The sequence below is a fragment of the Pseudomonas sp. EL_65y_Pfl1_R83 genome (genome assembly GCF_963970695.1).
Classification (GTDB): domain Bacteria; phylum Pseudomonadota; class Gammaproteobacteria; order Pseudomonadales; family Pseudomonadaceae; genus Aquipseudomonas; species Aquipseudomonas tritici.
The window spans coordinates 1-207,520 of the sequence record NZ_CAXAQI010000011.1 but is presented as its reverse complement, the minus strand read 5'-3'; the positions used below and the strand labels follow the sequence as shown (position 1 = coordinate 207,520).

The window sequence follows — 207,520 nt, the reverse complement described above, 5'->3', positions numbered from 1 at the left end:
CTCTCCCACTCGGGTGCTGACACACCAGTGCTGGCTACGGCCTTTGCCCCGCACGCGTTCTATAACCTTACGATGAACCAGTTTGATGCGCGACAGCGCTACGTCGAAGATGTAGTGGGGCCTCCCATATTTGACCGAGTGTGACTTTGAATCAATCGTCGAGGGCTTTGACCGACTTGGGCGACAACCGCAGGCTACGCAAGCTGCGCTTCACGCTCTTGAGGTGGTTGACCAGGCTCGGCCCGCGCGCCATGGCCACGCCCATTGCCAACACATCAATCACCACCAAGTGGGCGATACGCGAGGTCAGCGGCGTATAAATCTCAGTGTCTTCATGCACGTCGATTGCCAGGTTGACCGTAGACAGTTCCGCCAACGGCGTCTGGCTCGGGCACAGGGTGATCAGGGTCGCACCGCTTTCACGCACCAGATTGGCGGTGATCAGCAGGTCTTTGGAACGGCCCGACTGGGAAATACAGATGGCGACGTCGGTAGGCTTCAAGGTCACCGCCGACATTGCCTGCATATGCGGGTCACTGTAGGCGGCGGCGGTGAGCAGCAGGCGGAAGAACTTGTGTTGGGCGTCAGCGGCCACTGCGCCCGAAGCACCAAAACCGTAGAACTCGACACGCTGGGCCTGGGACATAGCGGTCACGGCCTTTTGCAACTCCACCGGGTCGAGCTTCTCGCGCACTTCCATCAGGGTGTGCAGGGTGGTGTCGAAGATTTTCAGGCTGTAGTCGGCGACGGAATCGTCTTCGTGAATCGCAAATTGCCCGAAGCTGGCACCGGCGGCCAAACTTTGGGCCAACTTGAGTTTCAAGTCCTGGAACCCGGAGCAACCGATGGCGCGGCAGAAGCGCACGATGGTCGGCTCGCTGATGCCCACACTATGGGCCAGGTCGGCCATGGAACTGTGCATCACAGCCGCAGGGTCAAGCAGCACGTGATCGGCAACCTTGAGTTCCGATTTGCGTAACAGGTGGCGCGACTGGGCGATATGTTGCAACAGGTTCAAAGGGCAGGACTCTTGTTATGGGCAGGGCCAAGGATGTAGCAATCTTGTAGTTATACTACAAGAATTGTCGTTTTGCCCGTCCGAAGCATCACTAAATCGCCCTGCTCCCCTTTGAATCTAAGGGCGGCCAAGTTGTAGCCACAGGGGCGGCCTTGGCGTCACTCAGGAAAATCTGCATTTTTCCGTAACAAATCTGCCAACCCTTCGGCCTGCATCGGCCGGCTGATCAAATAGCCCTGCACTTCGTCACACTGCTCCCCTCGCAGGAAATCCAGCTGCTGCTGATCCTCCACACCTTCGGCCACCACTTTGAGCGCCAACCCATGGGCCATGGCAATGATTGCCCGGGTAATGGCCGCGTCTTCACGCCCCTGGCCAAGCCCACGGATAAAGCTCTGGTCGATCTTCACGTAGTCCACGGGGATGCGTTTGAGGTAGCTGAGGGACGAATAACCGGTACCGAAATCATCAATGGCCAACTTCACGCCCAGGTCGCGCAGTTGCTGGAAGGTTGCGATGATGTGTTCAACGCTGTCGAGCAACTGGCTTTCGGTCAGCTCCAGCTCGAGGTATTGCGGGGCCAGCCCGGTTTCTTCGAGCACCTGACGCACCAGGCTGACCACCTTGCCCTGGCGCAACTGATGCACCGACAGGTTCACCGACACTCGAATCGGCGCCAACCCCTGACGCTGCCATTCACAGGCTTGCCAGCAGGCCTCGCGCAGCACGAACTCGCCCAGTGGCACGATCAGGCCGGTCTCTTCGGCCAGGCCGATAAAGTCCCCCGGCGGCACCATGCCCCACTGCGGATGCTCCCAGCGGATCAACGCTTCGGCAGCATTCAGCTTACCGGTGGCCAGGCACAGTTTCGGTTGGTAGAACACCATGAGCTGGCGCTCCTCGATGGCCTTGCGCAAGTGGTTTTCCAGCTGTAAGCGCTCCAGGGTGCTGGCTTGCAGGCTGTCGGTGTAGAACTGGAAATTATTACCGCCCAGATGCTTGGCGTGCTGCATCGCCATGTTCGATTGACTGACCAGCGCGGAAATTTCCCGTGCATTGTCCGGCAACAGGCTGACGCCCATCGAAGCACTCACTACCAGCTCATGCCCATCCACCGTCACCGGCACGCGCAGCTTGGCCAACAGTCGTGTGGCGACTCGCGCCAGGCTCGAGAGGTTGCCATAAGCGTCGAATAACACGGCGAACTCGTCCCCGGACAGGCGTGCGATGGTGTCGGCCTCGGGCAAGGCGTTGATCAGACGGCGCGCCACTTTCTGCAGCAATTGGTCGGCGACTTCATGGCCCAAACTGTCATTGAGCAGCTTGAAGCGGTCCAGGTTGATATGCAGCAGCGCCAGGCTGCGCCCGCCCTGACGCACGCGCTGATGAGCCTCGCGCAGCCGTTCGCGGAACAGCGAGCGGTTGGCCAGGCCGGTCAATTCGTCATAGTGGGTGAGGTAGCGCATGCGCTCTTCGGACTCACGCCTGGCCGAGAGATCGGCGAAGAAACCCACGATATGGCTGACTTTCCCCCGAACATCGCGCACCACGTTCAATTGCAGCCACTGCGGGTACAGCTCGCCGTTCTTACGCGTTTCCACCAGCTCGCCCTGCCAGGTGCCGTGGCTGAGCAGCGCCTGGCGGATCACCGGGAAGTGGCGGCGGGCATCACGACTGCTGGGCAGCTCCACGACATTGCGGCCGATCATGTCGCCGGTTTCAAAACCGGTCACACGACTGAACGCCTGGTTGACGGCGACCAGCTTGTAGTCCGGGTCAAGAATCACGATACCTTCGCTGGCCGCCTCGAACACGGTCGACGCCAGGCGCTGTTGTTCCTCCAGCGCCTTGCCGGCGCTGATATCGCGGCGCGTGCCAAGCATGCGCGTGACTCGCCCGTTGGCCGTGCGCTCCACGGCACGGCCACGGTCTTCGATCCATACCCAGTGCCCATCGCCGTGGCGCACGCGGTACTCCACCTGATAGTCCTCGCTGCGGCCCTTAAGGTGTTCCACCAGGGCGCGCTTGAGCAGCGGCAGGTCTTCGGGATGCAGGCGCGGCTTGAGATGGCCGAGCATCGCCGTGACGTACTCCGACTCCAGGCCGAACAATTCCTTGAGCTGGGTGTGGTGGACTTCGTCGGTTTGCAGGTTCCAGTCCCACAGGCCAAGTTCACTGGCTTGCAGGGCCATGGCCAGGCGCGCTTCGCTTTTATTCAGGGCCAGGCTGGCGGCGTCCAGCTCCTGGCTACGTTGCGCCACGCGGTCCTGCAGGCCGATTTGCGCGTCACGCAGTTCCTGCTCGACCTGGCGGCGCTGTTCGACTTCGCGCACCAACTCCTGATTGAGTTGTTCGCTGCGCTGCTGCGCCTGTTGCAGGTGCTCGATCAGCGCCTGGTTCTGGAAGCGTCGCAGCAGCCCGCGCTGGATCAGGCGATTGACCTGCCACGCCACCAGGCTCAAGGACGCCAGCAGGATCAGGCCCAGTACACCCCAACCGCGCTGCCGCGGGTCGCCGCTCCAGAACAGGTAGATGATCGCCGGCACCAGGCACGGCAAGGCGAAAGACAAAAACGCCGGCAGGCTCACGGCATAGGCCACGCTGGCCGACAGCGTCGCGGCGCCAATCAGGCCAAACACCCAGGCCTGTTGCATAAAGCTGTCCGCCGGCACCAGCGCGATGGCGGCAATAGCCAGGGTCAGGCCGCTGACCGCCGAGCCGAGCATGAACACGCGTCGCCATATCGGCTGGGCCTGGCGGCTGGGCATGGCTGAATCAAACGCCGCCACCTGGATCACGCGCATCGCCACCAGGGCCAGCAGCCAGACCAGCCAGATGCTGTCCAAGAGGTATTGCTCGGGGTTCCAGAGCAGCCAGGCGCAGACCAGGCCATTGACCAGCATCAACAGGGTCGGCAGCAGGGAGCCTTGATACAGCAGGCGCGTGCGCTCGACCGCCATCTCGGTGGCGTAGTGTTTGCGAAGAACCTGCGCGGGCGCCGCCGAGGGGCCGAGCAGATCGGTGCTGAGGGTCATAGGCAGTGTTCTTATAATGGTGAGCCCGAAACGTCGACGGAGCATACACAAGCAAGCGCTCCGGCCAAACTGCTCCACGTCATAAAATCCGCACGCTCAGGCAGCGCAAACTCCGGAGCCAGACGGCTTGAACGAGACGCTGCGCGGGCTGCGACCGTTGACCGACCGGTCATCACCCCGACTGTTTTACGTCGACCACCCGGCATTGGTATTTGCCCCACTCTCCCGTGGGCCATAGAATGCGCCGATGCGCGATGATCTCTCTCTTTTGCTTAACTCCCTCAACGATGCCCAACGCCAGGCCGTAGCAGCCCCCGTTGGCCGTCAGTTGGTCCTGGCCGGTGCTGGCTCCGGTAAAACCCGAGTGCTGGTGCACCGTATCGCCTGGTTGATCCAGGTCGAGAACGCGTCCCCGCATTCCATCCTGTCGGTGACCTTCACCAACAAGGCCGCGGCCGAGATGCGCCACCGCATCGAGCAGTTGATGGGCATCAGCCCGGCCGGCATGTGGGTAGGCACTTTCCACGGCCTGGCGCACCGCCTGTTGCGCGCCCACTGGCAGGAAGCGGGCCTGGCCCAGACCTTCCAGATCCTCGACAGCGATGACCAGCAACGCCTGGTCAAGCGGGTGATCCGCGAACTGGGCCTCGACGAACAGCGTTGGCCGGCGCGCCAGGCGCAATGGTTTATCAACGGCCAGAAAGACGAAGGCCTGCGCCCGCAACATATCCAGGCCAGCGGCGACTTGTTCCTGGCCACCATGCGCAGCATTTATGAAGCCTACGAGGCCGCCTGCGCGCGCGCCGGGGTCATCGACTTCTCCGAGCTGCTGCTGCGCGCCCTCGACCTGTGGCGCGACAACCCAGGGTTGCTGGCCCATTACCAGAAACGCTTCCGACACATTCTGGTGGACGAGTTCCAGGACACCAACGCCGTGCAGTACGCCTGGTTGCGCCTGTTAGCCAAGGGCGGCGACAGCCTGATGGTGGTGGGCGACGACGACCAGTCGATCTACGGCTGGCGCGGCGCGAAAATCGAGAACATCTACCAGTATTCCGAAGACTTCCCGGACGCGGTCACCATCCGCCTGGAGCAGAACTACCGCTCCACCGCCGGTATCCTCAAGGCCGCCAACGCCTTGATCGCCAATAACACCGGGCGCCTGGGCAAAGAGCTGTGGACCGACGGCGGCGAAGGCGAAGCGATCAACCTGTACGCCGCGTTCAACGAGCACGATGAAGCACGCTACGTGGTAGAAACCATCGAAAGCGCGCTGAAAACCGGCCTGGCACGCAGCGACATCGCGATTCTTTACCGTTCCAACGCCCAATCGCGGGTATTGGAAGAAGCCTTGCTGCGCGAGCGCATCCCGTACCGCATCTATGGCGGCCAGCGCTTCTTCGAGCGTGCCGAAATCAAGAACGCCATGGCTTACCTGCGCTTGCTGGAAGGTCGTGGCAACGATGCGGCGCTGGAGCGCGTCATCAATATCCCGGCACGTGGCATCGGCGAGAAAACCGTCGAGGCGATTCGCGACCACGCTCGCCATGCCGATGTGTCGATGTGGGAAGCCATGCGCTTGCTGATCGCCAATAAAGGCCTGACCGGTCGTGCAGCGGGCGCACTGGGCGTGTTTGTCGAGCTGATCGAGAACCTCTCGGCCAAATGCGCGGAAATGCCGCTGCACCTGATGACTCAGACCGTGATCGAACAGTCCGGCCTGATCGCCTACCACGAAGCGGAAAAAGGCGAGAAAGGCCAGGCCAGGGTAGAAAACCTTGAGGAACTGGTGAGCGCCGCCCGTGCGTTCGAAAACACCGAGGAAGACGAAGAGCTGACTCCGCTCGCCGCATTCCTCGGGCATGCGTCGCTGGAAGCCGGCGACACCCAGGCCGATGAGCATGAAGACAGCATCCAGCTGATGACCTTGCACAGCGCCAAGGGCCTGGAATTCCCGTATGTGTTCCTGGTCGGCATGGAAGAAGGTCTGTTCCCCCACAAGATGAACCTGGAAGAACCTGGCCGTCTAGAGGAAGAACGTCGCCTGGCCTACGTCGGCATCACCCGCGCCATGCAGAACCTGGTGATGACCTACGCCGAAACCCGACGCCTGTACGGCAGCGAGACCTACAACAAGGTGTCGCGCTTCGTACGTGAGGTGCCGAAGGGTCTGATTCAGGAAGTGCGCCTTTCCAACAGCGTCAGCCGCCCGTTCGGCGGAGGCCAGCAGCAAAGCGCCAGCAGCCTGTTCGCCGGCTCAGAAATTCCGGAAACCCAGTTCAGCCTTGGCCAGCAGGTCAGGCATTCGGTGTTCGGCGAAGGCGTGATCCTCAACTTCGAAGGCGCGGGTGCCCAGGCGCGGGTGCAGGTGAACTTCGCCGAAGGCAGCAAGTGGCTGATGATGGGTTACGCGAAGCTCGAAGCCATTTGAAACATCTGCCTACATGAAGGTGATTGGCCCGCCCTTGTTTTTAGCAAGCGCGGGCCAATATCTGTAATAAGTCCTACAGACCATTCTGAGCCGGTCCTACGCAAAAGCCCGAAACATTATGTCGCTAGCCACTGTCACTGCACCTGTGCAACATGGCGCGCGTGCAATCCACAAATGAGAATTCCCTTTATGAAACGTTTTCTTAGCATCGCCATGGCGTTGTGCATCGGCCTGACGATGAGCATCGACGCCAACGCCAAGCGCTTCGGTGGCGGCAAAAGTTCGGGGGCAGCACCGACTCACCAGACCAGCCAAATGGCTCCATCCGGCGGTGCTGCGGCTACCGCAGGCGCAGCCGGTGCTGCGGGCGCTGCTGCCAAGGCTGGCGGTGCTTCGCGCTGGTTAGGCCCTCTGGCCGGTATCGCCGCCGGTGGCCTGCTCGCTTCCATGTTCATGGGGGGCGGCTTCGAGGGCATGCAGATTTTCGACATGCTGATCCTGGCGGTCATCGCCTTTATGATCTTCCGCTTTATCGCTGCCCGTCGCCGCAAGCAGCAGGAGCACCTGGCTCCCGCCGGCGCGCCGATGCAGCGTGAAGCGTTCGAGCAAAAACCAGCCATGGGTTCGATCTTCGGTGGTTCGGCAGCACCTGCTGCAGCCCGCCCGGTGATCAACGCACCGGCCTGGTTCAACGAAGAACGTTTCGTCGAAGCGGCCCGCAGCCACTTCCAGTCCCTGCAGCAGCACTGGGACGCCAACGAAATGGACAAGATCGCCGAGTTCGTGACCCCGCAACTGCTGGAGTTCCTCAAGCGCGAACGTGCCGACCTGGGCGACGCTTTCCAGTCGACCTACATTGAAGACCTGCGCGTACAGTTGGACGGTGTGGATGATCGCGCCGACAAGACCATCGCCACACTGACGTTCAGCGGTGTGTCGAAGACCTCGCGCTTCGACCAGGGTGAAGTGTTCAGCGAAAGCTGGAACATGGAACGCCCACAAGGCGAGAACCAGCCATGGCTGGTCGCCGGTATCCGCCAGAACGGCTGATCCCCGCACGCTTGAGCAGGCAGTCACAAAAAACCCCGGACCTGTCCGGGGTTTTCTATTTCACGGTTGCACTTATAGCGAGCTACTGTATAAAACGCCCCTATAAACCGCGCCATCTAGCAAGAGGATCCCGGCCGTGGAAGAAATCATCGAACAATTGCGTGAAGCCAACGAACCGGTCCCGGTTCCCCTGGAACTGCCTGATGAAGATCAGATTGTGGAAATCGAGGAACAACTGTTCATCGACATCCCGTTTGTCTTCCGGGAATTCCTGCTGACCGTCAGCGACGTGGTGTACGGCAGCCTGGAGCCGGTGACTGTCACCGACCCACAATCCCACACCTACCTGCCGGACGTGGCAGCAAACGCTTGGGATGCCGGCGTTGATCGCAGCATGATCCCGATCTGCCAGGACGGTGACGACTATTACTGCGTCGAGGAAGACGGCACGGTGGTGCTGTGGTCTGGCGAAGAAGAGCTTGTCACCGAAGAAACCTGGGAATCGGTGTGGCACTGGGCGCGGGACGTCTGGCTGGAAAGCTGAGTCCACACCCAGGCCGGTGTGAGTGCTCTGGCGTATCCTTGTGATTATCCAGCGTCTCCAGTAATGCGACCTGCATCCGCGTATGCACGCGGATGCACCACCGCCAGAGCAGGGCCGCCACCGCTGCCGTGACCACGGCGATCAGCACCAGCAACTTGTGGGTCGGCAGGATACTGGCCGACAAGGCTGCCAATAGCAGGAAAATCACCAGCAGCGAGAGGATTGGGATCAGCTCCGCAATCACCCGCCGCACGCGCTGAGTATGCCGCCCGGCCATTTCCGGCTTCACGCTCATCTCCGCCAGCAGCATCGACAGCGCCTTGAGCTTGCGGTACGCCGCGATCAGGAAGGGCAGCGACAACAGGAACGCCCCACCCCAGATCAACGCCTTCTGCCAGCTTGGATCACTGATCCAACCCTCCAGATACCCGCCGATACGCGCCGCAAAAAAACTGCTGGTAAAGAAGATCGCGACCACCAGCGCCAGGTTCACCCCCACCTGCAGGATGATCTTGCGGATTATCGACACCAGCATCGCGCTCTCGCCCTATGGCTGAATGCTGCGCAGCCATTCGCCATACATGCCGAACACTCGGCTCATGCGCTTGGGCATGACCGCCGCGGGTTAACACCGCGACTTCCGGCAGAAAGCCGGCGCAAGATATGGAAACAGATCGGTAGAAGCGTGACGGCAAGCCGCCCACCGGCGTCCCGTTAGGGATGGCGCTGCAAAGATTCCAGCACCTGCAGAGGTGCCCCCCCAACCAATGCCTACAACCCGTGAGTGTGCTATGGAACCCGGAAACGCCCAGCTGTCGATGACGGTATTGATGACCCCTGACATGGCCAACTTCTCAGGCAATGTCCACGGCGGTACCCTGCTCAAATACCTCGACGAAGTCGCCTACGCCTGCGCGAGCCGTTATGCCGGCCGCTATGTCGTCACGTTGTCGGTCGACCAGGTGATTTTCCGCGAGCCGATCCATGTCGGCGAACTGGTGACGTTCCTCGCGTCGGTCAACTACACCGGCAACACCTCGATGGAGGTGGGCATCAAGGTGGTGACCGAGAATATCCGCGAGCGCTCGGTGCGCCATACCAACAGCTGCTTCTTCACCATGGTGGCCGTGGACGACCAGCGCAAACCGGCCACCGTACCGCCGCTGCAACCGCACAACAGCGAAGACAAACGCCGGTTCGTGCAAGCCCAGCAGCGCCGCCAGATCCGCCAGGAGCTGGAAAAGCGCTACCAGGAAATCAAGGCGGACGCCCTATAAGCCCTTTTCCCTTGTAGGGGCGAACAATCCCCGCCCCTACAACCGCCAGCACTGATCGTAGTGGGCGCACACATCAAATCGCTGATCCAACTGGCTCATGCGCTCAATGTGATGGTTAACGATGTCTACCATCACCGCTTTGCTGGTGTTCTGATAGTACTGCGCCATCAACTTGTCGTTCGCCTTGACGCGCTCTACCACGGCGGCGTCTGTCGGGTTTTGCCACTGCTCCAGAATGGCATCTTCGGTGCCGCTCAGCCGCATGCGGTAAACCCTCTCATAAAGCTCAAGAGTACGCGCCTTGCGGCCGGCCAACTCCTGATTCACCCGTGCATAGTTCTGACGGTACTCAGCCCAATAGGCCTCGGGTGGAGTGAATTGGCCAAATTTCGCCTTGCGCTCGGCGATCGCCTCTTCGGTGGCTTGCGGGCGCTGCGCTGTGTCTGGTTCCATCAACGTGATGAGCTGCATATGGGTTTCAACGATCGCGTTGATCAACGCGGTACGGTGTGGCGTGACGGGGATAACCTTACCGAATATCGGGCTTTTGCCTGCGCACGATGGCATGCCGTTCTCGAATATCGGCTGTGGAATGCGCACGTCCTTGCCATTAGATCGGACCAGGCGCTGCAACGAAGTCGTGCAAACCCCCCGCGCCATGTCAAAGGTCACTTCATACTCTTCCCCTGCCTTTGGCGTGATGCTCAGTGCTTTGCCGCAAACGTAGCTACCCCCATTGGTATTAATCATCAACATCGTCTCTTTGCCAGGCGCCAGCTTGAACTCCAGCAACCCCCTGGCCTTGGCTGGCGGGGGGACGGACATGTCGACACGCCGCCGGGTATCGACCAGGAAAATATTATTCAGCATGCCAGTGGTCTGGCCCATACAGTGCTGAGCGTCGTAGACGTCGATGGTGGTATTGGACGTATTAGAGATGAAACGCAGCTTGGCGGCATCAGGCTCGGTGGCGTCAGGGTAAGTGCCGTTCACACTGCAACCGGCCAGCAGCGACATCAGTACCAGGGCGGTTAGCGCCCGCAGCGAAGGGAATAAGGGGGACATGGTTCTTCCTTGAAAAACACAGGGGATGAAGAAGCGTCCGATATTAACGGACGCCCTTTGCCTGGCTCAATCAGGAATGATCCTACAGGCCGATGGCCGTGGCTTCAAAACGCACCCGAGGATGGGCGATACGATCCTGGGCGCGCACCAGCTCCAGCTCGTAACTGGCGCAAGCCTGGGTCTCCAGCAGCACTTCATGCACCGCTGCGGCGGTGAACTCAAAGGCGGCCAGGAGGCTATCGCCCAACAAAACGCGCGCCAGGAATAGCCCCGAGGTCAAATCGCCAACGCCCACGGGCTGACGCGCAAACGCCAGCAACGGTCGGCGCAGGTGCCAACTGCCTTCGGCGGTCACCAGCAGCATTTCGAAACCATCCGGCAGTTTGCCGGGGTAATCCAAATGCTTGACCAATACTGCCTTCGGCCCGCGCGCCAGCAACGCTTTGGCCATGGCCAGGCAATCGAACAACGATTGCGGCTTGCGCCCGGCAAAGCTGTCCAGCTCCAGCTGGTTGGGGCACAGGAAGTCAGCCATGGCCGCGGCTTCGTCCAGCAGGAAATCGCTGACTTCCTGGGGCACAATGCAGCCTTTCTCCGGGTGGCCCATCACCGGGTCGCACAAATAAAGGGCTTTGGGGTTGAGGGCCTTGATGCGCGCCACGCCGGTGAGGATCGCCCTGCCCTGGTCCGCACTGCCGAGGTAGCCGGACAGCACGGCGTCGCAGTTGCCCAGCTCGCCGATCGCGGCGATGCCTTCCACCAGCGCCGGAATCTGCTGCGGCGCCAACACTTCGCCCGCCCACTGGCCATACTGCGTATGGTTAGAGAACTGCACCGTGTTCAATGGCCAGACGTTCACCCCAACCCGCTGCATGGGGAACACGGCGGCGCTGTTTCCGGCGTGGCCAAAGACCACATGAGATTGGATCGCAAGCAGATGAGGTGTGCGTTTCATGCAGGGGATTCCGCCAAGCCGTTGAAATTCTGGGCGCGCAGTATGCGACTAAACACGGCCTATACGACAGACCGGCGACACAGTTAAGCTGCTCTCACTTTGTTGGAGTTCATCGCATGCTGACCCTGGGAAACATCTTCGTGTTGATGCTGCTGGCGACCGGCGCCGCCTGGGTGTGGCACAACCACGGCTTGCGCGAACGGGCGCTGGAGCGGGTCAAGCAGCATTGCGCCAAGCTCGACATCGAACTATTGGACGGCGCGGTGGCGCTCAAGCGCATCGGTTTTGTGAAGGATGCCAACGGTCGACGGCGCCTGGCACGTATCTACAATTTCGAGTTCACCGTGACCGGGGAAACCCGCCATCCTGGTACGATTACCCAATTTGGCGCCCACAGTGCACATATCGAACTCGCGCCCTACCCGTTCGAGATCAAGACGCCGCTGCCTAGCGCCGAGGTGATCGAGCTGAGCCAGTGGCGCCAGGACCACGGCACCAAGAACCGTCAGTAACGGCAGGCCGCCAATGCAGCTTGCAACGCGGCCAAGTCCTGTGGCTCGCTGAAAATCAACTCGACCCGCGAATCACGACGCCACTCACTGGGTTGCCAGACGAGCGGGCTGTTATCCACAGCGTTGGCGCTAACCCAACCTTCTGTGCTGTGGATAACCAGCTTGGCGCGGCGCCATTCAAGGTGTGTGAGCCATTGATACAGGCGCTGCGCATCGAATTGCTGGCTCGGGTGCCAGCGCCAGCCGATACTCCAGCCGCCCTCTTGGGCTTGGCTGAGGCAAATCGGCAACGTAGGATCGCTCCAGATGGCCGGCATTTGCGCCAGGCCTTTTGGCACGTCTAAGTTATCCACAGCGCTGCTCGCGTGTTCGTGCAGGCCAGGCAATTGCTCCAGAGGCAGCCCGGCCTGACGCGTCCAGTAAAGCGGACATTCCGGTAACAACCGCTCAATCGCCTGGCGCTGTGCGGCGTCCAGCGCTTCATCCTTGTTCAATACCAGCAGGCCTGCACGGGCCAGCGCTTCCTGTTGCGCTGGCGGTAATGGTTTGCCTGCCGCCAGGGCCTGCGCATCCAACACCATCACGCAAGGCTGAACGGCCAGCACCTCCTGCCACGGCGCTGCGCGCAACTGCTTGAGCAATTGCGCCGGATGGCCCAGGCCCGACGGTTCGATAAACAGCCGGTCAGGCTTGGCCTTGCGCAACAAGCGACCAAGCCCTACCTGAAACGGGGCTCCATTCACACAGCACAGACAGCCTCCGGCGACTTCACCCAGGGCAATGCCGTCGTCATCCTGAGTGAGCAGGGCGGCGTCCAGGCCGATCTGCCCGAACTCATTGATCAGCACGGCCCAGCGCTCGTGTGCCGGGCGCTGGGCGAGCAGGTGCTTGATAAGGCTGGTCTTGCCGGCGCCCAGGGCCCCGGCAATCACGTGGGTAGGAATGTTCTGGAGCATCAGGGGCATCGTTCGGACCGTGTAGAGCGTTTGATCCTACGCGGTTATGCGAGCCAATCCAGTGTCAGGATCAAGCGGCGTTCATCGGCTTTGAGGGCTGGCGAGCGGTGAATCAAACCGTGGCCTTCGTTGCCATGCCATTTGGTGCCCTTGAGCAGGGCGACTTCGCCGCAGTGGATCTGTTCGATACGCTCGCTGGGCTCCGCGTCCGGTTGGCTCAGCTTGCGACGGTCCATCACGCCTTCGCGCAACCACTGGCTGCCGATGCCGGCATAGGTGGTGATCAACCGCACCGGCACATGATCGACGTGAAAACGCGGGCACATGGCCTTGTCCAACAGTCGCAGCCGCACACCAATGCGCTTGGCACCCAGCAAGCAGGCAAACGCGCTGACCAGCCACGATACATCGGCGACAAAGCCTTCATAGCCTTCAAGATCGCGGCAACTGGACGCCAAGCCCTGCACGTTGGGCACGGCGTCTTCGTTGTTGAGCTCAATGACCATGGAATCGGCCAACGGCTCATTGAGCGCCACCAGCAAGGCGCCGAACTCAGCGATGTGCAGCGGCAACTGGCGCTGCCACAACGCCAGGTTCACGCCGTCTTCGAGAATGTCAGAGAGTGCCAGCGGCGTTTCACCAAAGGCCTGGCGAATCACGGGGCGCAGGGGAATCACCGGGGCCAGCATCAGGCGGCAGCCTCCTCATACCAGGGGCCAAAGGGATCGGCCAGCAGGCGCCAACCTTCGACGCCCACGGCCATTTCTTCATCGTTGAGCAGGCAGGCGTCCAACTCGGCGCGCATCAGGGCGAAATCAATGTTTTGCCCGATAAACACCAATTCCTGGCGACAATCGCCGGTGCTCGGTTGCCAGTTACCCATGATCGCCGCGACGCTTTCTTCGTCCTGCGGCCACTGGCTTTTCGGCACAAAGCGCCACCAGCGGCCGGCAAAACCATGGCGCATCAAGCCGCCGGCCTGGGACCAACTGCCCGCATCCTGATGCTTGCTGGCCAGCCAGAAAAAGCCCTTGGAGCGCAGCAGTTTGCCGTTAACCCAGGGCCGGTCGATAAAGTCGAAAAAACGCTGCGGATGAAAGGGGCGGCGGGCACGGTAAGCGGTGGACGCGATGCCGTACTCTTCGGTTTCCGGCACGTGGTCACCGCGCAGTTCCTGCAACCAGCCGGGGGCTTGGGCGGCGCGTTCAAAGTCGAAACGCCCAGTGTTGAGGATCTTGTGCAACGGCACTTCGCCCATGACCATCGGGATGATTTCCGCCTGGGCATTAAGACGCTCGAGGATCGCTATCAACTCTTCGCGTTCGCGGCTGCTGATCAGGTCGATCTTGCTGATGAGGATCACGTCGGCGAATTCGATCTGCTCGATCAGCAGGTCGGTGATGGAGCGTTCGTCTTCTTCACCGAGGGTTTCGCCGCGTGAGGCCAGGCTTTCAGCAGCCTGATAGTCGAGCAGGAAGTTCATCCCGTCGACCACGGTAACCAGGGTGTCCAGGCGCGCGATGTCGGCCAGGCTTTGTTCGTTTTCATCACGAAAAGTGAAGGTTTCGGCCACGGGCAAGGGTTCGGAGATTCCGGTGGATTCGATTAGCAGGTAATCGAACCGACCTTCCTTGGCGAGCTTTCCGACTTCTTCCAGCAAGTCTTCCCGCAAGGTGCAGCAGATGCAGCCGTTGCTCATTTCCACCAACTTTTCTTCGGCGCGGTTGAGCGTGACGTCGCGCTGGACTTCGCTGCCGTCGATGTTGATTTCGCTCATGTCGTTGACGATCACCGCCACCCGCAGGTTCTCACGGTTGCGCAGGACGTAGTTGAGCAGCGTGCTTTTACCGGCGCCGAGAAAGCCGGACAACACAGTAACGGGGAGACGATTGGGCATCAGGACATTCTCATCAGGCCGCCCGGTAAAGCCAGGCTGTGCCTTTATGTTATAGTATAACAACGCAAATAAGCCAATGCCGTCTTGCTTGCCACGACGAAGGGCGCAATGCTTGAACACTTCCCCAACCTTGAGAATCCCGATGAAATACTGGGTGTGCGCCCTGTTATTGGTGGCGGCAGGAACTGCCTGCGCCCAAGCGCCGAGTCTGCTGGCCAACTGCACGCGCAGCGCCAACCTGCTGGCCTGCGTCGACCCTTTGGGTAACGCCTACAGCGTAGCGACAGTCGGCAGCACCACGTACTTGCGCGGGTACGAGGTGATCGGCAAACGCTATTGGGCTCAGACCAACAGCCGTTACGGGCAACTGACGTTCTTTACCGGGCTGGCATCGGACGGTGAGGCATGGGTCGGCTACACGCGGCGCGTGGGCTGGACCACCCTCAACCGGTTTTCCAGTTCGGGCGGCGCCAGCGCCAAATTCACCTGCAGCCGCATGACCGGCTGTTAGACCTGACCGTTCTTCTGCTCCTGCACCCACGCCATGTAGCTGTTCATCGGTGGGTTCTTCTGGAAATACTTTTTCAGGCCTTCAAACAGACCCTCCGCAACCGCCTGTTGGTGGCGCACGGTAACCAGGCGCGCACTGTCCCGTGCATTGGAGATAAACCCGGTTTCCACCAGGATCGACGGCACGTCCGGTGACTTGAGCACCGCAAACCCAGCCTGTTCCACGCGCTTCTGATGCAGGCTGGTGATGCCTTCCAAGCTGCCCAAAATCGAACTGCCCAGCTGCAAGCTGGAGGCGATCGTGGCATTCATCGACATGTCCAGAATCACCCCAGCCAGCATGGGGTCCTTGTCCTTCAGGTTCAGCAGGCGGGTGGCCCCGAGCAAATCGGCGCCGTTTTCTCGTTGCGCCATGAATCGCGCCGTGGCTGAAGTGGCGCCACCTTCGGATAGGGCATACACCGATGCGCCTGACGCGGTGATCCGCGGCGCCGCATCGGCATGCACTGAGATGAACATATCGGCATTGTGCTTGTGGGCGATTTCCACGCGCTTGCGCAGCGGTACGAAGAAGTCGTCGTTGCGCACCAACTTCACGTCAAAGCCCTTTTCACGCTTCAAACGCTTGGCCAACAACTGGGCAATGGACAGCACTACGTCTTTCTCGCGCTGGCCTTTGGCGCCGACGGCGCCTGGGTCCTTGCCACCGTGGCCGGGGTCGACCACCACGATGATGTCGCGCTTGGGGTGCGCCTTATCCACTAACGGCGCAGGTTCGGCGGCGATTTGTCGAGGCGCCTGGGTGGCGCTGGTCAGGTCCAGTACCAGGCGATGGCCCTGGCCGTCCTGAGGTGGCAATAGAAAGCTGTTGAGCTGCATCGGCGACGCCAGGTCCAGCACGATGCGCGTATCGCTTTTGCCGAAATGCCCGGAGCGGATTGAGGTGATCCCGCTGTCCTTCAACGCCAACTGAGTGAAATCACCACTGAGCCCGGCGCCGCTCAGGTCGATGATCAAACGCTCCGGTGCGCTCAGGGTAAACGTCTTGTATTGCACCGGGCCGCTGAGGTCGAACACCAGCCGAAGCTTGTCGTCCGAGCGCCACAAGCGGGCGTTGCGTATCTGCGTGGCGTGGGCCGTAAACGGCAGAGTGAAAAGAGGGCTGGCCAAGAGCAGGTTCAAGAGCTGACGTCTGTGCATACGAATACCGCAAATAAAGGAGCGTCCCTACTCGACATGACTGAAAAAAGGCTGGAGCAGAAAAATCATCGTCGACTCAATAGTTATAATATAACATGTCTTTTTATTTCCAACGATGGACCTGCTCATGAATGCGCTGACTCTGCCGGATATCGCCGCGCAGGCTTCACGCCAAGCCTTGCCACTCGATTGGGTGGGCATGTGCGGCATCGCGTTGCCGATCCTGATCAACGGCCAGCACCTGACGGCCACCGCCGACGCTGGCGTGAGCCTGGACGATGGCAGCGCCCGTGGCATTCATATGTCACGCCTGTACCTGGCGCTGGAAATGCTCGACCAGCAGTCCCTTACGCCCGCACATCTGCGTAATGTACTGCAGCGGTTTCTCGACAGTCATGAAGGTTTATCTAAGAACGCCTACCTGCGTATCCACACGGATTTGCTGCTGAAACGCGCCGCCTTGGTCAGCCCCTTGGCCGGATGGAAGCGCTACCCGATCAGTATCGAAGCGCGTCTTGAAAACCAGATGTTCCACGTGGAACTAAAAATTGACGTTATTTATTCCTCAACCTGCCCCTGCTCTGCTGCCCTCGCCAGGCAATTGATTCAGCAGCAATTTGTCGAAGACTTCGGCAACACCCCGTTGCGGCACGACGACGTGTTGAGCTGGCTCGGCAGCGCCAGCGGCATCGTCGCCACGCCCCACAGCCAGCGCAGCAATGCGCAATTGCATGTCCAACTGCAAGGCGAGCAATTACCTATTGCAGAGTTAATCGATAAGGTCGAAGCCGCCCTCGGCACCGCCGTACAAACCGCTGTAAAACGTGCGGACGAACAAGCCTTCGCCCTGGCCAATGGGCAGAACCTGATGTTCTGCGAAGACGCCGCCCGCCGCGTGAACCTCGCCTTGAAACGCTCGGATGCCGTCAAAGCCTTCCACCTGAAAGTGATCCACGCCGAAAGCCTGCACGCGCACGATGCCGTGGCTGAAAGCCGCTGGACGAGAAACCCTGCATGATCACCTGCACCGCTTTGCGCTGGGGCGCCCCAGGCCAACCGCTGACACCCGCCATAAACCTCACCCTGGAAAAAGGCAGCCTGACCGGCATCATCGGGGCCAACGGCACCGGTAAAAGCAGCTTGCTCAAGGTCATCGCCGGCCTGCAAAAACCTCTGGCGGGCAAAGTCAGCGTGGACGTTCCACGCCGTGGCGGCCTGTCGTTCCTGCCCCAGCAGCAACAACTCGACCGCCAATTCCCCATCAGCCTTCAAGAATTGGTCGCCGCCGGTTTCTGGGGCACTCAACTCTCCCCGCCACAACGTAGCCAGCGCCTTGAGGCGGTATTGCAAGACTGGTGCCTCAGCGGCCTGGAGCACCGCCCGCTGATGGCCTTGTCCGGGGGCGAATTGCAGCGCGCCCTGCTCGCCCGTATGAGCCTGGCCGAATCGCCCGTGTTGTTGCTCGACGAGCCTCATGCCGCCCTCGACGAAGAAGGCCAGGCGCTGTGCTGGAAACACATCCACGCCTGGCAAGCGCAAGGCCGCACGCTGATCGTCGTGTGCCATGACCTTGCGTCCGTGCGCCAGCACACCCAGCAAGTGGTGCAAATCAAAAGCACCGGCTGCGTGTTTGGCCCGAGCAAAGAGCTGATCCGCCCGCAACCTCAGATGCAGGTGGCCTGATGCATTTCGCCGCCCACCTGTGGATGCCCTTCGTCGACTTCGTCTTCATGCGTCGCGCCTTGATTGGCGGCCTGGTACTCGCCTGCAGCACCGCACCGTTGGGCGTGTTTTTGATCCTGCGGCGCATGAGCCTGATCGGTGACGCCGTCGCCCACGGCATTCTGCCCGGCGCCGCGCTGGGTTTCTGGTTTGCCGGGCTCAGCCTGCCCGCCTTGACCATCGGTGGCCTCGGTGCAGGCCTTAGCATGGCTGGCCTGTCCGCCTGGATCACACGTCGCACAGGCCTGCGCGAAGACGCCAGCCTCGCTGCCATCTACCCCATCTCGCTCGCCACCGGCGTGCTGATCCTCGGCATCGCCGGCAAGCGCCTGGACCTGCTGCACCTGCTGTTCGGCTCCGCCTTGGCCGTGGACCAAACCACCCTCACTGGCATGCTCTGGGTCACGGGTTTCAGCCTGATCGCCATGGCTGTGATCTATAAGCCGCTGCTGCTGGACACCCTCGACCCACTGTTCCTGCAAACCGTCAGTCGCCTCGGCCCACTGGCTCACGGGCTGTTCCTGACCCTGGTGGTGCTGAACCTCGTGATCGGCTTCCAGGCCATCGGCGCCTTGATGGTGGTGGGCCTGATGATGTTGCCGGCCATCGCTTCACGTTTCTGGAGCCGGCGCCTGCCCGTGTTGATCGCAGTATCGGCAGTGCTGGGATCCGTGTCGGTGTGGCTGGGTTTGTTGCTGTCGTTCTACTACTCGTTACCCAGCGGCCCGGCCATTGTGCTGGTGGCGGGTGCCGGGTATCTGCTGTCCGTTGTCTTCGGTCCGGTGCACGGCTTGCTGCGCCGCCCGCCCTTGCTGTCATCCCAATGAGGTGTTTCCCGATGCGCGCTCTACTCGTGCTGTTCAGTCTCGTCTTGTCCTTATCGACGGCTCAGGCCGCAGACAAGCTTCAGGTGGTCACCAGCTTCAGCATCCTCGATGACATCACTCACCAGATCGGTGGCGATCACATCCAGATCAGCAATATGGTCGGCCCCGACGCCGACGCCCATACCTACGAGCCAACGCCGGACGATGCCAAAGCGCTGCTCAAGGCCAGAGTCATCATCAAGAACGGCCTCGGCTTCGAGCCTTGGCTGGACCGCCTGGTAACCAGCACCGAAACCAAAGCCACCGTGGTCACTGCCAGCAAAGGCGTGATCTCTCACACCATGGATGAAGACGGCGAAACCATTCCCGACCCACACGCCTGGCATAACCTGGCCAATGCCGAAATCTACGTGAACAACATCACCAAGGCGCTGATCGCTGCCGACCCCGTCAACAAGGCCGACTATCAGCGCAACAGCCAAACCTACCTGAAAGAAATCCACCGCCTGCTCGCCGAGGCCAAGACCAAGTTCGGCGCGCTGCCACCCGGCAACCGCCGCATCGTCACCTCCCACGACGCCTTCGGTTACCTGGGCCAGGCTTACGGTATCGAGTTCCTCGCCCCCCAAGGCCTGTCCACCGAACGTGAGCCGTCAGCTGCCGAAGTGGCTGCGCTGATCACTCAGATCCGCCAAGACAAAGTCAAAGCCGTGTTCATGGAAAACATCAAGGATTCGCGCCTGCTCAAGCAGATCGCTGATGAAAGCGGCGCGCAGATCGGCGGCACGTTGTACTCCGACGCCCTCGCCGCGGAAGGCCCGGCCAGCACCTTCACAGGACTGTTCGAACACAACCTCAACACCCTGTGCGCCGCGTTGGGCAAGCCATGATCCGCAAGAACCCGTCGGGCGATCTGCCCGTGATTGCCGAATCCGCCTACGTCGACAAAACTGCGATCATCTGCGGCAAAGTCATCATTGGCGAGAACGTCTTCGTCGGCCCCTACGCCGTGATCCGTGCCGACGAAGTCGACGCCAGCGGCGCCATGGACCCGATCACCATCGGTGCCAACTCCAACATCCAGGACGGCGTGGTCATCCATTCCAAGTCCGGCGCGGCGGTGACGATCGGAGAATTTACTTCCATCGCCCACCGCTCCATCGTCCACGGCCCGTGCAGCGTTGGCGACCGCGTGTTCATCGGTTTCAACAGCGTGCTGTTCAACTGCGCCTTGGGCGACGGCTGCGTGGTGCGCCACAACTCGGTGGTCGACGGGCGCGACTTGCCCGCCGCGTTCTACGTGCCCTCCACCACCCGCATCGGACCCAATACCGACCTGTCGCAATTCCCGCCGGTGAGCGTCAGTGCCTCGGAGTTCTCCGAAGACGTGGCACGCACCAATGTCGATCTGGTGCGCGGCTACAAAGCCCTGCAAAACGAGTTCTGAACCATGAGCCGCCTGCTGATCCGCAACGCCCGCCTGGTGAATGAAGGCCAGGCATTCGACGCCGATGTATGGGTTGCCAATGGTCGCATCGAGAAGATCGCCAGCAGCATCGAAGGCTGCAACGCGACCGTGGCCATCGACGCACAAGGCCAATGGCTGCTGCCCGGCATGATTGATGACCAAGTGCACTTTCGCGACCCCGGGGCACCGGACAAAGGCAGTTTCTACAGTGAATCCCGCGCCGCGGTGGCCGGTGGCATCACCAGCTTCATGGACATGCCCAACACCCATCCGGCCACCCTGAACCTGGAAGCCCTGGCCGATAAAAAACGCCGCGCCGCACTGCACTCGGTGGCCAACTATGGCTTTCACTTCGGCGTGAGCAACGACAACCTCGACACCGTCGCCGCGCTCGACCCGCGGGAGGTGGCCGGGGTCAAAGTGTTCATGGGCGCCTCGACCGGCAACATGTTGGTGGACGATCCACGCATCCTGGAACGCCTGTTCGCCGAAGTGCCGACCATTCTGTTGGCCCATTGCGAGCACACGCCGAGCATCCAGGCCAACGAACTGCGCCTGCACGAACGCTTCGGCGAGCACATCCCAGCCGTGGCGCACCCGCTGATCCGCGATGCCGAGGCGTGCTATCGTTCCTCATCTTTTGCGGTGGAACTGGCCAAGCGTTATGGGACCCGCCTGCACGTATTGCATCTGACCAGCGCCCGCGAGTTGGCGCTATTCGAAGACAAGCCTCTGGCCGAAAAACGCATCACCGCCGAAGTCTGCCTGCATCACCTGCTGTTCGATGACCGCGACTATCACCGCCTTGGCCACCAGATCAAATGCAACCCGGCGATCAAGACCCGCGCCGACCGCGATGCCTTGCGCTTGGCCTTGTTGAGCAACCGGCTGGATGTGATCGGTAGCGACCACGCGCCGCATACCTGGGCGCAAAAACAGATGGGGTATCGCGAAGCGCCGTCAGGGCTGCCGTTGGTGCAGCACGCGTTGCCGGCATTACTGGAGTTGGTGGCGGACGGGCTGCTGCCCATCACCACCCTGGTAGCGAAGACCAGCCACCGCGTCGCCGACCTGTTTGCCATCCCGGACCGGGGTTATTTACGCGAAGGCTATTGGGCCGACCTGGTACTGATCAAACCCGAGCCCGAGGGAAAGCCCGTCAGCAGCCAGCCGATCCTGGCCCGCTGCGGTTGGACGCCCTTCGCCGAACGCAGCTTTCGCCACAGCGTCAGCACCACCCTGGTATCCGGCCACCTGGCCTGGCACAACGGCCAAGTGGTCGATAGCTGTCAGGGTTTACCCCTGCATTTTCTGCGTTAAGCGCGAGGCTTGACTGTACCGCAATCGTTACCCAACCACTGGGCATGGCTGTCCAGGCTGCCCTTCTGCTGGATGCCAGTGGCATTGAAGGTGCCGTTGACGGTGGTGGTGAATTCCTTCTGGCTCTGGAACGTCGCCACGCCAGTGCCCTGGGCTTTCGGGCAACTGAAGCGGAATTTCCACTGGTTGCCGGTCTTGTCGGTCACTTCCTGTTTGCAGCCCGATTGCGGGTCGGTCAGGGGGATGGAATCGGAGGCGACCTGTGCCGGTGTAAGGCACACCTGCACACCTTTGCCTGCCATGTTGATGCCTTGTTTTTCGAGCATGGCACGCTGTTCGGGGGTCATCTGTTGCTTGAGTTGACCGAGGATCAGCGACAAGTCCGGCAGGTCCTGGTTATCGACTTTCATATTGCTGGTGGTCAATTCCCACAAGCCCGGCGCCAGCATCTGCGCCTGCGCTGCCACGGGCAGCGACAAACCAACAACCATGGCCAAACCTAGCAGACGAGCATTCATCGGGTAACTCCTGGGCAATTGTGGGCGTTAGACGCCGTAAAAGCGTCAGTGTTGCACGGCAAATAAAATAGCGACATTCGTGACCAGACATGGTCTGTTAGGCACTGGATTGCCTGGAGTACCGTCGTCCATGGATTTCTTTGGCCCGCACCTGCTTGCCTACTTCATTGCCACGCTGCACTTTCTCGGGACCCTCGCCGCGATTCATGCGGTGCTGACCGTCAGGACCGCCCAAGGCTCGATCGCCTGGGCCTTGTCGCTGATGTTCATGCCTTACCTCACGCTGATCCCCTACCTGATCTTTGGTCGCAGCACGTTCGATGCTTACATCCAGGCGCGTCGCCAGGCCAACCAGGAAATGCACAAGGCAATCACCGCACTGAACTGGCGCCCGTGGGTCGAGGAGGCCCTCGCTGCGCGTCACTCCAGCGCCTACGCCTCGCTGCGCGCCATGCCCAAGCTGGGCCGCATGCCGTGCCTGGCCAACAATGAGGTACGTCTGCTGGTGAACGGCGACGCGACCTTCAGCGCGATTTTTGAAGCCATCCGAAGCGCGAAAACCGCCGTGCTGTTCCAGTTTTTCATTATTCATGACGACGAACTGGGCCGCCAATTGCACATCTTGTTGAAGGAAAAAGCCGCTCAAGGCGTAGCCATTTACGTGCTGTACGACCGTATCGGCAGCCACGCCCTGCCTCATCGCTATGTGCATTCACTGCGTGAAGCCGGCGTGCATATCAAAGCATTCGCCACGCGCAGCGGCTGGCTCAACCGCTTCCAGGTCAACTTCCGTAACCATCGCAAGATCGTGGTGGTGGACGGCATCACCGGGTTTATCGGCGGGCATAACGTCGGCGATGAGTACCTGGGCAAAAAACCGCCGCTGGCGCCGTGGCGCGATACGCATGTGCAGGTCACCGGCCCGGTGGTGGCGTGCTTGCAGGAGTCGTTTGCCGAAGACTGGTTCTGGGCCGCGCGAGAACTTCCGCCATTGATTCTGCCGGACGCCTACCCCGAGGATGGCGTGCTCTGCCAATTGCTCGCCAGCGGCCCCGCCGACCCTTACGAAACCTGCTCACTGTTTTTCGTAGAAGCCATTCATGCAGCCACCCAACGCGTGTGGATCACCAGCCCGTACTTTGTGCCCGATGAGGCGGTATTCGCCGCCTTGCGCTTGGCGGTTCTGCGTGGTGTAGATGTGCGCCTGTTGCTGCCGTCACGGCCCGATCACCGCATCGTTTACGCCGCGTCCAGCCTTTATGCGTTCGAAGCCGTGCGCGCCGGGGTGCGCGTATTCCGCTACACGCCAGGTTTTCTGCATCAGAAGGTGGTGCTGGTGGACAGCGAAATCAGCGCCATCGGCAGCGCCAACATGGACAACCGCTCGTTCCGGCTAAATTTCGAAGTGATGCTGCTGACGGTCGACGAAGCGTTCGCTAAACAAGTCGAGCACATGCTGCTGGACGATTTCGCGCTGGCCCATGAGGTCAGCCAGGAAGAAAGCCGCGAGACACGCAGTCTTCAACAACTGGGCATGCGGGTCGCGCGGCTGATCTCACCCATCCTCTAAAGGCCAACACATTTGGATCGCTAACGTCCCGGTAGATCAGCGATAGATATCTTCCCGCGTCCACGGCAGTTCGTGACTGCCATCAGCATGGGGTTTCACCGCCAGAATCTGGTGCAGGTTGATCCAGCCTCGCGCAAACGCATACGCGCAACCCGCCAGGTACAACCGCCAAATGCGCAGCACTTGCTCCGGCACCCTTTTCGCCGCTGCCTCCAAGTTGTCTTCCAGGCGCTCGCTCCAATGGTCCAGCGTGCGGGCGTAGTGCAGGCGCAGGCTTTCGACGTCGACCACTTCCAGCCCGACTTCACTGATTTCGGCGGTCATCATCGCCAGGTGCGGCAGTTCGCCGTTGGGGAACACATAACGCTCGATAAACTCCCCCGCGCCGCGGCCCACAGGGCGACCGTCGGTGTGCTTGGCGGTAATGCCGTGGTTCATCACCAGGCCGCCTTCACGCACGGCGCCGTACAACGTCTTGCAGTACTCCGCCAGATTGGCGTGGCCGACGTGTTCAAACATGCCCACGCTGACCACCTTGTCGAAACGACCGTCTTGCGGCAGGTCGCGGTAGTCGAGCAGTTGCAGGTCCACCTGATCGTCCAGGCCCTCGGCTTTCACCCGCTCGCGGGCCAGTGCCAACTGCTCTTTACTCAAGGTGATGCCGAACACCTTGACCCCGAACTCCCGCGCGGCAAAACGCGCCAGGCCGCCCCAGCCACAACCGACGTCCAGCAAGTACTCGCCGGCCTGCAAGCGCAATTTGCGGCACAAGTGGCGAAATTTGTCTTGTTGAGCCTGGTCGATGGATTCGCTGCCGGTTTCGAAATACCCGCAGGAGTACGCCATGTCCTGGTCCAGCCACAGCTGGTAGAACGCGTTGGACAGGTCGTAATGGTAGGAAATAGCGGCTGCGTCAGTGGCCTTATCGTGAATCGAGCGCACCGGACGGGGTTCATCGTCGTGCACCAGCGCGTGACTCAGCTCATCACACACCCGGATCACTTCGCCAATAGAGCCTTCCAGCTCCAGCTTGCCTTCGATAAAGGCTTCGCCCAATGAGTTGAGCGTGGGATGGGTCAATTGGCTGACAACCGCGGGGTCCTTCACCACGATGGTCACGCTGGGCTCGGGGCCCAAGTTGAATTCATGGCCATCCCAGAGTCGCAGACGCAGCGGTAACTGAAGATTCTGTAAGGCCGGTGGAAGTTGCGCGAGCATGAGTAGTCCCCCCGTGTTTCAGACGCCTGGCTTGAGGGTAGACCATCCGAAGACAAAGTAGGAGGCTATCGATTTGATAGCGCTCGCCTATAAGGCCCGGCGCTCGAGCAAGCCATCCTGAACCCATTGTTTAAGCCACGTGATGGCCTGCAACGGTGCACCCTCTGCGTAACTGACTGCCAACGCTGCGCACAGTTCGGCGAAGTTCCAGTCAGTGGTCGCCATTCCCGCCAAGGCACAGGCTTCTTCGGGTTCCAAGCTACGGTAATGGCAAATATTCTGATGGCGCCACACCAGGCAGATCTGTGGCGGGCTCAACGGCTGGCTGTCGGGGAAATCCGACTCGTCCTTGCTGGCGCGCCAGATCGCTACGCTATTGAAATGACACAGCACCTGCTGCACCGATGGCGCCAGGGTGATCTGCAGCACCGGCCATTCTTCAGGTGGCAACAACGCCATATCGTTCAGCGTCAGCCGTTCGCCCTGCGGTGCATCAAAGGCCAGGGTAAACGCCCACTCCAACCGCGCCAGTTCCGCCAGCGGCGCACTTTGCTCCGCCACCAAATGCTCAAGGATAAACGCCGGGAAACGCTGACCCAGCCAGCGCAGGCTGTAATGGGCCGATGGATAACGGCGCACATAGGCCTTGGTCAGCGAGGCGAATTCATCATCGCCCAACCAATAATGGATAGTGCGGAAATCATGCCGCAACACTTCCTGCAGCCGCGCGATATAGGCGTTGTGGTAAATCGCCAGGCCCGTCTCTACATCCAGCGTCGGCCCGCCCATCAAGGTCGCGGCGAAGCCACTGCTGGCGTTCGGTGTGTCGGCTAACAGGTGCTGTTCGAAGGCCAACTGCCAATCGGTCAGGCGCATAAATGCCTCCTGGCCAGGGCCTTAGCGCCCAACTCACGGGCCTTGCTCAATTCGATGAGCAGCTCTTCAAAGGGTGGGAAATGGTCGTCGCGCTCCAGTAGCGTCGACACAGGCCCCAGGTGTTCAAGCGTTTGTTGATAAAGCGCCCACACCGGGTCACACACAGGATGGTCATGGGTGTCGACCACGTAGTCGCCGTAGTCCATATGCCCCGCCAGGTGCAGCTGGCGGATACTCCCAGGTGGCAGGTTGCGAATAAACGTCCAAGCGTCGAAGCCGTGATTGCGCGAGCTGACATACACATTGTTGACGTCCAGCAACAACTGGCACCCCGACAAGTGAGCCAACGCGTTGAGGAATTCCCACTCGGTGAATTCGTCGGCCTTGGAGCGCACATAACTGGAGACATTTTCTAGCACCAGAGGGCGTTGCAACACGTCCTGCACTTGGCGCACGCGGGCAGCTACGTGGTAGAGGCTTTCTTCGGTGTAAGGCAGCGGCAGCAGGTCATGCAACTGGTGGGCGCTGCCGCGGCTCCAGCACAGGTGATCGGAAATCCATGCCGGCTGGATGCGCTCGGCGAGCTGTTTGATTTGCTTCAGGTAATCGGTATCGAGGGCATGGGGCCCGCCGATGGACAAGGACACGCCGTGCATCACCAGGGGATAGCGCTCGGCTATCGCATCCAGGTAGTACAAGGCTTTACCGCCCTGGACCAGATAATTCTCGGAGATCACTTCAAACCAATCCACGGGCGGCGATTGTTCAAGGATCTGCGGGTAGTACTCACTGCGTAAACCCAGGCCGTAACCGAGGCTCGCAAGGGGGGTAGGCATAAGACACTCCTGGGAGAGTGTCCGCAGCGGACGGTAAACCGCTGCGGTAGCACTCGGCTGCGATTACTCGCCGACTTTGCCGCCAGCGGCGTCACAGGCTGCCTTGGTCATGGCCTTGAAACCGTGCCCCTTGCAGGAGCCCTGCCCTTTGCAGGCATTTTCAGCGGTCTTGCAGTCGTTCATGCCTTTGCAGGAAGTTACGCCGTAGCAATGAACAGTAGCGTCGGCGGCCTGCGCCTGAGTGGCGACACCGGCAAACATAGTGGCGGCAGCGAGAGCCAGGGCAGCACCGGAAACGGCATTTTTGATGTTCATTTTGTAGTCCTCAAGGGTCAGTGTGGGTGTCGGTCTGAACGGATTGTTCAGTCTCGACACACCACTAGAGCGAGGTCCCCCATCGGCGTTACAACACCTCTCAACTATTTCTGAACATTATTCCTCAAGCTTCAACAGTGGCTCCTGAAATCGCAACAGTCGCCCGGCATTGCCCAGTACCAGCAAGGTGCTGAGGTTATGCAGCACCGCCGCAATCATCGCGCCCGCCGCACCCAGCCAACCGAAAGCCGCAAACACGACGATGGCCAAGGTCCAGCCCAAGCCGATGATCACATTGACCTGCAACGTCTGCCGGCATTGGCGACTCAAGCGCACACAAGTACCCAGACGCCGCAGGTCGCTGCCGATCAGCACCACGTCCGCCGACGCCAAGGCGATATCCGCGCCGCCCGCGCCCATGGCCACGCCGACCACACCGGCCTTGAGCGCCAGGGAATCATTGATACCGTCGCCCACCACCATCGGGCGAAAACCGCTGCCGATTTCCCCTAGCACGCGGTTGAGCTTGTCTTCCGGCAGGGCCTGGGCTTCGACGTCGCTGATGCCCACCTCCAGCGCGAGGCTGTCGGCCACGCTTTGACGATCGCCCGTGAGCAGCAGTTGCCGACCGAGGCCGAGCTCGCGCAGCTCTTGCAGGGCTTGGCGTGCTTCCGGTTTGACACTGTCGGCCAGCAGCAGCCAGGCGAGAAAGTGCCCGTTCAGCGCCAGCCCGGCGATCGGGCCATCGTGGTTCGGCACCGCCGTAGTGACAATGCCCAGTTGCTCGAATAACTCTGGCCGGCCCAAGGCCGCTTCGCCCTGCTGGGTTTGCGCCACGATGCCCAGCCCCTGGCGTTCGCGAATGTCCGTCAACACTTGCATCTGTTCCTGCGTCGCCAACCCCGCCAACGCCCGGCTGACCGGGTGGCTGCTGGCCGAGCCCAGGCTGGCCGCCAGGTTCAACATCACCTGCCGATCCGGCGCCGTGGTTTCGATGGATTGCAGACGCAAGGTGCCAAAGGTCAGGGTGCCGGTCTTGTCGACCACCAGTGAAGTCAGGTCCGCCAACTCCTCCAGAAACGCCGAGCTGCGAATCAGAATCCCATGCCGCGCCGCCACCGCAATTCCCGCAATCGCCGTGGCCGGCGCCGACAGCACCAGCGCACAGGGACATGCCGCCACCAGCACGGCGAGCATCGCCTGGGCGTCATTGGTCACAAACCAGGTCACCGCCGCCAGCAACAACACCAGCACCATATAGCTGCCGGCATAGCGCTCAAGCAGCCGCGTAATCGGTGGCTTAGAACGCTCGGCGTTCTGCATCAGCGCGATGACTTTGCCTAAGGTGGATTCGTTACCGGTGCGGGTCACCTCAATACGTAACAAGCCGTCGAGGTTGATCGCGCCGCCAAACACCAGCACCCCTGCGCTGGCTTCCAACGGTACCGACTCACCGGTAATCGGCGCCGTGTCCAGGCTCGCCTGGCCCGACAGCACCACGCCATCGGCGGGCACCCGATCACCGGCGCGCACTTCGACGATATCGCCAGTGTTCAGCGTGCCGTTATCCACTTCAACAATGCTGCCGTCAGCCTGCACCCGCCGCGCATGGCTGCGGGTGAGTTTGCCGAGGGCATGGATCGCTTCCTGTGAGCCGATCACGCTGCGTTCTTCCAGCACGTGGCCGAAAATCATGATGATCGGCAGCAGCGCGGCGGTCAGCAAATCCCCCGTAGCCCAAGCACCGAGCATGGCCAGGGCGATCAGTTGGTCGGTGATGCCATGCAGGCTGGGGAAGCGCAGGCTGTACCAGGCCGAACGCATCACGGGAACGGCCACCAGCAAGGACGCCACGCCCAACAGCAACTGGCTCACACCGGTCTGGTCCGGCGACAGCCAGCGCCATACCAGGCCCAGTATCAGCAAGCCCAAGGCCAACATGGCCAGGGTCAATTGCCGGGCGGCACTGCGCTGCTCGGCGGAGGTCAGCATGGGTGCGCTCATTGTTCGGCTCCCTGGATGATCAAGCGGGAGTCGTCTTGTGGATCGACCGTGGTCACGGAACCGGCCTGGCCAAGAATCTTCGGCAGACGTTCACGGTACAGGCGCAACAACAGGCCCGGGTCTTTCACCTGGGCCAGGCTGGCGACGGTTGCGGTTTGCGCCTGGGCATTGGCCAGGCGTTCGCTTGCCTGGGCGTGGGCAACTTGCACCAGGCGATCAGCTTGTTGAGTTGCATTTTGGGTGAGTTTTTCAGCTTCGGTGCGAGCGTTGGCCACGGCCTTATCGGCTTGTTGACTGGCGGTGAGGACGGCATTGAAGGCATTCACTGCCGGGCCAGGCAGGCTCGATTGCACATCGACGCGGGTCACTGCGATGCCCAATCCCAAGCCTGTGGAAGCCAACTCCGTGAGGCGTTTATTGATGCCTTGCACCAGATCGCCGCGCAACCGCTCACGGCGTTCGGCGGCGCCGTTGTCGGTGCCGATCAATTCAGGACGCGCCACCAAAATCGTGTCCAGGTCACGCGCTGCCGTCAGGGCCACGGCGCTGCGGGTCACCAGTCGATCCAAGGCCGGCAGCACATGGTCGCCCTGCAACACAAAGGCGTAAGGTTCAGTGACTTTGTAGAACACCCGCACATCCAGCTGCACCACACCGGCATCGCCGGTCAGCAGGTAGCCGGAGCCGGCCAGCGCATCACTGAGCGGCGTGGCAAAACTGGCCACGCGGTCGGCCTGGGTCGCCGCGTCGGAACGCAGCAAGTTGTCCACACGCCGCTCGATCACTCGGTCGGCTGCGGGCAATAGCACCACCTGCTCGAACGGCGGCGGCCACGCCAACAACAACCCGGCATTCTGGATGCGGTCAAGGGCGCCGAAGTGCAGCACCACGGCGCGGTTCTGCGGGTCGATCTGGCGCACATTGGAAAACGCCCAGGCCAACGCCGCCAACACGGTCACCGCGTACAGCGCCAGAAAGGTCAGGCGCCCGGCCTGGATCCATGGGCTGTCCGGGCTGTCACGCTCGGTCATGGCTGAACATCCTTCGGCCCGTCCACCAAGGCGCGGAACGGTGCCGCATCGGTGCGCAGGATGATCTTGGTCCCCGGCGTGACCACGGTGCCCAAGGTATCCAGCGAGCGCAGCAGGTTATACAACTGGGGATTACCGGTGTACGCGCGACCATAGATCTGCGCTGCTTCGACCCGCGATTGCGCTTCGATATCGGCGGCTTTCACCGTCGCGTCGGCCTGGAGGATGCGCGCATCGCGCTCGGCGGCAGAACGGATCTGCGCTGCCTCACGCTTGCCCACGGCGGTGCGTTCGGTGGCGATGGTTTCACGCTCGGCGCGCATGCGGTCGACCGTGGCGGTGAGGGTCACCGACGGCAAGGTCAGCCGCTCAATCCCGACTTGGGCCACACGCACGCCGTAAGTGGTGAGTAATTGTTGATCAATCTGCTGGCGCAACTGCGCTTCGAAATCGGCGATGCGCACCTGGCTGGCATCGGTGTTGATCAGGCTGGACAAGTCGAAACTGGCCGCCGTGGTTTCCAGTGCCGACCCCACAAAGGTACGGATCTGCCGCGCCGCTTCATCCGGCTGGTTCTGCACGGCGCGCATGAAGCGCTGCACATTCTCCGCGTCGCCCTGCACCTGCCACGCCACATAGGCCTGCACGATGATGCGCAGGCCATCACGGGTGCCCACATCCTGCAAACCGCTGGAGGTGGTGCGCAGGCGCAAGTCCACCGGGATCGCCGCTTCGAACGGCGCCGGCCAGCGCCAGCCAAGGCCCGGTTCCAGCAGCACCCGCGATGGGTTGCCGAAACGGGTAATCACCGTGGCCTCGCCGGAGCGCACCTGCACAAGGCTGGCGGCCGCGACTGCAAACAGCACCAGCAACAGCGCCCAGGCCATGCGCCGCCATGGGAATGGGCCGGCGGCTTGCTCGTCACCGTGATGAGGGTGGTGGTGATGGCCGTGATGATGATCGTGAGAATGAGCGCTCAACAGACAGACTCCTTATTGAACGGCTTTACGCGGCACCGAGGGATCGGCCGGCAAGGTAAAAGAACGCAGATCGATCGTCGGCGCGCCATCGGCGCCCAAGCGATGATCCAGAATCAGCAGCTTGGCGTGAGCCAGGCCTTGGCTGAGTTGGCCCAGATACTGTTCCAGCACGAAGGCCTGACCAGCCGTGGCGTAGGCCTTTTGTTCGGCGATAAAACGCAGGTCGGCCGCTTGGGCACCCGCATTCACTTCGCGCGCAGTGGCCTGGGCTTGGTCGCGCGCGGTGCTGGCCTGGAGCAAGGCCTGGTTGGTTTGTTCGCTGGCCGCGCCGCGTTCGCGAGAGATCAACGCTTGGGCGCCAATTTGTGCGGCTTGCACGCCGTGATAGGCGTTGGCGGCACCGGCCGGCGGGTGGATCGCCTCGACCACGGTGGCGAGGATTTCCACGCCGCTGTCGAGCTTTTGCAGGTCCGCCTGCACCGCGCGGCCGATCTCGTCGGCCAGGCTGGTGCGTTGTTCACCGAGCAGTTCATCGAGGGTGCGCGAGGCAAAGTCATGCACCAGAATGCGGCTGGCGGTGCTGCGGATCAGGGTCGGCACATCCGCACTGTTATAGGTGGCGGCAAGCGCGGCCTGGTCGGTGAGGCCGATGCGGTAGACAAACCGCACGTCCATATTGACGATCTGGAAGCTCTGTTTGTCGCCGCTGCTGCTGGCAATCACTTGGGATTTGTCATTTACATGGCTGGCATCCCACAAGCGGTTGGCGATCAGCGGCGGTGGGCCTTCGGCGGGGGCGAGTTCCGGCGCGGCGGCGTCACTGACGCTGGTGGCCAGCTCATGCACCACACCATTTTCCACGCTTATTACGCGGCCCAACGGCCATGGCAAACCTGCATGCAGGCCAGGGCCGAAGACCTGCACCGGTTTGCCAAAACGCTCATAAATCCCACGCCCTTGCAGCGGAACTTCATGCACGCCGGTCAGCGCCCAGCCTACCGCCAGCACCACCAACAGCACCGGCAGAAACGCCCGACGCATGTAGGTAAACGCCCAGATCTGGCGCAAATCGATACCGAAGCGGTTGTGCAACTCGTGCTGCAACGCGAGCAAGGGTTGCGGCGGCCAACGCAGCAGCCCAGCGATAAAACTCTGCGCCATCAGGCGGGGTTCGAGGCGTGGCTGACGCGGGCTAAACAGTGACAGCACCGCTCTTAAAAGAAACTCCAGCGAGACCAGCGCCGGCAGCAGGCCGATCAACACGGCCAACCTAAGGGGCCAGACGGAATTCGCCCCTGCGAACAGCAGGCAAATCGCACTGATCACCAGGCAAATAATCGCCACTCGGCTTAACTGTGCCAGTTGCGAGGCTTCCGGCCACTGCGCAGCGGTTTCCTGGGCCAGACGACGTTCGAACACCAGCAGGCCAAACGCCAAGGCCAGCGCCAGCGCCGCACCGACGCTTGCTGATTGACCGACGGGAGCGGCGGGCAAGGCCAGGTTCCAGAACTCAAGAATGCTGACCAGCGCGAGCAACGACCAACCGCCAAGCCACAGCACCGGCGCGCCGATCTGCTTGCCAAAACGCTCCGCAAGGCGCGCGTACCGGCCGATGTCTTCAACCGGTTCTTCAACCGCAGGCGCTTCCAACGCCTGGGCACGCCAATCCGCCACCCACCACGCCGATTGCAAACCGGCCACCAGCAGCAGCAACGCCGACGCGCCATTGATCAACACCACCGGCCAAATCGACAGCGGCGCGAACAGCGCGACAAACAGCGCCAGCACCCAGCCGGCAACGGCCAGCACCGTCAGGCTGATACCGGCTTGGCGCAATCGACGGGCATGGAAGAGCCCTTGTTGAAACCGCGGGAGGCCCTCCACCGAAGCGCCTTCAGCTTCCAGATCCACTTGCATCCACTCAACGCCTGAATGTACATAATTCGTTACGATATAACACGATGCGTGAAATTTTTGTTCGAAAAACAGCAGTTTCAGTACCCCCCAACCCCCCTGTGGAAGCGGTCCTGTGTGAGAGCTGACTTGCCAGCTGCCACACAGGGACATCGTTGTGTCCAAGATCGTGACTAAACCCCCATAAACACGCGCCATCACTGGTGCAGGCTGCGATTAATCGGCACACTCCAGACCAGTTTTTCGCGGGTCAATGGACAAGGAAGCGTTACCCCTTATGATTTCGATCTATCAGCTCAAGCCGCGCTTTCAAAACCTGCTGCGCCCTCTGGTGCAGCGCCTCTACGACAACGGCACCACCGCCAACCAGATCACCCTTCTGGCCGGCGTGATTTCGCTGCTGGTCGGCCTGTTGATCGCCAGCTTTGCCCTACACCTGTGGCTGTTTGCGCTGATCCCGCTGTGGATGATCCTGCGCATGGCCCTCAATGCCATCGACGGTATGCTCGCCCGAGAATTCGGCCAGCAGTCGCGCCTGGGCGCCTACCTCAATGAACTGTGCGACGTGATCGCCGACAGCGCGCTGATCCTGCCGTTTGCATTGATCCCCGGCGTAAGCCTGGCGCCTGTGTTGCTGGTGGCGCTGCTGGCGGTGTTCAGCGAATACGCCGGAGTGCTTGGGCCGATGGTGGGCGCGTCGCGCCGCTATGACGGGCCGATGGGCAAGAGCGATCGAGCGTTTGTATTGGGTGTGCTGGCCACCGGCGTGGCGCTGGGCTGGCTGGGCGCGGGTTGGGTCGATGCGGTGATGTGGCTGGTCGCCGCCCTGCTCGCCTACACCCTGGTCAACCGCGTGCGCCAAGGTCTTAACGAAACGACTTCCCCTTCTGCATAAGGATTTTGCGATGCGCGAACAGCAAGAGCACACCTTCAGTACCCACGATGGCGTCGAGCTTTTCTACCGGCACTGGCCGGCTACCGCTGCGTTTGGCGATGAGCCGCGCAAGGCGATCGTGCTGTTCCATCGCGGCCACGAGCATTCGGGGCGCATCGCCCATCTGGTGGATGAACTGGACCTGCCGGCATTCGACTTTTTCGCCTGGGATGCCCGTGGCCACGGCCATTCGCCCGGCGCGCGCGGTGACAGCCCGAGCTTTGCCACCAGCGCCCGCGATGTGCAGACGTTCTGCGATCACATTGGCGCCACCTATGGCATCGAAGAAGAAAACTTCGCCGTCATCGCCCAAAGCGTCGGCGCGGTGATTGCCGCGACCTGGGTGCACGATTACGCACCGAAGATCCGCGCCCTGGTGCTTGCCTCCCCGGCGTTCAAGGTCAAGCTCTACGTACCATTCGCCCGGCCGGGCCTGGCGCTGATGCGCAAGTTTCGTGGCAACTTTTTCGTCAACAGTTACGTCAAGGCCAAGTTCCTCAGCCATGACCCGGAACGCGTGGTGTCCTACGACAGTGACCCGCTGATCACCAAGGCCATTTCGGTGAATGTGCTGCTCGGCCTGTACGAAGCGGCCGACCGGGTTGTAGCCGATGCCCAAGCGATCCAGGTGCCGACCCAATTGCTGATCTCGGGCTCCGACTTTGTGGTGCACCGCAAACCCCAGCAGCAATTTTTCGATCGTCTCGGCAGCCTGAAAAAAGAGCTGCATATCCTCCCCGGTTTCTTTCACGACACCCTCGGCGAACGCGACCGCGCGACCGCCGTGAGCAGCGCCAAGCGCTTTATCCTGCAGAACTTCGAACACCCGCTGGACCGCGCCCCGTTGCTCCACGCCGACAAAATCGGCGCCACCTGCGCCGAGTCCGAATCCCTTGCCGCGCCGTTGCCGCGCAACTCCTTGCGCGACCTGTACTGGCGCATGACCCGCGCCAGCATGGGCCTGGGCAAAAATCTGTCGGATGGGGTGAAACTGGGTTTCGACACCGGCTTCGACTCTGGCAGCACCCTGGACTACGTGTACCGCAACACACCCACCGGCAAAGGTCGGCTGGGGCGGATGATCGACACCAATTACCTCAACTCCATCGGCTGGCGCGGCATTCGCCAGCGCAAGCTGAACGTCGAGGAACTGCTGCGCCTGGCCATGGCCAAGTTATGCGCGGATGATCGCGAAGTGCGCATTGTGGATATTGCCGCCGGTCATGGTCGCTACATCCTGGAAGCCTTGCAGGGCGTGTCGCCGCTGCCGGAGTCGATCCTGCTGCGCGACTACAGCGACATCAACGTGCGCGACGGTGGCGCCTTGATTCGCGAGAAGGGCCTGGGGGATATCGCGCAGTTCGTCAAAGGCGATGCGTTTGATCGCCTCGACCTGGCCGCGCTGGACCCCAAGCCGACACTGGCAGTGGTGTCCGGGCTGTATGAATTGTTTGCCGATAACGGCATGGTCGGCGGCTCGCTGGCCGGCCTGGCCGAAGCCGTGGAGCCCGGCGGCTACCTGGTGTACACCGGCCAACCATGGCACCCGCAGTTGGAACTGATTGCCCGTGCGCTGACCAGTCATCGCCAGGGCCAGGCCTGGGTCATGCGTCGGCGCAGCCAGGCGGAAATGGATCAGTTGGTCGAGGCTGCGGGCTTTCGCAAGATCACCCAGCGTGTGGATGAGTGGGGCATCTTTACCGTGTCACTGGCGCAGAAGATCTGAGCATGCGCGAACCCGGTTTATTGAAACCAGCGGTTTTATGGCTGCTGCTGTTGGCGCCGCTGTTCTTCAGCACCTACGGCTTTGCCACCTGGGTCACCAGCCAGCGCAGCGACGTCGGCACGCTGGTGTTCGGCTGGGAAACCCATATGCCGTTTTGGGCCTGGACCATTGTGCCCTACTGGTCCATCGACCTGCTGTATGGGTGCTCACTCCTGCTGCCCAGTACCCGCCACGAGTTGAAACAACACGCGTTGCGGCTGCTGAGTGCGCAGGTGATTGCCGTGAGCAGCTTCCTGATCTGGCCGTTGCGCTTCACCTTCGAGCGGCCTGAACTGGATGGCGTATTCGGCTGGCTGTTTGCGGTGCTGGCCGGGTTCGACAAGCCGTTCAACCAGGCGCCCTCGCTGCATATCGCACTGCTGGTGATCCTGTGGGTCATGTTCCAGCGCCACACTCAAGGGTTCTGGCGGTGGGTGGTGCATGGCTGGTTCGCGTTGATCGGTATTTCGGTACTGACCACTTATCAACATCACTTTATCGACTTACCCACAGGCGCCCTCGCGGGGTGGATTTGCGTGTGGTTGTGGCCGGTTGAACACCCGAGTCCATTGTTGAATGCGCGGCTGACGCGCGCGCCCAAACGCTGGCGGTTAGGCGTGCGTTACGGCGTGTGCGCTTTGCTGTTGGCGATGCTTGCCGTTGTACTGGGCGGTGGCTGGCTGTGGATACTCTGGCCGTCGGTTTCTCTCGCGTTGGTCAAAGCCAATTACTTGGTACTGGGCGCTTCGGGCTTTCAGAAACGCGCCGATGGCCAACTAACCCCTGCCGCGCGCTGGCTATACGCGCCCTATCTGGCAGCTGCCTGGATCAACTCACGGCTGTGGACACGCAAACATCCACAACCCGACCGGGTTGTGGATAACGTCTGGCTTGGTCGTATTCCTACGACAAGTGAGCAGGCGCCCTTCAAGGCCATCGTCGATCTCTGCGCAGAATTGCCGATTAATCCACAGGGACGCGCCTATCAGTCCATACCCGTGCTGGACCTTGTCGCACCGACACCCGACGAATGCCGGCAAGCCGCACACGCCATCGAACGCTTGCGCGCCAGCGGCCCATTGCTGGTGTGCTGCGCCCTTGGCTATTCGCGCAGCGCAACCGCCGTCGCCGCCTGGCTGTTGTCTACCGGACGTGCCGCGACGGTAGAGAATGCGCTGACTATCATTCGTACAGCGCGGCCCGACGTGGTCCTGCACCCTGCTCACCGAGAAGCCTTGGAGGGTTTGTCCCATGCCCGTTGATATGGAACTTCAGGTCGTCGCCAGCCTGCTGCGTCGCGGCCGTTCGCTGGATCAGTTATCAACAGGCCTGACGCTGGTCGGCGTGTTATTTGGCTTGGCTCAACTGTTGATAGCGAGTATTTCGCCGATTTGCCTGCTACTGAGCCTGTGGATGATTATCCTCGGACTGCTGCAAAAGTACTGGGCGCTGCGTGTGGCGTTTGACGCTGACCTGTTCGCCCTGCTGGCGCGCGACATCGAGCGCACCGCCGACCTCGACCAGGCCCTGCAAACCCTCGGCCTGCAATCGCCCAAACGCGCTGGCCGGCCCTGGACCGAGCGCCGTCGCGGCGCACTCAAACTGCTGCGCAAACAAGCCTGGCTGCTCGGCGCGCAAGCGCTGCTGACCCTGGCCGTGATCCTCGCCAGCCCTTGGCTGCCTTTCGCCGGATAAGGAATCCTCATGTTCGAACCCGTGGTCGCCACGCTGATTACCTCCATGGCCCGCACCGTCACTGGCGCCCGCAGCCTGTGGCTCGGTTGCGCGCCGGTGCCGGTGCAGCGCATCTACTTCGCCAACCACAGCAGCCACGGCGACTTCGTGTTGCTGTGGGCCTCGTTGCCCCAGAACCTGCGCAAATTCACGCGCCCGGTGGCCGGCAGCGATTACTGGAATAAAAGTGCCTTGCGTCGCTACATCATCAACCGCGTGTTCAACGGCGTGCTGATCGACCGCGAACGCAAAGACCCTGTGGATAACCCATTACAGCCCATGCTCAATGCGCTGGAAGGCGGCGACTCGCTGATCATCTTCCCCGAAGGCACGCGCAATCTTGAGGATGGCCTGTTGCCGTTCAAAAGCGGCCTGTACCACCTGGCAAAAAGTTACCCACAGGCCGAACTGGTTCCTGTGTGGATCGCCAACCTCAACCGTGTCATGCCCAAAGGTCGCGTATTGCCGCTGCCATTGTTGTGCACCACCAGCTTCGGCGCACCGCTGCAACTGGAAGAAGGCGAAGACAAAGTCGCCTTCCTCGCCCGTACTCGCGATGCTCTGCTCGCCCTTGCCCCGGAGCATTCCTGAGATGGATAGCCAAACCCTGATGTTGTTCGGCGGCATCGGCGCGATCCTGGTGCTCGCCTCGCTGATCGGCCTGATCCTCAAACTGCGTACCCGTGGCAACCCGAACGCGGTGATCGACAACCTCAACGCGCGCATCAACGCCTGGTGGGTGATGGTGGTAGTCATCGGTGTCGCCTTCTGGCTCGGCACCGGCGCGGTGATCCTGCTGTTCTATGCCGTATCGTTTTACGCCCTGCGCGAATTCCTCACGCTCACGCCCACCCGCCGCAGCGACTACCCGGCGCTGGTCGCCGCGTTCTACCTGGCGTTGCCACTGCAATACCTGCTGATTTACTCGGACTGGTATGGGTTGTTCTCGATCTTCATCCCGGTGTATGTGTTCCTGCTGCTACCGATCCTCGCCTCGCTGGGCGGCGACAGCACGCACTTCCTTGAGCGCGCGTCGAAGGTGCAATGGGGCCTGATGATCGCGGTGTTCTGCGTATCCTTCGTGCCCGCCTTGCTCACCCTCGACATCCCCGGCTACGAAGGCCGCAACCTGTTGTTGATCGCCTACCTGGTGATCGTGGTGCAACTGTCCGACGTGCTGCAGTACGTGTGCGGCAAGCTGTTCGGCAAACACAAGATCGCGCCTAACTTGTCACCGTCGAAAACAGTGGAAGGGTTTGTCGGCGGCATCCTCTTGTCATCCCTGATCGGTGCGGCACTGTGGTGGACCACGCCGTTCAATCCTTGGCAGTCTTTCCTGATTGCGCTGTTGATCAACCTGCTGGGGTTTGCCGGCGGCATTGTGATGTCGGCGATCAAGCGCGACCGGGGCGTGAAGGACTGGGGGCATATGATCGAAGGGCACGGCGGTATGTTGGATCGGCTGGATTCGGTGTGTTTTGCGGCGCCGATTTTCTTCCACCTCGTGCGCTACTGGTGGACCTGAGCCACCGACCTCAAGCCCTCTGAAGATCAAAATGTGGGAGCGGGCTTGCTCGCTCCCACAGTTGTTTTGTGATGCTCACCAATCATTTGTATGCCTAAAGGCAGACAAAACCTGCCATAGCCCAATCCGCAAACGTCAACGCTTTTGGGCCGAGGTAATGTCTGAAAAAAGCAGTCCTACCTCCCCGGACATTTCCGAGAGAATCCCAGCCGCTTGTGCCCTGCCTTTGGGTGGCTAGTCTGCGTTTGTCACTGCCAATTCAGTGACCGGGTTTAGTCGCTCGGGAAAGATTTACATGGGGCGCACAAGCGCCACCCCATCGTTTAGTCGCGATTCGTGGCTGCTCCAATCGACTACATTGGAGTTACCGCAATGAGCAAAGTAAAGCCCAACCCGCCCCACCACTTTTTCACCCCCCATACCGACCTCAGCCTCGAGGGCGCCCCGGCCTACGCCTCGGACCTGCTCCACTGTGCCGAGGGGCTAAATGATTCGGCCAAAGCCGTCGGCGTATGGCGTCATCTTTTGTATCAAAGACGCGTGTAAGATACGCCGCACTTAGCCAGGGATGCTCACCATGTCCGATTCGTTCAAAGCGATCAGCCGCCGTATTGTCGGTGCGTTATTGACTGTGGTGGGGGCCGTCTTTGGCCAATGGCATCCGCCGCTTTGGCTGCGCGCTACCGGCCGTGGGTTGGCGAACATGGGCAGCAAAGCCCGCGCTTATCCGCGCCAGACCGGTGCCGGCGTGTTAGGCCTGGTCCTGCTGGCCGCCGCCGGGTTCTACGGCTGGCATTGGTATTCCAACCTGCCGCAGCCGCACACCGCGAGCTATTCGCTGCACAAACCGAACCTCACCGACTACACCCAGCAGCAGCCGGTTGTGGATAACGTGCAGGTGCGTTTCGGCGAATCCGTGGCCCCGTTGGCGGCCATCGGCAAACCGGTCACCGACGGTATTAGCCTCAAACCTGCGGTTGCGGGCACCTGGCGTTGGTCCGACGACCGTACCCTGCAGTTCGTACCTGAGAAAGACTGGCCCATCGACGCCCATTACACCCTGGACCTGGCCAAGAAAAACCTGCTGGCCGATGGCGTGTTACTGGACCAGTACAGCATGCAGTTTTCCACCCAACCGTTCCGAGCCACCCTGGCGCAAAACGAGCTGTACCAGGACCCGTCCAACCCGACGCTGAAACAGCTGGTGGCCACCTTCCATTTTTCACACCCAGTGGATGAAGACAGCCTACGCAAGCGCGTAACGGTGACCCTCGGCAAAGGCCTGGTCTACCGCGACGCCCAGTTGCCCAACCGCCCGGAAATCACCTTCGACGAGAAAAAGCTAAACGCCTACGTACGCTCCGCCGCCCTGGCTACGCCGCTGGAAAGCACACCGGTCAGCGCTAAGCTCGACGAAGGCATTAAGGCCCGCGACGGCGGCAACGCCAGCAGCGCACCGCTGGTGGCGGACGTCACCGTGCCCGGTCGCTATCGCCTGACCTTTACCGGGGCCGAAGTGAGTTTTGTCGACAACGAACGTGGCGAACCGGAGCCCGTGCTGATGTTCAGCAGCTCCAGCGCCGTAGCCGACGACACCATCGCCGGTAAGGTCCAGGCCTGGCTGTTGCCAGAAAAAGTCCAGGACGACACTCGCCCCTACAACAGCAACGAGATCGACGACGCCCTGCTCGCCCGCAGCACCAAGGTCAACCTGACCCACGTGCCCAGCGTCGAGCCGCTGAACACCCTGCACGCTTTCAAATTCAAGGCCCCGGCCGGTCGCGCGGTGTATGTACGAGTGCCCGCCAACCTTGAAGCCATCGGTGGCTACCTGGCAAAAACTCCGACGGCGTCGCTGATCAGCATGCCGGCGTATCCACGTACCTTGCAGTTCTTGTCTGACGGCGCCTTGCTCAGCCTCAATGGCGAAAAACGCCTAGGGTTCATGGCCCGTGGCGTGCCCGGCGCCCATGTGGAAATCGCCCGCCTATTGCCCAACCAGCTGCAACATCTGGTGGACCAGAGCAGCGGCAGCTTTGCGCGACCAAACTTTGGCAATGAGTACTTCGATCGCATGGTCGAGCGTCAGTCTTTGGATATTCCTCTGTCATCCAATGATCCGGCAAAAACCGTCTACGGCAATGTGGACCTCAGCCACTACCTCACCGCCAATGGCGGACGTCGCGGTATTTTTGTCCTCAAGCTCAGCCCGCAGGATGACCCCGCCGAGCGTACGTTCGAGTACGAGCGCAACAGCACCAGCGACCTGCGTTTTATCGTGGTGACCGACCTCGGCATCATCGCCAAGCGCTCCAGCGATGGCAGCCACGATGTGTATGTGCAGTCCATCGGCAACGGCTCGCCGGTGTCCGACGCCCAAGTTGATATCATCGGTCGCAACGGTTTGCCGGTCGCCAGCGGCCATACCGACGGCGAAGGCCACGCGCATTTCGCCAAGCTGGATGAACTGCGTCGTGAGAAAACGCCACTGATGTATGTGGTCACTCGCGGTAATGATCAGTCGTTCCTGCCCATTGCCCGCCAGTCCCAGCAATTGGATTTGTCGCGCTTCGACGTAGGCGGTTTGGAAGAAGATGGTGCGATTGATCGCCTCAGCGCCTACCTGTTTACCGACCGTGGCCTGTACCGGCCCGGTGAAACCGCGCACCTTGGCATGATCGTGCGCAGCGGCAACTGGAAAGGCGCGCTGCAAGGCCTGCCGGTGGAGCTGCAAATCACCGATCCGCGTGGCCTGGAAATCATCCGCCAGCCGGTGAAGCTGTCCGCCAGCGGTTTTGAAACCTTTGATTTCCCCAGCAGCGAAGTGGCGCCGGCCGGGGAGTACACCGCAACCTTGCAGTTGATTGGCCAGAAGCAGACCCGTACCGACTTGGGCAGCGTGAGCTTCAAGGTCCGCGACTTCGAACCGGACCGCATGAAGGTCAGCCTGAGTTTGCATGACACGCCTGTGCAGGGCTGGATTCCACCGGACCAAGTGGTAGCCAAGGTCACCGCCATGCACTTGTTCGGCGCACCGGCGGCCGGCCGTCGCGTGACCGCGAAAATGTCCCTGAGCCCGACGCTCGCGGCGTTTGACCGTTACCCCGATTACCGTTTCCGCCTCAACGACGCCCTAGAAGACGCCAGCACTGAAGACCTGGCCGAAACCACCGTCGACGACAACGGCCAAGCCGTGCTCGACCTCAACCTGCAACGCTTCGCCAACAGCACCTATCGCCTGCAGGTGATGAGCCAGGTGTTCGAAGCCGAAGGCGGACGCAATGTGGCGGCGCAAAGTGCCTTGCTGGTGTCATCCGCGCCCTACCTGGTCGGTGTGAAAAGTCAGGATTCGCTGTCGTACGTCGCCAAAGACGCGCCGCGCCAGGTGCAATGGCTGGCCGTCGCGGCGGACCTTACGCCGCTGGCGGTAGACGGCCTGACCAGCGAAGTGGTCGAACACCGTTATGTGTCGGTGCTGGTGAAACAGTCCAACGGCACCTACAAGTACGAGTCGCGCATCAAGAACATCAGCCAGCCAGCGCAGCCGCTGGTGATGACCGCCCAAGGCGCCAAGCAGACCTTGAACACCGGAACCCCGGGCGATTTCACCCTGCAACTCAAAGACGCCAACGGCAACCTGCTCAACCAGATCGACTACAGCGTGGCCGGGCGTGGCAACACTTCGCGCTCGCTGGAACGCAACGCTGAGCTGCAACTGCGCCTGGATAAACGCAGCTACGCCACCGGTGATGAGATCGCCATCAGCATCCGTGCGCCCTACACCGGCGCCGGCTTGATCACCATCGAGCGCGACAAGGTCTACACCCAGCAGTGGTTCAAGGCCGACAGCACCAACAGCGTGCAACATATCCGCGTTCCCGCAGGGCTCGAGGGCAATGCCTACGTCAACGTGCAGTTTGTGCGCGATATGGGTTCGGCCGAGGTGTACATGAGCCCGCTGTCCTATGGTGTGGTGCCGTTCAGCATCAACCTGGATGCGCGACGCATGGCGCTGAAGGTTGAAGGCCCGGCGAAAATCGAGCCGGGGCAGATGCTGGATATCAAGGTCACTGCCGACCGCCCGGGCCGCGCAGTGGTCTACGCGGTAGATGAAGGCATCCTGCAAGTGGCGCGTTACCAGACGCCTGACCCGTTGGGCTTCTTCTTCCAGAAGCGTGCGCTGGAGGTAGGCACCAGTCAGATCCTTGACCTAATCCTGCCGGAATTCAGCCGCCTGCTCAGTGGGGCGGCGCCCGGTGGCGATACGGAAGGCGCCCTGGCCAATCACCTCAACCCGTTCAAGCGCAAGCATCAGCCGCCGGTGGCGTGGTGGTCGGGATTGGTCGACCTGCCAGCCGGCGAAACCGTGCTGCATTACCAGGTGCCGGACAGCTTCAACGGCAAGCTACACCTGTTTGCGGTGGCAGTGGACAGCGACAGCGTCGGTGTCAGCGAAGCCAATACCGAGGTGCGCGGGCCGATCGTGATCACACCAAACGTGCCAGCCTTTGTGGCGCCCGGGGATGTGTTCAACGTCAGCGCCGGGGTGTTCAGCAACCTCGATGCGGCGGCCGACGTAAAGGTTGAACTGCAGACCAGCGATGGCCTCAAGGTACAGGGCGACAAGGGCAGCACGTTGTCACTGCAACCGCGCAAGGAAGGCACTGCCGAGTTCAAGATCAAGGTGGGTGAAATCCTCGGTTCGGCAGACTTACGCTTCGTCGCCGTATTGCCAAACGGCAAGCGTATCCAGGTGGCGGAAACTACCTCGATTCGACCGCTGAGCGAACATCGCGTGGCACTGAGCCTGGGCCGCTTCGACGGCGCCAGCAAAGAACTCAAACCTACTCGCGAACTGTTCAGCCAGCTGCGTGACGTGCAACTGGGTGTGGCCGCCTCGCCACTGGTATGGGCAAACGGCCTCAAGCATTACCTGGATGACTACGGCTATGCCTGCACCGAGCAATTGGTATCCAAGGCCATGCCGGCATTGATCTGGGGCGGCAACACACCGCAAGCCGAACAAGCCTTCAGCAGCGCCGTGCGCATGCTGCGCCAACGCCAGAACCAGGCCGGTGGCTTCGGTTTGTGGGCCGCCAACCCGGACGTGGCGCCGTACGCCAGCCTGTACGCCACCGACTTTCTGATCGAAGCCAAAGAGCGCGGGTCGCCTGTGCCGGAAGATCTGCTGGTGCGCTCGAACGCGTATCTGACAGACCTGGCCAACGGTCCTAGCGAAGGCTTGTCGGAATTGCGCAACCGCGCCTACGCCAGTTACCTGCTGAGCCGTCAGGGGATTCTGGTGAGTGGTGCGTTGAGCGATATCCGCGAGCGCTACGAGAGCTACTTCAAAGACACCTGGCAGAACGACCTGGGCGCCGCCTACCTAGCCGCCAGCTACAAGTTGCTCAAGCAGGATCGCCAGGCCGATGCACTGTTCCGCAAAATCCCATGGCGTTCGCTTGTGGATAAGTGGAACAGCGACGGTTTGTATTACGACCCGCTGGTGCACGATGCCGAACACCTGCACCTGCTGGCGCGCCACTTCCCTGAGCTAATGGACGATGTGCCCACGGCCCTGCTGGATAAACTCGGCAAGCGCCTCAATGAGCAGCGTTACAACTCGCTGTCGGCGGCGCTGTTGCTGCGCGCCCTGGACAACTATGGCCAGCGCGCGCAAAGCGACATGACCCTCAAGGCCACCGCCTGGCTGGGTGACAAGCAACAGCAATTGCTGGAGATGGCCGGTCAGCCACCACGCGCCGCCGTGCCAGCCACCACGCAAAAGCTGGTGATGGAAAAATCCGACGGCCCGGCCGCGTTCTACATGCTCAGCGAAGCCGGTTTCGACAAGGGCGCCAAGCTCAAGCCGATCAACAATGGCCTGGAAATCATCCACGAATACCTCGACCTCAAGGGCGAGCCGGTGAGCAAGGTGGCGGTAGGTGATGAGTTCCTGGTACGCCTGCGTCTGCGTGCTACAGACCGTGATCAGGTGCAGCAAGTGGCCGTGGTCGACTTGCTGCCGGGTGGCGTCGAGCCTGTGTATAACTTGCCGCCGGAGCCGGAAGCCGCCAGCAGTGAGGAAGGTGAAGAGTCCGAATACGTGGAAGAAGACAGCCAGCAAGCTGACGCATGGCAAGCGCCCATCGGCGAAACCGAGCTAAGCACCTGGCAGCCGGACTATGTGGACGTGCGTGATGATCGGGTGGTGTTGTACGGCACTGCACTGCGCGATGTAGGCACTTTCGTCTACCGCGTGCGTGCCACCAACGCCGGCACCTTCAATACGCCACCGGCCTACGCCGAAGGCATGTACGAAACCACCCTGCAAGGGCGCGGCAAAGTAGGCCAGCTTGAAATTACCAAGCCTTAAACGCCTGACGCCGCTGCTGGCAGCGGCGGTTCTACTGGCGGGGCTGCGGCTGTGGCCCCATGCCCCGCTGGAACAGGCCGTGACCTCGTCACGGGTGGTATTGGCCGACGACGGTTCACTGCTGCGCATGACATTGGCGGATGACGGGCAATACCGTCTGTGGCTGCCGCTGGAGCGCATGTCGCCGTCATTGGTCGAGGCCTTGCTGCTCAAGGAAGACCGTAATTTCTACTGGCACCCGGGTATAAATCCCCCAGCGTTGCTGCGCGCAGCCCTGGCCACTTACAGCGGTGGCCAACGCCAGGGCGGGTCGACCTTGAGCATGCAACTGGCGCGGCGCTTGTGGGATCTGAACACCCGCCAAGTGCCGGGCAAGTTGCAGCAGATGGCGTTGGCGCTGTGGCTGGAAGCACGCTACAGCAAGCACGATATCCTTGAGGCCTACCTGAACATGGCGCCCATGGGCGGCAATATCGAGGGCGCCGAGGCGGCAAGCCGCATCTACTTTGGTAAGTCGGCGGCACAACTGTCGTTGTCCGAAGCGCTGGCGTTGGCGGTGATTCCGCAGCAACCGGGGCGACGTGCGCGCTTCGGGCCGTCGTTGCAAAACGCGCGGCTGCGCTTGATGGCTGACTGGCGCGAGACTTACCCACAGGACCCGCGTAACGACAGTTTGCTGGACCTGCCCCTGGAGGCGCGCAACCGCCAGCAGATTCCCTTTCTGGCACCGCACTTGAGCGAGCAATTGCTGGCATCCCAGGCCGGCAACGAGTTGCACAGCACCCTCAACTTGCCCTTGCAACATTTACTCGAACGGCTGATCACCGGATTTATCGCCGAGCGGCGCAGTACCGGTGTGGAAAACGCTACGGCCATCCTGATCGACAGCCGCGATCAGAGCGTCAAGGCGCTGGTAGGCTCGGCGGATTACTTATCCACAAGCCTCCACGGTCAAGTCAACGGCGTATTGGCGCGGCGCTCACCGGGCTCGACGCTCAAACCTTTCCTGTATGGGCTGGCGTTGGACCAAGGGGTGATCCACCCGATGAGTATCCTCAAGGATCTGCCAAGTAATTTCGGCTACTTCCAGCCGGAAAATTTCGACGGCAGTTTTGTCGGGCCGCTGACAGCCCGGGATGCGTTGATACGCAGTCGAAATATCCCGGCGGTGTGGCTGGCCAGCCAGGTCAAGTCGCCGTCCTTATATGGATTGCTGCAGCACGCCGGTATCAAAGGTCTGCGCGATGAAAGCCACTACGGCCTGGCCTTGGCCCTCGGCGGCGGTGAGATGACACCGGAGGAACTGGCGCGGCTGTATGTGATGCTGGCCGGTGACGGGCACTTGCGGCCATTGCGCTATTTGCAGGAACAGCCCCAGACCACCGGCGCCCAACTGCTAACGCCTCAAGCCGCCTTCATGGTGCGCGACATGCTGCGTCGCAACCCACGCCCGGATGGCTTGCCTGGCCGCCACTGGCGCACCGCCTGGAAAACCGGCACCTCTTGGGGGTTTCACGATGCGTGGAGCGCAGGCCTGGTCGGTCCGTACGTGCTGGTGGTGTGGGTGGGTAACTTCGATGGCCGGCCGAACCCGGCGTTTATCGGCGCCAAGACGGCTGCGCCGCTGTTTTTCCGCATTGCCGACGCCCTGCCCCTGGCCCTGCCGAATGTGGTGATCAAACCCGACAAGCCACCCGCCGGACTGGTGCGCATCGACATCTGCGCCGCCTCCGGCGAGTTACCCAACCGCTGGTGCCCGCAAACCCGCAAGACCTGGTATATCCCTGGCGTCTCGCCGATTCGCGTGTCCAACCTGCACCGCCCGGTGCTGATCGACACCCGCACCGGCAAAGCCGCCTGCCCGCCGTTCGAGGCGAAATACACCCGCGAAGAGGTCTTCGAATTCTGGCCCAGTGACGTGCAACGCCTATACCGCGCCGCCGGCCTGCCGCGGCGCACGCCGCCCAACGTGATGAAAAACTGCCAACCCAACCGCGTCAGCGACCAGAGCGAAGCGCCGCAGATCCGTTCGCCGCTGACCCAGGTGAGCTATCAGCTGCGCCTGTCCCAGCCACAGGAAAGCATCCCGCTGAATGCCAATGCGGCCAGCGATGCGGCGACGTTGTACTGGTTCGCTGATCAAACCTTGATCGGCCAAGGGCCGCCGCAAGCCACGCTGAATTGGCGGCCGGGTAAGTCAGGAGAGTATCGATTGCGGGTCAGTGATGATCAGGGGCGCAGTGCGAGCCGGGGCTTGCGGGTGGAGTTTGTGCCTTAGGAGTGGTTGTCGCACTCAGCAAGTTCAACGTAGCTTGACTCCCCGCCTCCCGTCGTGCCCGACAACCAACCCCAGACAACACTCAGCGTGGAACGCCCGGACTGCTGGCCGAAACGAACCCTTGCGCCTTGGTAAGTGATCGAGATCGCATCGCCATCGACAAGGTAATGAAACACCGTGCCCTTACCTGACAGCCGCTTACTGATATCAAACGAAACCTAAACGCCAATATCGATTACGGCCTTTAAGCACATCACACATAAATAGCGCACGCGTGGTAGCTTAATTGAAAAGCCGGATACAAAAGATAGATAACCTTATGACCCACGAGCTTTTCCTCCGTTAGCTTATAAGTGTGACAGATTTGTGGAAATTATAGACTGTCGTGAGCATCCAGAAACGCCACTGCAGTGGTTTTGGCACAGCGGGCTCAACCGCAATGTACGATACGCAAGTTAGTCATCTACACCGCCAACTTGCCCCCGGTATAGTTTATGTCGCTTAACACATTACGGCAGCAAAGAGGTACTTCCTACTCTCCTATTGACAGGATAGACGTTTAAACCTTTTTACGAGTTAGAGACTACTTAAGCTCGATGAAGCTAAGCCTGTTACGCCCGGCCTGCTTAGATTTATATAACTCTTTATCAGCTGCGTTGAGCAACTCCTCAGCCAAAGCACCCCGAGTCGGAATTGTCGTCCCAATACCTATACTGACAGTCACAATTTCATGGGCAGGTGAGTCAACATGTTCGATACCCACTGCGCGTACTGCCTCAAGCATCGCTTGGGCGACACTTATAGCTCCGGTAACGTCCGTATTTTGCAAAATACAAGAAAACTCTTCACCCCCGTACCTTGCGACCGAATCGTAAGGCCGTCTAAGAGCATGTTTTACCGCATTGGCAACTGCACGTAGACATTCATCACCCTTTTGATGGCCGTAGTGATCGTTGTATAGCTTAAAATGATCAATATCGATCATCAATATTGAAATGTATTGCCCGTATCTTGCGCACTGCAGCCAATCACGCTGTAGGTTTTCATCGAACATTCTGCGATTGTGAATTCCTGTAAGACCATCTGTCAGCCCAATCGTTTTCAGCAAGTCAGATTGTAACTTCAAGGCTAGATGAGCTCTAACACGTGCAATGATAACCGAGGACCTGACAGGTTTGGTAATGAAGTCCACCGCGCCTAATTCGAACCCCAGTTCTTCGTCGGCCACCTCATCCTGGGAGGTCAGGAAAATTACGGGTATATTGCGTGTGTCTTCGCTGGCTTTAAGGCTACGGCATATGTCATGGCCTGACATGCCAGGCATCAATACATCCAGCAGTATCAAATCCGGGTGTTGTGTTTGGCATTTGAGGAGGGCCTGTTTACCGTCCATCGCCATAATAATTTCGTATTCAACTTTTAATAGTTCGTTTATTAGTCGAATATTCACAGGTTGATCGTCGACCACAAGAACTTTTGGCTTGAATCCCCGAGTGGCGACTAGCTGATTGAGAAGTTCTTTCATTTGTACTTTTCCGTAAGTAAGTGTTTGATCCTTTCAATCGCCTCATAGAACTCTAGGTCTTGGATCAGCTTAACGAGACTAGTAATCGCGGCCCGTTGGGAGATAGGGGTATGCGCTTCTAGCTCAGCGACATCGTCCAACGCTCGCATATCACCTGCCACCAGGGTTATCAAAAGATTCTCCAGCGAAGCAATACTTCGTTCTGATGACCAAAGCGACTCGTCTCGCCCGTCAAGCAAATTTGAAATGTTCTCAGCATCAAAAGCACTCTGCAACTTTTCAATGCTGTCCCTCATCAAATTTCGGAGCACAGAAATTCCATCAGAGGGCAGCCCTAGCGCAGGCTTGTTCGGCGGCGATTGCCTTGCTAAGGCCTCCCATTCGCCCGCCTGTTTTGCTAGCGCTGTGGCTCCTACCGTTGCAGCGACACCTCTAAGTGCGTGCAATGTGTCCGCAACACTCGTTGCATCAAAAATCTGAGCGTTTTTTTCCAGCTCAGCGAGCAGACGTTCACACTCATCGCCAAAACTGCTTAGAGCCATGGCGTATACGTCAGCCCGTCCTCCGAGGCGGAGTAAAATTTTGTCAAACGGTTCGATTAAGTTATTTTGATAGAAAGGCGATGATTGGTTCGCCGTCAACAGGGGCTCACGCTCTCTCCCAGTCAGCTGTTGTAATACGGAAATAACTTCGGCCATATCGATAGGTTTGCCTAGATGCTCGTTCATGCCTGAAGCGAGGCAGAATTCACGATCAGCAGGGGATGCATTTGCAGTCATTGCGACAATGGGCAGTGACGCAAAGTGAGCAGTGGACCGAATACGGCGAGTAGCTTCCATGCCGTCGATATCCGGCATTTGTACATCCATGATTACGACATCAAACTCGCCTTGTTCGTGGATGGCAAGTTCGACGCCTAGGAGTCCGCAGTCTGCTAGGGTCACTTCAGCGCCTTCTGCACTCAGCAACTCACTGATCACTTGTCGGTTAAGCGCATTGTCTTCAACCACGAGCAGGCGTAGGCCTTCAAGTGCCCCAGCCGTAGTCTGTACTCCTTGAACAATACCTGAAGGACCTGACACCCCTAATGAATATTCAATGGAAGCGTAAAGTTGTTGAGGGGTAACCGGTTTGGTAAGAAAGTCCTGAAATGGTGCGTCTTGATCCTTGACCGCGTCAGCCAGTTCTTCGCGGCCAAATGCTGTCACCATAACAATCACCGGAGGCTTTGGATGATCCGGGATATTTTTTATTAATCTTGCCGCTGTCAAGCCATCCATATCGGGCATTCGCCAATCCATAATCACGGCATCGAAGAGGACGCCCAGAGAGATGGATTGATTAACCAACTGAACAGCCGCGCAGCCTTCACTGACAAAAACGACATCCCAGCCGAACGCTTCAAGTGCCTGTACCAAAATCTGGCCTGATAAAACGTTGTCATCAACAACCAATACGCGACGCCTGTGCTCAGTGAAAATCTGAATGGACGTGAGCGGCGCGGAATCATCAATAGCAAGTGCGATATCAAACCAAAACGTGCTGCCTTTTCCCAGCTCGCTGTCAATGCGTAGCTGACCTCCCATCATCTGAACCAGGCGCTTGCTGATTGCCAGGCCTAAACCAGTACCACCAAAGCGTCGGGTTGTGGAGGTTTCCGCTTGCGTGAACTCTTCAAAAATTCCGCTAATCTGTGATTGGCTTATACCTATACCGGTGTCCGCAACAGAAATGCGCAACACGACCTGCTCGTCATTGCGCGACAGTTCGGTTAGTTTCACCACAACATGCCCCTCAGGGGTAAACTTTATCGCGTTGCCCGCTAGGTTAATCAAAATTTGCTGTAAACGAAGTTGATCCCCAATAACAGCACTGGGGAGTTGAGGGGCAACATCAAATAACAACTCGACGCGCTTATCGGCAATATTGCCTGACAGGATAACCGCCAGGTCACGCAGGAGTGTTTCAAGGCTGAATGGATGCTGCTCAAGCTCTAGTCTGTCCGCATCCATTTTCGAAAAGTCGAGGATGTCGTTCAGAAGACCGAGAAGCAACTCAGCTGCCGTCTGGGCTTTCCTCGCATAATCGTCTTGTCGTCTATCCAACCCACCGTTGCGCAGCAGCTGTAGCATGCCCAGCACCCCATTCAAGGGGGTACGGATTTCGTGGCTCATGTTGGCCACGAACTGGCCTTTGACTTGGCTGGCTTGTTCTGCGCGCTCTATAGCGCCACGCAGTTCGGCCTCAACCTCCTTGCGCTCAGTAATATCCAGGTTAATACCCGTTATACGTGTGGCTTTGCCATCTTGGTCGCGCTCAACGTAAGCACCTGCCTGCACATAACGAATAGAACCGTCAGGCCGGAGCGCTCTAAAAACGGGATCATATTTCCCGTGGCCCTCTATTGCAGCAAGTAAACTGGTCTCAGTCGCCTCTATATCTTCTGGGTGTATACGCGATCGCCAATGATTGTAGAGTTGATCACCACCCTTCAAGTCTCTAGGCGTTGCATAGAGGCTGAACATACGGTCATTCCACTCCATCAGATCTTGCGCGGGAATCCAACTCCATATCCCTAGCTGCGCCGCCTCTGCGGCAAGCAAAAGTTGATCACGTGCAGCAGCAAGCTCACGTCGATGTAGTGCTTGCTGGGTAATGTCGGTGGCGATGCCCAGATAACCCGTGATGCATCCCTGAAAATCGCGCATGGGAGTAACGATTAACGAAACGGTTAGATGCTCACCATCTTTGCGCACGTAAGTCCATTGCCTCACCTCAGCGCCAGCGACTTCGGGAATATGCACAAAAACGCGGAATCCTTCAATGACTTGATTAAACTCTTTGGTCAGTACCTGACCACGAGCTAAGATCTCATCCTGAAGATGAAAGTTGGCGGGCGTCAAAAAGCCTAAAACTTCGCTCGCCTTATAACCAAGCATATTCTCAGCGCCCACATTGAATACGCTAATGACGCCAGCTCTATCAGTTGCGATAATCGATACTTCTGATGCCGCTTGCAACACAGTGTGCAACAACAAATGCAGTCTCGACACTTCTTCATCGGCAGCGCGTCGATGGGTGATGTCGATGCACAAGGCAATATAACTGTTTATGCTGCCGTCACTCTCAATGCGGGGCGCAATAACGGTATCAAACCAACACAGATTGCCCTCGCACGTACGATTGCAAATTTCGCCACGCCACGCTTTGCCCTCTTGGAGCGTGGACCACATCGATTGCCAGAATGATTCGGGATGAACGCCCGACTTAAGTAACTGGTGAGTCTTGCCCAGTAACCCATCTCGCGCAAAACCGTGAGCGTCACAGAAGCGTTCGTTCACATCCAGAATCAGGCCGTTTGTATCGGTTAAGGAATAAAGTAGCTGCTCGTTTATAGTTTGCAATAACAGGTCGTTTTCACGGAGTGCCTGTGCCAGTTTGAGGCGGCTCTCGGTGATCTCGGACACGTCATGTGCTATCACAAAAAACCCTTTAACGTCACCTTGGACGGTGTCCGGGATGTAATGGGTAAGCGAATGTCGGATCTTTCCATCTGGTCCAGGGATCGCTCGTTCGAAGCTCTGCGGTTCTCCACGCAGCACAGCCGCTATATAACCGCGATTGGCGTGAAATAACTGTTCACCCAATACAGCCTGCATTGAACGTCCTGGTAACGTCTCTGGATCGAGCCCAAACCAGACCTGATAAGCATGATTGGCGACGCGGTTGATGAGTTGCGTATCCCAATAGCCAATCATGGACGGGACGCCATCCAAAACGGTGCGCAACGCGCGCCGTGCGCTCTCCAGCTCAGAAGTACGTTTTTGGACCTCCCCCTCAAGCCAAAGATTACTTGCCAATACCTGCGCTTCAGCTGCCTTTTCTATAGTGATGTCGCGGATGGTCTTGCAGGCTCCTATAATGTTGCCTACGGAGTCGCACATTGGGGATACGGACACAGACACATGGATCAGATGGCCGTCCTTATGTTGCCGAAGGGTTTGAAAATGCTCAACTGCATGACCGCCTCGAATACGCTCTAAGATGTTTATTTCCTCATCTTGAAGATCTAGAGGTACGATCAATGAGCAAAGCAACTGACCCGTTGCCTCAGGTGCCGTATAGCCGAAAAGATGTTCCGCACCTTTGTTCCAGCCGACTACCGTACCCGAGAGTGTTTTTACAATAATGCCATCAACTGAATTCTCTATCACGTTGGCAAGTTGTAGTCTCGCCATTATCAACAGCTCCTTGCGGCGCTGGGTATTGCTCCATAACAAGGTAAACGCAGCAATGAATAGGCTTGTCAATGCGCCACTCAAGGCCAAAGCATTCACCGACATCAAAGGAAGTGTGTAAATGAACTCTGGATAAATACTCAGTTTGAGTTGCCATTTCCGGCCATAGACCTCTTGTGTGACAGAGTAGCTGTCGATGGCTCGCGCTAGATTTTCTGGCGTCACGGTTGAGTAAAACACTACTGGTTGACCCGGTGTTGTTTGATCCTGCAACTCTAAACCTACGTGCGCAAGATTGACTCCGCTGTCGCCCAGCACGTCCTGCATCCTGAGAACAGCATAGCTCCAACCATAGGCTTGGTCTATTTTTGCTGCTTCTGTTTCAGGCGTTTTAGCTGTGCGGTAAATCGGCATCAAAAAAAGGAAAGATTGATTGGGCTGGCCGGTCGCTTGAACCAACGTGATTGGACCGGTCAGCGTTGCTTTGCCACTGAGCATAGCGCTTTGTGCTGCCGTCTTACGGTTGGCCTCCGAAGCGATGTCCAGGCCAATCGCTGGTCGGTTCAGTCCGGACGGTTCAATATATTGGATCACATATCTCTCTCCTTCATTTGGGGAGAGCTCTCTGATCGAAAAATCAGGCATGCCGTCGCGACGTGCTGCCTCTAGAAAACTAGCTTGCTCAGGACGAGGGACTCGTCTTATAAACCCAAAACCAAGCGCACCGGGAAACTCGCTGATAAGGTCGCGACTGTCGCTGTAACGCTTGAACTGCTCGCGTGTGACTGTTTGCTCGCCTTTCGTGAGCACCGCACCTCGCGCTCCTCGAAGGCCGTACTGATAAAGCTGGAGCTGGGATTGAATGGCTGAAAGAGCCCTCTGAGTGGCGTCAACCATTGCCTCATGTGTAGTAGCTTGGTTGCGCTGTGAAGCCCATAAACAAAGTGCCGCTGTGAAAAGCACGCCGAGAATGAACAGCAGAGCGGGCAATGTCCCGAGGGACAGACGCCTCTCTGATGTTATCGCACTTAAGTCAATAAAATCGGACATTCATTATCCTTAACTTATGACAAACAGCTTAAAAACTTATGCTGAACTGGTCTTCGGGTCGTCGCGTTTTCTGGGCATTTAACCAAGTCCTCGGAACAGTAATGCCTCAAAATCTAGCGAGGGAATCGGTCTTGCATATAAATATCCCTGCATTACCTGGCAGCCGAGAGCAAGCAGTGCTTGAGCTTGAACTTCTTGCTCAACCCCTTCTGCGACCAGTCTGAGATTGAGACTTTGCGCCATCTGAATTATCGCCTCCACAATCCCAGCATCGCTGCTGTCTATCAGCATATCGCGCACAAAGCTTTGATCAATTTTGAGTACGTCGATTGGGAAGCGCTTGAGGTAGGCGAGACTCGAATAACCGATTCCAAAGTCGTCAAGTGCAATAGAAACTCCCAGCGCCTTTAAATCAAACAACGAATCACGAGTGCGTATCATATTGCTGGCAAACACGCCCTCGGTGATCTCAAGCTCCAAAAGTTCTGGAGCAATACCTGTCTCTACGAGCACGGCCTTTACTGAGTCAACGAAGTTGACCTCTTCCATCTGCACCAAGGAGACGTTAACGGCAATAAGGATGGGAAAGCCCTCTGCATGCCACCTGACACCATCCAGGCACGCTTGGCGAAGCACAAAAAGACCGATAGGCACTATAAGTCCGGTTTCTTCCGCCATCGGTATGAATTCAGCTGGAGAAACCAGTTGACCATCAGCCCGCCTCCAGCGAACTAAGGCTTCCGCTCCGATAATAGTCGAGTGCTTGGCATTCACCTTAGGCTGGTAATAGACCTCAAACTCCTGATTTTCTAAGGCAACACGCATTTGCTTTTCCAGCAGGTGGCGAGACCGCAAGGTATCTTCGATTTCCGCGCAAAAAAACTGGAAACGATTACGACCATCCTGTTTGGCACGATACATGGCCGCATCTGCTTGATGATGTAGAGTCGCCATATCATCGCTGTCATCAGGGAAAAGGCTTATGCCTATGCTCACAGTGAGATTGAAACGGTTACCTTCTATCCAATAAGGCTCTGACAGCAAACCAAGCAAATATTCTGCTTTTGACGCGACGTCTTCAACTTTCTGAATGTTATGTAATAGAACTATAAATTCGTCTCCGCCTTGGCGGCTGACCGTATCATTACCGCGCATGCTTTTTTTAAGCCGGGTAGCGACTTGCTGGAGCAGTAGATCACCGGTCGAGTGACCGCTCGAATCGTTGATGCTTTTAAAGTGATCCAAATCAAAAAAGAGGAAGGCGACCCTTCCGCCCACGCTCTTGGCGTCGCGAATCGCTTGCTCAGTACGGTCGCGCAGTAAAATCCGATTTGGCAGGTTGGTCAGTGCATCATGATTTGCTAAATGCGCCATCTTGATAGCCAACGCCCGAGCTTCACTAACGTCATGGAATACGGTAATTGCGCCTGTGAGCTCCTGATCCGAAGCGAAAATGGGTGCCGCGGAGTCCTCAATCTCTATTGTGCTGCCATCACGACAGACCAATCTAGAACTCAATTTCATACCAACAGTTCGTTTTTCGCGTATCGCAAGGCGAATTGGATTTTGCAGTTCGAGCCCAGTACTGGCTTCACGCAGTGGCATCACCTTCTCGATCGCTTGACCAAGCGCGTCTGCGCCCCTCCATCCCGTCATCTCTTCAGCGATCGGGTTCAAAAAGCTTATCAGCCCCTCTACATCGGTTGCTATGACGGCATCGCTAATTGAATTGAGGGTAATTCGAATACGCTCCTTTTCACGAAATAGCGCCGTCTCTGCACGTTTGCGGTCCGTGACGTCAGTGATCAGCAGCAGAAAACCAGCATCACGATTTTCGACATCGCGGTAAACCACGGAAGCTTGACCGTGCAACATGTCTCCGTCAGGGCGGATTAGACTGATATCGAAAGACGTATTATCTCCCTTAAGCTCTGCGTCAAGATGCCGTTCAATGGCAAAAAAATTGGTTTCTCCTAATACATCACAAAGGTGCAGCCCCGCCATTTGGCTGCCGCGCAGACCAAACCATTTGCCGCCCGGATCGTTAGTAAACACGTTGCGCAGTTCTTTATCCCACTGGGAAATAAAGGCGGGCAGGTTTTGAACTACGTTTTCCAGACTTCGTCTTGCTTCGATCAACTGCTTGTTCTTTAACCGCAGGACCAGGTGCATTTTGATTCGGGCGCGCGCGATGGGAATATTCAGCGGCTTGTTCAGGAATTCAACGCCGCCCATATCAAGCGCCTCAATCTGTCGAGTATCTTGGTCGTGCGCGGTAATGAAGATGATAGCAACGTCTTTTGTGGCGGGATCGCTTTTGATAGCTTTACATACAGCAAATCCATCCATGCCAGGCATTTCAATGTCGAGTAGCACAACATCAGGCGGTGACCTCTTTACTATTTCAATAGCCGCCAGCCCCGATGTGGCAAATATAACTTTTCCAAGACCACTAACCGTGTCTCGGATGATCCGGACACTCATAGGCTGATCATCGACAATTAGAATAGTTAACGGCTCTAGCTTGAGATCGTCGAGCAACTTTTTATCCCCACATTTGCCCCTCTATACGCCCGCGCCTTTGGGCTATCGAACAGATAAGGCAGGTCCAACTCCTTGACATCGCATCTCAGCAGCCACTCAGCTTCAGCAGGGATGAAATGTGTTTCCTCCACGATAGCAGATCAAATCGAACTGTCATTCACGTTTCCTTCTGCCTCCTATGCACTGAAACCCCATGGTTGCCCGCATTTCAAAATTGAACCAAAAACCTTGCAGGAAAAGGGTAGCCGTCCGAGGAACACACGGTCTTACAACGCCGCTTGTGGCATGGAGTCCATCTAGATTTAAACGGAAGCGATCATAAGCATGAAGCTATTGGGAGAAAGTGCAGGCCCGACTGGCGGAGCGGCCCCGAGCCCCCAAGAAGAACCATCAGCGGGTTGAACAGCGCGCCGTGGGCAACGCACACGACGTACCCTTCGCGTCTTTTCCGGGCCCCCTTTCCCGCTAAAAAGCGGCCAGTAGCCACTAGACAACTGATGCTTAGCCTCGTACCTTAAACCTGAAGGCCCTGCGAAACCTTTTTTACGCCTCATTTGCTGGCTTGAGAAAGCCAACCTAAAAAACCGACGTATACCCGGATATTGAGGTAACAGGTTTGATGCAAGGGACACGCTCTGAAAGCCTACCCAAGCGCGACGCTCGACCAGAATTTTGGCAACTTTCCATGCGTTGCTGCCAATTGGCGGGCAGCGTAGACGTTGCGTTTTTTTTCATTTTCCTCATTCTGGGCTCACCCATTTTGGCGTGGATAAACGTGGTCAGCGTGGCCATGTATGTCTATGCCTATCACGCGTTCAAGCAACGACGAAATCAGTTTGCAGTTCTCCTTATACGTATTGAAGTGCTTGTGCACGCTGGGCTGGGCACAGTTCTGGTCGGCTGGGGAAGTGGTTTTCACTACTTCTTGTTAATGTTTATTCCGGCCCTGTTCGTCAGCATGCGTGCCCGTAGCGCCTGGATATACGCAGGCTGCCTTTGGGCTTACTATGTAGGCTTAGATGTACTAATGTGGTTCGTAAGTCCTCTGCAACCCATCTCCTCCAATGCCCTGTTGGGTGTGCATGTTTTTAACCTGACAGTAGTTTTCTGCATGTTCAGCTATCTTGCGTTGTTCTATGTGATCACGGTAACCCGCGCTCACAAGAGCCTGGCGCGTATGGCAACGACGGACTCATTAACCGGGTTATTCAACCGTCGGCACATGATTGCTCTGACCGAGAAAATTTTGGCACGGCATCATAGACGTCCCCGCAATCTCACCTTGATGTTGATGGATATAGATCACTTCAAGCAGGTCAATGATCTATACGGTCACGATACCGGTGATCGTGTACTCGAGGCAGTGAGCCTATTACTCAAATGTTCAATGCGAGAGCAAGACTTTATCGGACGCTGGGGCGGCGAAGAATTTCTCTCCATATTGCCGGATACGGATTTTAGCAATGCAACTGATAGCGCAGAACGTATACGCAAGGCGGTCCAGGCATTGGAGATTGACAGCAATGGCAAAAAAGTAAGCGTAACTCTCTCTATTGGTGTCACTCAATATCGTGCTGATGAGGTTCTCAGCAACGCAATTGCAAGGGCGGATTACGCGCTCTACGAAGGTAAGTTAGCGGGACGAAACAGGGTAGAGGTAGCCGAGGCTTAGGTATCAGCTTTTAATCGAGTTCTGACAATAATCATCTCCAGCGCCTCGACGCAGCTATAGTCGGACGCGCTGAAGGCATATCGCGGAAAATACTCCACGCCATCTCGCTCGATGGAGAGGCTAACCAATAAGCCATTAGGCAACTACTATTGAAAACATCAGCATACCTCCGGTAGAGCACTCACTGTCAGCTATCAACGGCAGGAATGACATCCGCAGCGTAGCCGAAAATAACGAAGAGCTATTTCACTAACGCCACAGTAGAGGTGATCAGCCTATCTATCCGGATGAGTTTTGAAGAATGACATACAAATGCTGGTACAGATTTAAAAAGACTGCATACAGATATCTATCTGTTATTGCTGACACAGAGTTGACCCGTCTGCCAACTTGACGTTGCCCCATAATCACTCAGCCCAAAGTCAAGCCAACATTTAGGCAGCCAGGTCAATTCTGCATAAGCGGCCATACTCTTACACGGTTCAGTCCGATTTATATTACTCAAGGCTCCAATAATCAACAATTCCCTTATTGGTAAATGTCACATAAAAACGATCACCATGAATCTCGGTATTACCATTGGCTTTACCAGCTACTTTATTTACACTCGATACAGCTGCTGAGGTAGATCTTCCCATGGCTAATGCGCTAGAAACAGAGCCAGCCCCGGGGATATAACCAACCAAACTTGAAACATCGCTCAAGGTACCACCTTTACGGTAGACCCAAGTTGTTCCGTTGCTTGACTTTTCATTACTATCAGGAACGCCATATAGGCGTTGAACGTCGGCTTGCGTGGTTTTACCCTCAATTATGTGGGATTCGACATAGCTGGTGCTATATTTGTCATCCGTCGTCATTCCGGCACAACCTGCTAGCGTCAGAGCGCCCAGTAGTATTAAAGCTTGTTGAATCTTTATCATTTTCTTGCCTCACTAACAGAATTGATAATTATGGAATTGACCCATATGCCGACTTGTCGTTGCGCCATAAGTCCCCCCAAAGTCAGACGGGCTAACGCTTTAGGGGCAGCGGAATTTCGACAGCTGGGTCAATTCTGCATCAGTGGCAACAACGTTAAACTAATCCTACCCCTGAGCGCCTTAATCCTTCATAAAACACATCCGGTAACTATGAGTACTTCATATTAAACTCTTTGCGCCTTTGGCACTTTTAGTGAGCAGACGAAAGCATTCGCACGATAATGGTGACTCCAGCCACGAACTTCTATAGTACAGATGAGCTATTGAACTAAGACATGCCTGAAAAATTGACTAAGCATAGACGCCTTAGGTGCGCACTAGTGTGCTGTTCGCGAAATAAATTACTGATTAATTCGTCTACACTTCAAACGTCACCCCTGCCTTGGAGAGCTGACAGTGAGTGCTCTGGACATCACGCTTAGCCCCGAAGAAAAGGCCGAACTGAAACGGCGCGTTCGCTCTGCGACTCTCCCCCAGAGAGAAGGCCGTCGAGCACGCATTATCCTGCTGGCTGCCGAGGGCGAAACCCGGGACAACATCGCACGGCTGACTGGCTTTTCCTGCCCGACGATTCTGGCCCCGCCGGACAAGGCTTTGGTGTTGTGTTGCGATGAGAAAAGCCAGGTTCTAGCGCTGGAGCGGACGCAGCCGGGCTTGCCTTTGGGCATCTGTCATATCCAGACTAAGTCCCATGATTACACCCGACACGGCACGGTCACTTTATTCGCCGCACTGGATTATCTTCAGGGCAAATTGATCAGCAGCATCGAGCGTCAGCACCGGCATCAAGAGTGGCTGGCCTTTCTCAAGAAGATCAATAAAGAGACGCCCAAACACCTCCAGCCACACCTGATCGTCGATCACTATGCGACGCACAAGCATGCGGCAGTGAAAGCCTGGCTGGCGAAACATCCTCGCTTTCATATTCATTTCACGCCGACCTCCAGCTCATGGATGAACATGGTTGAGCGCTTCTTTCGAGACGTCACGGTGTATCTTCGCGACGGCAGTTTTACCTCGGTTCGCGAGCTGTAAAGCTCCATTACAGCGTTAATGGCGTTACGCAATGCTCAGCCGACCCGATACGTTAGGAACGCAAAGGGAGAGGATATCTTGAACAAAATCAAGCGGGCGCGTGAGGCACTTGAAGCCGTAGCCAATAAGTAAATTATTTCGAAAACAGAACATTAGCGTCTGGGCATGAGGTGAATAGTCGATGAGGGTCAGGCAGTCCTGTTTATAACCTACTACGTAAAAAGCGTGTCCCTACCAACATGGAGAGGTTTGACATAATTATCCGCCATCAGAAAACCACCGAAACTACAGCAGCTATCTGCTGGGCTCAGGCTCATGAACTGACTGACACCGGGCTGCACTGCGTCTCCGGCGGCGCCGATTTCACCATCATGCCGGTACCCGCATTGGTGTGATCAAACCTGATCCGATCTGCATCTATCCATTCCCTGATGTGCCTCCACCGTCAGACATTCGCGGGCCGTTTGTTGGTTTATGTCCGTTGCGCCCTGACCAGCAGCACTCAGGTCAGGACGTATTCACCCGCCTCTCGTGAAGCGACAACAGGTTCAGGCGCAACTCCGAAGGGCGCAGCGGCTTGGAGAGCACGGACACTTCGGTACCCTGCATTGATTCAATGACCACTTCCACCTCCCTCCCGGTAAGGATCAAAGCCGGTACATCCCAGCCGCGGGCTGCTCTGATACTCGCAATGCAGTCAAGGCCATTGGCCTCGGTGCCTAGGTCGTAATCGGCTACGATAATGTCGCAGTCGGTGGTCAACCCTTCAACAGATCGGGCGACCTGGACTTCGCATCCCCACCTTTCCAGCAGCGCGGCGGTTGCCATCAGCACATTTTTGTCGTCTTCCACCAGGCAGATCCTGACGCCCTTGAGCAGGCTGTCGCCCAATGTTTTTTTGCGGGCCGGTTTTACAGGCGCGCTCACCTCTTCAAGCCCATGGATAGTAACTGTCGTGCCGCGGTCAACACGGGAATTGATATCAATCTGTACGCCAAGAAGCTGACTGAGCCGCTTGACGATGGATAGCCCCAGCCCTACGCCCTCAACGTCCTTATCGCGAACATGGCGAATCCGATAGAACTCGTCACAGACTTTGGGCAGATGTTCAGCCGCGATGCCTCGCCCCTGATCATGCACGCTGATTGACAAGCTACCTTTGTGGCGACGTACACCGATCAGCACCGGGTGCTCGGGGGCATACTTGAGTGCGTTGGACAGAATGTTCTGCACCATCGTGGCAAGCAGTGTGGCATCGACTCTTACCCAGCGCCGACACGGCCGGACTCTCAGTTCCACGCCGGCCCATCGGGCGGCAGCCGTGTTTTGCTGAGCTATTTCATTGAGCATGTCACCCAGGTTGACCACGTCTGACTTGGCCGAAACCTTGCCGCTGTCCAGCGTGTATATATCCAGAATCGAGCGAAACAACTGCGATACGTTGTGCAGGGAACGATCGATGTTGTCGACCAGCTGACGCTCATAGTCACCTAGCGGGCTTGAACGCAGGCACGCGGTAAACATGCCGATCGAGTGAATGGGCTGGCGCAGATCGTGGCTTGCCTGGGCCAGAAAACGCTCTTTTTCGCGGTTGGCAACGGTTGCCTGCTCCGATGCCTGGCGAGCCAGCACCAACAGAATGTGGGCGTAGCCAGGCACCAGAATCGTGATAGCGACCAGCATCAGTACCATGAATGGTTGCGCTTGCCAGTACGGCGTCAATTTATAAATGATCAGTATGGCCAGCAGCGCCAGCGACGCAGCAATCGACAGGTAACGCGAGCCAAAGCGCATCCCATTGCCCAGGGTCACCCAGACCATCACACTGAAAATCGGCAGCGTTGCCTCTCCGCCTACGACCAAACCGACGGAAATTGCGGTGTAGTCATGGACCATCCCGAATACAAGGCGGACCGGAAAGACGCCGGGGAACCTGGTGATGTGCTGGCGCAGGATCAGAGATACCACCAGAAAGCCGGCATAGTAGAGAATGATCGGTTGATACTTCGCTATGTCGAGCCCAGGCAGGAAACCTAACAGCGCCACGTAGGTGACCGCGAACGTCGCCACTATCAGCCTCAGATTCGCCTGATCCAGTTCAGCGTTTTTCCGGTATTTCATCAAGGCACCTCGTTTTACTGCGGACTCGTTCCGCTCGACGAGCGGCTAGTGGCTATCGCTCACATACCCACTTTCGCTTTCTACTCCAGATCGAGCGCGGTAAATGCTTCTCCCGTGCCATTTTCGCGATAACTTAATTAACTTGGCGACCACCATCATCTGACTAGGGTCATGCGAACCTGCTCTTCCATGATGTCGAGAGCATAAATAATCACTCTAGATTTTTCTCACAGGCGATACGCATTGCGCCTATCGAGTATGATGACCCGACTTAAAATTCGGAAGCAGAGGCATGGCGTGTAGAATCATAGTGGCTGACGACCACCCCCTATTTCGTGAAGGCATGTTGCGTACCATCGAACGTCTGTTGCCAGAAGCTATCATTGAGCAGGCAGGCAATTTCAATGAAGTGCTGACCTTGGCACGCTCCGGTGAAGAAGTTGACACTCTGATTCTGGACCTGCGCTTCCCCGGACTGGACTCGATTCACACCATTGCCAAACTGCGCAATGAGTTCCGACGTACCTCGATCATCGTGGTCTCGATGATCGATGACCCGGAAACCATCTCCCAAGTCATGTCGAATGGTGCTGATGGCTTTATTGGCAAGAACATCGATCCACAGGAAATAACCGACTCTATCGTCTCTATCCGACAGGGCGACGTCGTCGTCAATTACAAGTCCGCAGGTTCGCTTTTCAACGAATCAGCGGTTAACGCACTAAGCCCTCTTACTACACGTCAGAAACAGGTACTGAGTCTGATCGCCGCAGGCAAAACTAATAAGGAAATAGCCAAAGATTTGGGTATTTCCCCCTTTACCGTGCGCATACACGTTTCAAGCCTGTTAAAAGCTCTGGGGGTATCGACCCGGGCAGCCGCTGCAGCGCAGTTCGCTACGCAGGCCATCAAGTAGGCGGCGGAAACAACATTCATTCTCCAATGTTCAGACTGCCAATGTCAGGTGCCAATTGCAGCTTAGCCTTATGCCAGCTTACCAAGGATTCCAAACGTTTCTGCCTCGCTGAGGCCAGGTCACTCTGCGAACGCAGAAGCTCAAGAATACTGCCCTCCCCAGCCTTGTAACGGCCCTGAGCAATGTCATAAGACTTGCTCGCACTCTCGACAAAAAGACGACTGATTGCCAATGCCCGGGTTCTGGATTCCAGCGCCTGCAGACGATATGTCTGCTGGCCGGCGCCAGCATGATATTTTGCGTTAGAGGCTTTCAGGCTGTTGTGCGCGAGACGTTCAGCACTGATTTTGGCTTGCAACAGCGCGGTGTTGGCCTGCACTTGGTAAAAGACTCTGGCGGTGGCAAGCATCGACTTCTGCAATTCTTCAATTCGGCTGCCACTGGCGGCGTTCAGTAACTGGCGGGCACTTTCGACTTTTGCGGCGCGAAGCCCAAAGTCGAAGAGCACCCAGCTCATATTGAGGTCGTAGATGCTGGTACTGGCGTTCAGCCTGGAATTGGCTTCGGAGAAGCCCGGATACCGGGTGGTCTTGGCAGCCCGACCTTTTTGAAACAGCCCTTCCACAGTCGGGTAGTTGGCTGAGTGCTCAGCCTCCATTTCCGCCTGACGATCCAGCTCCGTCAGCCACGCTGTTGCCGCTGATGCAGAATTGACCCTGCTGCCGAAATTTCGCTGACCCAGGCTTCTACTTTGTAAAGCGTTAGCAGGTCTGACTTTGGGCTGAATGCTTGTGGGGCAACGCCAAGTCGGCAGATGGGTCAATTCTGCATCAGCGGCAACATCGAATGACCTATGTATTCGTCCCTAGAGTAGGAAATATATTGAATATTTTTAAAAACCTCTCTTAACGAATACTCAGTGCGTCCCGAGCACGGTGGCCCGGAAAAAGCGTCACCGGCTACTCAATCGGGGGGTCGAATGCGCCAGCGACAGACTTTATTTATTTCCGACAGACTTTATTTCGTAGCTTCGAAAGGCGCTCAAGGCGCGTGCCGTATTACTCCACCGTCACCGACTTCGCCAGGTTGCGCGGCTGGTCAACGTCAGTGCCCTTGAGCACGGCGACGTAGTAAGACAGCAGTTGCAGCGGGATGGTGTAGAGAATCGGCGACAGGGTGTCGTTGATATGCGGCATGTTGATGACGTGAGTGCCTTCAGCGTTGGTCATGCCGGCTTTCTCGTCGGCGAATACCACCAACTGGCCGCCACGGGCACGTACTTCCTGCAGGTTGGACTTGAGCTTTTCCAGCAGTTCGTTGTTTGGCGCTACCGTGACGACTGGCATGTCGTCATCCACCAGGGCCAATGGACCGTGCTTGAGCTCGCCGGCCGGGTAGGCTTCGGCGTGGATGTACGAGATTTCCTTGAGTTTGAGCGAGCCTTCCATTGCCACCGGGTATTGCGCGCCACGGCCGAGGAACAAGGTGTGGTTTTTGTCGGCGAACAGCTCGGCGACTTTTTCCACGATACTGTCCATGGCCAGGGCCTCACCCAGGCGGGTTGGCAGGCGGCGCAGTTCTTCGACCAGGGTGGCTTCAACACCTGCGGCGAGGGTGCCACGTACTTGGCCCAGGGACAGGGTGAGCAGCAACAGGCCGACCAGCTGGGTGGTGAAGGCTTTGGTGGAGGCCACGCCGATTTCGCGACCGGCCTGGGTCAGCAGGGTCAGGTCGGATTCGCGCACCAGGGAACTGATGCTGACGTTGCAGATCGCCAGGCTGGCGAGGAAGCCCAGCTCCTTGGCGTTACGCAAGGCGGCCAAGGTGTCGGCGGTTTCGCCCGACTGCGAGATGGTCACGAACAGGGTGTCAGGCTGGACCACCACTTTGCGGTAGCGGAACTCGCTGGCCACTTCGACTTGGCATGGGATGCCGGCCAGTTCTTCCAGCCAGTAACGGGCAACCATGCCGGCGTGGTAGCTGGTGCCGCAAGCCACGATCTGCACATTGCGCACTTTGGCGAACAACTCGGCGGCTTGTGGGCCAAAGGCGTTGACCAGCACTTGCTTGTCGCCCAGACGACCCTCCAGGGTGCGCTGCACCACGGCCGGCTGCTCGTGGATTTCCTTGAGCATGAAGTGGCGGTATTCGCCTTTGTCGGCGGCTTCGGCGCCGTCGCGGTATTGCACAGCTTCACGCTCGACAGACTGACCGTTAACGTCCCAGATCTGCACGCTTTCACGGCGGATGTCGGCAATATCGCCTTCTTCCAGGTACATGAAGCGGTCGGTGACCTGGCGCAGGGCCAACTGGTCGGAGGCGAGGAAGTTTTCCCCCAGCCCCAGGCCGATCACCAACGGGCTGCCACTGCGGGCGGCAACCACGCGATCGGGCTGGGTGGCGCTGACCACGGCCAGACCGTATGCGCCGTGCAGTTCTTTTACGGTGGCTTTGAGGGCGACCGTAAGGTCGCCCAGGTCTTTGAGCTTGTGATTCAGCAGGTGGGCGATGACTTCGGTGTCGGTGTCCGAAGTGAATACGTAGCCCAGGCCCTTGAGTTGCTCACGCAGCACTTCATGGTTTTCGATGATGCCGTTGTGCACCACCGCGAGGTCGCCGGAAAAGTGTGGGTGGGCGTTGCGTTCGCACGGCGCACCGTGGGTAGCCCAACGGGTATGGGCGATGCCCAGACGGCCAACCAACGGCTCACCGGCCAGGGCTTGCTCCAGTTCACTGACCTTGCCCGGGCGACGCATGCGCTCAAGCTTGCCGGCGTTGGAGAAGACGGCCACACCGGCGCTGTCGTAGCCACGGTATTCCAGGCGTTTGAGGCCTTCGAGCAGGATGGGAGTGATGTTGCGTTCAGCGACTGCGCCTACGATGCCACACATGGTGTTTCTCCTAGATGATTGCCGCGCATATCAGCGTAATGCCGCGGGCTTGGATCTGGTCGCGGGCCTCAAGCGGCAGGCGATCATCGGTGATAAGGGTATGGACGCTGCTCCAGGGCAGTTCCAGGTTGGGAATCTTGCGACCGATCTTGTCGGATTCGACCATCACCACCACTTCACGGGCGACCTCGGCCATTACGCGGCTAAGGCCCAGCAGTTCGTTGAAGGTGGTGGTACCGCGCTGCAGATCGATGCCGTCGGCGCCGATAAACAGTTGATCAAAATCATAGGAACGCAGCACTTGCTCGGCGACCTGGCCCTGGAACGAGTCCGAATGCGGGTCCCAGGTGCCGCCGGTCATCAACAGCACCGGCTCGTGCTCCAGCTCGCTCAAGGCGCGGGCCACGTGCAGGGAGTTGGTCATCACCACCAGGCCGGGCTGGTGGCCCAGTTCGGGGATCATCGCGGCGGTGGTGCTGCCGCTGTCGATGATGATGCGCGCGTGTTCGCGCAGGCGCATCACGGCGGCACGGGCGATGGCGCGCTTGTAGATCGAGATGGGTTGGGCGGCGTCGCCGACCAGTTCCTGGGGCATGGTAATTGCGCCACCGTAACGGCGTAGCAGCAGGCCGTTGCTTTCGAGGGCAGCCAAGTCCTTGCGGATGGTCACTTCCGACGTTTCGAAACGCTTGGCCAATTCGTCCACGCTGACTTCGCCCTGTTCATTGAGCAAGGTCAGGATGTTGTGGCGCCGTTGAGGGGTATTTCGTTTCGACATGGTGATGGTAAGTTTCGTTTCGAAAGATAACGAAGGCAATCAAAACCTATTGGCGAAACGTCGTCAAGTGGGGCGTACACAATTTTTAGATCAACACAAAACCAATGTGGGAGCGGGCTTGCTTGCGAATGCGGAGTGTCAGTCACGGGAGATGTCGACTGAACGACCGCATTCGCGAGCAAGCCCGCGCACATTGGATATTTATCGCTGATCAGCGTGTGGATAACTCAGGTCTTTTTGATTTTGACCGGGCGTTTCCAGCCATCAATGTTGCGCTGGCGGGCACGTGCGACAGCCAGTTGGGACTTATCCACATCCTGGTTGATGGTTGAGCCCGCGGCTGTGCTGGCGCCATCGTCGAGGGTAACCGGAGCGACCAACGAATTATTTGAACCGATAAATACATCCGCACCAATGCTGGTCTGGTGCTTATTGGCGCCATCGTAGTTGCAGGTGATGGTGCCGGCACCGATGTTAGTTCGCGCACCTACGGTGGCATCACCTAAGTAGGTCAGGTGTCCGACTTTGGCTTCGTCGTCCAACTTGGCGTTTTTCAATTCAACAAAGTTACCCACATGGGCTTTAACTCCCAATACGCTTCCTGGACGTAACCGCGCAAACGGCCCAGCATCGCTGCCCTCGCCCATCAAAGCGCCGTCGATATGGCTGTTGGCCTTGACCACCGCGCCTTTGCGCAGGGTGCTGTCCTTGATCACGCAGTTCGGGCCAATCACCACGTCGTCTTCGATGATCACTCGGCCTTCGAGGATCACGTTGATGTCGATCAGCACGTCACGGCCGACAGTGACTTCGCCACGCACATCAAAGCGCGCCGGGTCGCGCAGGGTCACACCCTGGGCCATCAGGCGGCGGCCTTCGCGCAGTTGATAGTGACGTTCAAGCTCTGCAAGCTGCTTGCGGTCATTGGCGCCCTGCACTTCCATGGGGTCGTGGGGCTGTTCGGTAGCCACCAGCAGGCCATCGCTCACGGCCATCTCGATGACGTCGGTGAGGTAGTACTCGCCCTGGGCGTTGTTGTTCGACAGACGGCTCATCCAGTCGGCGAGCTTATTGGCAGGGACCGCCAGAATCCCGGTATTGCCTTCGGTAATGGCGCGCTGAGTTTCGCTGGCATCCTTGTGCTCAACGATGGCCGCGACCTTACCGTCGGCATTGCGCACGATGCGCCCGTAGCCGGTAGGGTCATCCAGTTCAACGGTCAGCAGACCCATCTGGCCTGGCACGACATGCTTGAGCAGGCGTTGCAGGGTTTCCACTTCAATCAACGGTACGTCGCCGTACAGAATCAGCACGGTGTCGGCAGTGATGAAGGGCACGGCTTGTGCGGTGGCATGGCCGGTGCCGAGTTGTTTGTCCTGCAAAACGAAATTCAGGTCATCCGCGGCCAGGCGTTCACGGACCACATCGGCACCGTGGCCAATCACCACGTGGATGCGTTGCGGGTCGAGTTGCCGGGCGCTGTGGATAACATGGCCAAGCATGGAATTGCCGGCCACCGGGTGCAGCACTTTGGGCAAGGCCGAACGCATACGGGTGCCCTGGCCAGCGGCGAGAATGACGATTTCAAGAGACATGAGTGGCTACCAATCCTGGGCGGTCCGACTTCAGACCAGAGAAGTGTTTTGCAAAAAAAGAAAAAGGGTAGCCGAGGCTACCCTTTTTAATCAATCGCGCATAAAGCATGACGGCATGGCCGCTTACTTCTTGCGGATCTGCTGGAGCGTGCGCAGCTGAGCTGCAGCCTCGGCCAGACGTACAGCAGCAGCGCTGTAGTCGAAGTCGGCACCCTTTTCGTTCAGGGCCTTCTCGGCAGCCTTGACGGCTTCCTGAGCGGAGGCTTCATCCAGGTCGCCAGCACGTTGCACGGTGTCGGCAAGTACCTTGACCATGTTCGGCTGAACCTCGAGGAAACCACCGGAGATGTAAAACACCTCACGTTCCCCGCCTTGCTTGGTCAGCGTGATCGGGCCTGGTTTCAAGCTTGTGATCAGCGGGGCATGACCCATGGCGATACCAAGATCACCCAGGTCGCCGTGCGCTGTAACAAACTCGACCAGACCGGAGAAAATTTCCCCTTCCGCGCTGACGATATCGCAATGGACTGTCATAGCCATCTGATTGCCTCAACCTGATGAGCGCCCGTTTCCGGGCGCCTGGATTACAGTTTCTTGGCTTTCTCGATCGCTTCTTCGATGCCGCCGACCATGTAGAACGCTTGTTCTGGCAGGTGGTCGTAGTCACCGTTGAGGATGCCTTTGAAGCCAGCAATGGTGTCTTTCAGGGAAACGTATTTACCCGAAGCACCGGTGAAGACTTCAGCCACGAAGAACGGCTGCGACAAGAAGCGTTGGATCTTACGAGCACGGTTTACCAACTGCTTATCGGTTTCCGACAGCTCGTCCATACCCAGGATCGCAATGATGTCCTTCAGTTCTTTGTAACGCTGCAGCACGTACTGAACGCCGCGAGCGGTGTCGTAGTGCTCCTGGCCGATCACGTTCGGGTCCAGCTGGCGCGAAGTCGAGTCGAGTGGATCGACCGCTGGGTAGATACCCAGGGAAGCGATGTCACGGGACAGAACGACGGTGGCGTCCAAGTGGGCGAAGGTGGTCGCAGGCGACGGGTCGGTCAAGTCATCCGCAGGTACGTATACCGCTTGGATCGAAGTGATCGAACCTTCCTTGGTCGAAGTGATACGTTCTTGCAGAACGCCCATCTCTTCAGCCAGGGTCGGCTGGTAGCCTACTGCGGAAGGCATACGGCCCAGCAGTGCGGATACTTCAGTACCGGCCAAGGTGTAACGGTAGATGTTGTCGACGAACAGCAGAACGTCGTTACCTTCGTCACGGAACTTCTCGGCCATGGTCAGGCCAGTCAGTGCTACGCGCAGACGGTTACCCGGCGGCTCGTTCATCTGACCGTAAACCAGTGCCACTTTGTCCAGAACGTTGGAGTCCTTCATCTCGTGGTAGAAGTCGTTACCCTCACGGGTACGCTCACCCACACCGGCGAACACGGAATAACCGCTGTGCTCGATGGCGATGTTACGGATCAGTTCCATCATGTTTACGGTCTTGCCTACACCGGCACCACCGAACAGACCGACTTTACCGCCTTTGGCGAACGGGCAAACCAGGTCGATAACCTTGATGCCGGTTTCCAGCAGGTCGTTGCCGCCAGCTTGTTCGGCGAACGAAGGTGCTGGACGGTGAATGCCCCAACGCTCTTCGGTGTCGATCGGGCCAGCTTCGTCAATCGGGTTGCCCAGTACATCCATGATCCGGCCCAGGGTCGCTTTACCGACCGGTACGGAGATGGCTGCGCCAGAGTCGATTACGTCCAGACCGCGCTTCAAGCCTTCGGTGGAACCCATCGCAATGGTACGAACTACGCCGTCGCCCAGCTGCTGCTGAACTTCCAGAGTAGTTTCCGCGCCTTGTACTTTCAGCGCGTTGTAGATGCTCGGTACGCTGTCGCGTGGAAATTCCACGTCGATAACGGCGCCGATGATTTGAACGATACGTCCGCTACTCATAGCTGGATCCTCTGAATATTTGAACCGTTAAACCGCGGCAGCGCCGCCGACGATTTCCGAGATCTCTTGGGTGATCGCAGCCTGACGCGCCTTGTTGTAGATCAGCTGCAAATCGCTGATCAGATCACCGGCGTTATCGGTAGCGTTTTTCATCGCGATCATCCGCGCTGCTTGTTCAGCTGCGTTGTTCTCGACCACCGCCTGGTACACCTGCGACTCCACGTAGCGCACCATCAAGCCGTCAAGCAGCTCTTTGGCGTCTGGTTCGTAGAGGTAGTCCCAGTGGTGCTTGAGTTCCTGATCCGGAGTCGCCACCAGTGGAATCAATTGCTCCACGGTTGGCTGCTGGGTCATGGTGTTGATGAACTTGTTGGATACCACGGAGAGGCGGTCAATCCGGCCTTCCAGGTATGCATCCAGCATCACCTTCACACTGCCGATCAAATCATTGATCGACGGCTCTTCACCCAGGTGGCTGATAGCTGCAACGACGTTACCGCCGAAGTTGCGGAAAAAGGCCGCACCCTTGCTACCAACAACACACAGATCGATCTCGACGCCGTTTTCGCGGTTTACCGCCATGTCCTTGACCAGGGCCTTGAACAGGTTGGTATTCAGACCACCGCACAAACCACGGTCACTGCTCACAACCACATAACCGACGCGCTTGACTTCACGCTCGATCATGAATGGGTGGCGGTATTCCGGGTTGGCGTTGGCCAAATGCCCAATTACCTGGCGGATACGCTCCGCATAAGGACGGCTAGCAGCCATACGCATTTGTGCCTTGCGCATTTTGCTGACCGCCACTTTTTCCATGGCGCTGGTAATCTTTTGCGTGCTTTTGATGCTCGCAATCTTACTGCGAATCTCTTTTGCGCCTGCCATGTAACACCTATCAGGTTAGCAAGCGGGAGCCTTGCGGCTCCCGCTGCGGCTTACCAGGTTTGGGTGGCCTTGAACTTCTCGATACCGGCTTTCATGCCAGCGTCGATATCGTCATTGAAGTCACCCTTCACGTTGATCTTCGCCATCAATTCGGCGTGATCGCGGTTGAAGTAAGCAATCAGCGCTTGTTCAAAGCTGCCAACCTTGGCGATTTCAACGTCGGTCAGGAACCCACGCTCAGCGGCATACAGCGACAACGCCATGTCAGCGATCGACATTGGGGCGTATTGCTTCTGCTTCATCAGCTCGGTAACGCGCTGACCATGCTCAAGTTGCTTACGGGTCGCTTCGTCCAGGTCAGAAGCGAACTGGGCGAATGCCGCCAGTTCACGGTACTGAGCCAGAGCGGTACGGATACCACCGGAGAGCTTCTTGATGATCTTGGTCTGAGCGGCACCACCCACACGGGATACCGAAACACCGGCGTTCACAGCAGGACGGATCCCGGAGTTGAACATGGCCGATTCCAGGAAGATCTGACCGTCGGTGATGGAAATCACGTTGGTCGGAACGAACGCGGAAACGTCGCCAGCCTGGGTTTCGATGATCGGCAGTGCGGTCAGGGAACCGGTTTTGCCGGTCACTGCGCCGTTGGTGAACTTCTCTACGTATTCTTCCGAAACGCGGGATGCACGCTCCAGCAGACGGGAGTGGAGATAGAACACGTCGCCTGGGTAAGCTTCACGGCCTGGTGGACGGCGCAGCAGCAGGGAAATCTGGCGGTAAGCCACTGCTTGCTTGGACAGATCGTCATAAACGATCAGCGCGTCTTCACCGCGGTCGCGGAAGAATTCACCCATGGTGCAACCGGAGTACGGTGCCAGGAATTGCAGCGCAGGAGATTCCGAAGCACTGGCAGCCACGATGATCGTGTTGGCCAGGGCGCCGTTTTCTTCCAGCTTGCGAACCACGTTGGCGATGGTCGATTGCTTCTGACCGATCGCTACGTAGACGCAGAAAATGCCGCTGTCTTTCTGGTTGATGATCGCGTCGATGGCCAGAGCGGTTTTACCGATCTGACGGTCACCGATGATCAGCTCACGCTGGCCACGGCCGACTGGGATCATGGCATCGACAGCCTTGTAGCCAGTCTGTACAGGCTGGTCTACCGACTTACGCCAGATCACGCCTGGAGCAACTTTCTCGACCGCGTCGGTCTCGGTGTTGCCCAGTGGACCTTTACCGTCAACAGGGTTACCCAGTGCGTCGACTACGCGACCCAGCAGTTCCTTACCCACCGGAACTTCCAGGATGCGGCCTGTGCACTTGGCGCTCATGCCTTCAGCCAGACTGGTGTACGCGCCCAATACAACGGCACCTACGGAGTCTTGCTCCAGGTTGAGGGCCATACCGTAGACGCCGCCCGGAAACTCGATCATCTCGCCGTACATTACGTCGGCCAGACCGTGAATCCGCACGATGCCGTCAGATACGCTGACGACAGTGCCTTCGTTACGGGCTTGGGAGGTCACATCGAGCTTGTCGATGCGGCCCTTGATAATTTCACTTATTTCGGAAGGATTGAGTTGCTGCATTGCTCTGCTGCCCCTTCAAACTCAAGATTTCAATGCTTCGGCAAGATTCGCGAGTTTGCCGCGAATCGAACCATCGATAACCAGGTCGCCGGCGCGAATGATGACACCACCAATCAGGGTGGCATCCTCCGCAACTTGCAGGCGCACTTCCCGGTCGAGTCGTGCACTGAGAACCTTGGCGAGTTTGTCTTGCTGTTCTTGGTTCAATGCGAAAGCACTGGTCACTTCAACGTCTACCGACTTCTCTTGCTCGGCCTTGTACAGGTCGAACAGAGCGGCAATCTCCGGCAAAAGCAGGAGACGGTCGTTTTCGGCAACGACGTGCAAGAAGTTCTGCACTTTCACATCAAACTTGTCGCCGCACACGTCAATAAACGTGGCGGCCTTGTCTGCGCTCGTCAGTCGCGGGGCCTTGAGCACGCGCTGCATTGTGTCGTCTTGCGACACTGCTGCAGCCAGGCCGAGCATGGCTGACCAAGAGGCCAGCTGCTGGTGGGCCTGGGCGTGCTCGAAGGCTGCCTTAGCGTAAGGTCGGGCCAACGTGGTCAATTCTGCCATGATCGCCCTCGCTTAAATTTCAGCAGCCAGTTTGTTAACCAGCTCCGCGTGCGCGTTTTGATCGATTGTGGCGCCCAGGATCTTCTCAGCACCGCCGACGGCCAGAGCACCCAGTTGGGCACGCAGCGCATCTTTGACACCGTTCAGTTCCTGCTCGATCTCGGCCTGAGCCTGAACCTTCACACGGTCAGCGTCGATACGGGCTTTTTCAACAGCCTCTTCAACAATCTGGTTACCGCGTTTCTTGGCTTGCTCAATGATCTCGGCTGCTTGGGCTTTCGCTTCGCGCAGTTGCTGACCCGCTTTATCTTGGGCCAACTCCAGGTCGCGAGCTGCTCGGGCTGCAGCGTCCAGTCCATCCGCGATCTTCTTCTGACGTTCGTGCAGAGCTGCGATGACCGGAGGCCATACGAACTTCATGCAGAAAACGACAAAAATCAAGAACGCTAAGGACTGACCAATAATGGTTGCATTAATGTTCACGCCAATACCTCGCTCATTCGTTGCACAACACACCAATCACTCGAAAAACGAGTGATTAACCGGCGAGTTGACCAACGAAAGGGTTCGCGAAGGTGAAGAACAGAGCGATACCAACACCGATCATGGTCACGGCGTCGAGCAGGCCGGCGACGATGAACATTTTAACTTGCAGCATTGGAACCATTTCTGGTTGACGCGCGGCGCCTTCCAGGAATTTGCCGCCCAGCAGGCCGAAACCAATGGCAGTACCCAGGGCGCCCAGGCCGATCAACAGTGCAACAGCGATAGCGGTTAGACCAACTACAGTTTCCATCTTTCCTCCCGACTTTTACGTCGTATGGTTTAGGTTTTTTAGATTTTAAAGCGGTAAAACAAATCGTTTCATAGCCCTGGTGGGCCACCTTCCCGTTTCACCGGGAAGGACATCAGACTAGTCGAGACTGGCCTTAATGGTTCTCTTCGTGCGCCATCGACAAGTAGACGATGGTCAGCATCATGAAGATGAAGGCCTGCAGGGTGATGATCAGGATGTGGAACACAGCCCACGCCCACTGCAGAACGATGCCCAGGCCGCTAAGCCAGAGCAGGCCGCTGCCGAACATCACAGCGATCAGAATGAACACCAACTCGCCGGCATACATGTTGCCGAACAGTCGCAGAGCCAGGGAAATCGGCTTGGCGATCAGGGTCACGAATTCCAGCAGGAAGTTCACCGGGATCAGCAGGGCTTGAACAAAGATGTTCTTGCTGCCGAAAGGGTGCAGGGTCAGTTCGCCGATGAAGCCGCCGATGCCCTTGATCTTGATGCTGTAGAAAATGATCAGCGCGAACACCGACAGGGCCATGCCCAGGGTAGCGTTCGGGTCAGTGGTCGATACCGCGCGGAATGGGATGTGCGGATCGCCCGAGATCAGGGTGGCCAACTGAGGAATCCAGTCAACCGGGATCAGGTCGACGGCGTTCATCAGGAACACCCAGACGAAGATGGTCAGTGCCAACGGTGCAATCACCGGGCTACGACCATGGAAGCTGTCTTTCACGCTGCCATCGACGAATTCGACCAATACTTCAACGAAGTTCTGCAAAGCACCTGGTTGACCGGAAGTTGCCTTCTTTGCCGCCATGCGGAAAATCAGAACGAAGATCAGACCCAATGCGACCGACCAGCCCAGAGTATCCAGGTGGAAAGCCCAGAAACCCATTTCTTTGGCTTCTGCTGCGGAGTGGGCGAAGCCCCAGCCGCCATTAGGAAGCTGGCCGAAGGTCAGGTTCTGCAAGTGGTGCTGGATATAGCCCGAAGCGGTTGTTTCTGCCATGGTTGCCTCAAACGCCCTAAGGTTTCGAAAGTCTTGTTTTCATTAGCAGGGGAGCGAACCAGCTGACCAGTTGGGTCAACACGAAGACGCCGAATACAGCCAGCGGCGCCAATGGCTTCACACCTGCAAAGGTCAGTGCAAACAGCACTGCCGTCAAAATCAGTTTCCCCGCCTCGCCAGCATAAAAAGACCGGACGATAGCCTGAGCTGCTCGGGCGCCGGAAAACCGAAAGGCCCTGTGAGCAAAATACATATTGGGCAGCAAGGCTATCAGGCCTCCGCAGAGTCCTGAATATCCGGCTACGACTCCATGCCCGTACCAAAGCGCCAAAGCGGCGATCAGTAAAATCACAAATTGAGCCAATAAAACCGGAAAAACGGCCAAGCGATGGAACGGCAACGTGTTTGGCGTGCGGGTTTCCATCACTTTTGCTCCTCAATGGTCGGCTGCCGGAAATCAATAACTTGGCATAATTTGTGCCGACAAAATGCGCGCAGAGTATAGGGGCGGTTCAGCCCCTATTCAACTGCCGGGTAGTGATTTCCGATCGCGCGCTACATGAGCAAATGTTTCAGCGGATGTGAGCAAGAACACCCTGAAGCTCATCCAGCGAGTTATACCCGATAACCAGTTGCCCTTTGCCCTTCTTGCCGTGACGAATTTGCACCGAAGAGCCCAGCCGCTCGGCCAGGCGCTGCTCAAGACGCGCGATATCCGGATCAGGTTTGGCCGTTTCGACCGGTGCAGGTTTGCCGCTGAGCCACTGGCGAACCAGCGCCTCGGTCTGACGAACGGTGAGCCCGCGTGCGACAACGTGTCGCGCCCCCTCAACCTGTTGATTTTCCGGCAAACCGAGCAAGGCACGCGCGTGGCCCATCTCCAGGTCGCCATGGGACAACATGGTCTTGATGACTTCCGGCAATGCGATCAGGCGCAGCAAGTTGGACACGGTCACGCGGGACTTACCCACCGCGTCCGCGACTTGTTGCTGGGTCAACTGGAATTCCTGCTGCAGACGCTGCAAAGCGATCGCTTCTTCGATCGGGTTGAGGTCTTCACGCTGGATGTTCTCGATCAACGCCATGGCGATGGCGGTTTCATCCGGCACATCGCGCACCATCGCCGGGATGGTTTCCTTGCCAGCCTGTTGGCTCGCGCGCCAGCGGCGTTCACCGGCGATGATCTCAAAACGGCCGTCACCAATCGGGCGCACCACGATTGGCTGCATCACGCCCTGGGCCTTTATCGAATTGGCCAACTCCTCTAGCGCCTGGGGGTCCATGTCCCGGCGTGGCTGGTATTTGCCGCGCTGGATCAGGTCCAGGGGCAGGTGTTGCAGCTCGCGCTCGTCGGCCTGCACCGCTTGTTCTTCAAGCGATGTGACGGTCGGACCACTCAGCAGTGCATCCAGTCCACGTCCGAGACCTCGTTTCTTGACGGCCATGGGGATTCCTTAAGTTGGCTGGGCTGCAGCGGTGCGTAAGTTGCGGCGTTGGCGACGAACCATCTCGCCGGCCAGTGCCAGGTAAGCAATGGCACCGCGCGACGTTTTGTCATAGGCCAACGCGGGCATGCCATAGCTTGGCGCTTCGGCAAGGCGGATGTTGCGTGGAATCACAGTGTCGTACAACTGCTCGCCGAAGTGTTCCTTGAGCTGCGCGGACACATCGTTCATGAGGCTCAGGCGCGGATCGTACATCGTACGCAGCAAGCCTTCGATCTGCAGGTTCGGGTTGAGCAACTCGGCGATACGCTTGATGTTATCCACAAGGTCGCTCAAACCTTCCAGTGCGAAGTATTCGCACTGCATGGGGATAATCACCCCATCGGCGGCCACCAACGCGTTGAGCGTGAGCATCGAAAGCGAAGGTGGGCAGTCGATCAAAATGTAGTCGTAGTTCTCGCGGATCGGCGCCAATGCGCTGCGCAGACGGCTTTCTTTCATCTGCATTTCAAGCAGCACCACTTCCGCCGCGGTCAAATCGCGGTTCGCCGGCAGCAGTTGATAACCGCCGTGTTCGGAGTAGTGCATGGCCTGGCCCAGGTCGCACTCGCCAATCAGCAAGTCGTAGACTGAGTTCTCCAGGCCGTGTTTATCCACACCGCTACCCATTGTGGCGTTGCCCTGTGGATCGAGATCGATCAACAGCACCCGGCGCTTGGTTGCGACCAGGGATGCTGCGAGGTTGATACAGGTGGTGGTTTTACCCACGCCACCTTTCTGGTTCGCTATCGCGAATACCTTAGCCATTCTTGCTTGTGTTCCCAATCATGCCGTGCGGCGCAGTATCAGCAGATGGCGTTGGCCTTGGCAACCGGGTACGGCCAAGGCGTGTTCGCCATCGAGGTGGAAGTCTGCCGGCAATGCTAACAGCTCGTCGCTGGGATGAACGCCCTTCATTGCCAGCCAGCGCGTGTCACGGTCGCCAAGGTGGCGGGTCCAGTTACTGAAGTTCTCCATGCTGCTGAACGCCCTGGAAACAATTCCGTTGAAGGGCCGCTCAGGCGTGAAGTCTTCGACGCGGCTGTGGATAACCTGCAGGTTGTCCAGTTTGAGTTCAAGTTTGACTTGGGTCAGGAAGCGGGTTTTCTTGCCGTTGCTGTCAAGACAAGTCACTTGCGACTCAGGAAACAGGATGGCTAGCGGGATGCCAGGCATGCCGCCGCCACTGCCCACGTCCAACCAGCGACCGTTTTCGATGAATGGCATCACGCTCAAGCTATCGAGCAAGTGACGCGACACCATTTCATCAGGATCACGCACGGCAGTCAGGTTGTAAGCTTTGTTCCACTTGATCAACAGGGCAAGGTAGCCCAGCAGCAATTCGTGCTGGGCCGGGGTCAGGTCGACGCCCAACTGGAGCGCCCCTGTGGATAACTCTTCGGCGTGTTGCGAGGTAACAGACGAACTCAAGCGCTTTGCTCCAACTGACGGCCCGCGCCGCGTTTTTTCAAATGAATCATCAACAGCGAAATGGCTGCCGGGGTGACACCGGGGATACGTGACGCCTGCCCCAAGGTTTCTGGCCGAGTTATCCCCAGCTTGCTTTGAATTTCTTTCGACAGCCCGGAAATCCCGGTGTAGTCGATATCCACAGGCAGCTTGGTGTTTTCACTGGCGCGCAACCGAGCGATCTCGTCCTGCTGGCGGTCAATGTAACCGGCGTATTTGGTCTTTATTTCGACCTGCTCGGCAACCTGCGGGTCTTCCGCGCCTTGGCCAGTCACTTCGACCAAGCCTGTGTAGTCGATTTCCGGGCGCGATAGCAGGTTCAGCAAGTTGTATTCGTGGGTCAGCGGCGTGCCGAATTTTTCGGCGATCGCGTCGCCCTGCTCGGTGCCCGGGCGAACCCAAGTGCTTTTCAGGCGCTGCTCTTCAAGCGTAATGCTTTCGCGTTTTTTGCAGAAAGCTTCCCAGCGTGCATCATCGACCAGGCCTAGCTCACGGCCTTTTTCGGTCAGGCGCAGGTCGGCGTTGTCTTCGCGCAGGATCAATCGGTATTCCGCCCGGGAAGTGAACATTCGGTACGGCTCCTGGGTACCCAGGGTAATCAGGTCGTCGACCAATACGCCGATGTACGCCTCATCGCGGCGCGGGCACCAGCTGTCTTTGCCTTGCGCGCGCAGTGCCGCGTTTGTCCCGGCCAGCAAACCTTGGGCGCCGGCTTCTTCGTAACCGGTGGTGCCGTTGATTTGCCCGGCGAAAAACAAACCGCCGATGACTTTGGTTTCCAGGCTGTACTTCAGGTCACGCGGGTCGAAGTAGTCGTACTCGATGGCGTAGCCCGGACGCACGATGTGTGCGTTTTCCATACCGCGAATCGACTGCACGATCTGGATCTGTACGTCGAACGGCAGTGAAGTGGAAATCCCGTTCGGGTAAAGCTCGTGGGTGGTCAAGCCTTCGGGCTCGATGAAGACCTGGTGGCTTTCCTTGTCGGCAAAGCGGTGGATCTTGTCTTCAATCGACGGGCAATAACGCGGGCCGATGCCTTCGATCACCCCGGAATACATCGGCGAACGGTCGAGGTTCGCCGCGATGATTTCGTGGGTGCGCGCGTTGGTGTGGGTGATCCAGCAGCTGACCTGTTTGGGGTGCTGTTCTTTGGAGCCCATGAACGACATGACAGGGATCGGTGTATCGCCGGCTTGCTCGGTCATCACCGAGAAATCCACTGAACGCCCGTCGATACGCGGCGGTGTCCCGGTTTTCAAACGGCCGACGCGCAGCGGCAATTCACGCAGGCGTTTAGCCAGGGCGATCGAGGGTGGGTCACCCGCACGGCCGCCGGAATAGTTCTGCATACCGATGTGGATAAGTCCGCCGAGGAACGTACCGGTGGTCAACACCACGGATTCTGCGTGAAAACGCAGGCCCATCTGCGTGACAACACCGCGTACCTGGTCTTGCTCGACGATCAGGTCATCCGCTGCCTGCTGAAATATCCACAGGTTCGGCTGGTTTTCCAGGGTTTCGCGTACCGCGGCCTTGTACAGGATGCGGTCGGCTTGAGCCCGGGTAGCGCGTACGGCCGGGCCTTTGCGGCTGTTGAGCACGCGAAATTGAATGCCACCTTTGTCAGTAGCCATGGCCATCACGCCCCCAAGGGCGTCGATTTCCTTGACCAGATGGCTTTTACCGATCCCACCAATGGCGGGGTTACAGCTCATGGCGCCGAGGGTTTCCACGTTATGCGTCAACAACAGGGTTTTGACACCCATGCGTGCTGACGCCAGTGCTGCCTCGGTACCGGCATGACCGCCGCCGATGACGATCACTTCAAAACGGGAAGGGAAATCCACCACGCACCTCGTGCCTGCTTATGTAGGTAATCAGGAATTGTCTGTTGAAAGAGATTGGAGCAATGCCGGCAAGTATAGGGACTTAGCCCTTGCTAAAGAACCCTTTGCACAAAATTTAACCAGCTGTGGATGAATCACAGACAATAGAAATTAAAAGAGAGAGATTTATTAAATCTTTGTTTTTATGTTTATTTCTACTGAGCACCTTTTCTGTGGATAGATCTCTATAAGCCTTTATTTACAGTGTGTACAGAGATTCAAAAGTCTGTGGTCATGTGCCAGTGAGGCCCTTGGATAAGCGGCTTAAGCCTGTGGATTAAACAGGTGGTTATCCACAGGCAAGTTTTTACTCAGGTTTCAGGCCCTGTTATCAACTGGGCACAAGGGCGGTTATTCACAGGGCTTAATCCACAGAAATCGGAGCAACAGTGTGAATTTCGCCCACATGGAGGCCAACCCAATCCTCAAATTCGTTGGTAAGCGCAGAAAGTAGAGATCTATTGTGAGAACACCGTAGAGCAGTTAATAATAGCGATTATCATTAACCTACTTCGTCATGCCCTATGTCCCCTTCTTCACACACGGTTGCAGTCCAGCACATCTATGAGCAGCACCATTCCTGGTTGCACGGGTGGCTCAAAGGGAAGTTGCATAACGCGTGCGATGCGGCCGATGTGGCGCACGATACGTTCGTGCGGATACTAGGCGGACGGCATGCGTCGCAGATCGTTGAACCACGGGACTATCTGGCGACCATCGCCAGGGGCCTAGTGATTGATCGTTATCGCCGGCACGCCATCGAACAGGCCTACAGACAAACACTGGCTGAACGGCCTGAAGCCACCGCCATCAGTGAAGAAGACAAGGCCATCATCATCGAGACGCTGGTGGCGGTGGATAAAGCCCTGTTCAGACTCGGCGAGCGGGCGCGGCGGATTTTCATGTTGTCGCAGATCGAGGGGCTGACTTATCAACAGATCGCCAATCAACTGCAGGTGTCACTGACGACAGTGAAGAAGCACATGATCCGGGCATTGACTGAGTGTTCGCTGATCATGGCCAGCTTGTAATGGCTATTCCCGATCGCAAGACCTTCGAGTCCGCAGCCAGTTGGTATGTGCAATTTCAATCCCAACCGGCTACACCCGCAGAACGCCTGGCCTGGCAGCAATGGCTCAACGATGATCCGGCCCATCAGGCGGCCTGGAACCAGATAGAACAGTTACAGCGCAGTCTTGGCGCCCTGCCCCAGGATTTAACCCGCCGTGCATTGTCGACCACGCAGCAACGTCGCCAGGTACTGAAGTGGATGTTGGTGTTGGGCGGTACCGGGTACTTGGGCTGGAATGTTCAGCAACACACGTCTCTGGGCGATGTATTGGCCGACTACAGGACCTCCGTGGGTGAACGCCGGCGTATCGAATTGGCCGATGGCACGCGGCTTGATCTCAACACCGGCACGTCGATTGATGTGGTGTTCGACGGGCGTCAACGTTTGATCCGCCTGCGCGAAGGTGAAGTACTTATCCACACGGGAAAATTCGGTGGGCACACGCCCTTTTATGTCGAAACCCGCCAAGGGCGAGTCCAGGCATTAGGTACCCGATTTACCGTGCGCCAACTCTCGGACACCACACGTGTCGGAGTGCTAGAGGATCGCGTGAGCGTGTCGCCAGGTGACCAGCCCAGTCACGGCCGCTTGCTCGGAGCAGGTGAAAGCGCTGACTTAGATCGCCAAAACGTAGGGCCAAACACTGCGTATCGCGGCTCCCAGGCTGCCTGGGTGGATGGCCAGTTGATCGTATTGGATGCTCGGCTCGGGGATGTACTCGACGAGCTCGCGCGTTATCGACCCGGCGTATTGCAATGCGACCTGGCTTCGGCACGTCTGCGCGTTTCCGGTACTTTTCGCCTGGATTCAACGGAAGCGGTACTGGCCAATCTGCAAGCGACCTTGCCGATCAAAGTGAAGTATTTCACTCGCTATTGGGTTTCGGTGAAGCGAATCGGCTGACTGGAAAAATTATCCGTAAGGGGGTTATCTTTTTTTTGCCTGGCGCGGCCCTTCAGGTAATCACGACGCAACCTTCAGGGCTAACCCACCTATGCGCCTCCCTACCAAGTTTCGCCAGCGGCTCTCCTACCACAGTTTGACCGGCAGCCTACTGCTCAGTACTGCAGCCACGGCCGGTGTTTTGCTATCAACCGGCGCCATGGCTGCCAGCGCGGTGCAACACTACGCTATTGCGGCAGGCCCGCTGGATAATGCCTTGAGCCAATTTGCAGCCAGGGCGAATGTGATTCTGTCTTTTTCGCCCCAGCAAACCACGCGTTTGAACACGCCGGGGTTGGAAGGTGACTATTCGGTGGATCAAGGCTTTGCGCTGCTGCTGCAAAACTCAGGATTGCAGGCGGTAGTCCAGGCGCCCGGCAGTTATGTCCTGCAGGCCATACCTGCTGGTGAACTCACACTGGCGCCCACCACGGTAAGCACTTATCAACAGGCTGGTTTCAATCAGGAGATCGCCGGTGACGTGGGCTACAAGGCGCAAAACAGTCGTATCGGCACCAAGACCAGCACGCCTTTGTCAGAAACACCGCGTTCGGTTTCGGTTGTCACCGGCCAACGCATCAAGGACCAGAAGTCGCAGACGCTGACTGAAGTATTGGGCTATGTGCCTGGCATCTTCGCCCCCCCTTTTGCGGCCGGCGATGGCTTGGCAGGTGACCTGTTCTTCATCCGCGGTTTCAACGCCACGGATTACGGCTACGGCCTACTGCGAGACGGCCTACGCGTACAAGGCAACCGGTACGACACCACTAGCGAGCCTTACGGCCTAGAACGAGTCGAAGTATTCCGCGGCCCGTCTTCTCTGCTCTACGGTGAAAACGCACCAGGTGGCTTGGTGAACCTGGTCAGTAAACACCCGACCGCCACGCCGCAAGGTGAGGTGCAACTGGGTTACGGCTCAAATAACCGACGCCAAGTGGGTGTGGATATCTCTGGCCCTCTCAATGACAGCGACAACATTCTTGGACGGGTGGTGATGCTTGGCCGCAAGTCCGATACACAGACCGATCACGTCCCGGACGATCGACTCTACATTGCGCCTTCCCTGACCCTTAATTTCGACGACTACAACACCCTCACCCTGTTGGCGAATTACCAAAAGGACCACACCAACCTCGAACTTGGCCTACCAGCCGCAGGTACCTTGCTTACAAACCCCAATGGCAAGCTGTCCAAGCACACCATGCTCGGTAACACGGACTGGAACACCTTTGAACGCGAATCCTGGAGTACTGGCTACGAATTCAGCCACAGCTTCAACAACGATTGGCAGTTCCGCCAGAATTCGCGTTATATGCAGTCGCGCATAAACCGTCATGAAACCTGGCCTGGTGCGTTGAATAACCGTGGCTTCGGCACTCAACTGAACATGACCGCCTACGACCGCTACAACAAGTCGATGGTCTACTCCCTGGATAACCAACTGGAAGGCAAATTCCAGGTCGGCGAGCTGGAAAATACCGTGCTGTTCGGCGCGAGCTATGACCGCACCTCGTTCAACCAGGACTGGGACGCGGGCTTTGCCGGGACCATCAATGTGTATAACCCGGTGTACCTGCGAGACCCGCTGACCCCTGTGGCTGTGCAAAACACCTTGCTCGAACAACAGATGAAAGGGGTTTATGCACAGATCCAGAGCAAGTATGACCACTGGTTATTCTTGCTCGGCGGCCGTCAGGACTGGGTCGACAGCGATTTTCGCGACAAGGTGAGCAAGGCCAGCAACACAGGCTCCGAGGACCGCAAGTTCACCTACCAGGGTGGGGTGATGTACCAGTTCGACAATGGGCTGACGCCCTATGTCAGCTACTCCACTGCGTTCGTCCCGGTGCAGCAGATTTCCAACGCGGGTTCACCGTTAAAACCGATCACCAGCAGCCAATACGAAGTGGGCGTGAAATACGAGCCGATCGGATGGGATACGGCGATGACGGTTTCGGTGTATGACTTGCGCAAGCAGGACGACACTTACCTCGATGCCACCACCAACAGCTATCGCCAAGTCGGCGAAAGCCAGGCCAAGGGCGTGGAAGTTGAAGTGAACAGCGCCATCAGGCCTAACCTGAATGTGACTGCTGCCTACACCTACACTGACGCGCGGATTACCAAGGATTCGGCCACCTCTCTGGTTGAGGGGCACCAGATGACTGGCGTGCCACGTAACCAAGCGTCGATTTGGGGCAAGTATCGCTTCCTCGACAATCAACTCAAAGGTCTGTCCCTGGGGGGTGGCGTGCGCTACTTCGACAGTACGTTTTCCTACACGGCACCCAGCCTTTACGGAAAACTGGATGCCGGCAGCGTGACGCTCGTAGACGCTGCAGTTGGCTATCAAATCGACAAAAACTGGTCAGTCGATTTAAACGCCAAGAACCTGTTCGACAAGGAATATGTGTCTGGTTGCAACGATGCAGGGCGTTGCTATTGGGGGGACATCCGTACCTTGCTCGGTACGGTGTCTTACACTTGGTAAGGTTGTGGATAACTCGGTTATTTACCGATGCAGAAACTGGAGAAGATCCGGCCCAACAAATCATCGGAACTGAATGCGCCGGTGATTTCCCCCAACAGCTGCTGCGCCTGACGTAAATCCTCAGCCAGCAACTCCCCTGCGCCCGCCAGGGTTAATTGTGCCCGACCGTGTTCCAAGGCTGCGCTCGCGTGGCGCAACGCCTCCAGGTGCCTGCGGCGCGCACTGAAGCTGCTTTCCGAGGTCTGCTCGTAGCCCATGCAGGCCTTGAGGTGATTACGCAGCAATTCCAAGCCATCACCTGCTGACTTTGCGCTGAGGCTGATAGTGACATGGCCATCCGCGCTGGTTTCCATCGCTATGGCTTCACCCGTCAAATCGGCTTTGTTGCGAATCAACGTGACCTTGGCCGGGTCTGGGCGTTGCTCGAGGAATTCCGGCCATAGGGCGAAAGGATCCACAGCTTCGGGCGCCGTCGCATCCACCACCAGCAACACCCGATCCGCTTCGCTGATGGCCTTAAGGGCGCGTTCCACGCCGATCTTTTCGACCTGGTCATCGGTATCGCGCAAACCCGCAGTGTCAACCACGTGCAGTGGCATGCCGTCGATGTGGATATGTTCGCGCAGGATATCCCGGGTCGTGCCGGCGATCTCAGTGACGATGGCTGCTTCACGTCCCGCCAGTGCGTTGAGCAGGCTGGATTTGCCCGCATTGGGCCGTCCAGCGATCACTACCGTCATTCCATCACGCAACAAAGCGCCCTGCCCGGCTTCGCGCAGCACTGTGGATAACTCGTCGCGAACCTTATCCAGCATCGCCAATACGTGGCCATCGGCAAGAAAGTCAATTTCTTCCTCGGGAAAATCAATCGCCGCCTCGACGTAGATACGCAGGCTGATCAATTGCTCGGTCAAGTGATGCACACGCAGGGAAAACGCCCCCTGCAGCGAGCGCAATGCATTGCGCGCCGCTTGTGCAGAACTGGCTTCGATTAAGTCAGCGATCGCTTCGGCCTGAGCCAGGTCGAGCTTGTCGTTCAAAAACGCGCGTTCGCTGAATTCTCCTGGGCGGGCCAATCGGCAGCCCAATTGCAGGCAGCGCTGCAACAACATATCCAACACGACGGGGCCGCCATGGCCCTGCAACTCGAGGACGTCTTCGCCGGTGAAGGAATTTGGGCCCGGGAAATAAATTGCCAGGCCTTCGTCCAATACGCTTTCGTCAGCATCCAGGAACGCGCCGTAATGCGCATAGCGCGGCTTCAACTCACGACCGCTGATGGCCTTCGCTGCCAAGCCCGCGAGCGGCCCGGAAATTCGAACGATACCGACACCACCGCGACCTTGAGCGGTAGCGACAGCAGCGATGGTTTCACGAGGAGCGCTCATCAGCAGGTTCCAGAACAAAAGTGACGGAAAGCAAAACGCCCCACTAGGGGGCGTCTTGAGTGGTTATCCACAGAGTAAATTACGCCTCGGCTTTTTTGGTAGCCGCTTCGATTTTACGTGTGATGTACCACTGTTGAGAGATCGACAACACGTTGTTGACTACCCAGTACAGCACCAGACCCGCTGGGAACCACAGGAAGAAGAAGGTGAAGATGATTGGCATCATTTTCATTACCTTGGCCTGCATCGGGTCCGGCGGAGTCGGGTTCAGACGCTGCTGGATAAACATGGTTGCGCCCATGATGATCGGCAGGATAAAGAACGGGTCTTTGATCGACAGGTCAGTTATCCACAGCATGAACGGTGCTTGGCGCATTTCCACGCTTTCTAGGAGTACCCAGTAAAGCGACAGGAATACCGGCATCTGTACCAGAATCGGCAAGCATCCACCCAGCGGGTTGATCTTCTCTTTCTTGTACAGCTCCATCATGGCCTGCGACATTTTCTGCCGGTCATCGCCATGTTGCTCTTTCAGTGCCGCCAGTTTCGGAGCCACGGCACGCATGCGCGCCATCGACTTGTAGCTGGCTGCCGACAGAGGGAAGAAGATCCCTTTGATCAGCATGGTCAGGAAGATAATCGACCAGCCCCAGTTACCGACGATGCTGTGGATATGTTGCAGCAGCCAGAAAATCGGCTGGGCAATGAACCACAGGAAGCCGTAATCCACAGTCAGTTCGAGACCTGGGGACAACTCTTTCAGTACAGCCTGACTTTTAGGACCGGCGTACAGGGTAGCGCTGGTTTCTGCCTTGGCACCTGGAGCAACGGTCAATGCCGGGCCAGTGTAGCCAATGATGTAATTACCTTTGGTGTCCTTGCGAGCCGCAACCACATTGTTCTGGCCAGGCTGAGGAATCCAAGCGGTCACAAAGTAGTGTTGCAACCAAGCAACCCAGCCGCCATTCACGTTATAGGTGATCGGCGCCTTTTGTTTGTCTTCGTTGACCTTGTCGATATCTTTCATCGACACTTTTTTGTACGGCTCCGAACTTGTCCACAGGGCAGCGCCCAGGTAAGTCGCGGTGCCAGTGGCGGTGCTGGAAGACGGATCGGAGCTGGCATCACGCTTGAGCTGCGCAAACATCGCGCCGGTCCATGGCTGAGCGCTCTGATTGTCGATCAAATAGGTGACGACAACGTCGTACAGTCCACGTTTGAGGGTGAACCGCTTGATGTAGTTGACACCGTCCTTGCTGAACTTCAAGTCAACAACCAGTTGGTCCTGGCCGTCGGCCAGTTGGTAACTCTTCTTCTCCGAAGAGAAAACCGGACGACCGGTAGCGCTTGCATCGGGACCGTTCGTGCCGATCAGGCCACTTTGAGCCAGGTAAACACGCTCGCCACCGTTATCGAACAGCTGGAATGGAATTTCCGGGTGATCCTGACGGCGCGGATACAGCGGAAGCGTCAGCTTGGCAACATCGCCACCTTGCGGGTCGATAGCCAGGTCCAATACATCCGTCTTGATCTGGATGAGGTCCGTGCTGGCGGCAACTGGAACTTCGGCAGGTGCGTTTGTCTCGCCCGGTGCACGTGGAATGTCGTCACTGGCGGCAGTTTTGTTGCCACTTACTGTGTCGGGAAGCCCCGCAGGAACAGCATTGGCAGCAACATTCTGAGTCGGCAGGGCAGCTTGGCCGTAGTCCTGGTTCCACTTAAGAACCATGACGTAGGACACGATTGCCAGGGCGACGATCAGGATCGTGCGTTTAATATCCATGATTACTCGGCCATCGAAGAAGAACGGGAGGTAGGGATAGATGGAACCGGGTCATAACCACCGGGATTCCACGGATGACAGCGACCTAAACGACGAAAGGTCAGCCAGCCACCGCGCAGAAGACCATGATTTTCTATGGCCTCTAACGCGTAGCAGGAACAACTGGGGTAGAAACGACAGTGGCTGGCCATCAGAGGACTAATGGCATAGCGATAAAACTGGATCGGAACGATTGCCAGTTTACGCATCAAGGCTGTCTACCCCTACAGTTTCGGTGCTGACTTCTGGTACTGGCTTGTGGGTACGCGCCAAACGTTTCCAGAGCTTGTCGAAATGCTGAATCAATTCGGGGTTTTCTACGTCCCCCAAGCCTTTGCGCGCGACGATAACAATATCCCAACCAACCAGAGTGTCCTGGTGGAGGCGAAACGATTCGCGCATCAGACGCTTGAGGCGATTGCGCTCAACGGAGAGCTTTACGCTCTTCTTGCCGATCACCAACCCAAGACGGGGGTGATCAAGATCGTTGTTACGCGCAAGGAGCAGGAGATTTTTCCCCGGAACCTTGCCGGTGGGGGAGTCAAAGACTGCCTTGAAATGCCGGGGGGTCAGCAAACGCTTTTCCCGACTGAAGTCCTGACTCACCACCAGTACCGGATTATCAAACTGCCAGACGCGCACGACCTTTGGCGCGACGACGCGACAGGACAGCACGGCCGTTCTTGGTAGCCATGCGAGCACGGAAGCCGTGAGTGCGGGCGCGTTTGATGGTGCTTGGTTGGAAAGTACGTTTCATGGCGTTGTTACCTGGTTCGTCCACAACGGGCCGGAATGGCCCCCGTTTTAAGAGACCGGCGATTCTAGAGAAAGCAAGCCTCTAGGTCAATTTCCAACCAGCTTTTCCTTCAATTAGATCTCTAGGCGCCATTTGGCCTTTTCTGTCTGCTTGGCCTTCAAGGGCAGTGGCATAGATATAAAAATAAAGAAGGAAGTTATTTAAAGCTTTTCTGTAAAGCTTATAAAAGCTAGGCAGGCCATCCTCTGTGGATAAGTACCTTTAGCCCATATTCCACGTGATGTACAGAGAATGACAACACGGGGGAGAAACGGTGCTCTGCCTGTGCTGCGCTGTCGGATAAGCTGTGTGTGGAATGGCTTGTTATCCACAGGCCAGTTACCCACAGACTTTAGCCCCCACTTGTACAACGACCTTAGGTACGCTTATCCACAGAGCTTATGCACAGACCATTGGTCGACTTTTTTACCGTTAAGACGTTGATTTTGGCTGGCCTCTGATCAACCTACATGTGGATAAGTGGGCGGCTCGCCGCTACAATGGCGGCTGTTTTTGCCTCACCGGCTTTCAACTTAGGGGATATCCGTGTCAGTGGAACTTTGGCAGCAGTGCGTGGAGCTTTTGCGCGATGAGCTGCCTGCCCAGCAATTCAACACCTGGATCCGTCCGCTACAGGTCGAAGCCGAAGGCGACGAGTTGCGTGTCTACGCGCCCAATCGTTTTGTCCTCGACTGGGTCAACGAGAAGTACCTGAGCCGCGTTCTCGAATTGCTCGACGAACAGGGTAATGGCGTTGCGCCTGTGCTTTCCTTATTAATAGGCAGCAAACGTAGCTCCGCACCTCGTGCTGCGCCGAATGCGCCGTTGGCCGCTGCTGCGTCGCACGCTCAGGCCGCTGCTGCACCGGCCCCCAGTGCACCTGCGCCGACAGCCTCCAAGTCCTCTGCGCAAAAGAATGCAGCACAGCATGAAGAGCCGTCCCGTGACAGTTTTGACCCTATGGCCGGTGCCGCCTCTCAGCAAGCACCGGTTCGCGCTGAACAGCGCACCGTGCAGGTCGAAGGTGCGCTCAAGCATACGAGTTACCTGAACCGCACGTTTACCTTCGAGAACTTCGTTGAGGGTAAATCCAACCAACTAGCTCGTGCAGCTGCCTGGCAGGTAGCCGATAACCCCAAGCACGGCTACAACCCGCTCTTCCTTTATGGCGGCGTTGGCTTGGGTAAGACTCACTTGATGCACGCTGTGGGTAACCACCTATTAAAGAAGAACCCGAATGCCAAGGTCGTGTACCTGCACTCGGAGCGCTTCGTGGCTGACATGGTCAAGGCCTTGCAGCTCAATGCCATCAACGAATTCAAGCGGTTCTACCGTTCGGTTGATGCCTTGCTGATCGATGACATTCAGTTCTTCGCCCGCAAGGAACGTTCCCAGGAAGAGTTTTTCCACACCTTCAACGCCCTGCTAGAAGGCGGCCAACAGGTCATCTTGACCAGTGACCGTTATCCGAAAGAAATCGAAGGCCTGGAAGAACGCCTGAAGTCGCGCTTTGGCTGGGGCCTGACCGTAGCTGTAGAGCCGCCGGAACTGGAAACCCGTGTCGCGATCCTGATGAAAAAGGCCGACCAGGCCAAGGTCGACTTGCCGCACGACGCGGCGTTCTTCATCGCCCAACGCATTCGTTCCAACGTACGTGAGCTGGAAGGCGCGCTCAAGCGGGTTATCGCGCACTCGCACTTCATGGGTCGCGACATCACCATCGAGCTGATTCGCGAATCCCTCAAAGACTTGTTGGCACTGCAGGACAAACTGGTGAGTGTGGATAACATCCAACGCACTGTGGCCGAGTACTACAAGATCAAGATTTCCGACCTGCTGTCCAAGCGCCGTTCGCGTTCGGTAGCGCGTCCCCGTCAGGTGGCCATGGCGCTCTCCAAGGAGCTGACCAACCACAGCCTGCCGGAAATCGGTGATGTGTTTGGCGGGCGTGACCACACGACGGTCTTGCACGCATGCCGCAAGATCAATGAACTTAAGGAATCCGACGCGGATATTCGCGAGGACTACAAGAACCTGCTGCGTACACTGACAACTTGATGACACCAGCGCAGCTTATTAAGGCAAGGGACTAGACCATGCATTTCACCATTCAACGCGAAGCCCTGTTGAAACCCCTGCAACTGGTCGCAGGCGTCGTCGAGCGCCGACAGACCTTGCCGGTGCTTTCCAACGTATTGTTGGTCGTCGAAGGCCAGCAGTTGTCCCTGACCGGTACCGACCTGGAAGTCGAGCTGGTCGGTCGTGTGCAGCTGGAAGAGCCTGCCGAACCTGGCGAGATCACTGTGCCTGCGCGCAAGCTGATGGATATCTGCAAAAGCCTGCCGAACGATGCGCTGATCGACATCAAGGTTGATGACGCGAAGTTGGTGGTCAAAGCGGGTCGTAGCCGTTTCACCCTGTCTACTTTGCCAGCCAATGATTTCCCGACCGTAGAAGAAGGCCCTGGTTCGCTAACCTGCAGCCTGGAGCAGAGCAAACTGCGTCGCTTGATCGAGCGCACCAGTTTCGCCATGGCGCAGCAGGATGTGCGTTACTACCTCAACGGCATGCTGCTGGAAGTGTCTGAAGGCATCATCCGCGCCGTAGCGACCGACGGTCACCGCCTGGCGATGTGCTCGATGCGCGCCGATATCGGTCAGCCAGACCGTCACCAGGTGATCGTGCCGCGTAAAGGTATCCTCGAACTGGCGCGCCTGCTCACTGAGCCGGAAGGTAATGTCAGCATCGTGCTGGGCCAGCACCATATTCGCGCGACCACAGGCGAGTTCACCTTCACTTCCAAACTGGTCGACGGCAAATTCCCGGACTACGAGCGCGTGCTGCCCAAAGGTGGCGACAAGCTGGTGATCGGTGACCGTCAGGCCCTGCGTGAAGCCTTCAGCCGCACCGCGATTCTTTCCAACGAAAAGTACCGTGGTATTCGTCTGCAACTGGCCAATGGTCAGCTGAAAATCCAGGCCAACAACCCAGAGCAGGAAGAAGCGGAAGAAGAAGTGGGCGTCGACTACAACGGCGGTTCGCTGGAAATTGGCTTCAACGTGAGCTACCTGTTGGATGTGCTGGGTGTGATGACTACCGAGCAGGTTCGCCTGATCTTGTCGGACTCCAACAGCAGCGCCCTGGTGCAGGAATCCGATAACGACGACTCGGCTTACGTTGTCATGCCGATGCGCCTGTAATCATGCTCAGCAGAAGCTAGATGTCCCTCAGTCGCGTCTCGGTCACCGCGGTGCGCAATCTGCACCCGGTGACCTTCTCCCCTTCTCCCCGCATCAATATCCTCCACGGCGCCAATGGCAGTGGCAAAACCAGCGTGCTGGAAGCCATTCACTTGTTGGGGCTTGCCCGTTCCTTTCGCAGTGCCCGCCTATTACCGGTCATCCAGTATGAACAATTGGCGTGCACGGTGTTTGGCCAGGTCGAATTGGCTGAGGGGGGGCACAGCAGTCTTGGGATATCCCGTGATCGCGGCGGAGAGTTCCAGATTCGCATTGATGGGCAAAATGCTCGCAGTGCTGCGCAGTTGGCGCAAATCCTGCCACTGCAACTGATCAACCCTGACAGCTTTCGTCTGTTGGAAGGCGCGCCGAAAATCCGTAGGCAATTCCTCGATTGGGGAGTGTTCCACGTGGAACCGCGTTTCATGGCCACTTGGCAGCGCCTGCAGAAGGCCCTGCGGCAGCGGAACTCATGGCTGCGGCATGGTACACTTGACGCCGCTTCGCAAGCGGCCTGGGACCGGGAACTGTGCCTGGCCAGCGACGAAATAGATGAATACCGCCGTGCCTATATCAAAGCCTTGAAACCAGTCTTTGAGCAGACCTTGAGTGAGTTGTTGGACCTCGAGGGCCTGACGTTGAGTTACTACCGTGGTTGGGACAAAGAGCGTGAGCTGAGTGCTGTGCTCGCGACGTCCTTGCAGCGGGATCAGCAAATTGGCCATACCCAGGCTGGACCCCAACGGGCTGACTTGCGTCTTAGATTAGGCGCTCACAATGCTGCGGACATTTTGTCCCGTGGTCAGCAAAAGTTGGTGGTGTGTGCACTGCGAATCGCCCAGGGCCATTTGGTTAGCCAGGCCCGGCGCGGTCAGTGTATTTATCTGGTGGATGACTTGCCGTCCGAACTCGACGAGCAACATCGCCGCGCGTTATGCCGCTTGTTGGAAGAATTACGCTGCCAGGTGTTTATCACCTGTGTAGACCACGAATTATTGAGGGAAGGCTGGCAGACGGAAACGCCAGTCGCTTTGTTCCACGTGGAACAAGGCCGTATCACCCAGACCCACGACCATCGGGAGTGAAGGCATGAGCGAAGAAAACACGTACGACTCGACCAGCATTAAAGTGCTGAAAGGTTTGGATGCCGTACGCAAACGTCCCGGTATGTACATTGGCGACACTGATGACGGTAGCGGTCTGCACCACATGGTGTTCGAGGTGGTCGACAACTCCATCGACGAAGCTCTGGCCGGTCACTGCGACGACATCAGCATCATCATCCACCCGGATGAGTCTATTACCGTGCGCGACAACGGTCGCGGCATTCCGGTAGATGTGCACAAAGAAGAAGGCGTTTCGGCGGCAGAGGTCATCATGACTGTGCTCCACGCCGGCGGTAAGTTTGACGATAACTCCTATAAAGTCTCCGGTGGTTTGCACGGCGTAGGTGTGTCAGTCGTGAACGCGCTGTCCGAAGAGCTGATCCTGACTGTTCGCCGTAGCGGCAAGATCTGGGAACAGACCTACGTGCACGGTGTTCCAAAAGAACCGATGAAAATTGTCGGTGACAGCGAAACTACCGGTACGCAGATTCACTTCAAACCGTCTGACGAAACCTTCAAGAATATCCACTTCAGCTGGGACATCCTGGCCAAGCGTATTCGCGAACTGTCCTTCCTTAACTCGGGTGTGGGTATCGTCCTCAAGGACGAGCGCAGCGGCAAGGAAGAGCTGTTCAAATACGAAGGCGGTCTGCGTGCGTTCGTTGAATACCTGAACACCAACAAGACTGCGGTCAACCAGGTGTTCCACTTCAACATCCAGCGTGAAGACGGCATCGGCGTGGAAATCGCCCTGCAGTGGAACGACAGCTTCAACGAGAACCTGTTGTGCTTCACCAATAACATTCCTCAGCGCGACGGTGGTACTCACCTGGTGGGTTTCCGGTCCGCACTGACGCGTAACCTCAACACCTATATCGAAGCCGAAGGTTTGGCCAAGAAGCATAAAGTCGCCACTACCGGTGACGATGCTCGCGAAGGCCTGACGGCGATCATTTCGGTGAAAGTGCCAGATCCTAAGTTCAGTTCCCAGACTAAAGACAAGCTGGTGTCTTCAGAAGTGAAGACCGCAGTGGAACAGGAGATGGGTAAGTACTTTTCCGACTTCCTGCTGGAAAACCCGAACGAAGCCAAGCTGGTTGTCGGCAAGATGATCGATGCTGCACGCGCCCGTGAAGCCGCGCGTAAAGCCCGTGAGATGACCCGTCGTAAAGGTGCGCTGGATATCGCCGGCCTGCCGGGCAAACTGGCTGACTGCCAGGAGAAAGACCCTGCCCTCTCCGAACTGTATCTGGTGGAAGGTGACTCTGCTGGCGGCTCCGCCAAGCAGGGTCGTAACCGCCGTACCCAGGCCATCCTGCCGTTGAAGGGTAAGATCCTCAACGTCGAGAAGGCTCGCTTCGACAAGATGATTTCCTCTCAGGAAGTCGGCACCTTGATCACGGCGTTGGGCTGCGGTATTGGCCGTGACGAGTACAACATCGACAAGCTGCGCTATCACAACATCATCATCATGACCGATGCTGACGTCGACGGTTCGCACATCCGTACCTTGCTACTGACCTTCTTCTTCCGTCAGTTGCCGGAGTTGATCGAGCGTGGTTACATCTACATCGCCCAACCGCCGTTGTACAAAGTGAAAAAGGGCAAGCAAGAGCAATACATTAAAGACGACGACGCCATGGAAGAGTACATGACGCAGTCGGCTCTGGAAGACGCCAGCTTGCACTTGAACGACGAAGCGCCGGGCATCTCCGGTGAGGGGTTGGAGCGTCTGGTTAACGACTTCCGCATGGTGATGAAGACCCTCAAGCGTTTGTCGCGCCTGTACCCTCAGGAGCTGACCGAGCACTTCATCTACCTGCCAGCCGTGAGCTTGGAACAGTTGGGCGATCATGCGCACATGCAGGATTGGCTGGCCCAGTACGAAGTGCGCCTGCGCACCGTCGAGAAGTCTGGCCTGGTGTACAAAGCCAGCCTGCGTGAAGACCGTGAACGTAACGTGTGGCTGCCGGAGGTCGAGTTGATCTCCCACGGCCTTTCCAACTACGTCACTTTCAACCGCGACTTCTTCGGCAGCAATGACTACAAGACAGTGGTTACCCTGGGCGCGCAGTTGAGCACTCTGCTGGATGACGGCGCTTATATTCAGCGTGGCGAACGCAAGAAGCAGGTCAAGGAATTCAAGGAAGCCCTTGACTGGCTGATGGCTGAAAGCACCAAGCGCCACACCATCCAGCGATACAAAGGTTTGGGCGAGATGAACCCCGATCAGCTGTGGGAAACCACCATGGACCCCTCCCAGCGTCGTATGCTGCGTGTGACCATCGAAGACGCCATTGGCGCAGACCAGATCTTCAACACCCTGATGGGTGATGCGGTCGAACCTCGTCGTGACTTCATCGAGAGCAACGCGTTGGCGGTTTCTAACCTGGACTTCTGATTCAGATAATCGCAAACACAAAAAAGGCCAACGCTTAGCGTTGGCCTTTTTTATTGAGTGCAGATTGGTGACTTTCCAAATGCTCCACGTGGAACACCATCATTTTCAGTCTTGAGATACCGCTGCCACACTCTCCAACCGATACCCATACCCGTAGATCGTCAGCAACTGCCAACCTCGGTCTGCGGTCAACCCCAGCTTGTTGCGCAGCCGATAGATATGGGTATCGAGCGGCCGCGACGAGACCATTTCTTCATGGGTCCAGAACCGCTCGTAGAGATACTCTCGGGACAGTGGCCGCGCCAGGTTGGCAAACAAGCAGCTAGCCAGACGATACTCACGTTCGGTGAGGTTGATCGGTTTACCCGCGCGCGTCACGGTCAGTTCAGCATCGTCAAAGGTCAGGTCATTAAAGCTCTGTACTTCGTGAGTTGCTGACTTCTGCAGGCCGTGGCGACGTAGAACCGCGGTGACCCGTGCTTTCAACTCATTGGGACGAAAGGGTTTGCTGACGTAATCATCGGCGCCACTGTTCAGTGCGGTGACGATATCGCTCTCGGCATCACGGCTGGTGAGCATGATTACCGCTGGTGGCGACTCCATGTGTTCACGGGTCCAGCGCAGCAACGCGATACCGGTGATGTCCGGCAGGTGCCAGTCGAGTATCAACAGGTCGAAGGTTTCCCGACGCAGTTGGCGTAACAGGTCTTCACCGCGTTCGAAGCAATGCAGGGTCCAGGGCTGTTCGGCGGTACTGGGGATCTGTCGCAGTGTCTGTTCCACCCGTCGCAATTCCGCGGGCTCGTCATCCAGTATTGCGACACGCATGGGTGGGTCCTTTCTTCTTGAAGAGTACAGCAGCCGTTGGCCGGTTTATTTACAGGCACATACAGCGCAGATGCTGGTCTTTGAATCTGAATAATTGTGCTCAGATTCGTCGACCCCTTGGATCTCTCGGTACGCTGACATCAATGAGCGATTAACCCATTGAAAGTCTTTAATCCGATGGGGAAAGATACCGGCTCCCGACCGTAAGGAAAAGGATCAGCCGACGCATGCGCTGTCGTAAACTTGCGTGTGCTGATGTCAGATGCCCTCTGGAATCCCAAGCATGATGAGCACCATGATTCTTTCCCCCAACTGCTTGCGCCTCGCCCTCCCCTCATTGTTGATCATGGCGGTCGGTTCTGTGGATGCTGCCGCCAAGATTCGCTCGCCTTACATTGATGACAACCAACTGTGCCGCGCCCAGCCGTTGCCTGCAGTCGTGCTGCACCTCACCGGGGGCGCCTGGAAGCTCGATTCCAAGGGCAACGCGAGCCCTTTGCTTGAAGGCATGACCATTGATGAACAGGAAGGCGTAAAGACGTCGGCGACGGCGTTTGTCAGCCTGATGCTCGGCGATGGTTCCCGGGTGGTGTTGCCCGCCAGCTCCCAAGTGCGATTGCATCTGGATGAAAAGCTGTCGATTCCCCAGGTCGTGCTTGAACAGGGCCAAGCCGAGGCCTATGTGATCAAGCGCGCCAGTGACCACGACCGCTTTCAGATCGTCACGCCGGTGGGGGTACTGGGCGTGCGAGGTACGCACTTTCGGGTGCGCAATGATGCGGAGCAATCGGTGCTTGAGGTGTTGGAAGGCCAGGTAGCAGTCAAGCGCGAGATGAAAACCAAGACAGTGGAAAACGAGGTAAAAGTGGGCGCCCGGCAAGGTCTGCTTTTCAAGACACAGGGTGAACTGAAACCCAAGAAACTGCTCGCCGCACCGAAGCTTGTTGGGCAGGACGGTCAGAAAGGCGACGCTCCCGTCTGGAGTTTGTACCTTCGGTCTTTACCCGGTGCCCAGCGATACCGTGCCCAGGTCGCCACCGATAAAGCCTTTCTGAACATCAAGCAGGAAAATTATTCCAGCGTGCCGAAAATGAGCTTCACTGGGCTCAAAGCCTCGTTTTATCACGTGCGCCTGTCGGCATACGATGAAAACGGCCTGGAGGGAGAAACCGGGGTCTATGACATCTTTTACTACCCGCCCACCCCTCAGGCACATAACCAATGATGCTCTGGCACAAGACCGAGAAACGTCAACCTACCCATGCTCAACGCCTGTTCCATGGCTTGGTGCGTGAGTGGTTATGGATTGGTTTGCTGCTGCTGCCCTTCACCGCTTACCTCTCATTGAGCCCAGGCCTGGCTCTGAATAACCCGTTGTACGACAGCCTGCGCCGTCTCACTCCCCTGCCGGTCGACCCGCGTATCCTACTGGTGACCATCAATGATCCCAGCCTGAAAAAGCTCGGCCAATGGCCCTGGCCGCGAAGCCTGCACGCGGATCTGATCGACCGCCTGAGTGCCGCCCAGCCCATGGGTATTCTGTTCGATGTGATCTTCAGTGAACCCGGCGATCCCACACAGGATAAGCGCCTGGCCGAGTCGGTCTGCAACGCCGGCAATGTCTTGTTGCCGCTGGTGCGAGAGGGTACGGCGAGCTACAGCCAACCCGGCGCGCAGATGCTGCCGTTGCTCAAATGTGCCAAGGGCTTGGGCCATATCAATGTGGAGGCGGACAGTGATGGCGTAGTCCGCAGGTTGTATATGCGTGAAGGCCCACCCGATGCCACGGCGCCGCAACTGGCCTGGCTGGCCTACGAGATGAGCGGCGAGTTGTCAGAGATGCCGGGTGAACCTCAGCGGTCGATCACCCAACACTGGCATCGTGAACATGCAATTCGTATCCCGTTTATCGCGTCACATGCGCGTTTTCCCAGTGTGTCCTATGTCAGTGTCCTGCGCGGTGAAGTACCTCCTGAGCAGCTGCGCAATCGCCTGATCCTTGTCGGCTCGACGGCTTCCGGGATGGGCGATCGGTTCGTCACGCCACTCTCCTCCACGGTGGGCAACACGGCGGGCGTGGAGATCCAGGCCAACGTGCTGAATGGCTTGCTGCAAGGCCGCAGCATCGTTGATCTGCCGTCCTGGCTCGCGGCGCTGATGGCGACCTCCCTGGTGGCGTTGCTGCTGGGCCTTCTGCTCTACCGACCGCGCTATGCGCTCTGGATGACCCTGGGCTGCATGGCCACCTCACTGCTGGGTTCCTGGGCATTGTTGCGCCTCGGCCATTGGTGGTCGCCCGCTGCCTGTTTGATCGGCTTGTTGCTCAGCTACCTGATCTGGAACTGGCGTCGTCTCAGCGTGATCATCGCCTATTTCGGCTGGGAACTCACACGCCTTGATAACGAACCCAAAGTATTGCCCGAGCGCCGCCGTGCGCCCGCCAGCAAAGGCGACGTATTACAGGCGCGTATCTTTGCCCTGGAACAAGCCGTAAGCCGCACTCGCGACACACGACGCTTCATGTCCGATGGTCTGGAGTGTTTGCCGGTAGCGACGCTGATTACCGATCCCAAGGGCAATATCCTGCTGGCCAACCGCATTGCCCGGGAAGTGTTCGGTAGTGTCCTGGTCAATGAAAACCTGTTGGAGCAACTGGCAGATCTCGGCTACCCGCCGCTGCACAATGGCGTCCGCCCTGCCCTCCCAATGCTGGAGCTCGTCGAGTTCCGGGATATCCACCAGCGCAGCCTGCGGATGGAGCTTGCGCCGTTGCTACCGGCCGAGGGCGATGTTGCACTTGGATGGCTGCTTAGCCTGACGGACTTGAGTAAAGAACGCGAAGCCCAGCAACACCGCGAGACCATGTTGCGGTTCCTCTCCCACGACCTGCGCGCACCGCATTCGGCAATCCTCGCGCTGCTGGATGTGCATAACGGCGAGTCACCGGTTTTCGCTCAGATCGAACAACAAGTTCGTCGCGCCTTGAGCCTCACCGAATCCTTCGTGCAGCTGGCGAAAGCCGAAGCTGACGGTTACCAGTTCCAGCCAACGTTGTTCGCCATGTTGGTAATGGATGCCTTTGATCAAGTCGCAGTGATCGCCCAACTGAAGGGGATCCATCTGGTTCACGACCTGGATGAAGCCGATGAGGGGATGGTCTCGGCTGACCAGTCACTGCTTACTCGTGCGTTGTTCAACGTGCTTGAGAACGCCATCAAGTATTCGTCCTCCGGTACGACCGTGAGGTTGAGGCACAGCAGTGCGCAAGGCTGGTTGGAATGTCGCATCAGTGACCAAGGTCCAGGGATTGCCGAACAGGACTTGCCGGAACTGTTCAGTCAATACCGTCGCTTCGATTCAGCCCAGGGCAGCGAGGGATTAGGATTGGGACTGACCATGGTCAAAGCCGTGGTGGAGCGCCACGGTGGGCGCATCCGTTGCGAAAGCGTGGTGGGTAAAGGCAGCACTTTCAGCCTGCAACTGCCGCTGCTGGAAGACTGAAAAATTCGACTTTGCCGCTGTGCATAAAAAACCGGTCACAAGGACCGGTTTTTTTATGCTGAAAAAACTTATGCACGTTTTTCTTGATTTTATGAGCTCTGGAAATATCTAATAAAATCAGATTCTTATAAGACAAAAATGGCAATTCACCAACAATCCGTGCACAGCTTATCCACAGATGCTCAGATCGCGGGTGTGTCGACCACAATCGGCTCCGGCGGCAGCGAACCCATCGCCCGTTGCTGCGCTTGATTCCATGCCTGGGCGCGGTCATTCAACGCGGCAATTGCACGTGGTCCTTCACCTTCGGCGTACATCGGTTCGCCAATGACCACCGTGATAGTCCCCGCGCGTTTGGCCCAGCCAGTCTTAGGCCAAAATTTGCCAGCGTTATGGGCAATCGGCAGCACTGGCAGGTTGGCGTTGACCGCCAAAGCCGTACCTCCGCGTGAGAACTTGCCTACGGTGCCGAAGGGCACACGTGTACCTTCGGGGAAGATCAGTACCCAAACGCCATCCTTGAGCAGCTCGTCGCCCTTCTTGGCCACATGCTTGAGCGCTGCCTTGGGGTTGTCACGGTCAATAGCGATGGGACGCAACATGGCCATCGCCCAGCCGAAGAACGGCACGTACAGCAGCTCACGCTTTAGCACCTGGCTCAACGGCGAGAAGTACGCCGAAAGAAAGAACGTCTCCCAGGTGCTCTGGTGGTTCGACAGAATCACGCAGGGCTGATCCGGGACATTTTCCGCGCCTTTGATCTCGAAGCGAATGCCCAGGAACACCTTGGTCAACCACAACGCGCAACGGCACCAATAGACATTGATAAAGCGATAACGCGCTTTGAATGGCAGGAACGGTGCAATAAAAAAGCTCAGGGTGCACCAGAGAAACGAACTGGTGCCCAGCAGCAGGTAAAAGAAAAAGGTTCTGATGGCCTGCAAAATCGACATGGCGGCATTTACCGTTGCGGGACAACGCCCGCCTGTTAAAAGCGCTCTCCCGCACATCCTTGGTCAGGAAGTCGAGGGCGGCTAGTTGTTGATAAGTTCTGCGGCCACGGCCGCCAGATCGTCAAAAATCAAAGTGCCTACCGGCAGGTTTTTCGCCTGGGTCTTTTCGCCTTTTCCGGTCTTAACCAAAACTGGCTGAGAGTCGACGGCTTTGGCCGCCTCCAGGTCACCGAGGCTGTCCCCGACGAACCATATCCCAGCCAAGGGCACCTTGTAATGTTCTGCAATGATTTTCAACATGCCGGGCTTGGGTTTGCGGCAATCGCAGCCCTCATCCGGCCCGTGGGGGCAATACACCACCAACCCCACCTCGCCACCCTGCTCGGCCACCATGGTGCGCAGGCGCGCGTGCATGGCGTCCAGGGTTGCGATGTCGTAGTAGCCACGGGCGATGCCGGACTGGTTGGTGGCGATGGCCACCGTCCAGCCGGCTTTGCTCAACTGCGCGATGGCCTCGATCGAGCCGGGCAGTGGAACCCATTCCTCCACCGACTTGATGTAAGCGTCGGAGTCGTAATTGATCACCCCGTCCCGATCGAGAATCAGAAGTTTCAACAGGGTCAGCTCAGCGTCGAAATGTCAGCGATGTTGACGAACAATCCACGCAGACGCGCGAGCATGGCGTAGCGGTTTTTCCGCACGCCTGCATCTTCGGCATTGATCATCACCGCTTCAAAGAACGCATCCACCGGCTCGCGCAAGGTCGCCAGGCGCGCCAGTGCTTCGGCGTAGTTACGCTCAGCGATCAGCGGTTTCACTGCGTTTTCAGCCTTGGCGATGGCCGAGTTCAGCGAGAACTCCTTGGCATCGGCGAACAGGCCAGGGTCGACGTCAGCGTTGCCCAGGCCTTCGGCCTTGCTCAGCAGGTTCGACACACGCTTGTTCACGGCGGCCAATGCGTCGGCTTCCGGCAGTTTGCGGAAGGCCTGCACGGCTTGTACGCGCTGGTCAAAGTCCAACGCCGACCCTGGTTGCAGGGCACGCACCGACAGGTACACGGACACGTCCACGCCTTCATCTTCATAGCGCGCGCGCAGGCGGTCGAACACGAATTCCAGCACTTGCTCGGCGAGGCCCGCTTGCTTGACCTTGGCACCGAACTGGCCGACCGCAAACGCCACGGCCTGGGTCAGGTCGAGGTCCAGCTTCTTGTCGATCAGGATGCGCAACACGCCGAGGGCCGCACGGCGCAAGGCATACGGGTCTTTGCTGCCGGTGGGCAGCATGCCGATACCGAAGATGCCAACGAGCGTGTCGAGCTTATCAGCGATGGCCACGGCTGCACCGGTCAGGGTGCTTGGCAATTCAGCGCCAGCACCGCGCGGCATGTACTGCTCGTTCAGCGCCAAGGCAACGTCATCCGGCTCGCCGTCGTTGAGAGCGTAGTAGTAGCCGGCAACACCTTGCATCTCCGGGAACTCGCCGACCATCTCGGTGGCCAGGTCGCACTTGGACAGCATGCCCGCACGCGCAGCCCACGTAGCATCGCCGCCAATGCGTGGCGCAATATAAGCGGCAAGCTTGGAAACCCGCACGGCCTTATCGTAGACACTGCCGAGTTTTTCCTGGAACACCACGTTTTGCAGGCGCAGGTTGAAGTCTTCGAGCTTCTGCTTTTTGTCTTGCTTGAAGAAGAACTCGGCGTCGGTCAGGCGCGGGCGAACGACTTTCTCGTTACCGGCGATGATCTGCTGCGGGTCTTTGCTCTCGATGTTGGCCACGGTAATAAAGCGCGGCAGCAACTTACCCTCCACGTCCAGCAGGCAGAAATACTTCTGGTTGTCCTGCATGGTAGTGATCAGCGCTTCTTGCGGCACATCGAGGAAACGTTCTTCGAACGAGCACACCAACGGCACCGGCCATTCGACCAGCGCGGTTACTTCGTCGAGCAGGCTTGGCGGCACGATGGCGGTACCTTCCTGCAGGCGGGCCAGCTCCTCGGTGCGCTTGCTGATCAATTCGCGACGCTCATTGGCGTCGGCCAGCACGTAGGCAGCACGCAGGTCTGTCGCGTAGTTGGCCGGCGAAGTGATGCGCACGGCTTGCGGGTGGTGGAAGCGATGACCACGCGAATCACGACCTGCTTTTTGGGCGAGGATCGTGCAGTCGATGACCTGGTCACCGAGCAGCATTACCAGCCACTGGGTCGGACGTACGAACTCTTCTTTGCGCGCGCCCCAGCGCATGCGCTTCGGGATCGGCAAATCGTTCAGCGAGTCCTCAACGATGGTCGGCAACAAGCTGGCGGTCGGTTTGCCAGTGATGACCTGGCTGAACCGCAGTTTCGGGCCGCTCTGGTCGATCTCGCTCAGCTCGACGCCACACTTCTTGGCGAAGCCAAGGGCGGCTTGAGTCGGGTTGCCTTCGGCGTCGAACGCAGCCTGGCGTGGCGGGCCGTCGATGTTGATGCTGCGGTCCGGCTGCTGGGTTTCCAGTGCGGTCAGCAGTACGGCCAGGCGGCGTGGCGCGGCGTAGACCTTCTTCGCTTCGAACTTCAAGCCAGCGCTTTGCAGGCCTTTTTCGATACCGGCCAGGAACGCGTCGGCCAGTGTGTTGAGGGCCTTGGGTGGCAGCTCTTCGGTGCCCAGTTCAACCAGGAAATCTTGAGCACTCATTGTGCAGCCTCCAGCTTAGCCAACACTTCATCACGCAAATCCTCGGTTGCCATCGGGAAGCCCAGCTTGGCGCGAGCCAGCAGGTAGGCTTGGGCGACGGAACGCGCCAGCGTGCGCACACGCAGGATGTATTGCTGACGTGCGGTCACCGAGATAGCACGGCGCGCATCCAGCAGGTTGAAGGTATGGGACGCCTTCAACACCATTTCATAGCTTGGCAACGGCAGCGGCTGGTCGAGCTCGATCAGGCGCTTGGCTTCGCTTTCATAGAAGTCGAACAGTTCGAACAGCTTGTCGACGTTGGCGTGTTCGAAGTTGTAGGTGGACTGCTCCACTTCGTTCTGGTGGAACACATCGCCGTAGGTGACCTTGCCGAACGGACCGTCAGCCCACACCAGGTCGTAGACCGAGTCCACGCCCTGCAGGTACATGGCCAGGCGCTCGAGGCCGTAGGTGATCTCGCCGGTCACCGGGTAGCACTCGATGCCACCCGCTTGCTGGAAGTAAGTGAACTGCGTCACTTCCATGCCATTGAGCCAGACTTCCCAACCCAGGCCCCAGGCGCCCAGGGTTGGCGATTCCCAGTTGTCTTCGACGAAACGGATGTCGTGCACCAGTGGGTCCAGGCCGACGTGTTTGAGCGAGCCCAGGTACAGTTCCTGGAAGTTGTCCGGGTTCGGCTTCAATACCACCTGGAACTGGTAGTAGTGCTGCAGACGGTTCGGGTTTTCGCCGTAGCGGCCGTCAGTCGGGCGACGACTGGGCTGCACATAAGCGGCGTTCCAGGTTTCCGGGCCGATGGCCCGCAGGAATGTAGCGGTGTGGAAAGTGCCGGCGCCTACTTCCATATCGTAGGGCTGAAGTACCACACAACCTTGCTCGGCCCAGTATTGCTGGAGGGCGAGGATCAAGTCTTGGAAGGTACGCACGGCTGGCGTAGGCTGGCTCACGAAATTCACCTGTTACTTGGGCTGCGATTTAAAGAGCGGGAGTATACCCGATTCGGCCGCGCCACCATCCCCTGGAGCCTTATGCCACGCTGCTTTTGGTGTTCTGAAGATCCGCTGTACATGGCTTATCACGATCAGGAGTGGGGAACGCCGCTGCGCGATGCGCAGGGTTTGTTCGAGTTGCTTTTGCTCGAAGGGTTCCAGGCGGGCCTGTCCTGGATCACCGTTTTACGCAAACGCGAGCATTATCGAAAGGTCTTGTTCGGGTTTGATGCGCAACGGTTGGCGCAGTTGAGCGATGGCGAGATCGAAGCACTGATGCAGGACCCTGGCATCGTGCGCAATCGCCTGAAACTCAATGCCACCCGCCGCAATGCCGCCGCCTGGCTGGCGCTGGAAGATCCGGTCGACTTGCTCTGGTCCTTCGTCGGTGGCAAACCCAAGGTCAATCATTTCAAGGACCGCAGCGAAGTCCCGGCGATCACGCCCGAGGCCGAAGCCATGAGCAAAGCCCTGAAAAAAGCCGGCTTCACCTTTGTCGGCCCGACCATTTGCTACGCGTTCATGCAGGCCTGCGGCATGGTCATGGACCACACCCAAGACTGCGACCGTTACGCGGACTTGGCCAACGCCGGTTAGAATGCCGGCTTTGCGCACCACACACGAACAGGAGTGACCTGTGGAAAAGTTTAAAGGCGCCTTGCTGGTAGGCGCTCTCCGGTTGTTCGCCCTGCTGCCTTGGCGCGCTGTGCAGGCCGTCGGCACGGCCATTGGCTGGGTCATGTGGAAAACCCCCAACCGTTCCCGCGAGACGGTGCGGATCAACCTCTCCAAGTGCTTCCCCGACATGGACCCCGTCGAGCGCGAAGCGTTAGTCGGCCGCAGCCTGATGGACATCGGCAAGTCCCTGACCGAAAGCGCTTGCGCCTGGATCTGGCCAGCCCAACGCTCAATCGACCTGGTGCGCGAAGTCGAAGGTTTGGACGTGCTGCACGAAGCCCTGGCTTCGGGCAAAGGCGTGGTCGGCATCACCAGCCACTTGGGCAACTGGGAAGTGCTGAACCATTTCTATTGCAACCAGTGCAAACCCATCATTTTTTACCGTCCGCCCAAGCTCAAGGCAGTGGATGAGTTGCTGCGCAAGCAGCGGGTGCAACTGGGTAATCGAGTGGCGGCGTCGACCAAGGAAGGCATCCTCAGTGTGATCAAGGAAGTGCGTAAGGGCGGCCAGGTGGGTATCCCCGCCGACCCGGAGCCGGCGGAATCTGCGGGGATCTTCGTACCGTTCTTCGCCACCCAGGCGCTGACCAGCAAGTTTGTGCCAAATATGTTGGCGGGCCACAAAGCGGTCGGCGTGTTCCTGCATGCGCTGCGGCTGCCCGACGGTTCGGGTTACAAAGTGATCCTGGAAGCGGCGCCGGAAGATATGTACAGCACCGACACCGCCACGTCCTGCGCGGCGATGAGCAAGGTGGTGGAGCGGTATGTCGGTGCTTACCCGAGCCAATACATGTGGAGCATGAAGCGCTTCAAGAAACGCCCGCCGGGTGAGGCGCGGTGGTACTGAGCCACCCCTGACTCAAGACTCATGAAGATCTCCTGTGGGAGCTGGCTTGCCTGCGATGGCATCAACTCGGTTTAACTGAAAGACCGAGTTGCCGACATCGCCGGCAAGCCAGCTCCCACAGGAGATGGGCTCAAGGTTGGCGGTCGAGTTTCTTCAGGAACACCGTCATCTCTTTTTCGGCCTGTTTATCACCATGGGCCTGGGCCGCTTCAATGCCCTTCTCCCATGCCAGCCGCGCCGCCGAACGATCTTCCAACCCCAACTGCGCCTTGCCCAGAAGCTTCCACGCCGCTGAATACTTCGGATCAAACTCGACGCACTTCTGCAGATGCTCCGCCGCCTTGGCGTTTTCCTTCACGTCCAGATAACCCTTGCCCAAACCAAACCGAAGCAGCGAGTTATCCACACCTTTGGCGAGCATTTTTTCCAGGGATTCGAGCATGTCGGTCACTCCGCTTGATCAGAAGAAGCTCAACCCCACGTGGAACAGTTTCTCCACATCGCGGATATGTTTCTTATCCACCAGGAACAGGATCACATGGTCCCCGGTTTCGACCACCGTGTCGTCGTGGGCAATGATCACCTCTTCGTCACGAATAATCGCGCCGATGGTCGTTCCCGGCGGCAAGCCGATATCGCGAATGGCCTTGCCGATCACCTTGCTCGACTTCGAGTCACCGTGGGCAATTGCCTCGATGGCTTCCGCCGCGCCACGGCGCAGGGAGTGCACGCTGACGATGTCGCCCCGGCGCACGTGGGCCAGCAAGGTGCCGATGGTTGCCAACTGAGGGCTGATGGCGATGTCGATATCGCCGCCCTGGATCAGGTCGACATAGGCCGGGTTGTTGATGATGGTCATCACCTTCTTCGCGCCCAGCCGTTTGGCCAGCAAGGAGGACATGATGTTGGCTTCGTCATCGTTGGTCAGGGCCAGGAAGATATCGGCGTCGGCGATGTTTTCTTCCATCAGCAGGTCGCGGTCCGAGGCGCTGCCTTGCAGTACGACGGTGCTGTCTAGGGTGTCGGACAAATGCCGGCAGCGTGTCGGGCTCATCTCGATGATCTTCACCTGATAGCGGCTTTCGATGGCCTCGGCCAATCGCTCGCCGATCTGCCCGCCGCCCGCGATGACGATGCGCTTGTAGGTCTCGTCGAGGCGGCGCATTTCGCTCATGACGGCACGAATATTCGCCTTGGCGGCGATGAAGAATACTTCGTCGTCGGCCTCGATCACCGTATCGCCCTGGGGCAGGATTGGCCGGTCACGCCGGAAAATCGCCGCGACGCGGGTTTCCACGTTGGGCATGTGCTCACGCAACTGGCGCAGTTGCTGGCCGACCAGTGGGCCGCCGTAATAGGCCTTCACCGCGACCAGTTGGGCCTTGCCGCCGGCAAAGTCGATCACCTGCAAGGCGCCTGGAATTTCGATCAGGCGCTTGATGTAGTGGGTGACCACCTGTTCCGGGCTGATCAGTACGTCCACCGGAATCGCGTCGTTGTCGAACAAACCGGCGCGGGTCAGGTAGGCCGCTTCGCGCACACGGGCGATTTTGGTCGGGGTGTGGAACAGGGTGTGGGCGACCTGGCAGGCGACCATGTTGGTTTCGTCGCTGTTGGTCACGGCCACCAGCATATCCGCGTCATCGGCACCCGCCTGGCGCAGCACCGTCGGGAACGACGCGCGGCCTTGTACCGTGCGGATGTCGAGGCGGTCGCCGAGGTTGCGCAGGCGCTCGGCATCAGTGTCGACCACGGTGATGTCGTTGGCTTCGCTGGCCAAATGTTCAGCCAGCGTGCCGCCGACCTGCCCTGCTCCTAGGATGATGATTTTCATCCGGTCACTCCCTTAAACCATTTAGCCGCGCTCGGCGGCAATCTTGATCAGTTTGGCGTAGTAGAAGCCATCGTGTCCGCCTTCTTGCGCCAGCAGTTGGCGACCGTGGGGCTGCTTGATGCCGGCGGTTGTGGCGAGGTCCAGCTCCCGGGCGCCGCTGGTGCGGGCGAGGAAGGCTTCGATCACCTCGGTGTTTTCAGTCGGCAAGGTGGAACACGTGGCGTAGAGCAGGATGCCGCCGACTTCCAGGGTCGGCCACAGCGCGTCGAGCAGCTCGCCTTGTAGCACGGCCAGGGCGGCAATGTCGTCGGGTTGGCGGGTGAGCTTGATGTCTGGGTGGCGGCGGATCACACCGGTGGCGGAGCACGGCGCATCAAGCAGGATGCGCTGGAACGGTTTGCCGTCCCACCAGGTGGCGGTGTCACGGCCGTCGGCGGCGATCAGCTCGGCGCTGAGGCCCAGGCGTGCAAGGTTTTCCCGCACGCGCACCAGGCGCTTGGCTTCGAGGTCGACAGCGACGACACCGGCGAGGTCGTTTTCGACTTCCAGAATGTGACAGGTCTTACCGCCAGGTGCGCAGCAGGCGTCTAGCACGCGTTGGCCGGGCGCCAGGTCGAGCAGGTCGCCAGCCAATTGCGCGGCTTCATCCTGCACGCTGATCCAGCCTTCGGCAAAGCCCGGCAGGCTGCGCACATCGGCGGCCGCTTCGAGCACGATACCGTCGATGCTGTACACGCACGGCGTGGCGTTGATGCTGGCGTCGATGAGCAACTGCAGGTAGGCGTCGCGGCTGTGATGACGGCGATTGACCCGCAGGATCATCGGCGGGTGCGCATTGTTGGCTGCGCAAATGGCTTCCCATTGCTCAGGCCAGCACGCCTTCAACGATTTTTGCAGCCAGCGTGGGTGAGCGGTGCGCACTACCGGATCATGTTCCAGTTCGGCCAGCAGCGCTTCACTCTCGCGCTGGGCGCGGCGCAGCACGGCATTGAGCAAGGCCTTGGCCCAAGGTTTTTTCAGCTTGTCGGCGCAACCGACCGTTTCACCGATGGCGGCGTGAGCGGGCACGCGGGTGTAGAGCAACTGATAGAGGCCTACCAGCAGCAGCGCTTCGACGTCAGCATCCGCAGCCTTGAACGGCTTTTGCAACAACGTGGCCGCCAACGCCGACAAGCGTGGCTGCCAGCGGGCGGTGCCAAAGGCCAGGTCCTGAGTGAAGCCGCGATCACGGTCTTCAACCTTATCCATCTGCGTGGGCAACGAACTGTTCAGCGATGCCTTGCCATTGAGCACGGCGGCAAGGGCCTTGGCGGCGGCCAGTCGCGGGTTCATTGGGCGACCATCCCGAGAACGGTGCCCAGGGCAAACTTCTCACGACGGCTGTTGAACACATCGCTGAAATTAAGCGCCTTGCCACCGGGCAATTGCAGACGGGTCAGGCACAGCGCCTGTTCGCCGCAAGCGACCAATAGGCCGTCCTTGCTGGCGCCGATGATTTCACCCGGAGCGCCTGTGCCCTCGGCCAGGGTCGCGGCCAGTACTTTCAAGGCTTCGCCGTTGAGGGTGCTGTGACAGATCGGCCACGGGTTGAAGGCGCGTACCAGGCGTTCCAGCTCCACGGCCGGGCGGCTCCAGTCGATGCGTGCTTCGTCTTTGTTCAGCTTGTGGGCGTAGGTGGCCAGGCTGTCATTCTGCACGTCGCCTTCCAGGATGCCGGCAGCCAGGCCGGCGATGGCCTGGATTACGGCGGGCGGGCCCAGCTCGGCAAGGCGGTCGTGCAGGCTGCCGCCAGTGTCTTGGGCGGTGATCGGGGTGGTGACTTTGAGCAGCATCGGGCCGGTGTCCAGACCCGCCTCCATGCGCATCACGGTCACGCCGCTTTCGCTGTCACCCGCCTCCACTGCGCGTTGGATCGGCGCCGCGCCGCGCCAGCGCGGCAGCAGCGACGCATGGCTGTTGATGCAACCCAGGCGTGGAATATCCAGCACCACTTGCGGCAGGATCAAGCCGTAGGCCACCACCACCAGCAGGTCCGGCTTCAGGGCAGCCAGCTCGGCCTGAGCCTCGGCGTTACGCAGGGTTGGCGGCTGCAGCACGGCAAGGTTGTGTTCCAGCGCCAGTTGCTTGACCGGGCTCGGCATCAGTTTTTGCCCACGACCGGCCGGGCGATCCGGCTGGGTGTACACCGCGACGATGTCATAAGGGCTGGCAAGCAGTGCCTTCAGGTGTTCGGCCGCGAATTCAGGCGTGCCGGCAAAAACAATGCGCAGTGGCTCGGTCATGGGTGGTCTCGGTTAAAAGCAGTCACAAAAGAAAAAGGCTTGCCGCAGCAAGCCTTTGGAAGGAGGGCATCAAGCTTGCTGGCGATGCTTTTTTTCCAGCTTCTTCTTGATTCGGTCGCGCTTGAGCGTCGACAGGTAATCGACAAACAGCTTGCCATTGAGGTGGTCGCACTCGTGCTGGATGCACACCGCCAGCAGGCCTTCGGCGATCAGCTCGAACGGCTTGCCGTCGCGGCCCAGGGCCTTGATCTTCACGCGCATCGGGCGCTCGACGTTCTCATAGAACTCCGGCACTGACAGGCAGCCTTCCTGGTATTCGCCCATCTCTTCAGTCAGCGGTTCGAACTCGGGGTTGATGTACACCCGCGGCTCGCTGCGGTCTTCCGACAGGTCCATGACCACGACACGCAAATGCACGTTGACCTGGGTCGCGGCGAGGCCGATGCCCGGGGCTTCATACATTGTTTCAAACATGTCATCGACCAACTGACGAACCTTGTCGTCCACTACGGCCACCGGCTTGGCGACAGTGCGCAGGCGCGAGTCGGGGAATTCGAGGATGTTCAAAATAGCCATAAGCGTAATTGCTGCACATGTGAGGTAGAGGCAAATCGGCGTTGGGATGGACCCAGACCGCCGGTGTGAAACACCCAAAAGCCACGAAGGCTCTGGCATTTCACGCGAACGCACATAATAAAGGAGATTCACCCCATGAGGAAATCGCTACTCGTCTTGCTGTTGTGGGCCCCGTTCGCCATGGCCCTGCTGCCGCCGCCCGTGCAGCGGCTGGATCAGCCAACGCAACAGGCTATCCAGCGCTTTTTACTGCATAACCGCCTTCTTGATTCGCCTCGAGACCTGGACAACGCGCCGTACATCGTTGCCGCCGATGCTGGCCGAGTGCTGGGTGCCAATGGCGAGCGGGTATATGCCAGGGGCGACTTGGAGCCTTCCCAGCCGAATTACGGAATATTCCGACGAGGCAAGGTTTACACCGACCCGGTGACTAAAGAGCTGTTGGGCGTCAACGCCGACGATATTGGCACTGCGCGATTTGTCGTGGCGGGCGACCTTACTACCCTGACCTTACAGCGAGTCACGCAGGAGGTGCGCCCCGGAGACCGCTTGCTGCGTGCACAACCTTCTATCGTCCCGACAACCCTTGCGACCGCGCCCACCGTGCCCTTTGTCGAAGGACACATCATCGATATCCCCAAGGGTGTTACGCACATCGGCGTGCTCGACGCCGTAACCCTCAACAAAGGGCGTCGCGATGGTCTGGTCGAAGGCCAACTGCTCAGCGTGATCAAGACCGGCGCCACCGTCCGCGATGGCCTTAGTGGCGCGTCGACGCAACTTCCTGATGAACGCGCCGGCACCCTGCTGGTGTTTCGCACCTACGAAAAGCTCAGTTACGCCCTGGTGCTCAGTGCCTCACGGCCGCTGGCGGTCATGGACAGTTTCGAGACTGCCCATCAAACACAATAAATAGCCTGCTAAATAAGTTACCAACAGAGTTATCCACAGCTTGTTCCGGTCAAGGACGATCAAATGCACCCGATACACAACCAAGAAATCTCCCCGTCAGAACTGGAAGCCCGACTACGCTTGCACAGGCTGCCGGAACTGGGTCCGAAGCGTTTTCGCTTACTGATCGAAGCGTTCGGCTCTGCGTCAAAGGCCATCAGCGCGCCTGCCAGTGCCTGGCGTTCGCTGGGGTTGCCAGCCATTAGCGCCGATGCCCGGCGCAGTCATGAAGTACGCGACGGCGCCAGTGCGGCATTGGCCTGGCTGGCGTGCCCGGCCCAGCATTTGCTGATGTGGGACCAACCGGAGTACCCCGCTCTGCTCGCCGAGATTGATGATGCGCCGCCGCTTTTATTCGTCGCCGGTGACCCTGCAATCCTGGAAAGACCGCAACTGGCGATGGTCGGAAGTCGTCGCGCGTCTCGTCCTGGCATGGACACCGCCGCTGCGTTTTCGCGCAGTCTGGCGAGCGCTGGTTTCGTCATCACCAGTGGCCTTGCATTAGGCATCGACGGCGCAGCCCATCAAGCGGCATTGGAGGTGGGCGGTCAGACAATCGGCGTCCTCGGCACCGGGCTCGAAAATTTTTATCCACAACGCCACAGACGGCTCGCGGAGGCGATGATTGACCAGGGCAGCGCCGTGGTTTCCGAGTTTCCACTGAACGCCCCGCCCCAGGCCAGCAACTTTCCCAGGCGTAACCGGATCATCAGTGGTTTGTCCCTGGGCGTACTGGTGGTGGAAGCCGGCATGGCCAGTGGTTCGCTGATCACCGCGAAGCTGGCGGCCGAGCAGGGGCGTGAGGTGTATGCGATCCCGGGCTCCATCCATCATCCCGGCGCCAAGGGCTGTCATCAGTTGATCCGCGACGGCGCGGTGCTGGTGGAGACCATCGAGCATATCCTTGAAGGTTTGCGTGGCTGGCAAGCGCTGTCGCGCCCGGCGCCGATGCCTGTCGTCCATCCGCTGGTGGCGCTGTTGCACGCAGCACCCCAGACCAGCGAGGCCCTGGTGATTGCCAGCGGGCGCCCGTTGTCCCAAGTGCTGGCGACGCTGACCGAGTTGGAGCTGGAAGGCCAGGTTATCTGTGAAAATGGGCGCTGGCTTGCGCGCTGCTAGGTTTTGTAAAGAAGATCGGTAAACTGCGCAGAGCTTTAGTCTGGAGAGTAAACAATGGTCAACCGGTGGCGTGTGCTGGAAACCGCACGAGAAATTCGCGCAGGCGCGGTGATTGCCTATCCAACAGAAGCGGTTTGGGGCCTTGGCTGCGACCCGTGGAATGAAGAAGCAGTGGACCGTTTGCTCGCCATCAAGAACCGCTCGGTGGACAAGGGCCTGATCCTGGTGGCGGACAATATCCGCCAGTTCGACTTTCTGTTCGAAGACTTCCCCCAGGATTGGATCGATCGCATGGCCAGCACCTGGCCTGGCCCGAACACCTGGCTGGTGCCTCATCAGGGGTTGCTGCCGGAATGGGTGACAGGTGTGCACGACACCGTCGCGGTGCGGGTCACTGACCATCCGCTGGTGCGGGATTTGTGCTCGTTGGTAGGGCCTTTGATTTCCACCTCGGCCAACCCCCAGGGGCGCCCGGCTGCGCGCACGCGGATCCGCGTTGAGCAGTACTTCCGTGGGCAGGTGGATCTGGTGTTGGGTGGTGCGCTGGGTGGGCGCAAGAACCCAAGCTTGATTCGGGATTTGGTGACGGGTGAGGTGGTGCGGCCTTCCTGAGACCGCCTCATGGCCATCGCGGGCTTGCCCGCGATGAGGCCCTTACAGACTCCAGATATCCATTGCTTTACGGCAGGAGAATGGTCGACCCAGTCGTCCGTCGCCCCGACAACTCGGTCTGCGCCTTTGCCGCATCCGCCAGCGAATACCGCTGGTTGATATCAATACGCACCTTGCCACTCTTGATCATCGAGAACAGGTCATCAGCCATCGCCTGCAAGTTCTGCGGGTTGTTGGCATAGGTCGCCAAGGTTGGCCGGGTGACGTACAGCGAGCCCTTGGCCGACAGAATCCCCAGGTTCACCCCATCCACCGCGCCTGACGCATTGCCGAAGCTCACCACCAGCCCACGCGGCGCCACGCTGTCCAGCGACGTCAGCCAGGTGTCCTTGCCGACGCCGTCGTACACCACCGGGACTTTTTTGCCGTCGGTCAATTCCAACACGCGCTCTGCGACGTTTTCCTTGCTGTAGTCGATGGTTTCCCAGGCGCCGAGGGATTTGGCCAGTGCGGCCTTTTCCGGCGAGCTCACGGTACCGATCAACTTCACGCCCAGGGCCTTGGCCCATTGGCAGGCCAGCGAACCCACGCCACCGGCAGCGGCGTGGAACAGGATGGTTTCACCGGCTTTCACTTCATAGGTCTGGCGCAGCAGGTACTGCACGGTCAGGCCCTTGAGCATGGCGCCGGCCGCTTGTTCGAAGCTGATCTCGTCCGGCAGGTGCACCAGGTTGGCGGCGGGCAGCACGTGCAGATGGCTGTAGGCACCCAACGGACCACTGCCGTAGGCCACACGGTCGCCGACCTTGAATTGGGTGACTTCGCTGCCGATCGCGTCGACCACGCCGGCGCCCTCTGCGCCCAACCCTGAAGGCAATGCTGGCGGCGCGTACAGACCACTGCGGAAATAGGTGTCGATGAAGTTCAGGCCGATCGCCTCGTTACGCACGCGAACCTGCTGCGGGCCAGGCTCCGCTGGCGTGTAGTCGACATACTCAAGCACTTCGGGACCGCCATGGGCGCTGAACTGGATACGTTTTGCCATCTGCCTTCTCCTTGGTTCGAACTCGCGTAGCCGCCTATCGAACTCCTAAGCTTGATCTTCGTCAACTGCGGCGCAATGGGGTGCGGTGTTATCCTGTGCGCCCATTTGCCGCCGACGCCCAATGGCTTCGCGTAGCTTTGCCCGATTCAAGGTGATGCCATGACTACCCGCACCGAGGCCGTAAAGGCCTACCTGCTTGATCTGCAAGACCGCATTTGCAGCGCCCTGGAAACCTTCGAGACGGACACTCGCTTTATCGAAGACGCCTGGACCCGGCCTGCCGGCGGCGGCGGTCGCACCCGTGTGATTACAAACGGTTCGGTGATCGAAAAAGGCGGCGTTAACTTCTCCCACGTATTTGGCAGCGGTCTCCCACCGTCCGCCAGTGCGCATCGCCCAGAGTTGGCCGGTCGCGGCTTTGAGGCCTTGGGCGTATCGCTGGTGATCCACCCGCATAATCCCCACGTACCGACTTCCCACGCCAACGTGCGCTTTTTCATCGCCGAAAAAGAAGGCGAAGAGCCGGTGTGGTGGTTTGGCGGCGGTTTCGACCTCACGCCCTACTACGGCAACGAAGAAGACTGCATCCACTGGCACCGCGTGGCCGAGCAGGCCTGCGCGCCGTTCGGCCCGGACGTGTATTCGCGCTACAAGGCTTGGTGCGACAGTTATTTCCATATCAAGCACCGCAATGAACCGCGTGGCATTGGCGGCCTGTTCTTCGATGACGTGAACGAGTGGGACTTCGACACCTGCTTCGCCTTTATCCGCGCCATCGGCGACGCTTATATCGACGCCTACCTGCCGATCGTGCAGCGCCGAAAGTCCATCGCCTACACCGAGCAACAGCGCGAATTCCAGGAATTCCGCCGCGGCCGCTATGTTGAATTCAACCTGGTCTACGACCGTGGCACCCTGTTTGGTCTGCAATCGGGCGGGCGCACTGAGTCGATCCTGATGTCGCTGCCACCGCAAGTGCGCTGGAGCTATGACTGGAAGGCCGAGGCTGGCAGCGAAGAAGCGCGCCTTACCGATTATTTCCTGCAAGACCGCGACTGGCTGGGCCTTGCTGCGCCCAAGGCGGCGGTCTGATGGACCGTTATGTGGTGTTCGGCAATCCCATCGGCCACAGCAAGTCGCCGCTGATCCACCGCATGTTCGCAGAGCAGACGGGCGAGCACTTGGACTACAGCACCTTGCTTGCGCCGCTGGAGGATTTCACCGGCTGCGCCCGTGAGTTTTTCCTACAAGGCCGTGGCGCCAATGTGACTGTGCCGTTCAAGGAAGACGCCTACCGCCTGGCCAACACCCTCACCGAGCGCGCCCAACGCGCAGGCGCGGTGAACACCTTGAGTAAACTCGCCGACGGCACCTTGCTCGGCGACAACACCGACGGCGCCGGCCTGGTGCGCGACCTCAAGGTAAACGCCGGGTTGACGCTGCAAGGCAAACGCATCCTGCTGCTGGGCGCCGGTGGGGCGGTGCGCGGTGCGCTGGAACCGTTACTGGCCGAACAGCCGGCTTCGCTGATCATCGCCAACCGCACGGTGGAAAAGGCTGAGTTGCTCGCCGAGTTGTTTGACGATCTGGGCCCCGTATCTGCCAGTGGGTTCGACTGGCTGCGCGAGCCGGTAGACGTGATCATCAACGCTACGTCGGCCAGCCTGTCAGGCGATGTACCGCCGATTGCTGGCAGCCTGATCGAGCCGGGTAACACCTTTTGCTACGACATGATGTATGCCAAGGAACCTACCCCGTTCTGCCGCTGGGCGACTGAACAAGGCGCAGCCTTGGCAATGGATGGGTTGGGCATGTTGGTGGAGCAAGCGGCGGAAGCGTTCTACCTGTGGCGCGGTGTGCGCCCGGAGTCGGCGCCGGTGTTGGCCGAGCTGCGCCGGCAGTTGGCTTAACTCAAATCTAAGGTGGGCACAGTCAATGTGTGTGCGGGCTCAGTCTTCGAAATGGAGGGGGCACTTGTCGGGCCCCTCTAGTTTTTTCAACTCATCCACCACCTGCGGCCTAGCCCGGCGCAACGTCAAACTTCGCCCCAACCCCTTCAACCTCCGCGCTTCCTGGTGCAGCATCTCCACCCCCGAATAATCGATGAAGTTGATTTGCTGCGCCTCAATCACCACCCGCTCGCCCTGCAAACTTTGCAGGCGTACTTGCAGATACTGGCTGGCCCCAAAAAAGATTGAGCCGCCCACCCGCAGCACATCCTCATCCCCGTCTCGCCATTGCTGAACCCGAGGTTGCGACGTGCGTTTGAGATAGAAAAACAGCGATGCCAGCACCCCGGCGTAAATCGCGGTTTGCAGCTCCAGGAGTAAGGTGGCGACGCACGTCAGGCTCATCACCACAAACTCTGCGCGACTGACGCGGAACAACGCGCGAATGCCGCGATGGTCCACCAACCCCCAGCAAATCAGCAGGATGCTCGCGGCCATGCTCGGGATTGGAATGTGCGCGATCAGCGCCGCACCAAACAAGGCGAACAACGCCACCCACAGCGCAGAAAACACGCCGGCCAACGGCGAGCAGGCGCCCGCCTCATAGCTGAGGCCCGAACGTGTAAAGGAGCCTGCCGACAGATAACCAGAGAAAAATCCGCCAACGATATTGGATAGACCTTGCGCACGAACTTCTTGGTTGGCATCAAGCAATTGCTGCGAACGCGCCGACAGCGAGCGGGCAATCGACAGGCTGGTCACCAGCCCCAACATGCCCACCGCCACGGCGCTGGGCAGCAGGCGCAGGATCATGTCCAGGTCCATCGGCAACGGGCTGAACGGCGGTAGCTTGCCAATAAACGAACTGACCAGCGCCACATGCCCGAACATCGCCGGCCACAACCACGCCACCAGGCTGCTCAAAGCCAGCGCGATCAACAGCGTCGGCCAACGGGGCACCAGGTACTTGAGCAGTGCGCCCACCAGTAGAGTTCCCAGCCCCAGGGCAAGGGATGCGTGGTCCCATTCGCCGCTGTGGTGGATCAGTGCCAGCAGGCTATTGATCGCCGTGGCCTGGCTCGGTAGATCCAGCCCCAACAGGTTGGGCAATTGCCCCACGGCAATCACCACGGCGGCGCCCAGGGTGAAACCGAGCACCACCGAGTGGGAGACAAAATTCACCAGCGCGCCGAAGCGCAGCATGCCCAGCAGCCACTGGAAAACCCCGGCGAGGAAGGTGAGCAGCAAAATCAGGGTGATGTAGTCCTGGGAGCCCGGCACGGCCAAGGGACTGACGCTGGCATACAGCACAATGGAAATCGCCGCCGTGGGCCCGCAGATCAGGTGCCAGGATGAACCCCAGAGGCACGCGATCAGCACCGGGATGATCGCAGCGTACAGGCCGTATTCGGGGGGCAGACCGGCGATCAGTGCGTAGGCAATCGACTGTGGCAGGGCGAGCACGGCGCCGCTGAGGCCGACCAGTGCGTCCCGACCGACGCTGGCGCGGGTCTGGCGCGGGAGCCAGGCGAGGAAGGGGAAGAGTGTATGGCGGTTGGGCCGGGGCATCGCGAACTCGGTTTAAAGGTTTGGCGCAGAATATCAGTACTGATTAGTTCCCGTGGGAGGGGGACTTGCCCCCTCCCACATTTGGATTGCATCAAGCCTTAGAGTTTGGCTTTAACTGCAGATAGTGCGTCTTTGCCGTCCAGTGTTTTTACACCATCCAACCATTTGTCCAACACCGCTGGGTTGGATTTGATCCACGCCTTCGCCGCCTCAGCGTTGCTGACCTTGTTATTGGCCACCTGCGCCATGATTGCGTTCTCCATCTCCTGAGTAAAGCTCAGGTTGGTCAGCAATTTCCCTACATTCGGGCAGCCCTGCGCATAGCCCTTGCGGGTCAGGGTGTACACGCTGCCGGTGTCGCCAAAGTATTTCTCGCCTCCTTTGAGGTAGTGCATTTTCAACTGCACGTTCATCGGGTGCGGGGTCCAGCCAAGGAAGGTGACGAATTTCTGCTTCTTAACAGCCCGTGATACTTCGGCGAGCATCGCCTGTTCGCTGGACTCCACCAGCTTCCACTGGCCGAGATCAAAGTCGTTTTTCTTGATGATTTCCTGCAGCGAGATATTCGCCGGCGCACCGGAGCCGATGCCATAGATTTTCTTGCCGAACTTGTCGGTAAACTTGTTCAAGTCGGCGAAGTCATGCACCCCGGCGTCCCATACGTAGTCGGGCACGGCGAGGGTGAACTCGGTGCCGTCGAGGTTTTTCGCCAGTTGCACCACATCGCCGTTGGCCACAAACTTGTCGTAGAAGCCTTGCTGCGCCGGCATCCAGTTACCCAGGAACACATCCACCTGGCCGTCCTTGAGCCCGCCGAAGATGATCGGGACCGCGAGGGTGTCGACCTTGGCCTTGTAGCCCATGCCGGTCAGTAAAAAACCGGTGATGGCATTGGTGGCCGCAATATCGCTCCAGCCTGGATCGGCCATCTTTATCGTTTCGCAGCTGGCGTCCGCGTACACATTGGCACTACTCAACACCAACATACCCAGCACTACAGTCAACTTTTGCATGGCCTTCCCTCAGTCTATTTATTGGTTTTGGCAGGGTTGTGGATAACGTGCCTTGCGCTCCAGGTCGTCGAGGTCGATGTGGTTGCGCATGTACTGCTGACTGGCGTCCACCCATGGCTGGTGATCCCAGCTCTTCAGCTTGCCTTGGGTCAGTGCTTCAAACACCAGACGGCGGCGGCGTTGGCTGACGAGCACCTGTTGGTGGATCGCCGGGATGTCCCATTTGGCCCGCGCCTCGTCAAGGAAGGCTGCAAACAGCGCCTGATGCTGCGGCGACTGGCTGAGTTCTTCCTGTTCCCGAGGGTCATTGTGTACATCGAACAGTAGACAAGGGTCGTCTTCGCTGTAGATGAATTTGTACGCGCCACGGCGAATCATCATCAGCGGGCTGATGGTGCCTTCAGCCATGTATTCGCCGAACACCTCGTCGTGCCCCCCCTGCCCTTGCAAGTGTGGGACCAGCGAACGGCCGTCCAGCGGCAGGCGCGGGTCCAGCTCGCCGCCGGCCAGTTCCACCAGGGTCGGCAACAGGTCGGCGGTGGACACGGCTTTGGACACGCGGCCTGCCGCGAATTGCCCCGGCGCACTCACCAGCAGTGGCACGCGGGCGGCCATTTCGAACCAGTGCATTTTGTACCAGAGGCCGCGCTCGCCGAGCATGTCGCCGTGGTCGCCGGAGAAGATGATGATCGTGTCGTCGGCCAGGCCGGTGTCTTCCAGGGTTTGCATGAGCTTGCCGACATTGCTGTCGATGTAGCTGCACGCGCCGAAGTAGGCACGGCGCGCATCACGAATCTTATCCACAGGCAGCGGCTTGTCCCACAGGTCGTAGACCTTGAGCAGGCGCTGGGAATGCGGGTCGAGATCACCTTGCGCGGGTGTTGCAGGCAACGGGATGTCGGCGTCGTCGTACAGGTCCCAGAATGGCTTGGGAATCGTGTACGGATCGTGTGGGTGAGTCATCGACACGGTCAGGCAGAACGGCTGGTCGCCGTCCTCGCGGATGTGATCGAACAGGTATTGCTGCGCCTTGAACACCACTTCTTCGTCGAAATCCAGCTGGTTGGTGCGCACGCACGGGCCGGCTTGCAGCACCGAGGACATGTTGTGATACCAAGTGGGTCGTACGTCCGGCTCATCCCAGTTCACCGCCCAGCCGTAGTCGGCGGGGTAAATGTCGCTGGTCAGGCGTTCTTCATAACCGTGCAGTTGATCTGGTCCGCAGAAGTGCATCTTGCCCGACAACGCGGTGCGGTAGCCGAGGCGCCGAAGGTAGTGGGCATAGGTCGGCATATCGGCGGGGAAATCGGCGGCGTTGTCGTAGGCGCCTATCTTGCTCGGCAACTGGCCGCTGACCAGCGTGAAACGCGACGGTGCACACAGCGGGCTGTTGCAGTACGCCGCGTCGAACACCACGCCCTGCGTAGCGAGGCGGCTTAGATTAGGCAGCTTGATAGGCGAAGAACCGTAGAGCGGAAGCAACGGCGCGGCCATTTGATCGGCCATGATAAAAAGAATGTTCTTGCGCTTCATGGGTTCTCGGCATTCCATAGGCGATGTTTATGCGAATGAGCATGCAGCCCATGAAAACTGGGGTAAAGCCCATGAAAAGCAATGTCTAGGATAAGCACAGCTTATGTATGAAGCCCTCGGTGACGTGTCCCTCGATTTGCTGCGTGCCTTCGAAGCCGCAGCGCGCCACCGCAGCTTCACCGCCGCCGCGATGGAGCTGGGCACCACCCAACCGGCCATCAGCCAGCAGATCAAGCGCCTGGAAGAGCAACTGGCGATCCGCTTGTTTGATCGGATCTACCGTGGCATTGAGCTGACCGACGCCGGCGCCCTGTTGTTCGAGCATGTGCAAGGTGGCTTGCAGGCCATCAACCAAGGCCTGAGCGCGATCACCCAACAGGATCAACATGAAGTGCTGCAAGTCGCGACGGACTTTGCGTTTGCCGCCTACTGGTTGATGCCGCGCTTGCACCGCTTTCACCGCGCCAATCCCCAGGTAGACGTAAGCCTGGTGACCAGCGAACGCAACCACGCCACCCTGCGCAGCGATATCGATGTGGCGGTGCTGTTTGGCGATGGCCGTTTCAAGCAGGGCGACAGCCTGTGGCTGTTCAACGAAGAAGTGTTCCCGGTGTGCAGCCCGCAATGGCTGAAGAACCAGGCGACACCGCTGACTGTACAAAATTTGCACGATGTTCCTCTGCTGCACCTGCGTCAGGAAAACAACAGCCAGTGGTTCGACTGGAGCGGTGTGTTTCGCGAGCTGGGTATCACCACTGCACCCACTCCCGGCCAACTGCGCTTCGATAATTACACCCTGCTTATCCAGGCCGCGATTGCCGGCCAGGGCGTAGCCATCGGCTGGCGCCACCTGGTGGATAACTTGCTGGAGCAGGGCTGGTTGTGCCGGCCGGTGAGCGGCACGGTGATCTCGCGTTTCGGCTATTACGTGGTGCAGCCCCAGCGCAAACGCCGGAGGCAATTGGTCGAGCGGTTTGTCGACTGGCTGGTGGCCGAGCAGGCCAGCAGCGCGCAGTCGCTGACCGGGCTGGCCCTGCCGTCCATTGCGGTCTAGGATTTTGCGCACATTGGATCCGGAGTCGGTCATGCAACGTATCAAGGGCTATCACGCCCATATCTACTTTGACGCCAGCACCATTGAGCAGGCGCGCACCTTGTGCGAAGACGCCGCCAAACTCTTCCCGCTGCGCATGGGCCGTGTACACGAACGGCCCGTGGGCCCGCACCCGGACTGGAGCTGCCAGCTGGCGTTCGACGCCGAATACATTGGCGTGGTGTTGCCGTGGTTGGTGATCCATCGCAATGGGCTGGTGGTGTTCCTGCACCCCGATACCGGCGATGAGCTGAAGGATCACACCGACTACGCGGTGTGGATGGGGGCGGTGCGCGAGCTGGATCTGTCTGTTTTGTAACCTCTTTCTAATCCGCAACCCCCTGCTGCCTTAAAGGGTTGTGGGATTTTACGTGCTTAACTCCCAATATGTGGGACTGTTATTTATATATTGAGATATTCCTGATCATAGGTTTATATTCGCCCATCTGCTTTTTTCAGCACCCACTCATTTCAGGTGAAGCGATGCAGGCGCAATTGATCGCGCTCGATTGGGGAACCAGTTCCCTTCGTGCTTATAAACTCGGCCCCGCAGGCGTAGTGCTGGAACAGCGCTCGCTGGCGTGGGGCATCATGCATTTGCCCAGCGAGCCCCGCGACATCGCCGGCGTGCGCTGCAGCGATGGCTTCGAGTTGGCGTTCGACGCGGCATGCGGGGCTTGGCTCGAGGCGCAACCCGACCTCCCGGTGATCGCCTGCGGTATGGTCGGCAGCGCCCAGGGTTGGAGCGAAGCGGCTTATCGCAATACGCCCGTCGACGTCGCCCGCTTGGGTCAGGCGCTTCATAAGGTGCGCAGCCAGCGCGGGGTTGATGTGCATATCGTGCCCGGTGTGATCGAGCAAAGCGGTTTGCCCAACGTGATGCGCGGCGAAGAAACCCAAGTATTGGGCGTGCTGCAAGGGTTGGGCGCCGATGTATTGATCGGCCTGCCCGGCAGCCATTCCAAGTGGGTCGAGGTGGTCGATGGCTGCATCACTCACTTCGATACCTTCATGACCGGTGAGCTGTTTGCAGTGCTGAGCAAGCACAGCATCCTTGGCCGTACCCAGCAACCGTCCGCAATATTCCAGGCCGAAGCGTTTGACCGAGGCGTGCAAGTGGCGCTCTCCAAAGACGGCCTGCGCGGCGTGCTGTCCACCTTGTTCAGCGCGCGCACCCTTGGGCTCACCGCCCAACTCGCCCCCGACGAACAGCCCGATTACCTCTCGGGTTTGCTCATCGGCCATGAACTCGCCGGCTTGCCCGGCAAAGCCAAACACACGCCGATCATTCTGGTCGGTGCCGCGCCGCTCTGCGCCCGCTATCAACGCGCCCTCGCCCTCTGCGGCTTCGCCCACGTCAGCCTGGCGCAGGAAGCCAGCGAACGCGGCCTGTGGCAACTGGCAGTGGCGGCCGGGCTCACTCAACCTGTATCGGAGGCCTGACATGCTCAAGCAAGCACTCGCGCAAAACGGTTTGATCGCCATCCTGCGCGGCATCCGCCCGGACGAAGCCAAGGCCGTTGGCCAGGTGCTGTACGAGGCCGGGTTTCGGGTGATCGAAGTCCCGCTGAATTCGCCTGACCCTTACACCAGCATTCGTACTCTGCGCGACAGCCTGCCCGCCGATTGCCTGATCGGTGCCGGTACGGTGTTGCTGCCTGAGCAGGTCGAGCAGGTAAAAGCCGCGGGTGGCCAGGTGATCGTGATGCCTCACAGCGATGCCAAGGTGTTGCGTGCCGCGAAAACGGCGGGGCTGTTCCTGTCGCCGGGTGTGGCGACGCCGACCGAAGCCTTCGCCGCATTGGCCGAAGGCGCCGACGTATTGAAGCTGTTCCCGGCCGAGCAAATGGGCCCGGCTGTGATCAAGGCGTGGCTGGCGGTATTGCCGGCAGGCACCTTGCTGCTGCCGGTGGGTGGCATCACCCCGGACAACATGCAGGTGTTCATCGACGCCGGCGCTAAAGGCTTCGGGCTGGGTTCCGGGTTGTTCAAACCGGGCATGACAGTGGATCAGGTAGCGAGCCGCGCCCAGGCTTATGTCGCCGCCTGGAAAGCCCTGAGCTGACTATAAGTTCCGCGCCCACAGGCGCTGCATCTATAAGAGAGATAACAGATGAAAATCACCAAACTGACGACCTTTATCGTCCCGCCGCGCTGGTGCTTCCTCAAGGTCGAGACCGACCAAGGTGTGACCGGCTGGGGTGAGCCCGTGGTAGAGGGCCGCGCCCACACCGTGGCGGCTGCCGTCGAAGAACTGTCCGACTACCTGATCGGCAAAGACCCACGCAACATCGAAGACATCTGGACTGTGCTCTATCGCGGTGGCTTCTACCGCGGCGGCGCCGTGCACATGAGCGCCCTCGCCGGTATCGACCAGGCGCTGTGGGACATCAAGGGCAAGGCTCTTGGCGTGTCGGTCAGCGACTTGCTCGGTGGTCAGGTGCGCGACAAGATCCGCGTGTACTCGTGGATCGGCGGCGACCGCCCGGCCGACACCGCTCGTGCTGCCCAGGAAGCCGTGGCCCGTGGCTTCACTGCGGTGAAAATGAACGGCACCGAGGAATTGCAGTTCGTCGACAGCTTCGAAAAAGTCGACTTGGCTTTGGCCAACGTCGCCGCCGTGCGTGATGCCGTCGGCCCGAACGTCGGCATTGGCGTCGACTTCCATGGCCGGGTGCACAAGCCCATGGCCAAGGTGCTGATGAAAGAACTGGACCCGTACAAACTGATGTTTATCGAAGAGCCGGTGCTCAGCGAAAACTACGAAGCCCTCAAGGAACTGGCGCCACTGACCAGCACCCCGATTGCCCTGGGCGAGCGCCTGTTCTCGCGCTGGGACTTCAAGCGCGTGCTCAGCGAAGGCTACGTCGACATCATCCAGCCGGACGCCTCCCACGCTGGCGGCATCACCGAAACCCGCAAGATCGCGAACATGGCCGAAGCCTACGACGTGGCCCTGGCCCTGCACTGCCCGCTGGGCCCGATTGCCCTGGCGGCTTGCCTGCAACTGGACGCGGTTTGCTACAACGCGTTTATCCAGGAGCAAAGCCTGGGCATTCACTACAACGAGAGCAACGACTTGCTCGACTATGTGAAGGACCCGCGTGTATTCGATTACGACAAAGGCTTCGTGAAAATCCCTAACGGACCGGGCCTGGGTATCGAGATCAACGAGGAATACGTGATCGAACGCGCGGCCATCGGCCATCGCTGGCGCAACCCGATCTGGCGCCATGCCGACGGCAGCTTCGCCGAGTGGTGAGTCCTGACTGAAGGCGCGCGGTCAGAAATGTGGGAGCCGGCTTGCTCGCGCCCACATTTTTGATCCGGTTTCTTCAGTCAGCGCCATTCCAGACCTCAATAAACATAAGAAGAGGCACCCCCTCATGCACCCTGCATCCTCCACCGGGCAGGCGTCTTTAGTCACGCCTACCAGAAAGCGTTTTTTCATCATGGTGCTGCTGTTCATCACCGTGGTGATCAACTACCTCGACCGCAGCAACCTGTCGATCGCCGCCCCGGCGCTGACCAGTGAACTGGGGATCGACCCGGTGCACGTCGGCCTGATCTTCTCGGCCTTCGGCTGGACCTACGCCGCCATGCAAATCCCCGGTGGCTGGCTGGTCGACCGCGTGCCACCGCGCATCCTCTACACCGCTGCGCTGCTGTTGTGGTCCATCGCCACCGTGATGCTCGGCTTCGCCGCCAGCTTTATCGCGTTGTTCGTGCTGCGCATGGCGGTGGGCGCGCTGGAAGCGCCGGCCTACCCGATCAACAGCCGTGTGGTCACCACTTGGTTTCCCGAGCGCGAGCGCGCCACGGCGATTGGCGTCTACACCTCGGGCCAGTTTGTCGGGCTGGCGTTTCTCACGCCGGTACTGGCTTGGCTGCAGCACGCATTTGGTTGGCACATGGTGTTTGTCGCGACCGGTGGCGTGGGCATTGTGTGGGCGCTGATCTGGTACGCGGTGTACCGCGAGCCCAAGGATTTCAAAGGCGCGAACGCTGCGGAAATCGAGCTGATCCGTGAAGGCGGCGGGCTGGTGGACATGCAGGAAAAAACCGTCAAGGCGCCGTTCAGTTGGGTCGACCTGGGCATCGTGTTGAGCAAACGCAAACTCTGGGGGATCTACCTGGGGCAGTTCTGCCTCAACTCCACGCTGTGGTTCTTCCTGACCTGGTTCCCGACCTATTTGGTGAAGTATCGCGGCATGGACTTCATCAAGTCCGGCCTGCTGGCGTCCTTGCCATTTCTAGCGGCGTTTGTTGGTGTGCTGTGTTCCGGGATCTTTTCCGACTGGCTGATTCGCCGAGGTGCGTCGGTGGGCTTCGCACGCAAGTTGCCGATCATCAGTGGGCTGTTGATTTCCACGGCGATCATCGGCGCCAACTATGTGGACTCGACCGCGTGGGTAATTGCGTTCCTGGCCGTGGCGTTCTTTGGTAATGGCCTGGCGTCGATCACCTGGTCGCTGGTCTCGACTCTCGCGCCTGCACGGTTGCTGGGTTTGACCGGTGGGGTGTTCAACTTCATCGGCAACCTGTCGGCGATTGCTACACCGATCGTGATTGGCTTTTTGGCCAGCGGTGATTCGTTCGCGCCGGCGATTACCTATATTGCGGTGCTGGCGTTGCTTGGGGCGCTTTCCTATATCTTGCTGGTCGGCAAGGTCGAGCGGATCGAATTGAATGAGTAGCGCGTAGTGAGCGGGCTTGACCCGCGCTGGGCTGTGCAGCAGCCCAAAACCACACACCATATTCTGTCAGGCAGAAAGCGGTGTCTTCATTGGGGCGGCTTCGCCATCCATCGCGGGTCAAGCCCGCTCAAAGCTATTACTCGGCGTTAGTTGAGCACACCATCCAAGATCTCGTAGACGACGCCCGTACCCACGGCGATCAGTACCACATCCGGCCCCGAACGGCGCCATTCATAGCCCGGGTACACCGGCAGGCGTGCCAGGGCACGGCCGTCGAGGCGTTCACCGTAGTAACCACGCGGCAATGGCTGGCCACGTACCAGGCGCACGTTCGGCGGAGGCGGTGTGCCACGGGAGAACTGGCCGTGATTGTCGTGGATGATCTGCCGCACCGGGCCGAAGTCCTTGGGTGGGCCGCCGCGACGGTTGTCCTGAGGACCGCGATGCTCGTCGCCACGTTGTTCGTGCTGGCCTTGTGGGCCGCCACGGTCAGGGCCGCCTTGGTCATATGGCGCGGCTTGCACCAGGGCGCTGGCGCCGAGCACTAGCACGCCAAGGCCTGCAATCACGGATTTGGGCATTTTCATCGGGTATTCCTCAGGGCACACACACACAAAAGGGATCTCGAACGAGGTTCGAGATCCCTTGGTCTTGCTGTTTAGGCTGTGTCCGAGCGGGTTGATTCCTCTGTATCAGGAACTTTACCTACTGGTTACGGGGCCTTTACTTACGGGCGTTACGTACGCCTTCCGACAGCGCCGCGCAGAGGGTCAACACACCGTCGATGGCTTGTTGGTCATTGCTGGCATTGGCGATTTGATCGATCAGCGCCGAACCCACCACCACACCGTCCGCCAACCGCGCGATAGCCGCTGCTTGTTCCGGTGTACGAATACCGAAACCAATGCTGATCGGCAGGTCGGTATGCCGACGCAGGCGGGTCACGGCTTCTTCGACGTGCTCCAGGGTAGCGGCGCCGGCACCGGTCACACCAGCCACCGACACGTAGTACACAAAGCCGGAGCTGCCGTTGAGGACGGTCGGCAGGCGCACGTCATCGGTGGTCGGCGTGGTCAGGCGGATAAAGTCGATACCGGCGGCCTGGGCCGGGTCGCACAGTTCGCCGTTATGCTCAGGCGGCATGTCGACCACGATCACGCCATCCACGCCGGCTTCCTTGGCGTCGGCGATGAACTGCGGCACGCCGTATTTGTGGATCGGGTTGAAGTAGCCCATCAATACCAGCGGCGTGTCGTTGTTGTCCTTGCGGAACTCGCGGACCATTTGCAGGGTTTTCGCCAGGTTCTGCTTGGCTTCCAGCGCACGGATGTTAGCCAGCTGGATCGCCGGGCCGTCGGCCATCGGGTCGGTGAAAGGCATGCCCAGCTCGATCACGTCGGCGCCAGCGGTGGGCAAGCCCTTGAGGATCGCCAGCGAGGTGTCATAACCGGGGTCGCCGGCGGTGACGAAGGTCACCAGGGCGGCACGGTTTTGTTCTTTCAGCTGCGCAAAGCGGGTTTGCAGGCGGCTCATTAGTGTTTCTCCTGCTGGGACTGTTCCATGTGGTGCATCACGGTCTGCATGTCTTTGTCGCCACGGCCGGACAAGTTCACCACCATCAGGTGATCTTTCGGCAGGGTCGGTGCGCGTTTGAATACTTCGGCCAGGGCGTGGGCAGTTTCCAGAGCGGGAATAATCCCTTCCAGGCGGCAGCATTTGTGAAACGCTTCCAGGGCTTCGTGGTCGGTCACCGACGTGTACTGGGCGCGGCCGATGTCATGCAACCAGGCGTGTTCCGGGCCGATGCCGGGGTAGTCGAGGCCGGCGGAAATCGAGTGGGCGTCGATGATCTGGCCGTCGTCGTCCTGCAGCAGGAAGGTGCGGTTGCCGTGCAGCACACCCGGTACGCCGCCGTTGAGGCTGGCGGCATGCTTGCCGGTTTCGATGCCATAGCCTGCCGCTTCAACGCCGATGATTTCGACGCTGGTGTCATTCAGGAACGGGTGGAACAGGCCCATGGCGTTCGAGCCACCGCCGATACACGCCACCAGGCTGTCCGGCAGGCGACCTTCCTGGGCTTGCATCTGGTCACGGGTTTCCTTGCCGATCACTGCCTGGAAGTCGCGCACCATTGCAGGGTACGGGTGCGGGCCAGCCACGGTGCCGATCAGGTAGAAGGTGTCATCAACGTTGGTCACCCAGTCGCGCAGGGCTTCGTTCATCGCGTCTTTGAGCGTGCCGGTGCCGGACACTACCGGGATCACTTTGGCGCCCAACAGTTTCATGCGGAACACGTTGGCCTGTTGGCGCTCGATGTCGGTGGTGCCCATGTAGATCACGCAGTCGAGGCCGAAGCGCGCAGCCACGGTGGCGGTGGCCACACCGTGCATGCCGGCGCCGGTCTCGGCGATGATGCGTTTTTTGCCCATGCGCCGCGCCAGCAGGATCTGGCCGATGCAGTTGTTGATCTTGTGCGCGCCGGTGTGGTTTAGCTCTTCGCGCTTGAGGTAAATCTTGGCGCCGCCGCAGAACTCGGTCAGCCGCTCGGCGAAATACAGCGGGCTTGGTCGACCGACGTAGTCGCGCTGGAAGTAGGCCAATTCCTCGTTGAATGCCGGATCAATCTTGGCCGCTTCGTATTCACGGGCCAGCTCAAGGATCAACGGCATCAGGGTTTCAGCGACGTAGCGGCCGCCGAACGCGCCAAACAGGCCGTTGGCGTCAGGGCCGTTGCGTAGATCGGTCTGGGACTGAGTCATGGGACGCTCCAGGAAAAGAATCGGTGTGAGAAACAATGAGGGCCACTCTACCCCTGACGGCCTATGCTGAAAACCGATAAGATCGCCGTAACCTGTCAGGAAAACTCACAGATGAGCCGAGACCTTCCACCCCTCAATGCCCTTCGCGCGTTTGAAGCCACCGCGCGGTTGAACAGCGTCAGCCAAGCGGCTGAGCAATTGCACGTGACCCACGGTGCCGTCAGTCGGCAGTTGAAGGTGTTGGAGGAGCACCTCGGTGTCAGCTTGTTCGTCAAGGATGGGCGCGGCCTTAAACTCACAGATTCCGGCGTGCGGCTTCGGGATGCCAGCGCCGAAGCCTTCGAGCGATTAAGGGATGCATGTGCAGAGCTGACCCAGGCCAGCGCTGACGCGCCCTTCGTGCTTGGCTGTTCAGGTAGCCTGCTGGCGCGTTGGTTGATCCCGCGCCTGGGTCGCTTGAATGCGGACCTTCCGGATTTGCGCCTGCACCTGTCGGCAGGTGACGGTGATCTTGATCCTCGCCGCCCGGGCCTGGACGCCCTGCTGGTGTTTGCCGAACCGCCTTGGCCGGCGGATATGCAGGTGTATGAACTGGCCAGTGAACGCATCGGCCCGGTGATGAGCCCGCGTTTTACCGGCTACGAGCGGATGCGCGAGGCGCCCGCCGCTGCGTTGTGCGATGAGGCGTTACTGCACACCACATCGCGCCCGCAAGCTTGGCCCAGTTGGGCGCAGCAACACGGCATCAAGCCGGACGCGTTGAAACACGGCCAGGGTTTTGAGCATTTGTACTATTTACTGGAGGCGGCGGTGGCTGGGCTGGGTGTGGCGATTGCGCCGCAACCGCTGGTAGCAGAGGACTTGCGGGCGGGTCGCCTAGTGGCGCCGTGGGGGTTCAGCGAAACCCCGGCGCACCTGGCGTTGTGGCTACCCAAGCGCGCCGCAGACGGGCGCGCCGGGCAACTGGCGCAGTGGCTCAAGGCTGAGCTGTTGCGCCAGCCTATTTAGTCACCACGTTTGCACAGCAGATAGGCCGCCAGCAGACCCAATGCGCCTACAGCAACGCCGGCTGTAGTCCATGGGTGCTCTTGCGCGTAATCACGGGTAGCAACACTGGTTTCGCGAATTTTGACTTTGCTTTCTTCGTAGGCATCGCTGATCAGATGACGGGAATGCTTGAGGGCATTCTCGGCATTGCTTTTCAGGGCCTTCAACGTTTTGCGCGACTCGTCGGACGCATCGTCCTTGAGGCTCTCAAGGGACTTGAGTAGGCTCGAAATCTCGGCTTCCATGCTTTCCAGCGATGCTTTGCGTAAAGAAGTGTTGGCCATGTGGACATCTCCTGAAGTGATTGAGTGGCGTGTGTAGATACCGACTGCGGCCTATTCAAAAAGTGCAGTAAATCTGAACTTTCGAGGACGAATCGTCGACAGAAGCAGTAGGAACATTGACTGCTACGCTCACTAGAGACCTCAGGAGAAACGCCATGTCTGATCATCACACCTACAAGAAAGTCGAATTGGTGGGTTCGTCCACCACCAGCATCGAAGACGCCATCAACAATGCGGTGGCTGAAGCCAACAAGAGCATCAAGCACCTGGAATGGTTTGAGGTGACTGAAACCCGCGGCCATATCGAGAATGGCAAGGTCGCGCACTATCAGGTCACGCTCAAGGTAGGGTTCCGAATTGCCAGCAGTTGATCCTGTGAGTTGAACTTGCTGACTGGCCGATTGCCATAACCTGCGCTACAACGTTGGGGTGCCGAGGCGACAGCCTCGGCACGTTCTATTCGATCAGCGTAAGGAAGTAACGGATGAAGAAGTTTCTGTTAGCAGTCGGTCTGTTGAGCATTGCAGGTACTGCCCTGGCGGCGGGCAAGCCATGCGAAGAGCTGAAAAGCGAAATCGCAGCGAAAATCGACGCCAAGGGCGCGTCAGGTTATTCCCTCGAAGTGGTGGATAAAGGCGCTTCTACCGACGCTCAAGTGGTCGGCAGCTGCGAAGGCGGCACCAAGGAAATCGTCTACAAGCGCGGTTAACCTCGTGCTCCAGACATAAAAAACCGACGCGGGTGCGTCGGTTTTTTTCGCCTCGGTTTTAGCCTTTCATTACTTGCGCGAGCAGCTCGTAGGAATGAATCCGGTCAGCGTGTTCGTACAGGTCGCTGGTGAAAATCAGCTCATCGGCGCCGGTCTGCTCGATCAACACCTCCAGCTTGGCGCGAATCTTCGCCGGGCCGCCGACCATCGCCAGGCCCAGGAAGCTGCCGACCGCGTCTTTCTCGTGAGGGAGCCACAGGCCATCCATGGTGTTCACCGGTGGGCGCTGCACCAGGCTCTGGCCGCGCATCAGTGCAAGGATGCGTTGGTACACCGAAGTGGCCAGGTAGTCGGCCTGCTCATCAGTGTCTGCGGCGACCAGCGGAATGCCGAGCATCACGTAGGGTTTGTCCAGCACGGCTGAAGGCTTGAAGTGGTTGCGGTAGACGCGAATCGCTTCATGCATCAAGCGCGGTGCGAAATGCGAGGCGAATGCGTAGGGCAAACCGCGTTCGCCAGCCAGTTGTGCGCTGAACAGGCTGGAACCGAGCAGCCAGACCGGCACATTGGTACCGCTGCCGGGCACCGCAATAACCCGTTGGTCGGGCGTACGTGGGCCCAGGTAGGCCATCAGTTCGGCCACATCGTCCGGGAAATCATCTGCGCTGCCGGAGCGTTCACGGCGCAGCGCGCGGGCGGTCATCTGGTCAGAGCCGGGCGCGCGGCCCAGGCCCAGGTCGATACGCCCGGGGTAGAGGCTTTCCAGGGTGCCGAACTGTTCGGCGATCACCAATGGCGCGTGGTTGGGCAGCATGATGCCGCCGGAGCCGACGCGAATGGTCGAGGTGCCGCCGGCCAGGTAACCCAGCAATACCGAGGTGGCAGAGCTGGCGATGCCGTCCATGTTGTGGTGTTCGGCCACCCAGAAACGGTTATAGCCAAACTTCTCCACATGCTGGGCCAGGTCCAGGGAATTACGCAGCGCCTGCGCCGGGCTGCCGTTGGCGCGCACGGGCACGAGGTCAAGGGTCGAGAATTTTACGTCGGACAGCGATTTCATAAGCCTGCTTCTCCAATGGGGGCGCAGGCTTCTTAGACGAACCAAAACCTGCCGCTTCATGTGCATGGTCTATGCAATGAGGGCATATACCCGAGATTCAATAGCGGAATGGAAATTTCCTACTAAATTGCTAGGTTTCTCCGACAAGATGAACTTTGCCACGCCAACTATCCTCAGAACCCTTACTGAAGCAAAACCACCGTTCGAGGAGACCGCTATGAGTATTGTTAAAAAAGCATCCGCGCATTGGGAAGGTGACCTGAAGACTGGCCTGGGTTCCATTTCTACGGAGACCGGGGTATTGCGTGAAGCGCCCTACGGCTTCAAGGCCCGTTTCGAAGGCGGCAAAGGCACCAACCCTGAAGAATTGATTGGCGCGGCCCACGCTGGCTGTTTCTCCATGGCGTTTTCCATGATTCTCGGCGACGCCGGGCTCAAGGCTGACAGCATCGACACCCAGGCTGACGTCACTCTGGATCAGGTCGAGGGTGGTTTTGCGATCACCGCCGTGCACTTGACCCTCAAGGCCAAGATCCCTGGCGCGAGCCAGGCGCAGTTCGATGAGCTGAGCAAGAAGGCCAAGGAAGGATGCCCGGTGTCCAAGGTGTTGAATGCAACCATCACCCTGGATGGCACGCTGGTTAACTGACACAGCAGATCCAATGTGGGAGCTGGCTTGTCGAATCGTCGATCCGACAAGTCAGCTCCCACACTTAGTTATGCGTTAAATCAGAACTCGTGTTTCACAAATGTGGTCCTATAGCCATTGCAGCCTTAGCCACATACTCGTGCGCAATGCATTCAGGGAGCTTCACACATGAAACGTTTTGCCTTGGCGATCTTCTGCGGTGTATTGGCCACATCGGCTGTGGCCGCTCCGAAAGATTGTGAAGAGCTCAGGAAAGAGATCGAGGTAAAGATCCAGGCCAAGGCTATCCCCTCCTACACCCTGGAAATCATTACCGCCGAAGAAGCCAAGAATCACGACAGGGCGATGCTTGTCGGTTCGTGCGAAAACGGTACCAAGCGTATCCTCTACCAGAAGAACAACGACTGATCAGATGCAGTTGACGCTACGTTCTTGCGCGAGCAACTGACGCGCCGAGTCATACAGCCGGATATTAGGTGTGAAGGCCAGCGAGCGCCCTTCCAGCACATAGCGCTGGCCAGCCTGGAAGTGGTCGTATTGCAGGGTCATGAAGCAGGTGCGATACATCATCGAGCTGAGTCCGCCCAGACCACCGCCTGCCGGCACTTCAAAATCGAAGCGCACCATTAATTCGTGACTGCCGGGCGGCATTTGGAAGTAACGCCCATCATTGAGGTTCTTACCGTCCAAACGCTGTGCCATCACCAGCCTGGATCCCGGCGTCGGCGTAGTGAAATCGACCCAGGCCTGTTGCGGGTCTGCCGGTGGCACAGGGGTTGTGGTGCAGGCACTGAGGAATAGGGCGGCGACGGGAAGCAAGAGCTGACGCATGGCAGGCACTCAACAGGATGAAAGAACTAAGCCTGGCGCCGACGGCAACAGACACCCTGTGAGTATAAACACGTCATGCCATGGAAAAACTCCACGCCGGCACGATAGTCTGGCGAGCAAATTTCCCAGGAGCGGTCGGGGCATGGTCAGGCGTTTTCTTCCAGGGCTGATGGTGGTGGTGCTCAGCGGCTGCTCGAGCGTGAGCTATTACAGCCAATTGGCGAGTGGCCAGTGGCAATTGCTGCGGGCCCGGGAGCCGGTGGCGCAGGTCATCGCTGACCCTTCCCGCCCACTGCTGCTGCGCGAGCACCTGGCGCAATCACAAAAAGCGCGAACGTTCGCCAGTGAACATCTGCACCTGCCTGACAACCAGAGTTACAGGCTGTACGCCGATATCGGCCGGCCTTATGTGGTCTGGAATGTCTTCGCCACGCAAGAATTTTCCCTTTCACCTGAAACCCATTGCTTCCCTATTGCCGGTTGCGTGGCCTATCGCGGTTACTACAACCAGGGCGCGGCGCGGGGCGAAGCGGCGTTGTTGAGGCAGCGTGGCATGGATGTGTCGATTGGCGGCGTCGAGGCTTACTCCACATTGGGTTGGTTTAATGACCCGATCATGAATTCGATGTTGAACTGGGGGGATGAACGCCTGGCCACGCTGATTTTTCATGAGCTGGCGCACCAGCGCTTCTATGTGAAGGACGACACCGAGTTCAATGAATCATTTGCCAACTTCGTTGAGCAGGAAGGCACTCGCCAGTGGCGAGCCGTGCGAGGTTTGGCACCGCTCAGCAGTGCAATACTGCAGCAGCGCGACCAATTTATCCGCCTGATTCTCGATACCCGTAAACGCCTGGAAGCGCTCTACGCCAAGCCCTTGGCGGCCGCCGTGATGCGCCAGGCCAAGGCCGCGCAGTTCGAGCGCTTGCGCAGTGATTACCGACAATTGCGCGATAGCCAGTGGGGCGGTGATAAGCGGTATGACGCCTGGATCAACCAGCCGATGAACAATGCGCGGCTGTTGCCGTTTGGGTTGTATGACAGGTGGGTACCGGCGTTTGCGGCGTTGTTTGCGCAGGAGGGTGGGGATTGGGTGAGGTTTTATGCGGCGGTGGAGAAGATGGGCGGGTTGCCGGTGGAGCAGCGTAGAGCGGCGTTGCAACAGTTGGAAGGTGTTGGGCTTTAGGGCCTCATCGCAGGCAAGCCAGCTCCCACATGGGTCCTCTGTACACCGGTCAAAATGTGCGAGCTGGCTTGCCTGCGAACGCTATCTCAAGAACGCTGCATAAACGCCTGATGCATCTCGGCCAATGTCTCAAAATGCCAAGTCGGCGCCTCGGCATTCAACTCCTCAAAACTGCCAAACCCGTACCCCACCGCCGCCGAATCCAGCCCGTTGCTGCGCGCGCCGATCAGGTCATGCTTGCGATCACCAATCATCAAGGTGGTGGCCGGGTCCAGGCCTTCCTCACTGATCAGGTGGGCGATCAACTCGACTTTATTGGTGCGCGTGCCGTCCAGCTCGCTGCCGTAGATCACGTTAAAATGCCTGGCAAAATCGAAGTGCCGGGCGATCTCGCGGGCAAACACCCAAGGCTTGGACGTCGCCACATACAGTTGGCGGCCCTGGCTATTCAGGTCATCCAATAGCGGCATCACGCCGTCGAACACGCGGTTCTCATACAAACCGGTCACTTTGAAACGCTCGCGATAGAAATTCACCGCCTCCCAGGCCTTGGCTTCATCGAAGTCGTAGAACTGCATAAAGGCTTGCAGCAACGGCGGGCCGATAAAATGTTCCAGCTTTGTCAGGTCCGGCTCGTCGATACCCAGCTTGCCGAGGGCGTACTGGATCGAACGGGTGATGCCCTCGCGCGGGTCGGTGAGGGTGCCGTCCAAGTCGAACAGGACGGTTTGGTAGGGCAGGCTCATCGGTCGAATCCTTCAGCCAGGTGCAGGTCTTTGAGCTTCACGTAGTTCGCGGCGCTGTAGGTGAAAAAGGCGCGCTCCTTGTCAGTCAATGCGCGGACTTGTTTAACCGGGCTGCCAACATACAAAAAACCGCTTTCGAGCTTCTTGCCCGGTGGCACCAGGCTGCCGGCGCCGATGATCACGTCATCTTCCACCACCGCGCCGTCCATCACGATGCTGCCCATGCCGATCAGGATGCGGTTGCCCACGGTGCAGCCGTGCAACATGACTTTGTGGGCGATGGTTACATCGTCGCCGATCAACAGCGGGAAGCCGTCCGGGTTGAACGGCCCGGCGTGAGTAATGTGCAATACGCAGCCATCCTGCACGCTGGTGCGTGCACCGATGCGGATGCGGTGCATGTCGCCACGAATCACGGTCAGCGGCCAAACCGAGCTGTCGGCGCCGATTTCGACATCGCCGATCACCACCGCCGAAACATCGACAAAAGCCCCGGCGCACAGGGTTGGCGTGTGGTTCTGATAGGTGCGAAGGGTCACGATAGCCTCTCTCTCTTCTGCTGATAGCTGCGGTGGGTGTTGATTGTAATTAAGATGGCCCCATCTTTGTCTTATCAGTTTCTTCAGCCAAGGTGCCAACCGTGAGCGCGAACAACCCTCTTCTGCAGTCCTACGACCTGCCGCCGTTCTCGGCGATCCGTGCCGAGCACGTCCAGCCGGCCATCGAACAGATCCTTGCCGATAACCGCGTTGCCATCGAAGGCATCCTGCAAAGCCAGGGGAAAAATCCGACATGGGCCGGCCTGGTCCTGGCGATGGATGAACTGAATGACCGCCTGGGTGCCGCCTGGAGCCCGGTCAGCCACCTCAACGCCGTGTGCAACAGCGCTGAACTGCGCGAAGCCTACGAAGGCTGCCTGCCCGCGTTGAGCGCCTATTCCACAGAGATGGGCCAGAACCGCGCGCTGTTCCAGGCTTTTGAAGCCCTCGCCAATAGCCCGGAAGCCGCCGGTTTCGACGTGGCGCAAAAAACCATCCTGGAACACGCCCTGCGTGATTTCCGCCTGTCGGGCATCGATTTGCCGCCGGAACAGCAAAAGCGCTACGCGCAAGTGCAAAGCAAACTGTCCGAGTTGGGCAGCAAGTTCTCCAACCAGTTGCTGGATGCTACCCAGGCGTGGACCAAGCACGTTGCCGAGGAAGCCACCCTCGCCGGCCTGACCGACTCGGCCAAGGCGCAAATGGCTGCCGCTGCCCAGGCCAAGGGCCTCGACGGTTGGTTGATCACCCTGGAATTCCCCAGCTACTACGCGGTAATGACGTACGCCGAGGATCGCGCGCTGCGAGAAGAAGTCTACGCGGCTTACTGCACCCGCGCGTCGGACCAAGGCCCGAATGCCAGTCAGAACGATAACGGCCCGGTGATGGAACAGATCCTCGACTTGCGTCAGGAACTGGCTCAACTGCTGGGCTACGCGTCCTTCTCCGAACTGAGCCTGGCCACCAAAATGGCCGAGTCCAGCGACCAGGTGCTCAGCTTCCTGCGTGACCTGGCCAAGCGCAGCAAACCGTTTGCCGCCCAAGACCTGCAACAGCTCAAGGCTTACGCCGCTGAACAAGGCTGCGCCGACCTGCAAAGTTGGGACAGCGGCTTCTATGGCGAGAAACTGCGTGAGCAGCGCTATAGCGTGTCCCAGGAAGCCCTGCGCGCCTACTTCCCCATCGACAAAGTGCTCGGTGGTCTGTTCGCCATCGTCCAGCGCCTGTACGGCATCGAGATCGCCGAGCAAAAAGGCTTCGACACCTGGCACCCGGATGTCCGCCTGTTTGAAATCAAGGAAAGCGGCCAGCACGTCGGTCGCTTCTTCTTCGACCTGTACGCCCGCGCCAACAAGCGTGGCGGTGCCTGGATGGACGGCGCGCGCGACCGTCGCCGCACGGTTGATGGCGTGCTGCAAAGCCCGGTGGCCAACCTGGTGTGCAATTTCACCCCGGCCGACAGCGGCAAGCCTGCCCTGCTGACCCATGATGAAGTCACCACGCTGTTCCACGAATTCGGCCACGGCCTGCATCACTTGCTGACCCGCGTCGAGCATGCCGGTGTGTCCGGCATCAACGGCGTGGCCTGGGATGCGGTGGAATTGCCTAGCCAGTTCATGGAGAACTGGTGCTGGGAGCCGGAAGGCCTGGCGCTGATCTCTGGCCATTACGAAACCGGCGAGCCGCTGCCCCAAGACCTGCTGGAAAAAATGCTCGCGGCGAAGAACTTCCAGTCCGGCCTGATGATGGTGCGCCAGCTGGAATTCTCGCTGTTCGACTTCGAACTGCACGCCACCCACGGTGATGGCCGCAGCGTGGCGCAAGTACTGGAAGGCGTGCGCGATGAAGTCTCGGTGATGCGTCCGCCGGCCTACAACCGCTTCCCCAACAGCTTTGCGCACATCTTCGCTGGTGGTTATGCGGCGGGTTACTACAGCTACAAATGGGCTGAAGTGCTCTCGGCGGATGCCTTCTCCAAGTTTGAAGAAGACGGCGTACTCAATGCCGAAACCGGCCGTGCTTTCCGCGAGGCGATCCTGGCCCGTGGCGGTTCCCAGGCGCCGATGGTGCTGTTCGTCGACTTCCGCGGACGTGCGCCGTCGATTGACGCACTCTTGCGCCACAGCGGCCTGAGTGAGGACGCGGCAGCATGAGCGAAGGGCCTGTGATGACCAAAAAGCAATTCATCGCCGGGGCGGTCTGCCCGGCGTGCAGCGAGCCGGACAAGTTGAAAATGTGGACCGAGGACAACGTGCCGCATCGCGAGTGCGTGGCCTGCGGTTATACCGACACACTGAATGACCAGGGTCTGTCGGTGCCCAAGGAATTGGGTACGCGGGTCAACACCTCAGCGCTGAAAGCGCCGGCTGATCCTAACATTCAAGCCGTACAGTTTTTCCCCAACCCGAAGCTGAAAAAAGACTAGGCGTTATTCGCTGATCTAGTGTGGGCGCTGCTTGTTTGGGGAGCTGGCTTGCCTGCGATAGCATCACCTCGGCCTGATAGGACGATTAAGGTGTTTGCATCGCAGGCAAGCCAGCCCCCCAAACAAGCAGCGCCCACTTTTTTTGCCCGCATTTACTCGACTTAGGTCGCTGAATCGATTCCCCTCATCCTTAGCCTGCTATCCTTTGTAACTATTGATTGCCAAAAAAAGCTCACTAGAAGCTGATAACCCGTGACCACATGATGAGGTGCCACCATGTCTGATCAAGATCAAGACAACCCCCGGCGTGACTTTCTGCGCAAATCCTTGACCTTGATCCCGGTGGTCACGGTTGCCAGCACCGGCCTCGGCGGCTCGATGCTGATGGCTACGCCAGAGCCAGCGCAGGCCGCGCCCGCCAAGTCTGCGGCCAGCGACAAAGCCTATGAGCCTACGTATTTCACCGCCGAGGAATGGTCGTTTATCAATGCCGCCGTCGAGCGCCTGATTCCCGCCGATGCCCAAGGCCCAGGTGCCCTGGAAGCGGGTGCACCGGAATACATCGACCGGCAGATGAACACGCCTTACGCCAGTGGTGCCCTGTGGTTCATGCAAGGCCCTTTCAACGCTGACGCACCGCCTGAGATGGGCTGGCAGAGCAAATTGGTACCCAAAGAAATCTATCGTCTGGGCATTGCCGCGACGGATGCATGGTCGAAGGCGTTCAACGGTAAAGCTTTTGCTGCGCAAGACAGCGCTACCCAAGACGATATGCTGCGCCGCCTCGAGGCTGGCGGTAGCGAAGTTGCTGCGCATTTCGAGACGGTGCCGCCGAAGATGTTCTTCAACCTGCTGTTGCAAAACACCAAGGAAGGCTTCTTCTGCGACCCGATCCACGGCGGCAACAAAGGCATGGTCGGCTGGACCATGATTGGCTTCCCCGGCGCTCGCGCCGACTTCATGGACTGGGTTGAACGCAACGAGCAATACCCCTTCCCGGCAGTTTCCATCCGCGGCGAGAGGGCATAAACGTGGCGACCATCATGAAAAAAGTAGATGCAGTGATCGTCGGCTTCGGCTGGACCGGCGCGATCATGGCCAAGGAGCTGACGGAAGCGGGTCTAAACGTGGTCGCGCTGGAACGCGGCCCGATGCAGGACACTTACCCAGACGGCAACTATCCGCAGGTCATCGACGAATTGACCTACAGCGTGCGTAAAAAACTCTTCCAGGACATTTCCAAAGAGACGGTGACCATTCGCCATAGCGTGAATGACGTGGCCCTGCCTAACCGTCAGTTGGGTGCGTTCTTGCCGGGCAATGGCGTCGGCGGTGCAGGCCTGCACTGGTCCGGCGTGCATTTTCGCGTCGACCCGATGGAGTTGCGCATCCGTAGCCATTACGAAGAGCGTTACGGCAAAAACTTTATCCCCAAGGACATGACAATCCAGGACTTCGGCGTGAGCTATGAAGAGCTGGAGCCGTTTTTCGACTACGCGGAAAAAGTCTTCGGCACCTCCGGCCAGGCCTGGACGGTGAAAGGTCAAGTCGTTGGTGAGGGCCGTGGCGGCAACCCATATGCACCGGACCGTTCCAATCCGTTCCCGTTGGAAGCACAGAAAATCACCGTTTCCGCACAGCTGTTTCAGAAAGCTGCTAGCGATGTGGGTTACAAACCCTACAACCTGCCGTCGGCCAATACCTCGGGGCCTTACACTAACCCCTATGGTGCGCAGATGGGCCCGTGCAATTTCTGCGGGTTTTGCAGTGGCTATGTTTGCTACATGTATTCCAAAGCCTCGCCGAACGTGAACATCCTGCCAGCGTTGCGCCAGGTGCCGAATTTCGAACTGCGGCCTAATTCTCACGTGCTCAAGGTCAACCTCGACAGCACCAAGAGCAAGGCCACCGGCGTGACTTATATCGACGCCCAGGGCCGGGAATGCGAGCAGCCGGCGGACCTGGTGATCCTCGGCGCGTTCCAGTTCCACAATGTGCGTTTGATGCTGCTGTCCGGTATCGGCAAGCCTTACGACCCGATTACCAATGAAGGTGTGGTGGGCAGGAACTTCGCCTACCAGAACATGGCGACCATCAAGGCGTTCTTCGACAAGGACACCCACACCAACAACTTCATCGGTGCGGGCGGCAATGGCGTGGCCATTGATGACTTCAATGCCGACAACTTCGACCATGGGCCTCACGGCTTTGTGGGCGGCTCGCCGATGTGGGTCAACCAGGCGGGAAGTCGGCCTATTGCGGGCACCTCGAATCCGCCGGGAACCCCGGCCTGGGGCAGCGCGTGGAAGCGCGCGACCGCCGATTACTACACCCACCAGGTGTCGATGGATGCCCATGGCGCTCATCAATCCTACCGGGGCAACTACCTGGATCTGGACCCGGTTTATCGTGATGCCTACGGCCAGCCGCTGCTGCGGATGACATTCGATTGGCAAGAAAACGACATCAAGATGAACCGCTTCATGGTAGAGAAAATGGGCAAAGTCGCCGAAGCGATGAACCCCAAGGCAATTGCCGTGCTGGGCAAAAAGGTCGGTGAGCACTTCAACACCGCGTCGTACCAGACCACCCACCTCAACGGCGGCGCGATCATGGGCACCGACCCGAAAACCAGTGCCTTGAATCGTTACCTGCAGTGCTGGGATGTACACAACGTGTTTGTGCCAGGCGCATCCGCGTTCCCACAAGGTTTGGGCTACAACCCTACCGGTCTGGTGGCGGCGCTGACCTATTGGTCGGCCCGGGCGATCCGCGAGCAGTACCTGAAAAACCCCGGCCCACTGGTTCAGGCATAAGGAGCGATGACCATGAAAGCACTTGTTATCGCGACGTTTGCCCTATTGAGCAGTTGCTCGATCAGCGCGGCTGAAACCGACCTGGTCAAGCAGGGCGAGTACCTGGCCCGCGCCGGTGACTGCGTGGCCTGCCACACCGCCAAGGGCGGTAAGCCGTTTGCCGGTGGCCTGCCGATGGAAACCCCCATCGGCGTGATCTATTCCACCAACATCACCCCGGACAAGACCGGCCTGGGCGACTACAGCTTTGAAGACTTCGACAAGGCCGTGCGCCATGGCGTCGCCAAGAACGGTAGTACGCTTTACCCGGCGATGCCCTACCCGTCTTACGCACGTGTCAGCGAAAACGATATGCAGGCGTTGTATGCGTATTTCATGAAGGGTGTTGAACCGGTCGCCCAGGAGAACAAGGACAGCGATATTCCCTGGCCACTGAGCATGCGCTGGCCGTTGGCGGCATGGCGCTGGATGTTTGCGCCCGAGGTGGCAGACTACCAGGCGCCGGCTAATGCTGATCCGGTGATCAGCCGGGGTGCTTATTTGGTGGAAGGCCTTGGCCACTGCGGCGCTTGCCATACGCCACGGGCTTTGACCATGCAGGAAAAAGCCCTGAGTGCCACTGATGGCAACGCGTTCCTGTCTGGCAGCGCGCCGTTGGAGGGCTGGATCGCCAAGAGCCTGCGCGGCGACCACAAGGACGGCCTCGGCAGTTGGAGCGAGGCGCAACTGGTGCAATTCCTCAAGACCGGCCGCAGTGATCGCAGTGCGGTGTTTGGTGGCATGAGCGATGTTGTGGTCCACAGCATGCAGTACATGTCGGAAAATGACCTGACGGCTATCGCCCGCTACCTCAAGAGCCTGCCGGCGGTGGACCCCAAGGACCAGCCGCATCAGTACGACAAGCAGGTAGCTGATGCCCTGTGGAAAGGTGATGACAGCAAGCCAGGTGCGTCGGTGTACATCGACAACTGTGCGGCCTGCCACCGTACTGACGGCCATGGCTATACGCGGGTGTTCCCGGCGCTGGCGGGCAACCCGGTGTTGCAGACGGCGGATGCCACGTCGCTGATCAACATCGTGTTGAACGGCGGCACGTTGCCGGCCACGCACGCGGCGCCGTCGACCTTCACCATGCCAGCATTTGCCTGGCGCCTGTCGGACCAGGAAGTGGCGGATGTGGTCAGTTTCATCCGCGGCAGTTGGGGCAATAAGGGCGCGCCGGTCAACGCCAGCGATGTGGCGGACCTGCGCGAGAAAGATCTGCGCACCACTTCAGGCGATGACTTGGGACAGGTCACGCAAAAGCACTGATCCTTCCCTGACCGCCAAACGGCACTGGTCAGAAACCTTGCGCCTCGATACTGTATATAAAAACAGCATCGAGGCGTTTTCATGTCTACTCCGCTGCCGCCCCGTGGCCGTGGCACGGCCACTAACCTGCATAACCGCTTTGCGCCCACCGTCAGCGTGGTCGAGGACGACGGCTGGTATCAGGAAGTGCCGCCGACCCAGGGCACCGAAGTGCGTATCGAAACGGCCAAGACCCTCATCACCCGCAACAACTCGCCGGACTTGCCGTTCGACCGTTCGATCAACCCGTACCGTGGCTGCGAGCATGGCTGCATTTACTGCTATGCGCGGCCCAGCCATGCTTATTGGGACATGTCGCCGGGGCTCGATTTCGAAACCAAATTGATTGCCAAGACCAACGCCGCCTATGTGCTGGAGCAGCAACTGTCGAAACCGGGCTATGTGTGCGCGCCGATCAACCTGGGTTCCAACACCGACCCGTACCAGCCGATCGAGCGCGAGTACACGATCACTCGGCAAACCCTTGAAGTGTTGCTGCGCTACCGGCATCCGGTGACCATCATCACTAAGGGCTCATTGATTCTGCGCGATCTGGATTTGCTCACTGAGTTGGCGCGTCAGCGGCTGGTGGCGGTGATGATCAGCCTCACCAGCCTGGACGACGAGCTCAAGCGCATCCTGGAGCCGCGCACGGCGGCGCCGAAGGCGCGGTTGCGAGCGATTCGGGTAATGCGCGAGGCGGGGATCCCGGTGGGCGTGCTGTGTTCGCCCATGATTCCGATGATCAATGACAGTGAGCTGGAAAGCCTGCTGACCGAAGCCCACGCCGCTGGCGCGCAGAGTGCGGCGTACATGATGCTGCGCCTGCCGTTGGAGGTGGCGCCGCTGTTCGAGGAGTGGCTGGCGGCGCATTACCCGCAGCGTGCGGCCCATGTGATGAGCCTGGTACGCCAGGTGCGCGGCGGTGAGGTATACGACAGCCGCTTCGGCGTGCGCATGCGTGGTGAAGGGCCATTTGCCGATCTGCTGGCGCAGCGCTTCAGCAAGGCGATCAAGCGCTTGGGGCTCAACCAGCGGGAGGGCTTCAATCTGGATTGCACGGCGTTCTGTCCGCCAGGCAGGCAGATGGCTTTGTTGTAGACTGAAGAGGCGATTTGCGAAGTCCGTGTAGGAATAGTCGCTTTTTGACATCACTGAAACCCGCGGACTAGAGCGGTTCATTCAGTTTGAGTTAAGTTTCGGCGGTTAACGTGTTCTGCGAGTGACTGATGAGTCGGCGTCCCGCTTTGTGGCTTTTGCAACTGTTCCACACGCCCGGCGTCGAACTGACCTGAAAGCTCCCCTGTATTTAATCAAGAGGATGAATCATGAGTGACCAGGATAAACAGCCGTTGGCTGCGTCGGCTTCAGCCCCTCAGGTGGCGGAAACCGCCGATGCAGCGCTTAAACATATTGTTGACGGCTTTTTGCATTTCCATCACGACGTCTTTCCCCAACAGGAAGAACTCTTCAAGAAACTCGCCACGGCCCAAAGCCCACGAGCGATGTTCATTACGTGCGCCGACTCGCGCATCGTGCCCGAGCTGATCACCCAAAGCTCTCCGGGCGACCTGTTCGTGACGCGTAACGTCGGTAACGTGGTTCCGCCTTACGGCCAGATGAATGGCGGCGTTTCTACTGCCATCGAGTACGCCGTACTCGCCCTGGGCGTGCAGCACATCATTGTCTGCGGGCACTCTGATTGCGGCGCCATGCGCGCGGTACTCAACCCCGATAGCCTGGAGAAGATGCCGACGGTCAGGGCCTGGCTGCGGCACGCCGAGGTCGCCAAGGCCATGGTCCATGACAACTGCGACTGCGCCAACGAAGGCGAGAGCATGAAGGTGCTGACCGAAGAAAACGTCATCGCCCAGCTGCAACATTTGCGCACCCACCCTTCCGTGGCTTCGCGCATGGCCAATGGTCATTTGTTTATCCATGGTTGGATCTACAACATCGAGACCAGCGAAATCCGTGCCTACGATGCGGACCAGTCGACGTTCCTGCCGTTGGGCGGCGAAGGGCCGATTCCTTCAGCGACGCCTAAAGCGCGCTTCTAAAACACTTCCCTGCCGGGTTTAGCGGTGGCTGCCATGGATGCAGCCAGGCTTTACCGCGCCCGGCCAATGCCTCGGGAGAGTCATCATGCGTGCTGCTCAATTGAAAGCTGTTTTGCCACGGGAGCTGCTCGCTTCGGTGGTTGTGTTTCTGGTCGCCCTGCCCTTGTGCATGGGTATTGCGATCGCCTCCGGCATGCCGCCGGCCAAAGGCCTGATTACCGGGATCATCGGTGGCTTGGTGGTGGGTTGGTTGGCGGGTTCACCGTTGCAGGTCAGTGGCCCGGCGGCGGGTTTGGCGGTGTTGGTGTTCGAACTGGTACGCCAGCACGGCATGCTGATGCTTGGGCCAATCCTGTTGCTGGCAGGCTTTCTGCAACTGGTCGCCGGGCGTTTGCGTCTGGGGTGCTGGTTCCGTGTTACGGCGCCGGCGGTGGTGTACGGCATGCTGGCAGGGATTGGCGTGCTGATCGTGCTGTCGCAGATCCACGTGATGCTCGACGGCGCGCCCAAACCTTCGGGGCTGGATAACCTGGCAGGCTTCCCTGCGGCGTTGGCTGAAGCGATCCCGACCCTGGGCGGCGGCCTGGGCTGGCAGGCGGGGTTGCTCGGTTTATCGACAATGCTGGTGATGTACACCTGGGACAAATTACGCCCGCAACGCCTGCGCTTTGTGCCGGGCGCCTTGTTGGGCGTGGGCCTGACCACCGTTGTCAGTTTGGTGCTGGCGTTGCAGGTCAAACGTGTGGAGGTGCCGGAAAATCTCGCCGATGCCATCGACTGGCTGCGTCCCAGCGACTTGCTGAACCTCGCTGATCCGCAACTGTTGATCGCCGCGTTCGCCGTGGCGTTTATCGCGAGTGCCGAGACCCTGCTCTCCGCTGCGGCGGTCGACCGCATGCACAGCGGTCAGCGTTCTGATTTTGACAGGGAATTGTCCGCTCAAGGTGTAGGCAACATGCTCTGCGGCTTGGTCGGCGCCTTGCCGATGACTGGCGTGATCGTACGCAGCTCGGCCAATGTGCAGGCCGGTGCAACTACGCGCTTGTCGGCGATGTTCCATGGCCTCTGGCTGCTGGGGTTCGTACTGTTGTTGTCGAGTGTGCTGCAGAGCATTCCGGTGGCGAGCCTGGCGGGTGTGCTGGTGTATACCGGGATCAAGCTGGTGGACATCAAGGCGTTCAAGGCGCTGGGGCGCTATGGGCGGATGCCAATGTTTACCTATGCGGCCACGGCGTTGGCGATCATCTTTACCGACCTGCTGACCGGCGTGCTGGTGGGCTTTGGGTTGACGTTGGTCAAGCTGGCGTTCAAGGCGTCACGGCTTAAAGTCAGCCTGATCGACTTGCCCCAGGTCGGTGAGATGGAGCTGCGCCTGACGGGGGCTGCGACCTTCCTGAAAGTGCCGGCATTGACCCAAGTGCTGGCGACAGTGCCCGCTGGGACGACCTTGCACGTACCGCTGAACAACCTGAATTATATTGACCATTCTTGCTTGGAGTTACTGGAAGAATGGGGGCGAGCCAATGCGGCGAAGGGTTCGACGCTGGTGATCGAGGCGCGTGGGTTGAAGCGCCGGTTGGAAGGGCGGGTGCGAATGACGACGGGGATAGGTTCGGCGCCATCTGTAAGCTGACGAAACCGGATCAAAATGTGGGCGGGCTTGCTCGCGAAGGCGGCGTGTCAGTCACCGGAAGTGTTGACTGAACCATAGCATTCGCGAGCAAGCCCGCTCCCACATGGGTTTTGTATTAGATCTAAGATCTAGGCCGGCTGATCCAACGCCAACTCAACCCCCAACTGCCGCGACAGGCACGGCCAGCGCTTCCACGCGGCCTCGGTGTTCGGGCTCTTGAGCGTTTCGCGGTAAGCCTCCACCGACTCCAGCGCAAAGCTCTCTTCGTTCAGCATTTCATCCACTGCTTGATGCACCGCCTCATCCAGTTGATTAGCGAATGTTTCGCCAATCAGTTGGTGGGCAATCACGTTAGCCACAGTGGTATCCGCCGGAATCAACGGCTGACCGAAATGCTTGATATACAGATCGTTGACCTCTTCCACCAGGCGATGGGCCAGGTAAGCCTCATCCAGCAGGCCGTCGAGCCCCTCGTGGCCTGCCAGGATCGCAGGCGGCTGCAGGAAGAAATGCTCGGCGATCTTCAGCACCGGCTTGATCTGGCTTTCGATACCGGCCTCGCGGGCTACGTCGTTGGCAGCGTCGAGCAAATCCGGGACGAGGTCGATGTAGGCGGTGACAAAGCGGGTCATGACAACGTTGCGATCACCGTCAGCCAGGGAAATGGCCGAATGCAGGTGCGGCAATTGTTTTTCCAGTTGCTGGGCAAGCTGGCCCGTGCTGGTTTCGTGTTGGTGGGCACGGGAAATCTGCTCGCGCAATGCGGCGGTGTTCATGAAGGCTCCAGTGATGCAGGCGTAGGAAAAGGGAGAGGATAAGGTAGCTCGTTTATACGAGCGCCTCAGACGCATTTGTCATAATTATTTCATGGTTATGCGCAGGCGTTATATCGAATCGCGATAGCGCACCGCATAAACGATTCCGCAGCCTGTTTCATTAAGCCCAAGTGCCTCATTTCAGCTCATTTACCCCTACACATTGCGGGGTTGCAGAGCCTGTCTATACTCGGATTTGTACGCGATTAGCTGATGACGCCAGACTGCATAAGCAGGCAAGGCTAAGCGGTTGTAAGCAGTATGGAAGCCGCTCCCTTCGACGCAGGTGCAAACCGGCGGGATAACAAGAACGATAAGGGGAACCCGCAATGATGCGACATCCACACGTTTGGATGGGCCTCCTGTTGTGGTCAGTATTCGGCCAGGCACATGCCGCCTGGACAACGAATATGGCGCCAGGGGCGACAGAAGTCAGTCACGCTGTGTTCGACCTGCACATGACCATTTTCTGGATATGTGTGGTGATCGGCATCATCGTGTTTGGCGCGATGTTCTGGTCGATGATCGTTCATCGCCGGTCCACGGGCCAGGTCGCGGCGAAGTTCCACGAGAGCACCACCGTGGAGATCCTCTGGACCGTAGTGCCCTTGCTGATCCTGATCGCGATGGCCATTCCTGCGACCAAGACCCTGATCAATATCTACGACAGCAGTGAATCGGATATCGATATCCAGGTCACCGGCTACCAGTGGAAGTGGCATTACAAATACCTGGGCCAGGACGTGGAGTTCTTCAGCAACCTGGCCACGCCCGCCGAACAGATCCACAACCAGGCGACCAAGGGCGAACATTACCTGCTGGAAGTCGACCAGCCGCTGGTGTTACCGGTGGGGGCCAAGGTGCGCTTCCTGGTGACGGCCGCGGACGTGATCCACTCGTGGTGGGTGCCGGCCTTTGCGGTCAAGCGCGACGCCATTCCTGGCTTCGTCAACGAGGCCTGGACGCGTGTCGAGAAGCCCGGCATCTACCGTGGCCAGTGCGCCGAACTGTGCGGCAAGGACCACGGCTTCATGCCCATCGTGGTCGAGGTCAAGTCCAAGGCCGATTACGAAACCTGGCTCGGCGAGCGCAAGGCAGAGGCCGCCAAGCTCAAGGAGCTGACCTCCAAAGAGTGGACCCTGGAAGAGCTCGTGGCGCGTGGCGACAAGGTCTACCACACCACCTGCGTGGCGTGTCACCAGGCTGAAGGCCAAGGCCTGCCGCCGATGTTCCCGGCGCTCAAAGGCTCGAAAATCGCCACCGGCCCGAAAGACGGCCACCTGAGCATCGTCTATCACGGCAAGCCCGGCACCGCGATGGCGGCGTTCGGCAAGCAGCTCTCTGAAGTGGATATCGCCGCCGTGGTGACCTACGAGCGCAACGCGTGGGGCAACAACAAAGGCGACATGGTCACGCCTAAAGACGTGCTGGCCATCAAGCAGGCGGAAAGCCCATGAACTCTTTCATGGCGTTTACCTCGACCTGCCCTGCCCACTTGCTCTCAGGAGAACGGCCATGAGCGCTGTGATTGATGACCATGGTCACGCTGACCATGCCCACGGCCCCGCCAAGGGTTTGATGCGCTGGGTGCTGACCACCAACCATAAAGACATTGGCACACTGTACCTGTGGTTCGCCTTCACCATGTTTCTGCTCGGCGGTTCGTTCGCCATGGTGATCCGTGCCGAACTGTTCCAGCCCGGCTTGCAGATCGTGGAGCCGGCGTTTTTCAACCAGATGACCACCATGCACGGGCTGATCATGGTGTTCGGCGCGGTCATGCCGGCGTTTGTCGGCCTGGCCAATTGGATGATTCCGCTGATGATCGGCGCGCCCGACATGGCCCTGCCGCGCATGAACAACTTCAGCTTCTGGCTGCTGCCGGCGGCATTCCTGCTGCTGGTATCGACCCTATTCGCCCCCGGTGGTGGGCCGAATTTCGGCTGGACCTTCTACGCGCCGCTCTCCACCACCTATGCACCGGAAAGCGTGACGTTCTTTATCTTCGCCATTCACCTGATGGGCATCAGTTCGATCATGGGCGCCATCAACGTGGTCGCCACCATCCTCAATCTGCGCGCTCCAGGCATGACGTTGATGAAAATGCCGCTGTTCGTCTGGACCTGGCTGATCACCGCGTTCCTGTTGATCGCGGTAATGCCGGTGCTGGCAGGCTGCGTGACCATGATGCTGATGGATATCCACTTCGGCACCAGCTTCTTCAGTGCGGCCGGTGGCGGTGACCCAGTGCTGTTCCAGCATGTGTTCTGGTTCTTCGGCCATCCCGAGGTGTACATCATGATCCTGCCGGCGTTTGGTGCCGTGAGCTCGATCATCCCGACCTTTTCTCGCAAGCCACTGTTTGGCTACACCTCGATGGTCTACGCCACGGCGAGCATCGCATTCCTGTCGTTCATCGTATGGGCGCACCACATGTTCGTGGTCGGTATTCCGTTGGTGGGCGAGCTGTTCTTCATGTACGCCACGCTGCTGATCGCCGTGCCGACCGGGGTGAAGGTGTTCAACTGGGTCAGCACCATGTGGCAAGGCTCTCTGACGTTTGAGACGCCCATGCTGTTTGCGGTGGCCTTCGTAATCTTGTTCACCATCGGCGGGTTTTCCGGGCTGATGCTGGCGATTGCCCCGGCCGACTTCCAGTACCACGACACCTACTTCGTGGTGGCGCACTTCCATTACGTACTGGTGCCCGGCGCGATCTTCGGCATTTTTGCCTCGGCCTACTACTGGCTGCCGAAATGGACCGGCCACATGTACGACGAAACCCTGGGCAAGCTGCACTTCTGGCTGTCCTTCGTGGGCATGAACCTGGCGTTCTTCCCGATGCACTTCGTCGGGCTGGCGGGCATGCCGCGGCGGGTGCCGGACTACAACCTGCAGTTCGCCGACTTCAACATGGTCTCGTCGATTGGTGCCTTCATGTTCGGCGCCACGCAGATCTTCTTCCTGTTCATTGTGATCAAGTGCATCCGTGGCGGTACACCCGCACCGGCCAAGCCTTGGGATGGCGCCGAAGGCCTGGAGTGGAGCATCCCTTCGCCTGCGCCGTACCACACGTTCACTACGCCGCCGGAGGTCAAATGAACACGCTGGTGGCCATGGCCCCGAACTCCTGTGGGAGCTGGCTTGCCTGCGATAGCGGTGTATCAGGCGCCGAATATGTTGGCTGCCAAGCCCTCATCGCAGGCAAGCCAGCTCCCACAGAAAGTCAAAAGCGAGGGTGGTGTGATGGCTGAGTCAGTTCCACTCAAACGCCTGGTCACCCGCCTGCTGATCCTGGTGGTGGCGATGTTCGCCTTTGGCTTTGCGCTGGTGCCGATCTATGACGTGATGTGCAAGGCGTTCGGCATTAACGGCAAGACGGCCGGACAGTACGAGGGCTCGCAGGTGGTGGACGCCTCACGCCAGGTGCGGGTGCAGTTCTTGTCCACCAATGCCATCGACATGGTTTGGGATTTTTATGCCAAGGCTGACGAAGTGGTGGTCAACCCGGGTGCGGTGACCGAGATGCTGTTCGTGGCCTACAACCCTACCGACAAACCGATGACTGCCCAAGCCGTGCCGAGTATTTCGCCGGCTGAAGCGGCGATGTACTTCCACAAGACCGAGTGCTTTTGCTTCACCCAGCAAGTGCTGCAGCCAGGCCAGCGCATTGAGATGCCGGTGCGGTTCATTGTCGACCGCGACATGCCCAAGGATGTGAAGCATTTGACCCTGGCGTACACGCTGTTTGACATCACTGCGCGCCAACCGCCCGTGGCTGTCCATACCGGCGGCTAGCTACTGTTTGCCCGCTCAATCAGGAGAGCGAATACATGTCGACTCATGATACGTACTACGTACCAGCGCAAAGCAAATGGCCGATAATTGCCACCTTTGGCCTGTTGATCACTGTGTATGGCTTGGGTGTGTGGTTTAACGACTTGAAGGCGGCGCGCCCGGAATCCCACGGCCCGTGGATCTTTTTCGTCGGTGGCCTACTGTTGGCCTACATGATGTTTGGCTGGTTCGGCGCGGTGATCAAGGAAAGCCGCGCCGGTTTGTACAGTTCGCAGATGGACCGCTCGTTCCGATGGGGCATGAGCTGGTTCATCTTTTCCGAAGTGATGTTTTTTATCGCGTTCTTCGGTGCGCTGTTTTACGTGCGGCACATGTCCGGCCCGTGGCTGGGAGGGGAAGGCCACAAGGGCATCGCGCATATGCTGTGGCCGAACTTCGAGTTTGCCTGGCCGTTGCTTAACAACCCTGATCCAAAACTGTATCCGGCGCCAGAAGGCACCATCAGTCCTTGGGGCCTGCCACTGGTCAATACCATTCTGCTCGTGAGTTCCAGCGTGACCATCACCATCGCCCACCATGCCTTGCGCAAAGGCCATCGCGGCGCGCTGAAGATTTGGCTGGCGATCACCGTGCTGCTGGGCCTGGCATTTCTTGGGTTCCAGGCCGAGGAATATATCCACGCTTATAAAGAGTTGGGGCTCACGCTCGGTTCGGGCGTGTACGGCGCGACCTTCTTCATGCTCACCGGCTTTCATGGTGCGCACGTCACCATCGGCACCATCATTCTGTTCGTGATGCTGATGCGCATCCTGAAGGGGCATTTCAATGCCGAGCACCAGTTCGGCTTCGAAGCGGCGAGTTGGTATTGGCACTTTGTGGACGTGGTGTGGATCGGGCTGTTTTTCTTCGTCTATGTGCTGTGAGGCGCCTTACCACGGCGCATGAGAAACCAGCTGGCCGCTAAAAAAGCCCCAGGCGATCAGCGCCACGGTGATCACGGCCAGTACCACGCGCACGGTCAGGGCAGTGACGAGGCGGTTGGAGTTGCCCTCGTCCTTGACCAGAAAGAACAAGCCACTGAACAGGCTCACGACAGTCGCGATCAGCATCAGGGCAATAGCGGCTTTGAGCATGGTCTGGCTCCAATTGGATGGGCGGGCAATGAAAACAAGTATAGCCAGCGCCATAAAAAGCTTTCGCCCTGGGATTGCGCCGACGCTGGTGGTGTTGGTGCTGCTGCCGTTGATGGTGGGCCTGGGGTTCTGGCAATTGTCCCGCGGCCATGAAAAACAGCTGATGGTGGACAGTTATGCCGAGCGGCGTGCGGCTGATCCGATCAGCAGTGCACAGCTTAACGAACTGGCTGACCCGGCTTTTCGTCGTGTGCGCCTGCGCGGGCAATTCGACGCCGAACACAGTGTGTTTCTCGATAACCGCCTGCGTGACGGCAAGGCCGGCGTAGAGCTGCTGCAACCCTTCCACGACCAGGCCAGCGGCCTGTGGCTCTTGCTCAATCGCGGCTGGCTGCCTTGGCCGGATCGGCGCACGCCGCCCGTCTTTGCCACCCCTGAGCAGCCCTTGAACCTGGATGCCTGGGTTTACGTCGCCCCCGGCGAAACCTTCCAACTGCATGCTGACCCGACGAGCGCGCAATGGCCGCGCTTGCTGACCGCCCTGCATCCGGCCGCGCTGTGGGCTGAACTGGGGCGCAGCGGTTTCGCCTACGAGCTACGGGCCGAAGCAGGCCCCGGCACCTACGAAACCACCTGGGCCATCGTGGCCATGGGGCCGGAAAAACACCTGGCTTATGCCGTGCAGTGGTTCGCCATGTCGCTGGCCCTGCTGGCGCTTTACCTCTACCTCGGATGGCACAACAAAAAGGAGAAGCCCCATGGGAGCGGCCATGAATCCACTCAACATGTCTGACGTGCCTGATCGGCGCAAAGGCCGTTGGCAGCTGTTGCTGATCCTGATGATGGTAATCGGCCCGATGGCGCTGGCGACCTTCATGTACAAATTGCAGTTCTGGGTGCCGGAAAGCCGCAGCTACCATGGCGAGATAATCGGCAACGGCCAGACCCGCGCCGATATTGGCGTGCAAGCCGATGAACAGCGTTGGCAACTGCTGGTCACCGCGCCCGCTGCCTGTGCCGCAGATTGCCAGCAACTGGTGTACCTCGCGCGCCAGTTGCAGATCGGCCTCGGCCGCGACGCCTCCCGTGCCAGCCACGCCTTGGCCAGTGCGCAGCCGGTCACCACCGACTACGAGGCCAAGCTCAAGGCGCAATATCCGCAACTGCAGCGTTACCCGCTGAACCTGGCGACCTTCACCAAGGACGCCGGCGCGCCGGGCGATGCACAGCTGTGGATCGTCGATCCCCACGGCAACCTGGTGCTGCGCTACGACGCCAAGGTCAAGGGCAAGGACGTGCTCAACGACCTGCGCCATCTGCTGAAACTGTCGAATATCGGATAAGGGCATCGTCATGGCCAAACCTGGATTTCGCCTCGCGTTGTTTGCCACCTTGCTGGCGCTGATCGTCGTGCTGCTGGGCGCTTATACCCGCCTGACCCATGCTGGACTGGGGTGCCCGGACTGGCCCGGCTGTTACGGTTTTATCAGCGTGCCGCAAAGCGAAACTCAGCTGGCCCATGCCGAACTGCATTTCCCCGCTACACCGGTTGAGGCGGACAAGGGCTGGAGCGAGATGATTCACCGCTACTTCGCAGGCACTTTGGGCCTACTGATCTTGTTGCTCGCGGCGCGCTCGTGGAGCCATCGGCGTGATCCCGGTCAGCCGGTGAAATTGCCGCTGTTTCTATTGGCGGTAGTGTTTGCACAGGCGGCGTTTGGCATGTGGACGGTCACGTTGAAGCTGTGGCCGCAGGTGGTGACGGGGCATTTGCTCGGCGGCTTTGCGACCTTGAGCCTGCTGTTTCTGCTGACCCTGCGCTTGTCGGGCGTGCTGCCTGCGTTGATTGTGCCCAAGCGCCTGCAGTATTGGGCGACGGCAGGCTTGGTGCTGGTGATCGGGCAGATTGCGCTGGGCGGCTGGGTCAGCTCCAACTACGCGGCGGTGGCCTGTGTTGATCTGCCAACGTGCCATGGCGAATGGTGGCCGGCGGCGGATTTTGCCAATGGCTTTCATCTTACCCAGCATATTGGCCCTAATTACCTTGGCGGGCAGTTGGACAGCGAAGCGCGCACGGCCATTCACTTGACCCACCGCATCGGCGCCGTGATCGTCAGCCTGGTATTGCTTGGCCTGGCCTGGCAACTGCGCGCGGTCGGCATGACGCGGCTAGCGGGTTTGTTGCTGATCGCCCTGGCTGCGCAAATCTGCCTGGGCCTGAGCAATGTGGCGTTCGGGCTGCCGCTGGCAATAGCTGCAGGCCATAACGCAGGAGGCGCCGTGTTGTTGCTGAGCCTGGTGCTGGTCAATTACCACGCCCGCACCAGCCTGGTCCGGGTGCGTAATCAACGGCCGTTCGGCTGGCGTTTTATCCCGCGCAAACACGTATCGGGCCTCATCACCCTTAAAGGAGAGATGCCATGGCGACCTTGAGCGGCGCGCGTCACGGCCAGGCGATCTGGCGTGACTACCTGGAGCTGACCAAGCCGAAAGTGGTGGTGCTGATGCTTATCACCTCGCTGGTGGGGATGTTTCTCGCAACGCGCGCGGGTGTGCCGTGGACAGTGCTGGTGTTCGGCAACCTGGGCATTGCCCTGTGTGCCGGTGGCGCGGCGGTGGTGAACCACGTGGTGGACCGGCGGATTGATGCGGTGATGGCGCGCACCCATAAGCGGCCGCTGGCGCAGGGGCGTGTGTCGCCGTTGGCTGCGTTGGCCTTTGCATTGTTCCTGGCTGTTGCGGGATTGGCGCTATTGCTGGCCTTTACCAACCCATTGGCGGCATGGCTGACCTTGGCTTCGCTGCTGGGGTACGCAGTGATTTACACCGGTTTCCTGAAGCGTGCGACGCCTCAAAATATCGTCATCGGCGGCCTCGCCGGTGCTGCGCCGCCATTATTGGGCTGGGTCGCCGTCACCGGCCATGTCAGTGCCGAACCGCTGCTGCTGGTGCTGATCATCTTCGCCTGGACCCCGCCGCACTTCTGGGCGCTGGCCATCCACCGCAAGGAGGAATACGCCAAGGCCGATATCCCCATGCTGCCGGTCACCCATGGAGAGCACTACACCAAGGTGCACATCCTGCTCTATACCTTCGCCCTGCTGGCGGTGAGCCTGATGCCCTATGTGATCCATATGAGCGGCGTGTTGTACCTTGCGTGCGCGCTGATATTGGGCGGGCGCTTTCTGCAATGGGCCTGGGTGTTGTACCGTGGCGCTCGGCCGCACGCGGCGATCAACACGTTCAAGTACTCTATTTGGTACTTGCTGCTGCTGTTCATCGCCCTGCTCGTAGACCACTACCTACTGTTGAATCTATGACTCGAACTCAAAAAACTGTCTTCATCCTGGTGGCCCTGGTGGCATTGATCATGGGCCTGACCGTCAACAAAGTGCTCTCGGGCAAAGGCCAGGGCGACCCCACCGCTTTGATCGACGCCGGTATCATCCTGCTGCCGCAAAGCCGTCAGCTACCGCCGGTGACCATGACTAATCAGGAAGGCCAACCGGTGCAGGTTAATGAGTTGAAAGGCAAGTGGAGCCTGCTGTTCTTCGGCTACACCTTTTGCCCGGACATCTGTCCGACGACCCTCGCCCAGCTGCGCCAGATCAAAAGCGAACTGCCCAAGGACGTTGTGGATAAGTTGCAGGTGATCCTGGTCAGCGTCGACCCGCACCGCGACACGCCGACTCAGCTCAAGCAGTACCTGGGCTACTTCGACCCGCAGTTCCAGGGCCTGACCGGCGCGAATGTGGAGGATGTGCAAAAGGTTTCAAATGCGGTGAGCATTCCGTTCATTCCGGCGGATACCAGCAAGCCGAACTACACCGTCGACCACAGCGGCAACCTGGCGCTGATCGGGCCGGATGGGACGCAGCGTGGGTTTATCCGGGCGCCGTTGAACAATCAGAAGCTGGTGGTGCAACTGCCGGTGTTGCTACAGCGTAAATAGGCCGGACGCCAACCCAGCCAACACCACAAAACAAATGTGGGAGTGGGCTTGCCCGCGAATGCGGTGTATCAGTCGACGAAGATGTTGACTGGTCCACCGCATTCGCGAGAAAGCCCGCTCCCACATTTTTTGATCTCCAGTGTTTGGGAGATCGAGTCAGGTCAGAACGCCGGCTTGATCGCGCCTTTGTACTTCTCTTCGATGAATTTCTTCACTTCAGGCGTGTGCAGGGCTGCGACCAGCTTCTTCACGGCGTCCGAGTCTTTGTTGTCTTCGCGGGTGACGAGGATGTTCACGTAAGGCGAGTCGCTGCCTTCGATGACCAGCGCGTCCTTGGACGGGTCCAGCTTGGCTTCCAGCGCGTAGTTCGTGTTGATCAGCGCCAGGTCAACCTGTGTCAGCACGCGCGGCAGGGTGGCGGCTTCGAGTTCGCGAAACTTCAGGTTTTTCGGGTTGGCGGTGATGTCTTTGATGGTCGACAGGATGTCTGTCGGATCCTTCAGGGTGATCAGGTTGTGCTTGGCCAGCAGCAACAGCGCACGGCCGCCGTTGGTGGCGTCGTTCGGGATCACCACGTTGGCACCATCAGGCAACTCGTCCAGTTTCTTGTATTTGCTGGAGTAAGCGCCGAGGGGTTCCAGGTGTACACCGGCTACGCTCACCAGGTGAGTGCCCTTGGTTTTGTTGAACTCATCCAGGTACGGCTGATGCTGGAAGAAGTTGGCGTCCAGGCGCTTTTCAGCGACCTGTACGTTCGGCTGCACGTAGTCGGTGAAGACTTTGACCTGCAGGTCCACGCCTTCTTTGGCGAGGGCAGGTTTCACGAATTCCAGGATTTCCGCGTGCGGGACCGGCGAAGCGGCGACCGTAATGGTCTCGGCGTGGGCGGAAAACGCGGCAACGGCGGCGAAAGCAACCAGTAGTTTTTTCATCCAGCAAGCTCCTTGTTCGGGCATAGCCGGCGGGGGCCGGCAATGGCCGTTATTTTCGAGAATAGTGCGTCACCAGCTTATCGCCGATGGTCTGCAGAATTTGTACCAGCACAATCAACATCACCACGGTGACGACCATGACGTCGTCCTGAAAACGCTGGTATCCATAACGAATGGCCAGGTCACCCAAGCCTCCGGCGCCCACTACACCGGCCATCGCGGTGTAGCCTACCAGTGCGATCGCAGTGACTGTGATTGCAGCAATGATACCGGGCTTAGCCTCCGGCAAAAGCGCCTTGATGATGATCTGCCGGGTGGTGGCGCCCATTGCTTGAGTCGCCTCGATGATGCCGCGGTCCACTTCGCGTAGGGCGGTTTCCACCAGCCGTGCGAAGAACGTCGAAGCTCCTACCACCAGCGGTGGAATGGCCCCGGCCACGCCAAGCGATGTGCCTGTGATAAAGATCGTCGTAGGGATCATCACAATCAGCAGAATGATAAATGGCAGAGAGCGTATGGCGTTGACCACGAATGCCAGTACTGCGTAGGTGGTCTTCTGCTCCAGCAACTGTCGAGGGCTGAAGAGAAACAGCAGAACGCCCAGCGGCAGGCCCACCAGCACGGTGAACAGCAGCGATGTACTGAGCATCAGCATGGTGTCGCCGGTGGCAACCCAGATGTCAGCCCAGTCAACTTTGTCGAAGTAATGCAGTAAAACGTCCATTAACGCAGGACCTCCATGTGCACATCGGCTGCGGTAAAGCGGGCGAAGGCCGCTTCCATGTCACCGCCGGTAATGGCCAGGGTCAATTGCCCGTAGGGAATGTCTTTGATGCGGTCGATACGACCGGCAAGGATGCTGTAGTCCACACCCGTTTCGCGGGCGACGGTACCCAGCAACGGCGCGTAGGTCGATTCACCCTGGAACGTCAGGCGTACGATGCGGCCTGGGACGTGGGCGAAATCATCGCGCTGTTCACCTTCGTCGACCTGCTCGGATTCTTGTACGAAGCGCTTGGTGGTCGGGTGCTTGGGGTGCAGGAACACATCGGCGACCGAGCCTTGCTCGACGATCACGCCGGCGTCCATTACCGCCACGTGGTCGCAGACGCGGCGGATCACGTCCATTTCATGGGTGATCAGCACGATGGTCAGCTTCAACTCGCGGTTGATCTCGGCCAACAGTTGCAACACCGAAGCGGTGGTTTGCGGGTCGAGGGCGCTGGTGGCTTCGTCGCACAGCAGGATCTTTGGCTTGGTCGCCAAGGCACGAGCGATGCCGACGCGTTGCTTCTGGCCGCCGGACAACTGCGCCGGGTACTTCTTGGCGTGGTCTGACAGGCCGACACGTGCGAGCAATTCGGCGACGCGCTGGTCGATTTCCTTGCGCGACAATTCGCCGGCCAGGGTCAGAGGCAGCGCCACGTTGTCGGCAACGGTCTTGGACGCGAGCAGGTTGAAGTGCTGGAAGATCATCCCGACCTGCTGGCGGAAACGGCGCAGGCCGTTGGCGTCCAGGGCGGTGACTTCCTCGCCATCAACCGTGATCTGGCCGCCACTCGGTTCTTCGAGGCGGTTGATCAGGCGCAGCAGTGTGCTTTTGCCTGCACCGGAGTGGCCAATCAGGCCGAACACCTGGCCGTTTTCGACACTCAGGCTGGTGGCATGCAGTGCGGGAATATCCTTACCGGCAACGCGGTAGGTTTTATGGACGTTATGAAACTCGATCACGTAGCGAACCTTGTGGGGCGCATGGAAAAGGGATCAGCGGTTAGCCGGGCGCGCATTTTAGCCTGTCCGTATAGCGTTTCTTAGCATTTATTTCGCATTCAACCAGCGATTTGGCAATAACGCGATCAAAGGTCATAAAAAAGGAACGGCCCAAAACCTCATCAGTCACTACTTAAGCAACGCGATATCCCAGGTGCCGTGCCTGGGGTTTTTGCTCAAACGAGCCGGGGATCGCTCTGGCCACTTTGAATAAGGAGTTTTGTCTGATGAGTACCAAGAAGCCAGCCACCCCGTCGAAGAGTGAGCTCGCGGGCACCGATACCCTGGACCGTGGCAACACCAACGCCAAGCTGCAGGCCTTGGAGGAATTCCGTTCCGATGCGACCGGCCAGGCCCTGCGCACCAACCAAGGCGTCAAGATTTCCGATAACCAGAACACGTTGAAAGTCGGCTCCCGTGGCCCGTCGCTGCTGGAAGACTTCATCATGCGTGAAAAAATCACGCACTTTGACCATGAGCGCATCCCGGAGCGCATCGTGCATGCCCGTGGCACTGGCGCTCATGGCTATTTCCAGACGTATGAGAACCATTCGGCGCTGACCAAGGCCGGGTTCCTGCGTGACCCAGGCCACAAGACGCCGGTATTTACCCGGTTTTCGACTGTGCAGGGGCCGCGCGGCTCTGGCGATACGGTGCGAGATGTACGGGGTTTTGCCGTGAAGTTCTTCACCGAAGAAGGCAACTTCGACCTGGTGGGCAACAACATGCCGGTGTTTTTCATTCAGGACGCGATCAAGTTCCCTGACTTTGTGCACGCCGTTAAGCCAGAGCCTCACAACGAGATTCCTACAGGCGGCTCGGCTCACGATACGTTCTGGGACTTCGTCTCGTTGCAGCCTGAATCTGCCCACATGGTGATCTGGGCAATGTCTGACCGCGCCATTCCAAAAAGCCTGCGCAGCATGCAGGGTTTTGGTGTGCACACCTTCCGCTTGGTGAATGCCGAGGGTAAATCCAACTTCGTCAAATTCCACTGGCGTCCTACCGCGGGTACTTGCTCGCTGGTGTGGGATGAAGCGCAAAAGCTCGCCGGTAAAGACACCGACTACCATCGCCGCGATCTCTGGGAAGCCATTGAGATGGGCGATTACCCTGAGTGGGAATTGGGCGTGCAGGTGATTCCTGAGGATAAGGAGCATGCGTTTGACTTCGACATTCTCGACCCGACCAAGCTGATTCCTGAGGAGCTGGTGCCGATCACCCCGCTGGGCAAAATGGTGCTGAACCGTAATCCGGACAACTTCTTCGCTGAAGTCGAGCAGGTCGCGTTCTGCCCCGGCCATATCGTGCCGGGTATCGACTTCTCCAATGATCCATTGCTGCAAGGTCGGCTGTTTTCGTACACCGATACACAAATCAGCCGACTGGGTGGCCCGAACTTTCACCAGTTGCCGATCAACCAGCCGGTCGTGCCGTTCCATAACAACCAGCGCGATGCCATGCACCGCACCACCATTGATAAAGGTCGTGCGGCTTACGAGCCAAACTCGATTGATGGCGGCTGGCCGAAAGAAACCCCGCCAGCGGCGCAGGATGGCGGCTTCGAGACGTACCCAGAGCGCATCGACGCCCACAAGATCCGTGAGCGCAGCGAGTCGTTCGGCGATCACTTCTCTCAGGCCCGCCTGTTCTTCCGCAGCATGAGCAAGCACGAGCAGGAGCACATCATTGCGGCCTACAGCTTTGAGCTGGGTAAGGTTGAGCGTGAGTTTATTCGTGCGCGCCAGGTCAATGAGATCCTGGCCAACATCGACTTGGAACTGGCCAAGCGCGTGGCGCATAACCTGGGGCTGCCAGCACCGACCAAAGGTACTGTGCCTGAGCACCAAACCAAGCCGGAACGTTCGCCAGCGTTGAGCCAGGCGAACTTGCTGCCGGGTGATATCAAAACCCGCAAGGTGGCGATCCTGGCGGCGAATGGTGTGGACGGCGTGGCGATTGCCGCGTTGAAGAAGGCACTGGCAGCGGAAGGCGCACATGCCAAGCTGCTGGGGCCGACGTCAGCGCCGGTGAAGACGGCTGACGGCAAGAGCCTGCCAGTCGACGCGTCGATGGAGGGTATGCCGTCCATTGCGTTTGATGCGGTGTTTATCCCGGGTGGGAAAGAGTCGGTGAAGGCGCTGAGCGGCGACGGCGTGGCACTGCATTACGTGCTGGAGGCGTACAAGCACCTGAAGGCGATTGCGGTGGCCAGTGACGTGAAGCCTTTGCTGGATCTGCTGAAGCTGGAGGCGGATGCGGGGTTGATCGTGGGGTCGGATGCCAAAGCGTTCAAGGCATTCTTTGCTGCGATTGGCCAGCATCGGGTTTGGGATCGTGAGGTGAAGGCGAAGGCGATTCCGGCTTAAGTCATCTGTTGTTTGTTAGATCGCTATCGCGGGCAAGCCCGCTCCCCCACTTGAAGTGTTCACCGTTCAAATGTGGGAGCGGGCTTGCCCGCGATGCTTTTAGTCCGCTTTGCGCGGAATCAACACAACTTGCGCCGGAATGTGCTTCAGAATCTGCCGGTGAATCTTCAGGTCATACCCCGAATCAATACGCTTCACCCGTTTGGTCAGTAACGTGGCCAGCCACGGGTAATCCTCGGTGCGCGGCGCCTGGATGCTCACGTCGCACTGGTAATTCACGACGTCGGTGGCGATTGCATCCAGCTGATGGCGCAGTGCTTCGATGTCGGTGAGGTTCAGTGCCACGGTGGTGCTTGGCGCTGCCGGGTCGATGACCTTGGCGGCGGGCTGAGTTTCAGCGGCTTTCAGGGCGGCTTCGGCTTTATCCAGCTCGGCTTTGCGGGCGTGGCTGATGGCGCTGTTAACGCCGCCAGTGAGTGCCGGTGCCTTTGGCATCAGCGCACGCGCCCGGCTTAGCGCAGTGGCAGCTGCGTTGACGTCACCTTTTTGCAACACTATCTGGCTGCGCTGCAGGTAGGCCTCGGCCAATTGGCGTTGGTAGCCCTCAAGCGTCGGGTCGTTGGGCGACTGGGCTTGCAGAGTGGCCAACTGATCTTCGGCGGTAGCCAGCTCGCTGCTGGCCAGGTTTTGCTCCAGTTGCGTGATGGCCACAGCACGTGCGTCCTGTGCCTGTGGGGCGGCGGGCGGTGTGCTTTGACAGGCGCCCAGCAGCAGGGAAAATGCGGCAAGGAGCAGATATCGGGCGGTGAACGGCTTCATTCCTGCGACTCTCTATTTGCGCAAAAAGCGAGCAAGTCTACACCCCTCGACGGGGCAGGACAAAACTCAGCAGAAACAGGGCGGCGGCCGTGACCACAATCGATGGCCCGGCAGGCGTGTCCTTGAACCAGGACAGCGCCAAGCCCCCGCACACTGCAAACACCCCCAACAGGCTGGCGCCGATCGCCATTTGCTCCGGCGAACGGGCATGGCGCTGAGCGGCGGCGGCGGGAATGATCAGCAGCGATGTGATCAACAATACGCCGACAATCTTCATCGCGACAGCAATCACCACGGCGATCAGCAACATCAGGGCCATGCGCAGCGCGGGTACGGGCAAACCCTCCACCCTGGCCAGCTCTTCATGCACGGTGATCGCCAGCAATGGGCGCCACAGGGCCACCAGCAACACCAGTACGGTCGCGCTGCCGCCGAGGATCCAGGTCAGGTCAGTGGGGCTGATCGCCAGCAGATCGCCGAACAGATAGGCCATGAGGTCGATGCGCACTTCGTGCATAAAGCTCAGCACCACCAGGCCCAAAGACAGGGTGCTTGGTGCCAGGATGCCCAACAGGGTGTCGGAGGCCAGTGGCTGGCGCTGTTGCAGGGTCACCAGCAGCACCGCCAGGAGCAGGCAGCCTACGGTCACCGCGATGGTCGGGCTTACATCGAGCAAAAAGCCCATGGCCACGCCCAGCAACGCGGCATGCGACAAGGTGTCGCCGAAATACGCCATGCGCCGCCAGACCACGAAGGAGCCCAACGGGCCTGCAACCAGTGCCAAAGCCAAGCCTGCCAGCAGGGCGTAGAGCAGAAAATCAGCCATGCTTGCAGCTATCTCCATGAACGTGAGGGGTAGAAGGATCATCCACGACCGCGCCATGCAGGTCATGCGCGTGGTCGTGGTGGTGGTGATAGATCGCCAGGCTCTGCGCGTTTTTGCCGAACAGCTCGACGAACGCCGGGTCGCCGCTGACCTGTTCCGGGTGGCCGGAGCAGCACACGTGCCGATTGAGGCAGACCACCTGGTCGGTGGTGCTCATCACCAAGTGCAAGTCGTGGGACACCATCAGCACGCCGCAGCCATGGCGGTCGCGCAGGCGCGTGATCAGGCTGTACAGCTCGGCCTGGCCGGCGACGTCGACGCCTTGCACGGGTTCATCCAGTACCAGCAGTTCCGGCTCGCGCAACAAGGCGCGGGCCAGCAGCACGCGCTGCATTTCGCCGCCGGAGATGCTTTGTACCGGACTGTCGATCACCTGTTCGGCGCCGACTTCCTTGAGCGCAGCCTGCGCGCGGGCGCGGTCCACGCCCGGCACCAGGCGAAGGAATCGCAACACCGAGAGTGGCAGCGTCGGGTCGACGTGCAGCTTCTGCGGCATGTAGCCGACGCGTAGCTTCGGCTTGCGCCAGACGCTGCCGGTGTCGGGCTTGAGCAGGCCGAGCACGGCGCGCACCAGCGTGGTCTTGCCGGCGCCGTTAGGGCCGATCAGGGTGACGATCTGCCCCGGCTCCACGCTCAGTGCGATGTTATCCAGCACGTGTTGCCCGGCGAACGTGACCCCGACCTGTTCCAGGCGGATTAACGCATTGCTCATCAAGCCCCCTGGCAGCCCGAGCACAAGCCGACTACTTCGACCGTTTGCCCTTCGACCGTAAAGCCGACATCGGCAGCGCTGCTGATAATGGCGTCGCTGATGCTTTTTTGTTCAAGTTCGATGGCGGCATGGCACGCGCGGCAGATCAGGAATTGACCTTGATGCGCGTGTTCCGGGTGGTTGCAGCCAACAAAGGCGTTGAGCGAGGCAATGCGGTGCACCAAGCCGTTTTCCAGCAGGAAATCCAGCGCACGGTAGACCGTGGGTGGCGCTGCACGACGGCCGTCCTGCTCGCTGAGCACCCCGAGAATGTCGTAGGCGCCCAGCGGCTTGTGGCTCTGCCACACCAGTTCCAGTACCCGCCGACGCAAGGCGGTCAGGCGCAAACCCTTCTGTGCGCAGAGGGTATCGGCCTCCGACAGCGCGGTATGCACGCAGTGGGAGTGGTCGTGGGGACGGCTGGCAAGTGGTGTAATAGGCATGAGCGGCGACAGACATTTGATAGAGACGTTATTATGTTACCCGTTCCTACGCCATTGAGTGGTCATCGTGTCCCGACTTTTTCCCGTTTTTATCGTATTTGTCACCAGTTTGTTCATCAATGGCGCCGCTCAGGCCGAGGTCAAGGTGCTGACCAGCATCAAGCCATTGCAGTTGATAGCCGCGGCTGTGCAGGACGGCGTGTCGGTACCGGAGGTGTTGCTGCCGCCGGGTGCGTCGCCGCATAACTACGCGCTGCGTCCATCCGACGTACGGCGCGTGCAGTCGGTGGACCTGCTGTACTGGATCGGTCCGGATATGGAGAGTTTCCTGCCGCGCGTGCTGAAAGGTCGTACGGCAACAACGGTAGCGGTGCAGGATCTTCCGGGTATGAAGCTGCGGCGCTTCGCCGAAGATAGCCACTCCCATAGCGACGATGCCGACGAACATGATCATGATCACCGCCCAGGCAGCCTGGATTCGCACTTGTGGCTGTCGACCGTGAATGCTCGTGTGATTGCGGCGCGCATGGCTGCTGATCTGGCGGCCGCAGACCCGGCCAATGCCGTGCGTTACCAGAGTAATGTGAAAGCCTTTGATGAGCGCCTGGATGTTTTGGATGCTCGCCTGAAAGCCCGCCTGGCGCCGATTGGCGGCAAACCTTACTTCGTGTTCCACGAAGCCTTCGATTACTTCGAAGACGCTTATGGGCTCAAACATGCCGGTGTGTTCAGTGTCGCCGCTGAAGTGCAGCCTGGCGCCCAGCACGTAGCGGCGATGCGTACGCGTTTGCAGGAAGTGGGTAAGACCTGCGTGTTCAGCGAGCCGCCGTTGCGTCCGCGTTTGGCTGAAACGCTGGTGGCGGGCTTGCCGGTGAAGCTGGCGGAGTTGGATGCGTTGGGCGGGTATACCCCGGCTACGGCTCAGGGTTATGAGCAGGTGTTGGAGAAGTTGGGGAATGACTTGGCTGGGTGCCTGGAGTCGTTGTAACAGACGGCGCAGGTCTAATGTGGGAGCAGGCAAGCCAGCTCCCACATTGACCGAGTTGGGGCTTTAGAGGGCGAACGGCAGTTGGATCGTGACCTGCTGGCGTTGTGCCAAGCGATGCTCGAACTCCGCCGGGTCATGGATCAACACATCCTGCCCTGCAAACGACTCGGCGGCGATCAGGCGTGACAGCCAGAACCGCACGCACGCCACCCGCAACATCGTCGGCCACAGTTCGGCTTCCTTGGCGGTGAACGGTCGCAGGCCGGCATAGGCGCCGAGCAGCGCACGGGCGCGTTGCCCGTCAATCACGCCGGCGGCATCCGAGCACCAGTCATTCAGGGCGATCGCCACGTCGTACAGCATCGGCCCGGAGCAGGCGTTGTAGAAGTCGATCAGGCCTGTGAGGTGCGTGCCTTCGAACATCGCGTTGTCGCGGAACAGGTCGGCGTGGACGTTGGCGCGCGGCAGGGCGAGGATCTGGATCTTGTGGGCTTCGATTTCCGTCAGTGCAGCTTTCAGCAGGTGTTGCTGTGCGTCATTCAGGTGCGAGATCAGTTGCGTGCCTTCAGTCAGCATCCAATCCAGGCCACGATCGGTCTTGCGTTCCAGCACCTTTTCGCCTTGAGTCGCCAGGTGCAGGTGGCCAAGCAGGTCGCCGACCTGGGTACAGTGCTGGGCGTTGGCGTCCTTGATGTGCTTGCCGGCCAGGCGCGGTTGCAGCAGTGCCGGTTTGCCTTTCAGCTCGCGCAGTGCCACGCCGTCGGTTGTACGCAGGGCATAAGGCACGGGCAAATCAGCGTCGTGGAGCACGTCGAGCAGCTCGATGAAGAACGGCATTTCTGCGACCGGGCCGCGCTCAACCAGTGTCAGGACATACTCGCCCTGCTCAAGGCTGACAAAGAAATTGGTGTTTTCACTACCGGCGGCAATCCCCTGGAAATCAATCAGGCGGCCGAGCCCGTAAGGGGCGAGAAAGGTTTCCAGCTCGGGCCGAGCCAGGGGGGTGAACACAGACATGGTTAAAACTGCCAGTACGGGCGCCGCTGTGCGCGGCGCCAATTTAAGTTAAGAAATCATTTCCATTCGAAGATCTTCCATGACGGGATCAGCATATCCGGCTGGTCAGAGCGGATGAAGTTCGCATCGGTTCCGTCCGCGCGCACCAGGAAATAGGGAGGCGCCCCTTTCGGAGTGACCTTGATTGCGTACAGGAACCCGTTCTGACGGTACTCCTGGATGGTCTTGTCGCCTTCCGTGCGAATGGTCACTTGCGGATCACCCCCAGGCGCATCGTCTGCCGCCATGGCAGCCAACGGAGTGAGTGAAATCAAGCCGGTCAACAGCAGGCGATTAAATGTACGCATGATAACCTTGTCCCTTTGTCGTCATTGGTCCGGCTATTCTAGCGCCTGACCCGCCGAAAAGGTTGATTCTGCTCATGAGCCAAGCACCCCTCGTCCTGGTGGACGGTTCTTCTTATCTGTACCGCGCTTTTCATGCGCTGCCACCGCTGACCACCTCCAAAGGCCTGCCGACCGGTGCGGTCAAGGGCGTGTTGAATATGCTCAAAAGCCTGCGCAGGCAGTACCCGGACAGCCCGTTCGCGGTGGTGTTCGACGCCAAGGGTGGGACCTTTCGCGATGACATGTACGCCGAATACAAGGCCAATCGCCCCAGCATGCCTGATGACATGCGCCTGCAAATCGAGCCATTGCATCAAAGCGTGATCGCACTGGGCTTCCCGCTGCTATGCGTCGAAGGCGTCGAGGCCGATGACGTGATCGGCACCCTGGCCCGCAGCAGCGCCGCCGCTGACCGCCCGGTGGTGATTTCGACCGGTGACAAGGACATGGCGCAACTGGTGGACGGCCACATTACCTTGGTCAATACCATGACCGGTAGTGCGATGGATATCGAGGGCGTAAAGGAGAAATTCGGCGTCGCTCCGGAGCAGATCATCGACTATCTGGCGTTGATGGGCGATTCGTCCGACAACATTCCGGGTGTTCCTGGTATCGGTCCTAAGACCGCGTCCGGCTTGCTTGTCGGTGTGAACGGCGGCCTTAAAGAGCTTTATGAGCAGCTGGATATCGTGCCGACCCTGCCTATCCGTGGCGCGAAGACGCTGCCGGCCAAGCTGGAAGAGCATCGAGAGATGGCGTTCCTTTCCTACCAGCTGGCGACGATCAAGATTGATGTGCCACTGGATGTGGGTCTGGATGATCTGCACCTGATCGAACCGGACCGTGAAAAACTGCTGGAGCTGTATACGCTGCTGGAGTTCAAGAGCTGGATTGACGAGATCCAGCGCGACGCCAAGCGTGTGGAGCTCAAGGCTGCTCCTGTTGTTGAAGCAGTCGTTGAACCCGTGGCGCCAGCGCAGACCACCTACACCACCATCCTCGACCAGGCGACCTTCGATAGCTGGTTGAAAAAGCTCAACGACGCGAAGTTGTTCGCCTTCGACACCGAAACCACCGGCATCGACGCCCAACAGGCACAGTTGGTCGGTGTTTCCTTCGCCGTGCAGCCCCATGAAGCCGCCTACATCCCGCTGACCCACGCCTACGTCGGCGTGCCTGAGCAGTTGGACCGTGACACCGTGCTGCTGGCCCTGAAACCGTTGCTGGAAGACCCGACCAAGCTCAAGGTCGGCCAGCACGCCAAGTTCGACATGAATATCCTGGCCAACTGCGCCATCGGCGGCGACCCCGCGCACGGCATTACGGTGCGGGGCATCGCCTTTGACACCATGCTCGAATCCTATGTGTTAAACGCCACCGCAACCCGGCATGACATGGACAGCCTGGCGAAGAAGTACCTGGATTACGACACTGTCAGTTTCCAGGACATCGCCGGCAGGGGCGCCAAGCAGCTCACCTTCAACCAGATCGCATTGGAGCAGGCCGGCCCTTATGCGGCTGAAGATGCCGATGTGACCTTGCGCCTGCATCAGGAGCTGTTCGCGCAACTGTCAGCAATCCCGAGCCTGGTGAGTGTGCTCACGGATATCGAGATTCCGTTGGTACCGGTGCTGGCCCGTATCGAGCGCCAGGGTGCGCTGGTGGACAAGGAGCTGCTGGGTATCCAGAGCATCGAGCTGGGCAACAAGATGGTCGAACTGGAGCGCCAGGCGTTCGAGATCGCCGGCGAGGAATTCAACTTGGGTTCGCCCAAGCAGCTCGGCGCGATCCTTTACGAAAAACTCGGCCTGCCGGTGCTGAAAAAAACCGGTAAGGGCCAGGCGTCGACTGCCGAAGAAGTGCTGGCCAAGCTCGCCGAAGATGACTATCCGCTGCCCAAGGTGCTGATGCAGTACCGCAGCATGAGCAAGCTGAAAAGCACTTACACCGATCGCTTGCCGGAACAAATCAACCCGCGCACCGGGCGGATCCACACGTCCTATCACCAGGCCGTGGCGGCTACCGGGCGCTTGTCCTCGAGTGACCCGAATCTGCAGAATATTCCGGTGCGCACCGCCGAAGGGCGGCGGATTCGCCAGGCGTTTGTTGCGCCTAAGGGCTACAAACTGCTGGCGGCGGACTATTCGCAAATCGAGCTGCGGATCATGGCGCACCTGTCGAAGGACGAAGGGTTGATGAACGCCTTCCGTCACAACCTCGATGTGCACACGGCGACGGCCGCCGAGGTGTTCAAGGTTGAGCTGGGTGAGGTTACTTCTGACCAGCGCCGCAGCGCGAAGGCGATCAACTTCGGTTTGATCTATGGCATGGGCGCGCAGAAGCTTGGCAAGGATATCGGCGTCGATACCAAGACGGCCAAGGCGTACATCGATGTGTACTTCGCCCGTTATCCCGGGGTTCGCGAGTACATGGAGCGCACCCGCGCCCAGGCTTCCGACCAGGGTTACGTCGAAACCTTCTTCGGGCGCCGGCTGTATTTGCCGGATATCCATTCCAACAAGCCACAGGAGCGCGCGGCGGCAGAACGCACCGCGATCAACGCGCCAATGCAGGGCACGGCGGCGGACATCATCAAGAAAGCCATGGTGCTGGTGGACAATTGGCTGACCGATTCGGGCCTGGATGCCAAGGTCATCCTGCAGGTGCACGATGAATTGGTGCTGGAAGTGCGTGAGGACTTGGTGGCCGAAGTCAGCGAGAGGATCCGTGAGCACATGAGTGCGGCTGCTCAGTTGGATGTGCCACTGCTGGTGGAAGTAGGTGTGGGCGATAACTGGGACGAAGCGCACTGATTACGAGGCTTTGCCACCACCTTGGGTGGTGGCACAGTGCTTTAGTCCGGAAGTCGCTGTCAGTTATTTCCAATAGTTTTTGAGCCTGCCGGAACTTAACCCGTGAACTGCCACTCAGAGTTACTGAATGGGTGGTGAAGCCCTTCAATGCTCCTATGTTGTGTTAAGTGTTGGCAGATATCTGGATCCCGCCCTAGCGGTCCGGAACTTGAACCCCGAACTTCCCCTCCCCATACGAAGTCCGGGGTTTTTTTTGCCTGCAGAAAAGTTACTCCGCGATTTCCGCGCCCTTGTCGGCCAATTCCATCCAGCCGGCCAGTACGGTGTAGGCGTCTTCCAGGCCCATACGCTTCGGCGCCGAGAACAGTTGGATAGTGATCGCGTCACCCCAGCCTTTACGGATTTCGGCCTGCACTTTGAGCAGAGTGTTCTTGGCGGCGCCGTAGGTCAGTTTGTCTGCCTTGGTCAGCAGGATATGCATCGGCATGCCGCTGGCAACAGCCCAATCGAGCATCAACAGGTCGAAATCGGTCATCGGATGGCGGATGTCCATCATCAAAATCAAACCCTTCAAACTCTCGCGGCCACCCAGATAAGCCTCGAGGTGACGCTGCCAGTGCAGCTTCAGCGGGATGGGTACTTTTGCGTAACCGTAGCCCGGAAGGTCGACCAGACGCCGATCATCGTCTAGCTTGAAGAAGTTGAGGAGTTGCGTGCGGCCCGGGGTTTTCGAGGTACGTGCCAGGCTGGCGTGAGTCAGGGTGTTCAGTGCGCTGGACTTACCGGCGTTGGAACGACCGGCAAAGGCGACTTCAAAGCCTTCGTCATCCGGGCATTGGTCAACTTTGGCGGCGCTGAGCATGAACGTGGACTGTTGGCACAGGCCGAGGATGGGATTCTTGAGTTGCATGAGATTTCCGATGTGGGCGATGCCGAGAAAGGGTGCGGCAAGCGGTGTCGTTTCCGTTTCAGTAGCGCCAGTATATAATGCCGCAGATTTTGTGTGTGCTTTGTCCCAGCGAAGGGCGAAGTTCACGGGAGCGAAAGACCTTTATTGCGCATTAGAACGCAAAACGCTCTCAAACCCTGAATGGTCGACGTTTGACCAAGTGGTTGCGCGCTGTCGGTGTCCTGGCCCCGCTTTAGGGTGCTCAGGCTACACAGGATCCGGAAGCAGTGTACAACCGAGTTTGCGTGGTCACGCGGGTGCAACACGTGACCCAGGGTTTCAAGGCAATGCCGCCGCGTGGTTTGTGCATGGACTGCAGTACTGAGGATTACCAGGCCATCATTGAGTTGATGGTGAGTAAACCCGGTTGATAACTCTTAAACCCTTAGCCGTAGTTGGATTAGCTGATGAACAAACTGATCGTGAGTCTGCTGTTGACCTTGGGCATCACTGGTGTTGCCCATGCTGCAGGCGACGCTACAGCGGGCCAGGCGAAAGCCGCTGTATGTGGTGCTTGCCATGGACCGGATGGTAACAGCCCGGCGCCGAACTTCCCCAAACTGGCCGGCCAGGGAGAGCGCTACCTGACCAAGCAGATGCAGGATATCAAGTCTGGCAAGCGCACCGTCCTGGAAATGACCGGCTTGCTGACCAACCTCAGCGATCAGGACCTGGCAGACATCGCCGCGTATTTTGCCAGCCAGAAAGGCAGTGTGGGAGCTGCCGATCCGAAACTGGTGGCCCGTGGTGAGAAACTGTTCCGCGGCGGCGACCTGGAAAAAGGTCTTCCTGCCTGCACCGGCTGCCACTCGCCAAATGGCGCCGGTATAGCAGCCGCTGGCTTCCCGCACTTGAGTGGCCAGCACGCAACCTACATCGCCAAACAGTTGACCGATTTCCGTAAGGAAGAGGACGGGCGAAGCAACGACGGCGATGCGATGATCATGCGCACAATTGCTCGCAAGCTGAGTGATGAAGACATTGCGGCGGTCTCCAGCTACATCCAGGGGCTACACTGAGGCGCACACGACGTTAACGCTCGATTAATCCATCGATGCAAGCATAAAAAGGGTGGCTTAGGCTGCCCTTTTTTGTGGCCGCTACCGTTACACTAACGAACTCATGCCCGCGTAGACCTGTCACAACAAAGGTCGCGTGAGGCGACTTTATTTGTCCAGGAGTAAAGCATGCGTAATCTGATCCTCAGCGCCGCTCTCGTCACTGCCAGCCTCTTCGGCATGACCGCACAAGCTGCCGACGTGCCGCTTGAAGCCGGGAAAACCTATGTTGAATTGGCCAACCCGGTTCCGGTTTCGGTGCCAGGCAAGATCGAAGTGGTGGAGCTGTTCTGGTATGGCTGCCCGCATTGCTACGCTTTTGAGCCGACGATCAACCCATGGGTTGAGAAACTGCCTAAGGACGTGAACTTCAAACGTATCCCTGCCATGTTTGGCGGCCCATGGGATGCTCATGGCCAACTGTTCTTGACCCTGGAAGCCATGGGCGTAGAGCACAAGGTGCACAACGCCGTGTTCAATGCGATTCAGAAAGAAGGCAAACGCCTGACCAAACCAGACGAAATGGCTGACTTCGTTGCCACCCAAGGCGTCGACAAGGACAAGTTCCTGGCCACCTTCAACTCCTTCGCGATACAGGGCCAGATCAAACAGGCCAAGGAACTGGCGCAGAAGTATGGCGTGCAAGGTGTACCGACGCTGATCGTCAACGGCAAATACCGTTTTGACCTGGGTACTGCTGGCGGCCCGGAAGCTGTCCTTAATGTTGCCGACCAGCTGATCGCCAAAGAGCGCGCAGCCAAGTAAGGGGCCTGTCATGCGCCGCTGGGGTACCGAACGTGTGGTTGGCCTGCATGATCCGCAGGTCAACGAACATCACCTGGAAACCACAGGTTTGCTGCCGGACAGTCGTCTGCGGCTGCTGAGCTTCAATATCCAGGTGGGCATCAGTACCGAGAAGTATCGGCATTACCTCACCCGTGGCTGGCAACACCTGTTGCCCCACAATGGGCGCGCCGGCAACCTGCAAAAGATCGGCAACCTGTTGAATGACTTCGACCTAGTTGCCCTGCAGGAAGCCGATGGCGGCAGCATGCGCTCCGGCTATATCAATCAGGTGGAGCACTTGGCCCAGCTGGGTGCCTTCCCTTATTGGTACCAGCAGCTTAATCGCAACCTCGGGCGTCTGGCGCAGCACAGCAATGGTGTGCTCAGCCGCTTGAAGCCTTCTGCCATCGAAGACCACCCGCTGCCAGGCCCCAAGGGCCGCGGCGCTATCCTTGTGCGTTTTGGCGAGGGGCCAGAGGCTTTGGTCGTGGTGATGATGCACTTGGCGCTGGGTGCACGCACCCGGACCCTGCAATTGGCCTACATCCGAGAGCTGATTGGCAATTACAAACACCAGGTGCTGATGGGGGACATGAACACCCATGCCAGCGACCTGCTGCTGAATTCCCCGTTGCGCGACCTTGGCCTACTGGCACCGCAAGCCGAAGCTACGTTTCCCAGCTGGCGCCCGCAACGCTGTCTTGACCATATCCTGCTAAGCCCGACCCTCACACTCGAGAGTGTGCAGGTGCTGGCGCAGCCCATCTCCGATCACCTGCCGGTCGCGGTAGAGATTCGTCTGCCGGGTTCGCTCACGGCCGATGCATTCCCCGCGCTGAGTCCCGGCCCTCGCGGACCCCTTGCATGAGCGACGACGCCCAGCGCTGGAAAGAGAAGTACCTTAAAAGCATTGAGCAACAGGAAAAGCTCGAACGTCGCTGGGCTGCCCGCCTTGACCTGATGCGGCGTGGGCTCGTACGCAGTACGTTGGCGGCTGAGGGCACCGATCGCGCGGTTGACCAATGCATGAAGGAAATGCGCGACGTTGTCCGCACGGATGACATGGACGCCGCCCTCGCCGCGTTGCTGCCGCGCCTGGAAAAGGCCGTTCTTGAGTCAGAGCAGCGCCGCGAAACCCGGGTCGATCAGATCAGCACTGCGCTGACCTCCTTGGTCACGCAACTGCAAAAGCTGCCGTTGCCCCGTGAGGTCATCCGGCCGCTGAAGGCGTTTGCCAAGCAGTTGGACGGACGCGTCGGCCAGGCACGTGAGATCCCGTTGTTGCTGAGCGAGTTGAGTGGCCTGCAAAGCCAGGCGCTGAATAACCTGGAGCCCGGCGGCGAAACCACGCGCGCAGGGCCTGGGCTCTTGCAGCGTCTGTTTGGTTCCAAGGATTTCGCGAACGAGGCGCTAGCAAACGAACCGGTCCCCATCCCGGCATCGCAACCCCCTGTGGCCAAGCCCGTCGCCGAGCCTCAGCAGCCCGAGCAGTCCGAGGAGCTGACGCAAGCCTTGCGCGCCTTTGCGCCACAGCCTCAAGAGCCGGCTGTCCTTGCAGTTGAATCGGATGCACCGGCAAAGGTTGCCGAGGCCTCCAGTGAAGCGTTCGTCTACGAGGCCGCCGCTCAAGCCGCTCCTGTTGAAGCGCTCGCAGCGCCCTTGGCGCGTGTGGAGCCCGAGGTCGAACTTCAGGCAGAACAGCTGGCACCGGAAAGCGCCCTTGCCGCCTTCATCGAAACACCCGAACTTCAGGTCGAAACCCCGGATAAGACTGCCATCGGCAGCCTGTCGCTCCCGCCTGTGCTGGAGGTCGAAGAGTCCAACCCCGACGAGCTGCAAGCGGATGGCGCGTATTCCTTACCCGACTCGCCGGAGCCGTCCTACAGCTTCGTGGCCAAGCACATCGAAGACACCCTGCTCGGCCTGCTGGAAGAGCTGGCATTGCCCGAGCGCCATCGGCCCCAGGCCGAAGCCATGCGTGAGCGTCTGGCCCACGGCCTGAACTGGTACGAACTGCTGCCTATCCTCGACGACCTGGCAGTCTTGATGCTGGCGATCACCGACAGCGGCCAGCATGAGTTCGAGGCTTACCTCAAGCAGCTCAACGAGCGCCTCGAAGCGTTCCAGGGGCATTTGCAGGTCGCCAGCGACGGCCACGCCGATAGCCGTTCCGCCGCCCGGGAGCTGGACACGCAGATCCGCGAACAGGTCGACGGCCTGCAAAGCAGCGTGCAGGAAGCCGCCGACCTGGACAGCCTCAAGCACGTATTGGAAAGCCATCTCGAAGGCCTGCTGGGCACCATGGATGAGCACCAGCAGCAGCGCGATCAACGTGAGCAGGAAACGGCTGCACGTCTGAAGGGCCTGGCCGAGCGGGTTGCCAATATGGAGCAGGAAGCCCAAGGCTATCGCGAGCACCTGGAGGTTCAACGCCAGAAGGCCCTGATCGATCCGCTCACCGGCTTGCCCAATCGCGCAGCGTGGAGTGAGCGCCTGGATCAGGAGGTCAACACTTGGCACCAGCGCGGCAACAACCTGTCGCTGGCGATGCTGGACCTGGATCACTTCAAGCGCATCAACGATGGCTACGGCCACCTGGCTGGCGACAGGGTGCTGAAAATCATCGCCACTGTGCTGCGCAAACGCCTGCGACCGACTGACTTTATCGCGCGCTTTGGCGGTGAAGAGTTTGTCTTGCTGATGCCTGACTCATCCTTGAAGGATGCCCTGGCGGCGGGCGAGGTGTTGCGCGCAGCGATTGAGGCGTGCCCGTTTCACTTCAAGGGCGAGCCGGTGACGATCACGGTGTCCATGGGCGTGGCGCAGTTCCAGCCGGTAGAGCGCAGTGACCTGGCGCTCAAGCGCGCCGATGCGGCGCTATATCGGGCAAAGGCAGCGGGACGGAATCAGGTGCAGGCAGCCTAAAAAATGTTCCATTTTGTAATTTGACCGCCAGGCCACAATCGGTACGTTACACTGTTGCATTATCGTCTTCAGTGTAACGTCTTCCGTCATGAAATCCTTGTACTTTGCTTTTGTGTTCCTTCTGCTTGCGGGCTGCGCCAGCGGCCCTCGCCTGGACACCAACCACCCCTCGGTGAATCACGACAACCGCGTGCAGTTCGTGGTCGTCCATTACACCTCCACCAACCTTGAACGCTCCCTGGCATTGCTCACCCACGGCCAGGTCAGCAGCCATTACCTGATCGGCGACGATGCCTCCGCCACCATTTACAAGCTGGTTGATGAGAGCCAGCGCGCCTGGCATGCCGGGGAAAGCGAGTGGATGGGGCGCACCTGGCTTAACTCCAGCTCCATCGGTATCGAGATCGTGAACCCTGGCTACAAGGACACGCCGACTGGCCGACTCTGGTACCCGTACTCTGAGGCGCAGGTGCAATCCCTGGTGGTCTTGCTCAAAGACATCAGTAAGCGCAACGGCATCGACCCCAAAAACATTATTGGTCACAGCGATATCGCACCGCTGCGCAAGTTGGACCCGGGCCCGCTATTCCCTTGGAAGCGCCTGGCTGCTGAAGGGCTGGGCGTATGGCCGGATGCCCAGGCTTTCGCGCGCTACCAGGTGCAATACGCCACCGAGCTGCCGAGCATTACCTGGTTTCAGGAAGAGTTGGCGCGTCTGGGCTACCAGACACCCCAGACCGGAGAGCTGGATGTGGCCACGCGTCATGTGATCGCGGCGTTCCAGATGCATTTCCGGCCATCGCTTTTTGACGGCGCGCCAGATGCGGAGAGTGCAGCGATCCTGCGAGCGTTGAACCACCGTTAAAGCGGTAACGCCATATAGAACTGAGTGCCTTGCCCCGGCCGCGAATACACGCCCATGCGGCCGCCGTGCAATTGCACGATCTCCTTGCACAGCGCCAGCCCCAGGCCGGCGCCGCCTTTCTTGCGGCCTACCTGGACGAAGGGCTCGAAGATCCGCCCCTGTTGCCCGTAAGCGATGCCTTCGCCGTTATCTTCGACGCTGACAATCACCCGCTCACCATGGCGGCGCGCCTGCAGGCGAATCTGCCCGCCAGTGGCTGTATGGCGCAGGGCGTTACCCAGCAGGTTATCGAGCACCCGCTCCAGTTGTGCCTGGTCTGCATACAATCTGGGCAGGTCGGATTGAGTTTCTACCAGCAGTTCGACGTTTTGCGCGTTGGCTGGCTCGACGAAGCGCGCCCGGGCGTGTTCCAGCAGGTCAGTCACATCGCACTGCCCCAGCGTGAGTTTCTGCAGGCCGTTCTGGTACCGCGAGAAATTGAGCAGGTCGTTGATCAACTGCATCAGGCGCTGCATCTCTTCATTAACCGTGTCCAGCAGGTCCGCTTCACGGGACTCTGCGGGAAACTTCGCGCGTTCGCGGAACAGTCCGAATGCCATGTGCATGCCGGTCACCGGCGTACGCAGTTCATGGGAGGCGCGTAGTACGAACTCGCTGCGCACCCGCTCGAATGCCCGTTGTTCGGTGACGTCATGCAGCACCATCACCGCGCCGAGGATATGCCCCTCGGTATGGCTCACGGGGGTCAAGCTGTAGGTCAGCAGGCGCAGTTCGCCTTCGACTTCCACTTCCAGATCGTCCGGCGCCCGCTCCAGGTTGCCGCCTCGCAGTACCAGTTGCAGTTGCTCGTCCAGTTCCGGACGCACCAACGCCTCGCCCAGGCCCTGGCCGAGGCGTTCCTCGTCCCAACCTAATTGCCGCTGGGCGACAGGGTTGAGATGCTCCAGGCGGCCTTGGCGGTCGATCATCAGCAAGCCATCGTCGATGCTGTCGAGCACCGCTTGCAGGCGCTGCTGGCCCGCCAGCAGTTCATCGACATTGGTCGCCTGATGCTGGCGCAACGCTTCGGCCATGATGCCGAAGCGCCGGGTCAACAGGTTCATTTCCGCGGCAGAGGAGATGGGCAGCGTCACCTCGAAATCGCCCTGCCCGATCTTGTCCGCCGCCTTGGCCAGGGCTTCGATCGGCCCGCCAAAACGCCGGGCAATGCCATGAGCCGTAATGAATCCGATGATCAGCACCGCGAGCCCCACCAATCCCAGAACGCCGGCAATCAGCAAGGCGCGCGCGCGGGACTTTTGTTCGCTGGCGCTGATGCTTTCCAGGGCGTGCTTGTGTTCGGCGATCAGGCCGTTACGCAGCACGTTGAAGGTTTCGTGGAGTTTTTCCTTGCTGCCCGGCGGCGGCGAAGCCTGCTGAGACTCATCGAAAGCCTTGAGGAAACTCAAGTAGTCCGTCATGGCCTCGCTGAAGCCGCTTCCGGTGTGAGCTTGCCGCTCATGGGCAATCCCCTGATCCAGCAAATCAAAGTAGCGTCCTTTCGAGGCTTCCAGGGCTTCCGGATTAGGGCGCGCCTCCAGCATCATCATCAACTGGTCGCCCAGGCTCTGACGCAGCTTGAGCCCCAAGTCGAGGGTAACGAAGTTGCTGCGAATTGAAGACTCCTGGGTCTTGGCCATTTGCATGACGCTGACCAAGCCCAGGATCAAACCTAGCAGGGCAACGGTGATCAGCGCGGAGATGCTCAGGAATAACCGAGTGCGCAGTTTCATCGCTAACTTCATAGGGTACAGCTCACAGGTTGTACTGTTTACGTTTGCGGTACAGGGTCGACGCGTCGATACCCAGGGTGCGAGCCGCCTGGTCCAGGGTGTCGCTGGTAGCGAGGACGGCGCCGATGTGTGCCTTCTCCAACTCGTCGAGGCTCAGCGCCGCACCGATACGCGGCGCATTGTTGGTCGGCTGCTCAGACATCCCGAGGTGGCTGATTTCGACCTTATCCTGGGGACAAATGATGCTGGCGCGTTCCACTACGTTGCGCAGCTCACGGATATTCCCCGGCCAGCGATAGTTGAGCAGCGCTTCGCGCGCTTCATCGCTGAAGCCGCGTGCAGGTCGGGCGTATTCCTTGACGAAGCGCGCCAGGAAACGGTCGGCCAGGGTCAGGATGTCTTCACTTCGCTCGCGTAGCGGCGGCAGGTGCAAGGTGATCACGTTGAGGCGATAGAGCAAGTCCTCTCGGAAGCGGCCGTCGCGCACCATGTCTTCCAGATTCAGGTTGGTGGCCGCGAGGATACGTACATCGGCACGACGGGTGACCGGGTCGCCCACACGCTCGTATTCCTTGTCTTGGATGAATCGTAGCAATTTAGGTTGCAAGGTGAGTGGAAAGTCGCCGATCTCGTCGAGAAACAGTGTGCCGCCATCTGCTTGGTTGACGCGGCCCAAGGTGCTTTCACTGGCACCGGTAAAGGCCCCACGGCTATGACCGAACAACTCACTTTCCATCAGCTCTGCGGTCAGCGATGGGCAGTTAATGGTCACACAGGATTTCTTTGAGCGCTTGCTCCAGCCGTGAATGGCTCGCGCCAGCTCACCTTTACCGGTACCGGATTCACCCAGGATCAAGATGTTGGCATCTGTCCCGGCCACCTGGCGTGCGGTTTCCAGTACAACCATCATCGACGGGCTGTGGGAGTCGAGGCCATCTTTCGGTTGGCGCACTTCGCCTTCGAGGGCCTCGAGGCGCGCAGAGAGTTGACGCACTTCCAGTTGCTTGGCGGTGGCGAGGCGCAGTTGGTCGGGGCTGCAAGGCTTCACCAAGTAGTCGGCGGCGCCAGCCTGGATCGCATCAACAGCGGTGTCGACCGCCGAATGGGCGGTCACAATCACCACGCGCATCCAGGGCGCCTGGATCCGCATCTGGGCCAGTACATCCAGGCCATTGTCTTCGCCCAGGCGCAAATCCAGGAAGCACAGGTCGAACACCTGGCGCTGCATCAAGGTATCGGCCTGGGCAGCGCTGTTCGCGGTAGCCACTGTGTAGCCTTCATCTTCCAGGCAATAGCGGAAGGTGCGGAGGATCGCGGATTCGTCATCCACTAAAAGAATGCGGCCTTGAAGTTCCTTGGCTGATTCCATCTGTCCCGCGCTCCCTAAAAGTATGAATGATGGTGTTTAGTCCCGGAATAATCGGGCAAGTTGCATGGTTTATTCTGATCGATAAATGGCGACGTCGTGCAGGTATCTGCAGCCCTGTCTACAAAGCCCCGTCTGATGGCGTTTCCATACCCTCGTGCCGCTTGGGCAACACACCTTACGCTTTCTATCCCTTGATCCGACCGCTGGCCGTCGTGCATTTCGCACGGCGCCAAGTGGGCGATCGTGCAGGATGCTGGGTTTATGGTGATCTATTAATAGATAAGCTATTGATTTTGTTGATATTTATTTTGTAAAAAAACTGGCATGCGCTCTGCAATATCCCTCTCACGAATAATCAAAATGTGGGAGAACAGCAGCATGACTCGCCAAAGCCTTAGTCAATTGCGTGTATCGCCACTGCGCTTGCAGCAAGGGCTGTTTGCCAGCTTGGCGCTGATTGTCACGTTGATTGGTGTTCAGCAGTTGCAACATTGGCAGCAGAGTCAGCAGCAGGTTCCTCAGTTTGAGCGTCCGGCCATGACCCAGACCCATTTCCGTTCCGTTGGCAGCGTTGCTCCCAGCGCAACAGCCCCGCAATTGCGGATGGTTGACCAGGCGTCTTCCCTGAGTGAACTGCCATCCCAAGAGCGTTGGGTGTTCTAGGCAACACAACGGCTACTCGTGTTGAGTGGCTGTGCGGCACCACAGCTGTTACCTCTTAAAGAACGATAAGGAGAATCACCATGTTGAGTTGGGCAATCACATTTCTGATCATCGCCATTGTGGCTGCAGTCTTGGGCTTCGGTGGCATCGCGGGCACCGCCACGGGTATCGCAAAAATCCTGTTTGTGGTCTTCCTGGTGATGTTCATCGTTTCTTTCTTCTTTGGTCGTCGCGGCCGAGGCTGAAAATGACCACTCTGTCCTTCAAAGCCATTACTGCCGCCCTGCTTCTGGGCGGTAGCGGCTTGGTGATGGCCGCCAATGACGGCCAATCCCGAGCCAACGAATTGCTCAGCTCGGACCCGCAATACCGTGAAAGCTGGCAAGGCGTGGTGAAGAAAGAAGAGCGTCTACCAGAATGGGTATTGAACCTGTCGGGCACGGCCGAGCAAATGAATGCCGTGGAAGAAGACGGTGATAAGTATTTGGTTGGGCCGCTCTGCGAAACCGCTGACACGTGCCTGAACAAGCGCTTGATCGTTGCCTTCAGCTTCGACAAGGAAGATGCCTACGCCATGTTGGTTGAGGTCCCGGCCGGCCTGCCGGCGGACAAATCGCCCACGCGGCATGCCGACTACCGTTTTATCGGCAAGCCGGACGAAGGTATGCAGAAGCTCCTGATGGAGCAACTGAAGAAAGATCCGAATTGGTACTAGGTTCCGCCTGACGCGATGTCGTCTGCGGAGCTGGCGTCCACTGAAAGAAGCCCCTCGCTTCTTTCTGTCTGCACAGCACGCCAAGTGCTGTGCATGACCAAGGGTCCGGGTTGTGCTGATCAATCGCGATCGGCGTGACCTACGGGTACAGGGAGTGCCTGCGAAAGGGCCGGGTCAGGAGAAAGGCTGCGACGCAGGTTCACAAGCTTATGGCTTGCTGAACTTGCGGCGCGCTTATGACGAAACGCTTTGCCTCTTTGTCCCTCTCCATATACCTGTATACCTCCCATAGTCGCAAATTTCCGTTCTGCTCGATCCCAACCATTTCTTAGTGTGTCTGCTCGACCATCTATCGAGAAAATTGGTCTGGGCATTTAGGCCATTTCTGACATTAAACAGCGGAATTCCCAAGTATTTATAGCAATGCTCGCGACACGTGCTGAATCTCTGCGCGAGCCGGGTTTGGCAGGTTCACGGCATGTTTGTCGGACAAAATGTCACATTTGAACTGACCGTTCGGACAGTTATTATGAAAAAAGGCCATGCCGATTCGGCATAGGGTAGGCGTTTACGGCATTAGACGTCGCTCCCTTGCATGGGAATAGTTGCGCCTTTTTTCGCCTGCCAGTAAGCCATTTCGGCCACGCTGCGGTGACCTTCCATGGAGGCAGATGCACACACTTTTTCGCCCTCGGGCGTTGCAGCTGGCGCGTTTGCCTTAAGTTCACTTGAAGTAAGGGTAATGACATGAAGAAGGCAAAGCTAAGCCTCGCCTGGCAGATCCTCATCGGTTTGGTGCTGGGGATCGCAATCGGTGCTGTGCTCAACCATTTCAGCGCTGAAAAGGCCTGGTGGATCAGCAATGTGTTGCAGCCAGCGGGCGATATCTTTATCCGTCTGATCAAGATGATCGTGATCCCGATTGTGATCTCCTCGCTGATCGTCGGCATTGCCGGTGTCGGTGACGCGAAAAAACTCGGGCGTATCGGCGTCAAAACCATCCTTTACTTCGAAGTCGTCACCACCATCGCCATCGTGGTTGGCCTGCTGCTGGCCAACCTGTTCCACCCGGGTGCTGGCATCGACATGAGTACCCTGGGTACCGTGGATATCTCCAAGTACCAGGCGACTGCCGCCGAAGTGCAGCATGAGCATGCGTTCATCGAGACCATCCTCAACCTGATCCCATCGAACATCTTCGCCGCCGTGGCCCGTGGCGAAATGTTGCCGATCATCTTCTTCTCCGTGCTGTTCGGCCTGGGCTTGTCGAGCCTCAAGCCTGAGCTGCGTGAGCCGCTGGTGACCCTGTTCCAGGGCGTGTCCGAGAGCATGTTCAAAGTTACCCACATGATCATGAAGTACGCCCCGATCGGCGTATTCGCACTGATCGCCGTGACCGTGGCCAACTTTGGCTTCGCCTCCTTGCTGCCGCTGGCCAAGCTGGTGATTCTGGTTTACGTCGCCATCTTGTTCTTCGCTTTCGTGATCCTTGGCCTGATCGCCCGCCTGTTCGGCTTCTCGGTGGTCAAGCTGATGCGCATCTTCAAGGATGAGCTGGTACTGGCCTACTCCACCGCCAGCTCCGAAACCGTGCTGCCGCGCGTGATCGAGAAGATGGAAGCCTACGGCGCGCCGAAGGCTATTTGCAGCTTTGTGGTGCCGACGGGTTACTCGTTCAACCTCGACGGTTCGACCCTGTACCAGAGCATCGCGGCGATCTTCATTGCCCAGTTGTACGGCATCGACCTGTCGATCGGCCAGCAGCTGATGCTGGTGCTGACCCTGATGGTCACTTCCAAAGGTATCGCCGGCGTACCGGGCGTGTCCTTCGTGGTACTGCTGGCTACCCTGGGCAGCGTGGGTATTCCGCTGGAAGGCCTGGCGTTCATCGCCGGCGTCGACCGCATCATGGACATGGCGCGTACTGCGCTCAACGTGATCGGCAACGCCCTGGCCGTGCTGGTCATCTCCCGTTGGGAAGGCATGTACGACGATGCCAAGGGCGAGCGTTACTGGAACTCCCTGCCGCACTGGCGCAGCAAGCAAGCGCTGCCGGTCGGCCAAGCCACGCGCAGCTGATAGCACGACGGCTCTGAAACAAACCCCGGAAAATTCCGGGGTTTGTCGTTTCTGCCAGCCCCGTTATCATTCGCCCCATTCTTTGGGGGGTTCAACTGATGCTCAATGGCCTGTGGCTTGGCTTCTTTGTCGTGGCAATGGTGTCAGCACTGGCGCAATGGCTGATTGGCGGTAATGCCGGGATTTTTGCGGCAATGGTCGAAAGCATTTTCGCCATGGCCAAACTGTCGGTGGAAGTGATGGTGCTGCTGTTCGGCACCCTGACGCTGTGGCTGGGCTTTTTGCGCATCGCCGAAAAAGCCGGGATCGTCGAGTGGCTGGCCAAGGCGCTGGGCCCATTGTTTCGCCGCCTGATGCCTGAAGTGCCCGCCGGCCACCCCGCCATTGGCTTGATCACCCTCAATTTTGCAGCCAACGGCCTGGGCCTGGATAACGCGGCAACGCCCATCGGCTTGAAAGCGATGAAGGCATTGCAGGAACTCAACCCCATCCCCAACACGGCGAGTAACGCGCAGATCCTGTTCCTGGTGCTCAACGCGTCTTCGCTGACGCTGTTGCCGGTGACCATCTTCATGTACCGCGCGCAGCAAGGTGCTGCGGACCCGACGCTGGTGTTTTTGCCGATCCTGCTGGCGACCAGTGCGTCTACATTGGTGGGTCTGTTGTCGGTGGCGATCATACAGCGCCTGCGTCTGTGGGATCCGGTGGTGCTGGCCTATTTGATTCCGGGTGCATTGGTGCTGGGCGGTTTCATGGCGTTGCTGGCGACGCTGTCCGCCACCGCACTGGCTGGCTTGTCGTCGATCCTTGGCAACCTCACGCTGTTCGGCCTGATCATGCTGTTCCTAGTGATCGGCGCGCTGCGCAAGGTGAAGGTATATGAGGCGTTCGTCGAAGGCGCCAAAGAAGGCTTCGATGTGGCCAAGAATCTGCTGCCGTACCTGGTGGCGATGCTGTGTGCCGTCGGCGTGCTGCGAGCATCCGGCGCGCTGGAGTTTGGTCTGGAAGGTATTCGCCACGTCGTGGCCTGGACCGGCATGGATACGCGGTTTGTGGATGCCTTGCCGACTGCCATGGTCAAGCCGTTCTCCGGCAGTGCCGCGCGGGCGATGCTGATCGAGACTATGCAAACCCAGGGCGTAGACAGCTTCCCGGCATTGGTGGCGGCGGCGATTCAGGGCAGTACCGAGACCACCTTTTACGTGTTGGCGGTTTATTTTGGTTCGGTGGGGATCCAGCGGGCGCGGCATGCGGTGGGATGTGCGTTGCTGGCGGAGTTTGCCGGCGTCGTGGCGGCGATTGCGGTGTGCTACTGGTTCTTTGGCTGAGGCTTAAACCCCTTTCGCAGGCAAGCCAGCTCTCACATTTGACTGTATTCACGCATCAAAATGGGGAGCTGGCTTGCCTGCGAAGAGGCCCTCAGCGTTTCGGTGCACTATTGCCCTGCGCAACCACCCAATCCACCACCTGCTTAGTCAACTGATCCCCTGCCTGCCCAAACCCAGCCACCACGGCCGGCACTTTGGTGTCATTCACCGGCTGCCTCACCTCAAATCGTCGACTGGCAATTATCCGCTGATCGCTCCCCCGCACCAGCCGAGCATCCAGACGTATCACCACCGCCACCGCCCCGCCCCGGTACTCACTCTGGAATGCCTGCAATTGCCCGCCCAGCTCATAGTCGGCCTGCAGATTGGTTTCGTCGGTGCTCAATAACGTTACCCGCCCATCGCGCTGAAACCCGTCCAGCAGGCGATTACGCAACAGCACCGGCGTCGGATCGCTCCAGCGCGAGTTCGCATAACTGCTGATCAGGTCGCCATTGGGCACCACGGCAATGCGCGGGCTGTCGAGAAATTCGCTGGTCTGCGGCTTGGTCACGCGCAGCGACCAGGCTACCGGGGTGCCCTGTGTGGTGGTCTGGGCCGAGGTCAGGCGATACACATCCGAAGGGTCGGCCTTGGGCAAAATCGAGCACGCGCTCACGAGCGCCAGGGCCACAGGGGCGATCATTTGGTAAGCACGCTTCATGGCGTGAACTCCTTGTTTTTGTCGCTGCCCAGCAGGTAACCGCTGGGGTTGGCTTCCAAGCGGCGAGAGATGGCGCGCAGTGAGCCGAGGGTTTCGCGCAGTTCGCGCACGGCCGGTGCCAGTTCATTGAGGCCTTGCATGCCGCTGTTTACCGAACTCTTGTTGTCTGTCAGCAAGGTGTTGATGGTGGCGGTGCTCTGTTCAAGAGACTTCATGGCCTGCTCGGCGCTGCCAAAGGCTTGTTTGCCTTGATCGTTGAGCAAGCCGTTGGCGTTGCGCATCAGCACCGTGGTTTGCTCCAGGGCGGCAGAGGCCTGCTTGCTCACTTGCATCAGTTGCTGCATCACCACCTTGATGTCGCCACGCTGGTCGGCAATCGACCCCGTGGTTTTTTCCAAGTGGTCCAATGTGTTGCTCAGGCGCTCGACATTCTGCGCGGAGAACATGTCGTTGGCGTTGTGCAGCAGCAGGTTGATGCTGGTCATCAAGTCGTTACTGTTATTGAGCAGGCGCGCGATGGGCGAAGGCGAAGCGATGATTTCCGGCAGGTTGCCGTCTTTGCCTTTGAGTTCGGGGCTTTGGGGCGTGCCGCCGCTGAGCTGGATGATCGAGGTGCCCGTAATACCGGTCAGTGCCAGTTTGGCCAGGGTGTCTTCCTTGATCGGCGTCTGGCCGGCCAGGCGGATGCGTGCGAGGACGCGGCGCGGGTCCTTGGGGTCCAGGCGCAGGCTGATAACGTCACCCACTTTGATGCCGCTGTACTGCACCGAACTGCCCTGGGAAAGCCCGCTGACGGCTTCGTTGAAGACCACTTCGTAATCCTGGAACGCGCTGTCGATGCTGGACTTGGCCAGCCACAGGCCGAACAGCATCGCGCCGACCACCACGATCACGCTGAACAGACCGATCATCACATGATGGGCTCGGGTTTCCATGTCATACCTCGTTAAGCGATTGAGCGGCATCCAATGCCGCGCGGCCCCGAGGGCCGTGGAAATATTCGTGAATCCACACGTTGTCCGTTTCCGAGACGACGTCGATGGCACCGGCGACCAGCACGTTCTTCTGTGCCAGCACCGCCACGCGGTCGGTGATGGTGTACAGCGTATCCAGGTCATGAGTGACCAGGAACACACTTAGGCCCAATGCATCGCGCAGGGTGAGGATCAGTTGGTCGAATTGCGCCGCGCCAATCGGGTCGAGGCCGGCGGTGGGTTCGTCGAGAAACAGGATGTCCGGGTCCAGCGCCAGCGCACGGGCCAGGGCCGCGCGCTTGATCATGCCGCCCGACAACGAGGCCGGGTATTTGTCGGCCGCCGACAGCGGCAGCCCGGCCAGGGCCAGCTTGACCGCAGCCAAGTGCTCGGCGTCGCGGCGGCTGAGGCCGGCGTGTTCAATCAGTGGCAGCGCGACGTTTTCGGTGACGGTCAGCGAGGAAAACAGTGCGCCCTTCTGGAACAGCACGCCGAAGCGTCGTTCCATCAGCGAGCGTTCGTGTTCCGAGAGATTGGGCAGGTTTTTACCGAATACCCGCACTTCACCTTCGCTGGGCCTGCGCAGGCCAACAATGCTGCGCAACAGCACCGACTTGCCGCTGCCGGACCCGCCGACGACCGCGAGGATCTCGCCTTTATACAAATCCAAGTCGAGGTTCTCGTGCACGCTCTGGCTGCCAAAGCGATTGCACAGCCCGCGCACTTCGATCACCGCCTCACTGGGCGCCCGGTGCAGACGACTCACCAGCCCATCTCCATGAAGAAAAGCGCAGCCACCGCATCCAGCACGATCACCACGAAAATCGATTGCACCACGCTGGAGGTGGTGTGAGCGCCGACCGATTCGGCACTGCCACTGACCTTGAAGCCTTCCAGGCAACCAATGGCGGCAATCAAGAAGGCGAAGATCGGTGCTTTCACCATGCCCACCAGGAAATGCTGCACACCAATGTCCGATTGCAGCAGCGAGAGAAACATCGCCGGCGATATATCCAACGCCACGGCGCAGACCACGCCGCCACCGACAATCCCGGAGAGCATTGCCAGAAAGGTCAGCATTGGCAATGACACCAGCAACGCCAGCACGCGCGGCAATACCAACAGTTCCATCGGGTCGAGGCCCAGCGTGCGGATGGCGTCGATTTCTTCATTGGCCTTCATTGAGCCGATTTGCGCGGTAAAGGCACTGGCTGTGCGGCCGGCGATCAAGATGGCGGTAAGCAACACGCCGAACTCGCGTAGGAAAGAGAACGCCACCAGGTCCACGGTAAAAATCGTCGCGCCAAAGCTCTTGAGCACCGTGGCGCCCAGGAACGCTACGACGGCGCCGACCAGAAAGGTCAGCAAGGCCACAATGGGCGCAGCGTCGAGGCCGGTTTGTTCGATGTGCGCGACCATCGGTGTGATGCGCCAGCGCTTGGGGCGGAAAATACCGCGAGCGAAGGTTTCGAGGATCAGGCCGATAAAGCCCAGCAGTTTTTTGCTGTCCTGCCAGACGGTGTCCACCGCCCGGCCGATGCGCGCCAGCAGCTGGATGCCGGTGGCTTCTTCCGGTGCTTTCTGCGGCACGCAAAAATCGTTCAGGGAGCGGTAGACGGTCTTCAGCAGCGCGCGGTCGGCGGCTGACAGGCTGCAATCGGTCTGCTCGGCGGATTGCTCGATACGGGTCGGCCCCAGCAACTCCACCAGCAGCGAGGCGCCCGCAGTATCCAGCGCGCCGAGGCCATTGAGGTCGATGCGCGCGCCGGCATCGTATTGGCCGTCGAGCTTGTCCGACAGCTTCTTCAGGCTGGCATAGTGGGCAAGCGTCCAGTCCCCCGTAATCCTCAGCTGTGGCGGGGTGGTGGACGTATCGAGGTGGGCTGCGCCGGCGGTCGTACGGGTGGTCATAAGCTCCGAGCTTGTTTGGCTATCCACAATTCCTACGTAATAGCACGATACGTCCTACTTTGGATTGTCCGCTTGTGCTGTGTCGGTGACTTTGAAACGCAGTACGCCGATCACCTGCCCGTCTTCTGTCAAAACCTGCACTTGCCAGCGGCCTACCGAGTCGCCTGGGAAATTCTGCTTATGGGTCCAGGCGCGATAGCCCTCTTTGCGTCCGCCATGGATATCCAAGGCGATGCGGTCGACCTCTTTACCGTTGAACTTCCACACGTGGTAGATCCGTTCATCCAGCCCGCGTGGGGCGTTGATCGCGGTGTAGGCGTACAGCCCGCTGCTTCGCAGCTGCGCGGCGTTGACTTCCTTGAGGTCGTCGCCTGGCGTGCGGTCTTGCAGTTGGGTACTGATGGCGACTTCAGTCATCCACAACGTGGCTGGCGGTACCCAGCTGCGTAGGAACCATCCGGCGCAGCCTATGGCAGCGGTGACCCCGAGCAGCATCGCCCAGCCTTTGACGCTGCGTAGCGGCAGGCTTACCGCCAGGCTTGGAATCGACAGCGCCATCGCGACGCCGAGGGCCAGCTTGTAACTCTCGGCGGTGGTCAAGTGCAGGATGATCGGCAGTGCTGTGAGCAGAGCGGCGAATAGGGTGAAGGTGTGCAGCGCGAGGAACAGTGAACGTTTGGGCGCCAGCCATTTGTAATACAGCGGGTCAACAATCGACACCAGTGCCGCCGCACCGAGCAAGCCGGTAAAAATCGACTGGCCGCTGTTCCATGCTGTGGTGATAAAAAAGAACGGCAGCACAAAAAACAGACTTTCCTGGTGGATCATCTGTGTCGCGTAACGCAACAGGGGTTCGGGGATTTCGCGCTTGAAGACTTTGGTGAACAGCTGGGTAAAACTGTTTTCCAACATCAGCCACAGCCAGCTCACCAGCATGATCACGGCGATCCAACTCGCCATGCCTTGCTGGCGATCCACCAGGATGAAGCTGCACACACCCGAGATAAAACCGCCGAGTGCAATCACCCCTGGGTAGCGCTTCATCAGCTCAAGGATGCGGGTGATTATGCGGGTCAGGTTTAGCATTCGGCGGTTCGCAGTCTTTGTAGGGAAAAATCCGAGACAGAATAGCGTCTTAGCCCGTCGTCCGGTGCCTCATTACGCGATCCGTTTGCGATAAACCCGCACGCCAATCAACACAATGGCGATCAGCCCGAGTATACCGGCGCCGATCCAACTGAGTGCGTCATAGCTCAGCAGCGGTTTCTCGATGCGCCAGTAGCCTGGCTGCTTGAGCACTTGGCGCATGGCTTGGTTGGTCTGGTCCAGGCTCACCGCCTTGATGCGCTTGACCGGGTCGCTGAAGCGGCCTTTGTTGTAATCGCCAGATGCACTCCAGTAGTAGTCGGCCAACGCGCTGTTGCCTTGCACGGCCCACGCCTGGCGCGCGATGGCAGCTTGTTGCAAGCGCGCGAATACCGCAGGGTCGAGGCCGTCCTTGAGCAGTTGCGCCTTGAGGTCCTGGAGTACCTGTTCGGCTTCTGGGAGGTTTTCCCGCTCAAGGTCGGCGTTTAGGCTGAGGAAGCCTACGCCGCCGAGTACTTCGCGCTCGCTCCAGGGGCCGTAGGACAAGCCGTGCTTGAGGCGCAGTTGGCGGTACAGCGCCCAGTCGAGGTAGTCCTTGAGCAAGTCGTAGGTTTCGTCATGCTGGTCGTCCAGCACCGGCTCGGGAAACAGCCAGTGCAGCTTGGCGCTGTCGCCCACCCAGCCGTGAATCAATTCGCGATGGCTGGCGGCGGCGTGCTGGATGTCGGGCAGCGCGGGGTGTTCAGTCGGCTCGACCGGGTCGAGTTGGCCATAGGTGCGTTCCAGATAAGCCGGTAGCAGTTTGTCGAGGTCGCCGACGATGATCAGTGTCATGTTGTTGGGCGCGTACCAGTTTTTGCGCAGCTTCTCTAATTGGTCGCGAGTCAGGTGATTGACCTCCGCACGTTCAGCACACTTGAGGCCAAGTTCGACGGCCAGTTGATTACTGGCAGTGTGGCCCAGGTCCTGGCGGTCCAGCAGGCGTTGCAGGTGTGAATAGTGGCCGCCGTCTTCGCGCTCGACCACTTGTTTGGCGGCGTTGATGTTGGCGTCAGTCAGTTCCGTACGGGTGATGATCGCCAGCAGCAGGTCGAGCACCTTGCGCTGGTTTTGCGCGGGCGCTTCGATCACAAAGGTGGTGTCGGCATTGCTGGTGTAGGCGTTCCACTCGCCGCCCAGTGCCTGCATGCGGTCTTCCAGGTCACCTTCGCCGCCGCCGTCGATGCCGCTGAACAGCAAGTGCTCCAGCAAGTGCGGCAGCTCTTTGTCCTCGCAACTGAAGTCATCCAGCCCTACGCCCACCACCAGGCGAATCGCCACGTGCCCGCGCTCGGTGCCCGGTTTGAGCAGCAATTGCAGGCCGTTGGGCAAGGTGTAGCCCTCGACTTGCAGGCGGTCAAAGGCAAAGGCGTGGGCACAGCTCATGAACAGGCAAGCGAATAACAGGCGACGCATAACAAGCTTCCTGGCGAGTGAGGTCAGCTTTAACTGACTTCACGGGCCATCATCCGTTCAGGGCGAGTGTGTGATGTCGGCAATATCTTCGGCGGAGAGCGCGCCGGTGTCGGACGTTTCCAACACTACATAAGCACTGCTGCAAAACAACGAGTTCAAGCGTTTCATGTCGGCAATCAGTTCCAGATGCAGGGAACTGGTCTCCAGGCTCTGTACGATTTTGTGCTGCAGGCGGCTGACGTGGGCGTGGGCCAGACGGCGTTCCTGGGCGCGGAAACGGCGCTTCTCGCGCAGCAATTGGCGAGCGCTTTCCGGGTCCCCGCTGAGGAATACCGACAAGCCGAGGCGCAGGTTGGCGATCAGTTGGCCGTGCAGGCCGGTCAGTTCTTCCAGGCCCACTTCAGAGAATTGGCGGCGCTGGGAGGTTTTCTGCTGCTGGACTTTGCGTAGCATGCGTTCGATCAAGTCGCCGGCCAGTTTCAGGTTGATCGACAACTCAATGATCTCGGCCCAACGACGGCTGTCCTGTTCGCTGAGGTCTTCGCGGGGCATTTGCGCCAGGTAGAGTTTGATCGCGCTGTAGAGCGCTTCGACATCGTCGCTGAGGCTGCGCATTTCCTGGGTGATAGCGGTCTGTTTGCCGCGCAGTACTTCTTGCATCGAGGTCAGCATGTTGTCGATCAAGTCGCCCAGGCGCAGGGTTTCCCGGGCGGCGTTGGCCAGGGCCAGACTGGGCGTCGCGAGGGCGGTTGGGTCGAGGTGGCGTGGCTTGGCCTTGCCGTTGGCCTCCTGTTGTTCCGGAAGCAACCAGGCGCACAGCCGCGCCATCGGTCCGATGGTGGGCAACAGGATCAGGCAACGACTGACGTTGTAGAGCAGATGGAAGGTGATGACCATGCCTTGGGCGCTGTAGTCCAGGCCATCCATCCAAAGCACCAGTGGGTCGAGTACCGGGATGATCAGCAGCAGGCCGATCAATTTGTATAGCAAGCTGCCCAGGGCCACCTGGCGGCCGGCGGCGTTTTGCATGCTGGTGCTGAGGAAGGCCAGCACGCCGCTGCCGATGTTGGCGCCGATCACCAGGCCGATGGCCACGTGCAGGCCGATCACGCCGGCGCCGGCCAGGGTGGCGGTCAGTAGGACGGCGGCCAGGCTGGAGTAGGAAATCATCGCGAACAAGGCGCCGATCAGGGCGTCGAGCAGGATGTCGCCGGTTAACGAAGCGAACAGCACTTTCACGCCCTGGGCGTGGGTGATCGGCCCGGCGGCTTCGACGATCAGTTGCAGTGCGAGGATGATCAGCCCCAAACCGATCCCGACCCGGCCCAACTGCCCTGCCCGCGTCTGTTTGCGCGACAGGAAGAAAATCACCCCGAGAAAGATCAGCAGCGGTGACAGCCAAGACAAGTCAAAAGTCAGCACGCGCGCCATCAATGCTGTACCGACGTCGGCACCCAGCATGGTCGCGAGGGCGGGCATCAGGCCCATGAGGCCCTGGCCAACAAAGGAAGTCACCAGCATCGCTGTGGCGTTGCTGCTCTGCACCATGGCAGTCACCAGGATACCGGCGACAAATGCCAGCCAGCGCTTGGACATATTCTGCCCGATGACTTGGCGCAAGTTGGAGCCGTAGACCCGCAGGATGCCGGTCCGGACGATGTGCGTGCCCCAGATAAGCAGGGTCACGGCGGAAAGCAGATTGAGCAAGGTCAGCATGCTCGGCCCCCCGTGTGGGTGTGCGCCAATCGACGCAAATGAGAATTGCCGCTGCCGTTTTACGTCTTGTAATTAAGCTGTAGTTGGCGAATGGGCTCTGCGCCAGCATCGCATAGCTAAAGTGGGGATTGAAACAAAACTGTCATGAAATCAGCTTTTTGCAGACGAGAAAAAAGGGCTCGAAAGCCCCTTTTTCAGCAGCGATTCAGTTTTATTGACCCGGAATATCTTTGCGCAGTTTCACCGGATCCTGCTGTTTGCGCTTTTTCGCGATGGCGGTACGCATCTTGATGTTCACCGCTTCCACCGCCAGCGAGAACGCCATGGCGAAGTAGACGTAGCCTTTTGGCACGTGCACATCGAACGATTCGGCGATCAGCACGGTACCCACGACCAGCAGGAACGACAGCGCGAGCATCTTCAGTGACGGGTGCTTGTCGATGAATTCGCTGATGGTGCCGGCCGCCAGCATCATCACCAGCACTGCCACGACAATCGCCGCAACCATGACCGGCACATGGGAAACCATGCCGACAGCGGTGATCACCGAGTCCAGGGAGAACACGATGTCGATGATCGCGATCTGGATGATGGTGTAGATGAACTTGCCACCTTTGCCGCCCGGTTCTTCGTGGGTTTCGTCTTCACCTTCCAGCGCGTGGTACATCTCCTGGGAGCTTTTCCACAGCAGGAATAGGCCACCGAAGAACAGGATCAGGTCTCGACCGGAGATGCCCTGGCCGAAGACCACGAACAGGTCGTTGGTCAGTTGCATGACCCACGTGATCGACAGCAGCAACAGAATGCGCGTGACCATGGCCAGCGCCAGGCCGAAGATCCGGGTGCGCGCCTGCATATCCTTGGGCATGCGGCTGACCAGGATCGAAATCATGATGATGTTATCGATACCCAGAACGATCTCGAGGGCCGTCAGGGTGAAGAAGGCAATCCAGATTTCCGGATTGGTCAGCCATTCCATGTGTATTCCTTTGAGCAAGTGCTAGACCGCGCAAGCTGCAGCGCCGCGCGGTGGGTGAGTCGGTACGATTATAGAGTGCTGAACAGCGGAAAAATCCCCATCAGCAATGCGGCGAACATTATGCACAGGCACACCAGCACTGCCCACTTCAGCGTGAAGCGCTGGTGATCGCCAAATTCGATACCGGCCAGGGCTACCAGCAAGTAGGTCGAAGGTACCAGCGGGCTGAGCAAGTGCACAGGCTGGCCGACAATAGACGCGCGGGCCATTTCGACGGCGGTGATGCCATAGTGGCTGGCGGCTTCGGCGAGCACTGGCAGTACGCCATAGTAGAACGCGTCGTTGGACATGAAGAAGGTGAACGGCATGCTGACCAGCGCGGTGATTACCGCCATGTACGGGCCCATCGCTTCCGGGATGACCGCCAGCAGGCTCTTGGACATGGCGTCGACCATGCCGGTACCGGAAAGAATGCCGGTGAAGATACCGGCGGCGAAGATCAGTCCCACCACCGCCAATACGCTGCCGGCGTGGGCGGCGACGCGGTCTTTCTGCTGTTGCAGGCACGGGTAGTTGACGATCATCGCGATACTGAACGCCACCATGAACAGCACCGGCAGTGGCAACAGACCGGCGATCAGGGTGCACATCAGCGCCAGGGTGAGCGCGCCGTTGAACCAGATCAGCTTCGGACGGCGGGCATCCGGGAATTGCGACACGCTGATTTCACTGTGGTCGATCTCGTCACCTTGCAGGTGCAGTTCACCCAAGCGCGCACGTTCGCGCTTGCCGTACATGTAGGCGATCACCAGGATCGCGACCACGCCGGCGGCCATGGCCGGGATCATCGGCACGAAAATATCCGAGGGGTCCACGTGCAGCGCACTGGCGGCACGGGCGGTTGGGCCACCCCAGGGGGTCATGTTCATCACGCCACCGGCGAGAATAATCAACCCGGCCATGATCCGCGGGCTCATGCCGATGCGCTGGTACAGCGGTAACATGGCGGCCACGCAGATCATGTAGGTGGTGGCGCCGTCACCGTCAAGCGACACGACCAGGGCTAACACAGCGGTGCCGACGGAGACTTTGAGCGGATCACCCTTGACCATCTTGAGGATCTTGCGCACGGCCGGGTCGAACAGGCCGGAGTCGATCATCAGGGCAAAGTAGAGGATGGCAAACATCAGCATCACGCCGGTCGGCGCGAGCTTGGTGATGCCTTCGAGCATCATCGGGCCGATCTTCGGTGCGAAGCCGCCGAACAGCGCGAACAGGATTGGCACGATGATCAACGCGATCAGCGCCGACAGGCGCTTGGTCATGATCAGGAACATGAACGTGATGACCATGGCAAAGCCAAGGAAAGTCAGCATAGGAATACTCCAGGCGTAGCGCGGCTAGGGAATGGCGAACCGGCGGGGGTCAGCGCAGAACGAAAGGCACTAGGCGTACGGGTGGAGTTGGGGCGAACAGGCGGGTACGGGCGGGCATCGGGAATCACCATTGTTGTTGTGTACAGCCGGTCTGTTGCCGGCAGTTGGAGGTGATCCTAGTCGCGAAAGCTTTCAGCCAGCTTTCGCTGACAAAACAGGTGATGGAGGCCAGGCATACGGTCTTCAGGTTTACACAGATCAAATGTGCGAGCAGGCAAGCCAGCTCCCACATTTGAAAGGTGTTTACCGCGAGTTTTTCAGGGCAGCTCCAAGCCGCCCGCCGCTTTATGCAATGCCCGCAAATGCTCGCCCACCTGCTTGAGGTTGGCTTCGCACGCAGCAATTTCGGCGGAGCGGGAAGGCTCCAGCAGCGCCCTCACCTCTTTATCCAATTCTCCGGTCAGCGATTGCAGTTGCTTCTGGCGCTCGGCACTTTCCGATTCCAGACGCTTGGATTCCGACGGTTGCGGCAGGCCGTAGCCACCGCTGCCCAGCAACTCCGCCGGGCGGCTGAGGAAGCCGCTGTTGGCGAGGATCTGTTGCAACGTGGCGTTGGCTTTCTCCATGCCACCGTTTTTCAGCTCGCGAGCGCCGAGGTAGCGTTGTTTGACCTCGTCCTGGGCCAGCATCAACTGTTTACGAAAGCTCGCCTGCTCCAGCAGCAACAACGCGGCGCTGGTGCGCAGGTCGGCCTGGCCGAACCACTGGCGACGTTCCTCTGCGCTGAGAGACAGCCAATCTTCGACCTGGGTTTGTTTGATCGGCAGGTGTTTGCGCAGCACATCGAACATTGCTTGGTAACGCTCGCGGAACGAGTCGAAGTGATAGCCCAGGCGCAGGGCCTTGCGCTTGTCGTCCAGTACAGTTGTGTCGGCCAGGCCGCGGGCGCTCAGGACCTCCAGCAAACCATTGGGGGTGATGTTATCCAGGCCGGTCAGTTGTGGGTTGGCGCTGCCGCTGCGTAACAGCTTGAGGCTTTCCACTGCGCAGTTGTTGGAAATGAAGAAGTAGTTGCCGTCATAGCTCCAGTGCATTTCGGCGGCATGTTCGACAGTGTCGTTGATTTCCTGGCGGGTCAGTTTCAACGGTACAGAGGCCAAGCCGCGCAACTCGGTCTTGGTGTACTCGTCGATCACTTGTGCCAGCGGCAGTACAAACAGTCGCGATGGGTACTTGCCGACCAGGCCATCCCAGCTCGACAACTGTACGTCACCGACAAAAGCGCGGTAGGACAACACCAGATGCTGGTCCAGGTCTAGCCGACAATCCGGCCCTCGCGGGCGCCCCGGCGCGCAAATCACCAGGCGCAGCATGCTGTGACCCCAGCGACTGACCAGGTTCTGGTTGGCCTCGGCCAGCAGGTAGTCAATTTCGTACACGCGCTCCGGGTCGACATGGCCCAGCGGTGTCTTGGCGAAGTCGTTGCCGGCGTTCAGGAATGCGTAGCTCTTGGCGCAGGTGTCTTGTTCGGGCGGGGCCCAGCCGAAGTGTTCCTTGTAATAGCGGAACAGTGAGGGGCGGCGGCAGGCGTAGCTCGGGTCAAGGAGGAAGTACTCCATATTGACGGCCACAAATTCCAGCGGGCTGGTGGTTTCGTAGATGTCCGGGCTGCGGGCGACCTGGTGATTGTTCTGCTCACGCTCGCCGCGACGGCCAACGTATTGCGGCCAGCCGGCAAGGTCCAGCAGGCGTGGGTCATCGCTGAGGGTAAAGCGTCGGCCATTCTGGCCACGGCATTGATCAGGCAGACCGATGAGGCCGGTGAGGTTGTTCTGGCGGCTGCAACGATTGATCAGCGCACGGTCTTCTTTGGACCACAGGCGCGCACGGTCATAGATGTGGGTCAGTTCATGCAGCACGGTGGCGAGCATTTCCCGGCGCACAGTGCCGTGGGGGCGATTGGTTTTTTGGGTGGCGGCGCTGCCGTCTGTGAGGCTGGCGAGCAGGTTGCGGTTGAGGTCCAGTTCGGACACCAGGGAGGCTTGGCCATAGGCGTTTTCGGGCATCTTGTCGGTCCAGCCAACATCGATGCGACGGTCCAACTGCTTGATAAAGCGCGGCGGCAAAGAGCGCATCGCTTCGTCGAGCAATGCCTGGCTGGCCTCTTGTTCAGCGGGGCTCAAGCCCTCGGTCTTGAGCCGCAGTTGCAGGCTGGCCTGGGCCGCGCTGGCACACAGCAGCACAGCCCCGGCCAGGAACCAGGCGGCGATTCGCCTCACAGTGCGAGGATAGCTTCAGCAAGCGTCTGGTCACTGGCGTCACGGGCTTCGGGCAAGCGTGTGCGCAGGGTGTCGAAGGCGGCTTCCAATCGCGCGCCACGGATCTCGCCGTTGGTAGCCACGAAACTGGCGGCGTCATCGTGGGCTTCGCGCACCACTTTGGAATCGCGGATGGAGGTGGTGGTGTCCGAGGTGAAATCAATAGTGCGGCCAGAGGCGCGAACAATGATGTTACTGGTGGCAACCAGGGTATGCGCCTGGGCAACGTCGGCCAACAACAGCAGGCCAAGGGTGGCGGCGATCAGCGGACTACGCATGGAATAACTCCAAATACAAAGATGGAAATACAAAGATGATTATTGGACGAGAATTGCTTGCGCCAGTTCAAGGTCGCTGGCGTTAAGTTTTGGTTGGTTACGGCGCAGGTAATCCAGCGCCGACTCCAGCCGTGCACCCCGCCATTGGCCGTCTGTGGCAATAAACGCGGCAGCGTCGTCCTGGGCGGCCATTATCACTTTTTTGTCGAAGGGTGCAGAGGTCACTTTGCTGGTGGCGTACGCGCTGGCGACGGTGCTCTGAGTGGTCAGGTCAAAGGCCGAAGACAGTGGCGACCAGCCGGCGGAAAATATCAAAGGGACTATTAAAAGGCGGTATGAAAAAGCCATGGGACTCGACTACTGAAAGTGAGCGTCAAGGCTAGCGCAATGCCCAGGCGAGAGCCAGCGCCCAGGCATCCGTCCTGTCGTCAGATAGACAGGATGGCCTGGGCCAGTTGGGCGTCAGTCGCGGTGTTCAGTTGCGGAGCCTGTTGGCGAATCTGCGCCAGGGCGCTTTCCAGTTTTACCCCACGAATGGCGCCTTCGCTGGCGACAAAGCTGGCGGCGTCGTCACGAGCGGCGCGCACGACCTTATTGTCACGCAGGGACGAAGTGGCATCGGAGCTGGCGTCGGAAGTGGCCTTCAGCGCGCCGACGATGGAGTCGGTGGTCACGATGAAGCTGGTGGCATTGGCATTGGCAGCCAGGGCCAACAGGGCAGCAGCACTCAGCAGGCGAAGACGGGACATGGGGTGACTCCTGTAGATGAACGGATGAGGTGGCGCAGGGCAACCATTCTGGATCAGACGCCCGTGCTAGGCGGTTCGCCACGTATTGAGTGGATATTAAGCCGACACTTATGCGTTCGGGAAGCGCCTTGACTGCCTAGTCACGCCAGAATGGCTTGGACAGCTCAGCCATTTGGTCGCCATGGCTGATACCGAGATCCGACAGCTCCCGACCATCAAGCCGCGACAGCTGGCGTCGTTCGTAGGTGCGGCGCATCCATTTAGAGAGGATGGAGGTTGTCTGGTGCAAGAGCCGCTTATAAAGAGGGGATGGCTTATCCATGGCGGTTACTTTTCATGAGGTCTTGAAACACCATGTTGGGCAAGTCGTTGCGACCGGTACAGATACACCAAGGCTAAATTGTACTGCTTAACTGGTATATTTTTTAAACTGTACCTATCGGTATGAAAGGCTTCTGTTTTCCCGTTCAAAACCACCCTCCCGGAAACAACAAAGCCCGCCTCCGGTTTCCCGGGGCGGGCTTTATTTTGAAGAATCAGTGCTGGCAGTGGACCCGGTGGGTCAGGGCCAGCGAGCGCTAAGTTAGCGCCAGAACGGCTTGCTCAGCTCTTCGTAACGTTGAGCTTCGCTGATACCTGCGTCAGCCAGCAGACGCGAATCCAGGCGAGCCAGTTGGTGACGGCTGGAGATGCGGCGCTGCCACAACATCAGGTTGGCCAGAACGCGCAGAGGCATGGCGGCTTGGTTGTTTACAGCTTTTTCAGAGAACAGATCGGAACTGAGTGTACGTTCCATGATGACATCCTTCCGCTTGTGGCGGGATTAGGTAGTGGTTTAACTGATGCCAATGATCCTCTTCCGACGCAAGACTCTCTAGATACAGTTCAGTTGTATTGTGAGAGGGCAGTTAACTGTTTAAGGGTGCTGTACTGTACGAAAAAGGGGCAACTGTACCTGTCCGCACTAAATGGGTGCGAAATAGGCATTTTCAGTGAGGTGTGTGGAATATCAGGGTAGGAAATGACCAGTACAGCAGTACAGTTTTTTCATAAAATCGAAAGGAAGGTGCCGAGCTGATGAAACTGTATTTGCATCAGCTCGAATCTGTATCAATCACGCGTTGAGCATGTGCCCCGTTTCTTCGAGGTTAATGTGCCAGCTCAGTGCTTCGCGCAGGATGTGCGGGGTATGCCCACCGAGGGCGCAAGCAGCATTGAAGTAAGTGTTTAGCGCATCGCGGTAGGCCGGGTGCACACAGTTGTCGATGATCACCCGTGCCCGCTCCCTCGGCGCCAGGCCGCGCAGGTCGGCCAATCCGACTTCTGTTACCAGGATGTCGACATCATGCTCGGTGTGGTCCACATGGCTGACCATTGGCACCACACTGGAAATCGCACCGCCTTTGGCAATCGACTTGGTGACGAAGATCGCCAAGTGCGCGTTGCGCGCGAAATCGCCGGAGCCGCCAATGCCGTTCATCATCCGGGTGCCGCAGATATGAGTGGAGTTGACGTTGCCGTAGATGTCGAACTCCAGCGCGGTATTGATGCCGATGATGCCAAGGCGACGCACCACTTCAGGGTGGTTGGAGATCTCCTGCGGGCGCAATACCAGCTTGTCCTTATAGTGTTCGAGGTTGCCGAACACATCGGCATTGCGCCGTTCTGACAAGGTGATCGAGCTGCCCGAAGCGAAGCTCAGCTTGCCTGCGTCGATGAGGTCGAAGGTCGAGTCCTGCAACACTTCCGAATACATGGTCAGGTCTTCGAATGGCGAATCGATCAGCCCACACATCACTGCGTTGGCAATGTTACCTATCCCGGCCTGCAGCGGGCCGAGCTTGTTGGTCATGCGGCCAGCGTCGACCTCCTGCTTGAGGAAGTTGATCAGGTGATTGGCGATGCCCTGGGTGTCGCTGTCAGGCGGCGTCACGGTAGAGGCAGAGTCGGCCTGGTTGGTGATAACGATGGCGACGATCTTTTCCGGTGGAATCGGGATCGCGGTGCTGCCAATGCGATCGTCAACTTTGACCAGTGGGATTGGCGTACGTGTTGGCCGATAAGTGGGGATATAGATGTCGTGCAACCCTTCCAGATTCGGGTTGTGCGCCATGTTAATCTCGATGATCACCTGCTTGGCAAAAATGGCGAAGCTGGCCGAGTTACCCACGGAGGTGGTGGGCACGATGTGCCCTTGCTCGGTGATGGCGACGGCTTCGATCACGGCGATGTCCGGCAGCTTGAGCTGGTTGTTGCGCAGTTGCTCGACGGTTTCCGACAAGTGCTGATCGATAAACATCACTTCGCCGGCGTTGATCGCCTTGCGCAAGGTGCTGTCGACTTGGAATGGCATGCGTCGTGACAGTACGCCGGCTTCGGTCAGTTGTTTATCCAGGTCATTGCCCAGGCTCGCGCCGGTCATCAGGGTGATCTTCAGTGGGGAAGTCTTGGCGCGTTCGGCCAGGGCATGCGGGACGGCCTTGGCTTCACCGGCACGGGTGAAGCCGCTCATGCCGACGGTCATGCCGTCCTCGATCAGTGCGGCGGCATCTGCCGCGCTCATGACCTTGTTCAACAACGAAGGCAAGCGGATACGATCACGGTACATGGATTGTTATCTCGGGCTACGGAGGCAAGGTGCGCAGTTTAGTGATTTCAAAAAAATTCGGCCCGCTACCATGGTCGAATGCCGGGCAGCGATTTAGAGCCTTTGGTCGGGTTTCATGCAGTCATAAAAAACCCCAGCCTACAGCAGGCCGGGGTTTCGAGTGTTGCGCTGAAGCAGTGTTACTCGACGGCTTTGACCATGTCTTCGATGACCTTCTTGGCGTCGCCGAAGACCATCATGGTCTTGTCCAGGTAGAACAGCTCGTTATCCAGGCCGGCATAACCGCTGGCCATTGAGCGCTTATTGACGATGATGGTCTTGGCCTTGAAGGCTTCGAGAATGGGCATGCCGGCAATCGGCGAGTTCGGGTCATTCTTGGCGGCCGGGTTGACCACGTCGTTTGCGCCCAGCACCAGCACCACGTCGGCCTGGCCGAACTCGGAGTTGATGTCTTCCATTTCAAACACTTGGTCGTAAGGCACTTCTGCTTCGGCCAGCAGTACGTTCATGTGGCCTGGCATGCGCCCCGCCACCGGGTGGATCGCGTACTTCACGGTGACGCCTCGGTGAGTCAGCTTCTCCGTCAGTTCCTTGAGCGCGTGTTGCGCCCGAGCCACTGCAAGGCCATAGCCTGGCACGATGATCACGGTGTCGGCGTTGGTCAGCAGGAAGGTCGCGTCGTCGGCCGAGCCGGACTTCACCGGGCGTGCTTCTTTAGAGCCCGCCGCCGCGCCGGCATCCGGCGCATTGCCGAAACCGCCGAGCAGTACATTAAAGAAGGAGCGGTTCATCGCCTTGCACATGATGTACGACAGGATTGCGCCGCTCGAGCCCACCAGGGATCCGGCGATGATCAGCATCGAGTTATTCAGCGAGAAGCCAATACCCGCCGCCGCCCAGCCGGAGTAACTGTTGAGCATCGACACCACCACCGGCATGTCGGCGCCGCCGATTGGGATGATGATCAGCACGCCAAGCACGAAGGCCAGGGCCAGCATCAGCGAGAACGCGGTGAGGTTGCCGGTGAACATGAACGCCATGCCCAGGCCCAGCGTTGCGAGGCCGAGCACCAGGTTAAGCTTGTGCTGACCGCCGAACTGTACGGGGGCGCCCTGGAACAGGCGGAACGTGTACTTACCCGACAGCTTGCCAAACGCGATCACTGAGCCGGAAAAGGTGATGGCACCGATGGCGGCACCGAGAAACAGCTCCAGGCGGTTACCGACAGGAATCGCGTCACCCAGGTGTTTGACGATACCCAGGGATTGCGGCTCAACCACCGCAGCAATCGCGATGAACACCGCTGCCAGGCCGATCATGCTGTGCATGAACGCGACCAGCTCCGGCATCTTGGTCATCTCAACGCGCTTGGCCATGATCGAGCCGGCAGTGCCGCCGATCAACAAGCCGACAATCACGTAGCCGATGCCGGCAGTAGCAAGTTCAGCGCCGAGCTTATAGATGAGGCCTACCGTGGTGAATACCGCCAGCGCCATGCCGAGCATGCCGAACAGGTTGCCGCGTCGGGATGTGGTTGGATGGGATAGCCCTTTTAAAGCTTGGATAAAGCAGATCGACGCGATCAAGTAGAGCGTCGTGACGAGATTCATGCTCATGACGATGGCGCCTCTTCTTTTACTTTCGGGGCTTTCTTCTTGAACATCTCAAGCATCCTGCGGGTCACCAGGAAGCCGCCAAACACGTTTACCGCCGCAAGGGCCACCGCCAGGGTGCCCATGGTCTTGCCCAGCGGTGTCACGGTTAGCGCAGCGGCCAGCATGGCGCCGACGATCACGATTGCGGAAATGGCGTTGGTCACCGCCATCAAAGGCGTGTGCAGCGCGGGGGTAACGTTCCAGACCACGTGGTAACCGACATAAATCGCCAGCACAAAGATGATCAGGTTGTAGATACCGGGGGAGATAAGCTCTTCCATCGTCTGAATCCCTGCTTAGGCGTTTTTGCGGATGACTTGGCCGTCGCGGCACATCAGGCACGCGGCGACGATGTCGTCTTCGAGGTTGAGTTCAAACTGCCCTTCCTTGTTGAAGACCAGCTTCAGGAAGTCCAGCAGGTTGCGTGCATATAAAGCAGACGCATCGGCGGCTACGGCACCGGCCAGATTAGTCGGGCCGCAAATGATCACGCCGTTCTCCACCACCACTTGATCGGCGATGGTCAGCGGGCAGTTGCCGCCCTGGGCGGCGGCGAGGTCGATGACCACAGAGCCAGGCTTCATTTGCGCGACGGTCTCTGCGCTCAGCAGCGTCGGTGCCTTGCGGCCAGGAATCAACGCAGTGGTGATGACGATGTCGGCCTGCTTGGCGCGCTCGTGCACGGCTAGGGCCTGACGCTGCATCCAGCTGGCCGGCATTGGACGGGCGTAACCACCGACACCGACGGCGCATTCGCGCTCTTCATCGGTTTCGTAGGGCACATCGACGAACTTCGCGCCGAGGGACTCAATCTGCTCCTTCACGGCCGGGCGTACGTCAGACGCTTCGATCACCGCACCCAGGCGTTTCGCCGTGGCGATGGCCTGCAAGCCTGCCACGCCAGCACCGAGTATCAGCACGCGCGCCGCTTTCACGGTGCCTGCGGCGGTCATCAGCATCGGCATGAAGCGAGGATAGTGATGAGCGGCGAGCAGCACAGCTTTATAGCCGGCGATGTTGGCCTGGGAAGACAGCACGTCTAGGCTCTGGGCCCGCGAGGTGCGCGGCGCGGCTTCGAGTGCGAAGGCGATGATGCCGCGTTCGGCAAGTTTGGCGATAGTTTCGTTGCTGAACGGATTGAGCATGCCCACCAACACGGTGCCGCTTTTGATCAGCGCAAGTTCGCTGTCGCTGGGGGCAACCACCTTGAGAATAAGCGCCGCGCCAAACGCATCGCTGGCGTCGCCAATGGTTGCGCCTGCCGTTTCATAGGCACTGTCGGGGACGCTGGCGTTAATGCCTGCTCCGCTTTGTACAGTGACCTTATGGCCCTGGCCGATCAGCTTCTTGATGGTTTCCGGGGTGGCAGCCACCCGCGTTTCACCGGTCTGGGTTTCGAGAGGAACACCAATGTGCACGTCAAATCTCCTGCATGATCTTTTTGCTTTTGATCTTTTTGTAAAAAGGCCAGTGCACCGCGAGTGGCGCAGCTGGGGCGGCCGATCAGCACGATCCCGCTGAAATGACAGCGGGGCGCGGCATTTTGCAGGCGAACTTTACGGCCTTCAAGGGATTATGACGCGTGACGAAAAATTAACTACAAGTCACCCTGTGACTGATTGTCGCAACAAGGCGAAATAAACGCTTCTAATACATGGGGTTAAAGCGTTTCAGGCGTTTTTGCGGTATTTTGCAATGGTTCGTGTGAATAGTCGGTTATTGGCTTGTAATAGTCGCTACAAGCCATGTAGGTCATGGCTTTTAGCCTGATTTTTGATTGACAGATACAGTCTGTTGAAATGCGACATATATGTATATCTGTAGGTTTAAAAATTAATTGACTACAAAGTCAGTAATTCGGTTTTAGCCTTTATATATTGGGGCTGTAGCGCTGTGATTGGTCGATCAACCAGTCTCTGAATGCGTGCAGTGAGGCAGATTCTACTTTTCTCTCAGGAATCATCAGGTAGTAAGCCTTTGAGCTGGTCAGTGTCTGGGGGTTTGCAATTACCAGTTGGCCCTCCTCCAGCTCGCGCTGGATGAGGAACGGCGGGATCAGCGCGATTCCCATGTCGTGCATGGCTGCCTGGGACAACATCGAGAATAGCTCGTAGCGGGGGCCTGTCATGTCGCGGGGGATGTTCAGTTGTTGGGCGCTGAACCACTGGCGCCACGCGTAGGGTCGAGTGGTCTGCTGCAGGAGCGGCAGCTCTGCAATCTCCTGAGCGCTGAGCAGCGTGCGGCTAGCCAAAAGTCGTGGGCTGCACACGGGGACAGGGTTCTCACCCATCAGTCGATGGGATTCAGTGCCGGACCAGTCGGCATCGCCGAAGTAGATGGCGGCGTCGAATTCGGTATCGGCAAACAGAAAGGGGCGCGTGCGGTTGGTCAGGTTGACGGTGGCTTCAGGGTGCTGGCGTTGAAAGTCCTTTAGGCGAGGTATTAACCATTGAGTGCCAAACGTCGGGACCACGGCCAGCTCAATGACGTTGGCGCCCTGCTGTCCCATTACCGAAAGCGTATCGCGCTCCACTGCGTCCAACTGTGTGGCAACGCGACGGCTGTAGGAAAGCCCTGCTTCCGTCAGCTTGACCCCGCGCCGTGAGCGCCGAAACAGCTCGACACTCAAAAACTCCTCAAGGCTGGCAATCTGTCGACAGATGGCGCCTTGAGTGATCGAAAGCTCGTGCGCGGCCTTGGTGAAGCTTTCGTGGCGGGCTGCTGCTTCAAAACTGACCAGGGCGGTGGTGCTGGGAATTTTCCTGCGCATATACCTTGTCCTCACTCATAAAGCGCTGATGGGTCTTTCTTGGCCGTTACGAAGTGACAAATTAGCACAACCCTATGCGGAAACCTCGTTTGCCCTGTGCGTCTGGGGGGCCTAGGCTCATTCCACGATTTCCGATTTTCTCCGCGAGGACTTATTCATGGCTGGTAAGGCAAGCTTCAACTGGATCGATCCGCTGCTGCTGGATCAACAGCTCACCGAAGAAGAGCGCATGGTGCGCGACAGTGCTGAGCAATTCGCCCAGGACAAGTTGGCACCGCGTGTGCTCGAAGCCTTTCGCCATGAAAAGACCGACCCGGCGATTTTTCGCGAGATGGGTGAGACCGGGCTGCTCGGTGCGATGATTCCCGAGCAGTACGGTGGCAGCGGTTTGAACTATGTCTGCTATGGGTTGATTGCGCGTGAGGTGGAGCGTGTCGACTCGGGCTACCGTTCGATGATGAGTGTGCAGTCGTCACTGGTGATGGTGCCTATCAACGAGTTTGGCACTGAGGCGCAGAAACAGAAGTACCTGCCGAAGTTGGCCTCTGGCGAATGGATCGGCTGTTTTGGCCTGACAGAGCCCGACCATGGTTCCGACCCGGGCGCGATGATTACCCGTGCTCGTAAGGTAGACGGCGGCTACAGCCTGACCGGCGCGAAGATGTGGATCACCAATAGCCCGATCGCGGATGTATTTGTGGTCTGGGGCAAGGACGATGCCGGTGATATCCGTGGTTTTGTCCTGGAGAAAGGCTGGAAAGGTCTGAGCGCCCCGGCGATTCACGGCAAGGTCGGGTTGCGCGCCTCCATTACGGGTGAAATCGTCATGGAGAACGTATTCGTGCCCGAAGAGAACATTTTTCCGGATGTGCGTGGTTTGAAAGGGCCTTTCACCTGCCTTAACTCTGCCCGCTATGGCATCTCTTGGGGGGCTTTGGGCGCCGCAGAGTTCTGCTGGCACACCGCTCGCCAATACACTCTGGATCGTCAGCAATTCGGTCGTCCATTGGCGGCGACTCAATTGATCCAGAAGAAACTGGCCGATATGCAGACCGAGATCACTCTGGCCCTGCAAGGCTGCCTGCGCTTGGGTCGTATGAAGGATGAAGGCACTGCAGCGGTGGAGATTACTTCGATCATGAAGCGCAACTCGTGTGGCAAGTCGCTGGATATCGCGCGTATGGCGCGGGATATGTTGGGTGGCAACGGTATTTCCGATGAGTTCGGGGTGGCGCGCCATTTGGTCAACCTCGAGGTGGTGAACACCTATGAAGGCACTCATGACGTGCATGCACTGATCTTAGGGCGTGCGCAAACCGGTCTTCAGGCTTTCTATTAACGGGAGTACGGCATGGGCGCGCTTTCGCATTTGCGGGTACTGGATTTATCGCGAGTACTGGCGGGGCCCTGGTCCGGGCAAATCCTGGCGGACCTTGGGGCAGAGGTAATTAAGGTCGAGCGGCCGGGCAATGGCGACGACACGCGTGCGTGGGGGCCGCCCTTCCTTAAAGATGCCTATGGCGAGAACACCAGTGAGGCGGCGTATTACCTGTCGGCCAATCGCAATAAGCAGTCCGTGACTATCGACTTCACGCGGCCGGAGGGGCAGGCACTGGTGCGCGACTTGGCGGCCAAGTCGGACATCCTCATCGAGAACTTCAAGGTGGGTGGTCTTGCGGCGTATGGGCTGGATTATGAGTCGCTCAAGGAGATCAATCCGGAGTTGATCTACTGCTCGATTACCGGCTTTGGTCAGACGGGGCCTTATGCGGCGCGTGCTGGCTATGACTTCATGATCCAGGGGCTGGGCGGGCTTATGAGTCTGACGGGCAGGCCCGAGGGTGATGACGGGGCTGGGCCGGTGAAGGTTGGCGTGGCCCTGACTGACATTCTTACGGGGCTTTACTCGACCGTAGCGATACTGGCGGCGCTGGCTCATCGGGACCATGACGGTGGCGGGCAGCATATTGATATGGCGTTACTGGATGTGCAGGTGGCTTGCCTGGCTAACCAGGCGATGAATTACCTGACAACAGGGGAGGCGCCTAAGCGCTTGGGCAATGCTCACCCGAATATTGTGCCTTATCAGGACTTTCCCACGGCCGATGGTGACTTCATCCTGACGGTGGGTAATGACGGACAGTTTCGTAAGTTTGCTGAGGTGGCTGGGCAGTCTCAGTGGGCGGATGATCCGCGTTTCTCTACTAATAAGGTGCGAGTGGCCAATCGCGCAGAGCTGATTCCGTTGATTCGCCAAGCTACGGTGTTTAAGACGACGGCTGAGTGGGTGTCACAGTTGGGGCGGGTCGGTGTGCCTTGCGGGCCTATTAATGACCTGGCTCAAGTGTTTGCCGATCCACAGGTCAAAGCGCGCGGGTTGGCGATGGCGTTGCCCCATGCGCTGGCGGGGATGGTGCCTCAGGTTGCCAGTCCGATACGGTTGTCCAAGACCCCTGTGGAGTACCGGAGTGCGCCTCCTCTATTAGGGGAGCATACGGCGAAAGTGCTGCAGGATGTGCTGGGATTGGGTGTGGCCAACGTGGCTGCCCTGAGGGGGCTGGGTGTTATCTGAGTCTTCCCCTTTATATAGAGGGCGTTATCGTGGCCTTTTTGGTGGTTTTTTGATCAATCCTAACTAATTGATATAAAAAGCAAAATTAAGGGTTGACGGCAGATTCTGGAAGTCTATAATTCGCCCCACTTCCGGCGCAGTCGAAACGGAAAACTCCTTGGTAAACAAAGAGTTATGCGAAATTCGACAGCGAGTTGCTTTAGTTCATCGAAGCCCAGAAGGAGTTGGTAGAGCAGTG

Annotated in this window: 185 protein-coding genes and 4 pseudogenes; 87 read left to right on the top strand and 102 right to left on the bottom strand. The window is 59.0% G+C overall.

What is annotated here, in order from left to right:
• Positions 1-151 precede the first annotated feature (151 nt).
• Complete coding sequence (gene hexR / locus AACY08_RS17615; RefSeq protein WP_010168370.1) at positions 152-1,018, bottom strand: transcriptional regulator HexR; 867 nt, start codon at positions 1,016-1,018, stop codon at positions 152-154.
• A gap of 158 nt (positions 1,019-1,176) precedes the next feature.
• On the bottom strand, positions 1,177-4,053 hold the full coding sequence (locus tag AACY08_RS17610; RefSeq protein ID WP_339470600.1) for an EAL domain-containing protein: 2,877 nt from the start codon (positions 4,051-4,053) through the stop codon (positions 1,177-1,179).
• A gap of 247 nt (positions 4,054-4,300) precedes the next feature.
• Here AACY08_RS17610 and uvrD point away from each other — a divergent pair, with 247 nt between their 5' ends.
• From uvrD to AACY08_RS17595, 3 genes are all read left to right on the top strand, one after another.
• Positions 4,301-6,484, top strand: a complete 2,184-nt coding sequence (uvrD, locus tag AACY08_RS17605; RefSeq protein ID WP_339470597.1) for a DNA helicase II — start codon at positions 4,301-4,303, stop codon at positions 6,482-6,484.
• Positions 6,485-6,673: 189 nt separating this feature from the next.
• Positions 6,674-7,534 (top strand): Tim44 domain-containing protein, encoded by an 861-nt coding sequence (locus tag AACY08_RS17600; RefSeq protein WP_339418622.1) that lies wholly within the window; start codon positions 6,674-6,676, stop codon positions 7,532-7,534.
• Between the two features lie 136 nt (positions 7,535-7,670).
• Positions 7,671-8,078: an SMI1/KNR4 family protein gene (locus AACY08_RS17595; RefSeq protein ID WP_017135771.1), complete on the top strand. Its 408-nt coding sequence runs from the start codon at positions 7,671-7,673 to the stop codon at positions 8,076-8,078.
• A 22-nt stretch (positions 8,079-8,100) separates the two neighbouring features.
• Here the strand turns inward: AACY08_RS17595 and AACY08_RS17590 are convergent.
• Positions 8,101-8,700, bottom strand: a pseudogene (locus tag AACY08_RS17590) (cation:proton antiporter); the annotation flags it as partial.
• A 169-nt stretch (positions 8,701-8,869) separates the two neighbouring features.
• On the opposite strand from AACY08_RS17590, the gene AACY08_RS17585 reads away from it, so the two are divergent.
• Positions 8,870-9,355, top strand: a complete 486-nt coding sequence (locus AACY08_RS17585; RefSeq protein WP_339418621.1) for an acyl-CoA thioesterase — start codon at positions 8,870-8,872, stop codon at positions 9,353-9,355.
• A 36-nt stretch (positions 9,356-9,391) separates the two neighbouring features.
• Here the strand turns inward: AACY08_RS17585 and AACY08_RS17580 are convergent, their stop codons facing one another.
• Positions 9,392-10,420 carry a hypothetical protein gene (locus tag AACY08_RS17580; RefSeq protein ID WP_339470595.1) on the bottom strand — a complete coding sequence of 343 codons (1,029 nt, stop codon included), beginning with the start codon at positions 10,418-10,420 and terminating at the stop codon, positions 9,392-9,394.
• Between the two features lie 82 nt (positions 10,421-10,502).
• Entirely contained in the window at positions 10,503-11,375 is an 873-nt protein-coding gene (gene pdxY / locus AACY08_RS17575) for a pyridoxal kinase PdxY (protein ID WP_339470593.1), read from the bottom strand.
• Positions 11,376-11,491: 116 nt separating this feature from the next.
• Between pdxY and AACY08_RS17570 the strand changes: the two genes are divergently transcribed.
• Positions 11,492-11,887 (top strand): DUF3301 domain-containing protein, encoded by a 396-nt coding sequence (locus AACY08_RS17570; RefSeq protein WP_339418616.1) that lies wholly within the window; start codon positions 11,492-11,494, stop codon positions 11,885-11,887.
• On the opposite strand, the gene AACY08_RS17565 is transcribed toward AACY08_RS17570, so the two are convergent.
• From AACY08_RS17565 to zigA, 3 genes are read right to left on the bottom strand one after another with little or no spacing between them, the layout of a single operon-like run.
• On the bottom strand, positions 11,881-12,843 hold the full coding sequence (locus tag AACY08_RS17565; protein ID WP_339470607.1) for a CobW family GTP-binding protein: 963 nt from the start codon (positions 12,841-12,843) through the stop codon (positions 11,881-11,883). The genes AACY08_RS17570 and AACY08_RS17565 overlap by 7 nt on opposite strands.
• Before the next feature lie 44 nt (positions 12,844-12,887).
• Positions 12,888-13,532: a DUF1826 domain-containing protein gene (locus tag AACY08_RS17560; RefSeq protein WP_339418614.1), complete on the bottom strand. Its 645-nt coding sequence runs from the start codon at positions 13,530-13,532 to the stop codon at positions 12,888-12,890.
• Positions 13,532-14,740, bottom strand: a complete 1,209-nt coding sequence (gene zigA, locus AACY08_RS17555; protein WP_339418612.1) for a zinc metallochaperone GTPase ZigA — start codon at positions 14,738-14,740, stop codon at positions 13,532-13,534. Before zigA ends, AACY08_RS17560 begins: the two co-directional genes overlap by 1 nt.
• A gap of 142 nt (positions 14,741-14,882) precedes the next feature.
• Here zigA and AACY08_RS17550 point away from each other — a divergent pair, with 142 nt between their 5' ends.
• The gene (locus AACY08_RS17550; protein WP_339418687.1) at positions 14,883-15,251 is read left to right on the top strand and encodes a glutamine synthetase; all 369 of its coding nucleotides are present in this window, start codon (positions 14,883-14,885) and stop codon (positions 15,249-15,251) included.
• Here AACY08_RS17550 and AACY08_RS17545 read toward each other — a convergent pair.
• Positions 15,248-16,450 carry an N-acetylmuramoyl-L-alanine amidase gene (locus tag AACY08_RS17545; protein ID WP_339470592.1) on the bottom strand — a complete coding sequence of 401 codons (1,203 nt, stop codon included), beginning with the start codon at positions 16,448-16,450 and terminating at the stop codon, positions 15,248-15,250. The two genes, AACY08_RS17550 and AACY08_RS17545, sit on opposite strands and share 4 nt — an antisense overlap.
• A gap of 127 nt (positions 16,451-16,577) precedes the next feature.
• Between AACY08_RS17545 and folE2 the strand changes: the two genes are divergently transcribed.
• From folE2 to AACY08_RS17515, 6 genes are read left to right on the top strand one after another with little or no spacing between them, the layout of a single operon-like run.
• Positions 16,578-17,468 (top strand): GTP cyclohydrolase FolE2, encoded by an 891-nt coding sequence (gene folE2, locus AACY08_RS17540; protein ID WP_339470590.1) that lies wholly within the window; start codon positions 16,578-16,580, stop codon positions 17,466-17,468.
• Positions 17,465-18,133 carry a metal ABC transporter ATP-binding protein gene (locus tag AACY08_RS17535; protein ID WP_339418606.1) on the top strand — a complete coding sequence of 223 codons (669 nt, stop codon included), beginning with the start codon at positions 17,465-17,467 and terminating at the stop codon, positions 18,131-18,133. Before folE2 ends, AACY08_RS17535 begins: the two co-directional genes overlap by 4 nt.
• A complete protein-coding gene (locus AACY08_RS17530; protein ID WP_339470588.1) occupies positions 18,133-18,999 on the top strand; it encodes a metal ABC transporter permease in 867 nt (288 codons plus the stop codon). The genes AACY08_RS17535 and AACY08_RS17530 overlap by 1 nt, the downstream gene beginning before the upstream one ends.
• Before the next feature lie 11 nt (positions 19,000-19,010).
• Positions 19,011-19,889 (top strand): metal ABC transporter substrate-binding protein, encoded by an 879-nt coding sequence (locus AACY08_RS17525; RefSeq protein WP_339470587.1) that lies wholly within the window; start codon positions 19,011-19,013, stop codon positions 19,887-19,889.
• Positions 19,886-20,446: a gamma carbonic anhydrase family protein gene (locus AACY08_RS17520; RefSeq protein ID WP_339470586.1), complete on the top strand. Its 561-nt coding sequence runs from the start codon at positions 19,886-19,888 to the stop codon at positions 20,444-20,446. The genes AACY08_RS17525 and AACY08_RS17520 overlap by 4 nt, the downstream gene beginning before the upstream one ends.
• 3 nt (positions 20,447-20,449) lie before the next feature.
• Positions 20,450-21,787 carry a dihydroorotase gene (locus AACY08_RS17515; RefSeq protein ID WP_339418600.1) on the top strand — a complete coding sequence of 446 codons (1,338 nt, stop codon included), beginning with the start codon at positions 20,450-20,452 and terminating at the stop codon, positions 21,785-21,787.
• Here the strand turns inward: AACY08_RS17515 and AACY08_RS17510 are convergent.
• Complete coding sequence (locus tag AACY08_RS17510) at positions 21,784-22,305, bottom strand: DUF3617 domain-containing protein (protein ID WP_339418598.1); 522 nt, start codon at positions 22,303-22,305, stop codon at positions 21,784-21,786. The genes AACY08_RS17515 and AACY08_RS17510 overlap by 4 nt on opposite strands.
• 130 nt (positions 22,306-22,435) lie before the next feature.
• Between AACY08_RS17510 and cls the strand changes: the two genes are divergently transcribed.
• On the top strand, positions 22,436-23,875 hold the full coding sequence (gene cls, locus AACY08_RS17505; protein ID WP_339470584.1) for a cardiolipin synthase: 1,440 nt from the start codon (positions 22,436-22,438) through the stop codon (positions 23,873-23,875).
• Between the two features lie 36 nt (positions 23,876-23,911).
• On the opposite strand, the gene cfaB is transcribed toward cls, so the two are convergent.
• The 8 genes from cfaB to hflK (AACY08_RS17465) form a co-directional block, all read right to left on the bottom strand.
• The gene (gene cfaB, locus AACY08_RS17500; RefSeq protein ID WP_339470582.1) at positions 23,912-25,093 is read right to left on the bottom strand and encodes a C17 cyclopropane fatty acid synthase CfaB; all 1,182 of its coding nucleotides are present in this window, start codon (positions 25,091-25,093) and stop codon (positions 23,912-23,914) included.
• A gap of 87 nt (positions 25,094-25,180) precedes the next feature.
• Positions 25,181-25,969: a DNA-binding domain-containing protein gene (locus tag AACY08_RS17495; protein WP_339470580.1), complete on the bottom strand. Its 789-nt coding sequence runs from the start codon at positions 25,967-25,969 to the stop codon at positions 25,181-25,183.
• Positions 25,960-26,805 carry an MNIO family bufferin maturase gene (gene bufB / locus AACY08_RS17490; RefSeq protein WP_339418592.1) on the bottom strand — a complete coding sequence of 282 codons (846 nt, stop codon included), beginning with the start codon at positions 26,803-26,805 and terminating at the stop codon, positions 25,960-25,962. Before bufB ends, AACY08_RS17495 begins: the two co-directional genes overlap by 10 nt.
• Positions 26,806-26,868: 63 nt before the next feature.
• Positions 26,869-27,120: a BufA2 family periplasmic bufferin-type metallophore gene (bufA2, locus tag AACY08_RS17485; RefSeq protein ID WP_339470579.1), complete on the bottom strand. Its 252-nt coding sequence runs from the start codon at positions 27,118-27,120 to the stop codon at positions 26,869-26,871.
• 117 nt (positions 27,121-27,237) lie between these two features.
• Positions 27,238-29,124, bottom strand: coding sequence for a cation-translocating P-type ATPase (locus AACY08_RS17480; RefSeq protein WP_339470577.1), 1,887 nt, complete (start codon positions 29,122-29,124; stop codon positions 27,238-27,240).
• Complete coding sequence (gene hflK / locus AACY08_RS17475; RefSeq protein ID WP_339470575.1) at positions 29,121-30,155, bottom strand: protease modulator HflK; 1,035 nt, start codon at positions 30,153-30,155, stop codon at positions 29,121-29,123. The genes AACY08_RS17480 and hflK (AACY08_RS17475) overlap by 4 nt, the downstream gene beginning before the upstream one ends.
• Positions 30,152-31,135, bottom strand: a complete 984-nt coding sequence (gene hflC / locus AACY08_RS17470; protein WP_339470574.1) for a protease modulator HflC — start codon at positions 31,133-31,135, stop codon at positions 30,152-30,154. The genes hflK (AACY08_RS17475) and hflC overlap by 4 nt, the downstream gene beginning before the upstream one ends.
• A 12-nt stretch (positions 31,136-31,147) precedes the next feature.
• On the bottom strand, positions 31,148-33,052 hold the full coding sequence (hflK, locus tag AACY08_RS17465) for a protease modulator HflK (RefSeq protein WP_339470573.1): 1,905 nt from the start codon (positions 33,050-33,052) through the stop codon (positions 31,148-31,150).
• Positions 33,053-33,326: 274 nt separating this feature from the next.
• On the opposite strand from hflK (AACY08_RS17465), the gene AACY08_RS17460 reads away from it, so the two are divergent.
• The 9 genes from AACY08_RS17460 to pbpC all read left to right on the top strand — a co-directional run bounded on the left by AACY08_RS17460 (position 33,327) and on the right by pbpC (position 47,661).
• Complete coding sequence (locus tag AACY08_RS17460; RefSeq protein ID WP_339470572.1) at positions 33,327-33,944, top strand: CDP-alcohol phosphatidyltransferase family protein; 618 nt, start codon at positions 33,327-33,329, stop codon at positions 33,942-33,944.
• Between the two features lie 10 nt (positions 33,945-33,954).
• Positions 33,955-35,709, top strand: a complete 1,755-nt coding sequence (locus tag AACY08_RS17455; protein WP_339470571.1) for a bifunctional alpha/beta hydrolase/class I SAM-dependent methyltransferase — start codon at positions 33,955-33,957, stop codon at positions 35,707-35,709.
• Positions 35,710-35,711: 2 nt separating this feature from the next.
• Complete coding sequence (locus AACY08_RS17450; protein WP_339470570.1) at positions 35,712-37,010, top strand: phosphatase PAP2/dual specificity phosphatase family protein; 1,299 nt, start codon at positions 35,712-35,714, stop codon at positions 37,008-37,010.
• Positions 37,000-37,443 carry a hypothetical protein gene (locus AACY08_RS17445; RefSeq protein WP_339470569.1) on the top strand — a complete coding sequence of 148 codons (444 nt, stop codon included), beginning with the start codon at positions 37,000-37,002 and terminating at the stop codon, positions 37,441-37,443. Before AACY08_RS17450 ends, AACY08_RS17445 begins: the two co-directional genes overlap by 11 nt.
• Positions 37,444-37,452: 9 nt before the next feature.
• Positions 37,453-38,073 (top strand): lysophospholipid acyltransferase family protein, encoded by a 621-nt coding sequence (locus tag AACY08_RS17440; RefSeq protein WP_065875565.1) that lies wholly within the window; start codon positions 37,453-37,455, stop codon positions 38,071-38,073.
• A gap of 1 nt (position 38,074) precedes the next feature.
• Positions 38,075-39,007, top strand: a complete 933-nt coding sequence (locus AACY08_RS17435) for a phosphatidate cytidylyltransferase (protein ID WP_065910146.1) — start codon at positions 38,075-38,077, stop codon at positions 39,005-39,007.
• 372 nt (positions 39,008-39,379) lie between these two features.
• Positions 39,380-39,553 (top strand): hypothetical protein, encoded by a 174-nt coding sequence (locus tag AACY08_RS17430; RefSeq protein WP_339470568.1) that lies wholly within the window; start codon positions 39,380-39,382, stop codon positions 39,551-39,553.
• A 31-nt stretch (positions 39,554-39,584) separates the two neighbouring features.
• Positions 39,585-45,383 (top strand): alpha-2-macroglobulin, encoded by a 5,799-nt coding sequence (locus tag AACY08_RS17425; protein WP_339470567.1) that lies wholly within the window; start codon positions 39,585-39,587, stop codon positions 45,381-45,383.
• Positions 45,364-47,661: a penicillin-binding protein 1C gene (pbpC, locus tag AACY08_RS17420; RefSeq protein WP_339470564.1), complete on the top strand. Its 2,298-nt coding sequence runs from the start codon at positions 45,364-45,366 to the stop codon at positions 47,659-47,661. Before AACY08_RS17425 ends, pbpC begins: the two co-directional genes overlap by 20 nt.
• Here the strand turns inward: pbpC and AACY08_RS17415 are convergent.
• From AACY08_RS17415 to AACY08_RS17400, 4 genes are all read right to left on the bottom strand, one after another.
• Positions 47,658-47,867, bottom strand: coding sequence for a hypothetical protein (locus tag AACY08_RS17415; RefSeq protein ID WP_339470606.1), 210 nt, complete (start codon positions 47,865-47,867; stop codon positions 47,658-47,660). The genes pbpC and AACY08_RS17415 overlap by 4 nt on opposite strands.
• 377 nt (positions 47,868-48,244) lie before the next feature.
• Positions 48,245-49,186 (bottom strand): diguanylate cyclase, encoded by a 942-nt coding sequence (locus tag AACY08_RS17410; RefSeq protein ID WP_339470563.1) that lies wholly within the window; start codon positions 49,184-49,186, stop codon positions 48,245-48,247.
• Complete coding sequence (locus tag AACY08_RS17405) at positions 49,183-54,474, bottom strand: PAS domain S-box protein (protein WP_339470562.1); 5,292 nt, start codon at positions 54,472-54,474, stop codon at positions 49,183-49,185. The genes AACY08_RS17410 and AACY08_RS17405 overlap by 4 nt, the downstream gene beginning before the upstream one ends.
• 78 nt (positions 54,475-54,552) lie before the next feature.
• Complete coding sequence (locus tag AACY08_RS17400; protein WP_339470561.1) at positions 54,553-57,015, bottom strand: GGDEF/EAL domain-containing response regulator; 2,463 nt, start codon at positions 57,013-57,015, stop codon at positions 54,553-54,555.
• Positions 57,016-57,637: 622 nt separating this feature from the next.
• Between AACY08_RS17400 and AACY08_RS17395 the strand changes: the two genes are divergently transcribed.
• Positions 57,638-58,690, top strand: a complete 1,053-nt coding sequence (locus tag AACY08_RS17395; protein WP_339470560.1) for a GGDEF domain-containing protein — start codon at positions 57,638-57,640, stop codon at positions 58,688-58,690.
• A gap of 497 nt (positions 58,691-59,187) precedes the next feature.
• On the opposite strand, the gene AACY08_RS17390 is transcribed toward AACY08_RS17395, so the two are convergent.
• Complete coding sequence (locus AACY08_RS17390) at positions 59,188-59,613, bottom strand: hypothetical protein (RefSeq protein WP_339418566.1); 426 nt, start codon at positions 59,611-59,613, stop codon at positions 59,188-59,190.
• 456 nt (positions 59,614-60,069) lie between these two features.
• Here AACY08_RS17390 and AACY08_RS17385 point away from each other — a divergent pair.
• Positions 60,070-60,840, top strand: a pseudogene (locus AACY08_RS17385) (IS630 family transposase).
• Positions 60,841-61,215: 375 nt separating this feature from the next.
• Here the strand turns inward: AACY08_RS17385 and AACY08_RS17380 are convergent.
• A complete protein-coding gene (locus AACY08_RS17380) occupies positions 61,216-62,829 on the bottom strand; it encodes an ATP-binding response regulator (RefSeq protein ID WP_339470559.1) in 1,614 nt (537 codons plus the stop codon).
• Positions 62,830-63,121: 292 nt separating this feature from the next.
• Between AACY08_RS17380 and AACY08_RS17375 the strand changes: the two genes are divergently transcribed.
• Complete coding sequence (locus AACY08_RS17375) at positions 63,122-63,745, top strand: response regulator transcription factor (RefSeq protein WP_339418564.1); 624 nt, start codon at positions 63,122-63,124, stop codon at positions 63,743-63,745.
• Positions 63,746-63,761: 16 nt separating this feature from the next.
• Here the strand turns inward: AACY08_RS17375 and AACY08_RS17370 are convergent, their stop codons facing one another.
• The 17 genes from AACY08_RS17370 to mnmG all read right to left on the bottom strand — a co-directional run bounded on the left by AACY08_RS17370 (position 63,762) and on the right by mnmG (position 80,614).
• The gene (locus tag AACY08_RS17370; protein ID WP_339470558.1) at positions 63,762-64,568 is read right to left on the bottom strand and encodes a TolC family protein; all 807 of its coding nucleotides are present in this window, start codon (positions 64,566-64,568) and stop codon (positions 63,762-63,764) included.
• A 235-nt stretch (positions 64,569-64,803) separates the two neighbouring features.
• Positions 64,804-66,636 carry a glutamine--fructose-6-phosphate transaminase (isomerizing) gene (glmS, locus tag AACY08_RS17365; protein ID WP_339470557.1) on the bottom strand — a complete coding sequence of 611 codons (1,833 nt, stop codon included), beginning with the start codon at positions 66,634-66,636 and terminating at the stop codon, positions 64,804-64,806.
• 10 nt (positions 66,637-66,646) lie between these two features.
• Positions 66,647-67,414 (bottom strand): DeoR/GlpR family DNA-binding transcription regulator, encoded by a 768-nt coding sequence (locus AACY08_RS17360; RefSeq protein ID WP_314562196.1) that lies wholly within the window; start codon positions 67,412-67,414, stop codon positions 66,647-66,649.
• A 227-nt stretch (positions 67,415-67,641) separates the two neighbouring features.
• The gene (glmU, locus tag AACY08_RS17355) at positions 67,642-69,009 is read right to left on the bottom strand and encodes a bifunctional UDP-N-acetylglucosamine diphosphorylase/glucosamine-1-phosphate N-acetyltransferase GlmU (protein ID WP_339470556.1); all 1,368 of its coding nucleotides are present in this window, start codon (positions 69,007-69,009) and stop codon (positions 67,642-67,644) included.
• Positions 69,010-69,132: 123 nt separating this feature from the next.
• Entirely contained in the window at positions 69,133-69,549 is a 417-nt protein-coding gene (locus AACY08_RS17350) for a F0F1 ATP synthase subunit epsilon (protein WP_003195825.1), read from the bottom strand.
• A gap of 44 nt (positions 69,550-69,593) precedes the next feature.
• Complete coding sequence (atpD, locus tag AACY08_RS17345; RefSeq protein WP_003233564.1) at positions 69,594-70,970, bottom strand: F0F1 ATP synthase subunit beta; 1,377 nt, start codon at positions 70,968-70,970, stop codon at positions 69,594-69,596.
• A 27-nt stretch (positions 70,971-70,997) separates the two neighbouring features.
• Entirely contained in the window at positions 70,998-71,858 is an 861-nt protein-coding gene (gene atpG, locus AACY08_RS17340) for a F0F1 ATP synthase subunit gamma (RefSeq protein WP_028618578.1), read from the bottom strand.
• Positions 71,859-71,908: 50 nt separating this feature from the next.
• Positions 71,909-73,453 (bottom strand): F0F1 ATP synthase subunit alpha, encoded by a 1,545-nt coding sequence (atpA, locus tag AACY08_RS17335; protein WP_003195831.1) that lies wholly within the window; start codon positions 73,451-73,453, stop codon positions 71,909-71,911.
• 21 nt (positions 73,454-73,474) lie between these two features.
• Positions 73,475-74,011: a F0F1 ATP synthase subunit delta gene (locus AACY08_RS17330; RefSeq protein ID WP_049710821.1), complete on the bottom strand. Its 537-nt coding sequence runs from the start codon at positions 74,009-74,011 to the stop codon at positions 73,475-73,477.
• Positions 74,012-74,023: 12 nt separating this feature from the next.
• A complete protein-coding gene (locus tag AACY08_RS17325) occupies positions 74,024-74,494 on the bottom strand; it encodes a F0F1 ATP synthase subunit B (protein ID WP_008439543.1) in 471 nt (156 codons plus the stop codon).
• Positions 74,495-74,549: 55 nt separating this feature from the next.
• Positions 74,550-74,807 (bottom strand): F0F1 ATP synthase subunit C, encoded by a 258-nt coding sequence (gene atpE, locus AACY08_RS17320; RefSeq protein WP_002555987.1) that lies wholly within the window; start codon positions 74,805-74,807, stop codon positions 74,550-74,552.
• A 133-nt stretch (positions 74,808-74,940) separates the two neighbouring features.
• Positions 74,941-75,810, bottom strand: coding sequence for a F0F1 ATP synthase subunit A (gene atpB / locus AACY08_RS17315; RefSeq protein ID WP_339470555.1), 870 nt, complete (start codon positions 75,808-75,810; stop codon positions 74,941-74,943).
• A 16-nt stretch (positions 75,811-75,826) separates the two neighbouring features.
• Positions 75,827-76,234, bottom strand: a complete 408-nt coding sequence (locus AACY08_RS17310) for a F0F1 ATP synthase subunit I (RefSeq protein ID WP_003177069.1) — start codon at positions 76,232-76,234, stop codon at positions 75,827-75,829.
• A gap of 148 nt (positions 76,235-76,382) precedes the next feature.
• Positions 76,383-77,255 carry a ParB/RepB/Spo0J family partition protein gene (locus AACY08_RS17305; RefSeq protein WP_339470554.1) on the bottom strand — a complete coding sequence of 291 codons (873 nt, stop codon included), beginning with the start codon at positions 77,253-77,255 and terminating at the stop codon, positions 76,383-76,385.
• Positions 77,256-77,264: 9 nt separating this feature from the next.
• Positions 77,265-78,062 (bottom strand): ParA family protein, encoded by a 798-nt coding sequence (locus AACY08_RS17300; protein ID WP_339470553.1) that lies wholly within the window; start codon positions 78,060-78,062, stop codon positions 77,265-77,267.
• Positions 78,063-78,080: 18 nt separating this feature from the next.
• Complete coding sequence (rsmG, locus tag AACY08_RS17295; RefSeq protein ID WP_339470552.1) at positions 78,081-78,725, bottom strand: 16S rRNA (guanine(527)-N(7))-methyltransferase RsmG; 645 nt, start codon at positions 78,723-78,725, stop codon at positions 78,081-78,083.
• Positions 78,722-80,614 (bottom strand): tRNA uridine-5-carboxymethylaminomethyl(34) synthesis enzyme MnmG, encoded by a 1,893-nt coding sequence (gene mnmG, locus AACY08_RS17290; RefSeq protein ID WP_339470551.1) that lies wholly within the window; start codon positions 80,612-80,614, stop codon positions 78,722-78,724. Before mnmG ends, rsmG begins: the two co-directional genes overlap by 4 nt.
• Before the next feature lie 563 nt (positions 80,615-81,177).
• On the opposite strand from mnmG, the gene AACY08_RS17285 reads away from it, so the two are divergent.
• The 3 genes from AACY08_RS17285 to AACY08_RS17275 all read left to right on the top strand — a co-directional run bounded on the left by AACY08_RS17285 (position 81,178) and on the right by AACY08_RS17275 (position 85,158).
• The gene (locus tag AACY08_RS17285; protein ID WP_339470550.1) at positions 81,178-81,684 is read left to right on the top strand and encodes a sigma-70 family RNA polymerase sigma factor; all 507 of its coding nucleotides are present in this window, start codon (positions 81,178-81,180) and stop codon (positions 81,682-81,684) included.
• Positions 81,684-82,628 (top strand): FecR domain-containing protein, encoded by a 945-nt coding sequence (locus tag AACY08_RS17280; RefSeq protein ID WP_339470548.1) that lies wholly within the window; start codon positions 81,684-81,686, stop codon positions 82,626-82,628. Before AACY08_RS17285 ends, AACY08_RS17280 begins: the two co-directional genes overlap by 1 nt.
• A 91-nt stretch (positions 82,629-82,719) precedes the next feature.
• A complete protein-coding gene (locus AACY08_RS17275) occupies positions 82,720-85,158 on the top strand; it encodes a TonB-dependent siderophore receptor (protein WP_339470547.1) in 2,439 nt (812 codons plus the stop codon).
• Between the two features lie 17 nt (positions 85,159-85,175).
• On the opposite strand, the gene mnmE is transcribed toward AACY08_RS17275, so the two are convergent.
• The 5 genes from mnmE to rpmH form a co-directional block, all read right to left on the bottom strand.
• On the bottom strand, positions 85,176-86,546 hold the full coding sequence (mnmE, locus tag AACY08_RS17270) for a tRNA uridine-5-carboxymethylaminomethyl(34) synthesis GTPase MnmE (protein ID WP_339470545.1): 1,371 nt from the start codon (positions 86,544-86,546) through the stop codon (positions 85,176-85,178).
• 79 nt (positions 86,547-86,625) lie between these two features.
• On the bottom strand, positions 86,626-88,329 hold the full coding sequence (gene yidC / locus AACY08_RS17265; RefSeq protein ID WP_339418520.1) for a membrane protein insertase YidC: 1,704 nt from the start codon (positions 88,327-88,329) through the stop codon (positions 86,626-86,628).
• A 2-nt stretch (positions 88,330-88,331) separates the two neighbouring features.
• Positions 88,332-88,577 (bottom strand): membrane protein insertion efficiency factor YidD, encoded by a 246-nt coding sequence (gene yidD, locus AACY08_RS17260; protein ID WP_083207160.1) that lies wholly within the window; start codon positions 88,575-88,577, stop codon positions 88,332-88,334.
• Positions 88,570-88,974 carry a ribonuclease P protein component gene (gene rnpA, locus AACY08_RS17255; protein ID WP_339470605.1) on the bottom strand — a complete coding sequence of 135 codons (405 nt, stop codon included), beginning with the start codon at positions 88,972-88,974 and terminating at the stop codon, positions 88,570-88,572. The genes yidD and rnpA overlap by 8 nt, the downstream gene beginning before the upstream one ends.
• Before the next feature lie 16 nt (positions 88,975-88,990).
• Positions 88,991-89,125, bottom strand: coding sequence for a 50S ribosomal protein L34 (rpmH, locus tag AACY08_RS17250; protein WP_003213577.1), 135 nt, complete (start codon positions 89,123-89,125; stop codon positions 88,991-88,993).
• A 585-nt stretch (positions 89,126-89,710) separates the two neighbouring features.
• Between rpmH and dnaA the strand changes: the two genes are divergently transcribed.
• Genes dnaA through gyrB form a run of 4 tightly spaced genes read left to right on the top strand, consistent with a single transcriptional unit; the run spans position 89,711 to position 95,910 of the window.
• On the top strand, positions 89,711-91,222 hold the full coding sequence (dnaA, locus tag AACY08_RS17245; protein WP_339418519.1) for a chromosomal replication initiator protein DnaA: 1,512 nt from the start codon (positions 89,711-89,713) through the stop codon (positions 91,220-91,222).
• A 38-nt stretch (positions 91,223-91,260) separates the two neighbouring features.
• A complete protein-coding gene (dnaN, locus tag AACY08_RS17240; protein ID WP_049710809.1) occupies positions 91,261-92,364 on the top strand; it encodes a DNA polymerase III subunit beta in 1,104 nt (367 codons plus the stop codon).
• Positions 92,365-92,384: 20 nt separating this feature from the next.
• Positions 92,385-93,488, top strand: a complete 1,104-nt coding sequence (gene recF / locus AACY08_RS17235; protein ID WP_339470544.1) for a DNA replication/repair protein RecF — start codon at positions 92,385-92,387, stop codon at positions 93,486-93,488.
• 4 nt (positions 93,489-93,492) lie between these two features.
• Entirely contained in the window at positions 93,493-95,910 is a 2,418-nt protein-coding gene (gyrB, locus tag AACY08_RS17230) for a DNA topoisomerase (ATP-hydrolyzing) subunit B (RefSeq protein WP_339470543.1), read from the top strand.
• 105 nt (positions 95,911-96,015) lie between these two features.
• Here gyrB and AACY08_RS17225 read toward each other — a convergent pair whose 3' ends face one another.
• Entirely contained in the window at positions 96,016-96,738 is a 723-nt protein-coding gene (locus AACY08_RS17225; protein ID WP_339470541.1) for a response regulator transcription factor, read from the bottom strand.
• Between the two features lie 283 nt (positions 96,739-97,021).
• Here AACY08_RS17225 and AACY08_RS17220 point away from each other — a divergent pair, with 283 nt between their 5' ends.
• Positions 97,022-97,963 (top strand): FecR family protein, encoded by a 942-nt coding sequence (locus AACY08_RS17220; protein WP_445261450.1) that lies wholly within the window; start codon positions 97,022-97,024, stop codon positions 97,961-97,963.
• A complete protein-coding gene (locus tag AACY08_RS17215) occupies positions 97,960-100,239 on the top strand; it encodes a CHASE2 domain-containing protein (protein WP_339470539.1) in 2,280 nt (759 codons plus the stop codon). The genes AACY08_RS17220 and AACY08_RS17215 overlap by 4 nt, the downstream gene beginning before the upstream one ends.
• Before the next feature lie 182 nt (positions 100,240-100,421).
• On the opposite strand, the gene AACY08_RS17210 is transcribed toward AACY08_RS17215, so the two are convergent.
• The 4 genes from AACY08_RS17210 to glyQ form a co-directional block, all read right to left on the bottom strand.
• Entirely contained in the window at positions 100,422-101,192 is a 771-nt protein-coding gene (locus AACY08_RS17210) for a lysophospholipid acyltransferase family protein (RefSeq protein WP_339470538.1), read from the bottom strand.
• 81 nt (positions 101,193-101,273) lie between these two features.
• Complete coding sequence (gene gmhB, locus AACY08_RS17205; RefSeq protein ID WP_339419284.1) at positions 101,274-101,807, bottom strand: D-glycero-beta-D-manno-heptose 1,7-bisphosphate 7-phosphatase; 534 nt, start codon at positions 101,805-101,807, stop codon at positions 101,274-101,276.
• A gap of 5 nt (positions 101,808-101,812) precedes the next feature.
• Positions 101,813-103,867, bottom strand: a complete 2,055-nt coding sequence (gene glyS / locus AACY08_RS17200) for a glycine--tRNA ligase subunit beta (RefSeq protein WP_339470537.1) — start codon at positions 103,865-103,867, stop codon at positions 101,813-101,815.
• A complete protein-coding gene (gene glyQ, locus AACY08_RS17195; RefSeq protein ID WP_003170711.1) occupies positions 103,864-104,817 on the bottom strand; it encodes a glycine--tRNA ligase subunit alpha in 954 nt (317 codons plus the stop codon). The genes glyS and glyQ overlap by 4 nt, the downstream gene beginning before the upstream one ends.
• An 81-nt stretch (positions 104,818-104,898) precedes the next feature.
• Here glyQ and AACY08_RS17190 point away from each other — a divergent pair, with 81 nt between their 5' ends.
• Together AACY08_RS17190 and AACY08_RS17185 are read left to right on the top strand one after the other, a co-directional pair.
• Positions 104,899-105,456 carry a DNA-3-methyladenine glycosylase I gene (locus tag AACY08_RS17190; RefSeq protein WP_339470536.1) on the top strand — a complete coding sequence of 186 codons (558 nt, stop codon included), beginning with the start codon at positions 104,899-104,901 and terminating at the stop codon, positions 105,454-105,456.
• A 40-nt stretch (positions 105,457-105,496) separates the two neighbouring features.
• On the top strand, positions 105,497-106,384 hold the full coding sequence (locus AACY08_RS17185) for a lysophospholipid acyltransferase (protein WP_339470534.1): 888 nt from the start codon (positions 105,497-105,499) through the stop codon (positions 106,382-106,384).
• 130 nt (positions 106,385-106,514) lie between these two features.
• Here the strand turns inward: AACY08_RS17185 and AACY08_RS17180 are convergent, their stop codons facing one another.
• The 5 genes from AACY08_RS17180 to def form a co-directional block, all read right to left on the bottom strand.
• Positions 106,515-106,826, bottom strand: a complete 312-nt coding sequence (locus AACY08_RS17180; RefSeq protein ID WP_339470532.1) for a tetratricopeptide repeat protein — start codon at positions 106,824-106,826, stop codon at positions 106,515-106,517.
• Between the two features lie 18 nt (positions 106,827-106,844).
• Positions 106,845-108,218, bottom strand: a complete 1,374-nt coding sequence (gene trkA / locus AACY08_RS17175; protein ID WP_339470531.1) for a Trk system potassium transporter TrkA — start codon at positions 108,216-108,218, stop codon at positions 106,845-106,847.
• A gap of 21 nt (positions 108,219-108,239) precedes the next feature.
• Entirely contained in the window at positions 108,240-109,550 is a 1,311-nt protein-coding gene (gene rsmB / locus AACY08_RS17170) for a 16S rRNA (cytosine(967)-C(5))-methyltransferase RsmB (protein ID WP_339470530.1), read from the bottom strand.
• Entirely contained in the window at positions 109,547-110,500 is a 954-nt protein-coding gene (gene fmt, locus AACY08_RS17165) for a methionyl-tRNA formyltransferase (protein WP_339470529.1), read from the bottom strand. Before fmt ends, rsmB begins: the two co-directional genes overlap by 4 nt.
• Before the next feature lie 69 nt (positions 110,501-110,569).
• Positions 110,570-111,076 carry a peptide deformylase gene (gene def, locus AACY08_RS17160; protein WP_339427736.1) on the bottom strand — a complete coding sequence of 169 codons (507 nt, stop codon included), beginning with the start codon at positions 111,074-111,076 and terminating at the stop codon, positions 110,570-110,572.
• A 135-nt stretch (positions 111,077-111,211) separates the two neighbouring features.
• Here def and AACY08_RS17155 point away from each other — a divergent pair, with 135 nt between their 5' ends.
• The 3 genes from AACY08_RS17155 (at position 111,212) to AACY08_RS17145 (ending at position 113,758) form a co-directional block, all read left to right on the top strand.
• Complete coding sequence (locus AACY08_RS17155; RefSeq protein ID WP_339470527.1) at positions 111,212-111,988, top strand: peptidoglycan-binding protein; 777 nt, start codon at positions 111,212-111,214, stop codon at positions 111,986-111,988.
• 63 nt (positions 111,989-112,051) lie between these two features.
• The gene (gene dprA, locus AACY08_RS17150; RefSeq protein ID WP_339470525.1) at positions 112,052-113,146 is read left to right on the top strand and encodes a DNA-processing protein DprA; all 1,095 of its coding nucleotides are present in this window, start codon (positions 112,052-112,054) and stop codon (positions 113,144-113,146) included.
• Between the two features lie 54 nt (positions 113,147-113,200).
• A complete protein-coding gene (locus AACY08_RS17145) occupies positions 113,201-113,758 on the top strand; it encodes an L-threonylcarbamoyladenylate synthase (RefSeq protein WP_012721468.1) in 558 nt (185 codons plus the stop codon).
• A 67-nt stretch (positions 113,759-113,825) separates the two neighbouring features.
• Here the strand turns inward: AACY08_RS17145 and AACY08_RS17140 are convergent, their stop codons facing one another.
• Complete coding sequence (locus AACY08_RS17140; RefSeq protein WP_339470524.1) at positions 113,826-114,803, bottom strand: quinone oxidoreductase family protein; 978 nt, start codon at positions 114,801-114,803, stop codon at positions 113,826-113,828.
• Between the two features lie 159 nt (positions 114,804-114,962).
• Here AACY08_RS17140 and hemF point away from each other — a divergent pair, with 159 nt between their 5' ends.
• Positions 114,963-115,895, top strand: a complete 933-nt coding sequence (gene hemF / locus AACY08_RS17135) for an oxygen-dependent coproporphyrinogen oxidase (RefSeq protein ID WP_339470522.1) — start codon at positions 114,963-114,965, stop codon at positions 115,893-115,895.
• Positions 115,895-116,713 carry a shikimate dehydrogenase gene (gene aroE, locus AACY08_RS17130; RefSeq protein WP_339470521.1) on the top strand — a complete coding sequence of 273 codons (819 nt, stop codon included), beginning with the start codon at positions 115,895-115,897 and terminating at the stop codon, positions 116,711-116,713. Before hemF ends, aroE begins: the two co-directional genes overlap by 1 nt.
• 39 nt (positions 116,714-116,752) lie before the next feature.
• Here aroE and AACY08_RS17125 read toward each other — a convergent pair whose 3' ends face one another.
• From AACY08_RS17125 to betC, 3 genes are all read right to left on the bottom strand, one after another.
• On the bottom strand, positions 116,753-118,321 hold the full coding sequence (locus AACY08_RS17125; RefSeq protein WP_339470520.1) for a SulP family inorganic anion transporter: 1,569 nt from the start codon (positions 118,319-118,321) through the stop codon (positions 116,753-116,755).
• A gap of 98 nt (positions 118,322-118,419) precedes the next feature.
• Entirely contained in the window at positions 118,420-119,334 is a 915-nt protein-coding gene (gene choX / locus AACY08_RS17120) for a choline ABC transporter substrate-binding protein (protein WP_339470519.1), read from the bottom strand.
• An 18-nt stretch (positions 119,335-119,352) separates the two neighbouring features.
• Entirely contained in the window at positions 119,353-120,867 is a 1,515-nt protein-coding gene (gene betC, locus AACY08_RS17115; protein ID WP_339470518.1) for a choline-sulfatase, read from the bottom strand.
• A 103-nt stretch (positions 120,868-120,970) separates the two neighbouring features.
• Between betC and AACY08_RS17110 the strand changes: the two genes are divergently transcribed.
• The 6 genes from AACY08_RS17110 to AACY08_RS17085 all read left to right on the top strand — a co-directional run bounded on the left by AACY08_RS17110 (position 120,971) and on the right by AACY08_RS17085 (position 126,657).
• A complete protein-coding gene (locus AACY08_RS17110; protein ID WP_339470517.1) occupies positions 120,971-121,921 on the top strand; it encodes a choline sulfate utilization transcriptional regulator in 951 nt (316 codons plus the stop codon).
• A 31-nt stretch (positions 121,922-121,952) separates the two neighbouring features.
• Complete coding sequence (locus tag AACY08_RS17105; RefSeq protein WP_339470516.1) at positions 121,953-122,279, top strand: DOPA 4,5-dioxygenase family protein; 327 nt, start codon at positions 121,953-121,955, stop codon at positions 122,277-122,279.
• A 164-nt stretch (positions 122,280-122,443) separates the two neighbouring features.
• On the top strand, positions 122,444-123,403 hold the full coding sequence (locus AACY08_RS17100; RefSeq protein ID WP_339470514.1) for a 2-dehydro-3-deoxygalactonokinase: 960 nt from the start codon (positions 122,444-122,446) through the stop codon (positions 123,401-123,403).
• A gap of 1 nt (position 123,404) precedes the next feature.
• Positions 123,405-124,025 carry a 2-dehydro-3-deoxy-6-phosphogalactonate aldolase gene (locus AACY08_RS17095; protein WP_339470513.1) on the top strand — a complete coding sequence of 207 codons (621 nt, stop codon included), beginning with the start codon at positions 123,405-123,407 and terminating at the stop codon, positions 124,023-124,025.
• Between the two features lie 48 nt (positions 124,026-124,073).
• On the top strand, positions 124,074-125,222 hold the full coding sequence (dgoD, locus tag AACY08_RS17090) for a galactonate dehydratase (RefSeq protein ID WP_012721479.1): 1,149 nt from the start codon (positions 124,074-124,076) through the stop codon (positions 125,220-125,222).
• A gap of 124 nt (positions 125,223-125,346) precedes the next feature.
• Positions 125,347-126,657: an MFS transporter gene (locus tag AACY08_RS17085; RefSeq protein ID WP_339470512.1), complete on the top strand. Its 1,311-nt coding sequence runs from the start codon at positions 125,347-125,349 to the stop codon at positions 126,655-126,657.
• A gap of 146 nt (positions 126,658-126,803) precedes the next feature.
• Here the strand turns inward: AACY08_RS17085 and AACY08_RS17080 are convergent, their stop codons facing one another.
• From AACY08_RS17080 to trpB, 3 genes are all read right to left on the bottom strand, one after another.
• On the bottom strand, positions 126,804-127,244 hold the full coding sequence (locus AACY08_RS17080; protein ID WP_339470511.1) for an anti-virulence regulator CigR family protein: 441 nt from the start codon (positions 127,242-127,244) through the stop codon (positions 126,804-126,806).
• Between the two features lie 136 nt (positions 127,245-127,380).
• A complete protein-coding gene (trpA, locus tag AACY08_RS17075; protein WP_339470510.1) occupies positions 127,381-128,190 on the bottom strand; it encodes a tryptophan synthase subunit alpha in 810 nt (269 codons plus the stop codon).
• A complete protein-coding gene (gene trpB, locus AACY08_RS17070; protein ID WP_339419243.1) occupies positions 128,190-129,416 on the bottom strand; it encodes a tryptophan synthase subunit beta in 1,227 nt (408 codons plus the stop codon). Before trpB ends, trpA begins: the two co-directional genes overlap by 1 nt.
• A 111-nt stretch (positions 129,417-129,527) precedes the next feature.
• Between trpB and AACY08_RS17065 the strand changes: the two genes are divergently transcribed.
• Positions 129,528-130,424 carry a LysR family transcriptional regulator gene (locus AACY08_RS17065; protein ID WP_339470509.1) on the top strand — a complete coding sequence of 299 codons (897 nt, stop codon included), beginning with the start codon at positions 129,528-129,530 and terminating at the stop codon, positions 130,422-130,424.
• Here AACY08_RS17065 and AACY08_RS17060 read toward each other — a convergent pair.
• Complete coding sequence (locus AACY08_RS17060; RefSeq protein ID WP_032885107.1) at positions 130,421-130,747, bottom strand: DUF883 family protein; 327 nt, start codon at positions 130,745-130,747, stop codon at positions 130,421-130,423. The two genes, AACY08_RS17065 and AACY08_RS17060, sit on opposite strands and share 4 nt — an antisense overlap.
• A gap of 155 nt (positions 130,748-130,902) precedes the next feature.
• On the opposite strand from AACY08_RS17060, the gene AACY08_RS17055 reads away from it, so the two are divergent.
• Together AACY08_RS17055 and AACY08_RS17050 are read left to right on the top strand one after the other, a co-directional pair.
• Positions 130,903-131,118 carry a dodecin gene (locus AACY08_RS17055; protein WP_049710778.1) on the top strand — a complete coding sequence of 72 codons (216 nt, stop codon included), beginning with the start codon at positions 130,903-130,905 and terminating at the stop codon, positions 131,116-131,118.
• Between the two features lie 113 nt (positions 131,119-131,231).
• Complete coding sequence (locus AACY08_RS17050) at positions 131,232-131,456, top strand: DUF1161 domain-containing protein (RefSeq protein WP_049710777.1); 225 nt, start codon at positions 131,232-131,234, stop codon at positions 131,454-131,456.
• Between the two features lie 58 nt (positions 131,457-131,514).
• Here AACY08_RS17050 and AACY08_RS17045 read toward each other — a convergent pair whose 3' ends face one another.
• The gene (locus tag AACY08_RS17045; RefSeq protein ID WP_339470508.1) at positions 131,515-132,516 is read right to left on the bottom strand and encodes an LLM class flavin-dependent oxidoreductase; all 1,002 of its coding nucleotides are present in this window, start codon (positions 132,514-132,516) and stop codon (positions 131,515-131,517) included.
• 217 nt (positions 132,517-132,733) lie between these two features.
• Here AACY08_RS17045 and AACY08_RS17040 point away from each other — a divergent pair, with 217 nt between their 5' ends.
• Positions 132,734-133,165: an OsmC family protein gene (locus tag AACY08_RS17040; protein ID WP_065875609.1), complete on the top strand. Its 432-nt coding sequence runs from the start codon at positions 132,734-132,736 to the stop codon at positions 133,163-133,165.
• Positions 133,166-133,333: 168 nt separating this feature from the next.
• Complete coding sequence (locus AACY08_RS17035) at positions 133,334-133,573, top strand: DUF1161 domain-containing protein (RefSeq protein WP_339419237.1); 240 nt, start codon at positions 133,334-133,336, stop codon at positions 133,571-133,573.
• Here AACY08_RS17035 and AACY08_RS17030 read toward each other — a convergent pair whose 3' ends face one another.
• Positions 133,574-133,996, bottom strand: a complete 423-nt coding sequence (locus AACY08_RS17030) for a PA0061/PA0062 family lipoprotein (protein ID WP_339419235.1) — start codon at positions 133,994-133,996, stop codon at positions 133,574-133,576.
• 142 nt (positions 133,997-134,138) lie between these two features.
• Between AACY08_RS17030 and AACY08_RS17025 the strand changes: the two genes are divergently transcribed.
• Complete coding sequence (locus AACY08_RS17025; protein WP_339470506.1) at positions 134,139-135,182, top strand: aminopeptidase; 1,044 nt, start codon at positions 134,139-134,141, stop codon at positions 135,180-135,182.
• Positions 135,183-135,268: 86 nt separating this feature from the next.
• Here AACY08_RS17025 and AACY08_RS17020 read toward each other — a convergent pair whose 3' ends face one another.
• Positions 135,269-135,928, bottom strand: a complete 660-nt coding sequence (locus AACY08_RS17020; RefSeq protein WP_339470505.1) for an HAD family hydrolase — start codon at positions 135,926-135,928, stop codon at positions 135,269-135,271.
• Positions 135,925-136,467: a gamma carbonic anhydrase family protein gene (locus AACY08_RS17015; protein ID WP_339470503.1), complete on the bottom strand. Its 543-nt coding sequence runs from the start codon at positions 136,465-136,467 to the stop codon at positions 135,925-135,927. The genes AACY08_RS17020 and AACY08_RS17015 overlap by 4 nt, the downstream gene beginning before the upstream one ends.
• A gap of 101 nt (positions 136,468-136,568) precedes the next feature.
• On the opposite strand from AACY08_RS17015, the gene prlC reads away from it, so the two are divergent.
• The 8 genes from prlC (at position 136,569) to AACY08_RS16975 (ending at position 146,751) form a co-directional block, all read left to right on the top strand.
• Entirely contained in the window at positions 136,569-138,620 is a 2,052-nt protein-coding gene (gene prlC, locus AACY08_RS17010) for an oligopeptidase A (RefSeq protein ID WP_339470501.1), read from the top strand.
• A complete protein-coding gene (locus tag AACY08_RS17005) occupies positions 138,617-138,892 on the top strand; it encodes a YheV family putative zinc ribbon protein (RefSeq protein ID WP_339470499.1) in 276 nt (91 codons plus the stop codon). Before prlC ends, AACY08_RS17005 begins: the two co-directional genes overlap by 4 nt.
• Positions 138,893-139,168: 276 nt before the next feature.
• On the top strand, positions 139,169-139,921 hold the full coding sequence (locus tag AACY08_RS17000; protein ID WP_339470497.1) for a gluconate 2-dehydrogenase subunit 3 family protein: 753 nt from the start codon (positions 139,169-139,171) through the stop codon (positions 139,919-139,921).
• 2 nt (positions 139,922-139,923) lie between these two features.
• Complete coding sequence (locus tag AACY08_RS16995; protein ID WP_339419223.1) at positions 139,924-141,708, top strand: GMC family oxidoreductase; 1,785 nt, start codon at positions 139,924-139,926, stop codon at positions 141,706-141,708.
• Positions 141,709-141,720: 12 nt separating this feature from the next.
• Positions 141,721-143,019, top strand: coding sequence for a cytochrome c (locus AACY08_RS16990; RefSeq protein ID WP_339470495.1), 1,299 nt, complete (start codon positions 141,721-141,723; stop codon positions 143,017-143,019).
• An 81-nt stretch (positions 143,020-143,100) separates the two neighbouring features.
• Positions 143,101-144,159 carry a PA0069 family radical SAM protein gene (locus AACY08_RS16985; RefSeq protein WP_339470493.1) on the top strand — a complete coding sequence of 353 codons (1,059 nt, stop codon included), beginning with the start codon at positions 143,101-143,103 and terminating at the stop codon, positions 144,157-144,159.
• A gap of 227 nt (positions 144,160-144,386) precedes the next feature.
• Complete coding sequence (locus tag AACY08_RS16980; RefSeq protein ID WP_339419217.1) at positions 144,387-145,118, top strand: carbonic anhydrase; 732 nt, start codon at positions 144,387-144,389, stop codon at positions 145,116-145,118.
• Positions 145,119-145,203: 85 nt separating this feature from the next.
• On the top strand, positions 145,204-146,751 hold the full coding sequence (locus tag AACY08_RS16975; RefSeq protein ID WP_339470492.1) for a SulP family inorganic anion transporter: 1,548 nt from the start codon (positions 145,204-145,206) through the stop codon (positions 146,749-146,751).
• A 128-nt stretch (positions 146,752-146,879) separates the two neighbouring features.
• Here the strand turns inward: AACY08_RS16975 and AACY08_RS16970 are convergent, their stop codons facing one another.
• On the bottom strand, positions 146,880-147,527 hold the full coding sequence (locus AACY08_RS16970) for a hypothetical protein (protein ID WP_339470490.1): 648 nt from the start codon (positions 147,525-147,527) through the stop codon (positions 146,880-146,882).
• Between the two features lie 368 nt (positions 147,528-147,895).
• Between AACY08_RS16970 and coxB the strand changes: the two genes are divergently transcribed.
• From coxB to AACY08_RS16950, 4 genes are all read left to right on the top strand, one after another.
• On the top strand, positions 147,896-149,023 hold the full coding sequence (gene coxB / locus AACY08_RS16965) for a cytochrome c oxidase subunit II (RefSeq protein ID WP_339470488.1): 1,128 nt from the start codon (positions 147,896-147,898) through the stop codon (positions 149,021-149,023).
• 58 nt (positions 149,024-149,081) lie between these two features.
• Positions 149,082-150,668, top strand: a complete 1,587-nt coding sequence (ctaD, locus tag AACY08_RS16960) for a cytochrome c oxidase subunit I (RefSeq protein WP_065875623.1) — start codon at positions 149,082-149,084, stop codon at positions 150,666-150,668.
• A 144-nt stretch (positions 150,669-150,812) separates the two neighbouring features.
• The gene (locus AACY08_RS16955) at positions 150,813-151,364 is read left to right on the top strand and encodes a cytochrome c oxidase assembly protein (protein WP_339470487.1); all 552 of its coding nucleotides are present in this window, start codon (positions 150,813-150,815) and stop codon (positions 151,362-151,364) included.
• A 35-nt stretch (positions 151,365-151,399) separates the two neighbouring features.
• A complete protein-coding gene (locus AACY08_RS16950; RefSeq protein ID WP_339438458.1) occupies positions 151,400-152,287 on the top strand; it encodes a cytochrome c oxidase subunit 3 in 888 nt (295 codons plus the stop codon).
• Positions 152,288-152,293: 6 nt separating this feature from the next.
• Here the strand turns inward: AACY08_RS16950 and AACY08_RS16945 are convergent, their stop codons facing one another.
• Complete coding sequence (locus tag AACY08_RS16945; protein ID WP_016978774.1) at positions 152,294-152,497, bottom strand: twin transmembrane helix small protein; 204 nt, start codon at positions 152,495-152,497, stop codon at positions 152,294-152,296.
• A 28-nt stretch (positions 152,498-152,525) separates the two neighbouring features.
• Here AACY08_RS16945 and AACY08_RS16940 point away from each other — a divergent pair, with 28 nt between their 5' ends.
• The 5 genes from AACY08_RS16940 to AACY08_RS16920 are packed head-to-tail and all read left to right on the top strand — an operon-like array spanning position 152,526 to position 156,449.
• Positions 152,526-153,290 (top strand): SURF1 family protein, encoded by a 765-nt coding sequence (locus AACY08_RS16940; protein WP_339470486.1) that lies wholly within the window; start codon positions 152,526-152,528, stop codon positions 153,288-153,290.
• The gene (locus AACY08_RS16935) at positions 153,256-153,840 is read left to right on the top strand and encodes a hypothetical protein (protein WP_339470485.1); all 585 of its coding nucleotides are present in this window, start codon (positions 153,256-153,258) and stop codon (positions 153,838-153,840) included. Before AACY08_RS16940 ends, AACY08_RS16935 begins: the two co-directional genes overlap by 35 nt.
• A 10-nt stretch (positions 153,841-153,850) precedes the next feature.
• The gene (locus AACY08_RS16930) at positions 153,851-154,930 is read left to right on the top strand and encodes a COX15/CtaA family protein (protein ID WP_339470484.1); all 1,080 of its coding nucleotides are present in this window, start codon (positions 153,851-153,853) and stop codon (positions 154,928-154,930) included.
• Positions 154,918-155,817 (top strand): heme o synthase, encoded by a 900-nt coding sequence (gene cyoE / locus AACY08_RS16925; RefSeq protein ID WP_339419201.1) that lies wholly within the window; start codon positions 154,918-154,920, stop codon positions 155,815-155,817. The genes AACY08_RS16930 and cyoE overlap by 13 nt, the downstream gene beginning before the upstream one ends.
• On the top strand, positions 155,814-156,449 hold the full coding sequence (locus AACY08_RS16920) for an SCO family protein (protein ID WP_339419199.1): 636 nt from the start codon (positions 155,814-155,816) through the stop codon (positions 156,447-156,449). Before cyoE ends, AACY08_RS16920 begins: the two co-directional genes overlap by 4 nt.
• A 161-nt stretch (positions 156,450-156,610) precedes the next feature.
• On the opposite strand, the gene AACY08_RS16915 is transcribed toward AACY08_RS16920, so the two are convergent.
• From AACY08_RS16915 to AACY08_RS16905, 3 genes are read right to left on the bottom strand one after another with little or no spacing between them, the layout of a single operon-like run.
• Positions 156,611-157,381, bottom strand: a complete 771-nt coding sequence (locus AACY08_RS16915) for a MetQ/NlpA family ABC transporter substrate-binding protein (protein WP_339419198.1) — start codon at positions 157,379-157,381, stop codon at positions 156,611-156,613.
• A gap of 49 nt (positions 157,382-157,430) precedes the next feature.
• A complete protein-coding gene (locus tag AACY08_RS16910; RefSeq protein ID WP_065875631.1) occupies positions 157,431-158,105 on the bottom strand; it encodes a methionine ABC transporter permease in 675 nt (224 codons plus the stop codon).
• A complete protein-coding gene (locus tag AACY08_RS16905; RefSeq protein ID WP_339470482.1) occupies positions 158,105-159,112 on the bottom strand; it encodes a methionine ABC transporter ATP-binding protein in 1,008 nt (335 codons plus the stop codon). Before AACY08_RS16905 ends, AACY08_RS16910 begins: the two co-directional genes overlap by 1 nt.
• Before the next feature lie 245 nt (positions 159,113-159,357).
• Here AACY08_RS16905 and katE point away from each other — a divergent pair, with 245 nt between their 5' ends.
• On the top strand, positions 159,358-161,520 hold the full coding sequence (gene katE / locus AACY08_RS16900; protein ID WP_445261451.1) for a catalase HPII: 2,163 nt from the start codon (positions 159,358-159,360) through the stop codon (positions 161,518-161,520).
• Positions 161,521-161,619: 99 nt separating this feature from the next.
• On the opposite strand, the gene AACY08_RS16895 is transcribed toward katE, so the two are convergent.
• From AACY08_RS16895 to zur, 4 genes are read right to left on the bottom strand one after another with little or no spacing between them, the layout of a single operon-like run.
• Positions 161,620-162,339 (bottom strand): PA5502 family lipoprotein, encoded by a 720-nt coding sequence (locus AACY08_RS16895; protein WP_339419193.1) that lies wholly within the window; start codon positions 162,337-162,339, stop codon positions 161,620-161,622.
• 37 nt (positions 162,340-162,376) lie between these two features.
• Entirely contained in the window at positions 162,377-163,165 is a 789-nt protein-coding gene (gene znuB, locus AACY08_RS16890; protein WP_339427756.1) for a zinc ABC transporter permease subunit ZnuB, read from the bottom strand.
• The gene (gene znuC / locus AACY08_RS16885; RefSeq protein ID WP_314562907.1) at positions 163,158-163,937 is read right to left on the bottom strand and encodes a zinc ABC transporter ATP-binding protein ZnuC; all 780 of its coding nucleotides are present in this window, start codon (positions 163,935-163,937) and stop codon (positions 163,158-163,160) included. The genes znuB and znuC overlap by 8 nt, the downstream gene beginning before the upstream one ends.
• Positions 163,937-164,419: a zinc uptake transcriptional repressor Zur gene (gene zur / locus AACY08_RS16880; RefSeq protein WP_065875637.1), complete on the bottom strand. Its 483-nt coding sequence runs from the start codon at positions 164,417-164,419 to the stop codon at positions 163,937-163,939. Before zur ends, znuC begins: the two co-directional genes overlap by 1 nt.
• 58 nt (positions 164,420-164,477) lie before the next feature.
• Between zur and AACY08_RS16875 the strand changes: the two genes are divergently transcribed.
• Positions 164,478-165,407: a zinc ABC transporter substrate-binding protein gene (locus tag AACY08_RS16875; protein ID WP_339470478.1), complete on the top strand. Its 930-nt coding sequence runs from the start codon at positions 164,478-164,480 to the stop codon at positions 165,405-165,407.
• Between the two features lie 63 nt (positions 165,408-165,470).
• Here AACY08_RS16875 and AACY08_RS16870 read toward each other — a convergent pair whose 3' ends face one another.
• Positions 165,471-166,424: a homoserine kinase gene (locus AACY08_RS16870; RefSeq protein ID WP_339470476.1), complete on the bottom strand. Its 954-nt coding sequence runs from the start codon at positions 166,422-166,424 to the stop codon at positions 165,471-165,473.
• A gap of 56 nt (positions 166,425-166,480) precedes the next feature.
• A complete protein-coding gene (locus tag AACY08_RS16865) occupies positions 166,481-166,771 on the bottom strand; it encodes a DUF2782 domain-containing protein (RefSeq protein ID WP_339419185.1) in 291 nt (96 codons plus the stop codon).
• 74 nt (positions 166,772-166,845) lie between these two features.
• On the opposite strand from AACY08_RS16865, the gene polA reads away from it, so the two are divergent.
• Positions 166,846-169,623, top strand: coding sequence for a DNA polymerase I (polA, locus tag AACY08_RS16860; RefSeq protein WP_339470474.1), 2,778 nt, complete (start codon positions 166,846-166,848; stop codon positions 169,621-169,623).
• Positions 169,624-169,891: 268 nt separating this feature from the next.
• Here polA and yihA read toward each other — a convergent pair whose 3' ends face one another.
• On the bottom strand, positions 169,892-170,533 hold the full coding sequence (gene yihA, locus AACY08_RS16855; protein ID WP_032862650.1) for a ribosome biogenesis GTP-binding protein YihA/YsxC: 642 nt from the start codon (positions 170,531-170,533) through the stop codon (positions 169,892-169,894).
• 191 nt (positions 170,534-170,724) lie between these two features.
• On the opposite strand from yihA, the pseudogene AACY08_RS30550 reads away from it, so the two are divergent.
• The 7 genes and pseudogenes from AACY08_RS30550 to AACY08_RS16825 form a co-directional block, all read left to right on the top strand.
• Positions 170,725-170,820, top strand: a pseudogene (locus AACY08_RS30550) (cytochrome); the annotation flags it as partial.
• A 3-nt stretch (positions 170,821-170,823) separates the two neighbouring features.
• Positions 170,824-170,943 (top strand): annotated as a pseudogene (locus AACY08_RS30545) (c-type cytochrome); the annotation flags it as partial.
• A gap of 36 nt (positions 170,944-170,979) precedes the next feature.
• Positions 170,980-171,591, top strand: coding sequence for a c-type cytochrome (locus AACY08_RS16845; protein ID WP_339470472.1), 612 nt, complete (start codon positions 170,980-170,982; stop codon positions 171,589-171,591).
• Between the two features lie 168 nt (positions 171,592-171,759).
• Positions 171,760-172,395, top strand: coding sequence for a thiol:disulfide interchange protein DsbA (gene dsbA / locus AACY08_RS16840; RefSeq protein ID WP_339419178.1), 636 nt, complete (start codon positions 171,760-171,762; stop codon positions 172,393-172,395).
• A gap of 10 nt (positions 172,396-172,405) precedes the next feature.
• Positions 172,406-173,284: an endonuclease/exonuclease/phosphatase family protein gene (locus tag AACY08_RS16835; protein ID WP_339470470.1), complete on the top strand. Its 879-nt coding sequence runs from the start codon at positions 172,406-172,408 to the stop codon at positions 173,282-173,284.
• Positions 173,281-175,341 (top strand): GGDEF domain-containing protein, encoded by a 2,061-nt coding sequence (locus AACY08_RS16830; protein ID WP_339470468.1) that lies wholly within the window; start codon positions 173,281-173,283, stop codon positions 175,339-175,341. The genes AACY08_RS16835 and AACY08_RS16830 overlap by 4 nt, the downstream gene beginning before the upstream one ends.
• An 88-nt stretch (positions 175,342-175,429) precedes the next feature.
• Positions 175,430-176,206 (top strand): N-acetylmuramoyl-L-alanine amidase, encoded by a 777-nt coding sequence (locus AACY08_RS16825; protein ID WP_339470466.1) that lies wholly within the window; start codon positions 175,430-175,432, stop codon positions 176,204-176,206.
• Here the strand turns inward: AACY08_RS16825 and AACY08_RS16820 are convergent.
• On the bottom strand, positions 176,203-177,990 hold the full coding sequence (locus AACY08_RS16820; RefSeq protein ID WP_339470465.1) for an ATP-binding protein: 1,788 nt from the start codon (positions 177,988-177,990) through the stop codon (positions 176,203-176,205). The two genes, AACY08_RS16825 and AACY08_RS16820, sit on opposite strands and share 4 nt — an antisense overlap.
• Positions 177,991-178,000: 10 nt before the next feature.
• Positions 178,001-179,347 carry a sigma-54-dependent response regulator transcription factor AlgB gene (gene algB / locus AACY08_RS16815; RefSeq protein ID WP_339419169.1) on the bottom strand — a complete coding sequence of 449 codons (1,347 nt, stop codon included), beginning with the start codon at positions 179,345-179,347 and terminating at the stop codon, positions 178,001-178,003.
• Positions 179,348-179,725: 378 nt separating this feature from the next.
• Here algB and AACY08_RS16810 point away from each other — a divergent pair, with 378 nt between their 5' ends.
• The 5 genes from AACY08_RS16810 (at position 179,726) to AACY08_RS16790 (ending at position 184,132) form a co-directional block, all read left to right on the top strand.
• Positions 179,726-180,010, top strand: a complete 285-nt coding sequence (locus AACY08_RS16810; RefSeq protein ID WP_339419167.1) for a hypothetical protein — start codon at positions 179,726-179,728, stop codon at positions 180,008-180,010.
• A gap of 80 nt (positions 180,011-180,090) precedes the next feature.
• A complete protein-coding gene (locus AACY08_RS16805) occupies positions 180,091-180,255 on the top strand; it encodes a DUF1328 domain-containing protein (RefSeq protein ID WP_084378456.1) in 165 nt (54 codons plus the stop codon).
• Positions 180,256-180,257: 2 nt separating this feature from the next.
• Positions 180,258-180,725 (top strand): inhibitor of vertebrate lysozyme family protein, encoded by a 468-nt coding sequence (locus AACY08_RS16800; RefSeq protein WP_339470464.1) that lies wholly within the window; start codon positions 180,258-180,260, stop codon positions 180,723-180,725.
• Positions 180,726-181,472: 747 nt separating this feature from the next.
• Entirely contained in the window at positions 181,473-182,804 is a 1,332-nt protein-coding gene (gene gltP / locus AACY08_RS16795; RefSeq protein ID WP_339470463.1) for a glutamate/aspartate:proton symporter GltP, read from the top strand.
• A gap of 98 nt (positions 182,805-182,902) precedes the next feature.
• Positions 182,903-184,132 carry a nucleoside recognition domain-containing protein gene (locus AACY08_RS16790; RefSeq protein ID WP_339438463.1) on the top strand — a complete coding sequence of 410 codons (1,230 nt, stop codon included), beginning with the start codon at positions 182,903-182,905 and terminating at the stop codon, positions 184,130-184,132.
• 91 nt (positions 184,133-184,223) lie between these two features.
• Here AACY08_RS16790 and AACY08_RS16785 read toward each other — a convergent pair whose 3' ends face one another.
• From AACY08_RS16785 to AACY08_RS16690, 20 genes are all read right to left on the bottom strand, one after another.
• Positions 184,224-184,835, bottom strand: a complete 612-nt coding sequence (locus AACY08_RS16785; RefSeq protein WP_339470462.1) for an ABC-type transport auxiliary lipoprotein family protein — start codon at positions 184,833-184,835, stop codon at positions 184,224-184,226.
• Positions 184,832-185,770 carry an MlaD family protein gene (locus AACY08_RS16780; RefSeq protein WP_339419157.1) on the bottom strand — a complete coding sequence of 313 codons (939 nt, stop codon included), beginning with the start codon at positions 185,768-185,770 and terminating at the stop codon, positions 184,832-184,834. The genes AACY08_RS16785 and AACY08_RS16780 overlap by 4 nt, the downstream gene beginning before the upstream one ends.
• A gap of 1 nt (position 185,771) precedes the next feature.
• Positions 185,772-186,575 carry an ABC transporter ATP-binding protein gene (locus tag AACY08_RS16775; RefSeq protein WP_445261452.1) on the bottom strand — a complete coding sequence of 268 codons (804 nt, stop codon included), beginning with the start codon at positions 186,573-186,575 and terminating at the stop codon, positions 185,772-185,774.
• A complete protein-coding gene (locus tag AACY08_RS16770) occupies positions 186,572-187,720 on the bottom strand; it encodes an ABC transporter permease (protein WP_339419155.1) in 1,149 nt (382 codons plus the stop codon). Before AACY08_RS16770 ends, AACY08_RS16775 begins: the two co-directional genes overlap by 4 nt.
• 54 nt (positions 187,721-187,774) lie before the next feature.
• The gene (locus AACY08_RS16765; protein ID WP_339470461.1) at positions 187,775-188,806 is read right to left on the bottom strand and encodes a DUF5924 family protein; all 1,032 of its coding nucleotides are present in this window, start codon (positions 188,804-188,806) and stop codon (positions 187,775-187,777) included.
• 72 nt (positions 188,807-188,878) lie between these two features.
• Complete coding sequence (locus tag AACY08_RS16760) at positions 188,879-190,261, bottom strand: M16 family metallopeptidase (RefSeq protein ID WP_339470460.1); 1,383 nt, start codon at positions 190,259-190,261, stop codon at positions 188,879-188,881.
• Between the two features lie 57 nt (positions 190,262-190,318).
• Positions 190,319-191,977, bottom strand: coding sequence for a Na/Pi cotransporter family protein (locus tag AACY08_RS16755; protein ID WP_339419151.1), 1,659 nt, complete (start codon positions 191,975-191,977; stop codon positions 190,319-190,321).
• 211 nt (positions 191,978-192,188) lie between these two features.
• On the bottom strand, positions 192,189-192,956 hold the full coding sequence (locus AACY08_RS16750) for a TerC family protein (protein WP_339470459.1): 768 nt from the start codon (positions 192,954-192,956) through the stop codon (positions 192,189-192,191).
• 68 nt (positions 192,957-193,024) lie between these two features.
• Positions 193,025-194,332, bottom strand: coding sequence for a CitMHS family transporter (locus AACY08_RS16745; RefSeq protein ID WP_339419150.1), 1,308 nt, complete (start codon positions 194,330-194,332; stop codon positions 193,025-193,027).
• A 317-nt stretch (positions 194,333-194,649) separates the two neighbouring features.
• A complete protein-coding gene (locus AACY08_RS16740) occupies positions 194,650-196,611 on the bottom strand; it encodes a DUF7844 domain-containing protein (RefSeq protein ID WP_339470458.1) in 1,962 nt (653 codons plus the stop codon).
• Positions 196,608-196,928 carry a DUF2388 domain-containing protein gene (locus AACY08_RS16735; protein ID WP_049710717.1) on the bottom strand — a complete coding sequence of 107 codons (321 nt, stop codon included), beginning with the start codon at positions 196,926-196,928 and terminating at the stop codon, positions 196,608-196,610. The genes AACY08_RS16740 and AACY08_RS16735 overlap by 4 nt, the downstream gene beginning before the upstream one ends.
• Positions 196,929-196,967: 39 nt before the next feature.
• Positions 196,968-197,276, bottom strand: a complete 309-nt coding sequence (locus AACY08_RS16730) for a DUF2388 domain-containing protein (protein WP_049710716.1) — start codon at positions 197,274-197,276, stop codon at positions 196,968-196,970.
• Positions 197,277-197,356: 80 nt separating this feature from the next.
• Positions 197,357-197,677: a DUF2388 domain-containing protein gene (locus tag AACY08_RS16725; protein ID WP_339419142.1), complete on the bottom strand. Its 321-nt coding sequence runs from the start codon at positions 197,675-197,677 to the stop codon at positions 197,357-197,359.
• A gap of 136 nt (positions 197,678-197,813) precedes the next feature.
• Positions 197,814-197,999 carry a DUF1127 domain-containing protein gene (locus AACY08_RS16720; protein ID WP_339470457.1) on the bottom strand — a complete coding sequence of 62 codons (186 nt, stop codon included), beginning with the start codon at positions 197,997-197,999 and terminating at the stop codon, positions 197,814-197,816.
• Positions 198,000-198,260: 261 nt separating this feature from the next.
• Positions 198,261-198,473, bottom strand: coding sequence for a DUF1127 domain-containing protein (locus tag AACY08_RS16715; RefSeq protein WP_049710714.1), 213 nt, complete (start codon positions 198,471-198,473; stop codon positions 198,261-198,263).
• 318 nt (positions 198,474-198,791) lie between these two features.
• The gene (locus AACY08_RS16710) at positions 198,792-200,285 is read right to left on the bottom strand and encodes an acetyl-CoA hydrolase/transferase family protein (RefSeq protein ID WP_339419137.1); all 1,494 of its coding nucleotides are present in this window, start codon (positions 200,283-200,285) and stop codon (positions 198,792-198,794) included.
• A gap of 179 nt (positions 200,286-200,464) precedes the next feature.
• The gene (locus AACY08_RS16705) at positions 200,465-201,901 is read right to left on the bottom strand and encodes an NAD(P)(+) transhydrogenase (Re/Si-specific) subunit beta (protein WP_339470456.1); all 1,437 of its coding nucleotides are present in this window, start codon (positions 201,899-201,901) and stop codon (positions 200,465-200,467) included.
• A complete protein-coding gene (locus AACY08_RS16700; RefSeq protein WP_003170836.1) occupies positions 201,898-202,221 on the bottom strand; it encodes an NAD(P) transhydrogenase subunit alpha in 324 nt (107 codons plus the stop codon). Before AACY08_RS16700 ends, AACY08_RS16705 begins: the two co-directional genes overlap by 4 nt.
• A gap of 15 nt (positions 202,222-202,236) precedes the next feature.
• Positions 202,237-203,358, bottom strand: a complete 1,122-nt coding sequence (locus AACY08_RS16695) for a Re/Si-specific NAD(P)(+) transhydrogenase subunit alpha (RefSeq protein ID WP_339470455.1) — start codon at positions 203,356-203,358, stop codon at positions 202,237-202,239.
• 452 nt (positions 203,359-203,810) lie between these two features.
• A complete protein-coding gene (locus AACY08_RS16690; RefSeq protein ID WP_339470454.1) occupies positions 203,811-204,710 on the bottom strand; it encodes a LysR family transcriptional regulator in 900 nt (299 codons plus the stop codon).
• Positions 204,711-204,867: 157 nt separating this feature from the next.
• Between AACY08_RS16690 and AACY08_RS16685 the strand changes: the two genes are divergently transcribed.
• Together AACY08_RS16685 and AACY08_RS16680 are read left to right on the top strand one after the other, a co-directional pair.
• Entirely contained in the window at positions 204,868-206,049 is a 1,182-nt protein-coding gene (locus AACY08_RS16685) for an acyl-CoA dehydrogenase (RefSeq protein ID WP_339470453.1), read from the top strand.
• Between the two features lie 12 nt (positions 206,050-206,061).
• Positions 206,062-207,282 carry a CaiB/BaiF CoA transferase family protein gene (locus tag AACY08_RS16680; RefSeq protein WP_339470451.1) on the top strand — a complete coding sequence of 407 codons (1,221 nt, stop codon included), beginning with the start codon at positions 206,062-206,064 and terminating at the stop codon, positions 207,280-207,282.
• The last annotated feature ends 238 nt before the right edge of the window (positions 207,283-207,520 follow it).

What these genes read in the sequence shown, in the direction of transcription:
- AACY08_RS17610 (WP_339470600.1), bottom strand. Translation starts at nt 4,053, where the DNA reads ATGACCCTCAGCACCGATCTGCTCGGCCCCTCGGCGGCGCCCGCGCAG.
- uvrD (WP_339470597.1), top strand. Translation starts at nt 4,301, where the DNA reads ATGCGCGATGATCTCTCTCTTTTGCTTAACTCCCTCAACGATGCCCAA.
- AACY08_RS17600 (WP_339418622.1), top strand. Translation starts at nt 6,674, where the DNA reads ATGAAACGTTTTCTTAGCATCGCCATGGCGTTGTGCATCGGCCTGACG.
- AACY08_RS17585 (WP_339418621.1), top strand. Translation starts at nt 8,870, where the DNA reads ATGGAACCCGGAAACGCCCAGCTGTCGATGACGGTATTGATGACCCCT.
- AACY08_RS17580 (WP_339470595.1), bottom strand. Translation starts at nt 10,420, where the DNA reads ATGTCCCCCTTATTCCCTTCGCTGCGGGCGCTAACCGCCCTGGTACTG.
- pdxY (WP_339470593.1), bottom strand. Translation starts at nt 11,375, where the DNA reads ATGAAACGCACACCTCATCTGCTTGCGATCCAATCTCATGTGGTCTTT.
- AACY08_RS17570 (WP_339418616.1), top strand. Translation starts at nt 11,492, where the DNA reads ATGCTGACCCTGGGAAACATCTTCGTGTTGATGCTGCTGGCGACCGGC.
- AACY08_RS17565 (WP_339470607.1), bottom strand. Translation starts at nt 12,843, where the DNA reads ATGCTCCAGAACATTCCTACCCACGTGATTGCCGGGGCCCTGGGCGCC.
- AACY08_RS17560 (WP_339418614.1), bottom strand. Translation starts at nt 13,532, where the DNA reads ATGCTGGCCCCGGTGATTCCCCTGCGCCCCGTGATTCGCCAGGCCTTT.
- zigA (WP_339418612.1), bottom strand. Translation starts at nt 14,740, where the DNA reads ATGCCCAATCGTCTCCCCGTTACTGTGTTGTCCGGCTTTCTCGGCGCC.
- AACY08_RS17550 (WP_339418687.1), top strand. Translation starts at nt 14,883, where the DNA reads ATGAAATACTGGGTGTGCGCCCTGTTATTGGTGGCGGCAGGAACTGCC.
- AACY08_RS17545 (WP_339470592.1), bottom strand. Translation starts at nt 16,450, where the DNA reads ATGCACAGACGTCAGCTCTTGAACCTGCTCTTGGCCAGCCCTCTTTTC.
- folE2 (WP_339470590.1), top strand. Translation starts at nt 16,578, where the DNA reads ATGAATGCGCTGACTCTGCCGGATATCGCCGCGCAGGCTTCACGCCAA.
- AACY08_RS17535 (WP_339418606.1), top strand. Translation starts at nt 17,465, where the DNA reads ATGATCACCTGCACCGCTTTGCGCTGGGGCGCCCCAGGCCAACCGCTG.
- AACY08_RS17530 (WP_339470588.1), top strand. Translation starts at nt 18,133, where the DNA reads ATGCATTTCGCCGCCCACCTGTGGATGCCCTTCGTCGACTTCGTCTTC.
- AACY08_RS17525 (WP_339470587.1), top strand. Translation starts at nt 19,011, where the DNA reads ATGCGCGCTCTACTCGTGCTGTTCAGTCTCGTCTTGTCCTTATCGACG.
- AACY08_RS17520 (WP_339470586.1), top strand. Translation starts at nt 19,886, where the DNA reads ATGATCCGCAAGAACCCGTCGGGCGATCTGCCCGTGATTGCCGAATCC.
- AACY08_RS17515 (WP_339418600.1), top strand. Translation starts at nt 20,450, where the DNA reads ATGAGCCGCCTGCTGATCCGCAACGCCCGCCTGGTGAATGAAGGCCAG.
- AACY08_RS17510 (WP_339418598.1), bottom strand. Translation starts at nt 22,305, where the DNA reads ATGAATGCTCGTCTGCTAGGTTTGGCCATGGTTGTTGGTTTGTCGCTG.
- cls (WP_339470584.1), top strand. Translation starts at nt 22,436, where the DNA reads ATGGATTTCTTTGGCCCGCACCTGCTTGCCTACTTCATTGCCACGCTG.
- cfaB (WP_339470582.1), bottom strand. Translation starts at nt 25,093, where the DNA reads ATGCTCGCGCAACTTCCACCGGCCTTACAGAATCTTCAGTTACCGCTG.
- AACY08_RS17495 (WP_339470580.1), bottom strand. Translation starts at nt 25,969, where the DNA reads ATGCGCCTGACCGATTGGCAGTTGGCCTTCGAACAGCACCTGTTAGCC.
- bufB (WP_339418592.1), bottom strand. Translation starts at nt 26,805, where the DNA reads ATGCCTACCCCCCTTGCGAGCCTCGGTTACGGCCTGGGTTTACGCAGT.
- bufA2 (WP_339470579.1), bottom strand. Translation starts at nt 27,120, where the DNA reads ATGAACATCAAAAATGCCGTTTCCGGTGCTGCCCTGGCTCTCGCTGCC.
- AACY08_RS17480 (WP_339470577.1), bottom strand. Translation starts at nt 29,124, where the DNA reads ATGAGCGCACCCATGCTGACCTCCGCCGAGCAGCGCAGTGCCGCCCGG.
- hflK (WP_339470575.1), bottom strand. Translation starts at nt 30,155, where the DNA reads ATGACCGAGCGTGACAGCCCGGACAGCCCATGGATCCAGGCCGGGCGC.
- hflK (WP_339470573.1), bottom strand. Translation starts at nt 33,052, where the DNA reads ATGCAAGTGGATCTGGAAGCTGAAGGCGCTTCGGTGGAGGGCCTCCCG.
- AACY08_RS17460 (WP_339470572.1), top strand. Translation starts at nt 33,327, where the DNA reads ATGATTTCGATCTATCAGCTCAAGCCGCGCTTTCAAAACCTGCTGCGC.
- AACY08_RS17455 (WP_339470571.1), top strand. Translation starts at nt 33,955, where the DNA reads ATGCGCGAACAGCAAGAGCACACCTTCAGTACCCACGATGGCGTCGAG.
- AACY08_RS17450 (WP_339470570.1), top strand. Translation starts at nt 35,712, where the DNA reads ATGCGCGAACCCGGTTTATTGAAACCAGCGGTTTTATGGCTGCTGCTG.
- AACY08_RS17445 (WP_339470569.1), top strand. Translation starts at nt 37,000, where the DNA reads ATGCCCGTTGATATGGAACTTCAGGTCGTCGCCAGCCTGCTGCGTCGC.
- AACY08_RS17440 (WP_065875565.1), top strand. Translation starts at nt 37,453, where the DNA reads ATGTTCGAACCCGTGGTCGCCACGCTGATTACCTCCATGGCCCGCACC.
- AACY08_RS17435 (WP_065910146.1), top strand. Translation starts at nt 38,075, where the DNA reads ATGGATAGCCAAACCCTGATGTTGTTCGGCGGCATCGGCGCGATCCTG.
- AACY08_RS17430 (WP_339470568.1), top strand. Translation starts at nt 39,380, where the DNA reads ATGAGCAAAGTAAAGCCCAACCCGCCCCACCACTTTTTCACCCCCCAT.
- AACY08_RS17425 (WP_339470567.1), top strand. Translation starts at nt 39,585, where the DNA reads ATGTCCGATTCGTTCAAAGCGATCAGCCGCCGTATTGTCGGTGCGTTA.
- AACY08_RS17410 (WP_339470563.1), bottom strand. Translation starts at nt 49,186, where the DNA reads ATGAAAGAACTTCTCAATCAGCTAGTCGCCACTCGGGGATTCAAGCCA.
- AACY08_RS17405 (WP_339470562.1), bottom strand. Translation starts at nt 54,474, where the DNA reads ATGTCCGATTTTATTGACTTAAGTGCGATAACATCAGAGAGGCGTCTG.
- AACY08_RS17395 (WP_339470560.1), top strand. Translation starts at nt 57,638, where the DNA reads ATGCAAGGGACACGCTCTGAAAGCCTACCCAAGCGCGACGCTCGACCA.
- AACY08_RS17390 (WP_339418566.1), bottom strand. Translation starts at nt 59,613, where the DNA reads ATGATAAAGATTCAACAAGCTTTAATACTACTGGGCGCTCTGACGCTA.
- AACY08_RS17380 (WP_339470559.1), bottom strand. Translation starts at nt 62,829, where the DNA reads ATGAAATACCGGAAAAACGCTGAACTGGATCAGGCGAATCTGAGGCTG.
- AACY08_RS17375 (WP_339418564.1), top strand. Translation starts at nt 63,122, where the DNA reads ATGGCGTGTAGAATCATAGTGGCTGACGACCACCCCCTATTTCGTGAA.
- glmS (WP_339470557.1), bottom strand. Translation starts at nt 66,636, where the DNA reads ATGTGTGGCATCGTAGGCGCAGTCGCTGAACGCAACATCACTCCCATC.
- AACY08_RS17360 (WP_314562196.1), bottom strand. Translation starts at nt 67,414, where the DNA reads ATGTCGAAACGAAATACCCCTCAACGGCGCCACAACATCCTGACCTTG.
- glmU (WP_339470556.1), bottom strand. Translation starts at nt 69,009, where the DNA reads ATGTCTCTTGAAATCGTCATTCTCGCCGCTGGCCAGGGCACCCGTATG.
- AACY08_RS17350 (WP_003195825.1), bottom strand. Translation starts at nt 69,549, where the DNA reads ATGGCTATGACAGTCCATTGCGATATCGTCAGCGCGGAAGGGGAAATT.
- atpD (WP_003233564.1), bottom strand. Translation starts at nt 70,970, where the DNA reads ATGAGTAGCGGACGTATCGTTCAAATCATCGGCGCCGTTATCGACGTG.
- atpG (WP_028618578.1), bottom strand. Translation starts at nt 71,858, where the DNA reads ATGGCAGGCGCAAAAGAGATTCGCAGTAAGATTGCGAGCATCAAAAGC.
- atpA (WP_003195831.1), bottom strand. Translation starts at nt 73,453, where the DNA reads ATGCAGCAACTCAATCCTTCCGAAATAAGTGAAATTATCAAGGGCCGC.
- AACY08_RS17330 (WP_049710821.1), bottom strand. Translation starts at nt 74,011, where the DNA reads ATGGCAGAATTGACCACGTTGGCCCGACCTTACGCTAAGGCAGCCTTC.
- atpE (WP_002555987.1), bottom strand. Translation starts at nt 74,807, where the DNA reads ATGGAAACTGTAGTTGGTCTAACCGCTATCGCTGTTGCACTGTTGATC.
- atpB (WP_339470555.1), bottom strand. Translation starts at nt 75,810, where the DNA reads ATGGCAGAAACAACCGCTTCGGGCTATATCCAGCACCACTTGCAGAAC.
- AACY08_RS17310 (WP_003177069.1), bottom strand. Translation starts at nt 76,234, where the DNA reads ATGGAAACCCGCACGCCAAACACGTTGCCGTTCCATCGCTTGGCCGTT.
- AACY08_RS17305 (WP_339470554.1), bottom strand. Translation starts at nt 77,255, where the DNA reads ATGGCCGTCAAGAAACGAGGTCTCGGACGTGGACTGGATGCACTGCTG.
- AACY08_RS17300 (WP_339470553.1), bottom strand. Translation starts at nt 78,062, where the DNA reads ATGGCTAAGGTATTCGCGATAGCGAACCAGAAAGGTGGCGTGGGTAAA.
- AACY08_RS17285 (WP_339470550.1), top strand. Translation starts at nt 81,178, where the DNA reads ATGTCCCCTTCTTCACACACGGTTGCAGTCCAGCACATCTATGAGCAG.
- AACY08_RS17280 (WP_339470548.1), top strand. Translation starts at nt 81,684, where the DNA reads ATGGCTATTCCCGATCGCAAGACCTTCGAGTCCGCAGCCAGTTGGTAT.
- AACY08_RS17275 (WP_339470547.1), top strand. Translation starts at nt 82,720, where the DNA reads ATGCGCCTCCCTACCAAGTTTCGCCAGCGGCTCTCCTACCACAGTTTG.
- mnmE (WP_339470545.1), bottom strand. Translation starts at nt 86,546, where the DNA reads ATGAGCGCTCCTCGTGAAACCATCGCTGCTGTCGCTACCGCTCAAGGT.
- yidC (WP_339418520.1), bottom strand. Translation starts at nt 88,329, where the DNA reads ATGGATATTAAACGCACGATCCTGATCGTCGCCCTGGCAATCGTGTCC.
- yidD (WP_083207160.1), bottom strand. Translation starts at nt 88,577, where the DNA reads ATGCGTAAACTGGCAATCGTTCCGATCCAGTTTTATCGCTATGCCATT.
- rpmH (WP_003213577.1), bottom strand. Translation starts at nt 89,125, where the DNA reads ATGAAACGTACTTTCCAACCAAGCACCATCAAACGCGCCCGCACTCAC.
- dnaN (WP_049710809.1), top strand. Translation starts at nt 91,261, where the DNA reads ATGCATTTCACCATTCAACGCGAAGCCCTGTTGAAACCCCTGCAACTG.
- recF (WP_339470544.1), top strand. Translation starts at nt 92,385, where the DNA reads ATGTCCCTCAGTCGCGTCTCGGTCACCGCGGTGCGCAATCTGCACCCG.
- gyrB (WP_339470543.1), top strand. Translation starts at nt 93,493, where the DNA reads ATGAGCGAAGAAAACACGTACGACTCGACCAGCATTAAAGTGCTGAAA.
- AACY08_RS17225 (WP_339470541.1), bottom strand. Translation starts at nt 96,738, where the DNA reads ATGCGTGTCGCAATACTGGATGACGAGCCCGCGGAATTGCGACGGGTG.
- AACY08_RS17220 (WP_445261450.1), top strand. Translation starts at nt 97,022, where the DNA reads ATGATGAGCACCATGATTCTTTCCCCCAACTGCTTGCGCCTCGCCCTC.
- AACY08_RS17215 (WP_339470539.1), top strand. Translation starts at nt 97,960, where the DNA reads ATGATGCTCTGGCACAAGACCGAGAAACGTCAACCTACCCATGCTCAA.
- AACY08_RS17210 (WP_339470538.1), bottom strand. Translation starts at nt 101,192, where the DNA reads ATGTCGATTTTGCAGGCCATCAGAACCTTTTTCTTTTACCTGCTGCTG.
- glyS (WP_339470537.1), bottom strand. Translation starts at nt 103,867, where the DNA reads ATGAGTGCTCAAGATTTCCTGGTTGAACTGGGCACCGAAGAGCTGCCA.
- AACY08_RS17190 (WP_339470536.1), top strand. Translation starts at nt 104,899, where the DNA reads ATGCCACGCTGCTTTTGGTGTTCTGAAGATCCGCTGTACATGGCTTAT.
- AACY08_RS17180 (WP_339470532.1), bottom strand. Translation starts at nt 106,826, where the DNA reads ATGCTCGAATCCCTGGAAAAAATGCTCGCCAAAGGTGTGGATAACTCG.
- trkA (WP_339470531.1), bottom strand. Translation starts at nt 108,218, where the DNA reads ATGAAAATCATCATCCTAGGAGCAGGGCAGGTCGGCGGCACGCTGGCT.
- rsmB (WP_339470530.1), bottom strand. Translation starts at nt 109,550, where the DNA reads ATGAACCCGCGACTGGCCGCCGCCAAGGCCCTTGCCGCCGTGCTCAAT.
- fmt (WP_339470529.1), bottom strand. Translation starts at nt 110,500, where the DNA reads ATGACCGAGCCACTGCGCATTGTTTTTGCCGGCACGCCTGAATTCGCG.
- def (WP_339427736.1), bottom strand. Translation starts at nt 111,076, where the DNA reads ATGGCTATTTTGAACATCCTCGAATTCCCCGACTCGCGCCTGCGCACT.
- AACY08_RS17155 (WP_339470527.1), top strand. Translation starts at nt 111,212, where the DNA reads ATGAGGAAATCGCTACTCGTCTTGCTGTTGTGGGCCCCGTTCGCCATG.
- dprA (WP_339470525.1), top strand. Translation starts at nt 112,052, where the DNA reads ATGCACCCGATACACAACCAAGAAATCTCCCCGTCAGAACTGGAAGCC.
- AACY08_RS17145 (WP_012721468.1), top strand. Translation starts at nt 113,201, where the DNA reads ATGGTCAACCGGTGGCGTGTGCTGGAAACCGCACGAGAAATTCGCGCA.
- AACY08_RS17140 (WP_339470524.1), bottom strand. Translation starts at nt 114,803, where the DNA reads ATGGCAAAACGTATCCAGTTCAGCGCCCATGGCGGTCCCGAAGTGCTT.
- hemF (WP_339470522.1), top strand. Translation starts at nt 114,963, where the DNA reads ATGACTACCCGCACCGAGGCCGTAAAGGCCTACCTGCTTGATCTGCAA.
- aroE (WP_339470521.1), top strand. Translation starts at nt 115,895, where the DNA reads ATGGACCGTTATGTGGTGTTCGGCAATCCCATCGGCCACAGCAAGTCG.
- AACY08_RS17125 (WP_339470520.1), bottom strand. Translation starts at nt 118,321, where the DNA reads ATGCCCCGGCCCAACCGCCATACACTCTTCCCCTTCCTCGCCTGGCTC.
- choX (WP_339470519.1), bottom strand. Translation starts at nt 119,334, where the DNA reads ATGCAAAAGTTGACTGTAGTGCTGGGTATGTTGGTGTTGAGTAGTGCC.
- betC (WP_339470518.1), bottom strand. Translation starts at nt 120,867, where the DNA reads ATGAAGCGCAAGAACATTCTTTTTATCATGGCCGATCAAATGGCCGCG.
- AACY08_RS17110 (WP_339470517.1), top strand. Translation starts at nt 120,971, where the DNA reads ATGTATGAAGCCCTCGGTGACGTGTCCCTCGATTTGCTGCGTGCCTTC.
- AACY08_RS17105 (WP_339470516.1), top strand. Translation starts at nt 121,953, where the DNA reads ATGCAACGTATCAAGGGCTATCACGCCCATATCTACTTTGACGCCAGC.
- AACY08_RS17100 (WP_339470514.1), top strand. Translation starts at nt 122,444, where the DNA reads ATGCAGGCGCAATTGATCGCGCTCGATTGGGGAACCAGTTCCCTTCGT.
- AACY08_RS17095 (WP_339470513.1), top strand. Translation starts at nt 123,405, where the DNA reads ATGCTCAAGCAAGCACTCGCGCAAAACGGTTTGATCGCCATCCTGCGC.
- dgoD (WP_012721479.1), top strand. Translation starts at nt 124,074, where the DNA reads ATGAAAATCACCAAACTGACGACCTTTATCGTCCCGCCGCGCTGGTGC.
- AACY08_RS17085 (WP_339470512.1), top strand. Translation starts at nt 125,347, where the DNA reads ATGCACCCTGCATCCTCCACCGGGCAGGCGTCTTTAGTCACGCCTACC.
- AACY08_RS17080 (WP_339470511.1), bottom strand. Translation starts at nt 127,244, where the DNA reads ATGAAAATGCCCAAATCCGTGATTGCAGGCCTTGGCGTGCTAGTGCTC.
- trpA (WP_339470510.1), bottom strand. Translation starts at nt 128,190, where the DNA reads ATGAGCCGCCTGCAAACCCGCTTTGCGCAGCTGAAAGAACAAAACCGT.
- trpB (WP_339419243.1), bottom strand. Translation starts at nt 129,416, where the DNA reads ATGACTCAGTCCCAGACCGATCTACGCAACGGCCCTGACGCCAACGGC.
- AACY08_RS17065 (WP_339470509.1), top strand. Translation starts at nt 129,528, where the DNA reads ATGAGCCGAGACCTTCCACCCCTCAATGCCCTTCGCGCGTTTGAAGCC.
- AACY08_RS17060 (WP_032885107.1), bottom strand. Translation starts at nt 130,747, where the DNA reads ATGGCCAACACTTCTTTACGCAAAGCATCGCTGGAAAGCATGGAAGCC.
- AACY08_RS17055 (WP_049710778.1), top strand. Translation starts at nt 130,903, where the DNA reads ATGTCTGATCATCACACCTACAAGAAAGTCGAATTGGTGGGTTCGTCC.
- AACY08_RS17050 (WP_049710777.1), top strand. Translation starts at nt 131,232, where the DNA reads ATGAAGAAGTTTCTGTTAGCAGTCGGTCTGTTGAGCATTGCAGGTACT.
- AACY08_RS17045 (WP_339470508.1), bottom strand. Translation starts at nt 132,516, where the DNA reads ATGAAATCGCTGTCCGACGTAAAATTCTCGACCCTTGACCTCGTGCCC.
- AACY08_RS17040 (WP_065875609.1), top strand. Translation starts at nt 132,734, where the DNA reads ATGAGTATTGTTAAAAAAGCATCCGCGCATTGGGAAGGTGACCTGAAG.
- AACY08_RS17035 (WP_339419237.1), top strand. Translation starts at nt 133,334, where the DNA reads ATGAAACGTTTTGCCTTGGCGATCTTCTGCGGTGTATTGGCCACATCG.
- AACY08_RS17030 (WP_339419235.1), bottom strand. Translation starts at nt 133,996, where the DNA reads ATGCGTCAGCTCTTGCTTCCCGTCGCCGCCCTATTCCTCAGTGCCTGC.
- AACY08_RS17025 (WP_339470506.1), top strand. Translation starts at nt 134,139, where the DNA reads ATGGTCAGGCGTTTTCTTCCAGGGCTGATGGTGGTGGTGCTCAGCGGC.
- AACY08_RS17020 (WP_339470505.1), bottom strand. Translation starts at nt 135,928, where the DNA reads ATGAGCCTGCCCTACCAAACCGTCCTGTTCGACTTGGACGGCACCCTC.
- AACY08_RS17005 (WP_339470499.1), top strand. Translation starts at nt 138,617, where the DNA reads ATGAGCGAAGGGCCTGTGATGACCAAAAAGCAATTCATCGCCGGGGCG.
- AACY08_RS17000 (WP_339470497.1), top strand. Translation starts at nt 139,169, where the DNA reads ATGTCTGATCAAGATCAAGACAACCCCCGGCGTGACTTTCTGCGCAAA.
- AACY08_RS16990 (WP_339470495.1), top strand. Translation starts at nt 141,721, where the DNA reads ATGAAAGCACTTGTTATCGCGACGTTTGCCCTATTGAGCAGTTGCTCG.
- AACY08_RS16985 (WP_339470493.1), top strand. Translation starts at nt 143,101, where the DNA reads ATGTCTACTCCGCTGCCGCCCCGTGGCCGTGGCACGGCCACTAACCTG.
- AACY08_RS16980 (WP_339419217.1), top strand. Translation starts at nt 144,387, where the DNA reads ATGAGTGACCAGGATAAACAGCCGTTGGCTGCGTCGGCTTCAGCCCCT.
- AACY08_RS16975 (WP_339470492.1), top strand. Translation starts at nt 145,204, where the DNA reads ATGCGTGCTGCTCAATTGAAAGCTGTTTTGCCACGGGAGCTGCTCGCT.
- AACY08_RS16970 (WP_339470490.1), bottom strand. Translation starts at nt 147,527, where the DNA reads ATGAACACCGCCGCATTGCGCGAGCAGATTTCCCGTGCCCACCAACAC.
- coxB (WP_339470488.1), top strand. Translation starts at nt 147,896, where the DNA reads ATGATGCGACATCCACACGTTTGGATGGGCCTCCTGTTGTGGTCAGTA.
- ctaD (WP_065875623.1), top strand. Translation starts at nt 149,082, where the DNA reads ATGAGCGCTGTGATTGATGACCATGGTCACGCTGACCATGCCCACGGC.
- AACY08_RS16955 (WP_339470487.1), top strand. Translation starts at nt 150,813, where the DNA reads ATGGCTGAGTCAGTTCCACTCAAACGCCTGGTCACCCGCCTGCTGATC.
- AACY08_RS16950 (WP_339438458.1), top strand. Translation starts at nt 151,400, where the DNA reads ATGTCGACTCATGATACGTACTACGTACCAGCGCAAAGCAAATGGCCG.
- AACY08_RS16945 (WP_016978774.1), bottom strand. Translation starts at nt 152,497, where the DNA reads ATGCTCAAAGCCGCTATTGCCCTGATGCTGATCGCGACTGTCGTGAGC.
- AACY08_RS16940 (WP_339470486.1), top strand. Translation starts at nt 152,526, where the DNA reads ATGAAAACAAGTATAGCCAGCGCCATAAAAAGCTTTCGCCCTGGGATT.
- AACY08_RS16935 (WP_339470485.1), top strand. Translation starts at nt 153,256, where the DNA reads ATGGGAGCGGCCATGAATCCACTCAACATGTCTGACGTGCCTGATCGG.
- AACY08_RS16930 (WP_339470484.1), top strand. Translation starts at nt 153,851, where the DNA reads ATGGCCAAACCTGGATTTCGCCTCGCGTTGTTTGCCACCTTGCTGGCG.
- cyoE (WP_339419201.1), top strand. Translation starts at nt 154,918, where the DNA reads ATGGCGACCTTGAGCGGCGCGCGTCACGGCCAGGCGATCTGGCGTGAC.
- AACY08_RS16920 (WP_339419199.1), top strand. Translation starts at nt 155,814, where the DNA reads ATGACTCGAACTCAAAAAACTGTCTTCATCCTGGTGGCCCTGGTGGCA.
- AACY08_RS16915 (WP_339419198.1), bottom strand. Translation starts at nt 157,381, where the DNA reads ATGAAAAAACTACTGGTTGCTTTCGCCGCCGTTGCCGCGTTTTCCGCC.
- AACY08_RS16910 (WP_065875631.1), bottom strand. Translation starts at nt 158,105, where the DNA reads ATGGACGTTTTACTGCATTACTTCGACAAAGTTGACTGGGCTGACATC.
- AACY08_RS16895 (WP_339419193.1), bottom strand. Translation starts at nt 162,339, where the DNA reads ATGAAGCCGTTCACCGCCCGATATCTGCTCCTTGCCGCATTTTCCCTG.
- znuB (WP_339427756.1), bottom strand. Translation starts at nt 163,165, where the DNA reads ATGGCTGATTTTCTGCTCTACGCCCTGCTGGCAGGCTTGGCTTTGGCA.
- znuC (WP_314562907.1), bottom strand. Translation starts at nt 163,937, where the DNA reads ATGAGCAATGCGTTAATCCGCCTGGAACAGGTCGGGGTCACGTTCGCC.
- zur (WP_065875637.1), bottom strand. Translation starts at nt 164,419, where the DNA reads ATGCCTATTACACCACTTGCCAGCCGTCCCCACGACCACTCCCACTGC.
- AACY08_RS16870 (WP_339470476.1), bottom strand. Translation starts at nt 166,424, where the DNA reads ATGTCTGTGTTCACCCCCCTGGCTCGGCCCGAGCTGGAAACCTTTCTC.
- AACY08_RS16865 (WP_339419185.1), bottom strand. Translation starts at nt 166,771, where the DNA reads ATGCGTACATTTAATCGCCTGCTGTTGACCGGCTTGATTTCACTCACT.
- polA (WP_339470474.1), top strand. Translation starts at nt 166,846, where the DNA reads ATGAGCCAAGCACCCCTCGTCCTGGTGGACGGTTCTTCTTATCTGTAC.
- yihA (WP_032862650.1), bottom strand. Translation starts at nt 170,533, where the DNA reads ATGCAACTCAAGAATCCCATCCTCGGCCTGTGCCAACAGTCCACGTTC.
- AACY08_RS16845 (WP_339470472.1), top strand. Translation starts at nt 170,980, where the DNA reads ATGAACAAACTGATCGTGAGTCTGCTGTTGACCTTGGGCATCACTGGT.
- dsbA (WP_339419178.1), top strand. Translation starts at nt 171,760, where the DNA reads ATGCGTAATCTGATCCTCAGCGCCGCTCTCGTCACTGCCAGCCTCTTC.
- AACY08_RS16835 (WP_339470470.1), top strand. Translation starts at nt 172,406, where the DNA reads ATGCGCCGCTGGGGTACCGAACGTGTGGTTGGCCTGCATGATCCGCAG.
- AACY08_RS16830 (WP_339470468.1), top strand. Translation starts at nt 173,281, where the DNA reads ATGAGCGACGACGCCCAGCGCTGGAAAGAGAAGTACCTTAAAAGCATT.
- AACY08_RS16825 (WP_339470466.1), top strand. Translation starts at nt 175,430, where the DNA reads ATGAAATCCTTGTACTTTGCTTTTGTGTTCCTTCTGCTTGCGGGCTGC.
- AACY08_RS16820 (WP_339470465.1), bottom strand. Translation starts at nt 177,990, where the DNA reads ATGAAGTTAGCGATGAAACTGCGCACTCGGTTATTCCTGAGCATCTCC.
- algB (WP_339419169.1), bottom strand. Translation starts at nt 179,347, where the DNA reads ATGGAATCAGCCAAGGAACTTCAAGGCCGCATTCTTTTAGTGGATGAC.
- AACY08_RS16810 (WP_339419167.1), top strand. Translation starts at nt 179,726, where the DNA reads ATGACTCGCCAAAGCCTTAGTCAATTGCGTGTATCGCCACTGCGCTTG.
- AACY08_RS16805 (WP_084378456.1), top strand. Translation starts at nt 180,091, where the DNA reads ATGTTGAGTTGGGCAATCACATTTCTGATCATCGCCATTGTGGCTGCA.
- AACY08_RS16800 (WP_339470464.1), top strand. Translation starts at nt 180,258, where the DNA reads ATGACCACTCTGTCCTTCAAAGCCATTACTGCCGCCCTGCTTCTGGGC.
- gltP (WP_339470463.1), top strand. Translation starts at nt 181,473, where the DNA reads ATGAAGAAGGCAAAGCTAAGCCTCGCCTGGCAGATCCTCATCGGTTTG.
- AACY08_RS16790 (WP_339438463.1), top strand. Translation starts at nt 182,903, where the DNA reads ATGCTCAATGGCCTGTGGCTTGGCTTCTTTGTCGTGGCAATGGTGTCA.
- AACY08_RS16785 (WP_339470462.1), bottom strand. Translation starts at nt 184,835, where the DNA reads ATGAAGCGTGCTTACCAAATGATCGCCCCTGTGGCCCTGGCGCTCGTG.
- AACY08_RS16780 (WP_339419157.1), bottom strand. Translation starts at nt 185,770, where the DNA reads ATGGAAACCCGAGCCCATCATGTGATGATCGGTCTGTTCAGCGTGATC.
- AACY08_RS16770 (WP_339419155.1), bottom strand. Translation starts at nt 187,720, where the DNA reads ATGACCACCCGTACGACCGCCGGCGCAGCCCACCTCGATACGTCCACC.
- AACY08_RS16765 (WP_339470461.1), bottom strand. Translation starts at nt 188,806, where the DNA reads ATGCTAAACCTGACCCGCATAATCACCCGCATCCTTGAGCTGATGAAG.
- AACY08_RS16760 (WP_339470460.1), bottom strand. Translation starts at nt 190,261, where the DNA reads ATGCGTCGCCTGTTATTCGCTTGCCTGTTCATGAGCTGTGCCCACGCC.
- AACY08_RS16755 (WP_339419151.1), bottom strand. Translation starts at nt 191,977, where the DNA reads ATGCTGACCTTGCTCAATCTGCTTTCCGCCGTGACCCTGCTTATCTGG.
- AACY08_RS16750 (WP_339470459.1), bottom strand. Translation starts at nt 192,956, where the DNA reads ATGGAATGGCTGACCAATCCGGAAATCTGGATTGCCTTCTTCACCCTG.
- AACY08_RS16745 (WP_339419150.1), bottom strand. Translation starts at nt 194,332, where the DNA reads ATGCTGACTTTCCTTGGCTTTGCCATGGTCATCACGTTCATGTTCCTG.
- AACY08_RS16735 (WP_049710717.1), bottom strand. Translation starts at nt 196,928, where the DNA reads ATGCGTAGTCCGCTGATCGCCGCCACCCTTGGCCTGCTGTTGTTGGCC.
- AACY08_RS16730 (WP_049710716.1), bottom strand. Translation starts at nt 197,276, where the DNA reads ATGGCTTTTTCATACCGCCTTTTAATAGTCCCTTTGATATTTTCCGCC.
- AACY08_RS16725 (WP_339419142.1), bottom strand. Translation starts at nt 197,677, where the DNA reads ATGTCCCGTCTTCGCCTGCTGAGTGCTGCTGCCCTGTTGGCCCTGGCT.
- AACY08_RS16720 (WP_339470457.1), bottom strand. Translation starts at nt 197,999, where the DNA reads ATGGATAAGCCATCCCCTCTTTATAAGCGGCTCTTGCACCAGACAACC.
- AACY08_RS16715 (WP_049710714.1), bottom strand. Translation starts at nt 198,473, where the DNA reads ATGGAACGTACACTCAGTTCCGATCTGTTCTCTGAAAAAGCTGTAAAC.
- AACY08_RS16710 (WP_339419137.1), bottom strand. Translation starts at nt 200,285, where the DNA reads ATGTACCGTGATCGTATCCGCTTGCCTTCGTTGTTGAACAAGGTCATG.
- AACY08_RS16705 (WP_339470456.1), bottom strand. Translation starts at nt 201,901, where the DNA reads ATGAGCATGAATCTCGTCACGACGCTCTACTTGATCGCGTCGATCTGC.
- AACY08_RS16700 (WP_003170836.1), bottom strand. Translation starts at nt 202,221, where the DNA reads ATGGAAGAGCTTATCTCCCCCGGTATCTACAACCTGATCATCTTTGTG.
- AACY08_RS16690 (WP_339470454.1), bottom strand. Translation starts at nt 204,710, where the DNA reads ATGCGCAGGAAAATTCCCAGCACCACCGCCCTGGTCAGTTTTGAAGCA.
- AACY08_RS16685 (WP_339470453.1), top strand. Translation starts at nt 204,868, where the DNA reads ATGGCTGGTAAGGCAAGCTTCAACTGGATCGATCCGCTGCTGCTGGAT.
- AACY08_RS16680 (WP_339470451.1), top strand. Translation starts at nt 206,062, where the DNA reads ATGGGCGCGCTTTCGCATTTGCGGGTACTGGATTTATCGCGAGTACTG.